The sequence below is a fragment of the Gardnerella sp. c11Ua_71 genome (assembly GCF_055818025.1).
In genome coordinates this window covers 1-230,686 of the sequence record NZ_JARFVR010000004.1, presented here as the reverse complement: position 1 = coordinate 230,686, position 230,686 = coordinate 1, and the positions used below count along the sequence as shown (strand labels likewise).

Here is a 230,686-nt window from a genome sequence, read left to right as displayed (position 1 = left end):
CACCAGTGGATATGTGAGAGAAGCCATCTTCTGGGAATCCAAGATTACGAACTGCAGAAGCGGAATCTCCACCACCGACAATAGTGAAAGTGCCGTTCTTCGTTGCATCAACCAAACCCTGAGCTACAGCGCGAGTACCAGCAGCAAACTCTGCAACTTCGAACACGCCCATTGGTCCATTCCAAACAACAGTCTTGGAATCAACAATCTTGTCGTGGAAAAGCTTTTGAGAATCAGGGCCAATATCCAAGCCCATCTTGTCTGCTGGAATAGCATCCGCTGGAACAACTTCTGGAGCAACAGGAGTATCGCCTGCTGGGAAGCCAGCGTTCACAACAATATCGGTTGGAAGAACAAGCTCAACGCCATTCTTCTTAGCAGTTTCGATATATCCCTTAACTTTCTCTAGCTGATCCTCTTCAAGCAAAGAAGTACCAACTTCATGACCCAAAGCCTTAAGGAATGTGAACACCATTCCGCCGCCAATAACAAGACGGTCAGCCTTAGAAAGCAAGTTTTCAATAACGCCAAGCTTGTCGGAAACCTTAGAACCACCAAGCACAACAGTCAAAGGACGCTCTGGATTTTCGGTTGCGCGAGAAAGTGCCTTAACTTCCTTCTCAACAAGCAAGCCAGCAGCAGCTGGAAGATCGGCAGCAACATCGTAATTTGAACCCTGAGCGCGGTGAACAACACCGAAACCGTCGGAAACAAAAACTTCTCCAAGAGCAGCAATCTTCTTAGCGTATTCAGCGCGTTCGGACGCATCCTTACTGGTTTCTTCAGCGTTGAAACGAACGTTTTCAAGCAACACAACGTCGCCATTATTCATGGCAGCTACCTTAGCCTGAGCATCTTCACCATAAGTATCTGCAGCCAAAACAACATTAACACCAAGAAGTTCACCTAAGCGAGCCGCTACTGGAGCCAAAGAGAGCTCTGGAACAACCTGACCCTTTGGACGTCCAAGATGGGCCATTAAAATAACCTTGGCACCCTGCTCACGCAAAGCTTTAATCGTTGGTAAAGCAGCCTTGATTCGACCATCGTCTGTGATAGTCGTGCCCTTGAGAGGAACATTAAAATCAGCACGAACGAGTACGCGCTTGCCGCTCAAATCTCCCAAATCTTTAAGTGTCTTCATTGGTATCCTTTCCAAAACATGATTCAACCAATCATGATGGCGAATTTAACAAGAAAAAAGACGAAAGCAAAGCTAAAACGTCTATAAATTCCATGAGCAATTATATCGCATGTGCGCAACAAGCACGCCCAAGATTAGATAATAAAAAACTACAAAAAATGCCGCATACTAAAAGTATGCGGCCAATACGAATAAATACTCAGTCAAAAAAGCAATTACATTCGCGACTTTTCTACTTTAGCGCAAAGCTGCAAAAGCCTACGAATACGACCAGCAACAGCATCCTTTGTAATCGGAGGATCCGCTAAATGACCAAGTTCTTCTAGACTTGCATCACTATGCTGCAGTCGCAACTTTCCTGCCATCAAAAGATTTTCTGGAATATCGTCCCCAAGAACATCGAAAGCGTGACGAACCTTTTCGCAAGCTTCTGCAGCAGCTTTAGCACTTCTGCGCATATTAGCATCATCAAAGTTTGCCAGTCGATTAGCTTTGCCTCTTGCTTCACCATCAGAACGCTTACCAGTCCATTCTCGAGCAGAACGAGGAGCTCCAATCAAAATCAGCATACGCTCAATAGCGTCAGAATCTCTCAAAGTAACACGCTCAGAGCTTTTAACTTTGCGCGCCTTTGCACCAACTCCGAGTCGTGCTGCCATTGCTTGCAACGCTGTAGCAGCCTCATGAGTTGGGCAAACAATCTCTAAATAGCTTGCCTTTCCAGGATCGGATATAGCCCCATGAGCTAAGAAAGCACCTCTCCACGCAGCTTTAACCTGCGCAATACTTCCACCAACAATTTCCGGGGCAAGACCAGCAACGATATGCATACGACGGTCCAACAAACCTGATTGTAGAGCCAAAGCTGCAGCACCTCGCTCCACAAGAACATCGTAACGAGTAACAACACCTGTAGGAGTCTGACGAGTAGTCTGAGAAATCGTTGCTTCTCTTTGGAAACACGTCACAAGCGTATCTACAAGCCATTGCGCTGCGCTTAGAGAATCAAACTGTGCACGAATCACAGCCTGATTATTAACCGGCCTTAAGCCGCCACCAAAACGCATCATTGCTGCTGCCTGAGCCATAACAACCGCTGGTAGCTCACTATTATTTGCGACGAGTTCGTTCTTTACGTCGTCAAGAAGAGCCAAGGGAAACCTCCTATTTTGTTCTTCTTAGAGTATGCGTTGGGATTCATACAAGATGCCGTTGCACAATGTGCAAAACACCTACATGCTCGGCTTTCTGTGATACCCAATGACTTGGACATTTTACCTTTTATAGTTCTGCTTTTTATATTACATAATCCTATAGGAGAAATTAAATCATGTTCTAGATCTCATCTCTCTAGCAGATACTGTAACCTGTAATCCTCTTAATTTTAGTCGTCTTGCAAGCTCTATGCTAATAGCTACAGACCTATGCTGACCCCCAGTGCATCCAACAGCAATTGTTACATAATGCTTATCTTCTTTTGCAAAACCATCAATTGCCGTAAGAAGAGCTTTTTCGTAAGAGTCTAAGAATTCTATTGCCGCTGGATTTTTAAGAACATAATCGCTAACTGCTTTATCTTTTCCTGTTAAATCTCTAAGCTCTGGAACCCAAAATGGATTGGGCAAAAATCGCATATCTGCCACAAAATCGGCATCCATCGGCATTCCGTACTTGAACCCAAAACTAAAAATGTGAACAGATACTGTAGAAGATCCTTTTCCAAGCAACCCTTCATAAAGTTTAGTGGAAAGCTGATGAATACTAAGATTTGAAGTATCGATAATAATATCCGCGCAATCTTTAAGATGACCTAAAAGCTCACGCTCTTCCAAAATACCATCTATAAGTCTTCCTCCGCGCTGCAAAGGATGTGGCCTGCGCACAGACTCATATCTTTTAATGAGCACAGAATCAGATGCATCTAAAAATAGTATTCGAGTTTTTACGCCTAAATCATCTATATGACCCAAAACAACAAATAAATCATCAAAATATCCGCGTGATCTTACGTCAATAACTGCTGCAAGCTTATGAACTTTAGATCCAGAAGATGTCATCATGTCTACAAGAGGGATGAGTAACTTTGGAGGAAGATTATCAATAACATACCAGCCCATGTCTTCCAAAGCATTTGCTGCATGAGATCTGCCAGCGCCGCTCATGCCAGTAATGAGCATTACTTCAAAATCGCTTGCCACCTGCGAGAATTCACTATTTTCAGTGATCATAACGCCTCCTTCAATGCTTTTTCCATGCAACTTCTTATGTAATCGTAATCTGTAGCCTTGTCAGATTGGTGTTTGATTATGCAAGAATCATCACACGAATCATCACTTGAATGCCTATAATCAAAAGTCATGAGTTTTACTTGATCTAGTGCTTGATATAAAAGCATTTCTTCTCCACCAATACCCATGCCATATTTTCTCCAAACTTTAAGCATCTGGCTTGGTCGAGGATCATATACAACGTCTAGCAAAGCTCCTAAATGTTTTATTGACTTTTCCTTGCAATATTCACACAAAGCGAGCGCTAATCCGTCTGCTATATGAGCAGGAACAGTGCTTATAACAATATCTGCGTTTACAATTGCTTCAATTGCATCCAACGAAGAAATAGATTCTAGAATGTGAGATTTATCACATTTTTCTATATCTTGCGATATTTTTATAAACTCAGGATCAATAGTAGGGAATTCTATACCGCAAACAGGCTTGTAGCCACGTTTGTTTTTAAGATTCAAGTTAGACGGCTCTATTCTTCTGCTATTTGGAAAATCCAATTTATATTTATCTACTAAATCGTTAAATCTACTAACGCCTTTAACAGTTTTACCATCGCTTTGCAATCTTGCAACAACACTAACTTTACTCAATTTTGAACCTTGAGCAATTTCTATTAAAGCTGCCATTGCAGAAGACGCAGTGTTTCCGCTGCCAATAATAACCGCACTTTTAGCGTTTAATATTTGAGACTCTAAAGAGTGTATTAACGCCATTACAATACCATTTACATCTGTGTTACAAAGCTCAATCGTCTCAGGATTTTCTAAGCATGGCTTTTTACTAAACACAGCAGTATTTGCAACACCAAGCGTTTTAGACCAATAATCGCAAGCTACACCTAGGCTCATAATTGTTTTTTTAAGTGGCATTGTAAGGCTTAAGCCTTTCCAAGAATCGTCAAGATTTGCAATAAAATCTTTTAAGTCTTCCTCGCTAACTTTTTCTTTACCATAATGCCAATTATTTAAGCCCAATGCCTTATATGCAGCATTGTGTAGAACTGGAGATAAAGAGTGCGATATAGGATTGCCCAAAACCGCGCAATTGTAGCATTTTTCAACCATTTTAACCTCTTTATTTATAAGTCTTTATTAATAAGTTTATGCGATTTTACAAATCCTTAGGATCCACACTAAATTTTAATTCACCATTTTTTCGCATTGCAAAATGCTTTGCACATTCTTTTTTCAAACGATTAACTAATTCATCTCTATACTCTAATGGCACTCTTACAACTGCTTTAACTCTGTCGTTTAACTCTTCAAAGCGTTGAGAATTTTGCTCGTGCAATGTTGAAGGAGGCTTCATTGGAACAATTCCAAGTAAAGGTGGAAGATATTCGGATTCATCAGAATCATCGTTAGATTCACTATTTTTAGTTTCGACTTTTAACATTGGAAGATTACTAGAACTATCTAAATCACCATTTTTGCTTACAACTTTTGTAATATCTTCGCTTACATCTACACTCATTGCGCCAATCGCATTAAGCGTATCTACTACAGCCTGCCTAAAACCCCATATTCTTGCGACACATACAGTTGGCGGAAGAAGTGCTTCACTTCTTTCTTGCAACTCTTGTTTAGAAAGAATTGATGAATCCCATTCTTCCAAAGATTTAGCGAGAATATCGTAAGTTTCACCCAAAATAAGAACGCTTCCACCTCTGTTTTTTGACGCACACATTGAAGCTGCTTTCATCCAAGCATTCAAAGTGTCTATTCGAGAATCTAAACCAGTGTTGTAAAGACTCGTCCACGCGTCTAAAATCGCAACAAGACCATATTCTCCGCAAGAATTTTTAGATGAGCTTAAAACTCGAGGTTCTGCTCCTAAAGTACAAATGACAATCATCGGCTTCTGGTCAATCCACTCTATAACGCCACTTTTCTGCTTCGCGGAAGATATAACAATTGGAACATCATTGAAAATCTTAAATATTTCCTTGGCGGTAAAATTGACGCCAACACGAATAGCCTCGATAAAGTTAGATCCACTAGAACAATTCGAGCACTTCCAGCCAATCGCAGCACTTCCACACCATGCGCATTTAGGAGCAGAACCATCTATAGGTAAGTCAAGAGGACCTGTACAGCGTTTACAACGAGCCATACTATGGCATTTTTTGCATGCAGCACGCTGAACAGTATCGTCTTGTGCTGTAACAAGTAAAACAGGCAGATTTGCGTCTAAAGTTTGTCTAATCGACGCTAGTGCAGTATACGGTATTCTAGATCCTGCACTCGGGTCATTTATCTTATTAAGGTTATCCAAATTAAGTAGACGAACCCATGGGCAAGCATTACTAACAATAGTATTAAATGGTTTAATTTCAATTAAAGGTCCACTTACTTTTGCAGCAAGATTTTTTCCTTTTAATTCGTTTTGACTTATTACGCTTCTAGCAAAAGACATTGTTATGAAAACGCCATTATGATTTTGTGTGCGCAATCGCATAACTCCTCTAGCTTGAGCGTAAGGCATCATACCATCTGCGTACTGATATGCGCCATCTTCTACAATCACAAAAAGCGCTTGCGACTCAACTGGTGCATACATTGCAGATCTTGTTCCTAAAACACATGGAACAATTCCTTTTTCTATAGCTCTCCACGCTCTATACCTGTCTGCTGGAGAATCATATGCGCAAAGACGAGCAACATCTCCACTTAAAGTTCCACTTGGATTCTGCGATTTTTTATAAGGTTTAAGACCATAAACCATAAGGGCACGCATAACATCGTTTACTTCGCGAATTGTAGGAAGAACAACAGCAACTTGACGACCAGCTCTTATTGCAGTTACAATAATCCACGCTAAATCCTGAGCCCATCTCATTGCTCCTGGTAAGGCATCTATAAGAAAAGCTTTGCAATTATTCTTATAATTATTCGAAAGCGAACTATTTTCATGATGCAAATAATACGGTTTATGAACATCTTCTAAGGATTGTTTAAGAAGATTCGCATTATTGTATGTTGCAATCATACGAGCATATGTTGTTTTTCTAAGATTCTCACTTCCATCGTATTGAGATATCGCGCAAGTATCATTAGACCTAAAATTTTTTTGTAATTCATTAATCCATTTTACTCTTTTAGATAAATGAATATCGTCCAGCAAATTTTCTTTATCTACACCAGCAATTCTTCTAGGTAAAGCAAGTCTAATAATATTAGCTCTTGTTCCACCATAAGCATCAGCTATTGAAGAAATATCTTCCATAAAAGATTTAGAAACTACTTCCCCTATTGGAATAATTTTTTCAATAAACTTTAATGAAGATATTGGTGTTGTGCTTGATTCACTCCTACTCCAAATAATTCCATTTACGCGTCTAGTACCAAATTTTACGCGGACCATACACCCTGGCTTAGCGTAATCATCCTGATCTTTGCTAACAATGTAATCAAAAGTTTTACCGAGATGAGATGCTTGAACATCCAGCACAATATGAGCAATAGGGCAATTATCAGCTTGACTCTGGGTTGAATCACTCTTCTTACGCCTACGTGGTTTGCGCGCTAAACCATCAAGTGAAGGCTGCTCAAGCATTAGCACATCCTTTTAAATCCTCAAATCAATTTTTTAAAGATTTTACCTCATTCTTAATCTGATCAACACGATTAAGTCTTTCCCAAGGAAAATCAACATCTGTTCTTCCAAAATGTCCATAAGCAGAAGTTTTCGAGTAGATTGGTCGAAGCAAATCAAGCTCGTCGATAATTGCTGCTGGGCGTAAATCAAAGACTTTTCGAACAATCTTAGAAATATCTGAACGAGTAATTCCATTAGCTTCGGTTCCAAAAGTTTCTACATTCACGCTAACAGGCTCTGCAATTCCAATCGCATATGCAACTTGTACCTCTATTTTATGGGCTAAACCTGCGGCAACAAGATTCTTAGCAACCCAACGCGCAGCATAGGCTGCAGAACGATCCACTTTACTAGGGTCTTTGCCAGAAAAAGCTCCACCACCATGATGTGCAGCCCCTCCATAAGTGTCTACAATAATTTTTCTGCCTGTTAAACCAGAATCTGCTGCAGGACCACCCAAAACAAAAGATCCAGTTGGATTTACAAGCATTCTGTAATCATTATGATTTACGTTTTTCCCTAACACTTTGTTAAGAACAGGCTCTACAACGTTTTGGACAAGTTGATTTCTAAGCCAATCATGACTCACATCTGGGTCATGCTGTGTTGAAATAAGAACAGTATCTAAACGAACAGGGTTCCCAAATTCATCATATTCGATTGTAACCTGTGTTTTACCGTCTGGTCTAAGTTTAGATACAATTCCAGATTTTCGCACGTAGGATAGGCGCTGGGCAAGCTGATGAGCTAGATATATTGGAAGTGGCATATAAGCGTCTGTCTCATCGCTAGCATATCCAAACATAACGCCTTGATCGCCTGCGCCTTGGCTTTTATAACGATCTTCTTTAGACGCAATACTTTCGGATTCTAAATCTAATCTAGAAACACCTTGATTTATCTCCGCGCTTTGCTCAGTTAGCGAAACCATTACTCCACATGAATCAGCATCCAATCCAACAGTTGAACTGTTGTATCCTACTTCGCGTACAACTTTTCTAACAATGCCTGGTATGTCGGTGTATACTTCTCCCCTAACTTCCCCGAAGACTACAAATTGTCCTACGCATGCACAAACTTCAACAGCAACATGCGCATGAGAATCTTGACGAAGCATATCATCTAGAATCGCATCTGCAATCTGATCACAAAGCTTATCAGGATGACCTTCTGTAACAGATTCTGCAGAAATAAGTTTAGCTTCCGACATAACTCCCCTTTAATTAAAAAATTAAAACTTATGCACTAAAACCAATAACAGCCGCATATCCAATACCAACAAGCACAGGATAATACGGCTGCAATTAAAAATGTAAAGAAAACTTAATTTCCCTCATTCATATCATCTTCACCAAGATTCTCCACCAGCAAACCTTTATTAATTTCTCGGAATGCTATAGAAAGAGGCTTCTCCTGGTTTCTATAATCAACAAGAGGACCGACGTTCTGCAACAATCCTTCGTTGAGCTGAGTGAAATAAGAATTAATCTGCCGTGCTCGTTTTGCGGCAAACAAGGCAAGCGCATACTTGGAATCCGCATGCTGCATCAAATCATCAATAGGCGGATTTGCAAGTCCCGTAGGTGTTGGCTTAGTGCCCAATGCCATAATGTTCTCCATATTCTATGGTGCCACAATAGTTTCCAAGTAGACTATTGTAAGCTATTGCAAGGATATTTAGGAATTACTCATTTAGATTAATCTAAATTAATTTAAATTAATCTAAATCGTATTCTTTAGCTATTATCTTCCAAAGTTCATCTGCAGCGCGCTGAGCATCGTCATTAACAATCACAAAATCAAACTCGCTAGACGCAGCCATTTCTACTTTAGCGGTTTGCAAACGCTTAGCCTGCTGCTCAGGAGTTTCAGTGCCTCTACCAATAAGTCGACGCTTAAGCTCCTCAAAGCTAGGAGGGGCAATAAATACGTATACGACTTCTAAACCTAATCTAGAAGCTTCCTGCTTAACTCTCCTAGCTCCCTGAAGATCAATTTCTAAAAGAGTTGGAACGTTTTGAGCAAGATGATCTAAAACAGGCTGAATTAAAGTACCATAATGTGCCATTCCATGAACAAGAGCAGTCTCCAGAAACTCTCCGTTCCTCTTCCTGCGCTCAAACTCTTCTTCATCAATGAACCAATAATGAATTCCATTAAACTCATCATAACGAGGTTTTCTGGTAGTCGCAGAAACAGAAAGCCAAATATTAGGATGTTTTTCGCGCAATACTCCCTCAACAGTGCCCTTACCAGCTGCAGTAGGACCAGTAAGAACAATCAAACGCCTTTTAGTAGCGACTGGCATACTCTGTGTATCGTTTAAACTAACCATATTTGACTCTCTTAAATAATTTTCATGAATCCATTAAAGCTTGACGAATATCCCAAGCTATTCGTTCAGTTGCAGTAGATAATGCACCAATATCTGGACCATGAGAAGCAATAGACCTAGAAACTGTTACTAAAACATTTCCATGCGTACCAGCAAAAACCGTTTTCAAATCGTTAGCTTCCGCTCCCTGCCAACCGTAACCTGGAGAAAGAATAGGACCAGTAAAACTCGTTAAATCGATTCCACCGCCATTCATCCAATCTCCAATAGTGGCTCCAACAATTAAGCCAACGGAACCCATGCCCTTTGTATTATTGTTAAAAATTTGCGCAGTTTGAGCAATACCATGAGCAACAGTTGTGCCGCGGTAGGAACCAGTCTGACGAATAGCAGTTTGCAAGCTAGCGCCTTCGCGATTAGACGTTAGAGAAGCAATAAACACGCCCCTGCCATTATTAAGAGCCTCATTAATCAACCCACCCATTGACCTAGCTCCGTAATACGGAAGAAGTGTAATAGCATCAGTAAGAAGAGGCGCATCTGGCTTAAAGTATGCGTCGGCAAGCGCAGAGATTGTTGTAGACAAACCACCATGACCACAATCAACAATAGTAATTACATCCATTTGTCTTGCAGCATACAGCACTCGTTCGAGCGCCGCGAAACCCTTAGACCCGTAGCGCTCGAACATGCTTGATTGGAATTTTACGGCAGCAGCTCTGCCGTTCATGGCTTGAAGCATACGCATGGAGAACAATTCTGCTCCTTGAGCATCCATATTGTATCCCCAATTAAGCAGCATCTTGCGGTGCGGATCTATGCCAACGCATAATGGCCCATATTTTGCCATAGCGTTTTTTAGACGCAATCCAAAATCGGATCTTTGCGCCTGCAATTCCTGCTCTCGTATACTTTCGGTCATGTATTAAGCCCGACTTTCTTCGTTTTCTGCCTTCTCGATTGCAAACAGTTGCTTTGCATGCTCCTGAATGCTCATCACTTGGTAATCGTTGTTCTTAACGGCTTCTATAGCCATAAGAACTGGTGCAAACTCCGTAATTGTAGTGAATTGCGGAAGGTCTGCTGCAACAGCAGCTGCACGAATAGCATAACCATCTGTACGCGACCCTCTTGAATTCGGCGTGTTCAACACCATATCAATCTTACCATTTTCAATCAGCTCAACCACGTTTTTGCCGATTCTTTCGCGCGAAGGCACGTCATTTCGCACATCCTTCGCCGTGTCGCCTTGGCTTGAGAGCTTGTCAACAATAACGGAATCAATGCCATAGCGTCTAAGAACAGATGCCGTACCTTCTGTAGCCCAAATCGTAAATCCAAGTTCTACTAATCGCACTGCAAGAAGAGGCAATTGGCGTTTATCTGCATCGCTTACAGACACAAACACGTTGCCGCTTGTAGGCAAACCGCCCTTGTATGCTGCAAGCTGACTCTTAGCAAAAGCATGTGGGAAGTCTCGGTCGAAGCCCATAACTTCTCCAGTAGAACGCATTTCTGGACCAAGCAAAATATCAACCGTGCGACCAACAGGCGTGCGGAAACGCTTAAAAGGCAAGACGGAAGCCTTAATAGCAACCTGCTGGCCTGGGTGAATGTCTCCACCATCTCCCTTTGGAAGAAGAAGACCACGCTTTCGCTGCTGTGCGATTGTCTCTCCAGACATAATTCGAGCAGCAGCTTTAGCAAGAGCAACACCCGTAGCTTTAGAAGCAAACGGAACAGTTCTAGACGCTCTAGGATTTGCCTCAATTACGTACAAAGTGTTTGCCATAAAAGCGTATTGAACGTTAATAAGACCACGAACCGAGCATCCGCGAGCAATCGAAAGCGTGCCCTCCCTAAGGCGGCGAATTTGATCGTCGGAAAGCGTGCTTGGAGGAAGAGTGCAAGCAGCGTCACCAGAGTGTACGCCAGCTTCCTCAACATGCTCCATAATTCCGCCAATATAAAGCTCATTGCCGTCGTAAAGTGCGTCAACATCAATCTCAATAGCGTCCTGAAGGAACTTATCAATCAAAAGCGGCGAAGGCAAACGACCAGAAACAACAGTGTCTGCTTGAGCTTCCTGTAAAGCACGATCCACATATTTTGCAAGCTGAGCATCATCGTACACGATTTCCATTCCTCGACCGCCAAGCACATAACTTGGTCGCACAAGAACAGGGTAACCAATTGCGTGAGCAGCATCTTTAGCCTCTTCAAGGCTTAATGCAGTTCCGTAGCGCGGAGCATTCATGCCTTCTTGACGAAGAACCTCACCGAAAAGCTCACGATTTTCCGCCAAATCAATAGCCTCAGGCGTAGTGCCCAAAATTGGAACTCCTGCAGCTTTAAGACGTGCAGCAAGCGAAAGTGGAGTTTGGCCGCCAAGTTGCACAATAACACCTTTTACTGGACCAAGCTTCTTTTCTGCTTGGTAAATTTCGAGCACGTCTTCAAAAGTAAGCGGCTCAAAGTAAAGGCGATCCGACATATCGTAGTCTGTAGAAACTGTTTCAGGATTGCAATTGACCATGATTGTGTCGTAATCCTTACCCAGCTCTTGCACAGCATGAACGCAAGTGTAGTCAAACTCAATACCCTGACCTATTCTGTTTGGACCAGAGCCAAGAATGATTACAGCGTCACGATCGCGTGGCTTAAGCTCGCTTTCGTCAGCGTAGCAAGAATAGTAGTAAGGTGTTACAGCGTCGAACTCGGCAGCGCAAGTGTCAACCGTTTTGTAAACAGGATGCAATCCATACGCCCAACGCAGCTCACGAACCATGTTTTCGCCTTCGTCGCCAAGATTACGCAAATGCGCAATTTGAACATCCGAAAGACCAGCAAGCTTAGCATTCTTTAACACTTTTGGCGTCAAATTTTCTGCTTCACGAACCTCTAAAGCTGTTTTATTGATTAACGAAAGCTGCTCAACAAACCATGGGTCTATCTTTGTTGCGTCAAAAATCTGCTCAGGCGTAGCCCCACCCCAGAGCGCGCGCTGAATTTGCAAGTAGCGGTGCTCGGTTGGAGTATGAATTTCTTCAAGAAGCTTAGCAACTTCTTCTTTACTTGGGCGCTCGCCGTCCCAATTAAAGCAAGCGTGACGTTTATCGATTGATCGCATTGCTTTGCCAAGAGATTCCTGGAAATTCCCAGCCAAAGCCATTGCTTCGCCGACTGACTTCATAGAAGTTGTAAGCGTAGTGTCTGCTCCAGGGAACTTTTCAAAAGCAAAGCGCGGAATCTTAGTTACCACATAGTCAATCGTTGGCTCAAAGCTTGCAGGAGTTGAACGCGTAATATCGTTTTGAATTTCGTCCAAAGTGTACCCGAGGGCAAGTTTTGTAGCGATTTTTGCAATCGGGAAACCAGTTGCTTTAGATGCTAGCGCAGAAGAACGCGAAACTCGCGGATTCATTTCGATTACGATAATGCGACCAGTTCGAGGATTGATTGCGAACTGAATATTGCATCCGCCAGTGTCAACGCCAACACCTCGAATAATCGCGATGCCAATATCACGCATCTTTTGATACTCGCGATCTGTTAGCGTAAAGCATGGAGCAACTGTAATCGAGTCGCCTGTGTGAACGCCTACAGGATCAACATTTTCGATTGGGCACACAACAACAACATTGTCTTTGGAATCTCGCATAAGCTCAAGCTCAAATTCCTTCCAACCTTCAATGCCTTCTTCAATAAGCACTTCGTTTGTTGGAGAATAGTGAATGCCTGCTCCTGCAATGCGGTGTAATTCTTCCTGATTGTGAGCAATTCCAGAGCCTAAACCTCCCATTGTGAAGCTTGGACGCACAACAACTGGGTACCCTAGTGTTTCAACAATTTTGTCTACTTCTTCAATTGAGTGAGCAATAAAGGATTTTGCACTTTCTGCCCCAGCTTTTTCAACAACTTTTTTGAAAAGCTCACGGTCTTCTCCGCGGTCGATTGCTTCCAAAGATGCACCAATAAGCTCTACATTATACTTTTTTAAGATTCCTGCACGACCCAAGTCCATTGCGGCATTAAGAGCAGTTTGACCACCTAATGTTGGAAGAAGCGCATCTGGCTTCTCTTTAGCAATAATGCGCTCCAAAATTGCCGTGTCTATTGGCTCAATATATGTTGCGTCTGCAAGCTCTGGGTCCGTCATAATAGTAGCAGGATTAGAGTTTACAAGAATTACGCGGATTCCTTCTTCGTGAAGTACTCGGCAAGCTTGCGTTCCAGAGTAGTCGAATTCTGCAGCCTGACCAATTACGATTGGACCAGAACCAATAACCATTACGGATTTAATATCAGCACGTTTTGGCATTATAAATTCCTTTTATCCCTTTATACCTACTATTTTTCGCTTTTATTCTTGTGATTTTGCATAAGTTCTACAAAGCGGTTAAACAAGTACGATGCATCATGAGGTCCTGCGGCTGCTTCTGGATGATATTGCACAGAAAAAGCTGGAATATCAAGGCATTGCAAGCCTTCTACAACATTGTCGTTAAGATCTACATGAGATACTATTACGCGACCAAAATGTCCATTTTCGTAAGGAGACTGAACAGTCTTACCAATAGGTGCATCTACAGCAAATCCGTGATTATGAGCCGTAACTTCCACTTTTCCAGTAGTCACGTCTTTTACAGGCTGATTTATGCCACGATGACCAAACTTAAGCTTGTACGTTCCAAACCCAAGCGCGCGACCTAAAAGCTGGTTTCCAAAGCATATTCCAAAGAATGGGTATCCTGCGTCTAACACGTTACGCAATAATTCCACTTCTCGATTTGCTTGAGCAGGATCACCTGGTCCATTCGAGAAGAACACGCCATCTGCGTTAAGTGCTTGAAGTGACTCAAAGCTTATTGAGGAGCTTACAACGTGTACACGGCATCCGCGCTGTGCCAAACGATGCGGAGTCATGGCTTTTATACCAAAGTCCACAGCTACAACAGTGTAAAGAGGCTCCTTGCCTTCGTAATCTCCACAAGGCTCAATCGTATAATCTTCTTGTGTACTAACTTCGTCTGTTAGTCGCAAGCCTTGCATTTGAGGAGTTTGTTTAATCTCATTCACAAAAGACGCAACTGTACGAATTGCTCCAGTAGCTTTGTCTATCAGTGCTTCATTAGAAAAAATGCCGGCACGCATAACGCCAACTGAGCGTAAATGTCGTACCAGCATTCTCGTATCAATACCACTGATTCCTACTATTCCTTGTTTTTCTAAATCATCTTCCAAGGAACCAGTGGATCTCCAATTGCTAACAATAGGGCTTGGAGCTTTTACCACGTATCCTGCAACCCATATTTTTGAAGATTCTGGGTCTTCATTGTTAATTCCCGTATTTCCTATATGTGGGAACGTTTGAACAACTATTTGTTGATCATAACTTGGATCAGTAAGCGTTTCTTGGTAACCAGTCATTCCTGTAGAGAACACGATTTCAGCGCGCGTAGAACCTTTTGCGCCAAATGGTTTACCAACGTAAACTTGTCCGTCTTCCAATACTAATACTGCATCATCAGTGCCGAATCCGGCGAAGGTGTCGTTATAGCCCACCTTAACCCCCTTATGGCTTTAGGTTATTCGTGGCAAGTCTACTCAGATTGGCGGACGGCGACGCGCCGATAATAGCTATCAACAATTTCTTAATGCAAATTATTATTACGAATTCATTATTACGAATTCATAATAAAAAAAAATCCGCTTAACGCTACTGCACTAAACGGATTATACGCAATTTTAAATTCACTCAACAGAATCAGTATTAAATTCATTAGAAGATTGTTCAACATCTGAAGAATCAGCTGCTTCAGTTTCATTAACTTCTCCAGCAGTATCTTCCGCAGATGCCTCACCATTAAACTTTGCTAAGCAAGCTTCTTTGTCTGCCATAATCGCGCTTAACAAGCCATGAATAAACGCAATAGCATCATCATCACTATACATTTTTGCGAGAGAAATAGCCTCATCGATAGCTACCTTATCTGGAACTTCGTCGTTTAAGAGAATCTCCCATACGGCTATTCGCAAAATATTACGATCAATCACAGCCATTCTTCCGACTTTCCAGCCAGTAGAATAACGATTCAATGTCTTATCAATCCTATTTCTACGTTCACCAACTCCTCGAATAATATCAACAGCATAATCTGGAAGAGGAGTTTGCGCACCTGGCTCCTTCAAACGTTCTTCAAGCAAAGAAAGAATATTTTGATTCTTTTCATCTGCTTCATACAGCGTATTCAAAGCCCTTTTGCGAGCGGTGGAACGTGCCATAGTATCGTCTTTCTATCAAACTACATAGTCTTATAGATCATTAAAGTCTACAAGAATTAAACTTACATCAATATATATCAAATATTGCACAAAATAGCTATTGCAAAATAAAACGACTCAGCAACAAGAATCGCCGCCGAGTCGCTTTATACAAAAAATTTAATTAGTTTTCACGACCAAGGTAAGAGCCGTCACGAGTGTCGACCTTCACCTTTTCGCCTTCACCCACGAAGAGTGGAACCTGGATTTCAGCACCGGTTTCCACGGTTGCAGGCTTAGTACCAGCGTTAGAACGATTGCCTTGCAAGCCTGGCTCAGTGTGAGTAATAGTCAAAATCACGGAAGCTGGAAGCTCAACGCTCAAAGGAGTGCCGTCATGGAAGCTTACGATGCAGTCGGTGCCTTCAAGCAAATACTTGCTCTGCTCGCCAACCAAAACCTTAGGAATATAAACCTGGTCGTAAGTGGTCATATCCATAAAGACGAAGTTGTCGCCATCTTCGTATGAATATTGCAACGTGCGGTTATCAACGGTCTCGAACTCCATCTTCATGCCGGCATTAAAAGTCTTGTCGACAATCTTGCCCGAGAGCACGTTCTTAATGGTGGTACGCACAAAAGCAGGACCCTTGCCTGGCTTCACGTGCTGGAACTTAACGACGGTCCAAAGCTGACCGTCAAGGTTCAAAACCGATCCATTCTTAATATCATTGGTAGTCTGTGCCACGAGTTATCCGTTTCTTTCGTTAATTAAAGCTGCAATTTACGCAGCTAAGAAATAAACCTTGCTTATTATGCCACAAAGCGTCAACTAATTAAAATAACAACTGAAATAACAACACGCATTTAACGCGATTATTCGTCACTCTTGATCGTTTTGTTCCGACGACTCTGAGTTTTGACTACGACCCATTGGAATATAGCCACCTTGATCATCCTGAGGATGTGGAGCATCAAAAGGATACCCATTGCCATCTCTACTTAAAAATCTATCGCTCATTTTTTTAATTCTATCTTCATACTGGCTTATAACAGCTTTTATTTTTTGATAAGACTGTCTTAACTCTTGATAATTATTGCTGCTTTTAGCAAGAGCATTACCAGCATCATTAATAGCATTTTCTAGACTTTTAGAAGCAACAGCTAAAATAGGCAAATCTTTCGCTTTTTCTACAAGCTCTCTAGCTTTTTTAACAAGATTTAACAATTGATCACCAAAAGCAGTTCTGCGTGTTTTTAAAAGATTATCAGAAGATTTTTTAAGCAAATCCGCATCTTTACTCAAAGTATCCAACTGGTTGGAAAACTTATTTTCAACTGATGGGGAATCGTAAGAACTAGCTCCAACTGGGCAATCTAAAATATCATTTTTCAAATCATCCTTGGCATAATTTAAGGAAGATTGAAAATCGTCAACAGCATCCTTAACTGAATCAAAATCAGCATCAAAATCGGAAGATTTTATTTCAGAAGCATCATGCACGTTTTGGCTTGAAATGATTTTTTTAAGATTAGCTTTAGCTGAAAGAACTTGTGTACGCAACTGCACGCACTTTTTAGATGGCTCGCCAGCGTTTATATTACTAGAACTATGCGCAAACAAAGATAACCATATTCCGATAACAATTGCCACTGCAGTAAGTGAAATAGATATAATCACTGCAATAGCTTTCTTATCGCTTAATAATGATCTGTTTGAATCATTACTAGACCGATCAAAAATGGCATCTTGCTCATACTCAGGCGGATTATTAAATGAATCTATATCATTCAAATCCTGATATTCGTTATTGTCCTCTTTCATAATCCGCCATTCCTGTTTAACAAACCTATGTATGAATAAAATAGCAAGAACACAACTCATACATGACTTATATAATTGCTTAATTATATAAGTCTATAATTGTATAAGTCTATATTGCACAGACAATTTACGCACCATATTCTCGCAAATAATTTTCAGCTCGAGCAGCTAAATTCTCATCCATAACAGCACTTCCGTCATTATTAGTAAGTTTTTGTGCTGCAGCAAAAATTTCACGCACGTTAGCAATTGGCAAAACTGGGAATCCAAACTCCTGCTCTACTGCTTTTACTGCAGAAAGCTCACTATCTTTCGTGCGTTCCATTCTGTCTACTGCCAAAATCAAGCCTACAACTTGCACATTTGCTTCCGCTTTAAGCTTTGGCAAAGTTTCGCGAACTGCGGTTCCAGCTGTCATCACGTCGTCAACTAACAAAACTTTCATGCCGTCTTTTAACGGTTTTCCAACCATAATTCCGCCGTCGCCATGGTCCTTTCGCTCTTTGCGATCGAAAGTAAAACCAACAGGCATATTGTGATTATTCGTCAAAGCCATTGCCGTAGAAACTGCCAGAGGAATACCCTTATAAGCAGGACCAAAAACAGTATCAATGTCTTGCGGAAGTTTGCCATCTTCGATTGCTGCAACAACGCGCTGAGCGTAGTATGCTCCTAAGCTCGCGATTTTCATTCCGTCGTCAAAAGCTCCAGCGTTAATAAAATAAGGTGATTGACGACCAGATTTTAGCGTAAAGTCACCAAATTTAAGTGCGCCTGAATCAAGCAAAAACTTTGTAAAACGTTCGTCTAATTCTGCCATAATTAGCTCTCTTTCTTAAAATAATTTTGAATACTTTCTAAATACTTTCTAAGTACCTTATTAAATACTTAATTTCAGCGCCAAGTCTTTCCTTCGGCAAGTAAAGACGCAAGCTTTGGACGCGAATCAAGCAAATCGTCAAGCTCGCGAGCAATGCGAATAGGAGCAGTAGGATCCACCAAAGCGGCAGCACCAACTTCTACAGCATTAGCGCCAGCATACAAGTATTCCAAAGCTTTTTCGCCAGAATCAATTCCACCAATGCCGATAATTGGAATATCTGGCATAGCTTGGCGAACTCTCCACACAAACCCAAGTCCAATTGGGAAAATAGCAGGACCGGAAACACCTCCTGTGCGGTTTGCAATAATCGGCTCGCCTGTGCGAATATCAATTCGCAAACCAACCAGCGTATTAATCATGCTTAAAGCATCTGCTCCAGCTTCAACAGCAGCTTTGCAAATCGAGACTATATCAGTAACGTTTGGAGTCATTTTTACAATCATTGGTTTATCTGTCATTGCGCGAAGTCGCTTAATTAAGCGGTGCAATGCCACTGGATCCGTGCCAACACTCATTCCGCCGTGAGTCACGTTTGGGCAACTTACGTTAATTTCAAGCATGTCTGCAGAAGAATCTGCAAGCTTTTCAACAACTTGAGCATAATCGTCATCACTGTGGCCAGCAACATTTGTGATTACAAGCGCTCCAAGCTTTTTTAACTTTGGAAGCTCGTCTACTAAATAGTGGTCAACTCCAGGATTTTGCAAACCAACAGCATTCACCATTCCAGAAGGCGATTCTGCAGTGCGCGGAGCAGGATTTCCTTGCCAAGGAACAGGTGAAACGCCTTTTGTGCAAATTGCACCAAGCTGACTCACATCGTAAAAGTGAGCGCAAGCTGCAAGCTGAAACGTGCCAGACGCTGTTCCAACCATATTCTTCCATTCAACTCCAGCTACTTTAGTGCTGTGTTTCCACACATGGCTTGTGTCAAGTCCAAGAGTCGATGCATTATTTTGCGCGCTATTTTGCACATTCTCTAAAGTATTATTCATTTCGTTACTCATATCTTTTTACTCCCAGCCTAATCTTTCAGAGTCAAACACTGGTCCTTCGTTACAAACTTTAAGTCTGCCTTCTAAAGTATCTACAACGCAAGCAACACAAGTTCCATATCCGCATCCCATTCTTGCTTCTAGGCTTAATTGACATTTAACATTACGCTCATGCGTCCAATGAGCTACAGCCTTCATCATTGGCATAGGACCGCAAGAAAGAACAACAATAGGCAAATCGCCATTAAAATCAAAATGATTTTCTTGCTCGAGTTCATTAAGCAAAGTAATAACAGTTCCTTGCGCGTTGCTAATGCTATAAACATTATCAACGTATTCCTTCATAAATGAGTCAGCAAAATGATTATCGCGATATCCAAGAACCGCAGTCACTTTGCAATTCTTGTTTTTTGCAATCGCCTGTGCAGCACAAATCAAAGGAGGAACACCCAATCCCCCGCTTACAAGAACATAGTGCGCTGGCTTAGAAATATCAAAGCCCAATCCTAATGGTCCTAAAGCGTCTACAGTGTCTCCTAATTTAAGCTGCGCAAACTCGGCAGTGCCCTTACCAATCACAGCAAAAATAAGACTAAAAGTATCGTCATCAACGCTTGCAACACCAAATGGTCGAGGAAGCATAGTCGTAGAATCTGGAGAATATAAGTTAACAAATTGCGCAGGAGTGGCAGTTTTAGCAATAGCATCATCGCGCAAAACTAAGCGATACACACCTTCATCAAGCTTTTGATTATCAAGAACTTCTATAGCACGGCGACCTAAAAGACGAGTGTATTTTAAATCATCAGCGTGCAAACTTTTTGCACTAAAAGAATCTGCGCCCGAAGAATCATAAGCGTCTTCACGTAACGTAAATATGGCGTTTCTCAAAGATTTTCGAGTTTGAATAAACATGCCATCACTCATCTAGTTTTACCCTACCTTATGTAGTCGTATCGTTGCGTAATTTAGCTATCTTTAGCTATTTTCAGTTTTAGTTATATTTAGTTATACATGCATAATTGTTTTTACACGCGCATATTCACAATTTTGACACAATGATCTTGAAATAATTCCTAATTGTGATTCGCTTTGCATCAACACTAACACACGATTTATTTATATACTGCTTGTCTTAAATCATCTCTCATGTTTAAAGCAGATTTGCGAGCAGAATCAGATACAATCTCAAGAATATTATTAAGAGAAAGAGAAGACTTGTTTTTAACATAATCTTGCGATTTTCGCCAAGAACCAATAATTCCGCGAGAAGAATTCACTATTGCACCTCGACCATTTTCATCAAACATTCCAGAAACATCTTGTGCCGTTCCACCTTGTGCGCCATAACCTGGAACAAGGAAGAAAGTGTGCGGCATAATCTCGCGCAAACGCTTACCTTCTTCTGGATGAGTTGCTCCAACTACTGCTCCTACTCGCGAATACCCTTTAGTCCCAATATTTGATTCACCCCATTTTTCTATCAAACCTGCCATATGCTCATAAACTGGTTTGCCATCTTCAACAACAAGTTCTTGAAGCTCTTTGCTAGAAGGATTAGACGTGCGCAGAAGAACAAAAATATTTTTATTACGCGCTACTGCCTCATCTATAAATGGCTTAACGCCATCTGAACCCATATATGGGTTTACGGTAAGAGAGTCCTCGTGCCAAACATCTTTTGTGCTAGCGCTTTTAAGAAGATTAACTAAAGATTCGTTAAAATCGTAAGAATCATCTTTAAAATACGAATCAAGATCAGCAAATCCTCGCAAATGTGCTGCATACTGAGCTGCCGTGGAACCAATATCGCCTCGTTTTGCGTCACCAATAACAAATAACCCACGTGATTTTGCATAATCACAAGTCATAGCATAAGTGTCGATTCCAGCGGAACCAAGTGCCTCGTACATTGCAATTTGTGGCTTAACAGCTGGAACAATGTCGTAAATCGCATCAATAATCGCACGATTAAACTCAAAGTACGATGCAGCAAGCAAGGTTGGCAAAGCCTCTTCATCTTCGACTTCTTGCAAAACTTCATCAGATAATCCACTTAGAATTTGCGCAGGCAAAATCCCAGGCTTTGGATCTAATCCAACAACAGTAGGGTTTTGCTTCGCTGCGATTTCTTCTATCAGTTCGTCCATATTGTTCCTCTACTAGCCGCAAACTATTTTTTAGTTTTTAGTCTTTATCTTTACTTATAAAACACGACTTATAAAATACACAAATTACATGCGAGAAAAGGCGATTTCTGAGCCAACAATAGTAGCCACTGGTCTTCCCTGTAACTGCCATCCTTCAAACGGAGTATTACGAGCCTTTGAATGGAAGGAATTCGCATCAACGCTCCATTTTTCACGCATATTAATAAGCACTAAATCAATATTTTCTGGATGTTCAGTTTCACTTAATTTTAATGTTCGTCTCACGGCACAACGCGAAGACACATTAAGCAAAGCTGCAACATCTGTAGGTCTTCTACTCATAAATTGCATAGGATTAATCGACATAAGTTCAATTAAGTGCTTATCATCCGTATACCCCGCGTCAACAAGCACTTTACGGCATACGCCATAAGCACATTCCAAACCAATAATCCCATTTGGAGTATTAGCAAAATCGCCAGCTTTATCACCTGCTGTGTGAGGAGCGTGATCCGTGGCAATCATGTCTATAGTGCCATCTGCAATAGCAGCAAGAGTTGCCTGTCTATCCGCTTTAGATCTTAACGGTGGATTCATCTTTGCCATTGACCCATACTTAAGCACATCCTCATCGCAAAGAGCAACGTAATGTGGGGCTGTTTCGCAAGTAATCGGCAAACCTTCCTTCTTGGCTTTGCGAATAGCTTCAAAAGCGGCAGCCGTACTAACATGCTGGAAGTGCACATGAACACCTGTTTTGCGAACTGCTTCTATATCCCTATTAACAATCACAAGCTCCGTAGACGCAGGAATTCCGCCAACACCTAGAATTTTAGCAACTGGTCCTTCGTTTACCGAGCCATAATCATGGTGCTCACAATGCTCAAGAAGCGGCAATCCTGTTTCTTTAGCCATTTTAAGAACATCTAGCAAAATCGAATCTGTAACAGCAGAACCATCATCACTTATGGCAGTAATTGGATGCTTTTTCATAGGCGAAGTTTTTTGATTATCATCAACACCATGAACATATTTTTTCCAAAGTTCAATATTGCTTGGTTTTAAACCTTGCCTACTTATTGAAGCACAAACACTTAAATCGTAGTGGACTGGCAATTTTACGCCATAAATACACCCGTATCTTTGCAAAAAATCTATAACGTTTTCTACATCAAAAGGAGCATCATTCCAAGGCTCACCGTCAACAGCTGGAATTGTGTTTGGCATAATCAGCACATTCGTATATCCTCCAGCAGCAGCAGCATTGCCACCAGTCATCATTGTTTCTTTATCAGTCTGACCAGGATCCCTAAAATGCACGTGCGGGTCTGCAAAACCAGGAGCAACAATCCAATCGCTTGCATCAATTTCACCCGAAATTCGGGCATTTTGCTCAATTAAAGCGTCTTGTCTAACGCCATCTACAACCAAATCGATTCGCTCGCCAGTATCCCAAACGGCAATATTTCGCAAGGTTAACATGCGTAAGTCGTTCATATTGCTCCTAGTTTTGCTTATTTCTATTTTTTATTCAGTTTTATTTTCAATTTTGAATTATATTATTTACGTATATTCTACTTGGATTCACTGCAATTCTTCATCACAATACAAGCAATGATACTCATGTCTATCTGACTCAGCTTTATAGAATCTACGCTTAAGAGTCAACTCACTGTTTGTTATGCAACGAGAGTTAGGACATATAAGATTTTCTGGAGCATTCTCGTCAGATACGTGAACGCGAGGATTAGCCAAAGAAATTCCATGAGAATCGTGAGCTTCCAACTCATCTTTAGGAACATTCACAAAATCAGTCGGCTCATATCCTGGAAGCTCATCTCCTAATACAGAGCTTTCTAATGCCATTCGCATAAGCATGCCATTTTTAACCTGCTCAAAGTATGCTGCACGAGGATCGTCATCAACATCAACAGCGATTTCGTTAATACGCGGAAGCGGATGAAGCACTGGCATATAAGATTTTGCTTTTTGCAATTTTTCTTCTGTCAAAATATAAGTGTCACGAAGTCGCAAGTATTGCTCGCGATCTGTAAAACGCTCTTCTTGCACGCGAGTCATATAAAGCACGTCCAAGCTGCCAATAACTTCCATCAAGTCGCGAGTTTCTTCGTAAGTGCACGAAGGCGTATCATTAATGCGGTCGATTACGTACTGAGGAGTTTTAAGCTCATCTGGGCTAATTAGCACAAAGTGAACGTTTCCAAAGCGGCATAAAGTTTCAATAAGCGAGTGAACAGTGCGGCCGTACGTTAAGTCTCCGCAAAGCCCAACTGTTAAATTATTCAGCCTGCCAAATCGTGCAAGAATTGTAGCTAAATCTGCAAGAGTTTGAGTAGGGTGCATATGACCACCATCTCCTGCGTTAACAACAGGAACACTTCCTGCATGCGACGCCACAAATGCAGCACCTTCTTTAGGATGACGCATAGCTACAACATCTACATAATTTGACACAACTTTTAAAGTGTCGCTAACAGTTTCGCCTTTACTTGCACTAGAAAGCTGAGCGCCTGCAAAACCAATCACCTTTCCACCTAAGCGAAGCATTGCTGTTTCAAAGCTTAGTCGCGTTCTCGTGCTCGGCTCATAAAAAAGAGTGGCCAACACTCTGCCATCGCAAGTGTGGGCCACTTCTTTTCTGTGCTCGTCAATATATCGGGCTTTGTCTAAAAGCATTCGTATTTGCGCCGTGGAAATATCATCTAAAGTAACAACGCTTTTGTTTGCTAACGATTGAGCAATTGCGCAACGAGAAAAAACTTGATTAGAAGAATCAGAAAATACATTCGTCATAATAGAACCGCTTACCTTTCGCTAGTTGGCAAACGACCGCGACCACACGCGACCTTGTAGATTGTACACGATTTGTCAGACTTAGCGACACAATAAAAATGATTCTAAATATTAGCGACAGTAGAAAATACGAGACATGACTTCGCGGCATTGACGCATAACAGCCATTAAATCGTTTTCAAAAACGCGTCCCTGGTTTGGATCGTACCCAAGATAAGTTGCGATTCCGCCTAAAGAATAAGAGTCTGTTGGAATAACATCCGCGCGCTCCAAGGAACCAGACCACAAGAAGTTCGCATTTCGCACTGCAGAACACATATGCCAGCATTTTTCTAACACATTTGCGTCTTCATCTTCGATCAAATTCAATTCTTTAAGCGCTTTCAACGCTTGCATTGTGCCAACTACGCGCAAGGTCTTGTGTTTCCCAGCATATTGCAATTGCAGAAGCTGAACAGTCCACTCGACATCGCTTAAACCACCGCGGCCAAGCTTCAAATGTCTGTCTCTACTAACGCCTCTTGGTAAGCGTTCCGCTTCCATACGCGCTTTAAGCTTACGAATTTCCGCCAATTGAGATTCGTTAAGAGGATCTGGTGAATAGCGCAAGTCGTTTACTACTCCGCTTAGCAGATCATCTGCCAAATCTTTCGACCCTGCAGCAAAACGTGCGCGCAAAAGTGCTTGATTTTCCCACGTACTAGCCCACTTTTGGTAATAATGCTCACACGATTCTAGAGAACGCACAAGCGGACCATCTTTACCTTCTGGTCGCAAATCTAAATCGACCATGATTTTTGGTTCTAAAGTAAGAGGACCTTGCAGAATATTGCGCAATATGTCTACAGTAGTCTGCGCAAAACGGTGAGCAAGATCAGATACGGAATCATATTCAATCTTGCAATCATCATCATTCGCCGTCGGCTTATAAACGACCATCATATCCGCATCCGAGCAGAAGTTAACTTCCCTTCCGCCATAACGTCCTAGGGCAATAATGGCAATCGAAGCTTTACTCTCGTCTAAGCCCATTTTTAAAGACGTATCTTTCATAGACCATTGCAGAGCAGCATCAAGTACAGCATCAAACACATCACTCATCGCTTGCATAGAAGTATCATCGTCGATAATCCCGCACATCCAAGCAAGAGCTACTCGCTCAATTTCTTGCCTTCTTAAAGCGCGCAAAAATTGTGCAAAATCCGCAATACTGCTTGAATATCTTGCCACCATTGCTCGCGTTTGCATATCTAGACTTTCTCTGCCTCTAGGTGCAAGAGCCGAATCGTCTCCAAGCCAAGTAATAGATTGTATTGACTGCATCATTGCATCGCCTAAATAACGCGAATCAGACAAAACATGACAAAGCCTGCGAGCCGCGCTAGGAGAATCACGCAAAAATCCAAGATATGTGTTTTTTCCACCAAAGCGCTCTGAAAGTCGCCTAAAAGCAAGCAAACCCATGTCGGGATTTTGCCCTTCTCCAAGCCATTTCAACACTGCTGGGAGCAAAATTCTGTGGATTTTAGCAGCGCGTGAAAGTCCATCAGTAAGCGCTTCAACATGCATTTGTGCGGCTTTTGCATCAGCAAAACCGATTGATGCAAAGCGAGCGCGAGCAGCTTCTGCAGACAACACAATAGGATCCGCATCCGTTTGCGCATTGATTGGCAGCATTGGACGGTAGTAAATATCTTTATGCAAGTGCCTAATTTCTCGGCGCGCTTTGTCGAATCGTGCAACAAGCTCTTCTGGCTTAAGTCTAACAGCTCTAGCAAGACGCCTGATTTGTTTGTTATTGTTAAGCTCTTCCGCACTAATGCTTCTAGCGCGATCTAATCCACCATTTCCTTGGGCACCTAAATCTGGGAATAAATGAGTGCGTTGCATATTCCACATTTGCTGGCGATGTTCAAGAACACGCTCAAAACGGTAGTGTTCTGCCAAAATTGCAGCTTGCGACCTAGAAACGTATCCTCCAGCAGATAGTGCATTAAGCGCGCCTAAAGTATCTCTAACTCGCAAAGACTTATCTTCACTTCCGTGCACAAGTTGCAGCATTTGAACTGTAAACTCAACATCTCGCAATCCTCCGCGCCCAAGCTTCATGTCTAAATCTCGCTGAGACACAGGGATCAAAGACTCTACTCGCTGTCGCATATGTTGGCAATCTGCAACAAAGTGTTCTCTACCAGACGCTTTCCAAATAAGCGAATCTGCCATTTGTCTATAATCTTTACCTAGCTGCGCATCTCCTGCAGCTGGCCTCGACTTCAGCAATGCTTGAAACTCCCAGCTACTTGCCCACTTTTCGTAGTATTCGTGATGTGATTCCAAGCGCCTAACAAGAGGTCCATCTTTGCCTTCTGGTCTTAGCGCTGTATCAATTTGCCATAATGGTGGCTCCGCACAACCCATAACAACCGATTGACACACTTTTTGCAAAACAAGTGCAATAGAAGACCCAACTCGCAAAGCTTCATCTTGTTTAACGCCATTAGTTGGTTCTACTACATATATTAAGTCAATGTCTGAAACGTAGTTTATTTCTTGCGCTCCCAATTTTCCCATTGCTATTATTGCAAACCTGCAGCAACAAGATCCAGAAACTTGCCCGCGCGCAATCGCAAGCGCAGCTTCAAGAGACGCATCCGCAGCATCCGAAAGTTTACGACTTATGTCTGGCTGTAATTCTACAGGGTCTGCGCTCGCCAAATCATATGCCATAATTGCGGCAATATGCTGGCGATATCTCGCTCTAAGAGCACAAACAGCTTGTGCAAAAGGCATAGAGCTTATTGGAACAGTGCACGAATTGCAATTCTTTTCGTCATCTTTTTCTTCGTTTACTACTGTTGCACTATAAGATTGAATAGCTTGGAGTAAATCCGAAACACGTTCTTCTAAAGTCATGTGTAGTAAGTGATTTGGGTCATTTGCTGCAGCGTTTATTAGATCGGTGTGCGTTCTCATTAGCATCGCAAATGATTTAGATACTCCAAGAACTTGCATTAAAGACGCAAGTGGGCCTGTTATTAATGAATTATTCGAGTTCTCCGCAATATTTTCAACAGTTTTTTTCTGAGATTGATATATATCTTTAAACGCTAAAATTGCGTAATCTGGATCTTCTACTCTATTTATGCTTTCTAAGATTTTGAGCACATTAATTGAGTTATTCTCACAATTTTTGCAAATATCTTCTATGGTTTTACGAGCAGATTCTGGACGAGCAAATCCAGCTTTAACTAGAGTTCTGTATGATAAGTCAGTTTCTTTAGCAAAACTTAAATTAAAATCCGCATGCTGTTTTAAATCAGTGCCTAAATTATGATCTAGATCGCTATTACTGCTTTTTTGACTGCTCATAACGCCACTGTACATTGTGGTGCAGTACAACATGATCCTTGCACTGCACCACAAATCTACAAATTTACACTATCTTAGTAAAAAGTGGCTTAACGTTTGACCAAATGCTTCTGGTAACACCAGGACGATTCATTGTGTACAAGTGTATTCCATCTACGCCTTCCGCAACTAAATCGTTAATCTGTTGAGACGCAAATATGCTTCCAGCGTCTTGCAAGACTTCTGGGTTACTTCCCCATCGCTCAATCATTGCTAAAACTGGCTCACTTATTTTAGAAGAGCACATTTTTGTCATTCGCTTAACTTGATTAGCGTTTACAACAGGCATAACTCCAGCTTCAATTGGAACGTTAATGCCAGCTTTTCTAGCTAAATCCCTAAAGTGCAAAAAGTCATCATTATTGTAAAAAAGTTGCGAAATCAAGTGAGTTACTCCAGCATCAACTTTTCGCTTTAGATTATCGATGTCTTCTTGCAAAGTAGCAGCTTCTGGATGTTTTTCTGGGTAGCATGCACCCAAAATAGGCAAATCTGGGCGCTTTGAGTGAATATATGATACTAAATCGCTTGCGTGATTAAATACTCCAGCAGCATTCTGATTTTCAATAACGTCTCCGCGCAAAGCTAAAACGCCACTAACGCCTGCCTTATAAAACATGTCTAAAGCTTCGTCAACATCGTTATAATCCAAGTATCTTGCTGTTAAGTGAGCAACAGTTTTAATGCCATACTCCGATCGAATAGTGTTGGCGATTCTAGCAGTAGCAGTTCGATCCGAAGATTTTCCAGTTCCATAAGTTACAGATATAAAATCTGGATCCAATCCCCTTAAACCGTCTAAAGTGTCGTAAATTGTGCCTATTGGAGATGTTCTTTTAGGCGGAAACACCTCTAGCGAAAACTTTGGTTTGTACGTCATTTTAGACTACCGCCCAATTCGCTTCTAACTTTTTTAGCTGCCGAAACAAGATTTTGCAAGCTAACCCAAGTTTCTGCATTTCCGCGAGTTTTTAAGCCACAATCTGGATTAATCCACAGCTTGTCTGCTGGCATTTTGTGCAAAATCTCGTGAATCCTGTTAACAATCTCATCTTCGCTAGGAACGCGAGGAGAGTGAATATCATAAACACCAGGGCCAGCTTCTGTTTCAAAGTTCGCGTTATGAATAGCGTCCAAAACAACTAGATCTCCGCGCGAAGCTTCAAACGATATCACGTCCGCATCCATTGCATCAATGTCTCGAATAATGTCGTTGAATTCCGAATAGCACATATGAGTGTGGATTTGCGTAGTAGCAGCTACGGCAGAGTGCACAAGACGGAAAGCTGCAATCGCCCAGTCCAAATACTTCTTATGCCAATCCGAGCGTCTAAGCGGAAGCTTTTCTCGTAGCGCTGCCTCATCGATTTGAATTACGCGAATTCCAGCACGCTCCAAGTCCAAGACTTCATCTCGAATAGCAAGAGCAAGCTGCTGAGTTTGCTCTTCGTGCGTAATATCTTCGCGAGGCCAAGACCAGTTAAGAATCGTAACAGGCCCCGTTAGCATGCCTTTCATAACATGGTTTGTGCGGCTTTGAGCATACGCACTCCACTCTACTGTGATTGGCTGCGCTCTAGAAACGTCGCTCCAAACGATTGGAGGCTTTACGCATCGAGTTCCATAAGACTGCACCCAAGCGTTTTTTGTAAACTTAAATCCGTGCAAATGCTGGCCAAAGTATTCAACCATGTCGTTTCGCTCAAATTCGCCATGTACAAGAACGTCTAAGCCAATGCGCTCCTGGTGTTCTATGCACTCGTCTATTTGCTTGGCAATAAACGCGTTGTATTCTTCTTTGCTAATTTCGCCTTTTCTATAAAGCGCTCGAATCGATCTTATTTCTTTTGTTTGAGGGAAGGATCCGATAGTTGTTGTAGGCAAATCAGACAATCCTAATGCTTCTTTTTGTAATTTTTGACGCTCCGCGCGAGATGGCTTTCGCTCAAAATCTTCTGGCTTAAGGCTTGCGATTCGCGCTTTAACATTTTCGTCTACTTTTACTCTAGACCCATCGAATAATGCCTGATTTTGCGCTAATTCCTTGCTATTTTTAAGCTCATCATCATTCAAAACGCAAAGCTTAGCGATTTCGCTTACTTCCTTCAACTTTTCTACAGCAAACGCAAAATGCTTTAATACGTCTTCGCCAAGCTCTTCTCCATCCGTACTAAATGGAACATGCAAAAGCGAGCATGCAGTGGAAACAGCTATGCGATTAGTAACGTTTTTTTGCAAAGCATCTAGCAAGCCAAGGCTTTGCGCGTAATCATTTTTCCAAATGTTTCTGCCGTTTACAACTCCTGCAAAAATAGTTGTTTTCTCGTTTACTCCATATTTTTGCAAAGCTTCAAGGTTTTCTTCTTTGCCTTCTACAAAATCTAAGCCAATTGCATCAAATGCCAAATCGTTTAGTGTTTTGTACGAGTCTAAAATATTGCCAAAATAAGTGTTAAGCAAAATTTTAACGTTTTCAGCATTATCCGCGCTTTCAAATCTGCTTTGAAGAATCGGATTATATAAGTCGCTAAAAATCCTTAAATCTCCATCTTCTTTATCTAAGCACAAGTATGGTTCGTCGAATTGCAACCATTTTGCTCCAAGACTTGCAAATCGTTTTACAATATCGCAATACGCGTTTGCTAATGCTTCAATCGTCTCTTTGTTTGCTTCTAATTCTTGTGCTTGCGGGGTGCGCGCTAGTTTTAAGAAGGTGTATGGTCCAATCAACACTGGTTTTGTTTCAATTCCGAGTGCTTTTGCTTCATTGAACTCGTCGAATGGTTTTGTGCCAGCTAAATGCAAATCTTGCGGATTTTCTACTTCGGGAACAATGTAGTGGTAGTTGGTTGTGAACCACTTTTTCATTGGAAGCGCTGTTACGTCTCCGCGTTCACCTTGATATCCGCGTGCGATTGCAAAAAGCGTATCTTCTGCATTTTCAAACTCTAGATTCTTGTACCGTTCTGGCACTGCACCAAGCAGGATTGCTGTGTCTAGCATTTGATCATAATAGCTAAAATCATTACTTGGTATAAGTTCTATTCCAGATTCTGTTTGGATTTTCCAATGCTTTTTGCGCAAATCTTTTGCAACTTGTCTTACTTCTTCTAGAGTTGCGTCTTTTTTCCAATAGCGTTCAATAACTTTTTTAAGCTCGCGATTTGCGCCGATTCGTGGGAATCCCTGTACGGACGTAAGAACAGTATGCATATATCCTCCAAATAATTAACAACCTGATTCAGCCTAGCAAACATTTGGCTTAATGAGGTCATTAGCTATTTGGGGGTGTCGTTATAACCTAAACTTATATGCAGATTTATGCAGATGATTCGTGTGGATTTTATGCAAATTTTATAAGGATTTTATGCAAATTTATGCGTATTTTACTATTCAAAATCCTTTGGGGTTATAATTCCCAACGCTTTAGCTCCTCGCAAACCGCAAGATGCAAAAGGTACGTCGGATACTAAAACAATAATCGAAGCATTAGCTAACCCGAGTCGCATTGTTCCTAATATATCAGGATCTGAATCTGGAGAAGAAAGCCATTGCGCAGCCATCGACATTGTTGGCTCATGACCAATAATCATTGTTATTCTAGAATCGCTCCTAATCGCACAAAGCTCATCCATTACAGACTGCATTCCGCCATCATATAAGCTTTTTCTTGACGCTACTATTGGAGAATCTCCGAACTTTTTAAGCATTTTGTGCATCGTTTGTTCGGTGCGATTTGCACTTGAACAAATAATGTAGTCTGGAACAAGCTTTAGAGATTGCAAACCTTTTGCCATGATTTTTGCTTGTTTTAAACCTTTATCGCTAAGGTCCCTTCCCCAATCGTCTCCCATTGTTGGCGGCTGTGCTTTTGCGTGGCGCATTAGTAGCAGCACATATTTTGCGTGCTTTACTTTTTTAACGATTTTTTTGATTGACGCCGCCATTTTAATCTCCTCAGTCTTCAGTTAAGCCTTATCAGGCTTTGGATTTGAGTTAGGTAATTGTGCGATTTGCAAATCTAAATCTCTAAGGACTTTTCTAAGCTTTCTATCGGATATATCTCTAAGAGACAAGTCTTCTAACTGTTCTGCGCGCTCTTCGGGAGTTAAGTCATCAATATCGCTAACAGTATCTTTTGTAGCACGATCGCGCTTTTTTAATGCATTAAATCCTTGCGCCATTGCGCGCGAAATAACCAGAAAACCAGTATGACCTATCATTGCGTGATCTGGTCTAACTGCTAAATCTTGTGCTTTCCAAGTTCTTTCTAACGTTTCTTGAATCTCTGGTTCTGTCCAAACTCCCGAAGCTCGCAAACTTTGTGCCATTCTAGACATTTGCGTTGTGGTTGTTACGTACGCAACCAATACTCCACCTGGAGCAATAACTCTATAAGCATGTTCAAGCCTGTTCCAAGGATCAAGCATATCTAGCATAATGCGATCAAAATAGCCTTCTGGAAGAGACTTTGCTACTGAGTCAAAATCTCCAGTTAAAAGATTCCACCATTCTGGTTTTTCGCCATAGTAAATTGTTGCGTTTAGTTGCGCGATTCTAGCAAAATCAGGTCTAAGCTCTATTGTTGTAAGCTCACCACTTTGACCAACAGCGTCTAAAAGACTTAAGCTCATCGCGCCAGATCCTGCTCCCGACTCTAAAACACGCATTCCAGAGCGAATATCTCCTAAAGCAATCACTTGTGCAATATCTTTTGGATACATGATTTGAGCGCCTCTTGGCATAGATAAAACGTAATCCGCCAGTCGCGGACGCATAACTACATAATCCCATCCGCCTATTGCGCGTGCTGCCATCCATGGCTTGTTTGATTCTTTAGATGCGTCAAGTTGCTTATTACTACGCTCAAAATCACGTTTTGTGCTAACTGTTGTTACTACAACGCCTTGAGTTTTGCCAATAACATCGTCATGCAAAATAATGCCGTGTTCGGTTTGTGTAACTCCGCCTTTAGTAAGCTGTGCTGTGATTCGCTTGCCTTTTCTATCGGTGAATTGGATTTTTTCACCAACTTGCAAAACTCCTCTACGTGCATAGCTTTCGTACACAAAACACCTCACTTATCTTCAGAACGACTTTTACTATTATAAGCTAACGGTTGTAAGTGGCATTGCTGAATCGATTGCAAAATCTGGAGCGGACGGACGAACGCCTGCTTCCACCAAATTCACACCAAGCATTGCCACCATTGCTCCGTTATCAGTGCAAAGCTTCAATTCTGGCAAACGAACTTCGATTCCATGCTCTTTGCCTTGCTCTAAAAGATGTTCTCTAAGTTGCGAGTTTGCGGAGAATCCGCCACCAATCAACAAAGTTTTTGAACCGTATTGCTCGCAGCCCATCATAGCTTTACGAGAAAGAACATCTGCAACAGAGTTTGCTAAAGATGCGCAAACATCGTCCACTGGTATTTCTAAGCCTTGTGCTTGGCGAGCTTCCACCCAACGCGCAACAGCTGTTTTGACACCCGAAAAACTAAAGTCGTAAGGATGCTCTTTGCCAGAACGACCTTGCGTAAGTCCTTGCGGAACCTTCAACGTATTTGGATCCCCAAGGCGCCCGTGCCTGTCAATATGCGGACCTCCTGGATAAGGGAATCCTAGCAATCTAGCTACTTTATCAAAGCACTCGCCAGCTGCATCGTCTAATGTTGTTCCAACAACATCTATACTGCGCGCAATGTTATTAACATGCAAAAGAGAAGTGTGACCTCCCGAAACTATAAGCGCTAGAACGTCTTTAGGTACATCGCCAAATTGCAATTGTGTTACTGCAATGTGTCCAATAACGTGGTTTATTCCATAAATCGGCTTTTTTGCTGCACTTGCTAGTGCTTTAGCTCCCGAAACTCCAACAGCTAAGCATCCTGCTAATCCCGGACCTGCACTTACTGCTATAGCGTCAATATCGCTTAAATCCATATTTGCATCTGCTAATGCTTTTGATACCACTGGCACGAATGCTTCTGCATGCGCGCGTGATGCGATTTCTGGTATAACACCACCGTAGCGTGCGTGTTCTTGCATTGAGGATGCTACAACGTTAGAAACTAATGTTCTTCCTTTAACGATTGCGGCTGCCGTTTCATCGCAAGTTGATTCAATGCCTAAAACTATTGGCTCGCTTGTTTTATTCATTGTTTCGCTCATTATTATCCTCACTTTTAGCGCTGTTATAAGCTTCGCTAGATTCTTCTAAATTTTCTAAATCGTCTAAGTCGTCTAAGTCGTCTAAGTCGTCTATTTGTGCGCACATTGTATACGCGTCTATTCCTTCTGGCATATAGTATCTTTTTCTTAATCCCATTTTTGTAAAACCGAATTTTTCATACAGTTTTAGCGCTGGATTGTTATTTACCCTAACTTCTAAAAGCATTCGTTTTGCGCCTATTGATTTTGCATTTTCAATCATAGTTTTTAGAAGATTGCTTGCAATTCCTCGCTTTTGATATTCTTTTGCAACACCTATTGTCATTATTTGAGCGTCGTCGCCATCAAACCAAAATCCCGCATACCCAGCTACCGTATTTGTGTTTAGATCAACATCTGCATAATACGCGCGCATTGGTGCTTGTAACTCTTGCAAAATCATGTTCTTGTTCCAGCATCCTGGTCCAAACAAGTCTGCTTCGATTTTTGCAATTTGAGAAACTATTGCTTCATATTTTGCATAATCAATTTTCTCTATTGCGCAGCTTTGACTATTTGATGCACAAGCTGGATATTTTGAGCGAGTTATGTCTACAATCATATGTGTACTTCGCTTGAATCCTATTTTTCCGCCACTTTTGTAGCAGAGCCAGATCCCAAAACGTGCTTCAACGGGTTTGGAACAGATACGTCTGGTCTTCTTAAATAAAGCGGTTCAATAACGTCTTTTTGACTTGCGCACAGCTTAAATATCTCTAATCCTTTTACGCCTAAATCAAGAGCACTCGCCTCTGTAATTAAGCATATATTCCCGATTTTCTTCCAATCTTCAGCGTATTTTTTAGCACCATGGCCTGCAACGCAAACGCAATAATCGCAAATATTATTTGATTCAAAATATTGATTTACTCTTTCAACAATATTTGCAGGATAATCAATGTCCATTTCTATTACTGCACAACCACTATCGTCATATAAACTCATATAAACTTGGCGTCTTCTAGCGTCATTTAACGAAAGAACATACGTGTGTTTAGCTACGCAAGATTCATTATTTTCGACTATTTCACTATTAGAGATAACGCCATCTTTAAGCGATTCTTCAAAAGCGCCAGAACGAATCATTAAACTTTGTGGAAGCAAACTGTTGCATCCTAGAATCTTTGCGTTATTCGCAAAAGCAATCGCCTTAGCTGCAACCAACCCAGCTCTTAAACCTGTAAAAGGAGCAGGGCCTACTCCAACTACAATCTCGTCTATTTGATTAAGCTCTAGATCAGCATTTTTTACTGCAAAATCAATGTTTACTTGCAACTTTTCAACATGTGTACGCGAATCCGTTTCCACTATTGGCTTATAACCTACAACTCCAACTGTTGAACCATATGACGTATCTATAATCAGCGTATTGCTCATTTTTGTTCCTTAAATTAACCAACCAATTTAGCTTACTCTTAATCAAGAATTTTTAAGCGATCGCACCAGTCTCCTCCGACTGGAACAAGCGTTACAACGCGCTTGCCTTCACTTGTAAACTCATTTGACTTTTCTTTATCAATCGGTCTATCAATATGAATTTCAAGACGAACATCAGCAAGAACACCAGCCATCTGTTCTCCCCACTCCATAAGCACAACAGTTCCCTCTCCTGGTTCTTCCAATGCTTCATCTAAACCTAAAGATTCAAGCTCATCTAAAAGCCTAGAAACAGTGTCTTGCCCTGGAGCATAATCTTTTCCACCAAGCCTATAAGCATCTACATGAATAAGATTCGCAACTTTTCCATCAGAAAATGTGCCTTTTAGCTCTCTAGCAATAGTAAAAGTCGGGGAAACTATCGGATCTTTTATTCCCAAGCCCTGTCCAAAACCTTGCGCGAACGTTGTTTTTCCAGCACCAAGTGGACCAGAAAGCAAAATAACATCTGTCTCATGCACTATTTTTGCAATAGTTTTTCCAAGATCTCGCATACACGAATCAGTTGGAATTACTAGCTTTTTGATATTATGATTTTCCAAAATTACACACTTTCATATTAGACTTTTAACGCTCTATGTTTTAACACTTTATGCTTTTAAAATTTTCACATTAACGCCCACGACAAGCAATCATGCTAATGCATTTTTCTAAAGCGTAATCAGCATCACTTGTTCCGCCTTTGCATTGCTCATCTGCCCACGCTAAACATTTAAAACACTTACGAATCCCATCATCATTCCATCCACCTAAATCCCTCATAGCCATTTTTAACGCCCAAGGGTTAACTTTTGCTTGAGCATTAGAAATTTCCCCGTTTTTAACAGCTATAGCCTTTGTAATTATTCGCATTTTTGCAGCCAAAGCCCCAATCAATGCTATAGCATCAACGCCTTGTAAAATCGCTCTTCTTGATGCAAGAATAGCTTGAGCATAGTTACCTTCTGCAGCTTTATCTGCTACAAAAAATCCAGTTACTTGCGGATCCGATATTAAATATTGGTCAACTATTTTTAGTGTGATTGGGTTATCTTCAAAATCAAAGCACAATTGAGAACAAAGAGCCGCCAACTGGTCGGTTTTCCCGCCTAAGACTTCTGTTATGCGTCCAGCTGCTGCAGGCTCTATACTACGATTTTGCCTTTCAAAAAGACTTAGCACAAAATTCAATCTTGCATCATCTTTTTTAAGATCTGGTACAGTTATTTTACTTGCTCCAGCTTTTTCAAGTTTTGTAACAATTGACTTTCCTTTAACACCTCCTTCGTGGCGCGCAATAACCCAGCAATCATTGTTATTAGATTTAGATTCTCTAGTACAAAACTCTATTATCGCTTCAACTAAATCTTCATTAGCTTGTTCAAGATTGTTAATAACAACAATTGTTCCGCTAGAAAAAAGTGATGGTCCTGTAGCAGTTATAAAAGCATATTTATCGGCATTTAATGCGTCTAAATTTATAACATCTGCATCTGGGTAGGAGCCTAATATGCGAGTTTTTAAGTCGCGCGCGTTTAGATCATTTAAATACGCATCACCGCCAACTACAACTGTAAATGGCGCAAATTTTTTTAACGCTTGCATACGTACTCCTTAAGAATATTTATATTCTCACGATTTAACTAATGGGATTATCCTTGTTTTTATTTAATCCGCTTAATTTTGCACGCCTATTAATTGTACAAACTATATAAAACTTAAAACACTTAATCATTCAAAAAGTTTTGTTGAATCATTTATAAGCTGCTTAAAACGATTTGACTTAACTTGTAAAAATATCCTTAAACTATTATATGATTCACTTTTTCTAAAATATTTATTTATGATAAGTACTAATAAAAAGATAGCGAATTCAGCAAACGCAATTAGCCACGCACCTAAAGATCCATTAACCCAAGGTATTGTTCCAATTTGTAAATCTCCCAAATACCATGCACAATTTGCCATAATGTTTGTTCCAAAAGATGAAATTGTGGCAAAAATCAGAGAAATAGAATAACTCCAATTAGCGCATATAAGCGAAAGCAGACCAAATATTGTTGCAAAATCAACAAAAGGTGCAACAATTAAATTCGCTATAACAGATATAAAAGATACTTGCGGTTGCATTAATATTTGTACAGGAAGCGTAAAACACTGTGCACACAACGTTATGCTTAATGCGCTTGCAAGACTAGACGGCATATATCTTAAAAAGATTCTTCTTAAAGACATTCCACAAACAATTATTCCAAAAGTTGCGCAAACAGAAAGAGCAAACGAATAATCCCATGCATATTTTGGACAAATAAAAAGAACACTTATAACAGTTATACTTAAAGCACTAGCAGACTGGTATTGTCTAGAAAACATTAATGCCCCGGCAGAAATTAAACCCATTATAAGCGCTCTAAGAACAGATGCCGACGGATACACAATACACGATAAAAGAATATGACCACAAGCTTCAAATATTGCGCTCACTACTCTTGGCAAAAGCAAAAAAGCACATGTCTTACGAATAACGCAAGATAAAAGCAAAAAATGTCCTCCAGAAACCGCCATAAGGTGCATTATTCCAGCTATTTTGAATCTTTGTTTCATAGTATTCGCATAAGTGCTATCGATACTAACTTTTCGTAAATCTTCTACATCACTTAAATGCTCTTGTCCCAAAAGTCCTACAGTAAGACCAGGAACAAGCATTTGACCCTGTTCATCTAAAGAACTAGTCACATTGTAAAATTCTTTCCACAATGTATTTAGTAATCTCTTAAAAAGATTAGCTTTTTCAATAACTTCTACTTTATATAATTTCGTTTTATCTGTTTTGTTTGCTTTAGGAACTTGAATGTCTATCGCATGAGAGTCAAATTTTGAAATCGAAATTTTTCCAAAACTACTTATCTTGTATCCGTAGTCCATTATTTTGCAATCTGGATTAAAAGCGTAAAGTTTAGCAGACACAAAGCTTTTACTCCTACTAATAACTTTTTCTTTATCCATAATTTCAATCTGTTTTACATTCACGTTTAATACGCAATCCCACTTAAAGGATTGCGATACTCTTGGAGGAGACGTTATATCCATAAGCAATCTGATGGATTGAACATCGTTTTTTCTATTAAATTTATATTCTGTATCACTTTGCTTTAGATCTTTAATAGCATTAAAAACAGGGTCCATATGTTCTATGTTTAGAATAATTGAACACATTATAAAAGCTGCTAGAAACGTACAAAAACTTGTTAAAAAAGCATGCTTGTATCCTATTATTTTTAATTTTTTAATTAACTCATAAAACTTTGATTTTATGCGACTTTTGTAATCAGTTGTATTCTTTAAGCGGCACGTAAAAATGCAATTCCCCATTGAAAAAATAGTATAAAAGCACAAAAGAGCAAATGATAATATTGCGATTATCATACAGAAAAAATCTTGTTGTGAATCAACTATAAATCGAGCGAATAAGCAACCAAACCATACGCTAAATGCAATAGGAACAAGCCTAAAATCTTTGTTTCCATTTTCAAGATCCCAATATAATTCTTTCATTTTCCAACCTTAAAAATAACATAAATTTACTTAATGCAGATTGCTGATTTAAGTTTTAAAAAAGTCTTTTGCCCAATTCCTTTAACTTGCATAAGATCTTCAACCCGCTTAAAAACACGCAACTTTTTACGCATATCTAATATTCTTTGAGCCATTTTTGGCCCTATACTTTTTAGAGTTTGTAATTCTTCCAACCCTGCTGTGTTTATATTTATGCAACCGCTTTTATCTTTGTTGACACTATTATTTTTGCTTATATCATTTTCATTAATTTTGTGCGTGCTATCACTAAAATCTTCATTTTTATTTTTAACAGTTAAATCTTTAGTCTCATTTGTATGTAAGTCTTTTTTAGAATCCTCTTTAAAATCATTGCTATATTCATCATCATCTTTATTATTTGATTCAAATTTTTTACTTAAAGATTTAACTTTAGATTCTCGCTGTGCTTGATAAGAATAAATCTTGTTATAAGTTCTAGATTGACATATGAGCATGGTTAAACTTGATGCTAAGAATACTACGAGAATTAGCATAATAGACAAAGCATGTACTGGTTTTATTCGTAATCTAACGAGATTTCTTGTTTCAAAATTATTTCGTTTATTAAGATTATCAATATTTGAAGCAGAATCTTTTGAGCTTATGCAAAAATCAGCAAGCTGATAATCTATAGAATTGTTTTTCTCTTGTGCCAATATGCGATTTTTAGAATCATCATTCAAAGTATTTTGCAAATAATTTGAATTTTCATAATTATTATTTAAAGCATCAATAGCTGCCAATCTTTCTAGAACGTTACTATTGTTTTTGTTCATTTTAACCACCTCCTTCGTTTCAGACTATTTATTTTTGATTGTTAAATAAAAAAAAAAGATGCTTACCTCCACTATTAAATGAAGATAAGCATCTTTCAAGTAAAATTAACCAATGTGGTTAAAGGCTATTTTGCCTAGAAAACATTGAGTTTCAGCTTTCATCTGGCACAATAGACACAATCTTTGGTGCTTTCACGATCACCTTGCGCAGCTTCTTTCCACCCAAGCGATCAGCTACGGCCTCTAAAGCAAGCTTTTCAAGCTCACTAGCATCAATATTCGGGTCAACTTCAAGCTTTGCGCGAACCTTGCCCTTGATTTGCACAACAGCTGTAACAGTATCCGCACCAACGTAGCGGGAATCTTCAACTGGCCAATCTGCGTGAGCAATCGACTTAGTATGTCCAAGCTTGCTCCACATTTCTTCACAAATATGCGGTGCAATTGGAGAAAGCATAAGAACAAGCGGCTCAACTGCTGCGCGAGGCACGTGAGGCAGAGACGTTAAGTGATTATTCAACACAATCAGCTTAGCAATCGCAGTGTTTGGACGCATTGCTTCCATTTCTACAGTTACTTCTGCAATCGTGTTGTTAAGAAGCTTTAGCGTCTTTTCGTCCAAAGCATCTTCTGTTACTACGCAAGCGCCAGTTTCTTCGTTTACAACGTTACGCCACAAGCGTTGCAAGAATCGCATGCCTCCAACAACGTTACGCGTATTCCATGGGCGAGACTCAGAAAGTGGACCCATGCTCATTTCATACAAACGGAACGTGTCTGCACCGTAGTTTTCGTACATGTAGTCTGGAGTCACAATATTCTTTAGGCTCTTACCCATCTTTCCAAACTCGCGATTCACGGTTTCGCCGTGCCAAGTAAATGTTGGCTCACCAGCGCCGTTATTAGCGCCTTCCTCAACCTCATCAGCTGGCACGTACTGCCCGCGCTCATCCGTGTAAGCGTAAGCCTGAATCATACCCTGGTTAAACAAGCGATGGAAAGGCTCAGCAGAATCAACGTAACCCAAGTCGTAAAGCGCCTTATGCCAGAAGCGCGAGTAAAGCAAGTGCAAAACTGCATGCTCTACGCCTCCAACATAAAGGTCAACGCCTCCAGAAACATGTTCCTTGCCTGGTCGATTCGTACCCATCCAATAGTCGTATTCGTCGCTGTCAACCATATGCTCAGCGTCGTTTGGATCCAAGTAACGCATGTAATACCAGCATGAACCAGCCCAGTTTGGCATAGTGTTGGTGTCGCGATAGTAGGTTTTTACACCGTCACCAAGATCAAGCTGAACTTTAACCCAATCCTCGTTTCGGCTCAAAGGTGCTTCAGGCTCAGAATTTGCGTCGTCTGGAGCGTAAGTTTTTGGCTGATAATCTGGAACGTCTGGCAATGCAATTGGAAGCTCACTATCCGGCACAAGGTGAGCAACACCATCCTCATCATAAACGATTGGGAATGGCTCACCCCAGTAGCGCTGCCTAGAGAACAGCCAATCGCGAAGTCTGTAAGAAACCTTACCAACGCCTACGCCTGCTGCTTCAAGCCAAGTCGTCACTTTTTTAATAGCTTCATCTACGCGCAAACCGTTAATAGACAAAGCGTCACCGAGCTTATAAGTATGCTCCACAGAAGAGTTAATAACAATTCCATCGTGAGAAACAAACGGAGCTTTGCCATCATAATCTTCTAGCTTTTCGACAGAATCAGGCAAAGGCTTAACAGTGTAAATTACAGACAAGCCGAAAGCTTTAGCAAAATCATAATCGCGCTGGTCACCGCCAGGAACTGCCATAATTGCGCCCGTTCCATAACCCATAAGCACATAATCTGCAACAAACAGCGGAAGTTTTGCTCCAGTTACAGGATTAATTGCGTAAAGACCAGCAAACAAACCAGTTTTTGCACCAGCGTCTTCCGTACGATCTTTAGCGGTTTTAGCGCGAGCTTGAGCCTGATACTCTGCCAATCCTTCCTTAAGGCTTGCGTAGCCACCCTTCCAGCTTTCTGGAACGCTAGCTTCCCACGCTTCTGGAACGTGCTCAAGAATCGGGTGATCTACAGAAACAACAGCAAAAGTTGTACCAAAAAGCGTATCTGGACGAGTAGTGTATACTTCCAAATCGCGCGTTTCACCATCTGCACATTCAACTTCAAAATGCACGGAAGCACCGTGAGATTCGCCAATCCAGTTTCGCTGCATAAGCTTAACTTTTTCTGGCCAATCAATAGTATCCAAATCTTCAACCAAGCGATGAGCATAAGCTGTAATTCGCATGGACCACTGACGAAGATTGCGCTGGAATACTGGGAAGTTTCCGCGCTCAGATTTACCTTCTGCAGTAACTTCCTCGTTTGCAAGCACAGTTCCCAATCCTGGACACCAATTTACAGGAGACTTAGAAATGTAAGCAATGCGGAAGTCATTCAACACATCCGCTTGCTCTACTTTATTGAGCTCTTCCCACTTTTTGTCAGCAAAACCAGGAATTTCGCGCTTTGCGCTCTTAAACTCATCAACTAACTCAGCAATTGGTCGAGCAGAACCTTTACCGCCATCTTTGCGTACAAAATCAGGGTCATACCAAGCGTCATAAAGCTTCGAGAAAATCCATTGAGTCCAACGAACGTAGTTTGTATCAATAGTTGCAAAAGATCTACGATCGTCAAAGCTCAATCCCATGCGATGCAACTGCCTGCGCATATTTGCAATATTTGCCTCAGTAGTAATGCGAGGATGCTGACCTGTTTGAACAGCATATTGTTCTGCAGGAAGTCCAAAAGCGTCGTAGCCCATCGCGTGAAGAACATTCTCACCCTTCATACGGTGATATCGGCTCACAACATCCGTTGCCAAATATCCAAGAGGATGTCCAACATGTAAGCCCTTTCCAGAAGGATAAGGGAACATGTCCATTGCAAAGAAAGAAGGACGGCCACAAGCCAATCTGCCTTCGCCATCCTTCAAATCGCCCTTAACATTAGCAGCCCAGAACGTGCCTTGCTCGTCCCAAGTCTTTTGCCAGCGCTGCTCAATATCTTGTGCGAGCTGCGCATTGTAACGAAAAGCTGGCTCAGCAATAGTAGCTTTATTGTCAGCTGTTGAATACTGTTGATCGTTGTCTTCCATAAACAAGCACTATAGCGACTCATATCGTCAATTTGCAACACTTTTTACAACTTTTATCCATATTTTATTGTGTTTTTTGAAAGTTTTAATGCACAATTCACAAAATACTCTTATTTAGCGTTTTTCATGAAAATCATTACTACAATTGTTTTAAACGTTCAACATAAGATTTTATTAAGAATAATGTGATTTAACGAGGTTAGTTATGAAGGTATCAAAGAACACACTTTTATTAATCGCATGCATTGTATGGTGTTTTGCCGGATTCAACATTCTTAGGATTGGTATTATTGCTTACTCAAACTTTTTATCTCCTATTAATTTCGCTTTATCTTTAGCTGTTTTTGCAATATTCCAAGTGTTTATTTTCGGAAAACTTGTTAAAAAACATACTGCTAGGATTAACGCATACAAAGAAAACAAGCAATTTTTCCTTAAATTCTTTGACGTTAAATCTTTTATAATCATGGCTTTTATGATGACTTTTGGAATTGTTCTTCGTGCAACAAATATAGCTCCAGAACAATTTATAGCCGTATTTTATACGGGATTAGGTTCTGCTCTTACTCTAGCAGGATTGCTTTTTGGGTATCATTTTGCTAAAACTGCATGTCCGCGTTACAAAAACACTCATACTATGCAATAGCGCTTACAAACACTTGTAACAACATCAACATTACTAAGAAATATTTGACTATCACTCTACGTAAGGAAGTTACTATGAACCATGTTATGAAACGTTATATTAATACGTCTTTGTTGTATGCTGTCTTTGCCATGATTGGCGGCGTCTTTTATCGCGAATTTACAAAATTTAATGCTTTCCATGAAAAGACTGTGCTTGCTATAGTTCACACACACTACTTTATGCTTGGAATGGTTGTTTTTCTGTTACTCATACTATTTGAGAAAAACTTCAGTTTTAGTAACGAAAAAACTACGAGAATCTTAATAACTTATCATATTGGACTCAACCTAACAGCAGTAATGATGATTACTCGTGGAATTGCACAAGTAATGCGTCTACATCTCAGTCCATCTATAGATTTTTCCATAACTGGTTTAGCAGGTATCGGACACATCCTACTTGGCGTAAGTATTGTACTAATCTTATTGCAAATTAAACGCAGCATCGCTCATTGTGCTAATACTTCATTAGAATAGTGATGATAGGAATAATTTAGTTTATTCATAAAATATTTATTAAGTGTGTAACTATAAGCCGCATATGCTACTACATTAAGAAGGTTGCTATGAGTAATAACGTGTATAAAAAGAGTAGATCATACGCACCAGAACGATTCTTTGAATGCGAAGGTCGTGGCCTTAATTGGCTTCGAGAAGCTTACGACTATGGCGGGCCTAAAGTAGCTAAAGTTTTTGATTGGGGAAAAGACTACTTAAACATTGAACGCATTGAAACTACAAGCCCTACTCCTTTAGCATCGTTTGAATTTGGAGCATCTTTGGCGCATATGCACGATTTCGGTGCGAAATATTTTGGGGAGCCACCTGCAGATTATGATGGCACATGCTATTTTGGACCATTAAGCGACCCTGTAAAAATGGATTGTGGCACTTGGAGTAATGTTATTGACTATTTGGCAGAAGGCAGACTTTTACCAATGGTAAATCTTGGTATTTCTAGAGGAAGCCTTACAAAAAGCGATTTAGATCTTACAAATAAAGTTATTGATGCTCTGCCAGATTTGCTGGGAAAAGCAGCTGAAGATAAACCAGCGCGAGTCCATGGAGACTTGTGGAGTGGAAATGTGCTTTGGACTAAAAGCGAAGATGGCGAACACACAGAAGCTGTTTTAATTGATCCTGCAGCTCACGGCGGCCATCGTGAGGAAGACTTAGCAATGCTGCAACTGTTTGGGATTAGCTATTTTAAGCAGATTTTAGATGGCTATCAATCTGTTCATCCATTAAAATCTGGTTTTGAAAATCGCATGACAATTTGGCAACTCTACCCTATTGCTGGACATTGTGTCTTCTTTAGTGGAGGCTACGTTAGCGAATACCGAGATATGTGCTTGGATTTGCTTAATCGCTAAATTTGCATTAGATAATTTAATAGAAACTAATATAAAAGTAAGCACAAAACTAAAATTTACGAAAGGCCTTAACTACTATGATTCGCACGCATAAGCATATTTTGCGCAAAACTATTGCTCTTGTAGTATCTAGCACAATGCTTCTTGCGATTTGCGCATGCGGATCGAGCAATGCAAAAAACGCATCGCCTAGCGCAAAGCCTCAAGTGAATCACGGCAACGTTATAGTTTTTACGCCTTCTGATGGTCTAAATTTAAGTAGAAAAACTCCATTAAGTACATGGGATAATCTTGTTCCAGAAATAGTAAAATCGTTAAAAAAGCAAGGATTTTCAGAAAATTCTATTACTACTAAATCGTCCAGCAGCTTATACGATCAAAGTCAAGATATTCAAGATTACGTTGTAAGCATGATTACATCTTTAAAAACAAAAAATTCTTCTAAAAATAAAAACAAGAAAACAAGTATCAGAGATATCCATAGCATCGTAAAAAAGCAACTTTCTAATACGACTATTGTTGTTGCTCCTTGGAGTAATAAAAACGGTAATAATAATTATGGTGATTACGTAACTCAACCCACAACACCTAAAGAACAACTAAAAGAAGAAGATCTAAAATCACAAGAGGAAGCAGAAAATAGACTTACATCGTCATTAGATTTGGCTAAAAAAGCTGGCATGCATGTCGTTATGTTATCTAGGCTTACTAGAGATTTTAAGCCAGATGCATTCTTCAAACTTTCTTCTGCTCAGAGCATTGGAGAAATTCAAGCGTATACTCTTGTGCAAAAATTAGCATTAAATCAGGCTTCTAAAGATAATCCAAAAAGCGTAGAAGTACTTTTGCCTTGCCACAATCAAAAACAAAATGTTCATATGCATTTTGGAGTAAATACTCATGGTAATTCAGATTCTGATAATTCAAGTTCCAAAATTCAAGAATTTGATGATGAATTCGCGCGACTTGCTTTTGCTGGAATCTGGAAAATTCTAAAACCTTATTTCGCATCTGGATTAATGATTTCACCTTCTGGAAAACTTAGTAAGGATTCAACAGAGAATGACTGGGAAAATGCTGCTTTCGACGCAGATAATTCTGACTCTGTTAAGGCAGAACTTAATTCGAGATTAGTAATAAAGAATGATAACGGAACAACTTCCACAAAACACGTAGATGGCATTATTGCTTTAGATGATCAAGTTGTTATGCAAGTGGAAAAAGCTCTTGAAGACCTTGGATATAAGGGAAGCTCTGCAGATATTAACCCTTCCTTTACTCTTCCAGATATAATCGGAAGCTTTATAGGAAAACGAAATTTGACTAAGAAAAAGGTTCCAACGCCTGCTTCTACTGCGAAAAATAATGAGTCACAAAAATCTAGCACAAAAAATAATGATTTGAATTCATCTGAATCCAATAAAGAGAATAAAAATACTGAAGATTCTGAGCTTAAAGATTCAGTGAATGAATTGTTAAATGACTCAAAATGGCCTGTTATTACTGGCTACGGCGCTTACAAAGATGCCTTACCAAATCTTGTAAATGGAAAGCAATGGATGACTTCTATCGAAAACATTCAGAAAATCTCTACTGATGTTGCTCAAGAATGTAGTTCTCTAAATGTTAATGGAAAATTATCTCAACTCGAAGATATTTCTATTTTTGTAAATAACAGTGGATCAGAAAAAGATATACCTGTAATAACAGAACCAATTCTCGCTGTAAGCGCAACTAATCTTAAAGCTCTTTTGATTGACCCTGGATACGTAACTCTTGCAGATGCAGGACTGTAAAGTACGTTATTTTCTTGGTCTTGGAGCGTAAATCTTATTTTCGATAAGATCGTTATAACGTTCTATAACAGCATTGCGCTTTGCTTTAAGACTTGGTGTAACTAAACCATTTTCTTGAGTAAAAGCATCTGGAACAATCTCAAATTTTCTGATTGACTCTGCTCTAGAAACATTAGAATTTGCTTTAACTATGCTTTGTTCTACGGAACTTATGACGATTGAATTTTTTCTTGCCTCTTCCAGCGAGCGCACTGGGCTTGCTCCTCGAGATTTCAGCCAAGAATTCACTTCTGCAAGATCTAACGCAATAATAGCAGAGATAAAAGGTTTTCTGTCTCCAATAACAACGCATTGAGAAATAATTGAAGAAGTCATAACTGATGCTTCGAGTATGCTAGGTGAAACGTTTTTCCCGCCAGCTGTTATTATCAGATCTTTTTTGCGACCAGTAATTTTTACAAAACCGTCGGAATCTAAAGATCCGAAGTCTCCTGTATGCAACCATCCATTTACTATTTGTTTTTCAGTTATCTCTGGATGATTATGATATCCTTTGCAAACAGCGGGACTTTTAATACAAAGCTCTCCCTCATCATCTATTGCTACAGACACTCCCTGTACTGGCAAACCAACTGTTCCGATTTTATAGCCTTTCGTTGGATTTACCATTGACGGAGCACATGTTTCTGTCATTCCGTACCCTTCGAGAATTGGCAATCCCATGCCATTGAAGAAATGCGAAATCGATTTGTCTAATGGCGCTCCTCCTGAAACACCATATTCAACGTCTCCTCCAAAAACTTGCAAAATTGAGTTGTAAACGAGCTTTTTACATAAGGAGTGGCTTATAGCCAGCATTGGCGAAATCATTCTCCCCGATTGTTGAGCTTTTGACCATTCTTTTGCCACTTTTACGCTTTGAGCAAATATAAATCCTTTTACTCCTCTACCAGCTTTTTGAGAGGCAGCATTGTAGATTTTTTCAAATATTCTAGGTACACCAAGTATGAAAGTTGGTTTAAAACTTTTAAAATCACTTAGTATTGTTTTAAGGTTGCTTGACAATCCAAGTGTTACATTTCCCGCAAAACAGAAGAACTGCATAAATCTTGCAAATACATGTGCTAAAGGAAGGAATAAAAGAAGTCTTGGTTTGCCTTTTAATGCTATATCTGGCATGGAAAGCATTCCAGATTTCGCTATAAACACAAAATTTCCGTGCGAAAGTTCTATACCTTTCGGGTCTCCTGTAGATCCAGATGTGTAAACGATTGTAGCTAGATCATCGCCTTTAACAGCTTTTTCTCTTTCATAAAACTCTGAGTCTGTAACTGTTTTTCCATACTCAATTAGCGCATCTATTGCGTCTCTGCTTAATACATAGACATCGTTAAGGCTTGGACATGACTTCTTTGATATTTCCACAGTTTCACGCATATTTTCATCTTCAACAAAAATCATGCTTACTCTAGAATCGTTAATAATATTTTCTATTTGCACTGCAGAACTTGTTTCATAAATTGGCACTGTTAACGCGCCTATAGACATTATTGCCATATCAAGTACAGTCCACTGCCATGAAGTATGCGCTATTATCGATATGGTATCTCCCGGCATCACACCGTGTGCTATGAATCCTTTTGCTACTGATATAACCAAATCTTTAAAGTCTTTAGCACTGTAGGAATTCCATTCCCCGTCGCGTCCTACATACTCAACCAATGAATCGTTTGGCTTACGTTCTACGCGACTTTCAAGAAGCGAAAAAATGTTTGCATTGTAATCAATTTTCTCATCGAGATTACGAGAATACTTTTGCATATTCGCTCCCTAATATGTTTAAGAAAATCTTATGTAATAATCTTAGGTCAATGTCTTAAGCCCAAGACTCTTATTACACTATACGACACACATTTTACAGACTATTTTTTTCTTCTTTTGTATCTTCTTTGGGTTTTAAAATTATTCGTTTTTTCGCTACCATTTTCCTCGGATTTGCATAAGTCCTGTTTCTTCGTTTTAACCCCCATTGAATACACAAATTGTCGCAATGATCTGATCCAACTGTTACGTAACCAAAAAATTGACCTTTTCTAACAACTGTTCCAACTGGTAAATCTGTATATGCTGGCTCAAATGTAGAAGATAAAACTCCATGTTTGATTGTTACAACAGATTTTCCAGCAACTAGTCCAGCAAAATTTATTATTCCGTCTGAAGGAGCGTATAGCTCAGTTCCTTCCTCTGCTTGCAAGTCTACTCCTCTATGACCCGCGAGCCATGGTTTTGCTGGAGCATCAAAATCTTTAATAATATTTACATTTTTTACTGGCCATACCATCCTTGATTTACAATTTGTAGTTTCTTTTAGTGTTGAAGCTGTTGAAGCCTGACTAACTGTATTCGCGACTATTTTTTGATTTTTACCTACAAAAGATTTTTCTATGCAACCAGAGTCAAATGAAGACACACTATAATCAGTTTGATTCGATTGCAAATATTCATACTCAATACTTTTGTTTATTGTAGGATTTATGCAACTATGAATAATCAACATGATTACAACCAGAATCATAAAAATCAGTATTCTAACAAACTGTGATTTTTGTTTTAATATAAATTTTTTGACTTTTAAGATTCTGGGCTTAATCATTTTTAAATCAAATATTTTTCTCATGATATTTTATTTTTCTCCTTTCATAAATCAAATTTGTTTTATGCTTCAACAGCGAAAATCTGCATTATTTAAAGGTTTTTGCTTATATTTGAAAGTTTTTCACAAAATTCTTTTTTTAGGAACACTTTTTTATCAATGTGGTTAAAGCATGCAAATCGTTGATATTCCAACGATTACGAGTTTTCGACACGCCCAAACACGCTATATTTGCATATCATAAAATTCCGTGTAATATAAATGTCTTGTGCACGGCACACAGCCAAGCACAGAGGATATTCCTGCGTAGCTCAGTTGGCAGAGCGTTCGACTGTTAATCGAATGGTCGCTGGTTCAAGCCCAGCCGCAGGAGCCAAGAAAACCACCAGCGAACCTGGTGGTTTTTTGTTTTGAATTTATTTGAAGTATTCTAATGAATCGCAAGTAATATTGCTTGTCCTGCAAACCATCAAAAATGCTACAAACTACAAGGGTCACGTACTTAGTTTGGCGTAAACTATAAGTGTTGTTTTGCAAAAAGCAATTCTTGGCGAAGATTGATAAAAACAGAGGATGATACATGTTAGAAAACATCTCCGAAGCCACAAATAATGGCCATAAAAAGAAGATGATAATTCTCATTGCTGGCGTCATTGTATTAGCTTTAGTATTAGGCGTTGGTGGTATTTGCTGGAGCATTCAGCACTCATCTCGTATGAAAGAAGCTAGAAAACAGTGCGAAATTAAGGTTGCACAAGTTAGCAAAGCAAGCCAGTCATGGAAAAAACTTACTAAAAATTCTCTTCTTATCTCTTTTGCTCAAGATAACTCAGAAAATGGCAAATTACTTGCTAAGCTTTTGAAGCAGCGTTTGCCAGAAACAGTTGTATGCAATGCTAATTCTCCAGAAGAGTTAGGCTCTCAGGGAGCTCAAGCTATAGCTGCAACTCAATGGTATTCTGACAATGCTCAGCGTATTCGTGGAGTGACTTCTGCAATGATCGATAAGCTTTCTGCAGCATCTACAGATACTACAGCTAATGCACAGGAAAAGCAGAAGGCTGAAGAAAGTCAGAAGGAACTGCAGAAGATCACTGCTCCTGTTATTCGTATAGCTCCTAAGGTAAAGCGTAAGCCGAATATTATTATTCAAAATATTCCTCCTACTCAAGAAGAAAAAGTTCAAGCAGATAACGCCATGCAGAAAAAGATTGAAGAAGCAAAGCGTCAAGCTGACGAACAAGCTGCTAAAGCTAAAGCAAAGGCAAAGTCTGATGCAGAAAAGAGACGTTTAGAATTAGAAAGAAGAAAGCGAATTAGGGATGCTTACGAAAACCTACAGAAGCAGCTAGAAGAACAGGCTAGGAGGAAAGCTGAAGAGGAAAAGAAAAATAACGATAAAAATAATGATGGCGGAGAAGGAGGAAACAACAACCAACCTCCTGCTCCAAACCCACCAGTTCAGCCAACGCCAAACCCAACGCCAAACCCAGCAAATAATGGCGGTGCAAACGGCGGCACGGATCATCCTTCTACTACTACTCAGCCACCTGCTCAAGACGCAAACACTACTAACTAAACTCTGTTAATCAATAAAAAAATGCGCTCAGCAAATCACTGAGCGCATTTTTTATATTCTAATCACTTTGTTAAATCAACTTGATCTAACGGAATAACTTTAGTGTGATACTTAATCTTGTATCCAACATAAAGCACAATGAACAGCGGCACAGACATATAAGTTATGCCAATCGCTTGCCAATTAAGCGTGTGGAATGATTCAAGATCTTGGCCAACAATAACCAAAATGCACAATACAAGAGCCACAATAGGACCGAATGGATACCACTTAGCTTTATAAACAAGATCGTCCAAAGACTTTCCTTGAGCAATATACGCTTTGCGGAACCTGTAGTGCGCAGCTGCGATTCCTGCCCATGCAATAAATCCAGTCAAACCACTTGCAGCAACTAAGAACATGTAAATTTGAGTTCCAAAAATACTCATCAAGAATGTTAAAAGAGCTACAACAAACGTTGCAACCAAAGATTGCATTGGAACGCCTCTTCTATCTACGTTTCCAAACATCTTTGGAGCGTGATTATCTTTTGCGAGGGCGTAAAGCATTCTAGTAGAAGCATACATTCCAGAGTTTGCTGCCGAAATAACAGATGTAAGCACAACTGCATTCATGATTGTTGCTGCAATCGCCAATCCTGCGCGCTGGAACACAAGAGTGAATGGGCTTATAGAGATATCGCTAGCTTCCGATCCAAGCAAACTTGGGCTTGTGTATGGAATGATGCATGCGATTACAAAGATTGCAAGAATGTAGAACAAAACAATACGCCAGAACACTTGCTTTACAGCCTTTGGAATGCTCTTATCTGGTGTTGCAGATTCACCTGCTGTAATGCCAATAAGCTCTGTTCCCTGGAACGAGAATCCAGCAATAGCAAACGCGCCTAAAACAGCCGGGATTCCGCCAGCAAATGGAGCATTCTTATGAGTAAAGTTGCTTAACAATGGTGCTTTTCCGCCTAAAATTCCAACAATCGTAAGCAAACCAATAGCAAGGAATATAATAACTGTTACAACTTTAATAATCGAAAGCCAATACTCGGTTTCTCCAAAGCACTTAACAGTAAGAATATTAATCAAAAGAATAATAACAAGAACTGTTAGCGAAAACACCCATATTGGCACATTAGGAAGCCAATATTGCAAAACGATTGCTGCAGTGCTTATATCTACAGCAACCGTGATTGCCCAGTTAAACCAATAATTCCAACCCATTGCAAATCCTAAAGCTGGATCAATAAACTTTCCAGAATAAGATGCAAAAGACCCGCTAATTGGCATATATGTTGCCATCTCTCCTAGAGATGTCATAAGAAAATAAACCATTATGCCGATTGCAGCATACGCTAAAAGCGCTCCCCCTGGGCCTGCCATGTGGATTGTTGCGCCACTAGCTACAAATAAGCCTGTTCCGATGCTTCCACCCAAAGCAATCATGGAAATATGGCGTGTTTTTAGACCGCGATGAACGGTTTGAGATTCAGTAGTTGATGAACTGTTGTTATTCATTGTTTCCTCCTTTTGACAATATTCAAACAGAGGTAAACAGGCAACAGTATGCATGTCGATAGCACTCCGCAGCAAATTGCCAAAATTGCTGCGACAGTCCTTGGCTTATTAAGCCAAGTCCCAGCTTGTAAGCTAGAAAGAATAACCTACAAACTTCGGCGCTCTCCCCTTTTGCAAATCACTTAACGCCTCTTTCTGGCTAATGATTGCTACTCTTGTTGAGCGCGACCTCTGGTCGATGTGTTTCATTATTGAGATAGGCAAAGACAAACTCTAGACACTAACCGATATTTATTCAGATTAGACTATATTTTCTATTTATTTTGATTATTTTTTTCTGTATTTTTTATGGCTTTATCGGAAATTTTACGACTATATGCATTATGTCTGCGATATTTACTTATTTTTATTGGCGATTTGCGGTTCATTGCACCAAAAAGCGTTAAATCAAACTTTACAGACATTAATCGCATCGCAACTACTAGCACAACAATAAGAGTATCTAAAATCATCTCTGTAATAACGTCAAAACATCCTGCACGTTGTGCTTTTACAACAAATACCGTCAAAACACACCCAACTGCAGCAGGAAGCGCATACCAATGCTTATCTCGAACAATTACAGGAACTTGATTCAAAACCATATCTCGAATTAATCCACCACCAAGAGCTGTAGCCATGCCTAAAAACACAGACGCCATTCCAGACATGTGAAAATCCAAGCCTTTAGCGGTACCATTTACAGCAAAAAGCCCCAATGCTAAAGCGTCAAGAGTTAACATAAGCCATTTCCACTCATCAATTTCTAGATGAGCGAAAGCAACAATAACACCCGAAGCAAGACCAGTAAAAACAAATCCCCTATCTGCAATTCCAACTGGCGGCAAAGCTCCAAGCAGAACGTCTCTAACAATTCCGCCACCCAATGCTGTAAGCCATGACGTTGTGATTATTGCAAAGATATCATAATTCTTGCGAATAGCCCACATTCCGCCAACCATTCCGCAGCAACCCATAGCAATGTATTCAACAACAAGGAAGAAAATGTTATCTCCTAAAGCCCCTTCCACAATATTTCCTTTCCAAGGTTAGTTAAACACTTAAAAAACAAAATCCGCCTAATAAGCCTATAACCAATTAAGCATACAATTAGCGCGCCACCTTTTATAAGATATAAAAAATGACGCGCCAAATACTAAAAACTCTAACGGATTTAAAACGACTTTTAAATAGCTCTTAAACAGCTTTTAACTAGTCGCACACCTTCCACATCCAGTTGTGAGTATCTTCAACATCTCCAAGCTGAATACCAAGCAATTCATCACGCAAAGCCTGAGTCAACTCACCAACTCCACCATCAGCAACCTTAAGATCGAAGTCATCTGACTTAAAGCGACCAATAGGCGTAATAATCGCAGCAGTTCCGCAGGCAAAGACTTCAGTGACCTCACCAGAGCGAATACCGTCAAGCAATCCCTGAAGTGGAATCATAGTTTCAACAACCTTATGACCCGCTTCTTCTGCAAGCTGAATAATAGAACGACGTGTAACACCTGGAAGAATGCTACCAGTAAGAGATGGAGTTTCCAAATGACCATCCTTGTGCAAAACAAACACGTTCATTCCACCAAGCTCTTCCAAATAGGTCTTAGTTGCTGCATCAACGAAGCAAACCTGTTCGCAACCGTGTTCAATACCCTTGTATTCACCGAGCAAGGAAGCCGCATAATTTCCACCACACTTAGCAAAACCAGTACCACCAGGACCAGTGCGGAACCACTGATCTTCAACCCAAATACTAACTGGCTTCAAGCCACCTTTAAAATATGGTCCTGACGGAGAAGCAATAACACAATATTCAACCTCATGAGCTTCTCGCACACCTAGGAACGGCTCGGAAGCAAACATGAACGGACGCATATAAAGAGTATATTCGCGTCGGCTTGGAACCCACTCTTTATCTCGCTTAACTAAGGCTGCAACAGATCCAATAAAATCGTCGATAGAAAGATCTGGCAAATACAAACGCTTCGCAGAATTCTGGAATCGTGCCGCATTAATATCTGGACGGAAAAGCCAGATGGATCCATCAGTTCGCTTGTATGCTTTTAAACCTTCAAAGCATTCTTGGGCATAATGCAACACAGAAGCACCTGGATCCATTTTTAATGGCCCATAAGGCTCAACACGTCTATCCGACCAGCCTTCTCCCTTGGTCCAAGACATATGAACCATATTGTCGGAGAAAATCTGACCAAAAGCAGGCTTATCAATCAGCTCTGCTCGCTTTGCATCCGAAACAGGATTATCGTTAGGCAAAACAGTAAAATTGCCAGCCAGTTTGTTCAACAGAGCAGAATCACTATGATCGTAAGAATCATAGGCATTTTTAAAGTCTGGAGCAACCTCTAAATCAGCCATTATGTCTCTTTTCCTAATTTGCGATATTACTTGTATTTTTATTATTGCTTTTATTGCAATTAATGGTATAGATTAGTACGATTCTCGATTAACGCAAGACTGTAAACAAATATTTTTATAGAAAAGAGATTAATTAAACCAAAATTTTTACGAATTGCAACAAAAAATTAACACCAAATACGTAAAAAATAAATTCGCAGCGTAATATTTGTGCCTCTGGTGGGACTCGAACCCACAAGCCCGTAAGGGCGTCAGATTTTAAGTCTGATGCGTATGCCAATTCCGCCACGGAGGCAACAGACAATTATTATGCCATATAATACTATTAAAAACAACTCAGCGTGTGGCGAGAATTCTACGACCCAAATCTAACGTGATTCCATCTAGTAAACCATGCTCACTAGCAACAAAAGTATCTAGAACACCACCATGGTCTTCATACGCCGCTTTTGCAAGTCGTTCAAGCACACGACTCAACACAACTGCACCTCCACCAACAACATCAATTCTTCCAGGATGAATAGTGGCATAAGTACGTCTACGTTCTCTTGTCATATGCAAGAACCTGTCATTAACTGTATACGCCTGATCCAACGCGATTTTTACTCCATCAACAGCCTTATGGTCATAATGTTTTAATCCAATAGCAAGGGCTGCCATAGTTGTAACAGTGCCAGAAACACCAATAATCGTGCGAGCTTTACCAGCGTTAACATGCTTAAAAGCTTCGTCTATATTCTTGTCAATATCTTTTATAGCGCAAGAAATTTCTTCTTCTGTTGGAGGGTCTGTATGCAAGTGTCTCTCAGTCATTCTAACGGAACCAATATTCATTGAATACGCGGAATCTACTTTATCTTCTGCAATATTCACACCATCTCCACCAAGAACAATCTCAGTAGACCCACCACCTAAATCTACAACAACATAAGGGGCTTGCAAATCTTTTCTAGAAACCACACTTGTTGCTCCCAAAAAGCTCAAAGCAGCTTCTTCTGTTCCGCTAATAACTTCAGGGCGTACGCCAAGCTCATCAAACATCATCTGTTCAAAAATGTCTCTATTTAGCGCATCCCTAGTTGCAGATGTTGCTACAAAACGAATAGCATCTATTTTGTGTTCACTAAGTACTTTTGCAAATTCTTTGGCAGCAGACTTAACTCTCTGCAAAGCATCTTCAGCAAACATATGCGTTTCGTCAATTCCCTGACCAAGTCTTACAACTCTAAGCATTCTAGGAACAACATCGCGCATACCATTAGCATTAACTTTTGCAATTTTTAATCTAATCGAATTCGTGCCACAGTCAATTGCTGCTACGCAAACCGATTTATTAGTTCCAACGATTGTATTGGTGTTCAAAGATTTTGCATTCAATAATTTCTCAGTTTCAATTTCATTAGCATCATCACTCCAAGGAGTAGTGCATTTACAAATATTAGGGTCAAATTCATTTTTTACCTTGCTTAACACCATATCGCCAATAGGATTCACACCCTTACCCATTACAAGACTTTGCGCAAGCAAGGCATGCAAACACTTAACACGAACAGGCATACCCCCAGCACTCATATCTTTAATATGCTCTTCACTATCTTCCAATCGAATAGCTAATTCGTGACGAAACTCTAAATAGTATTTATGTGCCTGCTCATATTTTTTTGCAACATCATTGTCATTATTCAATAAATTGTTGCATTCCTTCATAAAACCTTGTGCTTCAAGATGCGAAGCTGCTTTAACAGCTTCTGGACTTGTTAAGTAGCATGTAGTTGGAAAAGGAGTTCCATCTTCTAAGCATGGTCTTGTAATAACAGCAAGAGGACGTCCGCAAGCGCATCTAGCTCCAACTGCAACCATGCCCCTAGGGAATCTTCCCAATTGACGTTTAACAATATCCCTATCTGCATCACTTGCAGGGTTTTCCAACAAACTATCTACTAAGGATTGTATATTCAAATCCATGTTTTTAACTCCCCTATGCATTTGCATGATTTTAAAATAAAGTACTTTAATATTTTCTTACTACTGTCTACTTGTATTACTCTGTTTCTTATCTGTAGATTTTGGCTCTTTATTTTCCCGATGTTTATTTTGCTGGCGACTTTTATCCATTTTATTATGCTTAGAAGTCTTATCCTTATTAGAATCGTTAACGTCATCGTCTTGAGATTTCATACTCATATCATCTGGCTTATCTGCTTTATGAAGAGAATAGAACAAATCACTATACCAAGGAAGAGCTTTTCTTTCTTCATACTGTGATTCATCTTTATTAAATGATTCTGGTACAACTCCTGTAACAGCTTCTGGGTGTTCAACTCTAACAGCTTGTTCTCCAGGGAATATGAATCCTAACCTATCCCTAGCTTGTGCGGTAACATACGCTTTATCTTTCCAGCGATCAATATTATTATCCAACTCCTGTTTTTTGTCTTTTAGAGCAGACTCATCTCTTTGCAAAGCGTGTAACTCAGCCAAGCTTAACGCATAATTTCGAATTGTTGAAACAAATTCTATAGAACAAAGAAACGCCACTACTATCATAAAAACAAATACGAACGAACCAGAAAACAGCCTTTTTTTCTTTGGCTGATTTGATTCATCAACTGTACTTGTTGCCGTGCGGCGATTTCTCAAAACCATACTTCTAAGTTACTTTAAATATTCGACGTGTAAATACACCTTATATTTACTTTTATCCTAAAAAATCATTATTACACAATATGAACAAAATACACGCTAAAATACAAAAATTGTGACCAGCTATCCATATAGGAGCTGGTCACAAAATCATACTCAAAATTCTTTTAAAACTTAGATTTCCAACTATTCCATTTGAGCTTTGCTTAAAATCGTATCTGCAGAATGCTGCAACTTTTGCAACTCTTCTTCAGTCAAATCGAGCTTGCACTGCTCAACAATGCCATCTCGACCAACAATCGCTGGATAAGAAAGATAAGAATGATATTCTTCACGATAATTGGATACAGGCATCTGTTCTCTAGAATCCGTCATTACAGCATTCACTAAACGAACAGCTGCTGCAGCAATACCGTAGTTGGTATATTTCTTTCCATAGAACACAGTGAAACCGCCTTCGCGAGTTTCATCATCAACAGCATCCAAGTCAATGTTCTTTTCCTCAGCAAGATCAGTAATTGGCTGCTCTAACACTTTTACCGTAGACCATGCAACGAACTGTGAATCGCCGTGCTCGCCTAAACTATAACCTTTAACTGCCTTAGGATGAACTCCGAAGAACTTTCCTACAGCACGATGCAAACGAGCAGAATCAAGAAGAGTGCCAGTACCAATAACTCTTTCGTATGGGAGTCCAGTAGCTTCCTTGTAGAGCTGGCAAATAGCATCACAAGGATTAGTGATATCGATCAAAACGCCATGGAATCCAGAAGCTTTAATTTTTGCACCAACTTCTGCGACCTCGTTACGGTTATACTTAAGCTCCGCAAAACGATCTGGATGATGAACATCCAAAAGTTTTATATGACCCAAGGCGCTTACGATTACTTCTACGTCTTTTAATGCTTCATAGTCGTTTACTGTGATATTAACGTTAAAAGGTACATTATCCATTGAATCTTCAAAATCAAGAGCATCAGCCTTAACTTTTGCTTCATTTGAATCATAAAGATACAAATCGTCAACGTGACCACCAATAATGAGCTGATGGGCTACTGCAGCACCAACATTACCCATGCCTATAACAGCGACTTTTCTCATATGAAACATCTCCTTCTGTTTTTAGTTTTTCATAAAAATAGCACTATTTTGGAGATAATGAAAGTAATTTTAGAAAAATTTTTTTAAAATTTTAAGAAATCATTGAAAATATACAAAAACGGTCAGCCACATTTTATTGCGACTGACCGAAAATAAACTTCAGCTCAAAGCTTAAAAAGCTTAAACAAGTCTTATGAAGAACTTATAAAAGCCCTAGTATATTACTTCATATACTTCTTGCAAGCCTTGAATGCGCTGTAACCAGCGTACTGAGCGGTAGAGCCAAGCTCTTCCTCAATCTCAAGCAAGCGGTTGTACTTAGCGATACGCTCACCACGAGCAGGAGCACCAGTCTTAATCTGACCAGTGTTCTTAGCAACAGCAAGATCAGAAATGGTGGTATCTGGGGTTTCACCAGAGCGGTGAGAAACCATAGAAGTAAAGCCATTCTTGGTTGCAAGCTCAATAGCGTCGAGGGTTTCGGTAACGGAACCAATCTGGTTCAACTTTACGAGCAAGGAGTTAGCTGCTCCAAGTTCAATACCCTTAGCCAAACGCTTTGGATTGGTGACGAGCAAGTCATCGCCAACGAACTGCAAACGATCACCAAGACGCTTGGTGATTGCTGCCCAATCATCCCATCCTTCTTCCTGGAATGGATCTTCGATGGAAACGATTGGATACTCGTTGATAAGCTTCTCGTAGTAATCAAGCATGTAAGCAGATTCGCGCTCTTCGCCATCGAAACGATACTTACCAGTTTCCTTGTTGTAGAACTCAGAAGAAGCAACGTCAAGAGAAATACCAATCTGCTTGCCTGGCTCGTAACCTGCAGCTTCGATTGCATCCATGATGTACTTCAAGGAATCCTCGTTAGACTTCATCTTTGGAGCGAAGCCACCTTCGTCACCAAGACCAGTAGCCAAGCCTTCCTTCTTCAAAACGTTCTTTAAGGTGTGATAAACCTCAACACCAGCGCGCAAAGCATCGCTGTAAGTTGCGAAACCGTATGGAGAAATCATGTATTCCTGAATATCAGTTGCAAAATCAGCGTGAGCGCCACCGTTCATAATGTTCATGTTTGGAACTGGAAGAATATGTCCGTTAGTTCCGCCGATGTAACGATACAATGGAAGCTCTGCAGACTCAGCAGCTGCATAAAGAGCAGCAAGAGAAACGCCAAGAATAGCGTTTGCGCCAAGCTTACCCTTGTTTGGAGTACCATCAAGCTCAACCATAGTTTCATCAAGAGCACGCTGGTCAGAGGCATCCATGCCAATAACCTTTGGAGCAATTACTTCATTAACAGCCTTAACTGCTTCCAAAGTACCCTTGCCCTGATAACGGGACTTGTCGCCATCACGACGCTCCCAAGCCTCAGCCTCACCAGTCGAAGCACCAGAAGGCACTAAGCCAATGCCCTGAGCACCATCTTCGGTCTCCAAATAAACCTGAACGGTAGGATTTCCACGAGAATCCAGAATTTCGCGTGCATATACGCTTTCAATAGCTGCCACAACTACTCCTTATTCATTTTGTTGGTTGTGTAACATATTTAAGATTAATGCGTTTTATGGACGTTATTTCATAATGTAAGTCGTCAAGCATATAAGACTATATGATCTAAGCGTTTCGCGATTTGTCCATGCCTTTATACGATAATAACAAACTGACACGGGGTGCAGTTATTTAATTGTAATTGCTGAGATCATACCCGTCGAACCTGATATAGCTAAAACTATCGAAGGGAATGTCGTTATGAATAACCTTTTTAGCGCGATTGCAAAACTGCATCGTAAAGCTTTTACTTCCTTAAAAGCTTGGCTTTCTACTATAGCGATTCTTTTTTTATGGTTTTTAATAACCTTAACTCCCGTCGAAAATCGCGCTTTGCCATCTCCAAGCGAGGTAATAAAAGCATTTGTTGACTTAAACAACGAAGGAATATTACTACCGTCTCTTGCAATAAGCATATTTAGAGTTGTAGCTGGTCTTCTTTTAGGAATTGCTTTTGCTTTGCCATCTGGAATAATTTCTGGCGGAAGCAAAGTAGGAGAATCAGTAATAAATAAACCAAGTCACATGCTTAGATCCATACCATTCCCAGCATTAGCACCTTTATTGATCATTTTTCTCGGCGTGGACGAAATGATGAAAATAATGCTTATAGCGCTTGGTGTTTTTGGGCCAATGTATGTAAATATTCGAGATGGAGTAAGGAACATTGACCCTAAACTAATAGAACTTGCAAAAGCTTATAACGTTAAAAAATCTACTGTTTTTACAACAATTTTTATGCGAGGAACATTAGCTAACTTTATGACAGGATTGCGATTTTCAATTTCCGTAGCATGGGTTGCGTTAGTTACTTGTGAAACAGTTAATTCTTCAATAGGAATTGGATATATTCTTTCTAGAGCTCAACAATTCTTTAGACCAGATCAAATGATGGCATGTATTATTCTATATGCGATTGCAGGACTTGGATCAGAAGTTACTGCAAACATATTCGAATATTGGCTTATGCCAGAACGCAGAGTAAATAGAGAATCTTAACAAAGAGTTGATTTTAGAAATTCACGTAAATAAAGAATTTATAAAATCCTCTGTGAATCTTAAAGATACTTTTAACGATACTTTTAAAAATAAGTCAATTTTTATAAAAATTTAATCAACAAAATTTAACCAACAACCAAATAAACCAAATAAGAAAAACACAAAATAAAGATAAAGGAGCCAAATCATGGCTAATTTCAAAATACAAATTGCTAGCAAACGCTCTATTGCGGCAATATGCGCTTTTTGCGCAACTATCGCTCTCGCATCTTGCGGCGGAGCTCAAAAACCTGCAAATAACTCCCAATCTTCTAGCAAAGATACGGGAATAATGAGGGTTGCTTATCTTTCTACAGCAAACTATTTGACAACGTTAAAAAATGAAAAATTCCTTCAAGAAGAATTTGGAAAAGCAAAAGTCACCTATACTGGACCATACACTCCAGTTGATGGTCTTACCGCAGTTATGAGCGGAAGCGCTGATGCAACAACTACTGGAACTGGACGATTTATTGATTTGATTGCAGAAGGTCAACCTTGGGTTGCATTTGCGCTCGAATATTACAATGGTGATTCTCAAGGAATCGTTGCATCCGCAAAAAGCGGCGTAAAAACACTAAAAGACTTATATGGAAAGAAAGTTGCTATCATTCACAACGGTGATACTGGCGATTACATGCTTCACCGCGCATTCGATAAAAGCGGCTTAGACGTTTCTAAAGTGCATAAAGTAGAGATGAGCCCTAAGAACTTCCAAGCAGCATTTACATCTGGACAGATTGATGCAATTTCCTCATTCGATCAGAATCTTGCTGCAGCGATGACAACCCCTGGGTCAAAATTACTTGTTAACGCTAAAAAGTATGGCAACATGAATGTTACCATTCACATTGTTTCTAGAAAATTTGCTAAGAAACATCCTGAACTCGTTAAAAAAATGTATAACGCTCTTGTTCGCGAAGCTAATAAGTCGCATAAAGAAAAGAATGTTATCGGGAATGCTTATAAGCAACTTGGAGCAAGCGATACAATCATTAAGCAGATTGAAAAATTCGATAATCCAACAATTAAGCCAATCGATAAGAAAGGCTTAGAAATGATGAAGGTTCAGGCAAAAGAATACGTAAAATATGGTTTAATTAAGCAAGCTCCAACAAACTTGGATGATTCCGTAATGGATTGCAGCAAATAACCTAAACCTTTAAAATACGATAAATAATTTTCAAAATAAAAACACAGTAGGAGTTAATATGAACATTCAAAACAATGGAAATAATGCTGATAATGGCAACAATTCCTACTGTGTTTCTTTAACACATATCGAAGTAGCGTTTGACGACACTTATAAGGTTTTGAAAGATATTAATTTAAACATTAAGCAAGGCGAGTTTGTCTCGCTTATTGGCAGATCAGGTTGCGGAAAAACAACGCTTCTTAAAGTAATATCTGGTTTACTAAAACCTACAAGCGGCAGTATAAACGTTACAGATATGCAGGCTATAGGATTCCAAGATGCAAGATTAATCCCATGGCTAAAAATTGGTGAAAATGTTGTTTTTGGTCTTTCGGACGGTAAAAACAATCTTAAAAAACTTGCAAATAATGCTCTTAGCAAAATGCAATTAGAAGAATACGCCGATAAATGGCCTTCTCAACTTTCTGGCGGTCAAGCTCAACGCGTTTCTTTAGCTAGAGCATTAGTAAGAAACCCAGAGCTATTGCTTTTAGACGAACCTTTCGGCGCATTAGATGCTTTAACAAGACTAGACATGCAAGATCTTCTAGCTAAGCTAAGAACACAAAACGGCTGGAGCACAATAATGGTTACTCACGATATTGCGGAAGCTGTAAGATTATCAGATCGTATTCTAATGCTTCAAAATGGCGTAATATCAAGGCAATGGAATATCGATAGAAGCAGTGTTGATTCGCAAGGAAGACCTACAAATCATGTTTCTATTGAAGATGATTTAAGACTTGCTTTAAAGTGACATGTCTACTATTTAAAACTCACCGATTAATTTTTACCAATCAATGTCTTCTAAAAGTTGTTTAGTCCATTCGACTATCTCTTTTTCACTCATAGACGACGAATCTCCTAGAACAGACGCAAAAGGAGATGGAAAAATCATTGTGTGGGTTACAGGCTTAAACTGTGCTCCCTTGTAGATCCTACTCAAACGCATCCAAACAGATTGAGCTGGATCTACGCCAATAACGCGCACAGTTTTACCTTGCATGCTTATTTGATTAACACCCATTTGTTTAGCTTTAAAACGCAATCTTGCAACATCAAATAATGTTTGTAAGGATTTAGGAGGATTCCCATATCTATCGCTTAACTCATTGAAAATCTCTTTTAAGTCTTCATCATTCTGAGCTTCAGCAAGCTTCCTATAAGCTTCCAAACGTAATTTATCTGAATCAATATAAGATACTGGAATTGAGGCTTCTATTGGCAAATCAATAGAAACAGATATGGACTCTTTATGATCTGGTTCCTTATATTTTTCAACAGCTTCAGATACCATCCGAACATATAAATCGAATCCGACTCCTTCAATATGCCCACTCTGAGCATCGCCAAGCAAATTGCCAGTTCCGCGCAATTCCAAATCCTTCATAGCAACATCAAAACCAGAGCCAAGAGCAGTATATTGAGCGATTGTTGCAAGCCTGTCGTGAGCCTGCTGAGTCATAGGCTTAGTAGGATCGTACAAAAAGTATGCGTATGCGCGCTCACGACCTCTGCCAACTCGTCCTCGTAATTGATGAAGCTGGCTTAAGCCGAATCTGTCAGCGTGATCTACAATAAGCGTATTTGCATTAGAAATATCTAATCCTGTTTCAATAATCGTAGTACAAACAAGAACGTCAATATCCCTATGCCAAAAATCACGAATAATAGTGTCAAGTTGCTTCTCACCCATTTTTCCGTGCGCAATCGCCACTCGAGCATCTGGCACAAGTTTTTGAATATTAGAGGCAATTTTACTAATATCTTCTACTCGATTATGCACGTAAAATACCTGTCCTCCACGCAATAATTCACGTTTCACACAGGCTGCAACTTGTGCATCTTCATATGCTCCAACATAAGTCAAGACTGGTAAACGATCTTCTGGAGGCGTAGCAAGCGTAGACATTTCACGAATACCCGTAACAGCCATTTCAAGCGTTCTAGGAATAGGCGTTGCAGAAAGGCTAAGCACATCTACATTTGTTCGCAGAGCTTTCAAAGTCTCCTTGTGCTCAACACCAAAACGTTGTTCTTCGTCTATAATCACTAATCCTAAATCTTTAAATTTTATATTTGGATTTAAAAGTTTATGAGTTCCAACAACAACATCTACTTGCCCAGATTCTATTCCTTGCATTGTAGCATCTATTTCTTTTGCACTCTGGAATCTGCTCATTGCGGCAACTGTTACAGGAAAGCCAGAAAAACGGTTAGTGAAAGTCTCGTAATGCTGCTGAACCAAAAGAGTGGTTGGCGCTAGAACAACTACTTGTTTACCGTCTTGAACAGCTTTAAATGCAGCTCGAACAGCAATCTCCGTTTTACCAAACCCAACATCTCCGCAAATCAACCTATCCATTGGAATTGGCTTCTGCATATCTTGTTTAACTTCGTCAATAGTAGTAAGCTGATCTGGCGTTTCTTGATACGGAAACGCATCTTCCAGCTCTTTTTGCCACGGAGTGTCAGAGCTGAAGGCAAAACCTTTAGTAGATGCTCTGGCTGAATATAATTTGATTAAATCTTCTGCAACTTCTTGAACATGCTTTTTAGCTTTTGCCTTTGTAGCAGCCCAATCTGATCCTCCAAGCTTGTTTAACTTTGGAATTTCAGCCCCAATATATTTGCTAACCAAGTCGAGTTGATCGGTTGGAATAAAAAGCTTGTCGGCAGGCGCATTACGTTTACTTGGCGCGTATTCAATTTCCAAGTATTCACGAGTAGCTTCTCCACTTGAGGTTTTTATATTTCGCTGCCTCATGCCTATAAATTTGCCAATTCCATGCTGATCGTGAACAACAAAATCGCCTGGTTTAAGATCTAGAAGGTCTATTGATTTTCGTCTTCTCCTAGGAGTTTTAAGCGCGCTTGCAGAAGATGTTTTTCCAGTCAAATCTCTTTCTGTAAGAATAGAGATTTTACTTTGTTCATCTATGAATCCGTCCACTATTTGCGATTGAATCGGTACAAAATCAAAAATTCCAGTTGATTGTATTGCGCGACTTAGTCTAGATAAGGTTCCATATGCGGATGCAATTATGTAAACTTTAAATCCGTTTGCTATAAGACCAGATATTCCACTAGAAATCTTTTCATTGTCTCCTCTAAATTCTTGAGGAGATTTAATGCTCAATTCTAGACGGCTATTTTTTACAATTTTATTTTCGCTAGATTCTTTAATATCTACGGTTGCTGGCGACTTATCAGATCCAAAACTCGTTAAATTTATTACCTGATGATTCTTATTTTCTAAGCTTGCTAAAGTTTCATCAAAATCAAGAAAACTCGCCTGATCGAATGTGATTGGAGCACCTGCTCCTCTACCAGATGCAGCTACATGCCAGCTTGCTGCCAAAAATTCATTAGCAGTTCTACTTAAATCTTGAGCTGCGCGCCTACATTTTTCTGGGTCAGAAATCAATATTATAGAATTTTTTGGAAGCAGATTTTCTACTGGTTCCATTTTGTCAACTAATGCTGGAAGCAACGACTCCATACCCTCTACTGGTATTGCATTCGATATGGATTCCAACATGTCGTCAGCATTTTGAATTTTACCAATCAAAGATTTTGCACGATTTTGAATATCTTTTGTAAGCTGTAATTCTCTACAAGCAGTAGCCCAAATACTATTAATATTCTCACCGTATGTGCGTTGATCAGATGCATGAAACTGCTTAATCGTGTCGATTTCGTCTCCAAAAAATTCGATTCTAACAGGATGATTCATCGTTGGAGAAAAAACATCTATTATTCCACCTCTAACCGCAAATTCTCCACGATTCATAACCAACTCAACGCGATTATATGAGTTTTCAACAAGACGTTTTACAGCAGAATCTATAGGAACTTCTTTACCACATTCAAAAACAAGAGGCTCCACGTCTGAAATATTTTCAACAACTGGCTGAATAATAGAACGAACTGGCATAACAAGCACACGAATTGGGCTAAACATTCTATTTTTGCCACTTTGAGGATGTTTTAATCTTCTAAAAACCGACATTCTACTTGCCACAGTGTCTGCTCTAGGAGAAAGACGCTCATGAGGAAGAGTCTCCCAAGCCTCGAGTTCGGCAATATCCTGAGGATCTCCATCATACCAATCGCGTATTGAAGAAACAGCGTCACTAGCATCTCTACCTGATGGAGTAATTAGAACAACAGGACTACTCTTTGATATTGCAGCTGCTATAGCAGGTCTAGAACCTAAAGGAGATGCTACAGTAAGCGGATTCGGAAAATCTAGCACGTTAGAAACTAAAGATTTAAACGCTTCATTTTTATCTAAAATATCTTTAAGTATATTTTCAAAAGAAACGTTAGAATTTATAAAATCTTTAGAATCTGACATATTGTTAGCAAAAAAATCAGATTTATTTGCCATTGAAATGCTCCTGAGTGGCGCTAAGCCCGCGGAAGATCACACTTTCTACTGCATCAGCACCATCTGCCAAAAAATTAGGAAGTTCAGATTTTTGCGCACCAGCAAAACCGCCCAAAACCCAATTAACAGTATTATCATGAGCGCGCGCTCCGCGTTGAGCGTGCCCCACACCCATTCTCACACGAGCATATTGCGGAGTTCCAAGGCTGCGATCAATAGAACGAATACCATTATGGCCTCCAGCAGAACCGCCAGATTTTACTTTAATACGACCAAAATCCAAATCCATATCGTCATGAATAATCACAATATGGTCAGTTTCAATCTGATAATACGAGCTTATTGACGAAACAGCAGCACCAGAATCGTTCATAAATGTGAGCGGCTTAGCGAGGAAAAACTTCGCCGACATACCGTCTAAATTCATTACTCCCTTGCCTAATTTTGACAAGCCCTTATGGTCGGAAAAAGATATTGACCAACGCTCACTTAGCACGTCTGCAACCATAAATCCCATATTATGACGTGTACCTTCATACTTCGATCCAGGATTTCCAAGTCCTACAATCAGCCAAAAATCCGATGCCATAGCGCACACTCCAACTCATAAACTCAACAACGAAATGGGCGTACCGATTGGAATACTACTTAAATACGTAGATTCTCGATACGCCCTCATATACTGCGCACTATTCTACCAATAAGACGGTCATTGTTTAAATAATGCGGTTATTGTTTAAAACTTTAGCAAAAACTACTTTAAGAATTCGTCGGTGGATAATTCTTTAGCTTGAGGAGTTTTATGAGTTACTTTACCTTTTGCATCAGTGTAAGCTCCTCCTTGGCTTAAGAAGTTAAAGTAGTCTTGAGCACCTTTAACATCACTTGTACCAAACACAAACTTGCCACTTTTAATATCTGCATGGCTTCCCCAATACTGCCCATCGACGATCAGTTTCATGCTGCGTTTAACAAATTTTGGATTAAGATTTGCGTCTTTCGCTTCTTTAACCAAAATGTCAGATGCTTCATCTGGGTGCGAATACGCGTATTCATACCCACGCTTTGCAGCTTTAACGAATGCGCGAACAAGCTTAGGATCACGTTTAATTGTTCGCTTATTAGTAATAACACCAATCGTATCTGGCTGACCAGGAACTCCATAATCTCTAGACCTAAAACAACGAAGCTTAGGACCGAACATATCTGCTTGAACACCTTCCCAAGTGCCATAGAATCCGCCAAAATCAGCTTTACCAGATTCAAGAGTACGGAAAGTTGAGGTTCCAACAGTAACTTTATCGAATTTACCCTTGCCACCATCATGCTGAATCATTCTGTTAATTACAACATCACTTTCTGCAGCACCAAAAGACGCATAAGTTTTTCCATCAAAATCTTTAGGAGAATGAATCTTATTGTTTTTAGCAAGAGCACACCAGATAGCACTTGGTTTTTGCTGCACTTGCATAACCTGCTCAAGATTAGCTCCCTTTGTAGAAGTATCAGCAACATTAGTTAATGTAGTAAGAGCAAAATCAGCTGCACCACTATCTACAGCATGTTCAGAACCAGTTGGAGCAACAGCAAGCATATCTACATCTAATCCTGCATCCTTAAACCAACCTTTATGCTTTGCAACATAGATACCAATATGATTAGTATCTGGTGCCCAAAAAAGCATAAAAGATACTTTACGAAGATTCGAGTTTTGATTATTACCCTCAAATCCACATGCAGAAAGAGATAATGCACAAAATGCAGAAAGAATAAACGCAAGACTACGCTTTAAAACACGCATATTCATGAGTTCCCTACTTTGTTTTTACTTACCATTTTCTGGGAAATGCAGCACAGACTTGGCAGAAAACGGTATCAAGGGCCTAGCCCGCGCCGTTCAATGCCCCCTATCAAGCTCTAAGAGTTTGACTAGGTTTGCCACACATTGACTCACGAAACATTCTGATTATGCACTATTTAATCGACAAATTAGTAATCATGTTACAAACATAAGATTCTGATAGAATACACGTGCTATTCTTATTTCTGAATTTATGCGATTGGGGCAGCAGTCGCTATTTTTATGTCACTATTTTAATATTCAAGAAAAGGATTGAAAATAAATGACGCAATCGCGTTTAAAGACTACGCTTGCAAAGTGTCTGCCAACTGTAATATCAATAGCAATTGTGCTGATTCTATGGCAATTTGCTTGCCAATACTATAAGATATCGCCAAATCTTATTCCTGCACCAACTTCTATTGCGCAAGACACAATTGAATCATTCCCTACTCTATTGCCTGCTGCACTAATAACAACTCAAGAAACAGTTATTGGCTTTGCATTAGCAATAATATGCGGAATTCTTCTGGGCGTATTTTTCCACGTTTCTAAGCTAGTTAAGTCTGCTTTATTCCCATTACTGTGCGCGGCTCAAACTATGCCTTTAATTTCCATTGCACCAATTTTCTTGATTTGGTTTGGATTTGAAATGTCTGGGAAAATAGTAATAGTAATGATTTTTAGCATGTTTCCTATTGCTGTTCAAACTGTTCGAGGATTAGACGCAGTTCCTAGTTTTTATACCGATGTTGCATTAACTTGTGGAGCTAATGCTACTTGGACTTTGTGGCATGTTAAGTTGCGCGTAGCGGCTAGGCAAATTTTTGGAGGAATTAAAATTAGCGCAGCATATGTTTTAGGAACAGCTGCTACAGCAGAATATTTAGGAGCTAGAAACGGCTTGGGCATTTGGCTTCAATCCGCATATAACTCTTTTAGAACTCCACTTATTTTTTCAGCAACTATAGCAATAATAATTCTTACAGCTCTTCTAATGCTTGTTATAAATGCAGCCGAAAAACTTCTTCTAGGTCCTGTGGAAGACGATGAAGATCCAGATAATCAACTGTAAAACTGATATATAAAATTAATGCCGAGCATAATGTAATCGATTATGTTCGGCATTAATTTTTATTGTTCCAAAACTGTCTTCTAATTCTACTTAACAGCTTCTTCACTCATTGCATCATTAATAGCATCGCTAAGCTCTTTTTGAGCCTTTCCATATGCTTGCCAATTCCCTGATCTCATTGCAGAATCAGAATCCTTCAACGCTTGAGCTGCTCGTTTAAGTGCAATCCTAGCTTTTTCACTAATAGAATTAGATTTTGCAGGTGCATTTGCACTACTTTTAGCATCGCTCTTATTGGAATTATTTGCATTGTTTTTATTGGAGGCATTTTCATTTGAGCCAGAATTATTGGAAGCATCGCCAGCGTTTGCGCCGGAGTTTCCTCCAAACACTTGGTTTAACGCTTCATCCAAAGTGTCAGCAAATCCAACTTGATCTCCAAAAGCAACCAATACTTTCTTAAGCAATGGGTAGCTCGTAGAACCGCTAGATTGTACGTAAACAGGCTCTACGTAAACCAATCCTCCACCAAGAGGCAATGTAAGCAAGTTTCCACGCTTAACTTTGGTTGAGCCAGATTCAAGCAAATTCAACTCTTTAGAAACATTTGCATTAGCATTAAAGTTGTTTTGAGCTTGACCAGGTCCTGGAACATTTGAAACTTTAGGTAACTCTTGAAGTCTTAGTTTGCCATAATTTTCGCTTACTTTTCCAGCAACATTTCCAGCATCGGAATCTACAGACAAGAATCCAGTTAGGATTTCTCGAGTGATTTTTCCAGCAGGAATATATGTGGAAACAAGCGAAAATACTGGTTTGTTTGCTCCTCTAGTTTGCAAAGTCAAATAGTATGGAGGTTGCAAAATATCTTCTCGCTGAAGACTTTGAGATTCTGTAGGATCTACTGGAGTCTGCCAGAAGTCTTCTCCCGAGAAGAACTGGCTTGCGCTGTCAACATGATACTTTGCAAGCAAATGCCTTTGCACTTTAAACAAGCTTTCTGGGTATCGAATATGACTCATCAAATCGCCAGAAATCTTAGAAATATCGTGATAATGACCTGGGAATATTGATCTCCAAGCCTTAATCACAGGGTCCTTTTTATCCCAAACATACAAATCAACCGAACCGTCGTAAGCATCAACAGTAGCTTTAACTGAATTGCGAATATAGTTTGCTCGCTGATTCGTTAAGCCTTTAATAGAACGAGATGTTGTGGTTGTAGAATCCTGAGTCACCTGACCAAAATCAGTCATTTGCGAATATGGGTAAGAATCGGACGTTGTGTATCCGTCAACAATCCACTTAACTCGTCCGTCAACAACCGCTGGGTAAACGCGTCCATCTAAAGTCAAGTATGGAGCAACTTTAGAAACGCGAGTCTTAGGATCACGATCATACAAAATCTGCGAATCAGAAGTAACTCTATCAGAGAACAGAATCTGATCTGACTCAAAACGAATAGCGTGCAACAACCTAGAGAAGAAGTTTCCTACTCTTGGTCCACCATTTCCCTTAAACGTTGTTAAAGCACCATTTGAACCAGTTGGATAATCAAATTCCCAAGGAGCAGTGCCTTTTGGAGAACCAACAATAGAATACTTTGGAGCGTTTGGCGAGAAGTAAATACGCGGCTCATACTTCTTCAACTTTGTAAGCTTTCCTTGAGTTGGAATTCCATATTCCATAAATTGCGGCTGACCATCTGCAGTAACCTTATTTCCGTAAGCTGCAACAACGCCATATCCGTGCGTATAAACAGTGTGGTCATTAACCCAATTTCGATTATCGTTTCCAGCTAAATCAAGCTCTCTTGCAGCAATAACCGTGTCTTGGCTCACGCCATCAATGTCGTACTTATCTACAGAAAGAGTATCTGCAAAAGTATAGTATTGCTTAGATTGCTGCAATTGGCGGAATGTTGGAGAAGTTACTTGAGGATCTAAAAGCCTGATTTGTGCAGTAGACTCCGCTTCTTTTGCAAGCGCTCCCGACTTTCCTTCCGAAGTAGCGTTATACGATTCTTTTTTAACATTATTTAAGCCATACGCAAACTTAGTTGCATCAATATTTCGCTGAATATAAGTGGCTTCTAATTCTTGAGCATTCGGTGCTACCTTAAAACGTTGCAAAAGAGCAGGCCAAGCAAAAGACAAAACCATAGCGCATACGACTAAAGACGCAACAGCTATAGCAGGCGTGCGCCAAGCTTTAACAGCTACAGCAAAACGCGTACCGATTTTTACATTTCCATTAAGAGCATGAGACTTTAGCAGCCACGCTGTTATAACAATTCCAACAATTAGTGTTATTACAGCCATTGCAATGCTGGAAGGAACGCCAGCATTCATATCTGTGTAAGATCCGCCAGTAATCTTAGAACCATCCAAATTTACAATCGCAAATACATCTAATATTTGCAAAACGGACCAGAAAATAATAACGAGCATAAACCATGCAGAAATTTGGCGCCTTGCACTTTTAGTTATGTTAAAAATGCCCTTGCCGCCTACAGGCAGCGTAATCCTTACAGCTCCCATTAAAGCGTTTGTTATAACGCTAAATAGCAAAGAAACAGCAAGAAGAACAATAAACGCTCTTGTAAAAAGTCGCAATCCTGGCAAAGCAAACACGTAAAAACCGTTATCAAATCCAAATTGTGGATCTTTAATACCAAACGATTGGTAGTTAAACATAAGCAAAATTTGCACCCAATGACTATAGAATTGCATTCCAAACACAGCACCTACAATCAAAGACACAACTCCTGCAACATGCATTGCAAGCTTAGAGCTTATTCCCTTTTTAGTGTCTAAAATATTGCCTTTTTCTTTAACATATACGCCATCTTCGCTTCCAGGGCGTTTTTTAATCGCAATATATGCAGACAAATACCCGAACGCAGCCATAAGCAGAGCATACAAAGCCCAAACGCCGATTTTAGCGGCTAGTTGAATCCAGATTACGCTCTCGAATCCAAGTTGCGCATACCACATGCAATCTGTAATAAAAGTAGAAAAACCAAAAATAATTGAGCATATAAACGCTATTGCGACTACTATTGCAACAATAATCCAACGCCATTTTCTTGATTTTCCAACAAACTTATTTACATCAAAATCTATTCTCATATAGCGATTATTCTCCTTACTATTTGAGCTTTTATTATCGCTTTTATTGCTTTCACTATTATCGCTAATATTGCTAGTATTGCTTTCGCTATTTTCGCTATCTTTGCTAGCATCGCTATTTTTTGGCAAATCGCCTTCGTCTTCTAGTTTTTTCTTAGCTTCTAATAGATCACTAAAAATGTCACCGAGGTCATCATCGTCAGTATAATAGTCTGCCCAATCTTTTATTTTTTTTGTAAACTTTGAAAAATTCTTGTCTTTGTTTTTACTATTAGACTCATCTTTAGACTCATCTTTAGACTCATCTTTAGCAACAACATTTGCAACAACATTTGCATTGCTATTATCTTCATCAATGCTTTCGATAACTACATCTTGATCGCTGGAATCATCCGTAGAAGTATCGGACGAAGTATCGGCAAAATCATTATTTTGATTGCTCTTTTTCTTTCCATCGCTTGAATAATCAGAACGCTTATGCACTTTAGTGTTTTTAGGTTTTCTAGCCATATACGCGCCAAAAGCAGCCCATGCAACGCCAATGATTATTTCTATGATGACTTTCAACATAAGGTTAATAGTACTATACTAATTATTCCTAATCTACTTGTTGTGTTTGTTGCGTTTGTTGTGTAATCAAAAATAATTACAAAAAAGCGCGCTCGCAAAGTAGCGAACGCGCCTAATTTGATTAAATTAAATCATATAAGCATTTAAGCTAGGCAACATCTGGATCGTCTTTAGCGATTGTTCCAGTGAGCTTTCCAATTGCTTTCATTACGTGGTAAACAACCAACACAACAACAGTGCCGATTGCAATACCATTGAACTGAATTCCAGAAACAGCAAATTGGAAGTTAGCAATGCCAATAATCATAACGATTGCAGCAATCATAATGTTAACTGGCTTATCGAAGTTCACCTTGTTCTCTACCCAGATGCGAACGCCAATCATGCCAATCATGCCGTAAAGCAAAGTGGTTACACCACCCAAAACGCCTGCTGGAATGGAGTTTACAATTGCACCAAACTTTGGGCAAAGGCTTAACACGAATGCAAAGAATGCAGCGCACCAATAAGCGGCAGTAGAATACACTTTTGTTGCAGCCATAACGCCAATGTTTTCGCCATAAGTCGTAGTACCGCAACCGCCAAAGCAACCAGCTATTGCAGTGCCTAAGCCGTCTGCAAACAAAGCTGTACCAATCTTGGAATCGTAGTCGCGGCCAGTCATTTGAGCTACAGACTTAACGTGACCAACGTTTTCTGCAATAAGAACGAGCACAACTGGCAAGAACATAAGCAAAACAGAGAAGTCGACTTGCGGAGTGTGGAACTTAGGGAAGCCAATCCAAGCTGCTTGCTCAATCTTACTAAAGTCAACTTGACCTTGGAAGCATGCATACGCGTAGCCAACAAGAACACCAAGCAAGATGTTCAATCGTCCAAGAAGACCGCGGAAAATCACTGCAATAAGCATAACTGCAACCAGAGTTACCAAAGCGGTGTCTGGAGCTTTTTGGAAGTTGCCCCAAACAGCTGGGCCCAAGTTAAAGCCGATGATTGCAACGATTGCACCGTTAACAACAGGAGGCATAATAATGTCAATCCACTTTGCTCCTGCAAAATGCACAAGCACACCGATTAAAGCAAGAAGCAAACCAGTGCACATAATGCCAAAGCTTGCTACAGCAATGCCCTTATGTGCTGCAGTTACAGCCATAACAGGCGCTATAAGACCAAAAGAGCTTCCTAAATAACTAGGAAGCTTATTTGCGTTGATAAGTAAGAACAGTGCCGTGGAAAGAGCCGTGAACATTAAAGTAGTAGACGGATCAAAGCCAGTAAGAATTGGCACTAAGAATGTTGCGCCAAACATAGCAATAACATGCTGAGCGCCAATACCAGCAGTACGAGTCCAAGTTAAACGCTCATCTGGCTCTACTACTTCTCCTGGCTTCAAAGTTTTTCCGTCACCATGAAGCTGCCATGTAAACAACGATTTCATCGTTTTCTCCTTGCATAAAACAAGTTTATATATACGTTTGTGATTGAAAAACAACCACCAAAACAAGCGCCAGCTTAAAAAAAAAAACAAGCACTACTCGAGCGCAGGTTTGGCAGCTTCCGCAGAGGTCGCCATCAACCGCCGCCCCTTAGCCAAGTGGACATTCTAATGTACTAATCATAAAGTGTCGAGGCAATTTTAAAAATAACAAATTTACATGTTATTTTCATTGAAATATCAAGGAAAATCGGTGTGTCGAAAACAGATAAAACACAACTAATTATTACTAATAAAAGTTTATACTTATAAACTTTTGCTTATGGATTAAATCTACTTATTACAATCTTAATTTTGTAAAACATTTTGAATATAATCTTTTAACACAATTGCATGATTTATACGCGGATCTTTCGCTCCACATAAAAATGTTACTTTTTTATTTTTTCTACATATATCTACTATTTGGTTTACACAATCTTGATTCTCGTCTAGCTCTTCAACATAACGATTAGAAAATTCTTTGAAGCGCTCAGGCTTATGACTAAACCATTTTCGCAAATCACTTGATGGAGCAATATCTTTACACCACAAATCAAGATTTGCCTTTTCTTTACTTATGCCTCTAGGCCACAATCTATCTACTAATATTCGCAAGCCATCATGTTCATCAAATGATTCATAAACACGTTTAATTTGAATATTAATATTGCACATAATTACCTCTTTAACTACATACAATGATTACACAATTATGATTTTTTTCAACACGATTTAATTAAGAACAATATGAATTGAACTAATACAAAACTACGATAGATTTTTATCGAATATGTTTTATTATGTGATTTTTATTTTTAGCGTGTTGCTTGTAATCAAGCCGAAATGCAAATAAATGTTTAAATTTTTTTGAATTTTTGTTCTCTTTTGTCCGATTATGGGAGAATAATTAGCCAAATGGTTAATTTCTTTGATACTTGGAAAAAGAAAATCTGCACCATCAACATGGCTCTTATAGCAGTGTTGACTCTTCTAGCTTCCTTAATTGGTAGCTGGCTCAAGCAGTTCCCAGGCTTAAGCCTTTTGGGAGCACTTATTATTGCGTTGCTTATTGGTATGGCTCTGCAGCTGCCTTTGCACGTATACAAGTTGAATAATGATTCTAGAAGAGCTGGAGTTAAATCTTCTGCTGGTCTAATTGCAAATAAGCTTCTTCGCCTAGGTATTATTTTGCTAGGCTTTAAGCTAAATTTGCACGTCCTATTCACTCAAGGTTTAAAGTGCCTACCAATCGCAGCTGTACTCGTTGCTGTTATGGTTTGCGTTACTTATAACATTGCAAAACTTCTTAAAGTAAGTCCTCAGCTTGCAATGCTAACAGCAGGTGGAACGAGCATTTGCGGAGCAGCAGCTGTTATGGGTCTTTCTGGCTCCATGCCTGTACCTCCACAAGAAGAAGATGAAAAAGAACAAAACGAAGTTATGGCTGTTGCAACAGTTGCAATAATGGGCACAATTTATGCTTTGGCAGAAATCTTTATTCTTCCTAATTTTGGAATGACTAAGCAGCAACTTGGAATTGCTGCTGGAGCGTCCCTTCACGAAATCGCACACGCCGTTGCAGCAGGCGGAGCTTTTGGAAGCATTGACATTGCAACAATCATGAAGCTTACACGAGTTCTTATGCTTGTTCCTACATCAATCTTTATTGCAATTTGGTGGAATGCTCGTCACAGCCAAGTAGAAGATAACGGAAAACGCAAGATTAACTTCCCATGGTTTATGCTCGGTTTTATTGCAGCATCCGTTATTGGTACATATGTGCCTTTTGTTTCATCTTACGCATCCCTACTTGTTGACGCAGGATACGTATTCCTAGGAATGGCAATGGCTGCTCTTGGAATCAACGTAAACTTTAGAGTTATATTTAAGCAAGGAAAAGCAGCGTTCTTGGCAAGCTTCTTGGCTTCTATAGTTCTAGTTGTGTTGGCCTGTGGTGCAAGTATTTTGTTCTTCTAATAGAACAGACAACATAAAAGAAACAAGAGGATTCCCTTAAGGGAATCCTCTTTGCATATATAATCAATAAATATTTCAGTTATTCAATGTGTACAGAAGTCCCATCTGGAATATACGAATAGAACCACTTAGAGTCAGGCACACTTAACCGAACACATCCATGAGACGCAGGAACACCCAGCTTTTGAGCCTCTGGAACAATATAATCGCCAAAATTAAACCTAGTTGGCACAGAGTGGAATAAATATTCAGAACCTATAAAACCAACCCAATAATCGCCACCCATCTTTTCTCTATCATTATAAAAATGGTCACCTCGTGCACCAATTTTATAATCACCTTTAGGAGTTGATTCATCCATTCCAGCGCTAACGATCATCGTATAAACAAGATTATTATTCGCATAAATATAAACACGTTGTTTTTTAAGGTCTACATTTACATGTAAATGATTTGCATCGACACCAGAAAGATTCGGATACTGACCTCCTGTAGGAATTTTCCATAAATCAGAAGATTTAATTAATGGATTATCTAAAGACTTATTTGAGTAATCTATCTTTATTTTAGATTTTTTATTACTTTTATTACTCTTATTGTTTTTGCGTTTTGAATAATAAGATTTTGTATTAGTAGAGATTCGACTATTTACTTCTTCAATCACATGAGATACTTGAAAACCAACAAAGCTGAAAAAGATTAAAATAACTAGAATAGTAGAAACGCGCTTATAGAAAATTTTGCGATTCTCTGGAGATTTTAAGCTAATAATATATTTCACTAATCGCGCAATAAGTGACCTTAGAACGCTTCTTAAAGAATAAAATATATTCATAAAATCTCCATAAATAAACAAAATAAAAAGGCGCTACTCTGATACTATACTACAGTACCTAAGCAGCGCCGTTACACATTAATATGATTATTGTTTAGACAAATTGTTTAACTAATCACACATTAAACTTAAATTCAACAATATCTCCGTCTTGCATAACATAATCGCGGCCTTCAAGACGAAGCTTTCCTTCTTCCTTAATTTTAGCCATTGAGCCTTGAGCTTCAACAAAATCATCGTATGAAACAACTTCTGCTTTAATAAATCCACGCTCAAAATCAGTGTGGATAACGCCTGCAGCTTGCGGAGCTGTCCAACCCTTATGAATTTGCCATGCATGAACTTCTTTAACGCCAGCCGTCAAATAGGTTTGAAGCCCTAGAATATCAAAGCCAACGCGCGCAAGCTGATCCAATCCAGATTCTTGCAAGCCCGCATCAGCTAACATTTCTCGAGCATCTTCTTCATCAAGCTCAGTAAGCTCCGACTCAAATTGCGCATTCAAGAAAATAGCCTTTGCTGGAGCTACAGATGCCGCCAGCTTAGACTTCAAAGAGTCATCAGAAAGCTCCGAATCGTCAACGTTAAACACGTAAATAAAAGGTTTAGCAGTAAGCAAATGCAAATCGTAAACGTCGTCTTTATTAATCAACTTCTCATTATGAGCCTGATCAATCGTCTTACCAGATTCAAGAATTTCCTTAGCCTTATTTACAGTATTCACGTATTCTTGAGTAACTTTTTTACCACGTAAATCTTTTTCTAACTTTGGCAAAGCATTCTCGATTGTTTGCAAATCAGCAAGAATAAGCTCCGTGTTGATTGTGTCAATATCGTCTGCTGGATCTACCTTGCCATTAACATGCACAATGTCATCATCGTTAAATGCACGAACAACTTCGCAAATGGCATCTGCTTCACGAATATTAGCAAGGAATTTGTTTCCCAAGCCTTCACCTTCGCTAGCACCCTTAACAATTCCTGCAATATCAACGAATGTAACGGTTGCTGGAACTATTTTCTCGGTTTTAACAAGCTTCGCTAAAACAGGCAAACGTTTATCTGGCAAAGGCACAATACCTGTATTCGGTTCGATTGTTGCAAACGGATAATTTTCCGCTAAAACGTTATTTCTTGTTAGAGCATTAAACATAGTCGATTTACCAACGTTAGGTAAACCTACGATTCCAATTGTTAAAGACATAATTACCTACTTTAGACCAGCTAGAGGAATTGACGACTCCACTATACTCGTATTGTTTTATTTTTGTTGAATTGCATCAACAGCGCTGATAACATCTCCCCTAAAACCACACGATTCTAGCTTTGCAACACCTCGAATCGTAGTGCCGCCAGGAGAACATACTGCGTCTTTCATAACGCCTGGATGAATGCGAGTATCCATATACAGAGCACCTACTCCCTCAATCATCTTTGCAGCCAAACGATATGCGCAATCTCGCTTTAGACCGTACTTTACGCCAGCATCCGCTAAAGCTTCCATGTACATAGCTGTAAAAGCTGGAGCGCAGCTAGAAACACACATTGCAATATTCATGTGCTCGCTATCTACTCGTTCAACTAAAGATATAGGCTCAAAAATCGCGCTAAAAGCTTCTAGTTGACTATCTGTTAGCGTATTTTCATTTTCTGCTAAAGTGACTCCTTGGCAAACTGCGATTGGCGTGTTTGGAATAATGCATTGCACGTGAACATTTTTTCCAAGTAGATTCTGGTAATGCTTAATAGTCCAGCCCGCTGCAACGGATATAATTGCTATTTTTCTATCCACAATAGTTTTTGCGATAGGCTGCAGAACTTCTTCAATCTGATTTGGTTTTACAGCCAGAATTAAAATATCACTAGCATCGCAAACTTCACACGCACTTTTTAAAGCTTTTACACCAAATTTGCTCGTAGTATTAACAAGTTTTTCAAAGTGGGCTGCACATGCAACCATATCTTTTCCTTGTAAAATATTAGCGCGAATCAGGCCTTGCGCAATCGCTTGAGCCATGTTTCCAAAGCCAATAAATCCAACGGTTCCAATTGAGTTAGAACTCATTAACTAATCTCCCTAATAAGTAAACAATAAACTAAATACTAACTTTCTATTAAGCATCTAATCGTTTGTATATACAACTTGTACATCTAATCATTTGTTAGGTACTTTAATCAAAAGTTACTTATATGACTTATATCACTTATATATAGTCTCTAAATCTCCACGATTCTTTGCCTCTTCTAGCAAATGACGGAACACAAAGTTTCCATGAACACCATCGTGCTCAAACTCGTTAGTAGTCCAATAATGAGAGTTAGAAATATGAGACAAAGTGTCTAGCTGAAGACCAGAATCAACATACAAGTCATCGAAATAAACCGCTGCTTGCAAAGGAACTTCATTATTTGCGAGTTGATCTAAGTCGTAAATCTTGCCAAATTGCATATCGTTCATCATGCAATCAACAGCTGGCAAGAACGGTTGCAAAGCTTTTTGCTGATCAAACATCCACGGAAACACAGCTTCGCCAGTAAACAAAAGCGGACGCGCACTGCCAGCAAACTCTGGCATTGTTTCTCGAACTTGCTGAGCTGCCCAACGAATTGGATGATCTAATTCACCATCCGCATAAATGAACTCTTGCAGTGGCCAATATAGCGGACTAGAAGATGTTGCATCCATAACTCCATAAAGAAACTCATCGCTTAAATAGCCGTCTGCTGTTCCACCACCATGTTTAAACGCCTTAAGAGAGCCATCTCCATCCGAAAATGCAGAGTCAATAAGCCAATGAACTCTTTCAAAACTTGGCTTCATGCCAAAAGATGAACCAAGAGTCTGAAAGCGCTCAACCGTAAGCTTTTCGCCATTAGGCAAGAAAACATCTCCTTGAGAAATCCTATCTGCAATAGCTGCAGCGCGCGCAACATCCTGCGGATAACGCTCGTAGAATTGCTCAGTTTTTCTAGCCATACGCGGGAACGTGTGCTCGTAAACTTCTAGAGCATTAGCTGGAATGTGAGGAATACCGCCCGTTGTAAAGCTTGCAAGTAAGCCCTGTGGAAAAAGAGACAAATACGTAAGCGTTAAGAATCCACCATAACTTTGACCCAAAGAAACCCACGGCTTTGCATTAAACTCAGTTAAGCGCAAATGCTCAAAATCGCGAATAATAGAATCAGCTAAGAATCGCTTTAAATACCATGCTTGCCTCTCTACGCTCACGCCGTCGTCTGCCATGCGCTTAATCGTAGAAGCATCTACTCTAGAAGAGCGCCCAACGCCACGCTGGTCTGGAAGAACAACACGAAAATGCTTAACGGCATCTTGAATCCAACCATCGCTAGACGGCGAAAGCGGACGAGGGCACTGACCCCCTGGGCCTCCTTGCAAAAACACTAGCAAAGGCAAATCGTCATGCACATGTTCTGGAGCACAAATAACTCTGCAAAATAGGCGAATCGTCTCCCCTTTAATAGAATCGCCTGGAGTGTTTTGCTCCCAGTCTAAAGGAACATCGATTGCGCGCTCTTCTACATACAATCCTGGTACGTAATACTTTGCTAGCAGTGCCATTGTAAACATTCCTTTCTGCACTCGCATGCAACGTTGCAATAACAAATCACATACAAAAATACACACTCTTATATAAATAATACTAAAGTTCGATTGTTCTATAAAGTGCTGTGTACTAGCCTAGTAATTATGAAAATATCTCACACGTTTAACAGAGCTATACAACGCTTACGCACTGAGCTTACGCTAAACGATATATTGTGGGGCATTATTCCACTTATTCTTTTTACACTTTCAAGCAATCGGTATCCTATAAACAATGTTGACGGATTCTTGACGCAAAGTTCACTAATTACAACCTATCTTATAAATATTGTTGTTGCATCATTACTTTCAGTACGAAGAATATGGCCCGAACACACAGCTGTTATTTTTATTGTTGCATGCATTTTGCAAGTAATATTTGGCCCTACTCAACTTTTTGCTGATTTCTTTGGTTTTGTGCTGCTTGTTAATGCTATTGCTCGCGGAAATCCAGAACATTCAAAAGCTTTTGTTATTGCAGCTTACGTAACAACAGTATTATCTTGCGCAGCAATATCGTGGAATATTGTAATGGGGCCAATATATGGCATCAATCATTTAAAAGCTAGTTATTCTTGTAGTGTACAAAATATAAATAGTAGCAACATAAGAAACTGCGTTTCAATTATACTTGATTTTGCAATTCCTACTATAATTTTTGCAATTATTATTACTACAATTACGGTTATTATTGGCTACTGGCAGCGCACTCACGTGCACACTATTCAACTTTTACAAGAGAACAATAACGATATTCGCGCGTACCGAAAAAAAGCTCAGCATATTGCTGTTACTGCAGAGCGCGCTAGAATCGCTAGGGATATGCACGATATTGTTGCTCACACGCTTTCTATTATTATTGTTCAAGCAGACGGTGGTCGCTATGCAGCAACACAAGATATTTCTCTTGCTAAAAAAACAATGCATATTATTAAAAACGAAGCCGAGCGCGCCGTTCACGACATGCGTCGACTGCTAGAAGCTTTAACAGACGCTCCATCCGCTCAATTGGATTTTAATCACATACCTTCGCTTATTGAGCAAGCAAAAATTGCATCTCCTAATAACATTTTTTGGCACACTGTTGATGGCATAAATTCTCAAAATAGACTTAACACGGACGCACAAACCGTTGCATACCGCGTTGTTCAAGAATCTCTTACTAATATTCGGAAGCACGCAGGAAATGGCATTAAAATAAACATTCACGAACAGTGGAACGAACAAGGATTAACACTAAAAATCACAAACGAAGTACACAAGCTTGAAGCTAATCAAGAGCAAAATAGTGGTGTGCCACATAAAAATGGTTATGGTTTGATTGGCATGAAAGAGCGCATTGAAAATCTTCACGGAACGCTTGATTATGGAAAACTCAATGATGGAACATTTAGTATTGTTGCTTTTATTCCATATTCTTACAGCACAGACCAATCAAACACTACTGCTTCTGCACTAAATAGTATTCCTAATGTTAGTTATAAAAACGTAAAAGTTAATAATCCATTATCAACGCAAGAAAAACCAGAAAATACAAGCGATAAAACCTCATCAAAAGTTTTGCCAGCGACAAATAATTCACAAAATAGGATTGAGAAAGTATCACAATGGTTTGAACAACATTGGCTTATTGGCGATGTTATTTATGCATCACCTTGGACTGTTCTAATGCTTTTTATACCAACTTACGATTTTATTGTTGGAACTGGAATGACTTCACAATATTCAAGCTCGCTTTCATTACAAATACTTTATAGAATACTTACGCTTACTACTATGATTCCATTTATGTTTCGTAGAAAAGCTCCGACTACGTGCGCAATTGTTGCAGCAGCATTTTCTGCAATACAACTTATATGCTTGCCTAATATTTTATTTGCTAATTTCTTTATACCAACCATTGTTTATGCGGCTGTGCTCTATGGCAAAAAGCACGCATGGCAATGGGTTAGCGCAGTAGTGCTCGCCGAATCTGCTATTTTTGCTGTAAAAATTGGTGTTGCATCAAAAAATATTCCACAAAATGAAACTCCAATACGATTTTTTGCATCTAATGCGTACACAACTAATTTTTATGACATTATGCAAATGGCGTCCGTAGGATTAATTTTTGGTTTTATAGTTGCATTAATTTGTTTTGCTGCTATTGCATTTGCTTATTACCGCAGAAACGATGACAATAATTTGCTGATTCTAAAAGCGCGCAGAACAGAATTAGAACAAGAACAAAAACAGCTAGAAGTACTTGCAGCAAATGCCGAAAGGCAGCGTATTAGCGCAAATATTCAGCAAAAAGTTGCAGTTACATTGCATAAAGTAATTGATGCCGCAAATAGCGGAATTGATATGCTTAATAAATACGAAAAAACAAATAGTAATGCAGAAAATCAAAAGTCAAAAGAACCTGAGCAACTACAAGAACAAAGTGAAGCAATTAGTAAAGCTTTCAAAAATATTAGTGACGAAGGTCGTTCAGCACTAAAATATATGCGAAAATTGCTTGGAATTTTGCGAGAAACAGGATCAAGCGTTAATTCAGCAAATAATAGTGCAAATGTTTCTGAGATTGCGGTTCGCCCTGCTGCACCACTTGATGAGCAAATTCAACACAACGCATTAAACACAACACATTAAATAAGCAACAGTAAGTTGATATTATGGAACATATGGAAAACAATGAAGTAATTCGCGTAGCAATAGCAGACGATCAGGAGCTTGTGCGCGCAGGATTTGCTATGGTAATCAACTCGCAAAAAGACATGCAAGTTGTTGCGCAAGCTTCAAATGGCAATGAAATTGTAGAAGTTGCGTCAAAGGAAAATCCAGACGTTATTTTGATGGACGTGCGCATGCCTAACATGGACGGCTTGGAAGCAACTCGCAAAATTTTGCAAGAAGATGCTAATAGCAACACGCACATTATTATTTTAACAACTTTTGATTTAGACGAATACGTTATGGCTGCAATTCATACGGGCGCATCTGGATTCTTGCTTAAAGATACAGAGCCAGAAACATTGCTTAATTCAATACGAACTGTGTATCAAGGAAACGCAATTATTGCTCCAACTGCTACAAAGCGCTTAATTGAGTCGATGATTTCTAAGCCGAGCAACGAAAGTATTGCATCGGAAGAAGAAAATACAGAAAATGCGTCTAGAAGCAAACAAAACGCAAACGCTTACAATTCTTACTTAAATGATTTAACAGATCGCGAGCGCGAAGTACTCATTGAAATTGCTCACGGACTGTCTAACCAAGAGATTGCTGATAAACTGTTTATTAGCTTGCCAACAGTTAAAACGCATGTTGCTCATATTTTGGGAAAAATCGACGCAAGAGACAGAGTTCAAGCTGTTGTGTTCGCTTACGAAAATGGTCTTGTTTAATTATTCTTATAAAAATAAAAAATAATGCGGCTGTTCTTATAAACAATAAATCTTTTCTATAAAATAATGCGGCTGCAAAATTAATCTATTCTTCATTGAACGATCGAATTGCAACCGCATTTTAATTTTTTTATATTATTTGTGCTATTTATATTCGCATTAAGCTATTTTAGCTATCTGTATTTGATTATCAGCAATCCTAAGTTTTATTTAGAAAAGCGAATTTTGCCACCGCGACTCATATAAATACCTGCAGCTGCAGAACCACCTATTGCCATTGTTCCTACAACAGCGCCAGCAACTACAAGATTATTGTTGTTCGATGGTGCTTTTGCGTTATCGCTTTTAGCTTCAGATAACTTATCGGCTTCTTCAAGAGCTTTGGAATCTTCTTTTACCTCTTCATTTTCCGTATTTTCATCTTTTTTATCTTCTTCAGTATTTTGAGAATCGCTTTTTTCGCTACTAGAAGCGTTATTTGCTTCGGATTCTGCTGGATGAGATACTGGCGATGCTGTCTGCGCTGCAACTGGTGCAGTAGTGCTCACATTTGCGGAAGCAGCAGAAACATCTGACGCAGGAGAAACAGCAGATGCATTTTGTGAGTTTCCAACAGAAGCCGCAGGAATTTCCTTGGATGTAGCATTCTGTGGGATAACCTTTGATTCAGAAACTGGAGCAAATGGTGTTACAGAGGATTCTGCTGGGCGTGCTGCTACAGATGAAGAAGTAGTCGATTCAACTTCAACACTCTTCGCTTTAGATTTCTTAGATTCTAATGATTCTACTTGCGAAGATCTATATTCAGAAGATGCAAATTTATTATCTGAAGACCGCGAATCAACTTTAGAATCCTTCGGCTGAGTCTGCACAGAATCTTTTTCTTGTGCAGCTTTTTCTTCAATAACTTTAGTATCTGGAGATTTTACTTCTGGAATGGACTTCTCAACTTCTTTCTTCGACTTAGTAGAGTCATTTGGCGTATCAACTGTAGTATCTGACTCTGTACGTGGAGCTGGTGTAGGAGAATCCGGCTTCATTGTTTCTTCTTGAACCTTATTTTCTTCCTTATTAAGATCATTGATATCTACACCAAAATTATCCTTAAGTTTTCGTTCATATTCTGCTACTTGTTGCCTTGCATTTTGTGAATATATATTATATTTTCTCAAATCCTCTTCAGCAGAATTCAACTTTTTAGTATTGTCTCTAAGATTGTTTTCTATATTTTTTCTATCTTCATCTAGCTTGATTTTCTCTCCATTAAGACGATCAAAATCAGATTCAGAAGCAGATTCCATTCTGCGTTCTAATTCTTCAATTTTATCAGTTTTATTATTACTATCTTCCAATTCTTTTTTTACAAGTTCATTTAAAGTCTTAACTTTTATTTCTAATTCTTTTAACTTGTTTTCATAAATCTTTAAATTATTTTTTGCACTTTTACGACTAGAAAGTAATTCATCTTGTGTCTCTGGATCTTTAGCACCCAAATCTAAATCTTCTAATTTACCGAATTTGTTATCAGAAGCATCGACAACATTATTTGGTTCTGATCCACTTACAGCTTCTTGTGCCCACGCTGGCATTGGGCTTTGCATTAATAACAACACGATTCCTGCAATCACTGCGGCAGATTTTTTATTGACCGTTACCATATTCTTCTACTCCTTGCTCGTAGCGGCCTCATATTTAATTTATGCTTATGTCAGCAGTCAACCAAAGAGCATAACAGAGAAATAAATAAGATTCCAACGTCAAATAATCGAAAAATTTTTCGATTAACTTGTTATAACAAATATTTAATACTTAATTTTTTCGATTTTCTCGATAAAAATATAAATCCATATTAATAATATCTAAACAATTGTATTTTATGCATAAAATTTATTTATTTTTTTGATGTACATCACATTATTTTTTCTGCGTGTCGCACGTTATGTAGAAAAAAATAATGCTGATGCACAACTACACCAGCATTATTTCTGTTTTTATAATTAACTTAATATATGTTATAACAACATATAGTTTATTCTTCTGCGAGCGCAACTACTGGCGAAGACTTCACTGCTCTACGAGCCGGAAGAACGCTAGAAAGAAGCGCTGCAAGCAAAGCGATTAGAGCAAGAACCGCGTAAATAGCCCAATCAACTACAAACGGAACTTTGCCAATTACGCTAAACACCATGTAGGATCCAATCCACCCAAACACTGTTCCAACAATCAAGCCAGAAACGGTGCTTGTTAAGGAAATCAACGTTGCTTCCAACGCAAGAGATCTTCTAACCTGGCCTCTTGTCATGCCTATTGCGCGCAAAGTTGCAGATTCTTTGGTTCTCTCAATAACAGACAAGCTTAATGTGTTTGCAACGCCTATTAAAGCAATCACAACAGCTACTGCTATTAAGCCAACAAGCAACATCATCATTACGTCGATAGCACTCTCCCACTGCGCTCGCTCAAACACGCTTCCAGCAGCCATAACCTCCGCATAGCTAGATGTAATATTTCTAATATTTTTAACAATATCTACAAGATTAGCTTTGCTAGAATCTACCGAAATGAGCAGAATATGCGTTGTAGGCTTAAGGTAGTTATTGAAGTAAGATTTGCTAACAAAAGCAGTATTCCTTGAATATATATTAACATTTCTATACTTCTTAAACTGAACTTGCTTTACAGTAATGCTCTTATCGTTATTACTAGAGTCTGTATTCGTGCCAGTAAATGGCGTAATATTATCACTGTCTGTTTCACCAGAACTGTACTTTTCTACGTAAGCTTGCAGATCAAGGTTTCCTTTTTTAAGCTCAAAAGGTTCTCCACCTTCTTCATTAAACTTAGGCAAAAGTATAGAATCTTTGTTTATATTAACGCCATCAAGGTCAGTGTGCATTACATTTTTAAGTTGATTTACATTATCAACTCCAGCTGCCATAGCATACTCAGTTTTGCCCTTAGCGTTCTTAAAAGTCATAGGAACTGCAGGAAGCAACTCAGTATGCTTTATTCCACTAATCTTTGAAATATCGGCAGCTAGAGATTCATCAACATTCTTGCCTTGAATAATAATGTCAACACTGTAACGGTCATCAACAACACCTTTAAGAGTTGCTTTACCACATATTGCGCCCGTTACTACTGTAGAAACAAGCGTTACGCCAATAAGCAAAGCCGTTCCAGTTGCTGCAACTCTTCTAGGGTTTCGTTGCACGTTTGCGTTGGCAACTTTAGAAGCAGGCCCACAAAGTGCCATGATTGCGCCAGTTGCCTTCATAGCGAACGGCATCCAGAATGTTGCTGTAATAATAATTCCGATGAAAACAAGCGCACAACCAAACATTGCTCCAAGCAAAGTCATCCAAGAGTCAGAACCAGCATTAGGTGACTTCCCAGCAATCATACTCGCTAAAGAAGTAGCACTTAAAGCAGTAGCTAAAATACCTACAACAATAAACAGAACGCCAAAAACAGCGCGAATAATGCTTGCACGCTTATCTTTAATCAAATCCATTGGTCGTAGCGCTTCCATAGGCGTTACTTTTGTAGCAGATCGCGCAGCACTCATAGACGCAAGAACTGTTACAATCGTGCCAATTGCTATTGGCCACACAATTGCCGGAAGTGAAACAATCAAAGGAATCTTAGATAACGGTCCAGAATTAATATTCACGTTACTAATTGCGCCCATAAATCCGATTGCGCAAAGCACACCAACAGCCGCGGAAATAACTCCAAGTATTGCAGCTTCAAGCAAAACTGCAGCATAAAGCTGGTGAGATTGTGCGCCAATTACGCGCAAAAGCGCAAGAGTTCGTCTGCGTTGAGCAACCAGCACTTGGAATGTGTTTGCTATAACAAGCGAAGAAATAAGCAACGCTAGAATACCAAAAGATAGCAAAAACATAGTCACAAAATTAGTGCCGTTAGACACATTTCGAACAGATCTCACACCAACTTCGTGCCTAGACATAAGAGAGAATCTCGAAGGAAGCAAAGCGTTAATCTTAGGAGATAAATCGTTTATTTTAGATTCATCAATACTCATGTACACTTTGCTTTGCACAACTTGATTGTCAAAATTCTCAATATTTTCGAGTTTTGCACAAAAATCGTTCGTTATGCCACCAAGATACGTGCCGCGATTTGAAAATGGTATTTGAGAATGTTCTCCATCGTCAACAAGACCAACCACACGAACATCGTACGATTTTTCTTTATCTCCGCCAGTGTCATCTACTTTAACCAAAGTTATAGTATCGCCAATATTTGCATGTATTGATTTAGCAATACTTTTAATAAGCGTGATTTCGCCTATTTCTTGCGGATCTCTACCTTCTGTTGATTTATACACAGGAAGATTTCCATACAAACCATTAGACCAAGCAATACTCGTAACTGATTTATCACCTTTTTCTACTCTTACAAGCGCAGTAGCATCGTCACTACGAATACCGTTAACACCAGGCATCTTCGATATTTCGTCTAAATGAAGATCTTTATAATGAATTTCACTACTCGGAGAACTGTTAGGATTTCTAAATGAGATTGCATAATTTGCGCTACCGAATTCATTTGTTGCGTTTCGAACCATCAAGTCATCAACGCTGTTTGCAAAAAGCAAAGTAGCGCTCATAAACATGCTGCCTATAAGAATTGCAATTCCAGAGGCGATTAGCATGCGCACGCTTTTACGCATAAGTTTTAGTGCGATTTTCCACATTCTAAGTTCACCACCTTTTATTGCAATTGAGCAGGCTGATTATTAACGCCAGCCTCGCTACGCTCCATAAGCATCTTGCTCATTCCTTCTGCAGTAGGATTTTGCACGTCTTCAACGATTTGACCATCTGCAAACACGATTGCTCGATCCGCGTAAGACGCTGCAACAGCGTCGTGAGTAACCATAATCACAGTTTGACCAAGCTCCGTTACAGACTTCTTCAAGAAATGCAAAACTTCCAAGCTGGAAGCAGAGTCGAGATTGCCAGTAGGCTCGTCTGCAAAAACTACGGAAGGCTTAGAGATTAAAGCTCGAGCAATTGCAACGCGTTGACGCTGACCACCAGAAAGCTCAGCAGGCCTATGCTTTAAACGATCTTGCAAGCCAAGAGTATTAACCAAAGTATTAAACCATTGCTTATCTGGCTTTTTGCCTGCCAAAGTAAGAGGCATAAGAATATTTTGCTCAGCGCTAAACATTGGAAGAAGATTAAAACTTTGGAAAATAAAACCAACCATCTCGCGGCGCATAAGCGTAAGCTGCTTATCGCTCATGCCTGTAATATCTAGGCCGTCAACCAAAACTTTTCCAGAATTAACGCTGTCAAGACCAGCCAAAGAATGCATTAAAGTTGACTTTCCAGAACCCGAAGGACCCATAATCGCAGTAAACTTGCCGCGCTCGAAACTAACGCTTACATCTCGCAAAGCGTGAACAATGCCTGCACCCTTGCCAAAATCTTTAACAACATGCAAAGCTGCAACCGCAGTCTCGCCAATCAAACCTTCTTGAGCGGAATAATTCATTTGCGTAAAACGCGTATCTTGACTATTTTCAACACTCATTTTGCACCTCGCTTACTTTTGCAGTTCCTTACAAGTATTGGAATTACCTTACAATTACAATTTACGGGATTAAAAACGCATTCTCTATAGTGCGTAAGGCTGATATTCTCATTGAAATAATAGGAATTTTGATATTAAATTTTGATATAAAAATGCTCTTATATAAAATCGTCATACTTTAGTATGAGAGCCAGTATGAGAGGCTTAAATTCACAGGCGTAATATTACAGATCTAAATTTGCATTCCAAATAGATTATTTAATTCAAAATAAATCAATTAGATAACTAAAACACCAATCAATTAAAGAATTTTTCTTAACGTGATTAATATTTTTCTTTCAACATATTCATTGCAAATCATGTGCTCGAATTTTTATAAATGTGCTTATTTATATCTAAAATAAATAAAAATGCATAAAATTAGTTAGTTTATGTTCATTTTAATTGTTTATTTGTTAATTTTAGTAACAAAACACTTATTTAACACACTCGCCAAATGTCATGCAATATTGTAAAATATTAGTCGACTACCAAAAATTTGGCGTATGCCAATATGAAACTCAAAGGAGATTTTCGCATGGTCTATAGAATGATTTTCAACCAGACTGCTTACTTCGGCCGCGGAGCAATCAAAGAGATTCCAAACGTTGCTAAAGCACACGGCTTTAAAAAAGCATTTGTAGTAACAGATCCAGTTCTTGTAAAGACGGGAACCGTTAAAAGAGTTACAGACGTTCTAGAATCCGCTGGTCTTCCATACGAAGTATTCGACAATGTAAAGCCAAATCCACCTGTTGAATGCATTCAAGACGGTGTAGAAAAGTTTAAGACATCTGGCGCAGACTTCCTTATTGGTCTCGGCGGCGGCTCTCCACAAGATACCTGCAAGGGCATTGGAATTATTGTAGCCAACCCAGAGTTTGGCGATGTTCTTTCTCTAGAAGGCGTTGCAGATACAAAGAATCCTTCTGTGCCAATCTTTGGCGTACCAACAACAGCAGGAACCGCATCCGAAACAACAATCAACTATGTTGTTACCGATACAGCAAAGCTTCGCAAGTTCGTTGCAGTAGATCCTCACGATATTCCAATCGTTGCATTCGTAGACCCAGACCTCACCGATTCCATGCCACGTTCGCTTAAGGTTGCAACTGGTTTGGACGCACTCACCCACGCAATCGAAGGTTTCATTACTCCAGGCGCATGGAGCCTTTCGGATTGCTTGTCTTTGCAAACAATCCGCATGATTGCACAAAACCTTGCAAAGAGCGCAGATGGAGATGTTCCAGCAGGCGAACAAATGGCTTACGCAAGCTATATAACTGGCATGGCATACTCCAACGTTGGTTTGGGCTTGGTTCACGGCATGGCTCACCCACTCGGCGGTCGCCTTGGCGTTGCTCATGGCGTTGCAAACGGAATTTTGCTCGCTCCTGTTATGGAATATAACAAGGATTACAGTGGCGAAAAGTATCGCGATATTGCTGCTGCATTCGACGTTCCAAACGCATACACCGATGACCTCGAAACAGTACGCAATGCTGCTGTAAAGGCTGTTCACGACTTAACGGTTAAGCTTGGAAATCCTACTAAGATTAGCGAAGTTGGAGCTACACAGGCAGATATTGAAGGCTTAAGCCACGACGCTTTGGCAGATGTTTGCACTCCAGGAAACCCACGCAAGGCCACTTTGGAAGACATTCGCAAGATTTACACAAGCTTGATGTAGTCTTCTAAAATAATAAAATAATAAATAAATACGCAATATTTGTGGACGCAACTTATCTTGATTTAAGCTCTTGATTTAGGCTGCGTCCACATTTATTTGATTTATGTCATAAGCCATAAATCATAAGTCAAATTCTATATCTAATAACTCTTCTATCAATCGACAACAGTCTGAGTGCTGTCTCGAATAACAACATGTGCAGGAAGAACCAGTTGATTCTCAATCTCCTTACCTTCCCTAATCTCAAGAATCATTCTAATGGCATTCTTTGCTATTGAGTCAAAAGGCTGATTAACAGTTGTTAAAGATGGCATCAAATACTGTGCAGGATACACGTCATCAAACCCAGCTACAGAAAGCTCAGATCCTAACTTAATACCGCGTTCGCGAGCAGCACGATACACATTTACAGCTGTAATATCGTTGCAAGCAAAAATAGCAGTAGGACGCTTTTCTTCAGGCAAATCCAAAATCTTACAAGCCATTTCATAGCCGCGTTCAGGAAGATAATCCCCCTCTTTAACCAAATCTTTATCAATCGTCAAGCCAGACTGCTCCATTGCAGCGTTATATCCAGCAAATCGGGCTACACCAGATTGAACATTAAGAGGACCAGTTATAACGCCTATTCTCTTATGCCCCAGATTAATCAGATGTTTTGTAAGCTCATAAGCTCCTGTCCAATTATCGATTGAAATCGTGTGATCTTCCCCATTAGAAAGAGACACGGGATCAATTATAATCAACGGAATATTTCGCATACGCAAAAATTCCTTATCTTTCTGCGTAAGATCAGACATTTGAGATATAACACCAAGAGGATTTCTATCTACAATTCCACGCAAACACTCATCACGTTTCTTACCATTATCGGTTTGAGCGACTGTAAGAGCTAATCCTTCTCTTTGCGCCCAACGAGATGCGTAAGTAATCATCTCAATAGTGCCATTATTTGCCACATAATCTACTAATAATTCAATTGTCGGAGATACCTTAGTGCTTACAAGCGAATACTCGCGCCCACTTTTTAAAAGAACTTCTTCTACTTTTTTGCGAGTCTCATCTGAAACGCCAGTTCTACCGTTAATAACCTTTGAAATTGTAGAAGGCGATACCCCCGCCTTTTTAGCCAACTCCGTTATGCGAGGTTTTGAAGATTCATTTTCAGCAATGCTAGTTGCGTGACTACGAGTTGGCATATGCACTCTCCTAATTCCTATATTCCTATGCTCATATGCTTATAAGTCGCAAAATTTTCTTAAGTCGCAAACAAATGCAGAGAAAATTTCTTACTTAATTTTGCATTAATTCTCAGCAATGCGAAAATTCAAAAAATAGAAAAACCGCATTATTGCCTGACATATCAAGCCTAATAGAAATAATATCATATGTTATTTCGCTACAGACTATGCAAAGTCGCGAAATTTTCTTATGACACGCCGAATAATCAGAATTTAACAGATAACATCGATGCCAAAAGTATTCATTTTTTAACAGTTATAAAAGATAAAAGCTCAATTTTTCAATATTCTTAAAATCCGAAATATGACATTTATCACAAAACGCGAGATTAGGAAAAATTCGCAAAAAATTATTTACGAAAATTTCCTAACAATTAGAACATTTTTCTATTATTTTGTTATAAAATATAGGAGTAGGTCACAACGATCTTAAAGCAAAGGAGCACAAATCGTTATGAGTACAATTACATCAGTAAAAACCTATGATTTTAGATTCCCTACGTCGCAAACGCTTTCTGGATCCGACGCAATGAACAAAGATCCAGATTATTCATCCGCATACGTAGAAATCAAAACCAGCCTAGACGATGGCATTAAAGGTGTTGGATTTGTATTTACGATTGGCCGCGGCAACGATGTTGTTTGCGCAGCAATCGACTCCATGTCTCAAGTGCTTATTGGCAGAAACGTAGAAGAATTACTAGACAACATGCGACTTGCATGGGATCTTTTTGTTCACGACTCACAACTTCGCTGGCTAGGTCCTGAAAAAGGCGTAGAGCACATGGCAATTGGCGCGATTTTGAGCGCATTGTGGGATATTAAAGCAAAGAGAGCTGGAAAGCCATTGTGGCGCTTGCTTGCCGAGATGGATCCAAAGGAATTAGTCTCTACGCTCGACTTCCGCTACATGACAGACGCTTTAAAGCCAGAAGAAGCAATCGAATTCTTGCAAGATGGCCAAAAAGGCAAGGAAGAGCGAATTGCAGACTTGCTTGTAAACGGCTACCCAGGATACTCCACTGCCGCAGGCTGGCTCGGTTACAGCGACGAAAAGATGGTTGCAATCGCTAAGGAAGAATCGCAAATTAAAGGCTTTAAGCAAATTAAGCTTAAGGTTGGTCAAAATGTAGACGACGATTTAAGAAGACTCGCACTCGCTCGCGAAGCAATCGGCCCAAATGTTCGACTTGCAGTAGACGCAAACCAAGTGTGGGATGTTCCAACAGCAATTACTTGGATTAATCGCTTCCACGACTTCGACTTAGCTTGGGTAGAAGAGCCAACAAGCCCAGACGACGTTATTGGACACGCAACAATCGCTCGCGCAATCAACCCAATACCAGTTGCAACTGGCGAGCAAATGCAAAGCAGAATCATGTTCAAGCAATACTTGCAGGCAAACGCATTTGGAATAATGCAAATCGACGCAACTCGAGTTGCAGGTCCACAAGAAGTTGTTCTCGAATACTTGCTTGCTCGTAAGTTTAACAAGCCAGTTTGCCCACACGCAGGCGGAGTTGGATTATGCGAAGCCGTATGCCACTTTGCAATGTTTGATTATGTTGCAGTTTCTGGAACAAAGGAAGGTCGCATGATTGAATACGTAGACAATCAGCACGAGCACTTTGTACATCCAACACAAATCAAGAATGGCAATTACGTTGCGCCAACCGCCCCAGGTAATGGCACTGAGATGACGCTGGAAACAGCCGAAAAGTACCTTTATCGCGGCTAAAAATAATAAAAAATAAGTGGCTAATCGCATAGTGATTAACGATTAGCCACTTGTAAAAATAACAAATCATAGAATTTTATAATTTAAAAATTAACTAAAAGCAAACCACATCATTTAACAAAGGAGTTCATTATGGATTTGCATTTGGAAGGCAAAGTTTTCATTGTAACAGGTGGATTCAAGGGAATTGGTAAAGGCATTACGCTTCAACTTGCTCGAGAAGGCGCAATTCCAGTAGTTATTAACCGCGCAGATGCTGCAGAAGAAACATTCCGCAAAGATATTGAGCAATACACAAAGAACTACGATGTTTATCTTCTCGACTTGAACGACACGGACGAGATTGCACCAATTATTGAAGAAACCTATAAGAAGTATGGTCATATTGACGGCATTGTAAATAACGCTGGCGTTAACGACAACAAGGATTTGGAATCCACTTCTTGGCGCGACTTCGAGAAGTCGATTCACGGAAACCTCACTCACTACTACGAAACTGTTCATGCTGCTGTAAAGTACTTGAAGGAAAGCCACGGAGCAGTTGTGAACATTTCTTCTAAGACTGCTCTAACTGGCCAGGGCAAGACTAGCGCTTATGCTGCTGCAAAGGGCGGAATCTTAGGCTTGACTCGCGAATGGGCTGCAGCTCTTGTCCATGATTGCGTGCGCGTAAACGCGATTGTTGTTTCGGAATGCTGGACTCCACTGTATGCAGATTGGATTAAGACATTTGGTGACGAAGCTGCTCAGCAAGCTCGCTTGAAGGTTATTACAGACAAGATTCCTCTGGAAAACCGCATGACTACTACGGAAGAGATTGGAAACGAAGCTGCATTCCTGCTTTCGGATCGCTCTTCGCACACCACTGGTCAGTGGGTATTCGTTGATGGAGGCTACGTGCATCTTGATCGCGCTTTGTCTTAAATCACAAATGCAAATTTAAGATTAATGCAGTTTAGCTAGTAAATGGTGCGCAATGCGAATGTGTGTTTGCGCACCATTGCACAAAATCATTTAAGAACTTAAAATCTTAAACTTTTAGAATTATTCTCACACAGGAGTGACGATGACTACAAAAGAAAACGACAATGCCGTCGTTAAGAATAGTAAAAATGGCTCAAAAGCTATGATTGCCATCGTATTGGTAACATCTTTGTTCTTTGTATGGGGCTTGACCATGAATTTGGTCAATGCACTGAATTCACCATTTGGCAATTATCTTGAACTGAATAATACTCAAAAAGCATTGCTGCAGGTAGCATATTTTGGCGCATACTTCGTTATGGCAATTCCTGCAGGCTTAATCGCAAAGCGTTTTGGATACAAGGGCGGCGTTATTAGTGGCCTCGCACTCTTTGCTCTTGGCGCATTTGCGGTAATCCCTGCAACAGCTACCGCAAGCTACGCAATGTTCCTAGTTGCAATGTTTGTTATAGCGTTGGGCGCAGCAACTTTGGAAACGAATTGCAACCCTTACATTACTAAGCTTGGCGATGAGAAGGGCGAATCCTTTAGAATCAACATGGCACAGAGCTTCAACGGAGTTGGAAACATTGTTGGACCTCTTATTCTTGGTCAAATTTTAGGCAAAACTGTTGCTAAGAACGAGCCAGGCTTCGACGTTGCTAAGCTAAAGTTCCTTGGCGATACTCGCTTGATTTACATTGTTATTGGCATTGTTCTTATTGCGATTATTGCAATCTTCTTCTGCTTTAAACTCCCTACTCCTCCAGGAGACGTTGAGGCAGACCAGGAAAGCAAGGGTGATTCTTCCTTCATTCATCTTATGAGCAAGCCATACTTTACTCTTGGAATTATTGCAGAATTCATCTTTATTGGACTTCAAGTTGCTGGAATGGCAATGTTCTCCGACTTTGCTCTAAAGCATTGGGGTACTGGAATCACCACTGGTGTTGCTGCTTCTATGCTTGCAATCGTTTCCTTAATGTTTACAATCGGCCGCTTTGTTACAACTCCTTTGATGGCAAAGTTTGATGGTGGCAAGATTCTTGGATTGTACATGACTTTAAGCGCAGTGCTTATGTTTGTTGCATTCCTTGGACTTGGTCAGATTTCTGTAATCGCCTACATTGTAGCGTACTTGTTTATCTCCATTGGCTTCCCAACAATCTTCTCTCTTACTCTTAAGGGAATTCATGGAGCAGCAGCAAAGACTGGTTCTTCTGCACTCGTTATGAGCATTGTTGGCGCTGCAATCATTCCGTTAGTTTTCGGTTTGGTACAAGATTTTGCTGGAATCGAAGCCGCCGTATTGCTCACAGTTCCAGGATTCTTGTATGTTGCTTGGTACGCTCTTTGGGGCTCAAAGATTGGTCTTGTAGAAGCTAAATAATTCGCGAATAACTACAAAGTCTTTACAAAGTTTTTATTTGAAAGTCTTTAGAAAGGAAAATTTATTATGTCTCAACTTCGTATTTTGGATTCACATTTTCATATTTGGGATCCAACAAAGCAAGTCTTGCCTTGGCTTGATGGCTTAGACAAGTTAAACCACACTTTTACTCTAGAGCAGCTAGAAAAAGAGTATGCAGATTTAGGAGTTGACTTCCTCGGCGGCGTATACGTTGAGGTTGATGCTGCAGACCACGAGCTAGAAGATAGGCTTATTGGCGAAAATCCTAATCCTAAAATTCTAGCTAAAATGCTTAGAGTCACGTTGGATCCGTTTATGCGCGTTCCAATTCACGCAACCGGTATTCGCGAGCCTCTTCATATTCCAAGCGAGCCACGCGGACGTTGCCTAGAGCCTTCGTTTATTGGTGGTCTTAAGGCAATGGCGAAGAAGGGCATGCCTTTCGAGCTTTGCAATCGTGGCGAAGAACTTGGAGATATGGCTAAAGCTTTTGAGCAAGTTCCAGAAGTTACTGTTGTTCTAAACCATTTGGGCAATGTTCCAGGATTAGACGACGATTCTTGCAATGCTTTGCGTGCGTTTGCAAAGCTTCCACACAGCTATATTAAGATTTCGGGAGATAATCCAGTAAATCCAGATATTGTTAAGTTTGTAAAAGACACCTTTAGCCCTGATCGCCTACTCTTTAGCTCCAATTGGCCAGTTGTTAAGTTGAATTCTTCACTTAAGCAGCATCTTGACTTAATGGTTGAGCTTTTCGGCGACGACGAAGATTTCTTTATGAATAATGCAAAGAAGGCGTATGGTATTAAACTGTAATTAATTAAGTTATTTGAATAATCGATTTGAATAATCATTGCTTATGGGGTGTAAGATTTTGCCAGTTAAAGTCTTATACCCCATAATTCAATACACAAAATAATTCAATACACAAAATAATTAAATAAAAGGACGAATTTTATGACTACTTCTAGTAGCGCAAAGCTTGATTTGCATGCTTTTAAGGGCGTTTTCTGCCCATCAATAACTGTAAGCAAAGATGACGGAAGCATTGACTACAACTTATGGGCAAAGCACTTAGACCATCTGATTGATGCTGGGATTAATGGCATATTGATTTTTGGCAGCATCGGCGAATTCTACGCATATCCACTTAGCGTAAAAAAGGAAGCTGCTAAGTTTGCTATTGAACACGTTAATCACAGAGTTCCAGTTCTTATAGGCGTTGGAAACACAAATCTTAACGAAGTACTTGACTTTACTAAGTTTGCGGAAAATTGCGGAGCAGACGCTGTTGTAGCTGTATCTCCATACTACTTTGGACCAACCGAACAAACCGCAGAACGCTACTTTGGCGCAATTGCTAACGCAACTAGCTTGCCCGTTATTCTATACAACTTCCCTGCTCGAACTGGCAGCGATTTAACACCAAGCTTAGTTGCAAGTCTTGCTGAAAAATACCCGAATATTGTTGGTATTAAAGATACGGTAGATACTATAAGCCATACTCGCGCAATGATTGAAGCCACTAGACGCGTAAACCCAGATTTCGTTGTTTTCTCTGGCTTTGATGAGTATTACACTCCTAACAGGATTGCTGGAGGAAACGGCGTAATTTGTGGTCTTACAAATGTAGAGCCAGAAACTTTTGCATCTTTGCATAAGGCGTATGAGGCTGGCGATTTTGCACATCTTATTGAATGTGCTAAAAGAATCAGCCATTTGATGGCAGTTTACAACACTACCGACTTGTTTATTTCTGCTATTAAAGCTGCTGTAAATCTTAAGGGATTGCCGATTAGCACGCTTGTTCGCGAGCCTGCAAGTCAAGTTAATAGCGAGCAAATCGAAGCAATTCGTGCGCTGCTTAAGTAACTAAGTCACTCGTAATAAATCAAGAATAAAAGGAATAAACCCGCACAACGTTAAGAAGTGCGGGTTTGTTTTGTATTGACTTACGTTGATTTATGCTACGTAAGTTGCATCGCGAATGCTACTTTGTGTAGCGCTCAAAATCTTCTGCAGTATTCACTTGAACGCGCTGCTTAATAATGGACAAAATCCACTCTTTAGCTTGCTCAACTGGAACACCATTCAATTGGCTACCATCGCGGAAGCGGAAGCTCACAGCATTGTTGTTCACATCCTCTTCGCCAGCAATCAAAGTGAAAGGCACCTTAGACTTAGAAGCGTTACGAATCTTCTTGCCAAAGCGATCGTCGGAGCTGTCCATTTCGCAACGAACCATATTCTCTTCCAAATCGCTAATAAACTTTTGCAAGTGCGGAGCAAACTCGTCTGCAACAGGAACGCCAGTCACCTGAACTGGAGCCAACCATGCTGGGAACGCGCCGGCATAATGCTCAAGCAAAATAGCAAAGAAGCGCTCAATAGAGCCGAAGAGTGCGCGGTGAATCATAACTGGGCGCTGGTGGCTACCATCAGCTGCAATATACTCCAACTTAAAGCGCTCAGGCAAATTGAAGTCAAGCTGAATAGTAGAAACCTGCCAAGTGCGGCCGATTGCATCGCGAGCTTGCACAGAAATCTTCGGGCCGTAGAATGCAGCTCCACCTGGATCGTCCACGAGTTCCAAACCAGACTCTTTAGCAACCTCTGCCAAAGTGTTAGTTGCTTCTTCCCAAATCTCGTCGGAACCAACGAACTTGTGCTCATCCTTAGTGGAAAGCTCCAAGTAGAAGTCGTTCAAACCGAAGTCTTTAAGAAGACCAAGCACAAAGTTAAGCAAGCTCTTTAACTCATCGCGCATCTGCTCGCGAGTGCAGTAAATATGCGAATCATCCTGAGTCAATCCGCGAACGCGAGTTAAGCCATGCACAACGCCAGACTTTTCGTAGCGATACACAGTACCAAACTCAAACAAGCGCAAAGGAAGCTCGCGGTACGAACGCTGGCGAGACTTGAAGATCAAATTATGCATTGGGCAGTTCATTGGCTTCAAGTAGTAGTCAGCACCCTGGCGGGTTACATTGCCATTCTCGTCGCGCTCTTCGTCAAGCTTCATTGGAGGATACATGCCATCCTTGTACCACTGCAAATGGCCGGAAGTCTCATACAAGCCGCCCTTAGTAATATGCGGAGTTTGTACGAAGCTGTAGTGATGCTTTCTGTGCTGTTCGCGCGAATAATCTTCCATTGCGTTAATGATTGCAGCACCCTTTGGATGGAACACTGCTAAGCCTGGACCAATCTCGTCTGGGAATGAGAACAAATCCATTTCTTGGCCAAGCTTACGATGATCGCGCTTAGCAGCTTCTTCCATGCGAGTTGTATAAGCTTTAAGCTCTTCTTTGCTAGGCCATGCAGTTCCGTAAATGCGCTGAAGCATAGGATTATGCTCCGAACCGCGCCAGTAAGCTGCAGCAACACGCTCAAGCTTAAAAGCCTTAATATAGCGCGTATTTGGCAAATGAGGTCCACGGCACAAATCACTCCAGACCTTATTGCCTTCGCGATCCAAATTGTCGTACATGCTAAGCTCATGCTTGCTGATTTCGCCAGCAGCAGCCGGATCAAGAGCCGCTTCCTTATCTCCAATCAACTCCAACTTATAAGGTTGATTTGCTTCTTCTTCGCGCGCTTCATCCTCTGTTACAACGCGGCGGCGGAAGCTTTGAGACTCTTTAATAATGCGCTGCATATGCTTTTCGATTTGCTTCAAATCGTCTGGCGTAAATGGAGTATCAACATCAAAATCGTAGTAGAAGCCGTCTTTAATTACAGGACCTACGCCCAACTTTGCGTCTGGTCGAATTTCTTGAACAGCTTGAGCCATCACGTGTGTAGCGGAATGACGCATGATTGCGATGCCATCTTCACTATCAAGTGCTACTGATTCCACGGTATCGCCGTTATGAAGAGACGTGTACAAATCACGCAACTCGCCATTTAAACGCACGGCAATAATATTCTTATCTTCCGCGAAAAGTTCAACGCCAGTGAAGCTTGCATCCACCTCCTTGCGCTCATTGTTTACTGTGATGGAGATGGTATTTTCAGCCATAATTGTCCTTTTCTATCGGGGTCTTGCGTTACTAATGTGCAGACCTGGACTTGTGTGGCGTCGATAAACTTACGCGATTAAAACATAAATAAAACGCGCAAAAAACGACGTCAATCGCACGCATTTTTCACGCGCAATTCTCTGTTACTCTAGAACAACAGAGCGACTTTTTAACAATGATTTTTTGCAAAAACCAGAATAAATCTCATGTATTTTCAAAAAAATGCTTTCACTAAGCTTTACAACTAAATAGAAGCATCCAGCGCAAATCGCGATAGTTCCTCCAGCAGAAAGTCTTAAAATCACAGCTAAGGCAAGTCCTAAAAGCGCTATAAAAATAGAAGACAATACGCACGCAAACACAAATTTGTTAATGGAACGCATTCTGCTCTTTAGTGCTGCTGCAGGAGCTGCGATTAAAGATACCGAAACAACAGTTCCAACAGCTGGAATAATTACCGAAACTGTAATGATTATTAGCGCAAGAACAATTCCTTGCATTAATCCGCTTCTGCCTCCTAAAGCTTTGTAATTAGTGGAGTCAAAAGAGCAGTGAATCAAATTAGCACTATTAAAACTCCACAATCCTAGTGCAAGAGCGAATGCAATAATCGCAAAAATCACGTCTGCAGGAGTGCAATTAAGCAAAGATCCTGTTAAAAAACCCTCAATTCGCAATGGAAGAGGAGCAAACCACTTGTTTAAAAAGTAGCCGCTTGCAAAACCAACAGTAAGAGTTATTCCAGCAGATGCTTGAGAAGATATGCCCTTTAGTTTAGAAAGCACATGCATCATAAAAGACAAAACAATACAAGCCAAAGCAGCGCCAATAAAAAGACCAATAGACAAAACGTTTTGGTCAATCGTATAAACAGATGTAACTACAACTCCAATAACAGCTCCTGGAAAAGCAGCGTGAGTTATAGACTCGGTGAAGAAAATACGCTGATTAAGCAAAGCCAAGGATCCAACAAAACCGCATAATGCTCCAACAGCGATTGCTTCTACAATCGGAAGAGCAATAATTTGCCAAATACTTACCATTATTACTTTCCACCACCATCTATTGCGCTAGACTTTTTCTTTTTAGAAAACTTTTTAGAAAACACTAGTGCGTATGTAACTCTGTATAAGAATCTTAAAATCAAAACGACTACGAACATTGCGCAAATACTTAGTGCCACTGCAGCTTGCGGAGAAACTGGATGATCAAGTTCCAAGTTCATAGCGTACATGCCTAATAAAACGCCAAAAATACCAACCGCAACGCCAACAAACGCCATACGCCCAACAGTGCGAGAAACCAATCTTGCGCTAGCTCCAGGAATAACAAGGTATCCAATAACAAGAAGTACGCCAACAGCCGAAGATGCAGAAACTACAACAGACGCAATTGCAACGTTTAGCACAATATCTACAAGTAAAGTATTAACACCCATTAAAGGAGCACTAGCGCGGTCAAACGCAACAACAATTTGCTTCTTCCAAGTTAGAACAAGTAATACGATTGCAAATAAACAAATAAGCATTGCTTGAGTCATTCTATCGTCTGTAACATCTAGCAAACGTCCAAACATAAGTGCTTCAAGCTGTCCAGACATATCTCCCTTTTTAAGAGATATTACGATTCCAAGCGCAAAAAATGTTGTTAAAACTGTTGCAATTATTGACTCGTTGATTTTTTGAGACCTAGATGCCCACACAAGAGCGGCAACCAGAAAAATTGCGCAAATCGAAGCTCCTGGAATAATTTGCCCAATTCCACCATATAACGCTCCGACTACGATTCCAGGAAAAATCCCGTGAACCAAAGCCTCCGCATTAAACTCGGCGCATCTTAAGTTAACAAACACGCCAACTATTCCGCTAGCAATCGCAAGAACAATAAGAAGACAGAAAGGTCTGAAAATGTATGGAGCAGATGCAATAAAGTCAAATCCTGGTATAGGCTCGAGGATTTTGCGCAAAGACTCAACCAATTCAGCTAGCATTGGATTCGTCTCCTAAAGCAGTGCCCGAAATGCTTGAATCACTAAAAGTGCTTGTGACACTCGCCGCATTTAACGAATCATCTTTGTTTGCTAATTGATTCAAAGTAAGACCCGCACTTGCAGCTGGCATACTTCCACCATAAGCCAAAGATATGTTTTCTTTAGTCATGACTTTTCTAAGAGGCCCAAAAGCTACTTGACGACCAGCCAAAAGCAAGGCTTTTTCGCAAATCGCGTCCGCGATTACCAAGTCGTGAGTAGAGACAACAAACGAAATCCCATCTTCTTTTGCGGACTTCATAATATTGAGCAGTTCTTTTCGATTCGGCTCGTCTAATCCGTTAAAAGGCTCGTCTAAAAGAATTAACGTAGGGCGCGCAACAATAGCTCTAGCAAGCAATATTCGCTGGCGCTGACCTCCAGAAAGATCACCAAATCGCACATCTGCTCTATTTAGCAAACCAACATGATTAAGAGCGTCCTCAACAGATTTTTTCTGGCTTTTTTTAAGCAAACCGAGGAATCCAGTTTGCCTGCTTAAGCCCATTGCTACAACCTGACGAGCGGTGATTGGAAAAGTCAAATCCAAATCAACTTGTTGAGGAACGTAGCCTATAGAAACCGTTTTTGGCATTGTTAAGCTTCCATGGCTTACGCGCACAATACCAATAATCGCCTGCAAAAACGTTGTTTTTCCAGAACCATTAGGTCCTATTAAAGCTAAAGCCTCTCCAGCTTCTACACTTCCGTTAAGCCCAGTCACAACAGTTTTATAACCGTATGCTAGGTCGCAATCTTTCATTGCTAGGACGCTCTTATTCACTATAAATTAACCTTCTTGTAACTACTTTTGTAGTGATTTATTATTTTCAGCTACTTATGTAGCTACCTATTAACTACTTTTTCAAAGCAGTTTTTACAGATTCTGGAAGGTCTGGAACTTTGCCATCCCAAGCCTTAACAAGAGTCTGAACATTGTGAACAATGGAACCAATATAAGTCTCGCCAGCAGAGCCAACAGGACCAAGGGAATCGCCATAAAGCGCATCGTCGCCAATAATCGCCTTTACGCCTGCAGCAGCAGCCACAGCCTTAATAGACTTTGAATTGTTGGAATTTTCGGCGAAGATTGCTACGGCACCAGACTTTTTAACAGCTTCTGCAGCCTCCTTAATATGGTCTGCAGTTGCATCTTGCTGACTGTTGAAGTCGGAAAGCGCTGCTCCAATAAACTTAACATTGTAGTCGCGTGAGAAGTATCCGAATGCGTCGTGCGAAGTAAATAGAACGCGATGTTCCTGCGGTACGCTGTTCAAAGCTTCAGTTGCCCAAGAGTCCAAATCAGTAAGCGACTTAACGAACTTTTCAACATGCTCATCGAAGATTGACTTGCTTTCTGGAAGAGCTTTGCCAAGGAAGTTACCAATATTCTTGACTTGAATCATAGTGTTCTTGGTGCTGGTCCAAATATGTGGATCATACTGGAATTCAGGCTCCTTCTCGCCTTCTTCTGGTGGGAATGGCCACTTTTCGGCATGAACCTTTTCAATACCGCGGTCAATCTTGTAAGGAAGATTCTTTTCTTTAGCAGCTTCTGCCTTTGAATCCTTGATTTCGTCTGCGGTAAGAATGCCCGAAGTTACTCCCATCGTGCCCTTAAATCCAGTAGCTTTTACAGCCTGATCTAAGAAGTGCTCAAGATCTACTCCAGAAACAAGCATTAAATCTGCTTTAGAAAGCGCTTTGGATTGCGCTGGAGTCATCTCATGCTCGTGCGCAGATGCGTTTGGAGCAAGCAAGCATGTAAGGTTGATTGTTGACTTTGCTTTGTCTTGAGGCGCGCCAATCACAGACTTTTTGCCTTGAGAATCGGTTTTATTAAGGCTTAATCCAGATTTTGCATCTGCAGTGGATGCGATTTGAGTTACATAATCGCAGATTTGAGTGGTGGTTGCAACTACGTTTACTTGATTACCGTTAGTCTTTTGATCTGCTGTCTTAGCTGTTGATCCACATGCGCACAAGCCAACAGTTAGCAAAGCGGCGGTGGCTGCGGTGGCAAAAATTCGTGCAGTTTTCACTATTTTCCTTTCCGGAATCTATGAATTCACATTATTGCAAGTCTTGTAATCTGTTTAAAAAGCGTTTTCACTTTTTCCATTATTTTTTAATTAGGAAAGATTATCGTTAGCAATAACGTTTAAAAGCATAGAAAAAATATGATGGATGGTCAATGAAATTTTGAAAATTTATTATATTTTTTCAAAAGTGGCGTGTCGCAAATTTTTTGTCTGATATAATTGCGATTTTTCTTGCGTTATATAAATAAATGGTGTATATAGCGAATGCAATGTGACAAATAACAAAACCACAAATAACAATCCCACAAATAACAATCCCAGATATTCACTACAATCGTAAGCATGAGTGAACTTCTAAACATAGAAGCAAAAGATGTAAGCAAATGTCTAAAAAAGCCTAAGCCTTTTTACAATAAATACTCGCGTGGGGTTCTGGGATTAGTAACGGGTTCTAATGAGTATCCTGGAGCTGCAATATTAAGCGCGAGTGCTGCGTCACACGCAAATATTGGAATGGTTCGTTATGCCGGTCCTCTTCGCGCACAAAACTTAGTATTACAAACATCTCCAGAAGTAGTAGCCTCGGAACAATTGACTGGAAAAATCGACGCTATAACAGTTGGATCTGGAATACCAGATGCGGATCATTGCAATACTGAAGCTAGCGCAAATCAAAGAAAATACATTGCGAGCATTCTTGCGCAATATGCGAAAGAAAATAATAATTCGAAAGAACAATCAATAAGTCAAAAAGATAATCTTCCACCACTATGCGTAGATGCTGGAGCGTTAGATTTACTGCCAAAACATGTTTGCACAAAAGTGGTTCTCACTCCACACACAGGAGAATTAAGCTCACTTTTTACTAGATACGACTTGAATATAAGCGCACAGCAAATATCTAGCAATCCAACACACTACGCTCAAAAAGCAGCCGATCTTACTGGAGCAACTGTGCTAGTTAAAGGCGCAACAACAGCAGTTGCATCACCATCAGAACTACACTCTCCCATTTATATTGCAAAATGCGCTCCATCTTGGCTCGCAACCGCAGGTTCAGGAGATGTACTGGCAGGAATTCTAGGAGCATTATTAGCGCAACGCGAAAGAAAAGAAAATAATAAAAATTGTGCAGAAAATTATGCAGAAAACTACGCGAATTACGCAGAAAACGAAAACTATGCTTTTATTGCAGCGAGCGCAGCTGTAATCCACGGAATTTCAGCATCATTAGCATCTAAAATCAACAGCGAAAACAATTACACTCAATTGGCGCAAGACATAGTGGAATCAAATGATGCTTCAACTTCAGATCACCCAATTGTAGCAAGCGATATTATTAATGCGCTGCCTTACATTATTGGTCTTTTAATGAATCTTAATTAGTGAAAGAAGAAAAAATGAAAAACACAAATATCAACACAAATATCAACACAAATGAAAATGTAGAATCTGTTGAAATTCACGACGTAATGTTTGATTATTGTAAGGTCTTACTCGAGTGGAATTGCAGGAATTGTTTACAAAAACAGTTCCCGGATTTAGTAGACACGATTTGCCCTAATGGCACTTTTGGAAAAGACGATTTGGCTGGATTCTATGAGTTTGAAGACCGCATGGACGGCGGCGAACTACTAAAAGACCTTTTGCCAGAATATGAAAGGCGTTTTGGCAAGGAGCTTAGTAACGCTTTTCAATGGTATTGCGCACACTATGACCAAGTTCTTACGCAAATGATGCCTGGAATGGTTGATTTATTGCACGATTTGCGCAAAGCTGGCTACGGAGTTTGGGGATTGACTAATTGGTCTAGAGAAACTTTCCCACTCGCATTGCGTAAATTCCCAGAACTTTCTACTCTTTTACAAGGTACGATTATTTCTGGCGTTGAGCATTTGCATAAGCCACAGCCCGAGATTTTTGAGCTTGCTATGAGCAGATTTGGATTGAAACCGCAAACAACTGTTTTCTTCGACGATAAGCCAGTAAATATTGATGGCGCGCATAATGTTGGAATGCATGGGTTTGTTTTTACTACTACCGAACAAGCTCGCAAAGATTTAGCATCGCTGGGCGTTAAATTATAAGCACTAAGCCAAAGTCGCAAGATTATAGGCGTTAGTTTATAGTTGTTATAGTTGTAATAGTTGGAAATAGTAAAGTATAAATCCCAAAATCGGAAGGCTCTTAATAATGACGCTGCTGCAATTAAAGTACATTGTGAAAATCGTAGAGTGCGGATCTATGAACGAAGCTTCGCATGAACTTTATGTTTCACAACCAGCGTTAAGCTCTTCCGTAAAAGAATTGGAGCGAGAGCTTGGAATTGAGATTTTTACTAGATCTTCTCAAGGAATTGCATTAACTGTTGACGGAGCTGAGTTTTTAACATACGCACGACAAGTTTTAGACCAGGCAGATTTGCTTGAAGAGCGCTACAACAGCACTAAGCCTAGAAAACAGCTTTGCAGCGTTGCAACTCAGCACTACATGTTTGCTGTTGAAGCTTTTGTAGACATGATTCGCAGCATTGATTCTAACGAGTATGAGTTTTCACTAAGGGAGACGCGTACAAAAAATATTATTAATCAAGTGACTTCAATGCGCGCAGACCTTGGTTTACTTTATCTTTCCGACTACAACAAAGACGTTATTGGAAAAATGCTTCGAGAAAAGCATCTTGAATTCCATCCACTTTTCCGCGCTAAATTGCATGTGTTTATTTCTAGAAACAATCCACTTGCGGGTCATAAAAAACTCACTTTGGAGGATTTGCGACCATATCCGTTTATTCAGTATGAGCAGGGTGAGGATGGTAGCTTCTTCTTTACAGAGGAAGCGGTATGGCCTCAACATCCGCCTAAAAAGATTAATGTTACTGATCGCGCAACCATTTTGAACTTTATTATTGGTCTTAATGGTTTTACGATTTGCACCGGAATCGACAATGGCGACTTGAATAACGAGAAAATCGTGACCATTCCGCTGGACTGCGAAGAAACCATGCTTGTTGGGTGGATTAAGAATGAGCGCACGAATCTTTCTCCTGCAGCAATTGCGTATCTTTCTCAACTCGAATCTGTGTTAATTAAACACGGATATCAAGTAATAAGTAGAGCTAAATAGTAGAACTGAGCAGCATGATTAAGCGACATGAACGAGCAGCGTAACTGCGAGATTTTGGGAATTACACTATTCAGCACCGTTACATTATCCAATACTATTTTTGTGCATAACTCAAAAATAGTGTTTAATTTTGATGCTACGCTTATTCTTAAATCAACCTATACGCGAAAAATGTATTAACAAAATGCTGACTAATACCGAGGAATATCAGTAGATACAAAAAATGCGGTATATCATACCGCGAAACTGAACAATATTGTGGGTGATATAGGAATCGAACCTATGACCCCTTCCGTGTGAAGGAAGTGCGCTAGCCGCTGCGCCAATCACCCAAAATTTTTTTAATTATGCGTGAAAGGCAATCCTTTCGAGTGGGCGATACAAGGTTCGAACTTGTGACCCCTTCCGTGTCAGGGAAGTGCGCTACCACTGCGCCAACCGCCCAGGTTGTTTATTAAGCTAACCCGCTTAATCGAGGTGGGTACGAGAGTCGAACTCATCTATACGGCTTTGCAGGCCGCTGCCTAACCGCTTGGCTAACCCACCGTAAGGTCGAATAACTCACCGGACCTAGAGCGGACAACGGGACTCGAACCCGCGGTCTCAACCTTGGCAAGGTTGCGCTTTACCAACTAAGCTATGTCCGCAATGCTCTCACACTGACCACCGCCAGCCCGAAGCACGAGTAACTACTATACCCGAAATATTCTCAAATGCAAGCTTTGCGTCTTTTGGCGTGTCGCTTGGCGTGCTCAAGAAGTTTGTATAGTATTCGAGATTTATATATTGTGTTTTGCGCCAATTATTAAAGTGCTCACGTTTTATTACGGTCGCTACGAAACACGCGTTGGAAGTCATACGATTCGCCAGTACTTGGTGATTACTAGGAAAAAGCAGAAAGCAGGCACGCTCACAATTGCGGATTTTCCACTCCCAGACGCGTTGGCAGGCATTGTGCAAGAAACACCATTGTGGAATTATGAAACAATTCGCATGTATGCTGCTAACCGTTCTCGTAACCCTATCGTTTTGCCTAATAGTGCAGCTGACGCGGCTGAGCTTATTCGACTGCTCGTTGCTGAAGGCACTGCTAGACGGTGAGCAAGAAGAGTCATGGTGTTATGCTGGGATTATGGGCAAAAAACGGGGGTTCCAACCAATACTGCTGGTTAGAACCCCTAGCCCTTAATCTTTCCACATGATTATGAGTAAAACAAGAGTACGATTATGAGTAAAACAAGAGTATTAGGCATTATTTCAGCCATCTGCGCTATTACAGCGGCAACAAACGTTGTTCTACAAGTGCCATTTGCTGGCATTGGATTCACTCTAGCTGCTGGTATTGCTGGACTGTCTGCTGGTTTAACGGGTAGTAGTAAAGAAAAATAAGGAGCATATTATGCTAGATGAGAACGGTCAAACAGTACTCGTATCACTGCATGATATTGCGCGTCTTCTTGGCGTCGGCTACGAGTCTATGCGCCAGTATTTGGTGCGATCTAGGCGTGCAGCCTTAGATGGTCAAGATGCGAGTAGCCTCCGCGGTCTGATCCCACTACCAACGCACTCAGTTGGTGCGCTAACAGCAAAGCCTGCGTGGGATTATGACATTATACGTGATTGGGCTGCGCGCCGCCCACATCGCCCTGTAGAGCTGCCGTCATCATGGCAAGCGCTGCAAGAGGCGGTTAGTAAAGCAGCTAAAGCAGAGTCAAACAATCAACAGTAAAAATAAGGGGTAGGCAAGTTTTTATTTGCCTACCCTATTATAAAAACAATCAACGCGCGCGATATAATACGCCGCGTAGCGTTTTAACCTCCACTTGTGCGTCCGCTATCATATCCACCACTAGACTACTACAACCACACTTGCCGCACATGTAGGTTTTATCCAGCGTATGCGGAAAAGACGTGGTTATACCCGCCGCGTTTTTAGGGTGCTTAGGATCACCCCCGCCTATGCGGGAAATACTTTAAGCATCAACGTGATATGAAAGCTGAACAAGGATCACCCCCGCCTATGCGGGAAATACCGTGCTGGCGGTTTGTTTCTACGGTGTCGTTGAGGATCACCCCCGCCTATGCGGGAAATACTCTGTGGTTTGCGTCATTAAATGTTCTGCATAAGGATCACCCCCGCCTATGCGGGAAATACTGAATACTCGAGCGTTGAAGCTGCTTGACCGTAGGATCACCCCCGCCTATGCGGGAAATACCAATGGTAAAAAATTAATTCTTTTTGCAACAAAGGATCACCCCCGCCTATGCGGGAAATACGTGATAATGAAGGTAAAGTTAGAAAGACACCTAGGATCACCCCCGCCTATGCGGGAAATACTTTTCTTATATCATTTGTATTAATATTCTTCCAGGATCACCCCCGCCTATGCGGGAAATACTGGAGAAGATGCCGCAATTGTAACTAAATCAAAGGATCACCCCCGCCTATGCGGGAAATACAAACGAGAGCATACTTCACGCCAATAAGAGCAAGGATCACCCCCGCCTATGCGGGAAATACACGAGGAAGAAGACCGCTCATAGTCATTATTAGGGATCACCCCCGCCTATGCGGGAAATACCAGCTTAGGACCATCCTGATGCAAACGTTCATCGGATCACCCCCGCCTATGCGGGAAATACACTTAAAAATCCCAATAAAATAGCTATTTTTCCAAGACTAAATAGTAAAAACTATTTACTTTTCAAAATTAACCCATTGTTGCACACAATCCTTCAAAATTATAACCTTATGAAAGAAACTTTAACAATTCTGTCAAATTAAGAACAAGACGCGCCGTTAGCCTAGCATCCAGGAGAGCTCTATGAGGAACTGACTCAGAAATGTTATACTCATGCAGAACAGTCTTCAACTGATAATTTTTCAAAAACCTCCTATCATGCTTCACAAAACGTGAAATATCAATAACTTTATTAACAGAAAAAGCACTGCTGAGTTTCTCATCTAATGAGAATAAAGCCGAATTAAAAAATCCAATATCAAACGATACGTTATATCCTAATAATGGTAATTTTCCCACAAAATCAATAAATTCTCTTAATGCTAAATCTAATCCGACACCATAAGATTCAAGCATGTTGGATGTAATACCAGTTAGCTCAATAATTTCATTAGGAATAAAATTATTTTTGTTAAAATTACTAACGCTATCGCAATTAATATTTATTAATTTCTGGAATTCTTCAATTTTCCCATCAATGAACTTAACGGCTCCAATTTCGATAATTTTATCAACTTTGCTATTTAAACCTGTAGTTTCGCAATCTATTACAACAAAATTCTTACTTGTTTTACCAATAAAATCTTTCCAGTAATCTGTACAAGTTATTTCTTCATTATTTGTAGTAAATTTTGCATTTTGAGAAACATTATCATAACTTAGATAACTAATACTTTCAGTTGTAAGATTATTTTCAATTTTATTAGAAGTAGTATTAATACTTTTACGCCTAACATTTGAAAATTTCCTTGCGTTATGAAAATGCGCTGCATCGCTAAATCCATGTTTAATATCGTTTTCTGGTGTATCAACTGTTGTTGGAATACGTACCAGAGGTAATCCATCCGAATAAACCACCTCACGATGCGAATGAATAGTTTTAAAATCGTAGCCAATTTCATTTCTGGAAGAAAAGCTCATTGTTACAGCACCATTTCCAACACTGTCTTCTATACGCTTCCATAATTCTTCTCGGACTCTACTGTTGAAATTGCCGACGTAAACGCCTGTAGCAATTTCTTGCATCCACTTAGTTAAATCGCCCCTCAAAGATAGTGGACAATTAGTCATCGTAATTACAGTTAACGGCATATCAATTCACCTCACTGTAATTTACGCCAGAAGCTACTAGAAGTTCCTTATCGTCCCACAAATGTATTACATCAACAGTAATTTGATCGTCAATTGGGATTTCAAGAAGATTTTGTATGTCGTTAACAATACGAGACATTATGTTGCAATTTGCGAAGCAATCGCGCATCTTCAAACGCATTAACTGTTCAATGTCATCCTCGGATTCACACCGAGAAGCAACTTCAAAAGATGCAGGAATAGTTAATTCAGCTTTATATAAGTCTGCAATATCGTATACGAGAGAAAGATCATGTCCAGTATGTACGAAACCTAATCCAGGTGCTAAACCTAAAGCAGATATTATGCTATGCACTAAACCGTATAAGCATACGTTACCTACAGACAATGCTTGATTAACAACAGTGCCACTTTCAAAATCGTCGATTTTATAATCGCGACCATTCCATTGGACATTGTATTTGTTAGACATTTCCCTATATACATGTCTAACACGAGCGCCCTCTCGACCTCGCAATTGTTGCATAGTATATGACGATACGTTTTCGTTAGGGAAACGCATTTGATACATTTTTCTCGCAACACTCAGTCTAGACCTGTTATTAGTAACAAGTTTTGCTTGTTTTTCCAACAATCTTGAACTTCTTGACAATGCTCTACCATGAGCATAATTTCGAACCCCATGCTCGCCAACCCAAACTATGCTTGCACCAACATCTCCAAGTAATTCCATAGCTCTATGAGTAATCTCAGTGCCAGGGCCTAAAAGTAAAACGCCAATCATTGCAGCAGGAACTCTTATAGTTCCATTTGCATCAAAGACTGTAACAGCACTATCAAGACGATTAATTTTCGCATGCTCTACGTATATAAAACTCACTCTGTCGCTTATACGTGGAAGCTCTGGTATTTCAGCTTTTTTGGCACCGAATTTCTTTTTCATACTGTTACAGCCTTCAATAAAATAGCGTCATTTATTTAATTGTCTAAAGGAATTACTGTCATCATTCCAAAGCCATACGCTTTCTTTTTGCCAATTCCTTCTAACAGTGTTTTACGCATAGTGTCTGCATCGTTAATTGTTAAAATACCTTGATAAACAGCTTTACTTAATCGAATAGGTTTTTCTGACTTTGTAAATAAGATATATCCGCGTTCAACAATAGCGAATTCATTTTCGTTCAACGAAAAACCTAATTTTTGTGCGCGATTAAGCAAAAACTTCATCTGCTGATCATAAGTAACATGTGGTACTACCCTACCTCTAGTAGTGCGAGTTTCAGCAGTATCAGAAATAGAAACAACAGGGTTAAGCGTCACACGAAATTGCATTCTCATGCCATTCATCAGTGAGTCTAAAAACTTATCATAAGTTTTACTTGACGCTGTTCCGGAAACACCATACATCTCTAGACGTTGCAAATCTGGTTCAGAATCACTCACTATAAGCAGGTAATGCTTTCCATGCAGAACATCAACTCTCCATAGTTTTCGGCTTCTTTCATGAATCTCCCATTCGTCGGGAAAACTTTGCTCAACCCAATTATGGAAAGCTCCTACAGATTTAAGATCTCTCAATGATGAGGGCTTTTTATAATCAATTTCAACTCTGCTTAAATAAGACATTTAAGACTCCAATCCAGAAAAAGCATCATGCTCAGCAATAAAATCTCCAGTAGATTTCACATGCTTACTATCTGATGAAATACCTTCTGAATCCGAATGATTGTGGAGAATTCTCTTAATAGGTATTTCCATTTTTGACTCGTAACGGAATCCGAATTTTCTTTCCTTGTTAGAGAAAGAATTAACGAAATCCTTGCGCAATCTACGAACTGATCCCTGAATTTTATAAGTACTAGTATCGTCTTTAACTAATTCTGCTGCAGCTTTATCTACTAAATCAGAATCAGCGTATAAGGATATAAATACTTCATTGAATGATTCATTAGAAGACTCTGATGAATCAGATAGTCTAAAAGTATTAAATCTTTTTTTAGACCACTTGTTTGCAAGCCACTCATGCGTTAATAGAGCCTGAATTACTCCACAATCTTCTACTCCTAGAATAAAGTCAGCAGTAGGAGGCAATGATCTTCTGCCTAAACTAGATTGAAAATACGGCGAGCGCAACGCATCGTTAATACTGTAAATAAGTTGCTCATTATCGGATCCTATTGCAACTAGGAATATGGCATCTTCTAGATAGTAACGATTTGTAACGTAATTTTTTTCAAAGTCACCGTTAGGCTTATATTTTGCAGCAATATGATAATCTCTAAGCAAATTTCCTTGCTGATCTATTCGTACTGCAAAATCTAAATCATTAAGCTTTGCAATCTCTTCATCACAATCTGCGCTTCTTCTATATCCAAAAGCTGCAGCAATCATACCTACTACCGCACTCTTAGATGGATAGTAGTCCGTGTGACGAGTCTCAAAATGCGAATCCGTACCCCATGATTGCAACGGTCCAGAAAACTTCAGTAATAAACTTTTCATAAGCTTCCTAACTCTTAAACACTAAATATCAACTAATAAGTGTTATTTATTAAGGAATTTACTGAAGGAATTCGGAGACTTTAGAAGAAAAGTCATCCAACAATTGCTGCATACTTTGCTCTTCCACGCCTAATTTAATTTCCTCATTCGAAGAATCCATTGTTACATAGAATGATGCAAGTGGTTTATGGACGAATTTTTGAACTTTTTCGTATTCTTGAGATAGCTTTTCTATAGATTTTGAAACATATCCGTCCTTAGATTTTACTGGATCTTCAAATGCACTAACTAAGTTCACTGGCCTGTCATCTCTTAAAGTTACCACCAGCATTTGCGGCAAAGTTTGATTAGCAAAAGTATTTACTTTGCCAGTAGGCATTGCGTTAGCGAAAGCTTCAATAAAAAGTCTAAGAGCATTAATTGTAGATTCTTTGTTATCGCTCAACTGATGGTTAAACTCATGTATTGCAACATTCGCATAACGATAAAGCGTTGAAGAACTATATTCTATTGTTCCAAGCATTCCAGCTCCAGCATTATCCTCAGTAGACAAATCATCAACAGCAGTATAGTAATCAAATTCAGCACGAACAGCGTGAGTGGAAATTGCGTGAGCAACTTGCGAAGAAGCGTCCTCATTAAGCGATGGATCGTCTGCAAGCATGCGACCGAATAACGCAATATCAATAGGTGGATTATCTTTCAGGATTTCTTGCAGCTGCTTCTTGTCAGTAACATTATTTATTGCTGCTTGCGCTAGAGAATTTGCTTGAGTCTCTCCTAAGAAGAATAAAGCTTTTGCTGTAGGAACTGTTTCCCCCTTATCTGTTTTAGTTTTAACGCCAGCAGTATTTAACGTTTTATCTGCTAAATCTAATGCTTCTTGTTCAGATAATTCTGGTTTTAACGTAATGATTTTATCGGCAACGTATTTAACAATATTTTTGCTTCGTATTCCAACATTAGAATCGCCGCTGTGCTCTTTGAAGTATTCACGCATTGAGTGCTTCCAGCATTGAGAACTTATTCTGGTTCTAGTTACACCGCCATATTGAGCAGTTTTTGGACTGCCTGCATCATCGCGATTAATATTGCATGGTGGAACAGTTTGGATTGCTTGAATATCTAAGAATAAATGAGCGTTCATTGTTTTGCCTTTCTAAATTTTAGTTAATTGTTTAATAACGTTGTTTTTGAAATATGTAATTTTTAAAATATGTGATGTTGCTAAAAAGTTATTACTACTTGCTTAAGCGATAATATTCTTGTGCCCAGGAAAGTCTTACTTTTTCTGAATCTTCAAACTGAAGCAAATATAAATCGCGAGCTAGTTTAGAATAATCAATCGATTGTTGATTTTCTTTTGTTCTGCTTTTTAGTAGTCGAACTAGTTGACGAAGGTAGTAGTAAAAACTTTCGTAGTCGTTTGCAGTGATCATAACACTAAAGCGCCTATCCATAGCTCCACGTACGCCTTCATCACTTCTTAGTGTTCTTAAAGCTGTTCCCATATTGTTATAAGATTTTTCATTTTCTGAATCTTCAGATTTGTTCAAATCTTTATAACTTGATTTTTCTGCAACACCTTGCTCGTACAATGCGTATATTTGCAAAGTGTTTATAACAGCTCGCAATTGGTAGCTAACTTCGCCATATTTATCTATGAAGCTTTCTGGCACATTGTTTAATATCCATGGCCATATTTCTATTGACTGACTTAATGGCTTACCGATTGTGTGACGTAGTTGAGCAAGCATAGTCCGTCTCGATGCGATATCTGAGCCGTTCAAGAATTGATTTATAATTTTACTGACAACGCTTGATACTTCAACAGATTTGCTTTTATTTTCAGCCATAATAGCCTCCTTTCTATGTCTTTTATTTTCCTGATAATTTTTTTAATCGACTAGTAAAAATGTTGTAAGCTGTAACTATATTTTTTGTAGATTCTTTCTCGCTTTGATCAGATGGTCTACCTGTAAAATCGCGCAATGTTGCATTTTCTAACATTCCTTTTGCCTCATTTATGAGTATGTTATGCAAAGTATTTCTCCATTGAGTACAACGTTCATTCATTGAATCTTTTGGTTTAATATTTGCTAACCATTCTCTAAACGGTCGATCAACTAAGAAATAAACCTGACTAATATGCTTAGCGGAATATTTAGTTGCATCATCTTTATTTCTATTGCGTATTTCACATATGTCTAGAAGAAATTGCTTGTAAATAAATCCTATGGCAGATCTTGTATACTCAACTTCATTGTTAATTCTGTATACCCATCCATCGTCATCATTATCAGTTACTACGACTTCATCAATATACAGAGTATCGCATATTTCATCTGTAGGAACCCAAGATGTAGCATTACCATCATCTTTCATACTTACAGCTTGCAGTGAAATAGAAGAACCAGCAATATCATGTTTAATTTCGTTCAGCCATTCCATAATTCCTGGTTTATGATTTTTTACACTACCATCGTATAATTCTTGCGATGTAAGTAGTCCAAATGATCTCCACATAGCTTCTTCTGTTCTATGCTTCCTTGGAGTGTATTTATCCTTGTTTTCACCTTCCTTGTTATACTGCCATACTGTCATTGGTTCAATAAAAGCATTTTTATGATTAATATCAGGAAGTTTCACTATAGAAACCGATATTGGCTTGTCAACACTAATATCAGGATTTATATATATTGCCCTGCTCCAGCGAGTGTAAAGCTGAGAAATATTGTCAATAAATGTATCGTAAAACGAATTTTCAATATTTTCTGTTCCTGAATATTCCCAACATGGCTTTTGCTTTTTCTCAGGAGATTGCATTTCGTCAACAAGTACGCAGTTGAGCATAAGAGTTTCAAATAGGTTTTCTCCTTCTATGTAAATGCCACCAAGATCAAAAAGCCAACCTTTAGAAGCTTTATATTTTTCCGTACCAAACATGGTCTTATCTGCTAATCCAGCGTATGACTGTAAGGTAATAATCCATCTTGCTAATTGTGGTTCAGTAAGTGACGATTTGTTGTTATCAACATTATCTTTTGGAGAAAATACAGCTATTTTATTGTTACTTTCAGAAATCAATCGATTTATATTTTTACCTGATATCTCACTAGGAGATTTACCGCCAAGCTTTTTACTATCGATATCCTGTTTAAGCACTTGGAAAAATGGATATTTGTCATCAAAAAGGTAGAAATGATCATGCCATTGTTCTAAATATTTGAAAACTGCATCTGGAAACTTTTTTGAATTCCAAACTTCGCGCCAAATATCCATTGTTTCTTCATTGAAATCATCTTCACTATCTTCACCTGAATCAAATTCACGAGAATTTCCCTGAATATCGTACCTAGAAAAAACAGTATGAAGCGCAGCAAGCAAAACACGAAGCAATGCAAAGTCCTGAGTTTTCATATCGCCAGCAAGAGCTTTATATTCAGACGCATGCTTAAACACATCTGTCATTGATACGAGCTTATTGTGGCCTTTTTCGTCTACAATGACGGAAATCCAAGGCTCATCTAGTAGATTAAACCTGCTCACCTTTTTATTCCTTTCTGTCTTCTTCCGAACTCTTAATACGTACAATACCACTTTTTTCAGAATAAGCAACTCTATATTTCGAAAATTCGCAAATGTTATTTTTATCGAATAGAAGTACCAAAGAACCTCGCAACCAAGGCTGATTATCCCAGTTTTGGAACTGTTTTTGTTTGCGTATTTTCTCTAACTCTTTAATTGTTTCATCAACACGATTGCTGTTTAATGTAAACATCCACGGCAATCCTATTGTTTCTTGAGCAAGTTTCATTGCAACTTCTGAATTATCAATATTTTGCGAAATATCTTCACAATCATGGAAAGTTCCATAGCCAGATCCAACTTTTTTCACAGCAATAACTTCTATAGATTCACCGCTATTACGAACTTGAGCACATGCAAATTCATCAGATTCATTTGTAATTGAATTTTTCAATAAACCGACGATAGATTTTTTGCCGATTTCTGATTTTGGATTTTCAATTCTATATGTTTTGGCGACACTTTCATTACTATTTCTGACTGAATCATGTTCTCTTTTTGCAGCAGCATACGCATCTTTCAAATCTTCTTGTAACTCTAAAAGATTATCTCCATAAACTATTTGCACTAATCGAGAAATATCTTGAGGCATATTTATAACATCTGGCAAATAGTATTGAGTTCTTATAAGTAAATATTTACTGTAAATAGACTCAGAAGCTTTCTCAAATTCATAACGCTCACTGGTTCCCAACACATATAAAATTGGCTCTTTAAAAGAATCTGGACGTTCTATCATATGCCTGTGTAATCTACCAGCACGTTGAAGTAATAAATCTATAGGTGCGAGATCAGTAAACAAAACATCAAAATCAACATCAAGCGACTGTTCTAATACCTGCGTACCGATAATTATTGCACGAACAGGTCTATGAGCATTCTTGCCTATCATATTGCAAATTTGTTGTTCTTTTCTAACTCTATCTGTAGCAATAAATTGCGAATGAATAACTATAACTTCTTCGTCAGTAAACTCACCAACGCATGCATTATAAATTTCCTGAGCTCTTTTAACTGTGTTCACTATAATCCCAGCAATACCACCATTATTTAGCAAGGATTTAAGCTCATTAACAAGTGATTCGTGTAAGCTATCGTCTGTTATTTTTCTTACAGAAACAGATTTATTATCACTAGCATCATTTTCAATAAATTTTTGTTTTACACAGTTTTTATCACTGTACGTAATTAAAGGATAATTATTTGTTTCAAAATCAACATTAGATTTATCGCATTCTCTCCAATTAAACCCAAACAACCCACACATATAGGCTTTTATAAGTTCTTTTCTACGCTTAGCAGGTAAAGTAGCAGAAAGCAACACAACAGGAACACCATATGCTGCCATCCAAACAAGAGATTCTTCAAGATACTTATTCATATAAGCGTCATAAGCGTGCACTTCGTCAATAATTACAACTTTTTTACTTAATCCCAAATGACGAAGCATAAGATGTTTTTGCTTTAACGAAGCTAACAAAAATTGATCTACTGTACCAACAACAAAGTCATCCAACATTGCGGTTTTTCGTCCAGTAAACCAATCATTAAGTATTACTCCATTATTATTTACATTATTACTACTAGAAGTACTTTCACAACCATCATTCATATTTTGCATTCCATGCGGCAAATGCGCATAATCTGCATTCAGTTCAGCTTTACCATGAACTAAACGTAAACCAATCTCACCCTGAAAATCACTATTCACACTTTTAAGCCAATCCTCAACTCGCCTAAACATTCCATTAGAAGTTGCTTGAGTAGGAAGACCGAAGAATACTCCGCTTCTTCCGGTTAGATTTGCTAATTGCTCAGCAGCAATTAAAGAAGCTTCTGTTTTTCCTGAACCCATTGCAGATTCAAGAATAAAAATTCCAGGCTCTTTGCAATGAGAAATTACATCGTACAACGCTGTCTGAATACTATTCGGCAAGAAACCAAAACGATGTTTGTATATTTGCGAAACATTGCTACAACAATTTAATGATTCCCATACGTCTTTAGAACCATGTTGTAACCACTTTTCCCAGCCTTTTCTATATCTTTCTTCCTGATTTTCTATTAAATCTTTCTCTATTGGAATAAGCGGAAAATAGTGTTCATTACTTGCAATCCAATCAGCCATAATTACTAGTCCACACAATAAAACTTGTGCTGGTTCACTTATTTCTGGAAGATCATCTACATTAGAAAAATCATTTCTTTCTAAAGCCCAATCCAAAATATCATTCTGCAATTTTTGCCATAATTTACTATTTTCACTCTCAGTTTCACTTTGATAATAATGGTCAGTATACGCAGATTCGTTACTTTTATAAACAGAATCATTATCTAAAGGTTTACCATGATGAGCGCCAACTATTGCACAAATCCCTTCAGGAACTCCAGTATTAGAAAGAATAGCTTGACCGGTTATAGTGTGATGACTACTCGACCAATCTTCTGCCTTAATAATAAAATCATCGATATTTGTAAAACCAACAGTAGCTAACTTATTTTTTAACGCAATATCTAAATCTTCTGAATTTGAATACGATTTTCGAAACTGAAAAACGGGAGTAGCTTTACCAATATCATGTATGCATCCTAAAAATTGAGATAATTTTTTTGCATCAACATGTTTACTTAATGAAGATTCAATCAATCTTCGCTGACCATCACTAAGCCAATGATCCCATAATTGACCAATAACATTTCCAGTATCTTCAAGGTGTTGAGCAAGAGGAAGCCATTGCATTACTCCATTAACTTCTCTCTTTTTACCCCATAATTCAATATTAACAACGTGATTACAACTCATGATTACCGTCTTCCAATTTTTCCTAATCCACAATGATTATTAAATAATGGCAAATATACTCTCAATAAGAGCTTTAAGAAAGATTGTGTTGCATATTTATTACTAAATTATTTGAGCTTCAAACGTATTGCATGCATTTGAAGCTCAAATAATTGCCTCGCGAATGCGAGAAAGACGATAGAACACGAAACATAGAAGGATCACCCCCGCGTATGCGGGAAAATCTATCAAAAGCGATTATACATCAACAGCATTGTTATTGTGATTCTTTTAATCCAGATTTGGTACGTATCCAGTTAAGCCAGTTTGTAGCGTAAATCCTAGATTGTTTAGAGCAATATAACTTCTACGCAAGTCAAGAAGATGTAGGTGTTTAACGCGTAAGAAGAGTATCATTCACAAAAATAGACATAACGCAAATGTATCAAAATTATTGCGTTAAGGAAACAGCTTTGATATATGCGAGTGCGCGGTAATAGCACACCACACAAAACCATATACATATAAGAACTGGGTTATGAGTTTTGCAACTATAACCCAGTAAAAGAAAAAGAAGAACCCGACGCATCAGATTCTTCCAGGTTTAGTCCGAAGACGTCCACCGCAATTCAAATACAATGTTATCATACTAGCAAAATTATGCAACGAATTTTACTTTTTTATAAAATCCTTAAGTAATTTCATATTAGACTTATGCTGAGTTCCAAGTATCTTACTACATATGTTCACAGGTAGCTTTTTTCTCAAACCTTCTGTTTCGCTATCATACTGTTCAACAAAATCCTTACGCAACTTCTCAGGTGCGCCCATTTTACTAAGAAAATAAGTAATAGCAGTAATATAGGCGTCCATGTATTTAAAATCAATATTATTAATGCTCATTTCAGTTTCAAGAAGTATTGATAACCTACTATCTACATTTCCAGTTTTAAATCGAGTATCAAAAATAACATTGTTATGAGCTATAGCATTTCTCAAATCCTTAATAGCATAAATAAGAGATCTTGTAATCATACCATCTGAATCTAAATTAGTCGGCAAACTCATAATTTTTGAAACATATTTTTTGACCTTAATGTTCGCACACTCATACAACATTCCAAATTCGCCTAAAGTCAAGGTTTCAAATATTGCCCACACCGGTATAGATTTATCATTATTAAAAAAATGAGCAACAACGCTTCTTTTACTGTAATCTCTTACTAGTGCTGAATTTATTCTGCCCTTAAGATTCATTCTTCTAATATAAGCATTTTTATATGCGCTAGAACCTGATTTATGCGATTTGTAAGCTGTTAACGACTTATTGTAAATATCATCGAAATTCTCAGAATTACAATCATTTAATAGTGCTTCTATCGCATAGCTTTTCAACGCATTTTCAATGAACATAACAGCAGGATATAAAATAGTTTTTAATCTCATATCAAAATCATTTAACGCAACGACTTCATCGAAAGAAGAGAACATGATGCGATTAGCATCTTCGCGCACAAACCTATAACCCTTGAAGCCATGATAATAACCAATATTACGCAAAGATTGCAATTGTGATTTTGGATCAATATCAATGTGATGCGTATTCTTTAAGTATTCCATCAGCTGATAAATTGTTAGCATAAATCCCCTCCTTACCGCAATATTAGTATCATACATCAATAGTTTGGTTTTAACGCAAGCGAAGCATATTAGCATAAAAACGTTTCTTCAAGCTATCTATATATTTCTGAAAACTCAAAATCACACTAAAACCAGGCAATATAATTCTCAATTGTTAACATACTTCTTGCTGCTTACACAACTTTTTTGTCATATAACATTTTATCTTGCGCGATTATATTTTGTAAGCAGTTCTGAGAGCTTGGTTAATCCTGCTTGACGCTCACAAACATCAAGAGATTCAGCCAAATCTGCAGCGCACACTGCGATTGGCATAAAGGATTTTGCTGATGTTACTTGTGTGTCTTCATTAATGTGCGAAGAAACATTTTGGCTAATGAAATCGAAAACTTTAGAATCTTCAATAATGCGAAGTTTAACGTTAATTATCGAACTGTCTACGCCGTCTTCTTTATTCTTAAGATGAAATTTATTTACCAAATCTTCTAAATTATTACTGCTTATATATCCTTCTATTTTGTCAGTTTGCGTAAGCTGGAATTGTGAGTGCATATTTCCAGTTGCCGCGGAAAGTATCAAGTGATTAGAAAGTTCCGCTAGACGCGATTTTCTGCACCAATATTCAATCGTCTTCGCACGATTTTTAGATCGGTTAACCAGATCTTGTGGAGTAATCGAACGCAAATATGCTTCTATACGATACTTCTGCTGCCTATTGATCCACGAAACTTCACAACCGCTAAGCATAAACAATGCTGCAAAAGCTAATGACGGAGCATATGCCCTACCGCTTTTAGAGTTTTGTTTCTTATAACGATTTACAGAATCTAGTGAAATTAAAATCTTCCTACTTCCAAATGTGTATGTTGTTAGTAAATGATTCGAGCGCAATGCGATAATTCTCTGTGTACTAATTGATAGCCGATCTGCTGCTTCCGCACGCGTAAGAAGAGTATCATTCACAAAAAATAGAGATAACGCAAATGTATCAAAATTGTTGCGTTAAGGAAACAGTTTTGATACGTGGATTAAATTTTCGTAATCGAAAATTTATAAATTGAGTTAAAAATATTCAATTCAAAAACATTTGTAAATTTGTCACTATTAGTAGTTTTTATTAATAGAATATTTCTTATCAAATAGCTATCATTGAATCATGATGAAAGCTATTGTTCCACCTAAGTCCATAATAGTTAATTTACCTTATAAAGTTTTCAAAGATAATGAATTGGAACATAGCATTAATGAAAATCTAAAGTATAAAAGAAGTGATCTTGATAACCAAACTATTCAAGTTTTGAAGCATTACTTGCTGAAATTTCCAACTGTTTATATTGTTCATAAAAAAGAATATGAGAGATATACGGTTTATGTTGGTGAAACTAATAACATTGAGGAAAGAACAAAACAACATCTGAATGCTGATACCAAAATCAGAGATGATTGGGAAAAACTATCTGAAGGCGAAGTAAAACAATATATTATTGCTAATGAGCATTTTAATAAATCACTTACTTTAGATGTTGAAAACCGCTTCATGCAGTACTTGTTAAGCGTTAATTCAATTAATGAGGTTACTAATCGCCGAACAAATCCTCAGGGTGAATATTATCCAGAAGAAGAGTTCGAACGTATTTTTTCTGGAATATGGGTTCAGCTTCATGACATGGATCCAAATTTATTTCCAGAGGAAGGAATTATTCGCGACTCAGCTTTATTCAAGGCGTCACCATTTCATAAATTGACTTCTGAACAGAAGACTATTGAAAGAAAAGTTATAGATATCGTCAATGAAGCTTTAAAATCAGAAAATAAGTTTGACTCTGATTCTTCTACGCTTATTCTGTTAGAAGGTGATGCTGGTACTGGAAAAACAGTTTTACTTAGTGATTTGTTCTATAAAATTTGTAACAAGCTAAGCAAAATAAAAAATCAATTACGCCAATACAGTTATGATGATGTTGAAGAAGAAAACGAAGAGGATTCTGATTATGAATATAAACAATTTTCAACTATTAGTAATAGGAAAACTGCTTGCATAATTGTAAATCATAAAGAACAAGTGAATGTATACAATCAAATAGCAACAAAGTTACGTTTGCAAAAAAATAATGATGAACTTGTTATGCTACCTTCTCAGTTTATTAATCGTTTTAGCGAGCAAACCGAACAAGGTCGTGGCATCATTGACAGACCAAAGCGTTGCTGTGATGTAGCTCTTATTGATGAAGCTCACTTGCTGAACACACAAGCTAATCAGGCTTACTCTGGTTCAAATATGTTGTCTGATATCTTATGTAGGTCTCGAGTCGTTATTGCAGCTTTTGATCCTAATCAAATTTTACAAAGTAACCAACGGTGGAATTCAGAAGACTTAGAAAAATTATTGGGTACATATTGCAAGGATAAGAAGTCTTTTGGCAATAGTGCTAATGATTGTGGAGCATTATCCTTAAATGATTCAATAAGTGTGAATGTCCGTCGTTTTATTCTTGAAAATCAGATGCGTATGAGAGCTAATAAAAATGTTCTCGAATGGATTAAAAATTTTATATACAATGGTTGTATTGGCACTCTTCCAGTATGTAGTAATTCTGAAATAAAAAATGCAGATTCAAATACTGCAGATAAACCTTTTGATTTCAAGGTATTTGATTCACCTATTAAACTGTTTAAGGCTATCAAATCTAAATCTGAAGAAAAAGCTTCTGGGTACAATGGGCACGGATTATCACGTATTGTTGCAACATACGATTGGGAGTATAAGAACAATAAGAATAATCCTACTGCTGTAAATGGTACTTGGAATGTAGATTTACATTGTGATAGTAATGGACAATGGTATATGGGACTTGGAGAATATGCTGATGCTAGTAGTTCCGAGTTAGAAATTTTGAAAAGAGAAGGGAAAATTTTTAGCCATCCGTGGAATTATCAATTGTCATCGTTAGATAGCTCGAAGCATTCACGTTCAATAAAGGAAACAAAAAAATCATGGGCAGAACAGCCTCATACTATAAATGAGATTGGATCTACATTTACAGTTCAAGGATTTGATTTAAATTATGCTGGGGTAATAATTGGACCTTCAGTGCAGTATCGTAATGGTAAAGTTGTTTTTTGCCCAGAAAATAGTAGAAACGATAAAGCAACTAATAAAAGGCACACTAAAGATTTATCAGCAAAAAAGAAAATTACGTTAGACTATTCAATTGATAATCTTAAAAATGAGCTTAACGTGTTATTAAAACGAGGAGTTAATGGACTCTACATTTTTGCTGTAGATACGGAATTAGAAAAAGCATTATTAGATGCTCAGCGTAATCCATTTATCTGAATAATACAGTATCGGAATAACATATTTTATTTATCGGAACAATAGTGATTTATAAAACCCAAAAATCCCGATGAGATTTACACACCGGGATTTTCGTTATTTAGAATATTTTCACTAGTTAGAACTCAAAATAAAGACTCAACATCAAACTTTATGCCGCGGAAAATAAACTCCCCCAGCAAACCTTCGCCTTCTGCATCAACTTCAACGCGTTCACCATCTGTTAAGTCGCCAAGCAAAATCTTCTCACTTATGGCATCCTCAATATCACGCTGAATAACTCTGCGCAACGGTCTTGCTCCAAGAAGAGGATCAAAGCCCTTTTGCGCAAGAAGATTCTTAGCTGCATCTGTAAGCTCCAAAGTCATATGACGTTCAAACAGACGGTCATTCAAACGCTTAACGTCCAAATCAACAATCTGACGAACCTCTGGCTCAGTAAGCTGACGGAACACAATCGTATCATCCAAACGGTTTAGGAATTCCGGACGGAACTGACGCTTCAATTCCGAATTAACCTGATCCTTCATCCTCTGGTAAGATGCATCCGCATTATTGCCAAGACTAAAACCAGTATTCGCTGACTTAGCAATATCGCGAGTACCAAGATTTGTAGTCAAGATAATAATCGTGTTCTTAAAATCAACTTTTCTTCCCTGGCCATCTGTTAAATGACCGTCGTCTAACACTTGCAAAAGCGTGTTGAAAATATCTGGATGAGCCTTTTCAATTTCGTCAAAAAGCACCACCGAGAATGGCTTTCTACGAACCTTCTCTGTAAGCTCGCCACCCTCCTCGTAGCCAACATATCCTGGAGGAGCACCGAAAAGACGAGAAGCCGCATACTTTTCCGCAAACTCCGACATATCAACACGAATCAAAGCATCATCATCGTCGAACAGGAATTGAGCTAAGGTTTTCGCAAGCTCTGTCTTACCAACTCCTGTAGGACCAGCGAAAATAAACGATCCAGAAGGACGCTTTGGATCTTTCAATCCTACTCGCGCACGACGAATAGAACGAGAAAGTGCAGAAACAGCCTCATCTTGACCAATAATACGCTTATGAAGCTCCGCTTCCATACCGAGCAACTTTTTGGATTCCGCTTGAGTTAGCTTAACAACAGGAATACCAGTTGTATTAGAAACAACAGATGCAATAACATCCTCGTCTACAACCATATTCACATTAGACTCGCCCTCACGCCAAGCCTGCTCTTTATTCTTACGTTCTTCCTCAAGCTTTTCCTGCTCATCTCGCAAGTCGGCAGCCTTCTCAAAGTCCTGATTCTTAATAGCTTCATCTTTCTTTTCTGAAAGTTTAGAAATCTTAGAATCAAGTTCCTTAAGCTCTGGTGGCTCTGTCAATCGCTTAATACGTAGGCGAGCTCCAGCTTCATCAATAAGATCAATCGCCTTATCTGGCAAATTCCTATCTTGAATATAGCGAGCAGACATTTCTGCTGCAGACTGCAAAGCAGCATCCGTAATAGTTACGTGATGATGATTCTCGTAGCGTGCACGCAAACCTTTTAGGATCTCAATTGTCTCTGCAATAGAAGGCTCTTGAACTTGAATAGGCTGGAATCTTCGTTCCAAAGCCGCATCCTTTTCAATATACTTTCTATACTCATCGGTAGTTGTAGCACCAATCGTCTGTAGCTCACCACGCGCAAGCATAGGTTTAAGCATGTCAGAAGCACCCAAAGCACCATCTGCAGACCCAGCACCAACAATAGTATGAATCTCATCAATAAATAGAACTATATCTCCACGAGTCTTAATTTCTTTAAGCACCTTCTTTAAGCGCTCTTCAAAATCGCCACGATAACGAGATCCAGCAACCATCGAACCCAAGTCAAGAGAATAAACCTGCTTGCCCTTTAACGTTTCTGGCACATCTCCAGCAACAATCTTCTGTGCAAGACCTTCCACAACAGCTGTTTTACCAACACCAGGTTCACCTATAAGAACAGGATTATTCTTAGTTCTGCGAGAAAGCACAACCATAACGCGCTCAATCTCTTTTGAACGACCAATAACAGGATCAAGCTTCCCTTGCTCAGCTTCTGTAGTAAGATTCCTTCCGAACTGATCTAGCAGCGCAGAACCAGACTGATTCCTCTTATCCTGCACTCCTCCAGCATTAGCCAAATCACCCTTCTGACCGTCTTCTGGTAATCCAGAATTTCCTCGAATCAAATCCATTGCAGTGCTACGAAGATCTCCTAAATCGACCTCCATCTTAATAAGCACCTGCGTTCCAACACCTTCGCCTTCTCTAATAAGACCTAAGAGAATATGCTCGGTACCAATATAGCTGTGCCCCAATTGCAATGCTTCACGCAAACTAAGCTCAAGCACTTGTTTAGCATGCGGAGTAAAAGGTATGTGTCCACTAGGCGAGACAGTACCAGTGCCAATCATTTCTTTTATTTGTTTACGAGTATTGTCTAATTCTACGCCTTTGGCGTTTAAAGCTTTTGCTGCTATTCCTTCGCCTTCTCTAATAAGACCTAAGAGAATATGCTCGGTACCAATATAGTTATGCTGAAGAGAGCGCGCTTCTTCCTGAGCTAGCACAATCACACGCCGAGCGCGGTCAGTGAACCGTTCAAACATAATTGCCTTCCGTTCTTATCCTTCGTTCTATGGTAACGAGTTGCCATGACTCTAACACTATTTTTAGTGTTACTCATTGGTTAATGACGACTTATTTAAATCTTCAGAATTGTCTGCAGAATCCGAGTCATCGCCAGATTCTGCATAATCTGCGCTATCTGCATCATCCGAAACATCACTCTTATCAACATCATCAGAATTATCAGTGCTATCTGCAAAATCTTCTGATTCAATATCTTCATTAGCTTTATTATCTTTATTATTACTTCTATCAATTGAATCAATTTCTGCAGAATCGCTATTTTCGCTATTTTCGCTATTTTCACTGAACTCGTCAGACTCGTCTTCAATTATCAACCTGCGATGTCTTTTACGATTTTCCTTACTATCTTCAATCGCTTCTTCGATAAGCTCTACATCTGCTCTCTCGTCTCTAGGAGCTTGAGGAGCTATCTCAATATGATAATCGTCATAGGCTGGAGTCGATTGAATCCAAAGTTGTGATGGCTCTGGTGGCTCTATTTCGGAATGCTCTCCACACCCGTGATCTAATGCCACCACTCTCCCATCGTCTGGGCTCCACATATTTGCGCAAACTCCAAACATGTTTCCTAAGCTGCCAGCTAGCGGAATCATAAATCCGCAGGATGAACACGCTTTACCATCCGCAATTTTAGTAGAAAGCGATTTAGGACCATGTTGTCCCGAATACCATCGCTTCGCCGTTTGAGCTATTGCCTCAGCAGTCATAACCCTCTTACGAGTTAATCTAAAAGTCTCAACTGCTTCTTCAAAATCTTCTTGAGATTCTTTAGACTCATTATCTTCTTTAGATTCATTATTTTGCTCTGTTTCGTTATCCTGTTCGGTTGCTGGCGACTTTTCCGATTCAGAGCATTCAGTTTCTACAGAATCTTCAGAAACATTTGCTTTAGATTTTTTATAATCTAAATCTTCTGGATTAACTCCAGACTCAAGCCTTTCATCTTCTTCGGCTGTACCAATAGAGTCCATAACCGAAAGATCCGTTGGCTTAAGTCTATCTTTCCAAGGAATCCAAGGTGGAGGTAGTAAAGAATCCTCAGTTGGGGCAAGAGTTGACTCATTAACTGTCCAACGATCAACATCAGCATCGTGGTACAGCGTTACTGACCACTGCCAACCTTCATACCCAGGCATATTGCAAACAAATCTAAAATCGGTAACATCACTACCAAGATCTGTAGCACTTACGAAATCTCCAACAGCGTTTTCACGCTCTGAAGTTTCCACAGCAATACTATATGCAAGCTCCTGAGGATTGATTACTTCATCTGCCATAAAAAATCCTGTTAAATATCAGTCCTGCACGTCAAAATTGTCTGCTACAGCACGCAACAAATGCGCAAGTTTCTTACTCTCAGCAGTAGACGGATAATGACGACGTCGTAAACCATTGCCTGCAGAATCCAAAAGCTTAATAAGGTCTTCTACTATTGCAGCCATATCTTCAGCTTTTGGTCTTGTGGCTTTTACTAGCGAAGGCGCAGAAGCCACAACAGTGAGACCCATTGCCTGTGGCCCTTTACGACCTTCAACAACAGAGAATTCAACACGCGTACCTTTACGCAGCTCTTTCACTGATTCTGGCAGCGCAGAAGATGGTAAGAATACATCTTTGCCCTCCTCATCGCATATAAAGCCATATCCTTTTTTAGAATCGTACCAACGAACACGCCCGTTGGGCATAACACACCTCACTCGAATTCATTAAATTCTATGCGAATCATCATATTCTACTATAATCCACATAACATTCACTCGGCTCACGCTTTATCAATTGTAGCGCATGAATCCCGAACAATCTAAAACAAAAACTATAAGCAATAAATTATCCGAAAAAACATGTCAAAACAAGCAAAATTATAAATAAAATAATTAATAATTTAAACTATTATCGATTTTTACAATATTATTATCGGTAACCATGCTAGAAGTATCTGTATTCTTAACCTTCTTATTATTCTCATCGTCAAATATCACATTCGGCAACACAACCGTAAGAGTTAAACCATGAGGCTTAGATTCAGATGATTCGCTTCCTACCATTGTATCATCAATAAGCTGATCACTGCTGGTCCTAGATGCACAAGACGTAGTAGCACATATAAAACCACGATGAGCTTTAACAACAGACTGAGCAATAGACATACCTAAGCCAGTACCACCCTTTTCTCTAGCGCGAGATGGATCTGCAATATAGAATCGCTCAAATATGTGAGATAAAGATTCTTCAGGTACGCCAGGTCCATGATCTACCACTCGAATAACCACAAATGAGCTGCCTGTTCCAGTAGATTGGCTCACTTCCGCAGCTTCTAAAAAGTCTTTCAATGAACGAGATACAGATCCCATTTTTTGAAGAGCTTCAGGAGTAATAGAAGCCTTTAGAACACCCATACCTATCTCTACTGGAGAATCGCTTGGAGTATATCGATGAATGTTTCCAACAATATTTGTAAGAACTTGTCGCAATCTAGCTCCGTCACCCTTTAAAGTGACTTTAGGTAACTCACCTGGAGTAAAAATAAACTTTCTATCAAGACTGCAATTTGTTGGCTTAGAGCAATTCATCAACTTCCAGTCATCAGCTAAATGCAAAGTGCCTTGCTGAATAACTCGAACTGGATCTAACGCTCTCAAATCATTTGCCGCATCAGAAAGAATAGGAGTTACTTTAACTGTCTGAGAAACATTTATTCCTCTACCCTCGTCAAATCGCGCCAGTGAAAGCAAATCTTCTACAAGTTCCGTCATTCTTTCACTAGAAGCCTTAATATGAGCAATAGAATCATCAGCTTTTTCTTGCTGACCAGGCACACCTCTCCACATGTAGTACAATTCAGCGTATCCATGAATAGCAGCTAATGGAGTACGGAGTTCATGACTTGCATCAGAAACAAATTGTTTCATTTTCTCAGTCATTGCTTCCTGGTCGTTAAATCCTTGTTCAATCTTAGAAAGCATAGAGTTCAACGAAGCAGCTAAAGATCCAACCTCCGTGTTCTCTGGTGCGGAAGGTACTCGCCTACTTAAATCTCCTGAAGCAATCTTCGACGCAGTTTTTTCTATTCTCTTTAGTGGAACAAGAGTAGATTGAATAATAAGAGCGGCTAAAACAGCACCAAGAAGGATAACTGTTATACTAACCATCACACAATAGCGTGTAAGCGTATTAACAGTATCTAATTGGTCACTTAAAGAAAGAGCTATATAAACATACCCTCTAACATGCATTTCGGAATTATATCCGCTTCGCTGACCCCATGTAAGAACAAGAACTCGCCAAGGAGATTCCGCAGCTTTTGCAGTTGTTTCATCAATGCTTTTTACATCTCCATGTACACGCGCTGGAGCAGTAAAAGGCCTACGTCTTACAACAACATTATTAATTTCTCCATCTTCTGGAAGAGTTGGCATAGAAACAACATCACCTTTAAGTTTTGGAATCAAAGGTGTAGTAATAATCTTGTTATTAGTGTCTCTAATCTGCAAGAAATAATCATTAGGACCTGCAGCCTGTTCTCCAGAATCCTTACTACGAAGTAAATCTATATTGTCGTAAATAAGCTGAGCCTGATCTGTAAGCTGAGCATCGGTTTTATCCAGAAGATAACTGCCAACTAATTGCCTAATAGAAAGAGAAATACACAATGCAGCAATTGTAAGAACAACCAAAGTACACGCCACCAAACGAGTACTCAACGGTATAGCATCAATATGCCTCCGCAACCATTTGGACTTAGATTTATTCTTAGTTTTTTTAGGATTATCACCAGAATAAGTCACTAATTCGGCTTTAACATTTCGATCAGCACTAACTTCGGACTGATTTAATCCGCTGTTATCAGAACCAGATGTTTTGGAACCATTATTGTAAAGCGAACCATCCACAGATTTGCTCTCACGCATAATCAGGCTTGACCTGCTTTCGGAACGCGAATCATATAGCCAATACCACGCTTCGTTTCAATAAGAGGAACAACCTTCTTTAAGCTTCCATCCTCATTTTTAATTTCAATACCATCAATCTTTTTACGAAGATAAGAAATATAGGATTCTACGATTGCCGCATCTCCACCCCAATCATATTGCCAAACATGATTGAGAATCTGACTCTTAGACAATACTCTACCTTCATTGTCCATCAAATAATGAAGCAGTTTATACTCCGTAGGACTTAATTCAATTGGAACACCAGATCTGGAAACATCATGCGAATCCTCATTAATTTCCAAATCAGCAACGCGCACAACAGGAGTATCTTCATCTGGATCTTGAGTTCTACGCAATATTGCACGAATTCTCGCAACTACTTCTTCTAGACTAAAAGGCTTTGTAACATAATCGTCGCCACCAACAGTAAGACCCATAATCTTATCCTGAGTGTCGTCTCTAGCAGTAAGGAATAACACAGGAACAGCAACACCATTCTGGCGAATTCGCCTTGTAACCGTAAATCCGTCTATATCTGGGAGCATAACGTCCATAACAATAAGATCTGGATGTACACGCTCAATAACATCAATAGCTTCTGATCCAGAAGCTGCTGTTTCTACATCAAATCCTGCAAAGTGTAGCGATGCTACCAAAAGCTCACGAATTGAAGGTTCGTCATCGACCACAACAATAGATGCTTCTACATTCTTACCCATACTGATTAGCATCACTTATAAAACTGAATGTTTCCTGAGTGTTTCCTGAAAAAAATCGATTTATTTACGCGCCGCATGGCGTCTCTTAGCTCTTCTCAACCCTAGTGATACTTGTTTTAGAATATAGTTTCTTCTCCACAAAATAAGTGCAACAAGAACAAACAAAGCAACAATAATAACAACCATAACGATTGTTGAAACTACACTTGTTCTGGAAGTTACAGAAGTTTTCTTAGACCGAGCAATCTGCTTCATAAGCATGATTGCAGATTGAGACCAATCAGCACCTTGAGAACTAATAAGAGGACGATACGCCGCATCAGAAAGCAAATCCACGGTTGTTTTTCTTTTAAGCCATTCATCAGAATTAGATGAAACTGCTACTACAAGCTTTCCATCATGAGTAGCAACAGCAAGAAGAACAGTATTACGATCTGGATTAGTGCTTGTAAGTAAATCACTAGCCCATTTTGACGGATTTTTATTTCCAGTAAAATTAGATAAATAAAGTAATTTAACCGATACACCTGTTTGTTTTTTGGTTATTGAAATCATATCTGAAACTTTTGTAACAGAATCTCCAAGAAGATTTTCTGTATCCGTAATAGAATCTGTTGCAACAATACCCAAATTCTTAGTGCTTTTATTCTGAGAATCCGCTTTTGATAATCCATCATTAGCAAAAGCTGTTGTTGGAAACAAAACACTTTCGCTCAAAAATACAATAATTACAAAAGCAGATAAGCCTTTAACCACATTGATAAAAAAATCTTTTATAAACTTTCTCGACGGCATATATTCATAATACCGTGTTTTTAGATTACAAGAAACAAGCGCAAAATAGAGCAATTTAGGCAAAACAAAAGTTAAAAAATTATAAATTTGATTTATACAAATTAATTTATACAAAAGATAAGTTTGCACGGCAAAAACTAAATGAATAACTATAAGAAAATTAACTACACTAAATGAGGAGAAAAAATGACACAATTTAGAGTTGATTCAGAACAAATTCAGCAATCTGCTGCAGCAGTTGCATCTTCGATTAATGCGATTCGAGACGCCACAAATGGAATGTACGCAAATCTCCAACAATTGCAAAGTGTATGGACTGGTCCTGCAGCTACACAATTTGCATCAACAGCTGGGCAATGGCGTGCAGCACACCAGCAAATGGAACAATCATTGCAATCCATTCAACTCGCTATGCAAAATGCTTCTAACATTTACATGGATACAGAAGCGCAAGCTACATCTTTGTTTTCAATGGGATAAACAAAATAATTAAACAATAGAATAAATAAAAAACGTGAGCGATGACTTGTATTTTATAACAACTCACCGCTCACATATAACAACTAGCTAAAAGCTAAGCAATACGTCTAACTTTTATTTAGTAGCCCATCTCTGCGCCAGCCTGTGGTGCAGCAGCTGGCTTCTCAGGCTTATTAGCAACCACAGCTTCTGTAGTTAAGAACAAGCCAGCGATAGAAGCAGCATTCTGTAGAGCAGAACGAGTTACCTTAACTGGGTCGGTAACGCCTGCAGCCAACAAATCTTCATAAGCATTAGTTGCAGCATTGAAGCCTTCGCCTTCTGGAAGCTCACGGACCTTGTTGAGCACAACGTCTCCAGAAACGCCGGAATTCTGAGCAATCTGCTTGATTGGAGCTTCTACAGCACGGAACACAATTGCAGCACCCGTGGCTTCTTCTCCACTAAGAGCAACAATATCAGCAGACTTCTCAACCTTAGCGGCAGCCTGAACCAAAGCTACACCACCGCCTGGAAGCAAACCCTCCTCGATAGCAGCCTTAGCATTACGAACTGCATCTTCAATGCGATGCTTACGTTCCTTAGCCTCAACTTCCGTAGCAGCACCAACCTTAATAACAGCAACGCCGCCAGCGAGCTTAGCAAGACGTTCCTGAAGCTTTTCGCGATCGTAATCGGAATCAGTGTTCTCAATTTCGGCGCGAATCTGAGCAACACGAGCCTCAACATCTTCCTTAGAGCCAGCGCCAGAAACGATAGTTGTTTCATCCTTAGAAACAATAACCTTTGCAGCATGACCAAACACAGAAGCGTCGATAGAATCAAGCTTCAAACCAAGGTCGTCAGAAACAACCTGAGCACCAGTCAAAATAGCCATATCCTGAAGCATTGCCTTACGGCGATCGCCAAATCCTGGAGCCTTTACTGCAACAGTGTTGAAAGTACCGCGAATCTTGTTAAGAACAAGAGTTGGTAATGCTTCGCCATCAACATCTTCAGCAATAATGAGCAATGGCTTACCAGACTTCATAACAAGTTCAGCAACATGAACAATGTCTTGCTGGCTAGAAACCTTGCCAGAAGTGAGCAAAATGTATGGGTCTTCAAGAACAGCAGTCTGATCTTCTGCATTAGTGACGAAGTAAGGGGAAATATAACCCTTATCAAAACGCATACCTTCAGTGAAGTCCAAATCAAGACCAAACTTGTTGTTGTCTTCAACAGTAACAACACCGTCCTGACCAACCTTATCCAAAGCTTCAGCAATCTTTTCGCCAACTTCAGGATCTGCTGCAGAAATAGTTGCAGTAGCTGCAATCTGATCCTTTGTTTCAACATCCTTAGCAGATGCGAGAAGTTCCTTAACAATTGCTTCTGAAGCCTTTTCAATTCCGCGACGAAGAGCGATCGGGTTGCTACCAGCAACAACATTCTTTAAGCCTTCGTGCACCAGAGATTGAGCCAACACGGTAGCGGTTGTAGTGCCGTCACCTGCAACGTCGTCAGTCTTCTTAGCAACTTCCTTTACCAATTCGGCGCCAATACGCTCGTATGGATCTTCAAGATCGATCTCCTTAGCGATTGAAACGCCATCATTAGTGATGGTTGGGGCGCCGTAAGACTTATCAAGAACAACGTTACGACCCTTTGGACCAAGAGTCACCTTTACTGTATTTGCAAGCTTATCAAGACCAGCAAGCATACCCTGACGGGCATCTTCTTCATAGGCAATAATCTTTGCCATTATTCCTCCACATAACTTAACTATGGAACACTCACTCAAACCGTCGAAATCTAACCAACCGTCAGCTGTTGATTAAACCTGCAACATTAGAGTGCTAAATGAAGATTAGCACTCTAAGTGCCCGAGTGCCAACTATATTCAAAAATATATAGAAAAAATCTATAAGCAAAATCAAAAATAGCCAAGCAAAAAGCCACTCTATACGACTTTCTACTCGACTATTTAAGAAATTATTTATTATTGAAATTTATTGCAAAATGAGTAAATAGCAATTTACTTGCACAAAACAACAACTATTGTGGTAGTTATTTCACTAGTTGCCTCAACATTGCTAATACCCAAAGTTTTAGCAATGTCTTGTGCAGCAGCACGATTTTCATCTCCCTTGTACCAAACAACAGAATCCGAAGGAACATTACCTTTAGGATTTGCAGCTTCTACATTTGCATAACCAGCTTGCTTAAGCTTTCCAGCTTCTTGAGCTGCATGACCCTGAATTTTAGTTGCATTAACAACTTTTACTTGAACTGTCTTGTTAATATCTGCTGTCGAAGAGTCATTGTTAGCATTAGAGTCTTTAGAAGAATTCTTATCTTCTTTATCTTGCTTTTTATCTGACTTATTTGTTTCTTCTGGGTCCTTATCCTCGTCTGAATCATCGCCATCAGCTTTGTCAGATTTACTCTTGCTCTCATCAATTTTGCCATTTTTATTGCCATTAGAAGACTTGGAAATTGCTGAATTATTTGCACTCCAAGGCATACGAATATTGTTGATTTCTCCAGACATAACCGCCCATGCCAGAAGACCCAACACAACAGCAACAACTAGCACAACAACATATGGGAACAATACAGCATACCACGCGCGATTTCCACGATGTACTCCAACAGGACCTTCTGGTGGATTATCGAAATCATCAGTCGTGAATGACACGTTCTGGCTATTGTTCGCCATAATTGTATCCCTTCCAAAAAATCATTAAAACAGTATGGAATACATACTAGCGAATGCCTCGCACAAAACATAAGATAAATGGAAATATAAAAAATTATTATTATTTGCTGCACATATTTGTCATTTATGTTTTAAAGTTATTAACCATGGAGATTAAACAGCGAAAGTCTTTACACGATTTAATAGACCCAGATTGGGCAGACGCTCTTGAACCAGTAGAACCACAAGTTCACAAAATGGGAGACTTTTTAAGAGATGAACTATCTAACGGGAGGCGATTCCTGCCAGAAAGTCACAATATTCTCAGAGCTTTTACAATACCTTTTAAAGAAATAAAGGTTCTTATTGTTGGTCAAGACCCATATCCTACTCCAGGTCATCCTGTAGGACTTAGTTTCTGCGTTGCTCCAAACGTTAAACCATTACCTAAAAGTCTTATTAATATTTATAAAGAATTAGTTAGTGATTTAAATGTACCAATGCCAAAGAATGGTGACTTAACACCGTGGACTCAAAAAGGCGTTATGCTACTAAACAGGTGCCTTAGCGTTGAAGTAGGTAGACCTAATAGTCATCAGGGAAAGGGCTGGGAAGAAATTACCGATGCAGCTATTACCGCATTGAATAACCGTGTAGATAATAACGGCAAGCATATTCCTCTGGTTGCAATTTTGTGGGGAAGAAATGCTCAAAGTCTTGCTCCTCTTCTCACAAACGCAATCATTATTCAATCCCCTCACCCAAGTCCTCTTTCTGCCTCTAGAGGATTCTTTGGTTCTCGTCCATTTTCAAGAGCAAACCAGGCTTTAATATCGTTAGGATCAACACCAATAGATTGGACTCTCCCTAGCGAATAGTAAAGATTATTTAAAGTAGTAAAATCATCTAAAGTAGTAAACATCAGTTAGAATGAAACGCATGGCATTATTCCCTCCACAACCAAGCAAACAAAACGATAACGCTAATACTGGCGTATTTAATCTTCCTCCACAACCACGTGCAGTTACACCTAACAATACAATGGTCAGCAATACAATAGCTAATCAAATTGTTGACTCTATAAATCAACCAGTATCTGCTGGTGTTTCTAATGAAGATATTAAACGAGCTCAACAGATCGCTGATATTCTTCGTTCTAGGTTTGCACAAACACTTGTTGGACAGGATTCTCTCAGAGAATCACTTATTTTAACTCTTGCTGCTGGAGGACATATTCTTATTGAGTCCGTTCCTGGATTGGCTAAAACCACAGCGGCTCAGACTCTTGCTACAGCAATGTCTGGAAGTTTCAAAAGAGTGCAATGCACTCCTGATTTAATGCCAGCAGATTTGGTTGGAACACAAGTTTTTGACTTCGCTTCTCAAAGATTCACAACACAAATTGGACCTATTCACGCTAACGTAATTCTTCTAGATGAAATTAATCGTTCTAACGCAAAAACACAATCCGCTATGCTTGAAGCAATGGCAGAAGGCGCCACAACTATTGGTGGAGAACGCATTAATCTTCCTCAGCCTTTTATGGTTATCGCTACACAAAACCCTATTGAAGAAGAAGGAACTTTTAATCTTCCAGAAGCACAAATGGATCGCTTTATGATTAAAGCAATTATGTCGTATCCTTCCTTCAACGAAGAAGTTAGTATGCTGAAGCTTTTAACCAATAGAGGTAGTGACGTTTTCAATCCAGAATCTTTAAATAATCAAAAGATTAGCCTTCAGGATGTCACTTTCTTAAGATCGGCAACTCGCAGAGTACATGTTTCGGAAGCAGTTATGAAGTATGCAGTAGATATTGTTGCAACTTCTAGAGGAGAAGGTAGTCACCCTCTTAAAACTATTTCTTCTCTAGTTAGAATGGGCGCAAGCCCTAGAGCTTCTATTGCTTTGATCCGCATTGGTCAAGCTCAAGCTTTGCTTTCTGGAAGAGATTACGTAATACCGGAAGACGTTAAAAAGTTTGCTCATGATGTTCTTAGACACAGGATTCTTCTTACTTTTGAAGCTTTAGCTGATTCTATTACAAGTGATCAGATTATTGACGCAATAGTGAAAACGGTTCCTGCACCATGATCTTTGCAAATCCGTTTTTTACAAGAATGTTAAAATCTTTTACAAAATCTGATTTTGTGGTACAAGATACTAAAAGAAGCTTATTAGTTTCAAATTCTGCTAAAAAGATTAGGCGAAAGATTGAAGAATTAGATAATCGTCTGAATTTACCCGTAGCCAAAAAATCGTTGGGCATTTTTGAAGGAGAGCATCCGTCCAATCATAATTTTGGAAATGGTGATTTAGTTGACATTCACTCATGGCAGCCGGGTGATGAAGCTAGAATGATGAACTGGAAAGCTAGCGCTAGACTTGGCGAGCCAATGGTTTCTTCTAGAGAAAGAAACTGTTCTTCTAAGACTTGGATTCTTGTAGATTCTAGCGCGAACATGAATGCTTCATGTTCTTGTAATGGACTTAACGAGTATTTGTACGAGGCAGCTTCTAATTCAGCGTGTTTCTTTGCGTCTTTAAGTATAAAACGTAACGATTCATTAAACTGCGTTTTATTTGACGGTAACGATATTATAAAGATTCCTTCATCTAGGAATCTTCCTGATTTTGAACGTAATTTGGATAAAAATATATATAAAACACGTAAAAAACTTAGAGATACAAATACGATCATAAATTTTGCTAATTCAATTAATCAATCACGCGGATTAATAGTAATTATCACGGATGAATATGCAATTTCGTCAAAACATTTTGATGATTTGCAAAAAATTTCAAGACTACACTCATTGATCGTGGTAACAATATGTCCAATTAATCCATTTAATTCATATAAAGTTACGCCAATAATTGACGGTACAACAATGCGAGAAATTCCAGCATTCTTAAAAGATGATTCTTGCGCTAAAGAAGTTAATACACATAGAGCTTTTGTCAATAACGCATTGCACGAAATTCTAAATAACACAGGATCATCGCTTATACGCGGTTCTTCTAGTGAACAAATATTCCATTCTTCGACGAAATTTATATCGAAAGCTACCTTACAGAGTATGTTTTCTGGCGCTAAAAGCAATAAAGATTTACGCTTGAGTTAGTGGGGTAAGTCGATGAGTATTCTTGATGTTAATAAAATTCTAAACGATGATTCAATGCTATTTGCATTTATTGGCTTAAGTCTAATAATCGCATGCGCTGCTTTCGTGGTTCTATATGCTGCAATTTATAAAATAAACACTAAAGGGGATTCTAAGCAAAAAGTTAAAAATGCTGCTCATACATTGAATGCAAATAAGCAAGAATGGCGTAAAAAGATTGATTTAGTGGTAAGCCAATATCATGAAAATAAAATTGAGAAAGATCAGGCTTTTGCAAAATTAGCGCAAATAGCTAGACAATATGTTTCCATAATGAGTGGCGAAAACATTAAATCGCATACACTTGGAGAAATCAGTTCACTTAGAAAATCTTGGAAAAACACTCATGGAGCAGATCTTTTAAGACAAACAATCGCAGCATTATATCCTCCTGAATTTGCAGATAGCACATATAATAATCAAGCTAAAAATACAGATGTGGATCAGGGTGCAAGATGGGTTCTTATTCTGCTAGAAAGTTGGAAAACAAAGGAGAATAAAAGATGACATTCTCCACATTATCATTCTCAACATTATGTAACTGCCAAATATATAATTATTCAACACTCGTTTCATCTATTTTCTCTATGCGACTTAAATGGCCAATAGTCCTGTTTTTTGGTGTTTTAGCAAGCGTAATAATTCTTATAACTGTATTAGTGATTAGCGAGGTTAAACGACACAACTTAAAGAATCATTCGTACAATTCAAAAAACATTTTAGAATCAAGCTTTTTGAGAACATTTACTTTAGACGAGGATTTGCAAGGAAGTTTATGTGCTAGAAAATGGAGACTATGGAATATTCTTCGCAAATTCTCTTTTATAATGCTTATCCTAGCTCTTATATGCACTACAATTCTCAGCTCTAGACCTTCAAGAGTTTTAAACGCAAACGAACAATCAAGCTCTAGAGATATTGTTTTATGCTTAGATGTTTCTGGATCTACTCTGCCGTATGATTTGGAAGTTATTAACGCTTATTTGAAATTTGTTGAGCATTTTCAAGGCGAGCGCATTGGTTTGAGTATTTTTAATTCAACTTCTAGAACTGTTTTTCCTCTTACAGACGATTATTCACTTGTTAAAAAACAGTTGCAGTACGCTTCTAAGCTGTTGGATGGAGTTCAAACACAAGACAAAATCGACAATATGCAACAAAAGCAGTATCAGCAGATTTCCACGTGGCTTGATGGTACGCAAAACCGAAAAGAAGCAACATCGTTAATTGGCGATGGTCTTGTTAGTTGCGCTGCAATGATTCCTGGAGTTGTATATGGTTCTTCTAGCAACTCCCAAAAACCTCATAATCGTCTTAATCGTAGTGCATCTATTGTTTTAGCTACAGATAATGTTGTTTCTGGGAAACCAGTTTACTCTCTTAAGCAAGCTTTAGATCTAACAAAACGAGCTAATATTCAAGTCGATGGATTGTATTCTGGATCTACTCAAAGCGAAAATGAGAACACTACTAATCAGATGCGTGAACTTATTGAAAAAAATGGTGGCATTTTCTTAACTCAGCATGATTCTGATTCTGTTTTAGCTTTGGTACGTAAAATTGAACAGCAGCACACAATTATGCAAAAGGACTCTACACAATCAGCGTTAAGCGATGATCCTAGTATTGCAACAATATTTGCGGTTATTTTTGTAACTCTCTGGCTTATTTCAGCGAGAAGGATAAAACGATGAAAATATCTTTTAGTTGGATTTCGCTAGTTGCTATTGCGATTCTTGGCATTTTGGCATTATATGAAATTTTCCCAATTAATCGCAAAAACCTTAGTTCGGACGAGACAATTTATATGAGGGTTCGAAGAGTGTTAATATGCGTTCTTCTAGCTATTTGTGCATTATGCCCTTGTGTTATGAAAAGCACCTTGCAACGCTCTCTTAATGCTACAAATGTTATATTTGTTTTAGATGTTACTGGCTCTATGAATGTTAATGATTCTAAGGATTTAAACAACAACACAACCACTAGGTTTAATTCTGCAAAACAAATAATAAAACAAATTACAAATAATTACATAAACGCAAGTTTTACTGCTATTAGGTTTGGAGCGTCTTCTAGTGTTGATGTTCCACTTACGCCAGATTCTAATGCAATTGAAAATTGGGTTGATACTATCAACACTGAACCTGTTGGAGTTTCAAATGGAACTAGTTTGGATGCTCCCCTAGATAAAACTCTTCTTGAAGCTAAGGCAATTCATGACGCTCATCCGCAAGACGTTACAGTTTTATATTTAATAAGCGATGGAGAAGAAACAACTTCTAGAAAGCGTAGAACATTCTCATCTCTACGCGGATACGTGAATCATGCTTATGTTATTGGCGTAGGTTCTAAAAATGGCGGGAAAATCCCAAATACCACCACTAAGCTAAATGATTTAGATGATATAAATTCTACAGATTCTTCTACAAAACAATCTGGTAAATGGATTATTGACCCATCTACTGGAAAACCTGGAATATCTAAGATGGATCCGCAGAATCTTAAGAATATAGCTGATGAGGTTAGTGGAAAATATGTTGACTCTAGCAAAAATCACTCTATTGGATTAGAAGCAAAAAATATTCTTTCTAAACAATGGAGACAGAACAATACTGTTAAGCCGAGACTTAGACCTGAGCCAATCGTTTGGCCTTTTGCTATTCTTGCAAGCATATTGATTCTTTGGGAATTATCATGCTGGATTACAAAATCAAGGAAGCTTATATGATTAGCAGAATCACACCTAAGTCACTCCTAAGATTTTCTCTTGTTACTTTATCTTCTATTGTTATAGCCTTATGCGCTATATCAGCTTATTTGTCTATTACTAATCTTAAAGCAGAATCAACGTATAATTCTGCCACAAAATCACTAATAAATAACATAAAAGCGTCAAAAAAAGTTGATGCAGATAGAGAAATATTGCTCGTATCTCAAAAACAGGTTGATGATCAATTTAGCGAAGCAAAATCGCCATACACTATTCTTTTACCTCACATAAAAAATAGTATTGAGCACAACGCACTAATATCTAAAAGACTTACTAGATTCTTACAAAAACAAATTGATGAAGATAAAAAAAATACTGATTCTAGTACACAATCCAACTATAATGACCGAAACCAAAAAAATAATTTGCAGGACAAATCTGGGAATTCTAGTTTAAGCGATTCTCAAAAAAAGAAGGTCGAAGACTTATTAAAACAAAACAATCAAAAAGATCAAGACCAGAATCAAATAAACCAATCCGAAAAAGATTACAGCAATAATGATTCAAATAGTAAGTCTGGAAAAACAAAGTCTTCTAAACAAGAAGATTCAAGTAACAAGCCGTGGTAAAGGTAATAAAAAAATATCTAATAGAATATAAACCCTTATATTTCAATATTTTGGAACCTTTAACCACATTAAAAGATTTTTCGTGACTATTTAAAAAACATTGTGTGTAATACTTTGTATGCATACATTTAATAATTATTACTCGCTGATAGCAAGAACAGAACAATGTTCTAACAGCGTGCTTGGCGAAGCACATTCAAATACTCTTAAAGATTGGCATGGAAAAGCCGCAAACGCGTTCAATGAAGAAATGTTTAATGCTGCCAAAAAAGCATGCGAAATTAGCTCTATTAACTCAAAAATCAACTTATGGAGGTGAATTTAATGCCTTGGAGAGTTAAATCAACAATAACAGGTGGAAAAACCATTAGCGTAGCTGATGCTAGCGAATACAAAACAAAATCCGCAAAATTACAAGAACTATCCAACGATTTCCACTCGTTAAGCACAAGCTGGATGCAAGCTGCAATGCAGATTGAAAGCCAAAAATCATCTGTTTTCTCTGAAAATAACAAAAATTTTAATGGTTATTTTAACGACGATTCTTTACAACCGCTATTGGATCCTGCAGAATGCAGAATAAAATCAAGCCAATGCGAATCGTTATCAAATAAACTTGATGAATTATCTTCTCTAATAATCAGAGCAAATAATCTATATGCTAACGCAGAATACAAAAATAGAGAAAACTTAGATAATCTTGTATCGATTGGTACAAGTATATTCCCTATTACAGCAGTACCATTCTTTGCAAGCGTAGGATTTAGCATACTTTTAGATATGACTCAAAAAAGCGGTATGAAAAACTTTTCTAAATGGAGTCATGAAACTGCACCAATTCAACAAGGCTTTATTAGAGGCTTTTCTAAGCATTTTCTAATAAACCCCGTAACGGGAATTCCTGTGCATTTTATTTCTAGTATTCAAGAAAAGAACGATGTAAAACATTCAAAAGCACCAGTTTCCACTTTTGCAAGCGCATTAAGCTTGTTTAGCGCAAAAATCAACGATGCAAACCAAGGGAATAATCTTAAAGTAACAAAAATTAGATTACCTCACAGAGAATATTCAAAAATATTTCATTACAGAGGAAGCAATATTAGTCAAGCTCTTGCAAATCTAACAGATCTTTCAAATGGAAACCTTGGCGTAAAACCGCCTAAAATAAACGCAGATGCAGCAACAATAGCAATACAACGCTTTAAGAAAAAAGACGGTAGCATATCTTGGCTTGTTACAATACCTGGAACAGATGGCAAACCAAAATCTCCTTTTGGATGGCCACAAAACGCAGAAGTTATGAGTAGTTCTAAAAACGTAAGACAAAATGCAGACAGCACAAGAATGGTTATAGAAGCCATGAGAAAAAGCGGAATTAAAGCAAAAGACTCAGTTATTCTTGTTGGACATTCACAAGGAGGAATTGTATCTGCAAGCATAGCTAGCGATTACTCAAAACAATACAACATAAAACACATAGTAACTGCTGGATCTCCAATAGCAAACCATCCAATACCAAATAAAACTTGGGTCACAAGCATAGAAATGGAAGACGAACTAGTTCCTACCTTAGATGGCGCATCTAATCCAAATAGAAATAATTGGGTTACAATACATGGAACTGCCAAGAAAAGCGCTACTGCTCACAATGGCACAATCGCCCCTAAAACAGCTCATAATGCAATATACAATTCACTTGTTGTAAATGTAATAAAATCGCAAAACAAAAATAAAGAAAATAATAAGAAAAACAATAAACAATACAGAACTAAAAGTTATAAAAATGAAAAACTTTTTGAAAAAGATGGAATCTTAGTAAAAAATGTACCAGAAGAAGGAACACTCACGCATGATTTGAATTATCATAAAGCAGCTTATGAAGACGCTCATCAACTTGGATCTAAAGAGATACGAATGCAAGAAGAGCATTTTAGAAAAACACTAGGTGACGAATTAGAAGAAACAACACTATGGCAAGGAATTATGAGCCATTAACTATGCGCCATTAACTAATAACCGCTCAAAACACCTAGTAGTTTCATGCCATGCTGTAACCTTTAAAGTATGAAGCTTACTGATATTTGCCCTGCTATTGCTTTGACTCCGCTAGACGGAAGATACCACAATCAAACTGTTGATCTTGTAGAATTTCTAAGCGAACCAGCCTTAAACCGCGAGCGCATGCGCGTAGAGGTTGAATGGATGATCCTTTTAGCAAACGGATACAAGGGAAACGGATTCAAAACCATTGTAGACGGCGTAAATCCTTTAACAGATGAAGAATGCGATTATTTGCGTGCAATTCCAGAAAATTTTGGAGCAGAAGGAATAAAACGCCATGCAGCTCACGAAGCTATAACACATCACGACGTTAAAGCTGTTGAATACTACATTGACGACGAGTTAGACAAAGCAGAGCAAGTATTAGGGCATAAAACCCAGCTTAGCAATCTTAAAACATTAGTTCATTTTGCATGCACGAGTGAAGATATAAACAATCTTTCTATAGCGAGGTGTGTAAAAAACGCGGTTGAAAACGTATACACGCCAAATTTGAAAGCTATTGTCGATTACTTAACTCAAAAAGCACAAGAGTATAGAGATATGCCAATGCTATCTCTCACTCATGGTCAGCCTGCCACTCCTACAACTTTAGGTAAAGAACTTGCAGTGTTTGTTTACAGGCTAAATCGCCAGCTAAAACACCTTAGCTGCCAAGAATATCTTGGAAAAATAAACGGTGCTACTGGAACTTTTGGCGCTCACCTTGCAGCTTTCCCTAATGTTAATTGGCTTAGTGTTTCTAAAGAATTTGTAGAAAATAGAATGGGTCTTTGCTTCAATCCTCTTACAACGCAAATCGAAAGCCACGATTGGCAAGCGGAACTTTATAGCACTGTAAGTCACATTAATCATATTCTTCACAATCTTGCTGTAGACGTGTGGATGTACATTTCTCGCGGAGTTTTTGTACAAGTTCCAGTTAAAGGAGCTACAGGATCTTCCACAATGCCTCACAAAGTGAATCCTATTCGATTCGAAAACGCGGAAGCAAATCTTGAGATTTCTTGCGCACTTTTCGACACTCTTTGCGCAACTCTTACCGAGAGCCGTTGGCAGCGAGACTTAACAGATTCAACTACTCAAAGAAACGTTGGTTCCGCATTCGGTTATGCTCTTCTTGCTTTAAACAATCTTCTTGGCGGCTTAAAGTCGATTCATCCAAACACGCAAATGATGAGCGAAGAGCTTAACAGCAACTGGGAAGTTCTTGGAGAACCAATCCAAACTGCTATGAGAGCTCAAGAAATTGCTGGCGTAGAAGGAATGGAACGCCCATATGAGCAGGTTAAAGAATTAATGCGCGGTCATAGTATTTCTAGACAAGATGTTGAAAAGTTTATATCTTCTAGAAACTTTGATAGAGAAACAGCAAATAGGTTGAAAGCTCTTACACCAGAATCTTATACTGGTATTGCATCTAGGCTGGTTGATTTTATTCGATAATTTTATTTAATAAATAAACGGTGTGTTTATGCAATCGCAAGTAGAAGAAAATTTGATTATTAATGACACGAGGCCTAAATTAGTTCGTAATTGGGCTGACTTGATTTACGCGATTATATCTATTGCACTAGGAACTGCGGTTGTGCTGTTTACAATGTGTTTTTCTGGCACAACCGCAGGCGTAGAGCACGATGCAAAAAATGCTGGAAAAATTATTGTGTGGATTGTAACTGGATTACCATCTTCTCTTTTCCAGCAAGCAATTACAATCGCCATAGTAGCTAGCGTAGTAATTTCTATGATTAACGCAAGACGTTGGATTGACACAACAATATCTACACTAACCTTGCTATTAACATATCCTCTCGTATGGTATATTTCTTATCTTCTCACTGCTTTAAATAATGCTCCACTATTTACATCATTCAATTCGATTTCCAGCAGTCACGGTACTGAATTATTGCCAGACATATACGCGGTAATAGTTGCTTTTTTAACCGTTAGTGGACCTAGACGAGATAGTAAAGTCGTAAGAATATCTTGGCAAGCATTAATAATTGCTTCACCTATACTAATAGTCACATCATGGCATTCACTAACAGGTGTTTTAACATCTTGGTGTATTGGTCGCGCTATAGGTACAATAATCAGATTTATTAAAGGCACTCGCAGCAAAGGTGCTTGGGGAAAAGATATAGTTGACGCATTAGAAAATATTGGAATTACTCATCTTGTTCAATTAAACAGACGTACACTAACTACAGACCATAATGGTGTTCTGAAATCTAGCCTTGATGACGATCTGATTGAAAATTCAAGGCTATACGATGCGATTGATATTCATGGAACAAGATACGTGATTTCGGTTCTAGATAATCAGGTTCACTTGCCAGGATATCTAAATCAGCTATGGCAATGGATTAAGCTAATAGATATACCAGTTAGACGAGATCGTTCTGCAAGACACTCCATACATCATCATCTTTCAATGCTTCTTGTTCTTAGGAGCTTGCACTTAGCTACAGCAAACGTTTATGGAGTAACAGATTGTGGAAAATCTTCAATAATGGTATTCCACACCGATAATGTACTTGTGCCATGCAATTTAAACACGCTTACAATTAAAGATGCGGAAAGACTTATGCGCTACCTCGATATTGCAAACAATCGAGGAATAACACATAGAAGAATAAGCCCAGAAACACTTGCAAGGCTAGAAGATGGAACTCCGGTTATTGCAGGATGGCAAAATGGCGATGTGGCTAGCGACGACACCAATATTGCTTTAGACAAAGTACAACTTTTATCAATAATCGCAACATGCATTGATACAAGTAGCGCTATAGAAGCTGCTATGAATACTTGGGGCGCAGATAAGCTAGCTCAAATAATGCCTTTTATGCAAAAAGCTGCTATTCCTTCATCAACTAGAGCATTAACGTCTTGGAATAAGAAATTGTTTGAAGAACTTAAAACTAAGCTAGGTGAAAAGGTATGCGAGCACACAGATGACGAAGATTATGATACAGTGCGATTAGCCCGTTTTAATATTAGATTCTTCGTTACGCTGATTCTTATTGTTGCAGCTCTGGCTGCTATTGCAACACAATGGCATCCTCAAGAAATTGTATCTGCTCTTAAACGCGCGGATACATTAATGGTTCTATTATGCTTTGCATTCAGCTTGCTAGCTTGGGTAGGTTCTGCGATTACAGTTGGATCTTTTATGGACGATTCACGCCCTTCTGCTGGCGTTCTGTTTACATCACAAGCTGCTTCTGGGTTTACAGCTGTTTCCATGCCAGCTGGCGTAGGACCAGCCTTTGTGAACATGCAAATTATAAAAAAGAATGGGTATTCGGCTGCTCAAGCCACAGCCATTACAAGTGCAGTTTGGCTTTTACAAGCACTTGTTACAGCTTTAGTTATGTTCTGCGTAGGCATTTTTACTGGTAAAAATGTGCTTTCTGGAATGATTCCTACACACATGCTCATAACAGTAATAGGAATAGTAACGCTAATCATATGCACTTTTATGATTATTACACCTATTCGAAAATTTATACGTAAAAGATATCTTCCTATTCTTTCAGATTATGGTAAACAGATTAAAGAGCTAATAAGTAGCCCTAAACAGCTCATTAAAGGCACTGTAGGCGGTCTTATTCTTGTTTTTGCAACAGGACTGGGATATTGGGTAGCTCTTCTTGCTTTCGGCTACTATGCAAACCCTTGGGAAACAGTGCTACTGTTCCTAGTTGCCAATACTGCTGGTTCCGCTGTTCCTACACCAGGTGGATTGGGAGCTGTTGAAGCTTCACTTACTTTTGCTTTTACCTCAGTTGGAATTCATCCAACTATCGCATTATCTGCTACCCTACTTTACAGACTCATGTTCTACTGGCTAAGAATACCAATAGGCGCTTTTGCTATGAAAAGTCTTAGTAACCGCGGATTAGTTTAGACCATGTAACATATGCTTAAAAAGCTAGACAGCTTAGTATGGTCTGCTTAAAATCTTGAAAAACCAACTTTCTTATTATATAAGATTATTTAGTTGATAATAGTATAAATAAACCTATATAAGGCATTTCTACGATTTTAAAGTATTTTATCAAGCAAAAAATCTAAAAAATCGTAAAAAAATCTCGGAAAAACGGCGAAAAACCGCGCATTTGTAGGGAAAATGTATTAATATCTATGAGTGAAAGTGGTCTTTGGAAGAGAAGGCCCCTAACACAAAGGATGCTTGTATGGCATACAACAAGTCTGATCTCGTTTCGAAGATCGCTCAGAAGTCCAACCTTACCAAGGCACAGGCCGAGGCCGCTGTCAACGCATTCCAGGATGTGTTCGTTGAGGCTTTGCAGTCTGGTGAAGGCTTGAAGCTCACTGGCCTGTTCTCCGCTGAGCGTGTAAAGCGCGCTGAGCGCACTGGCCGCAACCCACGCACTGGCGAAACCATTAAGATTCCTGCATCTTACGGTGTTAGAATCTCCGCTGGTTCTTTGCTCAAGAAGGCAGTTACTGAGTAGGTTTAAACGATAAGCGTAAGACTTACAAGCAAACGAGGAACGCTCCCAATTTTGGATTTGTTCCTCGTTTTTTATACCTAATATGATTTTGTATGCGTTAAGCGGAAAACAGAATAAAAAAAAACGCGGTGAAAATCACCGCGCCACCTGTGCGCCAGACAGGATTCGAACCTGCAACCTTCTGATCCGTAGTCAGATGCTCTAATCCGTTGGGCTACTGGCGCATGTTTCCGAAGCCTTAGGAAATCGTTCCCTTGTTTTCGGCAACTTGACTAATATACAACCATATTCACAAAAACACAACCCTTGGCGTGTCGCCAAGGGTTGCAGCTAAAACATAAAAATCTAAAAAGTAAAAACTACTTAAGACCTATGTTCAAGAACTTCATCTACCATACCGTATTCTTTAGCCTGAGGAGCTGTAAGAATCGTATCCACCTCAATATCTTTACGAATACGCTCAATATCCTGACCAGTATGCTTTGCAAGAGTGGATTCCAACCATTCGCGCAAACGCAACATTTCCTTAGCCTGAAGCTCTATCTCAGTAGCCTTACCAAAATCCTGACCCATAGCAGGCTGATGAATAAGAACACGAGCATTTGGCAGAATCATACGCTTACCAGCAGAACCAGCTGCAAGCAAAATCGCAGCAGCCGAAGCAGCTTGCCCTAAACACACCGTTTGAACATCTGGCTTAATATACTGCATAGTGTCGTAAATTGCCGTCATAGCTGTCATAGAACCGCCTGGAGAGTTAATGTACATCATTACATCCCTATTTGGATCCATGCTTTCTAGAACCAAGAGCTGAGCCATAATGTCATCAGCAGAAGTGTCATCAACTTGTACACCCATGAAAATAATACGATCTTCAAAAAGCTTAGTGTACGGATCTTGAGTTTTCATACCATAAGGAGTCTGCTCGCCAAATTGAGGCAAAACATAACGATTCGTAAACACACCACTGGTTTGACCAAATCCACCCAAGCGCTGGGCGCGTGCAACAAACTTTGCTTCTTCACTTGCCATATAAAATCACTCCTCCCCACGCATAGAAGCTGGAGTGGTGACAATCTTATCCACAAAACCATACTCCAAAGCCTGCTGCGCAGTAAACCAATGATCATACTCATTGTCACGGTAAATTTCTTCAACTGTATGACCAGTCTGCTGCGCAGTAAGCTCAGAAAGAGTCTTCTTCATATCCATAATTAACTCAGCATTAATACGCACATCAGTTGCAGTACCGCCAACGCCACCAGAAGGCTGGTGCATAAGAACACGTGCATGAGATGTAATAAAACGCTTACCAGGAGTACCAGAACTCAGTAAGAACTGACCCATAGAAGCAGCCATTCCCACAGCAATAGTAGCCACATCTGGCTCAATAAGCTGCATAGTATCATAAATCGCCATTCCTGCCGTAATAGACCCTCCAGGCGAATTTATATAAAGCCAAATATCTTTTTTAGGATCTTGCGCAGCTAGCATAAGCATCTGTGCACAGATGATATTAGCATTTTCATCCTTGACTTCAGAACCAAGCCAAATAATACGATCCTTTAAAAGTTGATTAAAAATCGAATCCATTGGATTTTGTGGCTCCCCTTCTTGCATAATGGGAGAAGCCGTAAACAGCTCAGTCACCTTATCTCCTTACAAACATTTTGAATATATCTAGACTATCGTGTGCGTGTGACCGCAAAAAAATGCGAAATAAATCGCTCAACACAATTAGCTACGCAATTGGACACAATTGCAGCAAATAGCATAAGAAAAAGTAATGCAAACGGCGCATTTACTAATTCAGCAACTAAAAGCCAAGCCATAATTGGAGCTTTTCTGGAAGATGCAAGTAAAGAAACAGCGCCAATAATAGATACAGAAATTGCAGAAACTTGCGAAATGTCAAAAACTTGCGAAAGCGCAGACGTTGAAAAAATAGCGTATAAAATCACACCAAAGCAAGCGCCAGTCGAAATACTCGGCTGCAAAACGCCTCCAGAGGCACCGTAACGCAAAACCAACAAAGTCGCAAGCATTTTCATCATTGCAAGAAGCAATAAAATAGTCACAATATGTGAACTTTCTGCCAAATACGGAAAACTAGCTACAGAAAAAGCAAGCTGAGAAAGCGACCTACCATTCCCCATAATATGCGGAAACCAACAAGCCGCAACACCAATAACTAAGCCAGCTACAGGCATAAAACACAGCATTTGTATGCCACGCAAAGCATGAGTTCTACACCAAATAATACCCAAGCGAAAAACGTAACCAACTAAGCCGCACGCTGCACCAACAACAACAGTTAAAACGCAAATTTGCCAAGAAATCACGCAAGAAAATTGCGAAATATTGTAGTATCTAGAATGATGCAATAAAAATTCAACAACAAACGCAGCAACATAATTCATAACAAGAGCAAAAGGCAAGCAATGCAAACGCTCCGAGCGCGCAATATTTTTAGCTGCATTATCTATTAGCGAGCCATTCTCGCGATTTAGCCACGCATAAAAACCAAAACCTTGAGTTTTACTAAGCAAACCTAAAGAAAGCACGGTGCCAGCTAAAGGCGCGTGGTACACTGCAGCCAAGCCAGCACCTGCAGCAGACGCAACTAGTATACGCTGAGTCTTAACAGACATATGAAAAATACTGCTGCAACGCTGAGCAATCATTGCAGCTAATTCTCTAGGAGCTACTTCCCTTCCGATTGAAATTCCAGAGCCAACAATGCCGATTTGCAATAAAACATGTGCAATAGTAGAAAAAATTGGCATTCTACTGCCACTAACGGCTTGTGGAATAGTAACGATTCGAGGAGGATTTTCTCTTTTTCGCAAAAAATACCAAGCCAGTGCAGCAATAGTCATAGCAATTGTGCCAGGTAGCACGTATCGATACCAAGGAAGAGCTGAAAATACAGTGTTTTTAGCAGATTCAATTGAGCCAAAAGCAAGGTATTGTACAGCATAAAAAATAAGCGTAAGAACTGTAGCTCCTAGGCCAATAAGAACGCCAAGGGCAACAGAGACTGCAATAAAACACGCTAGACGAATTGCAAAACTAAATAACTTGCAAGATTTACCGAATCTGCCAAATCTGCAACAAGCTTCATGCTTAGTTTTAGCACTATTATCCATAATGTCTCGCAATTCTTAAGATTTTCCTATAATAATCGTAATTATTTAATTAGATATAAGTAAGACCCAGCGGAGCTAAACTCCACTAGGTCTTAGATTAAAATCTAATAGAAGATACTAACTTACTTTTCAGAGGTAAGCTCATCAGCTACTGCAGCAGCAGCGGAAGCAGCTTTAACGCTTTCGTCTTCTGGCTCCTCTTCTTCCGTTAAGAAAGCACTCAAGTCTATAGCCTCTCCACCAGCAACGAATTTCACAGCACGCATACCAGCAAGCAAGCCCTTAGAACGAGCAACTTCCTGAACAGCGGAACCAAGCTGACCATTACGAACAATAGCGTTAATAAACTGGCTTGGATCCATACCATACTGCTGAGCAACAGAAACCAAGAAGTTAGTGACATCTGCCTGAGATACAGAAACATCGAGGCTTTCTGCCAAAGCGTCGAGAACCATTTGGTCACGAAGCTCCTTTTCTGCAGCCTTCTCAGCTTCTTCCTTCTGCTCTTTAGTAGCCTTTTCAGGATCTGGAGTCATACCCTTAAGATGTTCAGCAACAGCCTTTTCTTTAACACCCTTTGGTACAGGAATCTCAACCTCTTCCTGAATCTTAGCAATAAAGGCATCGCGAGCCATAGTAGCCTGACGGCCTTCATTTGCCTGCTCGCAAGACTTACGAACATCAGCTTTAAGCTCTTCGAAAGTATCAAACTCAGAAGCTTCCTGAGCGAAGTCATCATTAAGCTCTGGCAATTCCTGAGTCTTAACAGAGTTAACCTTCACCTTAACCTGAGCTTTTTTACCCTGGTTCTTTCCAGCCTCAAGAGTGCCTTCAAAAGTGGTCTCTTCGCCAGCGGAAAGACCTTCCAAAGCTTCATCCAAACCATCAAGCATGGTGTTGGAACCAAGCTCATAGCTCACGCCATTCTGAGAATCAGCAACCTCATCGTCGATTCGAGCTTCCAAATCAATGTTAGCAAAATCACCCTTCTTAGCTGGGCGATCAACACCAACAAGAGTACCGAAGCGCTGACGCAAAGCCTCAAGACGAGCATTAACATCTTCGTCTGTAACTTCTGGCTTTTCTACTTCGATTTCTACACCCTTGAACTTGTTAAGCTTGAACTCTGGACGACGCTCAACAGTTGCAACAAACTTAAGCTTAAGTTCGTCTTTAGCAGATTCTGGGACTTCCTGAACATCAAATTCTGGCTGATCCATTGGGCGAATCTTCTTTTCTTCCAAAGCCTTAGAATAAAGCTCTGGAACAGCAGAATTTACAGCTTCACCGGCAACAGCTCCGAAGCCAACTCGCTGATCTACAATCTTGCCTGGTACGTGTCCCTTACGGAAACCTGGCACGTTGATTTGCTTTGCGATCTCTTTACGAGCCTGATCCATAAATGGCTCAAAATCTTCGAGATCTGCGGTAATGGTGAGCTTAACCTTAGTTGGCTCAAGATTCCTGACGCTGATTTTCACGCTTCATGCTCCTGAAATTACGTTTTCTAGCTTCTGCCATATGGCACAACCGTTACATAATAGCGCGAGTTACGGACTCAGCGATTAAATCACTTTGCCACATTCTTGCACCTTGTTCATCTAAAAACTCTTTAACATTAATATGCTCAACATCATCTTGCCAGCAAAGATTACGTATGATTTGCGGTTTAATAATGATTTCCGTAGGCGTATGCGTATCTTCCGCAATCTTGATTAAAGATTGTTTGACATTTTGCAAACGCTCATATCTTTTGGGATGATGTTCACGCCAATATTTCATAGAACGCGGAGCCGCTTGCGATTCTTGAGCATCTTGCACATTTTTTGCAATTAAACTTGATTCGTTTGAACAACTACAGTCATCTTCATCATTAGAAGATTGCGCACAGTCAATAATCGCAACTTCCCCACTTTTAGCGCGACTAATCGCGTCTTCTATAACAGCTTTCCACACATTTGGTTTGATTTTGCGCTGAATCGGAGCATAGCGTTCAAACATCTTGTCTTGCTCGCTGCCCGTGTGAATCCTAACGCGTTCGTTAAGAATGCGAATTGAGCGAAACTCCCTAGAATTACTTGGCTTTCGCTTGCCTGCCTCAATAATCGCAGCATCCGAAAGCAATAGAGTTGGCGCAATATCGTATTGACGAGCAAGCTCATCTCGCTTTTGCCAAAGCTCTTTTGCAATCATTAAGCCGATTTTATCGTGCATAAGAACGCTTATATGAGATATTCTAAGCCAAGGATTTGGGTGAGGAGCCTTCTTTTGCGCACCTTTACTTAATAAGTGTGCAAACTCTTGATTTGCCCATAAAAGCTTGCCTTGCTTTTTTAACTCGCCGCTCATTACTTCTTCTAATTCGATTAGCAATTCAACGTCTAAAGCCGCGTAATTTCGCCAATCTCTAGGAAGAGGTCTATATGACCAATCCGCTGCAGAATGTTCTTTTGCAAGAGTCAACCCCAAATAATATTCAGTTACAGAGCTTAATCCAAAGCGCTTTCTACCAAGTAATTTAGCTGCGATTTCTGTATCAAATAAAGCACGCGGACGCAAACCAATATCGAAAAATCCTGGCAAATCTTGCATAGAATCGTGAATAATCCAAGGCGCATCCCCTACTGCCTGGTTAAATTCATGCCAATCAACGCCAAGTTTTCCTAAAGCTATTGGGTCCAGCAATCCAATTCCTGCACCTTTGCGTTTGAACTGAATCAGCCAATCTTCGTGACCATATCTAAAACCAGATGCGCGCTCTGCATCTGCAGCCAAAGGCCCCGACCCTGCTGCCAACAAATTACAATATTCTTTATATGCTTCAAGCGTATCAATGACTTCTGGAACTCCTTCTCTAGGCTCTTTTAAGAGCTTTGGTTCCTTATTCAAGAACGCCTCCCGATTGTACGCTTTAGCCAAATTCTTACGCTTTTTGCATCTTACGCAGCATTTTATTTTGTATATGCTTGAATATTATTTTGCAAAACATCCGTAAAACATTCTATAGAATATTGCGCAAGATATATTTAAGCCGTGTTATAGATTATGCATCTTTTAACACGGCTTCAACTTTCGCACACAACTACGACTAATCAAAATAAATAATCAATTAAATAATCAATTAAATAATCATTCTGTTTTATTGTTTGATTCTTATTGAGTTATGCGCTTAACAAGTTTAGTTTTAAGGAATCTAGTAAGAGTAAATGCGACTGCCGAAACTAAAACTGTTGGGATAACGTAGAGAGCATGTAAACCTAAATCTCTTATTGGGAAAGTGGCAAGTTCTGTAGCAATAGTTATAGCAATAGATATTATCGGCACTTCGATAAGAGGTTTCTTATCGAAAGCCGCAACGATATTTATCGGCAACAAAATTATCGGCAAAACAATTAAAATAATAAGCGCTGTGCCAAAGCCAAACTGATCGTTACACCGTGCAAAAATAGCTAACGCTAATGCAAAAGCTAATGCAATCCAACAACCTATTCTGCGCTTCATTGCGTATCCTTTCTCTAAAAAGGGTATTTGTATAATTATACAAAATCCTTCAAAAAAATACAATACTATACGCAAAGATTGCCTAAATTACAGTTACATTTTTGACGCAGTCTAAATGCAGTCTAAACGCAGTCTAGTACACTACAAAACCGTGGTCTTTAAACTGGTTTACAACTCGCTCTTTAAGCGCCCTAGAAGGCCCTTTTTGATTCTCAAGCGGATACGGAATCCTAAGCTCATGCCACTTTGGACGGCCTAGCTGATGGAATCCAAGCACGTCAATATGCTCAACAGCATCCCCAAACGAATCACAAATCTCAGCAACTTTTTCAACGTTTTCTTCACTGTCTGTAAGACCTGGAACAAGCACAAAACGCACCCAAATCTTCTTACCAGCCTTCGCTAAGCGCTGACCAAAGTCAATAGTTGGCTGAAGCAAGCCGCCAGTTACTTTTTTATACGTTTCTTCAATACCAGATTTAACATCTAGCAAGCAAAGATCAATGTCGTCAATCATTTCGTCTGTATAATTGCGATTCAAAAAGCCTGAAGTATCTAAGCAAGTATGCACGCCCATCTCTTTTGCTGCACGAAACACTCTAGATACAAAAGCTGGTTGCATCATGGATTCGCCGCCAGAAAATGTGATTCCGCCACCAGTTGCCTTAAAAAGACTTTGATAACGGTCTACTTTTTTAATCATTGCATCTAAGTAGACTGGCTTGCCGTCACGCATTTTCCAAGTATCTGGATTTTGGCAATATTGGCAGCGAAGTGGGCAGCCGCTCATAAAAACAGTCATACGAGTGCCAGGGCCATCAACAGAAGTATTAATATCCCAAGAATGCACAAATCCAATATCGCCAGTTTTAAGAGCAACTAAGCGGTCTTTTCTGTCTAATCCAATTGGAGATTCAAAACCAGAAAGACCACCCATTAAAGTTTGTCGGGCATACTCTTTTGACTCCTTTAACATGTGCTGAGTCGTGGTACGAAATGCTGTGTTTTCAACCATCTATATGCCCTCCTATAACCGTCTTTGGTTTAATTTATTCGATTTTAAAAACTACGTTTATTTTAAAAGCCGCCAGGAGCAAAACCTACTCACTCCCGGCGGCATTCGCAATCAATCAGAATCAGTCAGTAACTGAACCCTGGTGGAATGTACGAGAAATAACGTCGAGCTGCTGCTCCTTAGTGAGCTTTACGAAGTTCACTGCGTAGCCAGAAACGCGAACCGTAAGGTGTGGGTACTTTTCTGGGTGCTCAACAGCGTCTTCAAGCTGTTCCTTGCGCAAAACGTTGATGTTTGCGTGGTACAAGCCGTGACCGTTGCCAGCGTCCAAAATACCAACCAAATTCGTTATACGCTCGTCTTCATCTCTTCCCAAACCATCTGGAGTAATGGTGTTGGTCAAAGAAATACCATCGAGAGCATCGTCATAGTCAATCTTGCCAACGGAGAACATGGATGGAAGCATACCGTGAGAATCCATACCATTTTCTGGGTTTGCACCTGGAGCGTAAGGAGTGCCCTTCTTGTGGCCAGATGGGAAGGAACCAGTGTTCTTGCCGTATTCAACGTTAGAAGTAATAGTCAAGATAGACTGAGTTGGAACAGCATTACGGTACACAGGCAAACGCTTTACCTGACCCATAACAGTGCTTACAACCCACTTTGCCAAGTCATCAGCACGATCGTCATCGTTACCGTAGATTGGGAACTCTCCAACCGTCTTGTAGCCAACGATTAAGTCGTCTTCTGCGCCTTCGATGTACTCATACTCATGACCTTCAGTGGTCTTAGCATCCTTGTTGTAGATTGGGTAAACCTTTGCATACTTCAAAGCAGCCAAGGAATCTGCAGCAATAGACAAGCCAGACATACCGCAGCCGAGTGTACGATAGACTTCCCTATCGTGCAAAGCCATCTCAATGGACTCGTATGCGTACTTATCATGCATGTAGTGGATGATGTTCAAAGCCTCAATGTAGGTTTCGGAAAGCCATTCCAAAGCCTTCTCGTAATTGGCCTTAACCTTCTCGTAGTCAAGAGTTCCGTCGGCTTCTGGCTTGATTGGGTCAATAACACCCTTATCAATAACCTGCATGCCAGTCATTTCATCGCGACCACCATTGATAGCGTAGAGCAAAGCCTTTGCGGAGTTAACGCGTGCAGCGAAGAACTGCATTTGCTTACCAACGCGCATTGGGGAAACGCAGCAAGCAATAGCAGCGTCATCGCCCCAGTGCTCACGAATATCTTTATCGGACTCGTACTGAATTGCAGAAGTGTCGATAGAGATTTGTGCGCAGAAACGCTTGTAGGCTTCTGGAAGCTTTGGATCCCAGAAAATAGTGATGTTTGGCTCAGGACCTGGCCCAAGATGCTCAAGAGTCAAAGTGTTGAGCAAACGGAACGAAGTCTTAGTAACAAATGTGCGACCATCATCGCTGAAGCCAGCATCGGACCAAGTTGCCCAATATGGATCTCCAGAGAAGATTGCGTCGTAATCCTTAGTACGCAAGAAGCGAACAATACGAAGCTTCATAACCAAAGCATCAATGATTTCCTGAGCATCGGTTTCGTTGATTAATCCAGCCTTCAAATCACGCTCAAAGTAGCAATCGAAGAATGCGGAAACACGTCCGAAGCTCATTGCAGCGCCATCCTGGCTCTTAACAGAAGCAAGATAGCCCATGTAAGTCCACTGAACAGCTTCCTTAGCGGTTTGAGCTGGGCGGCTCAAATCCAAGCCGTACTCGTTACCCAAGTTGATAAGCTGCTTCAAAGCCTTGATTTGCTCATCGTGCTCTTCGCGGAAGCGAATCCAATGCTCAATCTCGGTCTCAGTAAAGTCGTTGCGGTATGGAATCGAATCCTTATCGCGCTTCTTGAACTCAATAAGCATATTTACGCCGTAAAGAGCCACGCGACGATAATCACCGATAATACGACCACGACCATAAGCGTCTGGCAAACCAGTCAAAATCTTATTGTGGCGAGCAATCTTAATATTCTTGGTGTAAACACCAAACACGCCATCGTTATGAGTCTTGCGATAAACGGTGAAAATCTTCTTAATTTCTGGATCTACTTCCTTGCCGGCTTCCTTAATAGCCTGCTCAACCATTCGCCAACCACCGTTTGGCATCATAGCGCGCTTGCAAGGTTCGTCAGTTTGCAAACCAACGATTACGTTATCTACTTCTGGGCTTTCAATGTAGCCTGCTGGCATTGCGTCGATACCTGCTGGAATATGGGTTTCAACGTCGTATACGCGGCGCTCACGCTCAACTGCCAAGTAATTGTCATCGAGATACTTCCACATATGCTTAGTTTTTTCGGTAGCGTCTGCCAAGAACGTCTCATCACCCTCGTATGGGGTGTAATTCTTTAGGATAAAGTCACGAACGTCAATATCTTTTTCCCAATTGCCGCTTGTAAAACCATCCCACGCTTTTGCACGAAGATCCTCTTCGCTGAGAACGGATGCATCCACTGATGCCATATTTGACTCCTTTCGTATCCACGACGCTTCTTCACGTCGCCTTCTCTACTATGTTAGAGCAACGTTCAAACAGTACACGTCGATTTTTGGCATTTTTAACGTGAGTTACCTCACATTTTACTGTTTTTTAGCTTATTTTTAGTAAAAAACGCTAGTTTGAATACTCAAACTAGCGCATATGCAATATGTAGTTAATCAACGAATGCTTGCGACTTTTCCCAAGACGTATCCAAGATTTCGTCTACTCTCTAAACGCGGTTGTTACTGGAATTCGCCTATCTCTTCCAAACGCAATCGCACTAACTTTTGTACCTAACGGATACTGCCTACGCTTCCATTCTGCGCGGTCTACAAGCCTAATAACTGTATCAACTGTGCGCTCATCAAAACCATCTGCAAGCAAATCCGCTCGCCCGTGAGCAAGCTCAATATGAGCTTCCAACACTTTATCTAGCAAATCGTATTCCGGCAAAGAATCAGAATCCTTTTGCCCTGGTCTTAGCTCTGCACTTGGAGGCTTAATAATCGAGTTTACAGGTATAAGAATGCCATCTTTTGGAGCATTGTCTTTAGGAAAATCTTCACTACCAGCAATAGGCAACATTCCAAGACCTACTCCATTTTGAGCAGCACGATTTCGCCATCTAGAAAGCGCCCAAACGCGAGTCTTAAACAAATCTTTAATAGGAGCATACCCTCCTACCGCATCTCCATAAATCGTAGAATAACCGCATGCAAGCTCCGACTTATTGCCAGTAGCTAAAGCCAGCAAACCTTTCGAATTAGAATACGCCATAACAATCACGCCTCTAACTCGCGCTTGCAAATTTTCTGCAGCAACACCTTGCAAATCAAGCTGATTTTGGAATGACTTAAAAAGTGGCTCAATGGGCTGAATATCGTAGTGTGCTCCAAGTCGCTTAGCTAAATCGCAAGCGTCGTCTTTAGAACCAAGCGAAGAATACATGCTTGGCATTGAGATTCCCCAAACGTTTTGTCCACCGCAAGCATCTGCCGCCATAGTTGCAACTAGCGCAGAGTCGATTCCGCCAGAAAGTCCTAAGCAAACACCCTTAAAGCCGTTTTTACGCATATAATCTCTAAGTCCCAATACACATGCGCAATAAACTTCTTCGTCTGGGTCTAATTTTTGAGCAATTGTTGAGCACTTTTGTGCATCTAAATCTGTATCAAAATCAACAAAACTTAAGTCTTGATCAAACATTTTAGAACGCTCGATCAAAGACCCGTCTGCGTTTACTACAAAGCTGCCGCCATCAAAAACAAGATCATCTTGAGCACCAACTTGATTTACGTAAACAAGAGGAGCATTAACCTCTTTTGCACGCTTTTGCGCAAGCTTTAAGCGGATATCCGTTTTGCCTTCTTCGTACGGAGAACCGTTGATTGTTACTAAAACATCAATCCCCTCTTTAGAAAGACGCGCAACCGGGCCGCCATCTTGCCAAATATCTTCGCAAATAGCAAATCCTAATTTTGTGCCTTTAACGTTTAGAATTCCGCAATCATTTCCAGAAGAAAAAATTCTAAATTCGTCAAAAACGCCATAATTTGGCAAGAAATGCTTGTCATAAACAAGCTCCACTTTTCCGTCATGAATAACAAGCAAGCGATTTCTTGGCTTACCTAACTCATCGTCTACACCGACTGTTCCAACTACAACGTATAAGTCACCTAATCCGCTATCTTTCAAGCTTTCAGCAAGACTATAGGCAGCTTCGTTAGCTGCTTTTCTAAATGTCGCACGCAAAGCAAGGTCTTCGATTGGATACCCTGTTAGTGTCATTTCTGGAAACACAACAATATCAGCGTTTCCACTACTTGCATCTTTGCAAAATCGCAATATTTCATCCGTATTTTTGCTTATGTTTCCAACGCAAGTGTCAATTTGAGCTAAAGCTAAACGCAAAGAAGTCATGTTTTTATTATAATCCATGTTGCATAAGCCGCATTGTATAAAGTCATATTGCAATAAAAGCATCCACTAAACAGAAAAATCGCAAAACGCCAATCATAAAAAACAAGCGAAAAACAAAAAATCAATCGCAAGTATAAAAAATTAATTGTCACATATCTGCCTGATTTCATTAGTATTGCTAACTCGTCATAAATTATACAAATAGAAAATAGGTAGCGAAGAAGATACAAAATCGCATATATTGATATTCCGTTGCTAAGAAACAAAACATCAACGAACAAAAAACATTAAAGGACAAGGGGAAAAATATGAAAATCACAAAGAAGAACACAAAGATTATTGCAGCTTTTACAGCACTAACTGCGATTTTGGGGCTTTCACTAAGCGCATGCGGATCTTCTGCAAATGGAGCAACTAAAGACGATAAGGTGATTAAGGTTGCAGCTTCCCCAACTCCTCACAGCGATATTTTGAACAAAGTAGTTAAGCCAATTTTGCAAAAACAAGGCTATAAGTTGGTTGTTAAGGAATTTACTGACTACGTGCAACCAAATACTGCTGTAGAAGAAGGCGAAGCAGACGCAAACTACCATCAGCATTTGCCATACTTAGATAACTTTAATAAAGAAAGAGGAACGCATATTATTTCTATTGCTGGAATCCACTTTGAACCATTTGGACTTTACCCAGGAAAGACTAAAACAATTAAGGACTTAAAAGATGGCGCAACAGTTGCGGTTCCTAGCGACCCAACCAACGAAGCTCGCGCACTTCTTCTTTTGCAAGATGCAGGTCTTCTTAAGCTAAAGAATCCAAAGGATGTTAACGCAACAAAGAAAGATATTGTTTCTAATCCAAAGAATCTAAAGTTTAAGGAAATAGACGCTGCTTTGGTTCCAACAGTTGTTAAGGACGTTGATTTAGCTGCTCTAAACGGAAACTACGCTATTCAAGCTGGATTTAACCCAACTAAAGATCCTCTTACAAGCGAAAAAGTTGGAGGCGTAGCTGCTAAGACATACGAAAACATTATTGCTGTTAAGAAAGGATCCGAAAAGCTTGCTAAAATCAAGGCTCTTGTAAAAGCGTTAAAAACAGATGCAGTTCGTGATTTTATAAAGAAAAACTACAACGGCGCTGTTTTGCCAGTTTTCTAAGATGATTGCATTGTTCTAACCTTAAGCAAATATGAGATATGTGCCTCACAAAAGCATAGAGGCACGTGCCTCATATTTGCTTTTCAAAATCAGTGAGAGATAATATGATTCAAATTGAGCATCTTTATAAAACTTACTCAAGTGGTAAGCAATCGCACGAAGCACTTAACGATATTAATTTAACTATTGAATCAGGCGAAGTATTTGGTATTTTGGGATCTTCTGGAGCTGGAAAATCATCATTAGTCAGATGCATGAACTTGTTAGAACGTCCAACATCTGGAAGAGTGCTAATAGACGGAAAAGATATTACGGACGCCAAAAATAGAGATTTATCTAAAATAAGATCGAATATTGGAATGATTTTCCAAAACTTTAGTCTTTTTCAACAGCGAACTGTGTTACAAAATGTGACTTTTCCTTTGGAACTAAACAACACTCCTAAAGAAAAAAGAGAAGAACGAGCAAAGTATTTACTCGATTTAGTTGGATTAAAAGATTTAGCAAACCGCTACCCTGTTCAGCTTTCTGGCGGACAACAGCAAAGAGTTGCAATAGCGAGAGCACTTGCTAATAATCCTTCTATAATGCTTTGTGACGAAGCAACAAGCGCCTTGGATTCAACAACTACAGCACAAATACTTGACTTGCTTAGAAGAATCAACCGAGATCTTAACGTAACACTGGTTATTATTACTCACTCGTTAGCAGTAGCAAGAAATATTTGCGATAGGGTTGCTATGATTGACGGCGGAAAAATCGTAGAGATCGGTGACACTTCAACACTTTTCAAAAATCCTCAAAGCAATATTTTAAAAACGCTTATTGCAGACGAACATGTTGAAAACCATAGGGGAACTAAATCCAATAATAGTAATTCCGAAAATGGAATAACCACTAATAGCGCAACAAACAATGGGGTGAAATAAAAATGCCAGAAAATATTTCACAATTTATAGACGAATATGGAGAACTACTTATTGAAGGCACAAAAGATACAATATCTATGACTTCAATATCTACACTATTCGCATACGTAATAGGATTACCAATAGGAGTTCTTCTTATAACAAGCGCAAAACAAGGAATACGTCCTAACTCATATTTGAATGCGGTTTTAGGTTGGATTGTAAATATTGTTCGCTCAATACCGTTTATAATCCTACTTGTTGCAATAATTCCACTTACTAGACTTATTGTTGGAACGTCTTTGGGAGTTTCTGGCGCTATTGTTCCTCTTGTTTTAACAGCTGCACCATTCGTAGCGCGAATTGTTGAGCAATCTCTTGCAGAAGTTGATGGAAGTCTTATAGAAGCTGCACAAAGTTTTGGCGCAAGCAATACGCAAATAGTATTCAAAGTATTGCTTTTTGAAAGCTTGCCTTCATTAATTCGTGGAGCGGCATTGACTTTCATTACACTTTTTGGATTCTCTGCAATGGCTGGAACTGTTGGCGCAGGCGGTCTAGGAGATATTGCAATTCGCTACGGATATCAGCGTTACCAATACGATGTTATGAGTGTTGCTGTTATTTTCTGTATTCTTCTTGTGCAAGTAGTACAAACTGTTGGAGATTTAATATCCAATAAAATCAACCATCATGAACGTCGATAATATCCAATAAAAAGTCACAAATAAAAAAGTCACAAATAAAATCCTAGTAGCGTAAGATACAGTAAAATCTATTAATCGCTTCTAGGATTTTCTATTTATCAAATGATCAACCATTCAACATGCCTACGATTTATTAAAAAGATACCAAATAATGTAGAATGTCTGAGTCACAACATTTTGCAGGGGTGCTTTCTTTTTAAAGAAGGCTGAGATAGGCGAAAACCTGACCCTTCGAACCTGTTAGTTAATACAACGTAGGGAGCAACGATTAAGTATGACCTCAAACTATCCATACGCATCAATGCGTGACCAGTTCAACCTAAACACATGTTTTATTGCAAATCCTAAACTATGCAAAAGTCGCGCACTCACGGATATAGTTGACGACTCTTTACGCGCAGGATCAACATTTATAAGGCTTAATTGTGCGGATGAAAGCGCAAAAGAAATCACATCAATCGCACGAGATATTGCACAAATCATAGAAGATAACGATAAATGTGATTCAGTAACTTTCGTAATAGACGGAAGAGTTGACGTTGTCTGGCAGGCAAGAAATCAAGGAATTAAAGTCGATGGAGTTCATCTTGCACAAAGCGACATGGAACCAAAAGAAGCACGAGCACTTTTAGGAGAAGACGCAATAATCGGCTTATCTGTTGAAACAGAAAGTCTTGTTAAGGTTATTAATGAACTTCCTGATGGCTGCATTGATTATATTTGTGTAACAGCAATGCATAATCCAGAAGATGGTTGCGAAAACACTACTCCAACTTACGAATTAGAACCAAATCACACTATTTTAGATGAAGCAAAGATTAATACTATTTGCTCAGCAAGCGATTTTCCAGTACTTGTTGGAGGAAGAACATCTTTAGAAGATGTTGAAATGATTGCTCGCAGTAAGGCTGCAGGATTGTTTGTATCTGAAGCATTGTACGCAAGCGAAACACCAGAATCCACAATGAGTGAATTCGTGGAACGCTTTACACACATTCGCGGCAATCAAAAGCACGGTTACGCAAAACGCGTTATAGTGCAGGAAAAAGCTGACGAGAAAGCTAGCGATACTCCAAAATTCATTAATGCTAAAGAAGCAAAAGACGCTGCAAAATTAGCAAAGCAGCAGCGCGTTGATATCGCTTCTCGCGGATGTACTCAAAGAGACAAAGCTCATATTCGTAAAACTACTCCAGTTCACTTTGAATATGAATATGGTTCTTACGATTTGGAAGTGCCGTATACAGAAATTAAGCTTTCTGACACTCCAGGCGTTGGCCCTAACCCACCATTTAAGGATTACAACACAGAAGGTCCTAAGTGCGATCCTAAAGAGGGCTTGGCTCCTCTTCGTCTTGATTGGATTAGAGATCGCAATGATGTTGTTGAATATGAAGGTCGTAGTCGAAATCTTCAAGATGACGGTAAGCGAGCTATTAAGCGAGGAAAAGCTTCTAAAGAATGGCGTGGTCGCACTCATAAGCCGATGAAGGCTGCAGATCATCCTATTACACAGATGTGGTATGCAAGGCATAATATTGTAACTCCAGAAATGCAATATGTTGCAACTCGTGAAAACTGCGATGTGGAACTTGTTCGTTCTGAAGTTGCAGCTGGTCGCGCTGTTATTCCTTGCAATATCAACCATCCTGAAGCAGAACCTATGATTATTGGTTCTCGCTTCTTAACTAAGCTCAACGCAAACATGGGTAATTCTGCTGTCACATCTTCTATTGACGAAGAAGTAGAAAAACTTACGTGGGCTACTAAGTGGGGCGCGGATACCGTTATGGATCTTTCCACAGGTAACGATATTCACACAACTCGAGAATGGATTTTGCGTAACTCCCCTGTTCCGATTGGCACTGTGCCAATGTATCAGGCTTTGGAAAAGGTTGAGGATGACGCTTCTAAGCTCAGCTGGGAATTGTTCCGCGACACTGTTATTGAACAGTGCGAGCAAGGCGTTGACTACATGACTATTCACGCAGGCGTACTTCTTCGATACGTGCCTCTTACTGCAAACCGCGTAACCGGTATTGTTTCTAGAGGCGGTTCCATTATGGCTGAATGGTGCTTGCAACACCATCAAGAAAGCTTCCTTTACACTCACTTCGAAGAATTATGCGAGATTTTCGCCAAGTACGATGTTGCGTTCTCTTTGGGTGACGGCTTGCGTCCAGGAAGCTTGGCTGATGCTAACGATGCTGCTCAGCTTTCCGAACTTATGACTCTTGGAGAGCTAACCAAGATTGCATGGCAGCATGACGTTCAGGTGATGATTGAAGGCCCAGGACACGTACCATTTGATACGGTACGCATGAATATTGAGATGGAGAAAGCAATTTGCCAGAATGCTCCATTCTATACTCTTGGTCCTTTAACAACCGATACTGCACCAGGATATGATCACATTACTTCCGCTATCGGCGGCGTTGAAATCGCTCGTTATGGCACAGCAATGCTTTGCTACGTCACTCCTAAAGAGCATTTAGGACTTCCTAATAAGGACGACGTTAAACAAGGTGTTATTGCTTATAAAATTGCTTGTCACGCTGCGGATCTTGCTAAGCATCATCCGCATGCCATGGATCGAGATAACGCTATAAGCAAGGCTCGTTTCGAGTTTCGCTGGCTGGATCAGTTTAATTTAAGCTACGATCCAGATACCGCTATTGCTTTCCATGACGAAACGCTTCCAGCAGAGCCAGCAAAAATGGCTCACTTCTGTTCCATGTGTGGACCAAAATTCTGCTCAATGGCTATTTCTCAGAATATTCGCAAGCGTTTCGGTGGCGCAGCTCAACAAGAACAACTTGTTGAAGAAGCCCGCAGTCAGGCTATTGCCGAGGGTATGAAAGAGATGAGTAAAAAGTTCCAGGAAGCTGGTTCAACGTTATATCAAAGCGCCAAAGCGTAGAGTATCTATGTTTCTAAAGTTTTGATATTACGAAAATAAGGCGAGTTAGTGCAAGATTAATCCTGCTCAAGCTCGCCTTATTTTTATTTGCAACAGTTTTATTTGCAACAATTTTGAACAGTCTTTAACATATGGGAAAATCGCATTATGACACTTATCAATATGCATACGTCCGAAGGCGATATAAAGATTAATCTTTTTGACGATAAAGCGCCTATTACAGTAAAAAATTTCGTTGACTTGGCGACTGGTTCAAAAGAGTGGATGAATCCTTTTACGGGAGAAAAATCCAACGAACCATTCTATGACGGTTTGACATTCCATCGTATTATCAAAGACTTTATGATTCAAGGCGGATGCCCTCTTGGAAACGGAATGGGTGGTCCTGGCTACGAATTTGACGATGAGATTGACCCATCTTTAAAGTTTGATAAACCGTACCTTCTTGCAATGGCAAATGCTGGAAAACAGCGCGGACGAGACGGACGCTTACATGGCACGAATGGATCTCAGTTCTTTATAACTACCGTGCCAACTCCTTGGCTTGATGGTCATCACACTATTTTTGGAGAAGTCGTGGATGACGAATCTAAGGCTGTTGTAGATAAGCTCGAATCTGTTCCAACAGATAGGTCTGATGCCCCACTAGAGCCAGTTGGGATTATATCTATTGAGGTTATTAAGTAATAACATTAACTAAAATAAAGCATAAATAATATAAAAATTACAATAATAAAACTTCCAGCCAAAACATTATTTGACTGGAAGTTTTATTGTTTAGGTTTTATTGTTTAGTCGCGTTCCATTTTTCTGAGTCGCGGTTCCGCACTATCTTTTGCGCCCGTAATTCTATAAACGTCAAAAACGCCATCAATCTTACGAATCGCAGCAAGAAGAGTGTTCAAATGCTGAGGATCTGCCATTTCAAACGTAAATTGACTTGTAGCAACGCGGTCATCTCCAGTAGCAATCGTTCCCGAAAGAATGTTTACACCATGATCCGAAAGAACTCGCGTAACATCCGAAAGCAAATGCTGACGATCCAAAGCTTCTACTTGAACTTTAACAAGGAACAATCCTTTATCGCTAGTCCATTGAACAGGAATAACACGCTCCGACTGTGACTTTTGCAAATCAATCATATTCTGGCAATCCGTTCTATGAACAGAAACACCCTGATTTCTAGTTATAAAACCAACAATGTCATCTCCAGGAACAGGCATGCAGCAGCGAGCAAGCTTAACCCACACATCTCCAACGCCCTTTACGGAGACACCAAGAACACCATTAGACTTGCGATTACGCTCCACTCTCCTAAGCGGAAGCGCTTCTTCTTGAGCTTCTTCAGCTACTTCTTCACTACCAGCATCTTTAACAAGACGAGAGATAACGTTTTGAGTGGAAACTTGACCTTCGCCAATTGCAGCATAAACAGCTTCTACGTTAGCAGTTATATTAAGCTCTTCAGCAACACCTATTAACGCTTGCGGAGTGAGTAAAGTAGATAAAGGCAAGTTACGTTTACGCATAGCTCGCGTAAGCTCGTCTTTACCCTCTTCAATCGCCTCCGAACGACGTTCCTTGCTAAACCATTGACGAATCTTATTTCTAGCTCTAGGGCTTTTTACAAAGCTGAGCCAATCTCTTGAAGGACCAGCAGTATCAGACTTTGATGTAAGAACTTCTACAGTATCGCCATTGTTAAGCTTAGTGTCAAGTGGCACAAGCTTTCCATTTACGCGAGCGCCCATCATTCTGTGACCAACCTCGGTATGCACAGAATAAGCAAAGTCAACTGGAGTTGCATCTTGCGGAAGAGCAACAATACTTCCCTTTGGAGTAAACACGTAGACTTCCGAAGCTCCAAGATCTTGCTTTAAGGAACCCAAGAATTCGTCAGAATCTGGCGTTTCACTAGTCCAATCTGCAAGCTGCTGAATCCACTTTAAATTATCTAATTCGCTAAGCTCTTTGTTTTCTTCTTGTTCACGCTTAACATCACCTTTATCTGGCTTACTTAAAGCGCGACCAGCTTGTCCGTTTGCCTTATACTTCCAGTGAGCAGCAATACCAAATTCAGCACGCCTATGCATGTCCCATGTGCGAATCTGAATCTCCACAGGCTTTCCACCAGGACCTACAACAGTAGTGTGCAAGCTTTGATACATATTTAGCTTAGGCGTTGCTATATAGTCCTTAAAACGTCCAGGAACAGGACTCCAGCGCGCATGAACTGCACCTAATGCAGCATAACAGTCCCGAATAGAATCAACGATTATTCGCACACCTACAAGATCGTAAATATTTTCAAAATCATGACCGCGAACAATCATCTTTTGATAGATTGAAAAATAATCTTTTGGACGCCCCTTAACAGAAGCTTTTACATGTTGCTGGTTTAAATCTTCATTGATTTCTTCTAGAATTTGACGCAAATAAACTTCACGTTGACCAGCTCTACGAGCAACTAAAACTACTATTTCGTTATAAATTTTTGGATATAAAACTTTAAAGCTTAGCTCTTCAAGCTCTGTCTTAATTGCGTTCATACCGAGTCGATTTGCAAGAGGAGCGTAAACATCTAGAGTTTCACGAGCCTTTTTATGCGAGCTAGATGGCTTAACGTATCTCCATGTACGAGCGTTATGCAAACGATCTGCAAGTTTTACTACCAACACTCGCACATCTCGGCTCATTGCAACAACCATTTTTCTGATTGTTTCTGCCTGAGCGCTTTCTCCATATTCCATGTTTGATATTTTTGTAACACCGTCGACTAATCCTGCAACAGTATCACCAAAATCAGCCCTACACTCTTCTAGCGTGTAATCCGTATCTTCAACAGTATCGTGTAATAATCCTGCAGCAACAACTATAGGACCCATTCCTAGGTCAGCTAAAATCTGAGCAACAGCAAGAGGATGAATAATATATGGTTCGCCTGATTTACGCCTTTGACCAGTATGCTGTTTTACGGCTCTAGCATAAGCTTTGTGCAAAATCTCCATATTCTCATCGGGATGATGCCACTTACACATTCGCAATATTGGGCACAATGGGTCTCGCATATCTTCGCTAATTTCACATCCGAGCATGTTAGCGCCCTTAATGTCGTCTTGATTTTCACCCATCGAATATCACCTCCCGATTTATAGTTACTATCCTACATTGTAAAACAAGCTAAATCATACAATAATCTACATGTCTAATATTAAACACAATAAACTTAATATTAAATACAATAAATCCGACTCAGTCTAATAAACTTAGCTCTGGCCGGATTTATGTAATTTATTGCACTCCAGTAGATCCAAATCCTTTTGTAGATCTATCTGATCCTGGAAGCTTATTTGCTTCAATAAAATTAGCTTCAACATAGCGCTGGATAACTAGTTGAGCTATACGATCTCCACGATGGAACTGCACAGTATTGTTCGGATCCATATTTATCAACGGAACCTTAATTTCACCGCGATACCCAGCATCAACGGTTCCTGGCGCGTTAAGAACTGTAACACCTTGTTTTACAGCGAGACCAGAACGCGGATGAACTAGAGCAACGTATCCAGCTGGCAAAGCTATAGCAACACCAGTTGGAACCAGAGCACGTTCAAATGGGCGCAAAGTCACATCTTGCGTAGTTCGTAAATCCGCCCCAGCATCTCCAGCATGAGCGTAAGAAATATGTTCCATAGCAGGCTGATTACTATCAGTATCATTCAAATTATCCAAATACTTGATAAGAACTTCTACCTGTTCTGGACCAGTGTAGGTCTCGTCATAAGACATTAGGCTGCGCACTCCTTACAAACTGGCTGACCATCTTGAGACATTTGTGCAAGCTGACTACGATGCTTTACGAGGAAACACTCTGAGCAAATAAATTCATCACCCTGCATTGGTATTACTGTAACAGACGCATCTTCATTGCTTAAATCTGCACCTGGCAACTCGTAATCTTCTGCAATAGCATTCTCATCATCGTCTATATCGTTAGCAGAGCTTTGTGAACCCTTACTCAACGCTTCCAATGACTCCTCGTCTTCGTCTTTACTACGAGGAGAATCATAATCCTGTGCCATTATGGTCCTTTCGTTTTTAAAACTACTTACTAAATCTACTTTTATACTTTTAGCTATCTAATAAAAGCTACCTACGCGCATAGCATACATGAAAGCTACCCCGCATAGAATACTCGCTTTTTTATTCATAGAAAATGGCAAAGAAGGCAGACTATGGACTAAAGTATGTTATAAGTAGCGTTAAAAGCGAGGAAAGTGGTGCACAATGCTTGAAAATCCGCCAAAAGAGGCGAGTTTCGATCATGTGGATAATAATGGCGATTTAATTTTTATTTTTGAAAACACGCCGTTAAAAATTCATGTTGACGACACGCTGGAGCGCGCGATTGCCGAATCAAAAAAACTAACAAATGTTGGTGGCGATAATCAAAACACAGTTAATTCTATTGGTAAATCTGATGATTCGCCAGCTGCTACCACGGCAACACTACCTATATCTCAGATACAAGCACTGATACGTGCTGGCGTCGATCCAGAACATGTTGCAAAGCGATATAACGTAAGCGAATCTCAAGTTAAAAGATTCTCTAGTGGCGTTGAAACAGAAAAACAGTACGCTATTGAGCAATTCTTAACAGTTCCAGCTCCAAAACAAAGCAATATGAGAACTATTTCAGATTTGATCGAACGAACTCTCGCAAAAGCACATATTGGAATGGAAACTGTAAAATGGCGTGCCACAAGACGCGGACTTGAACCATGGCTTATAACAGCAGAGTTCAACACTGCTACTCGAACAATAAAAGCAGAGTGGACTTGGAATATGCACGACAACTCTATTACGTGCGCAAACCCTTCATCTAGATTGTTGCTTGGCGAAGAAATCATGAACAATGATTCTTCTTCTAAAAAATCACAGTTTGGAGGAGCTTATAGAGACACAGTAAGCATAAACTTCCCATTCGCAAATGATGAGCTTCCAGGAAATTCGATTCGTTCTGCAAGAATAGAACGTGCTGTGAGTCAGTGGGAATCAAGGAATAGCGTTAATCTTGCAAATGTTGCTATTCAAACAGAGGCTGCACAAAAAGAACAAAACAGCAACAATACTAATAATTCTTTAGATGGTTATACAGAAAATCCAATTCTAAGCGATTTGGTATCAAACTCTACTCCATCTAACAATCCAGATAATACAGAACAGTCTTCTGCAAACGTAAAAAACATAGAAGCCGCAGAAACTGCTGCAAATATTGCAAACTCTTCTTCTAATTCTGGAATCTATAAGTCTAAAGAAAATTCAGAAAATGAAGATAGTAGAGAAAATGCGAGCGCAAACATTTCACAAGATAATTCTAGTGAAAATGCGGTAGTCGATTCTTCCAATTCTGCTTCTGCAAAAAGCAAATATGCAAATTCTAAATCAAACACTTTTGGATCAGATTCTGAAGATGCGCATGTTCAAGCAGATAAAACAGTTGCTATAGAAACTCCAAAAACTGAACCAAAACAGCATATGAACGAGCATACTAGGGCTAAGAAGAGCACGAGAGCTGCTGTTCCTAGTTGGGATGAGATTCTTTTTGGAGAGGCTTAATTTATCATAAATCAAGCTATATCAACTAAGCATGGAATATCCATTTCCATGTGACTCATAGAGCCATGAACGCTTGGTAAGTTCATGGCTTTTTCTGTTTCTATCCTGGAATCCACTATAGTTACAGATGACTTTGCTTGAACAAGAACATCACCTATGACGCTTAATGCTAACGGGCTGACTTTCCCAAAAACACCATCTTTAACAGCTTGCTCTTTAGTTCTTACACGCGCTTTATCTTGCAAAACGTTAGACCATCTTAACGCAATGTCATCTGGATTTTCGCCATCTTCCGCGTAAAGCATAACAGACCTAGGCTCTCCCCCAACAAGCTTCACTCCTTTAGTAAGACGACTATCTTTCGCAATATCTATTTTCAAATCTGGATTTGATTCAATCATTCCATGGTCTGCAGTAATAACAATCAAAGTGCCTTTTTGACAATTCTTTTTTAAAAGACTCAGTTGCGCGTCTATCTGCTCAAAAGCTGAAACCCAATTCTCAGATTTCCAACCGTAATTGTGACCAACTTTATCAATATCTCTAAGGTACAAATATGTTAAACCAGGCGTTTTAGTACTATTGGCAGCATTCATAATTCTTGCTCTAGGAGTTGATCCACTTATGAATTTAGCTCCCCTAAAAGCTGCTTGAGTTAGAGGAGAATCCTCAAATTTTGAAAGACTTACATGATTCGCTCTAACACCTAAATTAGAAAGCGACTCAAATATTGTAGGCTGGCGTTGCAAATCTAATGGATCTGGAGCATCCCTAAATTGGATTAATTGACATAATGCCCCCGTTTTAGGATTTTTTTGCGTGTATCCCGTCATTGCAGTAAGACCAGGGCATGTTCCAGTGCCAAAAGTTGCCATTGCCGCAACCGTAGTACTCGGAATACAAGTCTTTATTGGACGCTGATTTGCGCAATCGTTAAGAAGATAGCGCAAATAAGGAGCATGACCTTTTCTAATAGCAAGATTCCAATAGCCAAGTCCGTCTACAAGCACAACAACAGCACTCTGTGACTTCGGAAATCCAAGACTAATGCGCGCAGTATAAGGATCATTATAAACAGCTGTACTAATCGAAGCATCAATCGAAGAGCTTACTGCTGGAAGAATCGCAGACAAACGAAGATCGGAGTTACACGAATCATCAACAAAATTCAGCAAATCATCCACAGACGGAATCTCAATACTCATAAGCAACATTGTAGTCAAAACACAAACTATACAAAATCATGAATAATGCATAACAGACTATGAGTAAAATAAGCATTTAATAAGCATTTAATAAAGTTTTGTGCACATAAATTGGTATTATAAAGGCTTGTAAATCACTTCAAGGAGTTCAAAACCATGCCTTCACGCAGCAAATCAGCAAAACAAACCTTCGACCCTAGAAAGGTTAAGGAAAACATTGTTGAAACGCCGCTTAACGAAGAAATGAGCAAATCATTCCTCGAATACGCATACTCGGTGATTTACGCGCGCGCATTGCCAGACGCTAGAGACGGAATGAAGCCTGTACAGCGCAGAATCGTGTATCAAATGGGAAACATGAACCTTACCCCAGAACACGCATACATGAAGTCTGCTCGCGTTGTAGGCGAAGTTATGGGAAAACTGCATCCGCATGGAGATTCCGCAATTTACGAGGCAATGGTGCGTTTGGCTCAGCCATTTTCTCTTAGACTCCCTCTGGTTGACGGTCATGGAAACTTTGGTTCCTTAGACGACGGTCCTGCAGCATCTAGGTACACGGAAGCGCGACTAGCTCCAGCAGCACTTGGAATGAATGCAGATATAAACGAAGACACTGTTGACTTTGCTCCAAACTATGACAATAAGCTAAAAGAACCAACTGTTCTGCCTGCCGCTATACCAAACTTGCTTGTAAACGGAGCTTCTGGAATCGCAGTTGGAATGGCCACAAATATGGCTACTCACAATCTTGGCGAAGTCGTAGCTGCAGCGAAATACGTTATGAAGCATACAAATGCTACCCTAGACGATTTAATGCAAATAGTTCCAGGTCCAGACTGGCCAGGCGGCGGCATAATTATTGGACGAAGTGGAATCCGCGAAGCGTACGAAACTGGAAGAGGCGCTTTTACAACTAGATCGAAAACGCATATTGAAAACGTTACAGCGCGCAAAAAGGCGATTATTGTTACAGAATTGCCATTTATGGTTGGCCCGGAGCGAGTGCTCGAGCGCATATCTCAAGGCATAAAAGCGCGCAAACTAGACGGAATATCTGGAGCAATAGACTTAACAGATAGGCACAATGGAACGCGAATCGTAATAGAAATAAAAACAGGATTTGATCCAAACGCGGTTCTTGCGCAACTTTTTAAGCACACTCCGCTGCAAGAAAGCTTTACGATTAACAACGTTGCACTAGTTGATGGAAGACCTCACACAATGGGTCTTCGAGAGCTTCTAGACGTGTGGATTTTGCACAGAAGAACCGTTATTAGAAGGCGCAGCGAATTTAGACTAAACAAAGCCAAAGAGAGACTGCACCTTGTAGAAGGATTGCTTCTTGCAATGCTAGACATTGACGAAGTAATACAAGTAATTAGGTCTTCCGAAGACGCAGAAACCGCAAAATCAAAGCTTATTAGCGTATTTGATTTAGACGAGATTCAAGCGCAATACATTCTTGACTTAAGACTTAGAAGACTTACAAAAATGAGTCGAATCGAGCTAGAAGGCGAAAAAAACGACTTATTGCAAAAAATAGATGAACTTAACGAGATTCTAAGCTCCGCAAGCCAGCTAGACAAAGTTGTGATTGCAGAAATGGATTACGCTGTAAAACAGTGGGATACTCCGCGCAGAACAATTCTTTTAGACGAACAAGAAGACGGCAGCTTTACGCCTGTTTGCACTAAAAACAGTAAAGAAGTTAATTCTGATTCAGCTATGGACGCAGTTATTGCAGCAAATCAATTGACAAATGCCCAGGCAGATGTTGCAGCAGCCGCAAGCGCCGCTCGTAAGTCTGGAGACACTGACGCAACCTCAGCGGCTTTGCAATTAAGCGACGAACCGTGCGCCGTAGCTTTAAGCACATCTGGGCTTATAGCAAGAACTAGTGTTGAAACATTCAATAGATGGCAATCACATTCTTCAAATATCTTTGACACTCCATGCTTAAACGTGTTTACTACTACTACGCGAGCAACATACGCTTTAATAACATCCGCAGGGCGATTAGTAATAGCGCATGTTGCAGACTTGCCACATTTAAATCAAGGAGATGAAAACGTTTCGGAATCTCTTTCCAATGGTGTTAAAGCAAGCGAATTATTAACTTCTACTCAAAGCACAGACCCAATTAGAGGAGAGAAAGTCGTAGCTGCTATTGCATTAAGCGATTCTGATTCTAAAACTCCTATATCTTCTAAAACTCCTCTTGCAATAGGAACAAAGAATGGCATCGTAAAACGATGGAATTTTGAATCGCCAACAACAATGGATTCTTGGAGCATTATTGACTTAAAAGACAATGATTCAGTTATTAATGCAGCACTCGCTAATGATGAAGATAGGCTTGTGTTTATAAGCAGCGATTCTTCTCTTCTTACATTCGACGCAAAACAAGTTAGACCTCAGGGGCGAAACTCCGCTGGAATGGCAGGAATTAGGCTTAATGAAGGATGCACTGTTTCTGCTTTTGCTGTAGTTGCTAAAAATGATGTTGAATGGAATTACGAAGAGGGCGAAAATGGTCTATTTTCTGCTTCTGGAAGCGTAGTGTTCACTCTTGCTGGAGATAGCGATGCGCTTGCTGGAACAGAAAACGGAGCTGCAAAGATTACACCATTAGAAATGTATCCTACAAAGGGGCGCGGCACAGGAGGCGTGCGATCGCAGCGATTCCTTAAAGGGCAAAACACAATTTTGGCAGCATACGTTGGCAATTATCCGCTTTACGCAACTACACAACGTGGAGCAAACGTAGAGCTGCCTAAGCCAGATATGCGAAGAGATGCTTCTGGAACCGAGCTGGTTTCCCCTATTGCGCATATTGGGTAATCTCTTTACTGCTATAGTTGCGATTTTGTTGCTACAGTGGTAAAGAACTTGAACGATTTACGCATCATGAGGAGCCTTGGATACTTACTCTCGGCAATCTAAAAACTAATGATTCATCAAATAAAATAATCAGCAAAAACACAATAAAATCAAATTCCCCCTGCAAACAACCATACAAGTTACACAACAGGGGGAATTCTTGAATCACAATATCAACACAACATAACTTAGATTCTTACATAAAATCAACCTACTACATGCATATTTAATGCTTGCGGCGAGACTTGAACATAGACAAACCAAAACCAGCAAACAAAGACACAAACAAAGCACTTATAGACATAACCAGTGAAACACCAGTATCAGGCAAATGCTTAGCAGGAGCCTTAACATTATAAGCCTCACCAGCATCAACAGCCTTAAAACGCTGCTCAACAGAATGCTCCACCGGCTTATCCGCAGTACGAACAGGATTCAACACAGGCTGCTCAACAACAGAATACTCTGGATTCTCAGGAATAATCTCAGGAAGAGGAATCCACGAATCTTCAGGAACATCAGGAACAGGCTTCGGCTCAGGTTCTGGAGTTGGGGTTGGCTCTGGTTTCAGCTCAGGAACTGGAGTCGGTGTTGGTGTTGGTTCAGGAGCTGGAGATGGCGTAGGTGTAGGAGATGTTTCTTTTACATACGACGCATATACAGTCATATCACTATTAGCTACAACAGTATCACCAGTAAACGCATCACCAGTTCCATTTTTACCCTGATACCAACCATTAAAAGTAAAACCAGCTTTAGTAGGATTAGCTGGCATAGACTGATCAGTTAAACCATCACCACTAATAGAGAGACCTTGCTGAACTTTCACAGTAGCATACGGTTTCTTGTCATCATCATTTATAAATTTGACGGTAGCAATCTTTCTTCTCAACACAAAAGTAACAACTTTTTGAGTAGAAATTGAGTTATCCTTATGAATCGCAATATTAAATTTTGCATCAATTGTAGCGCTATTAATATCTGCTGAATTTTCTGGTTCAACAACCCACTCATAGTTTGTAGGCGCTTCAGCAGCAGACTTTACGATGTAGTTTCCAGGAGACAAATAAGCAAAACCATTGGAAAGATAACCAGCAGCTTCACTAAGCAAAGCCGTATTTTTATTTGTTATCATTGATTGTAATGCGTTTAACTCTGGAGCTGCGCTAGACTCAGATGACTTGAAATCACCAGCAATTTGCTTATCGCCAACGTAAAGTCCAAATTTCTTACCACTCTCGATCTTGTTTTGCAAATCTTTGTATCGCACAACAAGCTGAGTAGGAATTGGTCTAAATGTCACATAATAATGCTTTGTATTTAGTTGATTGTCATCTTTATCTCGAACAATACCGTAATTGAAATTTCCAGGTTTTTTGTCAGCATTTTTAGTAGTAAAAGTACCGTCTTTTGGCGTGTCTATATCATTACTGTAATACAAATAACCAGTGATTTGCGTGTTTTTAAGCTCTTCCATAGTTGGGCGCTTAATAGAATCTTTCTTGGGGTCGCCTTCGTAGCTTAGAAGAGGCGTATACATATTTCTGACAACCTGATTATTACCAAACCTAACTTTGGAAATATTTTTCGCGTCAGACAAATCGGATAAATCCAACTTGGTAAACGGTTTAGTAGAGAACCTATCAGCTTCACCAGAACTACGTTGTGGAAGATCATCATTCCCTTTAATGTTTGCTGCCTTGCGATATTGCAAATCATCTACAAAGTGAAATTGCGCGCCACATTCAGGTAGAAAGGCGACATATCCAAAAATTCCAGATGAGTCTTCATGATTAAATCCTTCATAGCCAAAAATAGCTTCATGAGTGTTGTCACCCTCCATAACAACATGAATAAACGTTTGGTTCTTTCTCATATATACTGTGATATTTGTCTTATCAGCCAAATTGGATCCAATAAGCTTCCCATTTACCTCGAGCCTGTATGAGATCTTATTGTCGGGAGCTTTATTAAAGTCAAAATCTGCTGATCCATCTGGATTTTTTAGCTCGCGGGATGATCTGTATGGGTAAAATTGACCATCGGCAGTATATACACTTTCTTTATCAACCCGCGGGAAAAATATGAATGTATCAACTCTTCCAAGCCTGCCATTATATGTATTGATAATCTCATTAATACTTCTAGTATCGCCAGATGCTTGACCATTCTCTACAGAAAATTTCTTGCCATAAGGCGTATAAAAAATCTTTTGAATAGAAGGCAGAGGTCTAACAGATGTTGTTTTATCCTGCAGCTCTTTGACTTCAGCAGGTGTAATAACATTCGGGAACGGATTGGTTACATTCTTGTCATTACTAAAATCATATATGCCATCTTTATTAGGCTTAACTTCGCTTTTCTTCTCGCCATTATTTGTAGAATCTGTTGACGCCCTATCATCTTTTGCTGCTTTAACTGATTTTTGTGTACTTACTTCATCGTTTTTTGGTTTATCCGCATCAGTAGGATCATTTCTTTTATCAGCTTTGTTATCGGCAACAGAACCACTATAGTCAGAGGAAGATGTCAACCTAGTTTCACTACTGGAAGGATCAGCATTAGCAAAGTTAGATTCATGATCTTCAGAATCAGACTTCTGTTTTCTAATAATTTCTTGTGACTGTTTAGAAGCATGTGACTGCGCCAAATCGCGCGACTTTGCAGATATATCATTCTGCACATTTTCTTGTGATTTTACAGATTTTTGTGACTTTGCTAAATCACCAGGGAACCCCCCCCCATTAGAAAAATCAACACTAGTGACATTCTGCTTCACATCTGATGCAGAATTATTTTCAGACGCATTCGCAGTTTGAGCCATGCAAAAAGCGCAAGCCGCAGTAGCAATACTCATCATCGTCGTTGACAACACGATTGCAGTTTTTTTATTCATTTTAGCCTCTTCACTAAAAACTCATAAAATTACATAAATTGTACAAACAACCATTAAGCAAAGCTTAAATCCACAAAACTTATAAACACTTTTGATTATACAATAAATAAACATTAAATATAAGTAGATGCACACAATATTTGCTTGAAAGTAGACAATACGATAGTAACGAATTTCCCCCTGATATATAAAACATCAGAGGGAAATTATCAGCATTCGCTCAAAACATTCATAAATGCAATACTAATTTTTGCGTTTAGCTATTCCAGCAAGCAAACTAGAAAAACCAGCGAAAAGGGATATGATTGAAATCACAAATGTTGAAGTTGCTGAAACACCAGTATCAGGCAAATGCTTAGCAGGAGCCTTAGCATTATAAGCCTCACCAGCATCAACAGCCTTAAAACGCTGCTCAACAGAATGCTCCACCGGCTTATCCGAAGAATGAACAGGATTCAACACAGGCTGCTCAACAACAGAATACTCTGGATTCTCAGGAACAATCTCAGGAAGAGGAATCCACAAACCACCAGGAACATCAGGAACGTCAGGATCTGGTATTGGCTCAGGTTCAGGAGTTACATCTGGCTCAGGCGCTGGAGTCGGTGTTGGTGTTGGTTCAGGAGTTGGAGATGGCGTAGGTGTATAAATAGCATAAACCGTCATGTCACTTTTTACTGGAGTTTGAGCAGTAAATACTTTGCTTTTATCCTTACCTGTAGAATCAGCATTCCACTCTACAAAAGTATAACCTTCTTTAGATGGTGCCGATGGCATCATCTGACCTGCAACACTGTTTTCACTTATGCTTTTGTTTTCCTTAACTTGCACAGAAGCATAATTTTCATTGCTATCATTCACAAAAGTAACTTTGTAGATCTTAGGTTTAGGAACAATGTTGTATGTAAAGTGCGAAATACCAATTATCCTAAATTGTTTGTTGATAATATCGTAAAACAGGCACTGACCTTCAAGCTTGCCAGATTTTACTGCTATATATTTGCCTTCTTTATTCTTCTTAAAATAAGATGAATTTTCAATCTGTACTGGAGTACCATCTTCTTTGAATCCTTCCACTACATTAATACTCTGATTGACACCTTCTTTCGTAATTTTAATAGGACTTTTATATTCGTCTCCTACTTCAATAGTGAAAGTTCCAGGATTCTGGTTATCGAACACAGAATCGCCCTTCTGCGGATTATTAGATGGGAATAATTGATACTTAGCCAAATTATCTTTTACATCAATTTCAGTAATTTTATTACCTTGGAAAGCATCGCTACCAATTCCAGAAAGATAATACGGCTTAGAGTCTGAATCGTGCTCTTTGCCCTTGTCATCAATTACGCCTTCAAACACAACTTTTTCAATTTCATTAGCTACAAAAGCACCATTATGTATTGAAATTACACTTTTCGGAATAGTAACAGTTCCCTTAATTTTGTTCCAGCCGAACGCACCGTATTCGATGATTTTAAGAGATTGCGGAAGAGTGACACTTTCTATATAATGTTCACCCTCGATATGCTCATGATTTTTGCCAACTTGTTTCGCTTTACCTGTAAAAGCAACTTCTCCAATTACTTCTATACCTTCTGGAATTACAATATGTGGATTTTTCTTAAGCTTGGCAAGTCCTTTTTCGTTAAGACCTGGAACAACTTCATTAACAGTACCAGTAGGAGTACTAATGTCTTGTCTATATCCAATCTGCTTCCCATCTTTGGTAATATTAAAATCCTCACGAGTCCAAGTTAAAGATGCATCATCTATAGTACCCGAATCAGTTGAAGCTGCTCTGGATTCTTCAGATGCAGTTACGCTTCTATCTTCACGATTATTTGTTTGAAGATTAGTATCGCTTACATCAATAAGAGTTTGAGTAAGTATAGCATTTTCAGAATTTTCAGCATCAGTTACAGATTCAGAAGCTTTAGAAGATTTAGTAGATTTTGCAGTTTCGGTAATTTTTGCAGCTTCATTAGAATTGGAGGAATTGATATTTTCAGAGGATTTTACGGAAGTGCTATCTAAAGCCCCCCCCCCATGCTGGTTTTTACTAGGATTTGTAGCATAAGAGTTTGCGTTAGAAGAATTTACAGTTGTATTAATACCATCACTCACTGAGGTATCGGCAGCATTTGCACTTTGTGCTACACAAAAAGCACACGCAGCAGTAGCAATACCCATCATAGTGCTAGTCAAAATTATGTTAGTTCTCTTACTCATTTTTCCTCCCGCAAAACCAAATTTTCTAGAATAATTACCAAAATAACGGAATCAACACCAAAACAAGTATAATACAGGCATTTAACAGCATTGAATCTTCAGACATTCTACAACTTACAACTTCAATCTCAACAAAATGTAACCAAACTCACAATAAGCTTAATAAATCTTAAACAAACAACCATTAAGCCAACAATCACACAAAAACATTCTCATACTCAACTTTTGCAAGTCCGAAGCAATTGCATATGCATAAACGCCATTATAGATAGCAAAATAATCAAATATACTGGAAGCAAAGACATAGACACGTTTTGACCAATAAACCCAAAGATTGCAGGCATCAACATTGATCCAATATACGCGCTAGCCATTTGCATGCCAACAATCGCTTGTGATTTATCAGCTCCAAAATAATGCGGTGTAGAGTGAATAACACATGGATAAATAGGCGCACACCCTAAACCAATAATCACAAATCCTGCAACTAATGCTATATGATTTGGCAATGGCAATAACAACACAAGAATGCCTAGAATCATCACTAGTTGTCCAAGACGAATCATGGTTTCGTCATTAAAACGCATTGTCAAAAATCCGCTTATAAATCGTCCTGCTGTAATACCAACATAAAATAAACTTGCCCATCCCGCTGCAACAACACGGCTAACGGACCCATACAAAACCATGTAACTACTAGCCCATAATCCTGCAGTCTGTTCAATAGCACAGTAGCAGAAGAACATTATAAGAATATTTTTAGCTCCAGGAATGCGCAAAACTTCCGCAAAAGATAGCGTTTTAGAATATTCTTTAGATATCTGAATAGATTTCTGTAATTCATGTGCTTTACGATTATTCCACAATGGCAAACTTATAAACAATATTACAGTTAATATCACTTGAACAATCGCAATATACTGATATCCTGCGGACCATCCCAATCCGTGAGAAAGCGCAAAACCCATAACGTAAGGTCCAGCTGAAGCTCCAATACCCCACATGCAGTGAAGCCAGCTCATATGACGGCTTTCGTAGTGCAAAGCAACATAATTATTAAGAGCAGCGTCTACCCCTCCAGCACCTAGCCCGTACGGGATTGCTAACAAAATAAGCACAATATAATTCGGCGCAAAAGAAAAACCCAACAATGCCAATGCAGTTAAAGCAACAGACACAAACGTAACTTTGCCTGCACCAAAACGCTTAGTCATCCTGTCACTCAGTAGAGCAGAAACAATAGTTCCTGCAGAAATAACCATTGATATTCCGCCAGCCCAAGAAATTTGCGCGCCAATATCGTGACTCATAGTCGGCCAAGCAGATCCTAAAAGAGCATCAGGCAAACCCAAACTGATAAATGCTAGATAAATAATTGCAAGAAGAAGATTAATCATATTCACATATTAATTCATTAAACGAGTTATAAGTTTTTGTATTAGGATCATATTTCATTTGCTCAGCTTCTTCAAGTGCAGCAAGCGTATCAGAATTGGGAATATTATATTTCTTGCAAAGAGCACAATCTGTTGTAGAGAGATCAAAAATAGCATCTAAATCAGTCATGCAACACTCCTACTGCAAATATGTGTTACTAGGAAAGACAAAAATTAGCAACAATAAAAATGATACAATATTCAACAGCATAAGCAATACTGTAAGTGACCAAATGAGTTCAACGTCTTATTTAAACTAAATAAAAGTTTCAAATTTACATTTTATTGCATATCATCTTAAAGTATAAAAACAAATCAAACACATTAATAGCGAATACGCAAAAAACATGTTTGCAAGAAAATAAAACACAACAGAAACAAAACACAATAAAATCAAATTCCCCCTGCGAACAACCATACGAGTTACACAACAGGGGGAATTCTTGAATCACAATATCAACACAACATAACTTAGATTCTTACATAAAATCAACCTACTACATGCATATTTAATGCTTGCGGCGAGACTTGAACATAGACAAACCAAAACCAGCAAACAAAGACACAAACAAAGCACTTATAGACATAACCAGTGAAACACCAGTATCAGGCAAATGCTTAGCAGGAGCCTTAGCACTATAAGCCTCACCAGCATCAACAGCCTTAAAACGCTGCTCAACAGAATGCCCAACTGGCTTATCCGAAGAATGAACAGGATTCAACACAGGCTGCTCAACAACAGAATACTCTGGATTCTCAGGAACAATCTCAGGAAGAGGAATCCACGAATCGTCAGGCACATTAGGAACATCAGGAACTGGTATTGGCTCAGGTTCAGGAATCACATCTGGCTCAGGAACTGGAGCCGGAGTTGGTGTAGGTTCAGGAGTTGGAGATGGCGTAGGAATAGGGTGAGTTGGCTTCTTCTTCAATACAAAAGTAATAAATTGTATAGCAGTAGTCTTTCCAGTTTGAAGTCCGATATTAATATCTGCACTAGTTTTAGAATCCTGTTTATTTGAATCTACAACCCACTCGTACCCTTCAGGCGCTTTAACATTTGGCTTTACTGTATATTTTCCAGGTAACAAATACACAGCACCGTTAGATAAGTAGCCAGTAAAACTTTTAAGGAAAGTAGTACTAGACGATTTCATCATAGTAACTAAAGCTTCTTTGTTGCTTGTAGTAACATCACCACTCGTAGCAGCAAATTCATTGCCAATTTTCGCATTACCAGAATCTAAAAGCTCGTACTTTGCATTTGATTCAAATGTTCCATCAGACTTCTTATACTTAACGACCAACTGCGTAGGAATTGCTCTAAAAGTAACATAATAATGTTTACGTGTAAGACGCTTAACAGGCTTGCCATCCTTCATTTCATAAGCAAAGGAAAGATAGTGATTACCAGGATCTTCCTTAGTATCCTTATCGTTCGCAAACTCATGATTCTTGTTCTGAGGCTTATCAATGTCATTATCCCAATACACGTATCCTGGAATATTCTTACCAGTAAAATCAGTAAGTATAGGACGCTTCGCATATTTTATATCTGGATCTTTATCAAAAGACAAAATAGATGTCTTACCGTCACCACTATCTGTTCGATAGAAGGCTGCTTTATCAGTTATTACAGCAGAAGTACCAGAAATATCCGCCAATCCCGTAATTTCGTAAAATGGAACCGACGATATTAGAGTACCCTTCTTCTTGTCTGCATCAGTTAAAGATGGATGAGTGTCAGAATTTCCTCGCTGCTTTAACTTACCATCTTTATCTACCCCATTTGGATTCTTAGCTCTATATTGCAAATCATCCACAAAATGGAACTGCGCATCTGCTGCAGAAAAATAACGATTATAACTTGTATTGCACCCAGCCTGATGACAATAAACATACACAAATTTAAATCTTTCAAAATTAAACTTATACTTATACGTGAGTTTTAAATATAAGTAATTTTTGAAAGCATACTCAGAGCGAATATCAATAGACTTTTTACAATTCTTTGCAACAGTATAACCATTTAATTCAAAATCAACTGGTTCAGCAGAAGCTGTAATTGTTTGTTCAGAGCCTGCATAAATACTACCATCTTTTGATATAGAACCATTTACAGACACACCCTGAGATGAAGTAATCTGTGACTCATTTTTGCCAGAAACATAATCATTTTTATATACTTTGTAAACAATATATTCTCCATCAACATTCTTTAAGAATCTATTTTTAACAATCTCACTTTTGGGATTAGGATTATCTGAAGTGGCAGCAGGCTTAAAATAAATTTTTTCTACAGAAGTTTCTTTATTCTTAAACGCTTTTTCAATCTCGTCATCTGAAATTACATCTGGAAATGGATTTGTGATTTTTTTAGTAGTATTATTCACATAAGTGTACTTAATTTGGTCATCATCTTCGCCAACTTTCTTATAGTTAGCAGCAGTATCAAATACAGGCGTTTCCTCAGGAGCACTTCTATCTTCATCAACGGATTTAGCATGTTCTGAGGAAGTGCTATCTAAAGCCCCCCCCCCCGAGTGTATTAGAAGTTGCGGCAGAAGAATTTACAGACGTATTAACACCAGAAGAAGCAGCTGAAGTTTCAGCAGCATTCGCACTTTGCGCTACACAAAAAGCACACGCAGCAGTAGCAATACCCATCATAGCGCTAGTCAAAATTATATTAGTTCTCTTACCCATTTTTCCTCTTAAAGATATATAACGCAATAATGTAAAAACATACACACATTGTACGCTTTATAGTCGAAATACTAATGCAAGCATAATATATCACGCGATCGTTTAATTTATTACAAAAGTCATGCATTAACACATATTTTAGAATTATGCATCTCATCAAGCAGATCTTGAACCAAATATCCGTCGCTCATACAATGCATATCCGAAATACCATTACGCATCAAATCATAAGTGACGGAATGGTAAAATACGTCAAGCGCCTGCTCATAACTCAACCCAGCACGCTCAGCTAACAAACTTACAACCCTAGCATACTTCTTTTGCAACAAAATAGGATTCGCCTTCAAAATCCATCACTCCCCTAAAACTTGCCACACCTTTTTCACGCATAAAGGAAATAATGTCATTTGTAATATACTCTTTGCCTTGAGTATGCAAAACATCATAAGATGGAACAATATAAGACATAAGAATATTACTTTTCTTAGTCAAAGCATCATACGTATCTCGAGGGTTTTGATTAAGCTTATTTGCAACATTTTCAATACAAAATATTGCAAAATCAAGCTTATCTTTGTCAAAGACTTCTTGCTTATTACCAATCATAAACCCTCCTTTTTAAGATAAAGCACAATAGAACACTGACTTACAAAGTAATAATTCTTAAAACAAACCTTTAATACAGTTTACATCAAAAATCGCATATAAAATAAGGCTTCTGACTTTATGTTATAAAACATTTACTCAGAAGCCTTATCCCAATATTTTTTAATTCTTATACGCGTTTATACGCGATTATATGCGATATTTGCGTTTAATGCTTGCGGCGAGACTTGAACATAGACAAACCAAAACCAGCAAACAAAGACACAAACAAAGCACTTATAGACATAACCAGTGAAACACCAGTATCAGGCAAATGCTTAGCAGGAGCCTTAGCATTATAAGCTTCACCAGCATCAACAGCCTTAAAACGCTGCTCAACAGAATGCTCCACCGGCTTATCCGAAGAATGAACAGGATTCAACACAGGCTGCTCAACAACAGAATACTCTGGATTCTCAGGAACAATCTCAGGAACAGGAATCCACAAACCACCAGGAACATCAGGAACTGGTCTTGGCTCAGGTTCAGGAGTCACATCTGGCTCAGGCGCTGGCTCAGGTTCTGGAGTTGGGGTTGGCTCTGGTTTCAGCTCAGGAACTGGAGTCGGTGTTGGTGTTGGTTCAGGAGCTGGAGATGGCGTAGGTGTAGGAGATGTTTCTTTTACATACGACGCATATACAGTCATATCACTATTAGCTACAACAGTATCACCAGTAAACGCATCACCAGTTCCATTTTTACCCTGATACCAACCATTAAAAGTAAAACCAGCTTTAGTAGGATTAGCAGGCATAGACTGGTCAGTCCATTCATCACCACTAATAGACTTATTGTCTTGCACTTTTACTTGTGCATATTGAGTATCTCCATCCATAAAAGTAACTGTATGACCAGCAACCTCCCACTTAGGGAATACAACAAATGTGTGATTTGTAGAGCAATATTGCGTACCGAGCATACTACCAAACGTATTAACGCCCTTGTTGTCTCTAAGTACAGCAAATAAATATGGGTAGGCAGTAGTTTGATCGTTAAATGGTACGTACGCAACGGTTGTACTATTAATGATCGTTTTATTGTCATCCCCCATACGGTCATATGATGTGTATGGTTGACCATTCGTTTTTTTAGCAACATAGAACTGCCAACCAACAAACTTGTAACCAGCTTTAACAGGAACCTTAGGTTTACCATTTTCATCCATCGGGAATTGAATAGCGTTGTCTTTTACACGAAGACGTTCAAAAATATTATCCTTGTTATATGTGAACTTCCAGTTTCCGTCAGATTGATACTCCTTATTAGAGTTTTGAGGCTGCGCGTACGAGAAACACTTAGATGCAACATCCTCATCCTTGGCATACACAATTTCCAAGGCATTAAGACGAAAATATTTGTTTTGCGTTTTATTAGACCCGCTAGCTGGAGTCCATGTAAAGTGGCTAACACTAGGTGTAAATTCATCACCTTCATCTACAGAAACATTATTGTATGTCACATAATACGGGCTTGGAACTGTGCTATTCACCACTGACACTTCATATGTATGGTTTGAATCATAACTACCCAAGCTTTTGGTTGCACTAGTAGCAGTATCAGGATCATAGGTGCCAGTAGTTGTTGCTACTACCTTGTTATCAGTTGTATCTTTTATCTGAAACTGTATATTCTTAAACGCATCCTTTACGTCTTGTCTAGAAGAATCTAGCGTGGAACCAAAGTCCCAATTCTCAAAATTCAATTGACCAAAATCGCTATCACCCTTAATAAATGCATTTTTATTATCTTTGTTCATGGTTTCCCAGCAAAGACTTACCTTAAGCTCAGTTGTTTGTGTTTGAGGTTTAGGAGTTTGATTAGGACCTGGCTTACCACTAGCAAAAAGCGCTTGATTAAAAATTGTTGGTGAAACTGGAGCTTCCTCACTCTTAGACTTTGAATCAATATTTAATTCAGTCTTTGTATCAGTATTTACAACAGAATCTGCATTAGATTTAGCAGTAGTCTTAACGCCAGTGTTTACATTAGTCTTTGTATCAAGCTTTGCATCAGACTTTACATCGCTCTTAGCTTCAAGCTTGGATTCAGTCTTTATATCAGACTTCGTATCAATATTTGTATTAGAATTTGGTTTCGAATTCGTTTCAGGTTTTATATTATCTTTATCAGAAGAATCAGAAGACTTTATTACACTCTTATCAAAAGTACCAGTTTTTTGAGAAGAGCTATTTTCAATTGGGGGGGGGGTAGTAACTTTTGCAGTTGAAGTGCCAGAATCCACGTAAGTATCAGCAGCATTCGCAGTTTGAGCCACGCAAAAAGCGCAAGCAGCAGTAGCAATACTCATCATCGTAGTCGATAATAAAATCACAGTTTTCTTGTTCATTTTTCCCTCTTATAAAACAAATTCTAAGAAAATCAATAAATGCAAAATCCCAGATTCACTTCCACTATTGAAGCAAACCTGCATTCGCAATTATATCATAAAATCATTATAACTTAACTAAATGTCATAATGTAATTACAATTCAAAATTTGTAATACACATTATATAATGCGAAGAAAATTACAAATTAAATAACTTAACGCACAAGTAAAACAAAATCAGGTATCGATTTTGGAACGATCGAAGTCGTCAGCGTTATCAACAATAAACTGCTTGCGCGGAGGAACATCATCACCCATAAGCAAATCGAATACTTCGCTCGCCTGCTGAGCATCTTCCATACGAATCCTTCTTAGCATTCGCGTTCTAGGGTCCATAGTGGTGTCTGCAAGCTGATCCGCATCCATCTCACCCAAGCCCTTGTAGCGCTGAATATCGCTGTTAAAATCAATGCCCTTAGCTTGCAAATCATCAAGTTTTCCAGCCAATTCGTCATCGGAATACGTGTAAATATACTCGCCTTTGTGCTTTCCAGCGAGCGCAATTCTGTGAAGCGGAGGCACTGCAGCATAAACGTGACCGTACTCAATAAGCGGACGCATATAACGGTAGAACAGCGTTAGCAACAAAATACGAATATGCGCGCCATCAACATCAGCATCTGTCATCATAACAATCTTGTTATAACGCGCTTGCGAAATATCAAAACTTGCTCCCGATCCTGCTCCAACAACCTGAATAATTGCAGCGCACTCCTTGTTGGATAACATTTGCGCAAGACTTGCTTTTTGAACGTTCAAAATCTTACCGCGAATTGGCAAAAGCGCTTGGAAAGCAGAATTTCGAGCAGCTTTTGCCGTACCAAGTGCAGAATCACCCTCGACGATGAAAAGTTCTGCAACATCATCGTTTCCAGGCTGGCAATCAGAAAGTTTTGGTGGCATTGAAGCAGACTCAAGTGCATTCTTTCTACGAGTAACTTCCTTAGTTTTACGCGCTTGAATACGCGCATGCATTTCGGAAACAATTTTCTCCAAAACTCTGGCAGACTGCTCTTTGAATCCTCGCTTGGATCCGCTAATCATTTCCCCAAATTGAGCGTCAGTCATTTTTGTAACGATTGGCTTAACTTGAGCAGTTCCAAGAACATCCTTAGTTTGACCTTGGAATTGAGGTTCAGCAATGCGAACTGTTACAACAGCCACCATTCCAGCTAGAATATCGTCTCGCTCAATCTTAGTGTTTGAATCTTTAAGATTGACTTTAAGCTTTCTGGCATTATCTTCAACAGCTTTACGAATTTGCTTAGTCAATCCTTGCAAGAATCCGTCTACGTGCATGCCTCCGCCAGGAGTTTCAACAACGTTTACGAAACTAATAATCGTTGAATCGTAGCCATTTACCCAGCGCATTGCAATGTCAACGCCACATTTACGCGTCACTTGCTGAGCATGTAAATCTCCAGCAGAATCAACAGCTTGTGTCTCCTCTACATACGTATCTTCGCCAGAAATACGCCAAATATCTGAGACTGCTTGACCCTTTGAAAGAAAATCAACGAAATCTTTTACTCCGCCGTTATGCAAAAATTCAACCACTCGAGGATGATGCTTATTTTGCAATTCTCTAGAAGACTCACTATTTGCAACAGATTGCGCAGTGGTTTCTTCTGATTCGCCATCAGATTCAGATTCTTCTGATTCATATTCAGATTGATTTAGCTCATTAGATTCATTATCTACGGTTGCTTGCGATTCATCCTTAAAAGCCAAATCATCTGTTAAATCACTAGTATTAGCATTCGCATCATCACTAGCGCTAACATCAATCTCTTGAATATCGCTAAATTCGCCTTCTGGCACGTGTTCGTCAATAACAGTAATGCGCAAGCCTGGAACCAAAAAACTAGTTTGACGAACTCGATCAATTAACTGTTCATAACTAAAGCGAGCTGTTGAGTTAAAAATCTCAGGATCAGCCCAATAGCGAACTCGAGTACCTGTAGTTTTTGGCGAAACAGTACCAATAATCTCAAGCTCAGTAGGCTTGTTCTTGCGAGTGCGCTTAAACGGAGAAGCTGGAGACGGATGCATTGGATCTGCGTCACTATAAACTCCAGGATGCCCCTGATGGAAAGCCATGTGATGCGTTTTACCATCACGATCAACTTCAACATCCAATCGCAAGCTCAACGCATTTACAACAGAAGATCCAACGCCATGCAAACCACCTGCAGCATTGTACGAAGCATTACCAAACTTAGCTCCAGCGTGAAGCTTAGTTAAAACAACTTCAACACCTGTAAGTTTTGTTTTAGGCTCTACATCTACTGGAATACCACGTCCATTATCTGCAACTTCAATAGAACCATCATCGTGAAGAGTGACGATAATATGGTCACAAGCCCCAGCTAAAGCCTCATCAACAGCATTATCAATGATTTCCCAAAGGCAATGCATTAAACCTTGACTATCAGTGGTGCCAATATACATGCCTGGGCGCTTTCGTACAGCATCCAAGCCTTCAAGCACAGTCAAACTGTCGGCATCATACTGTTCTCGATCTTTATTAGAGACCACTTCTACCCCTTGTACAACACGAATATTAAGCAACCACTAAGCAATAAGTGTCGCATCCCTGCTAAACAAAGCAACAATACGACACTTTACTTGTTAATTATTCTAAAATCACTGATCTAAGAAGTCACGCAAAGTTTGCGATCTGGAAGGATGGCGCAACTTAGACATTGTCTTAGACTCAATCTGACGAATACGCTCACGAGTAACACCATATACTCGACCAATATCGTCTAAAGTCTTTGGCTGACCATCTTCCAAACCGTAGCGCATTTTAATAACGCCAGCTTCCCTAGGAGACAAAGTTTCAAGAACTTGTCTAAATTGTTCCTGAAGAAGCGAGAATGCTACAGCGTCCGATGGAGCGATTGCGTCAGTATCTTCAATCAAATCGCCAAACTCAGAATCACCATCTTCACCCAAAGGAGTGTGCAAAGAAATTGGCTCACGACCATACTTCTGTACTTCTTGCACCTTTTCAACAGGCATATCAAGCTCGCGCGCAAGCTCATCTGGCGTAGGTTCGCGACCCAAATCTTGAAGCATCTGGCGCTGGACTCTAGAAAGCTTATTAATAACTTCAACCATATGCACTGGAACTCGAATAGTACGAGCCTGATCTGCCATAGCACGAGTAATAGCCTGGCGAATCCACCAAGTAGCATAGGTTGAGAACTTAAAGCCCTTCTTCCAATCGAACTTTTCTACTGCGCGAATTAAACCAAGATTACCTTCCTGAATCAAATCAAGGAAAAGCATGCCTCTACCTGTATAACGCTTTGCAAGAGAAACCACAAGACGCAAGTTTGCTTCAAGAAGATGATCTTTAGCTTTCTTACCGTCTGCTGCAGCCCACTTAAGCTCACGCTTACGCTTAAACTCCATTTGGTCAATTTGCGTATCAAGCAAATGCTGAGCATACAGACCAGCCTCAATACGCTCTGACAAATCAACTTCCTGCTCTGCGTTAAGCAGGCTCACGCGACCAATCTGCTTTAAATAATCCTTAACAGGATCCGCTGTAGCGCCAGTGGCGATTACTCGACGCTTAGGATTTCCAGAAGGCGTAAGATTATCGTCGTCATCATCATCTCGAACAATAAAAGCACCTTTTGCTTGTGGAACTTGTGGCGCCTCTTCTTTATTATCTTCAGAATCTTCGGAATCTTCATCATCTGGAATGTCATCCAGATTATTTATATCGTCAACGTCATCTAAATTGTCAACATCGTCTACATCAAGATCATCATGGATTTCATCAAAATCTTCTAAATCCATATGTTCTTCATCTGTATCCATGTCTGCATCAACGTCAACATCTACATCTTGATCATCAACATCTTCTGACATTTTAAATTCCTGATTTTCTTCCTTGCCCATCTTGGAATCGACAATAGATGTATCTTCGCTCGCCAAACTTTTCCTCCTGTAGATTCCCTGCTATGTGCAAAGTAATCCGCCATATTAAGGCATTCATCATACCTTGCTATGCCCTTTAAAGGCATCTCACTATACCACAAAGGCATAGTTATGGCAAGGGCAACTTTTACTTAAGAAGTAAATCATCTTCTAAGGACGATTTTTTCTGCTTCCCTACTTGCGGCGTGGCGAATTTTCTACACCATGCTGGCTCAACATGACTTTTGTATGCATTATCCACAATCATAGCCATAGAACAATCAGGATCAATTTCTAGCGCCATTGAAACGTATCTTTCAACATCTCCTAGCTTAAACCACCAGCTTATATAAGACATCAATGCGTAAACTTGTACTTTTAATTTAGGATTATTATCTACAACATAAGTCATAGCTTTTAGCAAGTTAACAACGTCTAGCGCTTTACAAATATCAGGCAACTCATATTCTTCGTTAAATTTTTCTTCTAGAAAATCTCTTAATTCCTTAGATCTTTCTTTTTCTCGTGGAGCTAAAGCTAGCACGAGTAGATCATTTATGTTGTAATACTCGCCTTTACTGTCTAGTAAAGACACAAGCAGAGTATCTCGAACATTAATGTTATTTAGCATTGCAATCGGCAACATTATTAAGTCATAACCCACAATATTGCCGTCTTTTTTAGAAACCATGTTATGCCAGTTTCGTATAGATTGTGTAACAAAAATATCATAACTTGAAAATACAGCTTCCTCTTTTTTAACATTCAAATTTTTGCTCATATAATCTATGCCTATGTATTTTTCAAAAAGATCTGGCGTTAAATCTCTAAGACATTTAATCCAATAATCTTCATAATTATGATGTTTGTTAATATAATCTTTAGGAATATCTAAAACTGTCATACATTCTTTTGGAACATTACTGATATTCACTTTTTCTATACTATTTCCAGCAACACAAGTCATAGCAAAGTACTCTTCAGATATTCCGCAAAACGTACCTGCAGCATATAAATTTGTTAATTCTTTCAAAGTTGAATATTCATGATCATTATCTTCAAAAACTTGCTTGTTTTTCAATTCACTTTTTATTTGCATAATTCCTCCTTATTTTGTTGTGTTTTTATACTGTTTTTAACTTGGTAATAAGAGTTTTGCAGCAGAAACAAATTAGTGCAATAAAAATAACGCAATGTGGTTAAAGGCTATAAAATCCTAGAAAATACTAGAAAAATACTCATTTTGTAATGTCTAAGGCATGTGGATAACTCTTAATATGAGTTTAGATTCGCAAAAGTCATGTATAGAGACGCGTATAAGCGAATTAATTTATGACCAATTTAATTCTTTAGCTTGTAAAAACCTTATTTCTAGTTGTGATAAAACACTTAAAGATGTAGTGAGACAAGCAATTTCTTCTAGTGAAGGCGGCAAAAGACTCAGAGCTTACTTAGCTTTAGAAGCTTTCGATGCAGTACGCGGTAACTGCTCTAAAGACACTGCATATTGCGCAATGCTAGATGTTGCATGTGCTTTAGAAGTCTTTCAAACTGCAGCACTTGTACATGACGATATAATCGACGAATCTGCTTTAAGACGAGGAAGACCAAGCGCATATTGCGCATTGAGCAAAGCATGCAATAGCAAGCATATCGGCATTGGACTTGGATTAATGCTTGGAGATATTTTAGCAACTCAAAGCTTTGACATAACTAGAAAAGCATGTACTAATTTGCGCAATCCTCAAGAAGTTTTAGGCGAGTTTGCAAATATGCAAAGAAACGTTGGTATTGGTCAAGTTTTAGATCTTTCCATAGAAATGATGAGCCTTAAAAATCCAAAGAAACTAGCAGAATCCTCAATAAATGTTTTTCGTTGGAAAACTGCAAGTTACACAACTATAGCTCCACTTGCGCTCGGATTTTTATCTGCTGGACTTAATAAAAATTACGCTATTAAGTTGGCGAATGATATTGGTGAACCATTGGGAATTGCTTTTCAGATTGCAGATGATCTTATTGATATTGTTTCAGATTCTGCTCACACTGGAAAGCCTATTGGAGGCGATATTCGAGAAGGTAAACGCACTGTCCTTTTGGCTGATGCTCTAGATCTTTCTTCAAGCGAAGACCGTCTATTTTTGATAGATGCTTATAACTCTAATAATCGCAATGAAGATGATGTTAATAGGATTATTAACATTTTCAATCAGAGTGGTGCTATAAGTAAGTCTAAAAAGCGCATTCACAATCTTTGGGTTGAATCGCAAGAAAAAATAGATAACAGTACATTATCTGAATTTGGAAAATCCATATTGAACGAGGTTTCTAGCAAATTCATTCCTAGAGAATGGCAGTAAAATCACTGATATACTAAATATTTAGTGGATACTGTATTGCCTGTACACTTTTAGGTAGTTGGTTTAATACGCGTATAAGGGATTTACTACATGAGTGAAGTTCAAGCGCAACCAGGAATGTGTATTGAGAATCGCTATCGCATAATGCGGAAGATAGCAGAAGGCGGCATGGCTACCGTTTATCAAGCGCAAGATGAGCGTCTTAATCGCCCAGTTGCGCTTAAAATCATGCATACTCAACTAGCTCAAGGAGTGCATAGAGAGCAATTTATTGCAAGATTTAGGCGTGAAGCTACATCTGCCGCTGCAATAGCGAATCCTCATATTGTTCAGGTTTACGATACTGGCGAATTTGAAGGGCTTGACTACTTGGTGATGGAATATGTTCATGGAGTAAATCTTAGATACGAAATGAACAAATATGGCACATTTAGCCTAAAAGACACTCTTCGAGTTCTCGCGGAAACTTTAGATGGTCTTGCATCCGCACACCTTGCTGGTGTTGTACACAGAGATATTAAACCAGAAAATATTCTTATTAACGACCGCGGTCACGTGCAAATAACTGATTTTGGTCTTGCTCGCGCTATATCGCAAGCTACACTTTCTTCTACTGGTCTTCTTCTTGGAACCGCCGCATACCTAGCTCCAGAAATGATTGAAAAAAATCTTGCCACTCCTCAAGGAGACTTATACTCTGCTGGAATGATGGCTTGGGAAATGCTTGCTGGACGTGTTCCATTTAGCGCAGATAATCCTGTTACGCTTGTTTTTAAGCACGTTCATGAAGACACTCCATCTATAAAAACAATTTGTAGCGACATCAACTCTTCTATAGCTGATTTTCTTGCCTCTATTACTGCTCGAGAAATGGAAAAAAGACCGAGTGACGCTTCTAAAGCACTTAGTATGCTTAGACAAATTTGCGCTAACATGCCTAAAGAAGATTGGCAATATAAGTTTGATCCAAATTACGATAGTGAAGATCAACTTTTAAATACGACTTTAGACGCAATCAAAACTGAAAATAGAATGTCTGATTCAGATAAATTCGATAAAAGTAATTACTCTAACATACCTCTTCCTCCTAATGCGAACAATGCGAATAATGCTGATAAAGTTAATAAAGAGAATGTAAATCAGAGTAGTTCTAATCCTAACAATATTGGAAATGAGGTCTTGTCTAAAACTAAAGACCTTGATAAAACAACTGATATTGATAAAACAACTGATATTGATGCAACTATGACAATAGTTCAAAAAAACAGTAACAGTGATTTTAACTATTCCAATAGTCAAAATTCTTCAAACAGTGTGAATCAACTTGAAGATTTTAATGATAGCAATATGCTAACTATTGCTATGCGTGCGCCTCAATTTAATAAGAATGATTTAAGTACTGACGGTAAAAGTCAAAACTCTAATCATAAAAAATTACACAATAAAGTTGTTATTATAGCTGTTAGCAGCGCGGCAGTTGTTGCAGCAGCAATCGCATTTGGTTCTTACTGGTATTATCTAGGACCTGGAAGCTACTGGTCTTTGCCGAAGCCAAATACGCAGTCATGCAAAACACAAGAAGCTTGCAAAATCACAAATATTCCATGGTTTGATTACGAGCAAACTCTTAAAATATCCAATATTCCTTATTCTGTTCAAAAAGAATTTAGCGATAATATACCTTCTGGAAACATTATTTCCACTAATCCTGATTTCAGTGGCGGTCATGTATCTAAGCACGGAAATAATAAAGTTCATGTTATTGTGTCAAAAGGAATACGACAATCTACAATTCCTGAAGATATTATCGATCCAACATCAACAACTGGTAAGAATCCTATAAAAGCTTTACGCAAAGCTGGTTTTACTTCTATTAATCACAAAGAAAGCAACGACGTTTATTCATTAGATGTTCCTAAAGGCTGTGTTGTAGAAATTTCTCCAACACCAGGAATGCAAATGAATCACAATAAGAATATTACTGTTGTATTATCTAAAGGTCCTATGCCTGTTTCTATGCCAGATGTTGTTAACCGAACAAAAGAAGATGCGGATAAAGCATTTAACGACGCAAAACTTGTTCCAACATACAGTGAAGAGTTCAATGATACCGTTGAAAAAGGCAAAATTATTAGCACATCTGTAGAAAAAGGAGCGCAACTTCATTGGGGAGATAAACTAAATGTCGTTGTTTCCAAAGGTCCAAGAACTGTTACTATGCCAGATGTTCGCAATAAAAATGCTAACGACGCTCGAAAAGCTCTTGAAGCCCTAGGACTAAAAGTAAATGTTTCCGCTCCGCTTGGAGACTTTATGCACACGGTAAGATTCCAGTCTGTAGCTCCTGGTACGCAAGTTCGTGTTCTTGATGAAAGAGGAAACCCAACAGTTGTTACATTAACCGTTATTTGATTTATACAAATAACGTAGGTAATGCTACACACACATTGTATGAAATGTTGTATGAAATGTTGTGAGTTATGTTGTAGGTTGTTTGAATCAAAATATTTTTACTCAAATAATCTACAACAAACAATTTACCAGCTTATTTCGCTGATTCTGTCATAATACGCTTTTTAACGGTTTGAGCATATTCGTCAACATATTCTTGACCGCTCATTTTTTGAATTGTCTTGGTTACTCTATCGGTAAGCTCACGAAGAATATCGTGCGTAATATCTTCTGGATTCATTTTTTCAACTTCAATAGGCTCGCCATAAATAGCCTTTGTATAGCCCTTTGCAGGCATAACCTGACCATGCCTTTGCAATTCCCTAGTACCAATAATCGCAACTGGAATAATCGGGCATCCTGTTTCCAAAGCTAAGCGAGCTGCACCAGTATGTCCCTTATACAATCTTCCATCAGGACTTCTAGTTCCTTCAATATGAATTCCAAAAAGCTGTCCATTTTCTAATATCTCACGAGCATGATTCAATGCCCCAAGAGATTTAGAACCTCCAGAACGATCCACTGGGAATACGCCAACGGACGTAAACCACCATTTTTTAAAGCGACCCTTTAATCCTTTGCCTTCAAAATACTCGGCTTTACCCATAAAATGAATCATCCTAGGGCATGTGAGAGGCAAAAGTGCATCGTCAATCACGGCAAGATGATTTGCGGCAATAATAGCCCCACCTTTTTTAGGAATGTTGTTAACGCCTTGAGCAATAGGATTAATCCGTAAACGCGCAATAAATCCAAACCCCTTTACAAAGAACCAATACAACATTCTAAAAACCCCTTCTAGCAAGAGTTACTAAAAGCGAATCATTACGCAATCAAGCAGACTTGCTACAGTATAATTTATGACTTCTTCTAAGAATACCAACTCCCCTCACCCTGAGGACAAAAACTCAAACAACAATAATGACGATTCTTTTGGCGATAATTCTTTTAATGAGAATTGGTCTGATTTTATTAGAGATCATGCAGAAGATTTTAAAGAAATAGAGAAATCTAAAAGTGCGAAAATCTTTAAAAAACGTATTAGTCAGGCGACAAAACCACTTACTAAAATAGCGTCATACAATAATGCTGGTCCAAGAGATAACGTTAAGACCAGTTGGTTAGATGTTGATGAAACAATGGATTCTTACGGAGACGATTTTGTTCCACCAAACCCACATTTTAAGAATATTTCTATTACCCTCATAGTTTTATGGACTATTCTTATTCTGGGTATTTTGGGCGTAATTCTTAGCGTCTTAGTGCCATATTTCGCAGCATACTCAGGTACTATAAGCGCTTTTCTGTTTCTTGTTGGATCTGCAGGCTTACTTATGAGTAGAAAGAAAAATTATACTTCTAGTGAAGATTACAACGACTACGGAAAAGGCGCACGAGTTTAAGTGCATTTATACAAAAGAATGAGGCTGATGTTAAAGCACCAGCCTCATTTTTTAAAGATTACAACTTAAAATTTAATCTTCGTTTAAACTAAAATTATTTTAATCCTCATTCTGACCATGGCATAACTTGTACTTTCTGCCAGAGCCACATGGGCACTCATCATTCTTGTTCGTTCCTGGGAAGGTACGACCATCAGCCCAAGGAGTCTTCCATTCTTCAACCTTTGGACGCTTACTCAATGGCACTTCACCATCAGCATGGCTCATAGGAGCAGGACCAACGATTCCAGAATGCTCATCTTCTTCTTGTTCTGCTTGCTGAATATCGGCATCAACATAAGAATCATCTTGGTTTTCAGTTTCCGCAACAATCTGCTCGAGATTCATACGGAATAGAAGCTGAATAGACTCTTCCTTAATTGCCTCAATCATTGAGTTATACATCTGGAATCCTTCGCGCTGATATTCAACCAAAGGGTCACGCTGACCCATACCGCGCAAACCAATACCATCCTTCAAATAATCCATCTCATAAAGATGTTCACGCCACTTTCGATCAAGAACAGCAAGAACAACTCTACGCTCAAACTGGCGCAAGTTATCAGAACCCATTCTTTCTTCAAACACAGCGTAAATAGTAGTAACGCCATCTACTATAGTGTCTCGCAAAGCTTCAACAGCTTTTTCTCCCTTAAGAGACTCAATTTGCAGGCGAAGCTGATCCCAATCCAAAATAATTGGCATAACAGCATTAACAGCGTCTTTAAGACCTTCCCAATCCCAGTTCTTTGGCTTATCAGAACCGTTCATAGCTCCGCGAACATAGCTATCGGCAGTATCTTTAATAAACTTCAAGATATCTTCATGAATATCTTCACCTTTAAGAACAATCTGACGTTCTGAATAAATAACAGTACGCTGCTTATTCATAACATCATCGTACTTCAAAACGTTCTTACGCATTTCAAAGTTACGCGCCTCAACAGTCTTTTGAGCCGTGCGCACGCCATTAGAAACATACTTAGATTCGATTGGCTCACCTTCTGGCAAGCCCTTAGCCATAACACGCGCAACAAGCTGAGTGTTGAACAAACGCATTAAGTCATCTTCCAAGCTTAAGTAGAAGCGCGATTCACCAGGATCACCCTGACGGCCAGAACGACCTCTAAGCTGATTATCAATACGACGAGATTCGTGGCGCTCAGTGCCTAAAACATACAAGCCACCAAGCTTCTTAACTTCTTCGTGCTCGTCTTTAACTTGTTCCTTAACTTCTGCCAAAACACCTGGCCAACGCTTCTCGTACTCCTCTGGAGTATCGTCTGGAGAATAGCCTTCTGCTTTAAGCTTTGCATCTGCCAAAAACTCAACGTTTCCGCCAAGCATAATATCTGTACCACGACCTGCCATGTTTGTAGCAACAGTCACAGCACCCTTACGACCTGCAACAGCAACAACAGCTGCTTCCTTAGCGTTTTGCTTAGCATTCAACACTTGATGAGGAATACGAGCAACATCCAAAAGCGAAGAAACGATTTCGGAAGATTCAACCGATGCAGTACCAAGCAAAACAGGCTGACCCTTTGCATGACGCTGAGCTACGTCTCGAACAATCGCAGCAAGCTTTTCCTTCTTAGTGCGGAAGATCAAATCATCCTTATCCATACGAATAACTGGACGGTTAGAAGGAATTGGAAGAACGCCAAGCTTGTATGTTCCCATAAACTCGGCAGCTTCCGTTTCTGCAGTACCAGTCATGCCAGCAAGCTTGTCGTACATGCGGAAGTAATTTTGCAAAGTAATAGTTGCAAAAGTCTGATTTTCTGCTTTTACTTCAACATTCTCTTTAGCTTCAATCGCCTGATGCAAGCCTTCGCTATAACGACGACCTGGAAGAACACGGCCAGTGTGCTCGTCAACAATCAAAACTTCGCCATTAGTAACAACATAATCGCGATCAAGAAGGAACAATTCCTTAGCTTTCAAAGCATTGTTCAAGTAGCCAATCAAAGCAGTGTTGCTTGGCTCGTAAAGATTATCAATACCTAAATAATCTTCAATCTTTGCAATGCCTGGATCCAAAATACCAGCAGTCTTGCGCTTCTCATCAATTTTGTAATCAACATCGCGATCAAGCTTTAGAACAAGCTTTGCAAACTCGCGATACCAACGCGTAACATCACCTTCGGCAGGTCCCGAGATAATAAGTGGCGTACGAGCCTCATCAATAAGAATGGAATCAACCTCATCGACGATTGCATAGTGATGACCACGCTGAACAAGATCGCCCTTTTCCCAAGCCATGTTGTCTCGCAAATAGTCGAAACCAAACTCGTTGTTTGTGCCGTAAGTAATATCTGCGTTGTATTGCTTCCTGCGCTCTGGAGGCTGCTGATCTGTAATAATGCATCCAACGCTCATGCCAAGGAACCTGTAAATACGACCCATAAGCTCACTTTGATAGCTAGCAAGATAGTCGTTAACAGTAACAACATGAACGCCCTTACCTTCCAAAGCGTTCAAATAGCTAGGCAGTGTTGCAACAAGTGTTTTACCTTCACCAGTCTTCATTTCTGCAATATTGCCCCAATGCAATGCTGCACCACCCATGAGCTGAACGTCAAAATGACGCTGACCAAGAGTACGCCTTGAAACCTCTCTTACTGTAGCAAATGCTTCTGGCATTAAATCATCAAGTTTTGCACCATTGTCTAACTTCTGCTTGAATTTTGCCGTTTGCCCTTTAAGCTCTTCATCGGAAAGCGCAGAAATCTCATCTTCTAGCGCATTCACAGCCTTTGCAACATTCTCAAGGCGCTTCAATTGACGGCCTTCACCCATGCGCAAGGCTTTATCGACGATATCTACCACGTTTAGCTCCCTTAGGTCGTGTCTATTATTCGGCTAGCCAATATAGACGTAAACTGTGCCTATATTACGCGACGGCTACGATTTTTGCAGCTAGCGAGTCCAAAACAACGCATAAAATGCCCGCCTAGACTTTTACTAGACGGGCATTGACTCATATGAGTTAATTTCTATTTAATAATGTTTTACCCTTATTTGCTTTATTACTTCTTTATTACTTCTTTTTAGAAACGTTTTCTGGAGTATCAATTTCAAACACACCATAACTCCATCCATGCCTACGATACACAACCGAAGGTCTCATTGTTTCCTTATTTACGAACAGGAAGAAATCATGACCAATAAGTTCCATTTCATACAACGCTTCGTCAATGCTCATTGGCTCAGCAATATGAAGCTTGCGACGAATCACAATAGGAGTATCTCCAACACTCACCTCTACTGATTCGCCAGGACCCAAGTCGGAAGCAACCGCAGCATCTGCACTATTCGTTCCATCTTCTTGTGCAACTTCTTCAACAGTTGTTTCAACTTCTGGCTCTGCAACACCCAAATCAACTGGAACCATTTGCTCATATCCACGACGATGGTCCTTACGACGATCGCGAGTTCTGCGCAAACGAAGCGTCAACTTATCAAGAGCCATATCCAATGCACTGTATTGGTCTGTGCTAGATGCTTCTGCGCGAATAACCGTACTTCCTGCAACTACAGTAATTTCAACTCTTTTTGCAGTATCTGCCTGCCTTGGATTGCCCTCAGTGTTAAGCACAATCTGAATGCGCTGCGCATCTGGAGCAATGGCGGTCACACGATTCATCTTGCTTTCCACAACGTCACGGAATCTTTGCTTAATCTGCGTATGACGTCCGGTGATGACGATTTCCATGCGAACCTCCTTAAGTAATCCGATATAAATCGGTTTGTGTACACGTCAACGGCACCAGCGCCGCTGATACATCCATTATATCCGCTAAAAGCCGCCATTTTCTAGCGAGTCGCAAAATATGCGCAAAATTAAAACGTCTGTTATAATTGGGAAGGTTGAGGTTTCACGATGACCGCGGCTGCAATGTTCATTCGGAGTAGCTGAGGAACTTCCGGGCTCCGTAGAGCACAATGGCGGATAACGTCCGCCCAGGGCAACCTGAGAGATAGCGCAACAGAGAATAGACCGCCTAAACTTTTGTTTAGGTAAGGGTGAAACGGCGGTGTAAGAGACCACCGGGCTTCTGGTAACAGTTAGCCGCATGGCAAGCCTCATTGGGAGCAAGGTCAAGTAGAAGGTGTTTAAGGGCTGCTCGCCTAAGTCTTCGGGTAGACTGCTAGAGTTTGGCGGTAACGTCAAATCGAGATGGATGGTCATCCGTGTGCATTTTGCACGCGACAAAACCCGGGGTATGTGAAACCTCAACTTAATTTTGATTTTCACTTAGTTTTTTGCATAACACTTTTGGAGCGAAATCAAAATCACAAAAAACTGTGAAACAATTTTTAAATTCTGGATTTAAATCACTATTATCTAAATCCGCTACACCACAAGTTTTCATTCCAGCCAAACGAGCCGACTTTAAAGCTATAGCTGAATCCTCAAAAACAGTGCAATACTCTGGTTTTACACCTATTCTATTGGACAAATCTAAATAAGTTTGAGGACTATTTTTCCCATCTGATTGTAAATCTTCACCAAAAATCATCAAATCAAAATATTGCCATAATTCTGTTCGCTTTAAAGATGATTCGCATAAAGATTTAGAAAGAGTAGTCATAAGAACTAATTTTGCACCTGTTTTATGCAAATAATCCACGTAAATTTTTGCACCTTTTCTAAGAAGCAGTTGATTAGAATAAGCTTCATTAGCCATATAATTCCATTCCTGCATTAAATCTTCGGGAGAATCCGTAAAACCAAAACGTGCAATAACATAATCAGCCACTTCTCGAGGAGTCATTGTTGCAGTGGAATCAGCAAAATCATCAGGCACTTTAATACCGCGTTTAGCAAAACTCTTTTCGTCTATATCATCCCAAACATGTAAAGAGTCAAGCAAAGTACCATCAAAATCAAAAATTGCTGCACAATTTGAATTATCAACTAACACATTTTCGCTCATATTATTAATCCTGATATTAATCCTGTTTTATAAAAATTACTTTGAATTAGATTCAGATTTTAGATTAAATTTTGCTTGTTTTTAACAATTCTCTAGCATGCTCTAAAGAAGCTTGCGACTGACTTCCAGAAAGCATTCTGGCTATTTCCTGCTCACGCTGTGAATCATCCAACTTAGTAACAGTAGTATCTACGACTAATGAAGAGTTAAAATCATTAGAAGAATCACCAGAAACCGATGAATCACTAAAACTTTTTCTAACCACAAATTGAACATCAGCAAAAGAAGCAACTTGAGCCAAATGCGTTACAACAATCACCTGAGAACTTTTAGCAAGTTGAGCTAAGCGTTTGCCTAATTCCACTGCTGCAACTCCTCCAACTCCCGCATCAACCTCGTCGAAAATAAAAGTCATAGAATGAGAGTCGCTGTTATTGAATTTTGCCGCAACCAACTCCATAGCTAACATAAGTCTACTTAACTCTCCACCTGAAGCACTGCTACCCATTGGCAAATAATCAGACGACGGGAAAGGCTTAAAAAGAAACTCAACGTTGTCTAAACCATGAGAATCTAAGTCAACTACTCCAGTTTCATCTACTTTACGCCTATTAACTTTGATTAAAAGCTGAGCATCTTGCATAGCCAAAGATTCAAGCTCTTTACTAACTTCAAAACTAAACTTTTCTGCTGCACTTTTGCGCAAATCATAAAGTTTATCTGCTAAATTTTTGGCATTAGAATAATATTTATCACAGGCTTTTTTAGCGCGATTAATAGCCTCAGGTGAATCATCTAAATCTTCAAGCTCAAATTGTGCCTTTTTAGCCCACTCTAAAACATCGTCGATCTGTGGACCCCATCTGCGTGTTAAATCGCTTAAATCGTGAATACGATTGTTAATAGCGTCTAGATCTTCCTGACTCTCATCAACATCTAATTGCTGAGCGAGCTGCATAACAATGTCGGAAATTTGGGAAGAAATATCGTCAAGTTGATTTGCAATCGCGCTATAATCTCCGTCAACTCGAATTGAGCGAATTGACTTAGATGCATTGTCAACCAAATGTAATGCGTCAACGGAATCTATTGCGCCGTAGTCAATTTGACTTGCGTCTAACGAAGAAATTGCTTCGCTAATAGCTCCAACGATTTGAGCAGCGTTTTCTATGCGATCTCTTTTAGCTTTAAGCTCTTCATCTTCATTCCGTTTTGGATCGATTTGGCGAATTTTTTCTAGCGATTCTCGCAAATAATCTGCACGCTGCTTAGAAGAAGATTCTTGATTTATAAGCCTGTTATAAGATTCAACAGCATCCTGCCATTCTTTAAATGCCACAGAATATTCTTGTAATTCTTTTGAATCACAAGAAATTGAGTCCAAGAACTCACGCTGTTTTGCACTTGTTGCTATACGCAACTGATCACTTTGCCCATGAATTGTTATTGTTTGCGAACAAATTTTATCCAGCAAAGTCTTAGGAACAGAACAACCAGATACTACCGCCCTAGACCTACCAGATTTTGGAACAGTACGAGATACATAAACATCTATTTTAGAATCATCGCCTTCAGATTCTTCAACATCTATCCCAGATTCTTGCAAAAGATTAGAAACAATTCCTGACTTTGAAACAGAAAAAACGCCTTGCGCCCATGATTCTGACGCAAAAGATGCAATTCTAGAAGAATCAGCTTTTCCTCCAGATATAAGTCTTATAGCGCTTAGAAGCATAGATTTTCCAGCCCCTGTTTCTCCAGTAATAGCAGTCATTCCATATGAGGGAGTAATAACCGCGTGAGAGATTGGTCCTAAATTACGAATTTCTAATTCTTCAAGCAAGGATGCCCCCTACGAGTTTAAGCTATTAGGGTTATGGTAGTTATTTGAGACATTTGGAACATCTTCATAATTCCTATCGGTTTCATTATGAAGATTAGCCTCATATTCCTTAGGTTTGGAAGACTTTTTACGACGATTTTCGCGCCAACCAACTACAGGCAAATCAAACTTAGTAACTAATCTTTGCGTAAATGGAACACCAGAAAGACGCGCTAAAAACAGCTCATCTTTGGACTGACGAATTTGAATCCTAGAGCCTTGCGGTAAAGCCCTTTGACGCCTACCATCACAACAAATCCAACCACCAGAAGCTGAATCTTCCAAAATATCAATAGTAAAAGTTGAACCTGCTCCGATAATCAATGGTCTAGAAAAAAGCGCGTGTGCAGCCAAAGGAACCAGTTGCAAAGCCTCAACGTTTGGCCACATGATTGGACCTCCTGCCGAAAATGCGTACGCAGTAGAACCAGTAGGAGTAGAAACAATAACACCATCGCAGCCAAAAGACGACATTTCAACATTATCAACGCGAATCGAAAGCTCCACCATTCTACCGCGATCTGCCCTATCTAAAGTAATATCGTTAAGCGCCCAATCACTTAAAGGCTCACTCGCTCCAGGAAGCCAAACATCTACATGAGCTTCCATCCTATGCTCTAAAAAGTAATCTTTTTGAGCAATTCTTCTAATAGCCTCATCTATTTGGAAGCTTTCAAATTCTGCCAAAAATCCAACATGACCAAGATTTATACCTATGATTGGAACAGGAGTGCAATGCACCAATTCTGCAGCTTGAAGCATTGTGCCATCTCCACCAAGCACAACAACAATCTCTGTGTTTTCATCAATAACATGTGCTGTTTTTTGCGCAAAATCAGATACGGCAGCACTATGAAACACATCTACATGAAAACCAGCACTACTAAGCTGCGTGGTAACTTGATTTACAACGGCACTGTGACTATCAAGACGCGCATGCGTAACTACCAGAGCGCGACGAGCATAAGAAGCATCATCATCTACTAAAAGTTCTGGCATAACACAGCCCCTTTGTGGTTTTGCAAATAACAATAAATATTGTAATTGTTGCACTACATATTGCGCATTGTACTGCTTATGTAAAAAATATTTATCAAATAATTATTTTTAACTATTAAATTGCGCATAAAGAAGATATTCAATATTTCCATGAGTTCCTTCTATAGGAGATTCATGAGTTGAAACAACTTTTAAACCACTATTTTTAGCGCATTCTTTAATATTTTCTAATGCTTTAAGTCTTAGGTCTTTATCTGTTACAATTCCGCCTTTTCCAAGATTTCCTTTACCAACTTCAAATTGTGGCTTTACAAGAAGAACAATATTCGCGTTGTTTTGCGCAATACGCGCGATTACTGGAATAACAAAAGTAAGAGATATAAAAGAAACATCTGAGACTATAAGATTAGGCTTGTAAGGCAGATCTTGCGCGTAAACATTTCTAATATTTACGCCACTCATTTCGATAACGCGCGGATCGCTTGCGATCTTTGGGTGCAATTGACCGTGTCCAACGTCTAAAGCAATAACGCGATTAACGCCATTTTGCAACAAATAATCGCAAAAACCGCCAGTTGAAGCACCAATATCTAGCGCTTTAGTATTTGAATAAACTTTTAATCCTAAATCTTCAAATAAAGAGAACGCACCTTCTAATTTGAGTGCTCCTCTAGAAACATATTTAAGACAAGAATTTTCTTTTTTTGATTCATCAAAACTTATTTCTTGCGCTTTTTCTACTAAAAATGATGATTTATAAACAATTCGATTATCTACTTTTACTAACCCAGACTTAATTAAACGCTGAGCTGTAGTTCTACTTTTCACTAATCCGCGATTTACAAGTTCACAATCTAATCGCTGAACTAAATCATCTCCGTCAGACATTGAAAAATCCTCATACACACATATGCAAACTCATATATTCATAGAGAAAACTCTGGAAGAATGTAGTCTTCAAGCGATTTTCCACTATCCTTTAAACGCCAAGTGAGCGCACAAGCAGCACGCAAAGCATTGCAATCATTAGGATTGTTTACTTCAATAGAGTTACAAACAATTTGTGCTCTAGAAGTTCCGCATACAAATGTAACGTCGTCAACACGCTTTGGAAACTCATGAGCCTCGTTTAGTCCTCTTAAATCCTTAGAAACAAAGCTTGGTCGCAAGTGTTTTGGAGCCTCAAGCAACATACGCGGATTGGTGACACCAGTAAGCACTAGAAGAGACTCATATCCCCCTCTGGTACCAGCTTCGATGTCTGTATCCAATCGGTCTCCTACGGCTAGCGAGCGCGAAATACTTATTACAGGATTCCCAAACTCATCTTTTTCTGCATATTCTTTAACATCTTCATCATTGTGATTTGCATTTGCAGCAACCAACAATCTCGCTTCGTCATACATTGCGCACTCGGGTTTTCCAGCAGAAGCAATAGGCTCAACTCCAGTTGCATTTACTACAGCTTGAATCATAGAACCGCATCCAGGAGCTATACCGAACTCACGTGGAATTGTTAAATCGCGATTAGTAACAAAATACTTAGCTCCATGCTCTACTGCGAAAGCGACTTGTGCCATTTCTTGCCAAGTCATTTGCGGATACCAGCCTTGGATAACAGCTTTTGGATTGTCTTTACAAGACTTTACTGGATTAAGACCAGCACTACGAACCTCTTGTATGAGATGATCGGCTCCAAGCACTAAAACATTAGAATTGCTCGGAACGTAGCGAGCAACCATTCTTGCTGCAACAACAGAAGAAGTTATAATCTGCCACGGCTCTACTTTTAAGCCGAAACTTTCTAGTTGACTTGCTACAACTCCTTGAAAACGAGAAGAATTATTAGTCGTATATTCAATAAACATGCCATTTTTTTGAGCATTTTCAATTGATTCAGCAGCATATTCAACGGATTTTCCGCCTCTATACACTACGCCGTCTAAGTCAAGCAAAGCTAAGCGAAAATTCTTGCTTAACGCAGATTTACTATTTGAAAAATTCGTTCGTTCATCAAGTTGCATAGAATATCCCCGCATGATTTTAAAAATATCAAAGTAGCAAACGCCCGGCTTACTATACTCTCATAATACAGAAGCCGGGCTTAGAAGATATGGTTGTACTATTCCTCTTCAGACTTAACTGCACTCATCTCTATAGTTTCAGTATTGTCTGCGATTTGTGAATCATCGTCTGAATCGTCTGAATCTTCGCCCGAATCATCTGAATCATCTGAATCATCTGAATCATCTTCCAAATCATCAGCTGGAGCAAATTGCGCATCATCTTCACTAATGCCAACTTCGTCCATAATCGCGTCATTAAGATGTTCCAAATCGTAGTCAATCACAACATCTTCTGGATTTTCTTCGTCTTCAATATCTGCGTATTCCTCTTCTAAGCGATCAAGCAAAGAGTCAAGCTCAATAGCCTCATCACTTCGCCCAGCCTCCTCTAGGAAGTACTGTTCCGCCTGAACTGCACGCATTCTATACTCGCCAGGCAAACCCTTAGACCTACCCATTGCGTGAACAAGCTCAATAGCCTTATCTGAATGGTTTGTATCTGCCAAAACACCTGCGTACACAAGGAACATTTCTGCCTTGACTTCGCCAGTAACCCTTCTAGCTTCATCCGACATGCAGATTTCCAAAGCCTTATCAAGGTTGCCCATACCGCGCTCACAATCGGCAATAAATGGAAGATAATCCATGTAGCCATTCATTCGCATAGCTGTTCTAAACTCGCGCGCAGCAAGCTTGTAATCACCCTGACGGTATGCAATAAATCCTAATGTTTCGCGCGAAAAATCAATACGCGATGCCTGCTTTGCAGCCCACTTTGCATGTTCCAATGCAAGCTCTGGATCTTCTTCTTGCAAAGCATAAGCTGCGAGAATATGCAAACCAATATTTTCAGAATGTTCCTTAGAAAGACCGCGCAAACGCTCACGAGATTCTTTAGAAAGCATGGAATACTCTAAGCCCTTAGGCATCTTAGGTTCGCCTGGACGCCTATCAGTATAAGGGTTTTGAGATGGGTAAGAAACAGTTCCATCCGAGTTTCTACGAGGGCCATTTTCAAATCGGAAAGACGACTTTGAATCGCGCTTTCTAGAATCATTCTTCTTAAAATCACCCTTGCGGAAGCCACCGCGATTATCTTCAAAGCGGCGATCATTGCGCTCGCCACGATTATCACGATCAAACTTCTTGTACCTTGGATTGCCATTTTCTTCCGACTTGGAATCAAAACCACGATTTCTGCGAGCTTCGTGATTATCTTTTCTATCGAATCTGCGATCATTGCGGTTATCACGATTATCACGGTTGAACCTATGATCATTATCACGATGGTTAAACCTACGATCGTTATCCTTCTTAAAACCGCTCTTATTGAATCCACCTTTGTGGAATCCATTGCGTCTTAAACCTTCTGAACTACCAGAATCACGCTCAAAATCGTCACGACGACCGTTCTTATGATCATCATATCTGCGATCATTGTGCTCAAATCTACGTTCGCCATCACGGTGATTAAACTTTCTGCCACCATCTTTGTGGAATCCACCCTTATGGAATCCGCCACGATGCTCGCCGTTTCCACCATTTTTACCGCCATTTTGACGGCTAAAATGGCCACGATTACCAAACGACTTACCACTACGCGATCCGCGTTCTTCGCCCATTATTGGCATACCTTTCAAATTCTAAAAATATAAAATTATACTAAAAATCTAATATTAAAAACAAATCAAACACGCTTAAAAAACTAAGCACGCTCAACAGCGCCAATAGCCTTCTTGCCCCTACGAATCAAAGCAAAACGACCATGTAAGAATGAATTATCATTCAAAATGTCATCGACACTGTCTACTCGATTATTGTTAACGTACAAACCACCGGCTTCAATAGCACGACGAGCTTCAGAAATTGTGCGGAACAATCCAGCAGCAACAGCAGCTTCAACAACGCGATCACCACTATTTGCTTTAGCAAATTCTAAACTACCATCCTGCGCCTTAACCTTAACACCATCCAAGGCAGCTTCAAGAGTTTGCTCATCAATAGCGTCTAAATCACCCTTACCAAACAATGCCGAAGAAGCAGCAATAGCCTGATTCGTAACATCTTCACCATGAACAAAGCTCGTAACTTCCCAAGCGAGAACACGCTGAGCTTCACGACTTCCTGGGTCTTCTTGAATTTGCTTGTTCAAACGCTCAATCTCACTCTTAGGCAAGAACGTAAAAGCTTTAAGAAGCTTAACAACTTCATCGTCTGGCTGATTAAACCAGAATTGATAGAAGCGATAAGGGCTAAGCATTGTAGGATCAAGCCACATTGCGTTACCCTCCGATTTGCCAAACTTACGACCTTGATTATCCGTAATAATCGGGCTTGTAAACACGTGCACAGAAGCTCCGCGAACCTTACGAATCAAGTCCATGCCAGAAGTCAAATTACCCCACTGATCCGAACCGCCAAGTTGCAAAGTCACGTTGTAATTATCAAACAAGTACAAGAAGTCGTTTCCTTGCAAAACCTGATAGCTGAACTCAGCAAAAGAAATGCCTTCGTCGGAGTTTAAGCGGCGAGCCACAATATCCTTAGAAAGCATTGTGCCAACACGGAAGTTCTTACCAACATCACGCAAAAAGTCAATAGCAGACATCTTAGAAACCCAGTCGTAATTGCTAACAAAACGAACAGGATTCTCTCCATCAAGAGGCAAAATTCTGCCAATCTGCTTGCGTAAGCGCTCTGCCCAACCAGCCACAATATCTTTAGAATTAAGCGTGCGTTCGCCACTTTGACGAGGATCACCAATCAAACCAGTAGCACCACCAACTAACGCAATAGGATGATGACCTGCAGCTTGCAAATGACGCATATTAATAAGCTGAACAAGATTACCAATATGCAATGAAGCAGCAGTAGGATCGTAACCGCAATAATACGTTAATGGTTCTCCGTCAAGCGCTTGAGCAAGCTGCTGCTCATCAGTAGATTGTGAAATTAATCCACGCCACTTTAGCTCTTCAAACAAGGAAGCAAATCCAGCTTCCTTGTAATTCCTGACCTGAGCCATTCGTATCTCCTTATTATTGCCAAAACTTACCTAGGCATCGGGCGCTAAAAGCGCAATCCAAGCCTTTCAATTTTGGCAGCACAGGGCGACACTCTTATAAGCAGTTCCATCACTTACAGATTCAGAAAATTTCTTATACTCATCAATCGCAAGCTGAGCTTGAGTAATTTGTTCTTTTACGCGAACAAAAGCCGTTCCACCTTTTCCACATCTAGAAGCTACTGATCCATCACTAGAAAGAACAAGTTTAAGATTCTCAATATCGGCTCGATCTACAAAATCATTCAGAATATTAGCAAAATCATCATCACTTAAAACGTCTAAATCCCCACCAAGTTCTTCAGCACGTTTTACGCATAATCCTGATAACTTATGCGCATTTCTAAATGGAACACCTTGTTTTACAAGCCATTCTGCAATATCTGTAGCTAAGGCAAAACCAGTAGCAGACTGTTCACGCAACCTAGCAATATTAAATCGCATTGTTCTAACCATCCCTGCGAATGCTGGAAGCAGAACTTCTAGAGTGTCAATTTGGTCAAAAACTGCCTCTTTATCTTCTTGCAAATCTCTTGCATAAGCAGTAGGAAGACCTTTAAGAGTGGCCATTAATCCAGTTAAATCTCCGATTAATCGTCCTGCTTTTCCTCTAGCAAGCTCCGCAATATCTGGATTCTTCTTTTGAGGCATAATAGAAGATCCAGTAGAATAAGCATCGTCTAAAGTTACGAACGCAAATTCTTGAGTATTCCATATAATAATCTCTTCGCTTAAGCGAGAAATATCAACGCCAATCATGGCTGCAATAAATGAAAACTCCGCAACAATATCTCTACTTGCTGTAGCATCAATAGAATTCGCGCAAACAGCAGAAAAACCAAGTTCTTTAGAAACTTCTTCGGGATCTAGTCCAAGAGTGTTGCCAGCCAATGCCCCTGCCCCATACGGGCTTTCGTTTGCGCGCGAATCCCAGTCCGCAAGGCGATTTACATCTCGCAAAAGCGGCCAAACATGAGCCATTAGCTGGTGTGCAAGCAAAATAGGTTGAGCATGCTGCATGTGAGTACGACCAGGCATTACAGAATCTTTTGCAGCTAAAGATTGAGCAACTAAAGCATTACAAACATCTAACACGAGAGTAGCCAAAACGCGCGAGTGTCTGCGCAAAAACATGCGTATTAAAGCTGCGATTTGGTCGTTTCTAGAGCGTCCAGCTCTAAGTTTTCCGCCAAGTTCGCTTCCTGCAATATCAAGCAAACCGCGCTCTAATGCAGTTGCCTCATCCTCGTCTTCTTCAATTGGCGTAAAAGTGCCATTATCCACGCGATTTTGCAACTCGTCTAGAGCTTTTTGAAGATCCTCGTATTCTTGATTTGTTAATAAACCTGCACGATGCAACGCATGCGCATGAGCGCGAGATCCTGCAATATCATCATCCGCTAATCGCCAATCAAATTGAGTTGATTTGCTAAGCTTTGCAAGCTCTGCGGAAGGTCCTGAGCTAAAACGTCCGCCCCACAAGGCTATTGGATGGTTTGCGTTGACATTTGCATCGGCATTTGCATCGTGCATAGTTATATTCTTCTTTCTGCTTTCCTCTTGTTAGTTGTTCTTTGCAACGCGCATATCTCGAGCCGCTGCAACCTTGCTAGACAATCCGTAGATTTCAATAAATCCGTTGGAAGCGCGCTGGTCGAAAGTATCGGAAGAATCGTAAGTAGCCAAGTTAAAGTCATACAAAGACTCATCCGACTTTCTGCCTGTTACAACAGCCTTTCCAGCGTATAAAGTCATGCGAATATCGCCAGAAACATGCTCTTGCGTTTCGTTTATGAACGCGTTCAAAGAACGCACAACTGGCGAGAACCACTGGCCGTCATACACAAATTCCGCCCACTTTTTATCAAGAGCACGCTTAAGCCTATGCTGTTCGCGCTCCAAGCAGCAATTCTCAAGCTCTTGATGAGCCGTAATCAAAGCTTGCGCGCCTGGAACTTCGTACAATTCGCGAGACTTAATGCCAACTAGACGATCTTCAATAATGTCGATTCTACCGATTCCTTGTGCCCCAGCTCTTTTGTTCATTTCTTCGATTGCTTGCAATGGAGTTACGCTATGACCGTCAATTGCAACTGGAATACCTTTTTCAAACGTGATTGTAACTTCGTCTGGAGTTGTAGCTTCCAAAGGATTCTTTGTGTAAGAGTAGCATTCTTCGGTTGGAGCATTCCACGGATCTTCCAAAAAGCCTGTTTCAATAGCCCTTCCCCAAACATTTTGGTCTATAGAATATGGGCTTTTCTTGCTTTGAGTAATCGGAAGCTTGTGCTCGTTTGCAAAAGCGATTTCCACATCGCGAGTAAGCGACAAATCGCGAATTGGGCTAATTGCCTTTAAATCTGGATCCAAAGACTGGATTGCAACTTCAAAACGAACCTGATCGTTTCCTTTGCCAGTGCAACCGTGTGCGATTGTATCAGCATCAAATTCGTGCGCTGCGTGAACTAAGTGACGAGTGATAAGCGGCCTAGAAAGCGCGGAAACTAAAGGATACACGTCTTCGTACATTGCATTTGCTTTTAATGCGAGCATGCAATAGTTATCCGCAAATTCTTCACGAGCATCAACTACATACGATTCAACAGCACCACAAGCCAAAGCGCGATTTTTAATGACTTCGAGCGCTTCTCCACCTTGACCAACGTTTAGTGACACAGCTACAACGTCTTGACCTGTTTGCTCTTTAAGGTACGGAATAGCTACAGATGTATCGAGGCCACCCGAATACGCCAATACAATACGTTTCTTACTAGTCATAGTGACCTCCCAAGGTCATATATTGAATAAATAAACGATATATAGTATATTATACAACCATAGATAAAATCTCAACACGCTTAGAAATACAACGTTTTTATTACATTCCGAAAAATAATATTTAAAAAAATAAGACAATAAAAATAATACTTATGCAATTGATTACACTATAACAAAGTGCAAAACCACAACACTGTGGTCTTTGCAGCAAGTATTATAAATTCAACATCCATCGATGCATATTAGACACAAATATAACTATAAAATGAATAAACTAATACAAAATCACCTAGATGCAACTGAAAGCATCCAATTAGCTCTATCTTCTGCTTCTTCGTTAGAAACACAAACCATAAGCACTGTATCATCGCCAGCAACCGAACCTAAAATACCTTTTAAAGGCTGCCTATCAATAACACTTGCAACATATTGAGCAGCGCCCGAAGGAGTGTGAATCACAACAATATTATTAGCAAATCCAACTTCTGTAATAAGACCAGAAAGAGTCCTAGCAACCTGTTGATCAATCCTAACGGTATCCATTGCGTGACGATTACCAGTTCCATCTCCTAGAACATAAGCAATTCTGCCGTCTGTAAGACGAATTTTAACCGCATTTATTTCATCCAAATCTCTACTCAAAGTTGCTTGAGTAACCTCAAAACCATGACGAGCCAAAACTTTAGCAAGCTGAGACTGTGAAGTAATAACCTCACTTAAAAGCGCCTGTTCAATCGCATTTAAACGTGCAGCTTTAGTCGTAGGACGCTGCTTTCCAGCGGATTCAATAGAACCAAAATCGTCATTAACATCAAAAGCATCGTCAAAATTATTATCTTCATTCACATAACTATGATTAAGCGCATCATCGCCACTAAAATTATTTGACTTCCTATTAGACTCAACCATAATTGGCAATACCTTTCTAAAGAGCACTCCAATCTAATATACATGAATACATAAATATATTCATGAATATATACATTTTAACAAAGCCATAAATACTATTTTATTTACTAAAAAATACGGCTGAACAACCAGATAATACTAATCATTCAGCCGTATTAATTTAAAAAACGCGACTCTGTAACTTATACTCGAACTTATACTCGCAATGTTGCATGCAATTTTTGAGCAGACTTTGTAATAGCCTCTCGAACCGCTTCCATATCATCGCTAGAAAGCGTTCTATCAGCAGCCCTAAATGTTACAGAATAAGCAAGAGATCTTAGCCCTTCTCCAAGTTGTTCGCCTTCATAAACATCGAACAACTCTACAGACTCAAGCAAATCACCAGAAGCTTTAACAATAGCTTCCTTTAAATCGTGAGCAGTCAAAGAAGAAGGAGCAACAAACGCGAAGTCCTGCTTAACAGGAGGGAATGTAGAAACAGGTTTTGCCTGAACAGGCTTAACTTGCATAGCATCAAACAATGCGCTCAAATCAAGCTCGAATGCTGCAGAGTGCTTTGGCAAACCCAAATTCTCATCAACCTGAGGATGAAGCTCTCCAACAATACCAATTTCAACATCGTCGGCACCATCAACAGGAATATACACCTTCGCGGTACGACCTGGATGCCAAGAAGCAGGAACATCATCAGAATTAATCTGACGAACGTCAAAAGCAACGCCGATTCGCTTTCCTAAACGATTAACAGCTTCTACAGCATCACTCCAATCAACTTCTCTATGAGTTCCAAGCCAACCTGTTTCTTCAGCATTACCAGTTAAAAGAGCTGCAACATGCAAAGGCTGCTCAGGCAAACCTGCATCCAACGCAGCAAGCTGAGCATCCGTAGGACGAACCGAACCAGGCAAAGCAGGAATAGCTGGAGCATTAGGATCCGCAAAATACACGTGACCAAGCTCATAAAGAGAAACATCACTTAAGCCACGACGAATATTTCTGCGAACCGTTCCAGCTAAAGTGGTAAGAACATTCCTTCGAAGCCAAGGACGATCGCCAGCCAAAGGATTTGCGATTTTTACGCTGACTTTAGCAACAGAATCAACGTCTTCACGGAAAGCTTTAAAATCTTCCTGACCAACAAACGGGTAGCTCAAAGATTCAATCAAGCCCATTTCAGCAAGTTCATATGCAATAGCTCTACGAGTTGCTTGATCTTGCGTTAAACCAGTTTTGCCAGTAACAGGAACAGCTGGAACCTTAACAGGAATCTCATCGTAGCCAACCAAGCGCGCGATTTCTTCGACCAAATCGCATGGCTCATTTAAGTCTGGGCGCCAAGTTGGAGGCAAAACAGAGAAGGATCCGTTTCCGCCGCCAGCAACAGAGCAACCAATATCCGTAAGAATATCGCTAATACGATTCAAATCAATGCTTAAGCCAGAAACACGCTCTACTTCGCTAGCTTTGAAAACAATAACACTTCTATCAACAGTATTGTTTACGTCTGTAGGCGTATTAGAAGGCTCTCCAGAACCAAAATCGCTGAGCATTGTAACAGCCATTTGCGCAGCTGCTGGCTGCAAAGCAGTATCAACGCCACGCTCAAACCTGCGAGATGCCTCAGTTGGAAGCTTATGTCTACGAGCTGTACGTGCAATAGAAACGGGGTCAAAGTGTGCAGCTTCAACAAGAATATTCTTCGTTTCGCTCGTTACTTCTCCATACATTCCGCCCATTACGCCAGCAAGTCCAAGAACACGCGAACCGTGATTTCCCTTTGGAGAATCGCAAATAAGCAAGTCCTCAACGTTAAGCTCTCTGTCTTTGCCATCTAAAGTTGTTAAACGCTCTCCAGCTTTAGCGCGGCGAACAACAATAGGACCTTCAATCTTATCTAAATCATAAGCGTGAAGAGGCTGACCTAAGTCGAGCATTACGTAATTTGTAACGTCTACTGCAAGAGATATACCACGCATTCCAGCACGAGTTAAACGCCTACGCATCCAATTAGGGCTAGAAGAATCTGGATTAAAGTTTCTAACAACGCGAGCGTAGTAACGGTCGCATCCAACAACACCATGAATAGGATTATTATCTTCAATACTAACTTCTATATCTTTAGAAGCTCCATCAGACATAGAAACTACTTGATCAGCTTTATTATTAAGTTCAATTACTGGATCAGTGTAAGTTGCACCAGTTGAATGGTGATATTCGCGCGCAACACCCCTATAAGAAAACGCGTATCCACGATCAGGAGTGATGTTAATTTCCAGCAAAGGCTTGTTTAAGTGAAGAAGCGACATTGCGTCGTCTCCAGGTTTCAAAGCATCATATTCAGCTTTAGAGAAACCGTATTCGCGAAGCAAAATAATGCCATCGTGACTATCTCCCAAACCAAGCTCGCGCTCGGATGCGCACATTCCATTAGAAATGTGGCCGTAAGTTTTGCGAGGCTCAATCTTAAAATCGCCAGGCAAAACTGCCCCAGGAAGAGTTACAACAACTTTTTCTCCAGCAGCCATGTTTGGAGCACCGCAAATAATTCCACGAGGAACCTTATTACCATTTTCGTCTACCTCGTTGTATTTATCTCCAACATCAACATGGCACCAATTAATAATTTTGCCATTTTTTTGCGGCTCAGGAGTAGCATCAACGACGTATCCTACAACAATAGGACCTGTAACTTGAGAGTCGTGAATCTCTTCTTCTTCTAAGCCAACTCGCACCAAATCTTTAGCAAGCTGCTCGTAAGTCAAACCTTCTGGCACTTCAACATGATCTTTAAGCCAGTCAATATCTACCATTGGCATGAGTACTACTCTCCCATCACAAACTGTTCACTGAAGCGCTTATCGCCTTCAACCAAATCGTGCATATCGTTAATATCGTGACGAAGCAGCAAAGTGCGCTCCAAGCCAACACCGAAAGCAAATCCCGTATAAACATCTGGGTCTAAGCCTGCAGACTTAAGAACATTCGGATTCACCATTCCGCATCCGCCCCATTCAATCCAACCTGGGCCACCCTTCTTATCTGGGAACCAAAGATCCAACTCCGCACTAGGCTCCGTGAACGGGAAGTAGCTTGGGCGCAAACGGCTTTTTGCATCTGGACCAAACATTGCAACAGCAAGGCGATCAAGAACACCCTTTAAATCAGCCATGCTCAAATGTTTATCTACTGCCAAAGCTTCGCACTGGTGGAAGACTGGAGTATGCGTTGCATCAAGCTCATCCGTGCGGAATACTCGGCCTGGGGACGCAATATACAGAGGTACTCCTCGCTCAATTAACGCACGAACCTGATCGGAAGAAGTTTGCGTACGCAAAACCATGTTAGATCCAACAAATCCTGCAGCATCCTTTGCCTGATTACCTTGCACATAAAAAGTATCTTGCATTTGACGAGCAGGATGATCTGGACCAAAATTCAACGCGTCAAAATCGAACCACTCTGTTTCTACCTCTGGTCCTGCAGAAATCTGCCAACCCATAGACACAAAGAAGTCTTCAAAGTCTTCAATAATACGCGCAATCGGATGGCGAGCGCCAAGCGGCTTACGATTTATTGGCAAGGTCATATCGACTGTTTCTTTTTGAAGCATATTAGCTTCTTCAATAGCCTTAATACGCTCTTGGGCTGCTGCAAATTCACGACCAAAATCAGCGCGTAAAGCCGACATTATCTTGCCAGCTTCTTTCTTTTCTTCTACTTGAAGACTTCCAATAGACTTGCTGGCAAGGGTCATTGCAGACTGAGCTCCTGCATACTTAGTTTTTGCCGCTTTCAACTCTTCCATTGTTTTAGCGGCTTGAACACAAGCTATACCCTCTTTTACTACCTTTGTAATTGCCTTCGCGTCGAACGGCTTACTACTTGCCACAGCACCCTTCCTATCCGTGTTATGTGTACTTTTGTGAAGCATTCAAAAAACGTCTCAAATCTACATTTTTCGCTCATGACTAGACATAGCCAAGCCCATTAGCATTACTGCAGCGCTGGTTGCCAAGTTCATTGATTCTGCTTTTCCGTAAATAGGTATTACCGATATTTCGTCTACTCTATTTAATATTTCTTCTGGCAATCCTCTGGCTTCGTTTCCAAATAATATTGCATTAGATCCTTCGTTATATCCTTTATTTAAATCATCACTTAGTGGTTTTAGAAGATTTGCAAAAGACTTTGGTTTTTTATTTTCCGTTCCATAAATATCAGCTGCAATAACCCTTATTTTTAATGACTTTGTCCAATCAAACCAATCATCCTCACTCATTGTCACTACTGGCAAATGGAATAATGAGCCTGCAGTAGAACGAACAAGCTTTGAATTAAAACGATTCACGCAATCGTCAACAAAAACAACGGCACTACAACCAGCTACATCTGCAACGCGAATAATCGCACCAGCGTTGCCAGGGTCTCTTACCTGCCAGCAGGCTGCAATCAATATAGGATCATAAGCAAAACCAGACTTATATTTGCTTTCTACCCCAATACTATTAAATTCTTTTATAAATTCTTTATCTAAAATAGTAGAATCACAAACGGCAACAATCCCTTGACAATCCGTACTGATCTTATGCATAACTTCTGCTGTTGCAGGGTGCACATAGCACTGATTTTTTAAGGATTCGTCAACAATTTTGCTTATCGTTTCTAAAGATCCATTTTGCAAAATGCCATTTTTAAGATTTTTAAAAGAATTGACATCAATGTAGTCACTATTAACAGCATCTTGCAAAACGTAAATGTCTAAAATCGATTTATGCGCGTACCTTACCGCTTCCCTAACACTTTGCGGACCTTCTACTAAAAAGCGCCCATCCACTCGCGATTTTGCACGACTTATTGCACAAATACGCTTAACGCGATCGCTATGCGCGTTGTCTATTAACTCTTTTAACGGCATAATATCACTCTACTTTACATATAGTTACAACACGCGTAAATGTTGCAATACAAAACTACTCAACGAAACTACTCATGATGTTCCGACGAACTTTGAGTGGTATATCCTTCAGGTTCTAGTTGGAATGTGGTGTGCGAAACAGAAACTGGAAAATGCTCACGCAAACAATCTTGAAGCTGGCTTAAAATATCAGCACACTGATCCATTGTTAAATCGCGCTCTACAACAACATGTGCCATAAAAATAGGCATTCCTGTAGAAACAGTACTTGCATGCAAATCGTGAACAGCAAGAACATGAGGAACGTGTTCAAGATGATCGCGAACTTTTTCTATATCCAATCCTTCTGGCGTTTGCTCAAGCAAAACTTTTACAGCATTTTTAAGCAAATGTAACGCTCTAGGAATCATCAAAATTGCAATAATCCCGCCAGCTAAAGCATCAAATCCATTCCAACTAGTACTCATCATTACTACAGCAGACACTACAACAGCAACAGATCCCAAAGCATCGTTCATTACTTCTAAAAAGGCTGCTCGCATATTCATGTTGTCTTTAGATTGAGAAACAAGAATTACAAGAGAAGCAAGATTTGCAAGCAAACCAAGAATACCAAAGAAAAGAAGCTGATTTACATCATGTATTCCATTATGATTTACACCAAAAAGACGCATACAAGATTCCACAATCGCATAAATGCCAACAAAAAGTAGAACAAGAGCACCAGCAGCAGCAGTAATTACCTCTAGCCTAGCCCAACCCCAAGTGCGCTTTGCATTAGGTCTTTTGCGCATCAAAATCGCAGTAACCGTAGATGCAGCTAAAACAGAAATATCTGTTAACATATGTCCTGCGTCAATTAACAAAGAAAGTGAATTTGTTAAAACAGATCCAATTACTTCTGCCAAGAATACAATAGACGTTAAAGCCAAAGTGATAGTTAGCTTATGCTGATGCGCATGACTTGCTTTAATAGCATCTTGCAAAGAAGCGGCATTAGTTCCAGAAGTACTTAAATCATTCTTCTCTAAGATTTCACTGGAAGAGTTTGACAAATGATGATTATTCACACAAATCTCCTATGTTCATACAAATAAGTATCTCGATATCGTTTCTCAATATCATTCCCAATATGCCTTATACGCAATGAACCCCAGCCTAAGCTAGGGTTCACGCATAAACATCTAAAGATTAATTATCTAAAAACTTATTCTATTATTACTATTCGTCAATTAACGCGCCGAGATGATGGGAAGTTGATTCGGCAATCAAATCATCTTTAAAATCGCCATTATCAGCAGCATTAATTATCTTCATTGAGACATCAACCACATCTGGCTGCAAAGCATTAACCCAATGAATACGCGAATCTCTTCCAAACCAACCCATTTGTTTTCTAGCAAGACGTTTAGTTTTCTGAGCAATATCAGAAAAAGCATCATCTTCGCTGCATAAGCCATCTAAATAGTCCATTATTTGCTTGTATCCCAAAGCTCTACTCGCAGTAACACCAAGCCTTGAGCGAATCTCTTTAACTTCGTTTACAAAACCCTGCTCGCGCATCATTTTTGTGCGAAGCTCCACTCGCGCATCCAAATCTTCTCTGTTTAAGTCCAATCCTATTTGCACACAATCAATCAAATACTTGTATTTTGGCAGAGTAGCAGAATACGGCTTTCCTGTTAACTCAATAACTTCTAGAGCGCGAATTGTTCTGCGCGAATTTCTTGGATCCATATTTTTAGCCGCCACAGGGTCCAGTTTTTGTAACTCTTCAAAAAGAGCCATTGCTCCTTGCGACTTTTCACGATCTTCCAAAGCTTTGCGAATATTAGGATCTGTACCTGGAAAAGTTATATCATCTACAGCCGCACGTGCATATAGACCAGAGCCTCCAACAAGAATTGGGCGAATACCTTTTTCTTGCAAATCGCGTATGCATTGCCTAGCAAGCGTTTGAAATTTTGCAACGCTCATGGATTCTTCTGGATCAATAATATCTATTAAATGATGCTTAATCTCGCTTTGCTCTTCTTTAGTGGCTTTTGCTGTACCAATATCCATATAACGGTACATTTGATATGCGTCTGCGTTTATAATCTCCGCTTTTACACCACGTTCAGCAAATTTCTTTGCAATTGCAATACCAAGACTCGTTTTGCCAGATGCTGTTGGACCTACAATCGAAATCACTTTCGGCGGTTTGCACACAATGCGCTCCTAATAATCATATTAAACGAACTAAAATCAACCTTAAAGAAGAATCTTTTCTACAAATTTACACAATCAAACATACATAAAAGTCAATAAAAGTAGTAGGAGATTTTGCTTCGACACCAAAGCAGTAGTTGATTACCACACTGTATTACAATCCCCATTGAGGACGACACGCGCTATTGTTGATGTGTTTTATTTTATATGGTACCGTTTTCGCTAACTTAAAACCGAATGATTTTTATTGTTTACACGTGTTCGTGCATTTTACAACTAAAATTATTCGTTCAACGTGATTTATAAAAGGATTCTATTTGGTTTTACGTTAATCATTTTGTTGTCTTTTCTGCACCGATGGAGAATAGATATGATTACTATTTCTCATGTAGCATATGCGATTTTAAAACGTTATGGGAAAATGAATATTAATCGCTTACAATTACTTTCTTACTATTGCCAAGCTTATAACCTAGCATCCACTAATTCTCCTTTGTTCTATAACAATTTTCAGGCTTGGCGCAACGGTCCAGTATGCCTAGATTTATTTAAGATGCACAGAATTAATGATGTTTTTATAGAATGTAAAGATATTGTTCTAGGACCTTATGAACTTAAAAATCATCTTACTTATTCTAATTTACTCACTATCTATAACGTTTGCGACGCTTTAATTGATTTTAGTATTGAAGAACTAGAAAATCGCGCCCGCAGTGAGATGCCATGGATTGATGCACGCAGAGGGATATTACCAAATAAGGCTAATGAAGTAGAAATATCTAAGAAAATTATTCATGATTATTACGTAAAACATCCAGTAATTAATACGAATTCACGAACAACACGAAGCAAAGAATTTAGAAAAGATGATGAAGAACTACAAAAAGACATACAAGATATAATTTCTGAACAAATTGAAAAATTTAATCAATATAATCAAGATGAAAAAGTTAGAAGAATAAGACGGGCTGAAAAAATTTTAAGAGAAAAATTAAGCATATTGAATGGGCTTAAAAATAATAAAATTTATTTTGATGAAAACATTGTTCGTATTACAGCACGACATTTTGTTGACTACATAAACAATGATATTAATGATAAAAATAAAAATAAATAAGTGGTATAGGTCAAAACATACGGCGCAAATAAGTATGCATAGGAAAATCAAAAAGCTCTAGATCTTATACCTAGAGCTTTTGCTCTGATTATTTCCGTCTGTTGTATGTGCTATATCACATATCGTACATACTTGTGTGCAAGCGGTAAACAACGCCCACTGTTCTATGCTAAAAGCATTGGAAACGTTGGGATTTGCTACAAAAAACGCCACTGTTTGAGCAGTGGCGTTATTGCGTTTGTGGAGCCGCGGGGAATTCGCATTTAATAGCCCCTAATGCCTTATTTCTCTAAGAATCTCATAGCGTAACGTTTTAGTGTCAATGCACTCAATATCGCCTTATCTTGTGTTTTTGTGGTAATATTAACAAGATATTCTGTAAAATATATTTTACTCTTGTATGTGTAATAAGTTTGTTGAAAGGAGATTAAATATGAAAGCTTTAGATATAGCATCAATTTTTATTGATCGATATGGAAAAACGCTAGCATTAACCAATCTCACTTTGAATAAACTAGTATATTTTGCGCAGGTGGAATCGTTGCGTAATAATCCTGAGTGTCCGCTGTTTACGGATGAGATTCAAGCTTGGGAATATGGTCCTGTAGAGCCTAGTGTTTATAACGAGTTTAAGCAGTTTGGGCGAAATCGTATTTTTAATGCGCCTAATCACGAAACTAGCCAGTATGCTGATTACATTGTAGATACTGTTGTTGAAAAATATGCTTGGATGAATGCGTTTGATTTAGTAAATTATGCTCATCGTGATGGCGGTGCATGGCACAATGTGTATGATGCGTCGCGCAATAAGCCGATTCTTGTACAGAATATTCTGCAATCGTCAGATGTTACTTCGTATCCTGCTAAGAAAAATACGTTTATTAGTGCTGTAGATGCTGTAAAAAAACAGTATCCTAATACTTTGCGTATTCTTGGTGACGCATGAGCCAGTATGATGCTCTTGTTTGGAATGAGGAACAGATTATTGCCTTCGCAGGAATAGTTTGTTCTATTCAACGAGAAATTGTTGATACAAGCCAAGGACTTGCTACTGTTAAGCAAGAAGTTCAGGGCAGTGTTGAAAATGTTTTGTATTATTCATTTGCGATTATTTTTGATAGCTCTCCAGCCGATCGAAATAATTATACGGATATTTTTGACCAAATCGCTGATTTTGCTACACATCTTGCCAAAGACCATATTTTCCCTGATGCAAATAAGCGTACGACAGTATTAACGTGTGTAGCTTTACTTCGCAATAATGGGATTATTCTTGATATCGAAGATAGTGTAAATCCTTTTGACAATGATTTATATAAGTGGATTCAGAATATTGTTGAAGGTAAGATTGCGCGTGCGAGTTTAGCCGAACAGTTACGCTCGCACGCACATTTATTATCGAATGAAGTTAATTATTAGATAGAATTTCGAACAGTCGAGGTATCCGCGGGTGAATTTGCATTTAATAGCCCTTAATGCTTTATTTTTCTAAGAATCTCATGGTATAACGTTTTAGCATCAATGCGCTCAATATCGTCTTATCTTGTGCTTTTATAGCAAATATTAGTGGTGTTATTGAGTTTGTTTTCGCGTTTGAATTCTATCAAGTATTGCAGAAAATTTCTTACTATTTTTTCTAGCTTACTTTACTTTATATAATAGCTGTGCTATTATATAAAGTATCAAACAAGAAAGGAGGTGACATGCATGTAGTGGAAATACTTGTTGCGATTGCAAGTCTACTGGTTGGCATTGCAAAGATTATAGAAGCAATAGCAAAACTCATCAAAGAGTTGAAACGCAATAAGTAAATAAAGAGTCCCGAACAGTCGAAGTGTCCGGGACTCACTATCCACTATACTGCAGGCTCATTATGAAATTAGATGCAATAGTATCGGCTATATTCTCACTTGTTATTATCGCTGGAATATGGTGTCATTTTTCACCTTGGCTTATAACCGGCTGTGCTGTAATCAGTGCCGTATGCGCGTTAGACGCTGGAAGAAAGCGTAAAAAGTAGCATGAGTGAGCGTTATTTGAGTTATACGGAAGTTGCCGAGCTTATTGGTGTAAAAACTGGTGCGCTTGGCAACTATAACCTTCCAGATCCAGACGCGTTTATTGGTCGCACTCGTGGTTGGAAACGTGAAAGTATTGAAACTTGGAATGCTAGCCGTCCAGGTCATGGTGGACGCCCTGCTAATGCGGAGTAGTTAAGAGTAGAATTGTATCCGATGGGAGACGAGCTTATACTTAATCATTTCTTCACAACTCGAGTTTTAGCATCTAAGAATCAATGCTATGAGACGGTTGCGAATCACTTTGTACAAGACGCTAAAGGAAAAACTAATAGCGAGATAATAAGCGAGATTTACGAACTTATGGCAAATACACATAGGTGTGAGTATGTTTATCAGAATACTCTGTTAAATATGCTCTTGCTTAGCAACAGTGAGGCTACACAGCAAACTGCATTAACACAGTTGCCTATCAGCAAATCAAGAGCCGACTTTATCATCATCAACGATAGTGCCACTGTGTATGAGATAAAAACCGAACTAGACACTTTTGAGCGCTTGAAAACACAGCTTAGCAATTACTTTAAAGCTTTCAACCGCGTGTGCGTAGTAACATCTGAAAACAAGTATCAAAACGCCGTAAAAGCTCTTGCTAATACTCCTGTAGGAATTTATGTACTTGACGGTCAAAACCATATAAGCGAAAAGATGCACAAAGAACCTGTCGAAGATAATTCAAAACTTGAGCATGTTGCGCTTTTTAAGCTACTGCGTAAAACAGAGTATGAAAACATATTAAAACAGTACTTTAATGCACTGCCAGCCGCTAAGCCAGTTTTTTACTATAACGCTTGTTTGGATCTGTTTCGCCAAATTCCTATTCTCAATGCTCACACAATGGTTATGAGCGAGCTTAGAAAACGAAACATCATTAAAAACATAGACACGTTTAATCGCGTGCCTTATGCGCTAAAGTCTCTTGCATACTTTTCTTATAACACAAAGAAAAACCTTAACGGCTTGCTTAGGTTTTTGGAGGAAAAGTTCATATAAAAAATTACCCCCCGCATGAAGCGAGGGGTAATACTAATTTTCAACTTGTATTCTCAATCAGAGAAGACTTTAAGCATAGCGCGCGCTACTTGCTTTCGCTAGTCACGTCGTCCAGAATTTTGCCGCGTCTGTCCAGCTCAGTATCAGTCTCAACCGCCGCCGCGTGCTTACCATTATTAATAGCATCATCTGCCTGCCCGTCAATGTAAGTTTTCACACAATCAAGAACAGATAAGATAACTCTTACGATTCGCATATGCGCAATCTGCAAGTTGAATGCGGTGAGATTCTCGAAGAAGCTAACAGTGTCTGTAATAATAATGTATCCACACGCAATTGACACAAGCGGAATGTGAGTCCCGAGATTAACCTTGGCCTGCGCGTAGTCAAACAGGATACAAATAGCAACGACCAGTACGTACGCAAATTTATGGAACAGCCCATCGCGCATTTTGCTGCTAGCTACGCTGTGAGTGTAGAGTGCTTTCGCAAATCCGCTGATAAAATCGAACAGCACTACTCCGCCTGCAATCTCGAGGAAATATATTTCTATATCATTCATATTTTTTCTCCTTATTGTCTTTTTATTCTGATTGATTATCTTTTGTTATCCACGCGCCGCTAAGGTGTGTAGTGCAATCTCGAGCATCGCCGTCATAATAGATTGAGCCGTCTGGTTGTACTAGCAAGGCGGCGCGTCCTCCAGTGAGTGTGATCGCTGCAAGTGAGGTAGGTCTGAAGCCTTCTGGTATATACTCGTTTGCTTTTGCCCATTGCGCGTCTCCAGCGCTCATACCTCCGCAACCATTCACGGTCACGACGTTTCCAACTCGCACAACAGCCATTCTGATATCCTGGCTCACTGCCCATGGAATGTGTACGTAAACAGTGCTAACGTCTCCGTCGCGCGTGATTTCTGATACTGCTGGCACTTGTGCCACTTGCTGCTGCTCTTGCGTCTGCCTATCGCTTCTTGCGTACGATTGCCATGCCGTCGCATCACCGTAGAATTTGTTGAGGTCAAGATTGCCGCCGTATCCAGGCAATGCGCCACTACTCGAATATTGACGTATTGCGCAACTGTAAGCGTCTTCATTCCAAGGCGTATCCTGGTATCCTATGTGATCGTAGTTCTTGTATTGCGCTATCCACAATCCGCAATTTGTTGCTTTGCTAACGGCTGCGAGTCTCCCATAGTCTCGTTGGCTGCCATAAATAAGCGGATGTACACCAGTGAGATTGTAAACGGTTTGAGCGCACTGTTGCAAGTATGCTGTATCGCCATAAGCACTATTGTTGCCGCTTTCGAAATCTAGTGCGAGCACGGCGCGACCAACATAGTCTTTTACAGTATTCACAAAATATTCTGCCTCTGCCTGCCAGTTGCCGCCGCTAATATAGTGGTATATTCCCAGCAGCTTGCCGCTGTTTAGTGTCGCGTCGGCTTGCGTGCGAAAACACGGATTTATGTAGCCAGTGCCTTCCGTGGCTTTCACTATGACAAAGTCAGCTGGCACGGCTGCGATATTGATGCTTGACTGATAACTTGATATGTCAATGCCGTTTAATGCCATATTCTTCCTCCTTATATTAAAAAAGCCACGCTGTTTGCGTGGCTAAAAAGTGAACTTGTCAAAAATTCCGACATGTTCAAAATCTAATCGTGAGCTAATCGTGCGTATCATACTTTCCGAGTTTTGACCTTATTGGACTCTTACTGTACTTTTACTGAACTTTCTGAAATTAGTACCTTAATTAGTACCCAAAGTACCCAAAAACGCTATTGAAAGTACCTTTTTATTTTTTCCTATTTATCCTACGTTGTCCTAAAGTGTCTCATTTTTCGTTTTGAGCTGTTTATAATAAGCGTCCATGCTTTGAATAGTGTGCCAAGCGTTATAGTGCTTGAGTGTACCGCGCCAAGAATGATACATTGCACTGATTTGCTTCCAGCTGATTTCCCCACGGTCTGCGAGGCGTGCCAGTGCGCGCAAGTGCCGTCTCATGCGCTTAATCGTCTTCGGTATCGGACGCGTTATTATCCGTCCAGTTTGCGCGTAATACCATTTTTTCTTAAGCCACGTAAAGCCATGGTGTAGTGACGTAATATATGTTTTTATCGGATTAAGTGTTAAGCCTAGTTCTGTGCTCATTTTTTTAATCTGTTCGAGCGTTGAGCGTAGCTTAAGC

178 protein-coding genes, 7 tRNA genes, 1 other RNA gene, 1 pseudogene, 1 CRISPR repeat array and 3 riboswitches (1 of these 191 cut by a window edge) are annotated in these 230,686 nt (G+C 39.6%); of the genes and pseudogenes, 56 read left to right on the top strand and 131 right to left on the bottom strand.

The features are described from left to right. The 33 genes from P0106_RS04715 to leuS all read right to left on the bottom strand — a co-directional run. Positions 1–1,144 carry the 5' portion of a phosphoglycerate kinase gene (locus P0106_RS04715; protein WP_004115173.1) on the bottom strand. Its footprint begins 62 nt before the window's first position, so only the first 1,144 of its 1,206 coding nucleotides appear in the window; the start codon lies at positions 1,142–1,144; its stop codon lies beyond the left edge, outside the window. Positions 1,145–1,359: 215 nt separating this feature from the next. Next, positions 1,360–2,298 carry a DNA-binding protein WhiA gene (whiA, locus tag P0106_RS04710; RefSeq protein ID WP_004111755.1) on the bottom strand — a complete coding sequence of 313 codons (939 nt, stop codon included), beginning with the start codon at positions 2,296–2,298 and terminating at the stop codon, positions 1,360–1,362. Positions 2,299–2,472: 174 nt separating this feature from the next. Then, positions 2,473–3,372 (bottom strand): RNase adapter RapZ, encoded by a 900-nt coding sequence (gene rapZ, locus P0106_RS04705; protein WP_004138113.1) that lies wholly within the window; start codon positions 3,370–3,372, stop codon positions 2,473–2,475. Further along, the gene (locus P0106_RS04700; protein ID WP_004138199.1) at positions 3,369–4,493 is read right to left on the bottom strand and encodes a shikimate 5-dehydrogenase; all 1,125 of its coding nucleotides are present in this window, start codon (positions 4,491–4,493) and stop codon (positions 3,369–3,371) included. The genes rapZ and P0106_RS04700 overlap by 4 nt, the downstream gene beginning before the upstream one ends. A 46-nt stretch (positions 4,494–4,539) precedes the next feature. Beyond that, complete coding sequence (locus tag P0106_RS04695) at positions 4,540–6,984, bottom strand: primosomal protein N' family DNA-binding protein (RefSeq protein WP_004138315.1); 2,445 nt, start codon at positions 6,982–6,984, stop codon at positions 4,540–4,542. Positions 6,985–7,009: 25 nt separating this feature from the next. Further along, positions 7,010–8,236 carry a methionine adenosyltransferase gene (metK, locus tag P0106_RS04690; RefSeq protein ID WP_004138151.1) on the bottom strand — a complete coding sequence of 409 codons (1,227 nt, stop codon included), beginning with the start codon at positions 8,234–8,236 and terminating at the stop codon, positions 7,010–7,012. Between the two features lie 113 nt (positions 8,237–8,349). Then, positions 8,350–8,634 carry a DNA-directed RNA polymerase subunit omega gene (gene rpoZ / locus P0106_RS04685; RefSeq protein ID WP_004111763.1) on the bottom strand — a complete coding sequence of 95 codons (285 nt, stop codon included), beginning with the start codon at positions 8,632–8,634 and terminating at the stop codon, positions 8,350–8,352. Positions 8,635–8,743: 109 nt separating this feature from the next. Then, positions 8,744–9,361 (bottom strand): guanylate kinase, encoded by a 618-nt coding sequence (gmk, locus tag P0106_RS04680; protein WP_004111764.1) that lies wholly within the window; start codon positions 9,359–9,361, stop codon positions 8,744–8,746. A gap of 22 nt (positions 9,362–9,383) precedes the next feature. Then, positions 9,384–10,283 carry an orotidine-5'-phosphate decarboxylase gene (pyrF, locus tag P0106_RS04675; protein ID WP_473730505.1) on the bottom strand — a complete coding sequence of 300 codons (900 nt, stop codon included), beginning with the start codon at positions 10,281–10,283 and terminating at the stop codon, positions 9,384–9,386. A gap of 3 nt (positions 10,284–10,286) precedes the next feature. Then, entirely contained in the window at positions 10,287–13,682 is a 3,396-nt protein-coding gene (gene carB / locus P0106_RS04670) for a carbamoyl-phosphate synthase large subunit (RefSeq protein ID WP_473730504.1), read from the bottom strand. Between the two features lie 29 nt (positions 13,683–13,711). Further along, positions 13,712–14,926 carry a glutamine-hydrolyzing carbamoyl-phosphate synthase small subunit gene (gene carA / locus P0106_RS04665; RefSeq protein WP_473730503.1) on the bottom strand — a complete coding sequence of 405 codons (1,215 nt, stop codon included), beginning with the start codon at positions 14,924–14,926 and terminating at the stop codon, positions 13,712–13,714. A 189-nt stretch (positions 14,927–15,115) separates the two neighbouring features. After that, positions 15,116–15,646, bottom strand: a complete 531-nt coding sequence (nusB, locus tag P0106_RS04660; protein ID WP_004111768.1) for a transcription antitermination factor NusB — start codon at positions 15,644–15,646, stop codon at positions 15,116–15,118. Positions 15,647–15,809: 163 nt separating this feature from the next. After that, complete coding sequence (gene efp, locus P0106_RS04655; RefSeq protein WP_004111770.1) at positions 15,810–16,373, bottom strand: elongation factor P; 564 nt, start codon at positions 16,371–16,373, stop codon at positions 15,810–15,812. Between the two features lie 135 nt (positions 16,374–16,508). Further along, positions 16,509–17,450, bottom strand: a complete 942-nt coding sequence (locus tag P0106_RS04650; RefSeq protein WP_174143062.1) for a hypothetical protein — start codon at positions 17,448–17,450, stop codon at positions 16,509–16,511. A gap of 127 nt (positions 17,451–17,577) precedes the next feature. Continuing rightward, a complete protein-coding gene (pyrE, locus tag P0106_RS04645) occupies positions 17,578–18,270 on the bottom strand; it encodes an orotate phosphoribosyltransferase (RefSeq protein ID WP_004115202.1) in 693 nt (230 codons plus the stop codon). A 74-nt stretch (positions 18,271–18,344) separates the two neighbouring features. Beyond that, on the bottom strand, positions 18,345–19,340 hold the full coding sequence (locus P0106_RS04640; protein ID WP_048730238.1) for a dihydroorotate dehydrogenase: 996 nt from the start codon (positions 19,338–19,340) through the stop codon (positions 18,345–18,347). A gap of 6 nt (positions 19,341–19,346) precedes the next feature. After that, entirely contained in the window at positions 19,347–20,255 is a 909-nt protein-coding gene (locus P0106_RS04635; RefSeq protein WP_053082781.1) for a dihydroorotate dehydrogenase electron transfer subunit, read from the bottom strand. Between the two features lie 188 nt (positions 20,256–20,443). Then, complete coding sequence (gene pyrF, locus P0106_RS04630; protein WP_048730240.1) at positions 20,444–21,478, bottom strand: orotidine-5'-phosphate decarboxylase; 1,035 nt, start codon at positions 21,476–21,478, stop codon at positions 20,444–20,446. Positions 21,479–21,562: 84 nt separating this feature from the next. Further along, positions 21,563–22,975 carry a dihydroorotase gene (locus tag P0106_RS04625; protein ID WP_048730243.1) on the bottom strand — a complete coding sequence of 471 codons (1,413 nt, stop codon included), beginning with the start codon at positions 22,973–22,975 and terminating at the stop codon, positions 21,563–21,565. 87 nt (positions 22,976–23,062) lie between these two features. Beyond that, positions 23,063–24,292, bottom strand: coding sequence for an aspartate carbamoyltransferase (gene pyrB, locus P0106_RS04620; protein ID WP_473730502.1), 1,230 nt, complete (start codon positions 24,290–24,292; stop codon positions 23,063–23,065). Between the two features lie 111 nt (positions 24,293–24,403). Beyond that, the gene (locus P0106_RS04615; RefSeq protein WP_473730510.1) at positions 24,404–27,676 is read right to left on the bottom strand and encodes a bifunctional [glutamine synthetase] adenylyltransferase/[glutamine synthetase]-adenylyl-L-tyrosine phosphorylase; all 3,273 of its coding nucleotides are present in this window, start codon (positions 27,674–27,676) and stop codon (positions 24,404–24,406) included. A gap of 49 nt (positions 27,677–27,725) precedes the next feature. Beyond that, positions 27,726–28,580, bottom strand: coding sequence for a methylenetetrahydrofolate reductase [NAD(P)H] (gene metF, locus P0106_RS04610; RefSeq protein ID WP_410309756.1), 855 nt, complete (start codon positions 28,578–28,580; stop codon positions 27,726–27,728). After that, positions 28,577–30,913 carry a 5-methyltetrahydropteroyltriglutamate--homocysteine S-methyltransferase gene (metE, locus tag P0106_RS04605; RefSeq protein ID WP_473730501.1) on the bottom strand — a complete coding sequence of 779 codons (2,337 nt, stop codon included), beginning with the start codon at positions 30,911–30,913 and terminating at the stop codon, positions 28,577–28,579. Before metE ends, metF begins: the two co-directional genes overlap by 4 nt. Before the next feature lie 176 nt (positions 30,914–31,089). Further along, a complete protein-coding gene (locus P0106_RS04600; RefSeq protein ID WP_004117220.1) occupies positions 31,090–31,647 on the bottom strand; it encodes a SixA phosphatase family protein in 558 nt (185 codons plus the stop codon). Positions 31,648–31,668: 21 nt separating this feature from the next. Further along, complete coding sequence (locus tag P0106_RS04595; protein ID WP_415682798.1) at positions 31,669–32,769, bottom strand: tRNA (adenine-N1)-methyltransferase; 1,101 nt, start codon at positions 32,767–32,769, stop codon at positions 31,669–31,671. Between the two features lie 36 nt (positions 32,770–32,805). After that, complete coding sequence (tsaD, locus tag P0106_RS04590; protein ID WP_004111783.1) at positions 32,806–33,870, bottom strand: tRNA (adenosine(37)-N6)-threonylcarbamoyltransferase complex transferase subunit TsaD; 1,065 nt, start codon at positions 33,868–33,870, stop codon at positions 32,806–32,808. Then, complete coding sequence (gene rimI / locus P0106_RS04585; RefSeq protein ID WP_473730500.1) at positions 33,851–34,471, bottom strand: ribosomal protein S18-alanine N-acetyltransferase; 621 nt, start codon at positions 34,469–34,471, stop codon at positions 33,851–33,853. Before rimI ends, tsaD begins: the two co-directional genes overlap by 20 nt. Positions 34,472–34,491: 20 nt before the next feature. Continuing rightward, a complete protein-coding gene (tsaB, locus tag P0106_RS04580; RefSeq protein ID WP_473730499.1) occupies positions 34,492–35,286 on the bottom strand; it encodes a tRNA (adenosine(37)-N6)-threonylcarbamoyltransferase complex dimerization subunit type 1 TsaB in 795 nt (264 codons plus the stop codon). Between the two features lie 38 nt (positions 35,287–35,324). Next, on the bottom strand, positions 35,325–35,888 hold the full coding sequence (gene tsaE, locus P0106_RS04575) for a tRNA (adenosine(37)-N6)-threonylcarbamoyltransferase complex ATPase subunit type 1 TsaE (protein WP_004115217.1): 564 nt from the start codon (positions 35,886–35,888) through the stop codon (positions 35,325–35,327). A gap of 70 nt (positions 35,889–35,958) precedes the next feature. After that, positions 35,959–36,930 (bottom strand): DNA polymerase III subunit delta, encoded by a 972-nt coding sequence (holA, locus tag P0106_RS04570; protein ID WP_004111788.1) that lies wholly within the window; start codon positions 36,928–36,930, stop codon positions 35,959–35,961. Positions 36,931–37,056: 126 nt separating this feature from the next. Continuing rightward, a complete protein-coding gene (locus P0106_RS04565; RefSeq protein ID WP_473730498.1) occupies positions 37,057–38,880 on the bottom strand; it encodes a ComEC/Rec2 family competence protein in 1,824 nt (607 codons plus the stop codon). A 26-nt stretch (positions 38,881–38,906) separates the two neighbouring features. Beyond that, a complete protein-coding gene (locus P0106_RS04560) occupies positions 38,907–39,698 on the bottom strand; it encodes a ComEA family DNA-binding protein (protein WP_473730497.1) in 792 nt (263 codons plus the stop codon). A 151-nt stretch (positions 39,699–39,849) separates the two neighbouring features. Next, on the bottom strand, positions 39,850–42,834 hold the full coding sequence (leuS, locus tag P0106_RS04555; RefSeq protein ID WP_473730496.1) for a leucine--tRNA ligase: 2,985 nt from the start codon (positions 42,832–42,834) through the stop codon (positions 39,850–39,852). A gap of 205 nt (positions 42,835–43,039) precedes the next feature. On the opposite strand from leuS, the gene P0106_RS04550 reads away from it, so the two are divergent. From P0106_RS04550 to P0106_RS04535, 4 genes are all read left to right on the top strand, one after another. Beyond that, on the top strand, positions 43,040–43,480 hold the full coding sequence (locus P0106_RS04550) for a hypothetical protein (protein WP_004111796.1): 441 nt from the start codon (positions 43,040–43,042) through the stop codon (positions 43,478–43,480). A 74-nt stretch (positions 43,481–43,554) separates the two neighbouring features. Continuing rightward, a complete protein-coding gene (locus tag P0106_RS04545; RefSeq protein WP_004111798.1) occupies positions 43,555–43,998 on the top strand; it encodes a DUF2871 domain-containing protein in 444 nt (147 codons plus the stop codon). Positions 43,999–44,087: 89 nt separating this feature from the next. Beyond that, positions 44,088–44,894 carry a fructosamine kinase family protein gene (locus P0106_RS04540; protein ID WP_473730495.1) on the top strand — a complete coding sequence of 269 codons (807 nt, stop codon included), beginning with the start codon at positions 44,088–44,090 and terminating at the stop codon, positions 44,892–44,894. Positions 44,895–44,971: 77 nt separating this feature from the next. Further along, complete coding sequence (locus P0106_RS04535; protein ID WP_285067753.1) at positions 44,972–46,690, top strand: substrate-binding domain-containing protein; 1,719 nt, start codon at positions 44,972–44,974, stop codon at positions 46,688–46,690. Positions 46,691–46,696: 6 nt separating this feature from the next. Here P0106_RS04535 and P0106_RS04530 read toward each other — a convergent pair whose 3' ends face one another. Both P0106_RS04530 and P0106_RS04525 read right to left on the bottom strand, forming a co-directional pair. Further along, complete coding sequence (locus P0106_RS04530; RefSeq protein ID WP_004111801.1) at positions 46,697–48,511, bottom strand: AMP-dependent synthetase/ligase; 1,815 nt, start codon at positions 48,509–48,511, stop codon at positions 46,697–46,699. A gap of 94 nt (positions 48,512–48,605) precedes the next feature. Then, positions 48,606–49,367, bottom strand: coding sequence for a M23 family metallopeptidase (locus P0106_RS04525; RefSeq protein WP_353582728.1), 762 nt, complete (start codon positions 49,365–49,367; stop codon positions 48,606–48,608). Positions 49,368–49,643: 276 nt separating this feature from the next. On the opposite strand from P0106_RS04525, the gene P0106_RS04520 reads away from it, so the two are divergent. Beyond that, positions 49,644–49,719 (top strand) — tRNA-Asn (locus P0106_RS04520). Between the two features lie 204 nt (positions 49,720–49,923). Continuing rightward, on the top strand, positions 49,924–50,922 hold the full coding sequence (locus tag P0106_RS04515; protein ID WP_016811579.1) for a hypothetical protein: 999 nt from the start codon (positions 49,924–49,926) through the stop codon (positions 50,920–50,922). A 62-nt stretch (positions 50,923–50,984) separates the two neighbouring features. Here P0106_RS04515 and P0106_RS04510 read toward each other — a convergent pair whose 3' ends face one another. The 8 genes from P0106_RS04510 to eno form a co-directional block, all read right to left on the bottom strand. After that, entirely contained in the window at positions 50,985–52,433 is a 1,449-nt protein-coding gene (locus P0106_RS04510; RefSeq protein ID WP_004138348.1) for an amino acid permease, read from the bottom strand. Positions 52,434–52,484: 51 nt separating this feature from the next. Beyond that, a riboswitch (Lysine riboswitch) is annotated at positions 52,485–52,676 on the bottom strand. 71 nt (positions 52,677–52,747) lie between these two features. Further along, positions 52,748–53,503, bottom strand: coding sequence for a trimeric intracellular cation channel family protein (locus P0106_RS04505; protein WP_004111813.1), 756 nt, complete (start codon positions 53,501–53,503; stop codon positions 52,748–52,750). A 181-nt stretch (positions 53,504–53,684) separates the two neighbouring features. Further along, entirely contained in the window at positions 53,685–54,854 is a 1,170-nt protein-coding gene (locus P0106_RS04500) for a branched-chain amino acid aminotransferase (protein ID WP_473730494.1), read from the bottom strand. Between the two features lie 211 nt (positions 54,855–55,065). After that, positions 55,066–55,149 (bottom strand) — tRNA-Leu (locus P0106_RS04495). A 41-nt stretch (positions 55,150–55,190) separates the two neighbouring features. Beyond that, a complete protein-coding gene (locus tag P0106_RS04490; RefSeq protein ID WP_473730493.1) occupies positions 55,191–56,819 on the bottom strand; it encodes a DUF501 domain-containing protein in 1,629 nt (542 codons plus the stop codon). A 60-nt stretch (positions 56,820–56,879) separates the two neighbouring features. Further along, complete coding sequence (locus P0106_RS04485; protein ID WP_019261594.1) at positions 56,880–57,500, bottom strand: FtsB family cell division protein; 621 nt, start codon at positions 57,498–57,500, stop codon at positions 56,880–56,882. Positions 57,501–57,683: 183 nt separating this feature from the next. Beyond that, positions 57,684–58,598: an L-lactate dehydrogenase gene (locus P0106_RS04480; RefSeq protein ID WP_473730492.1), complete on the bottom strand. Its 915-nt coding sequence runs from the start codon at positions 58,596–58,598 to the stop codon at positions 57,684–57,686. Positions 58,599–58,819: 221 nt separating this feature from the next. Next, positions 58,820–60,115, bottom strand: a complete 1,296-nt coding sequence (gene eno / locus P0106_RS04475; protein ID WP_473730491.1) for a phosphopyruvate hydratase — start codon at positions 60,113–60,115, stop codon at positions 58,820–58,822. A gap of 148 nt (positions 60,116–60,263) precedes the next feature. After that, positions 60,264–60,366: riboswitch (TPP riboswitch) on the top strand. Here eno and P0106_RS04470 point away from each other — a divergent pair. The 3 genes from P0106_RS04470 to P0106_RS04460 all read left to right on the top strand — a co-directional run bounded on the left by P0106_RS04470 (position 60,357) and on the right by P0106_RS04460 (position 63,145). Next, complete coding sequence (locus P0106_RS04470; RefSeq protein ID WP_473730490.1) at positions 60,357–61,154, top strand: ABC transporter permease; 798 nt, start codon at positions 60,357–60,359, stop codon at positions 61,152–61,154. It overlaps the preceding riboswitch by 10 nt. A gap of 187 nt (positions 61,155–61,341) precedes the next feature. Further along, positions 61,342–62,346, top strand: a complete 1,005-nt coding sequence (locus P0106_RS04465; RefSeq protein WP_019261597.1) for an ABC transporter substrate-binding protein — start codon at positions 61,342–61,344, stop codon at positions 62,344–62,346. 58 nt (positions 62,347–62,404) lie between these two features. Further along, entirely contained in the window at positions 62,405–63,145 is a 741-nt protein-coding gene (locus P0106_RS04460; protein ID WP_415685439.1) for an ABC transporter ATP-binding protein, read from the top strand. A gap of 33 nt (positions 63,146–63,178) precedes the next feature. Here P0106_RS04460 and mfd read toward each other — a convergent pair whose 3' ends face one another. From mfd to P0106_RS04445, 3 genes are all read right to left on the bottom strand, one after another. Next, on the bottom strand, positions 63,179–66,781 hold the full coding sequence (gene mfd / locus P0106_RS04455) for a transcription-repair coupling factor (RefSeq protein ID WP_473730489.1): 3,603 nt from the start codon (positions 66,779–66,781) through the stop codon (positions 63,179–63,181). Continuing rightward, complete coding sequence (gene pth, locus P0106_RS04450) at positions 66,771–67,370, bottom strand: aminoacyl-tRNA hydrolase (RefSeq protein WP_174142828.1); 600 nt, start codon at positions 67,368–67,370, stop codon at positions 66,771–66,773. Before pth ends, mfd begins: the two co-directional genes overlap by 11 nt. 165 nt (positions 67,371–67,535) lie before the next feature. Continuing rightward, complete coding sequence (locus tag P0106_RS04445; RefSeq protein ID WP_174142827.1) at positions 67,536–68,588, bottom strand: ABC transporter substrate-binding protein; 1,053 nt, start codon at positions 68,586–68,588, stop codon at positions 67,536–67,538. A 316-nt stretch (positions 68,589–68,904) separates the two neighbouring features. Between P0106_RS04445 and P0106_RS04440 the strand changes: the two genes are divergently transcribed. Continuing rightward, positions 68,905–69,696, top strand: a complete 792-nt coding sequence (locus P0106_RS04440; protein ID WP_004121512.1) for an ABC transporter permease — start codon at positions 68,905–68,907, stop codon at positions 69,694–69,696. Positions 69,697–69,782: 86 nt separating this feature from the next. Here P0106_RS04440 and P0106_RS04435 read toward each other — a convergent pair whose 3' ends face one another. The 3 genes from P0106_RS04435 to P0106_RS04425 all read right to left on the bottom strand — a co-directional run bounded on the left by P0106_RS04435 (position 69,783) and on the right by P0106_RS04425 (position 75,549). Continuing rightward, the gene (locus P0106_RS04435) at positions 69,783–73,397 is read right to left on the bottom strand and encodes a UPF0182 family membrane protein (protein ID WP_473730488.1); all 3,615 of its coding nucleotides are present in this window, start codon (positions 73,395–73,397) and stop codon (positions 69,783–69,785) included. 148 nt (positions 73,398–73,545) lie between these two features. Further along, on the bottom strand, positions 73,546–74,835 hold the full coding sequence (locus tag P0106_RS04430; protein ID WP_004121515.1) for a uracil-xanthine permease family protein: 1,290 nt from the start codon (positions 74,833–74,835) through the stop codon (positions 73,546–73,548). A gap of 345 nt (positions 74,836–75,180) precedes the next feature. After that, positions 75,181–75,549 carry a DUF488 domain-containing protein gene (locus tag P0106_RS04425; protein ID WP_473730487.1) on the bottom strand — a complete coding sequence of 123 codons (369 nt, stop codon included), beginning with the start codon at positions 75,547–75,549 and terminating at the stop codon, positions 75,181–75,183. Positions 75,550–75,789: 240 nt separating this feature from the next. On the opposite strand from P0106_RS04425, the gene P0106_RS04420 reads away from it, so the two are divergent. Then, on the top strand, positions 75,790–76,851 hold the full coding sequence (locus P0106_RS04420; RefSeq protein ID WP_410309135.1) for a YeiH family protein: 1,062 nt from the start codon (positions 75,790–75,792) through the stop codon (positions 76,849–76,851). A gap of 79 nt (positions 76,852–76,930) precedes the next feature. Here P0106_RS04420 and P0106_RS04415 read toward each other — a convergent pair whose 3' ends face one another. The 4 genes from P0106_RS04415 to P0106_RS04400 form a co-directional block, all read right to left on the bottom strand. Continuing rightward, complete coding sequence (locus tag P0106_RS04415) at positions 76,931–77,686, bottom strand: L,D-transpeptidase (RefSeq protein ID WP_182831697.1); 756 nt, start codon at positions 77,684–77,686, stop codon at positions 76,931–76,933. 115 nt (positions 77,687–77,801) lie between these two features. Then, on the bottom strand, positions 77,802–78,890 hold the full coding sequence (gene ychF / locus P0106_RS04410; protein ID WP_119675524.1) for a redox-regulated ATPase YchF: 1,089 nt from the start codon (positions 78,888–78,890) through the stop codon (positions 77,802–77,804). A 57-nt stretch (positions 78,891–78,947) separates the two neighbouring features. After that, positions 78,948–79,751, bottom strand: a complete 804-nt coding sequence (gene proC, locus P0106_RS04405) for a pyrroline-5-carboxylate reductase (RefSeq protein ID WP_285084983.1) — start codon at positions 79,749–79,751, stop codon at positions 78,948–78,950. A 135-nt stretch (positions 79,752–79,886) separates the two neighbouring features. Further along, positions 79,887–81,266 (bottom strand): alpha/beta fold hydrolase, encoded by a 1,380-nt coding sequence (locus P0106_RS04400; protein ID WP_285084984.1) that lies wholly within the window; start codon positions 81,264–81,266, stop codon positions 79,887–79,889. A gap of 129 nt (positions 81,267–81,395) precedes the next feature. On the opposite strand from P0106_RS04400, the gene P0106_RS04395 reads away from it, so the two are divergent. Together P0106_RS04395 and P0106_RS04390 are read left to right on the top strand one after the other, a co-directional pair. Further along, positions 81,396–83,924 (top strand): sensor histidine kinase, encoded by a 2,529-nt coding sequence (locus P0106_RS04395; protein ID WP_415681886.1) that lies wholly within the window; start codon positions 81,396–81,398, stop codon positions 83,922–83,924. A 23-nt stretch (positions 83,925–83,947) separates the two neighbouring features. Continuing rightward, positions 83,948–84,679 (top strand): response regulator, encoded by a 732-nt coding sequence (locus tag P0106_RS04390; protein WP_013399561.1) that lies wholly within the window; start codon positions 83,948–83,950, stop codon positions 84,677–84,679. Positions 84,680–84,885: 206 nt separating this feature from the next. On the opposite strand, the gene P0106_RS04385 is transcribed toward P0106_RS04390, so the two are convergent. From P0106_RS04385 to P0106_RS04375, 3 genes are all read right to left on the bottom strand, one after another. Then, positions 84,886–86,337, bottom strand: coding sequence for a DNA topoisomerase 2-like domain-containing protein (locus P0106_RS04385; RefSeq protein WP_473730486.1), 1,452 nt, complete (start codon positions 86,335–86,337; stop codon positions 84,886–84,888). Positions 86,338–86,708: 371 nt separating this feature from the next. Then, positions 86,709–89,402: an ABC transporter permease gene (locus tag P0106_RS04380; protein WP_009994141.1), complete on the bottom strand. Its 2,694-nt coding sequence runs from the start codon at positions 89,400–89,402 to the stop codon at positions 86,709–86,711. A 17-nt stretch (positions 89,403–89,419) separates the two neighbouring features. Next, on the bottom strand, positions 89,420–90,247 hold the full coding sequence (locus tag P0106_RS04375; RefSeq protein WP_004111879.1) for an ABC transporter ATP-binding protein: 828 nt from the start codon (positions 90,245–90,247) through the stop codon (positions 89,420–89,422). 577 nt (positions 90,248–90,824) lie between these two features. On the opposite strand from P0106_RS04375, the gene fucO reads away from it, so the two are divergent. Continuing rightward, a complete protein-coding gene (gene fucO, locus P0106_RS04370) occupies positions 90,825–91,976 on the top strand; it encodes a lactaldehyde reductase (protein ID WP_116692147.1) in 1,152 nt (383 codons plus the stop codon). Between the two features lie 155 nt (positions 91,977–92,131). Here the strand turns inward: fucO and P0106_RS04365 are convergent, their stop codons facing one another. Continuing rightward, positions 92,132–93,175, bottom strand: coding sequence for a LacI family DNA-binding transcriptional regulator (locus P0106_RS04365; RefSeq protein ID WP_004138220.1), 1,044 nt, complete (start codon positions 93,173–93,175; stop codon positions 92,132–92,134). Between the two features lie 496 nt (positions 93,176–93,671). Here P0106_RS04365 and P0106_RS04360 point away from each other — a divergent pair, with 496 nt between their 5' ends. From P0106_RS04360 to P0106_RS04340, 5 genes are all read left to right on the top strand, one after another. Next, the gene (locus P0106_RS04360) at positions 93,672–94,955 is read left to right on the top strand and encodes an enolase C-terminal domain-like protein (RefSeq protein ID WP_014554633.1); all 1,284 of its coding nucleotides are present in this window, start codon (positions 93,672–93,674) and stop codon (positions 94,953–94,955) included. Between the two features lie 132 nt (positions 94,956–95,087). Then, positions 95,088–95,879, top strand: coding sequence for an SDR family oxidoreductase (locus P0106_RS04355; protein WP_004111884.1), 792 nt, complete (start codon positions 95,088–95,090; stop codon positions 95,877–95,879). A gap of 142 nt (positions 95,880–96,021) precedes the next feature. After that, positions 96,022–97,308, top strand: a complete 1,287-nt coding sequence (locus P0106_RS04350; RefSeq protein ID WP_004111886.1) for an MFS transporter — start codon at positions 96,022–96,024, stop codon at positions 97,306–97,308. A gap of 66 nt (positions 97,309–97,374) precedes the next feature. Further along, a complete protein-coding gene (locus P0106_RS04345; RefSeq protein ID WP_004111888.1) occupies positions 97,375–98,148 on the top strand; it encodes an amidohydrolase family protein in 774 nt (257 codons plus the stop codon). Between the two features lie 141 nt (positions 98,149–98,289). Beyond that, a complete protein-coding gene (locus P0106_RS04340; protein WP_415681888.1) occupies positions 98,290–99,204 on the top strand; it encodes a dihydrodipicolinate synthase family protein in 915 nt (304 codons plus the stop codon). Positions 99,205–99,322: 118 nt separating this feature from the next. Here the strand turns inward: P0106_RS04340 and thrS are convergent, their stop codons facing one another. From thrS to P0106_RS04315, 5 genes are all read right to left on the bottom strand, one after another. Then, positions 99,323–101,353 carry a threonine--tRNA ligase gene (gene thrS, locus P0106_RS04335; RefSeq protein WP_004115326.1) on the bottom strand — a complete coding sequence of 677 codons (2,031 nt, stop codon included), beginning with the start codon at positions 101,351–101,353 and terminating at the stop codon, positions 99,323–99,325. A gap of 144 nt (positions 101,354–101,497) precedes the next feature. Beyond that, entirely contained in the window at positions 101,498–102,397 is a 900-nt protein-coding gene (locus tag P0106_RS04330) for a metal ABC transporter permease (protein ID WP_004111893.1), read from the bottom strand. Positions 102,398–102,399: 2 nt separating this feature from the next. Then, on the bottom strand, positions 102,400–103,344 hold the full coding sequence (locus P0106_RS04325; protein WP_004138003.1) for a metal ABC transporter permease: 945 nt from the start codon (positions 103,342–103,344) through the stop codon (positions 102,400–102,402). After that, the gene (locus P0106_RS04320; protein WP_004115331.1) at positions 103,334–104,146 is read right to left on the bottom strand and encodes a metal ABC transporter ATP-binding protein; all 813 of its coding nucleotides are present in this window, start codon (positions 104,144–104,146) and stop codon (positions 103,334–103,336) included. The genes P0106_RS04325 and P0106_RS04320 overlap by 11 nt, the downstream gene beginning before the upstream one ends. A 94-nt stretch (positions 104,147–104,240) precedes the next feature. Further along, positions 104,241–105,425 (bottom strand): metal ABC transporter solute-binding protein, Zn/Mn family, encoded by a 1,185-nt coding sequence (locus P0106_RS04315; RefSeq protein ID WP_004117940.1) that lies wholly within the window; start codon positions 105,423–105,425, stop codon positions 104,241–104,243. Between the two features lie 342 nt (positions 105,426–105,767). Between P0106_RS04315 and P0106_RS04310 the strand changes: the two genes are divergently transcribed. The 3 genes from P0106_RS04310 to P0106_RS04300 all read left to right on the top strand — a co-directional run bounded on the left by P0106_RS04310 (position 105,768) and on the right by P0106_RS04300 (position 108,551). Continuing rightward, a complete protein-coding gene (locus P0106_RS04310; RefSeq protein WP_009993726.1) occupies positions 105,768–106,811 on the top strand; it encodes an ADP-dependent NAD(P)H-hydrate dehydratase in 1,044 nt (347 codons plus the stop codon). A gap of 14 nt (positions 106,812–106,825) precedes the next feature. Further along, on the top strand, positions 106,826–107,512 hold the full coding sequence (locus tag P0106_RS04305) for an HAD family hydrolase (protein ID WP_174191070.1): 687 nt from the start codon (positions 106,826–106,828) through the stop codon (positions 107,510–107,512). 106 nt (positions 107,513–107,618) lie between these two features. Then, positions 107,619–108,551: a LysR family transcriptional regulator gene (locus P0106_RS04300; protein ID WP_004115343.1), complete on the top strand. Its 933-nt coding sequence runs from the start codon at positions 107,619–107,621 to the stop codon at positions 108,549–108,551. A gap of 259 nt (positions 108,552–108,810) precedes the next feature. Here P0106_RS04300 and P0106_RS04295 read toward each other — a convergent pair. The 4 genes from P0106_RS04295 to P0106_RS04280 form a co-directional block, all read right to left on the bottom strand. Further along, positions 108,811–108,883: transfer RNA gene (locus P0106_RS04295), tRNA-Val, on the bottom strand. Between the two features lie 40 nt (positions 108,884–108,923). After that, positions 108,924–108,995 (bottom strand) — tRNA-Val (locus P0106_RS04290). Positions 108,996–109,026: 31 nt separating this feature from the next. Further along, positions 109,027–109,097: transfer RNA gene (locus tag P0106_RS04285), tRNA-Cys, on the bottom strand. 28 nt (positions 109,098–109,125) lie between these two features. Next, positions 109,126–109,198 (bottom strand) — tRNA-Gly (locus P0106_RS04280). A gap of 163 nt (positions 109,199–109,361) precedes the next feature. Here P0106_RS04280 and P0106_RS04275 point away from each other — a divergent pair. From P0106_RS04275 to P0106_RS04265, 3 genes are all read left to right on the top strand, one after another. Continuing rightward, positions 109,362–109,652, top strand: a complete 291-nt coding sequence (locus tag P0106_RS04275; RefSeq protein ID WP_080575206.1) for a hypothetical protein — start codon at positions 109,362–109,364, stop codon at positions 109,650–109,652. Positions 109,653–109,778: 126 nt separating this feature from the next. Continuing rightward, positions 109,779–109,940, top strand: coding sequence for a hypothetical protein (locus tag P0106_RS04270; RefSeq protein WP_004111910.1), 162 nt, complete (start codon positions 109,779–109,781; stop codon positions 109,938–109,940). A 10-nt stretch (positions 109,941–109,950) separates the two neighbouring features. Further along, positions 109,951–110,280, top strand: coding sequence for a hypothetical protein (locus P0106_RS04265; RefSeq protein WP_004111911.1), 330 nt, complete (start codon positions 109,951–109,953; stop codon positions 110,278–110,280). Between the two features lie 214 nt (positions 110,281–110,494). Then, positions 110,495–111,194: direct repeats of the CRISPR family, unit length 29 nt; unit sequence AGGATCACCCCCGCCTATGCGGGAAATAC. 107 nt (positions 111,195–111,301) lie between these two features. Here P0106_RS04265 and cas2e read toward each other — a convergent pair. The 10 genes from cas2e to P0106_RS04215 form a co-directional block, all read right to left on the bottom strand. Beyond that, positions 111,302–112,384, bottom strand: a complete 1,083-nt coding sequence (gene cas2e, locus P0106_RS04260; RefSeq protein ID WP_473730485.1) for a type I-E CRISPR-associated endoribonuclease Cas2e — start codon at positions 112,382–112,384, stop codon at positions 111,302–111,304. A 1-nt stretch (position 112,385) separates the two neighbouring features. Beyond that, complete coding sequence (cas1e, locus tag P0106_RS04255) at positions 112,386–113,327, bottom strand: type I-E CRISPR-associated endonuclease Cas1e (RefSeq protein ID WP_020759628.1); 942 nt, start codon at positions 113,325–113,327, stop codon at positions 112,386–112,388. A gap of 35 nt (positions 113,328–113,362) precedes the next feature. After that, positions 113,363–114,010, bottom strand: a complete 648-nt coding sequence (gene cas6e, locus P0106_RS04250) for a type I-E CRISPR-associated protein Cas6/Cse3/CasE (protein WP_020759629.1) — start codon at positions 114,008–114,010, stop codon at positions 113,363–113,365. Then, on the bottom strand, positions 114,011–114,886 hold the full coding sequence (gene cas5e, locus P0106_RS04245) for a type I-E CRISPR-associated protein Cas5/CasD (RefSeq protein ID WP_410309937.1): 876 nt from the start codon (positions 114,884–114,886) through the stop codon (positions 114,011–114,013). It abuts the gene before it with no gap. Between the two features lie 58 nt (positions 114,887–114,944). Next, on the bottom strand, positions 114,945–116,033 hold the full coding sequence (gene cas7e / locus P0106_RS04240; RefSeq protein WP_473730484.1) for a type I-E CRISPR-associated protein Cas7/Cse4/CasC: 1,089 nt from the start codon (positions 116,031–116,033) through the stop codon (positions 114,945–114,947). A gap of 94 nt (positions 116,034–116,127) precedes the next feature. Continuing rightward, a complete protein-coding gene (gene casB, locus P0106_RS04235) occupies positions 116,128–116,742 on the bottom strand; it encodes a type I-E CRISPR-associated protein Cse2/CasB (protein ID WP_285084992.1) in 615 nt (204 codons plus the stop codon). Positions 116,743–116,764: 22 nt separating this feature from the next. Beyond that, positions 116,765–118,435 (bottom strand): type I-E CRISPR-associated protein Cse1/CasA, encoded by a 1,671-nt coding sequence (casA, locus tag P0106_RS04230; protein ID WP_473730483.1) that lies wholly within the window; start codon positions 118,433–118,435, stop codon positions 116,765–116,767. A 4-nt stretch (positions 118,436–118,439) separates the two neighbouring features. Further along, a complete protein-coding gene (cas3, locus tag P0106_RS04225) occupies positions 118,440–121,277 on the bottom strand; it encodes a CRISPR-associated helicase Cas3' (protein ID WP_473730482.1) in 2,838 nt (945 codons plus the stop codon). A gap of 651 nt (positions 121,278–121,928) precedes the next feature. After that, positions 121,929–122,897, bottom strand: a complete 969-nt coding sequence (locus P0106_RS04220; protein WP_285084995.1) for an Abi family protein — start codon at positions 122,895–122,897, stop codon at positions 121,929–121,931. A gap of 201 nt (positions 122,898–123,098) precedes the next feature. Then, positions 123,099–123,860, bottom strand: a complete 762-nt coding sequence (locus P0106_RS04215) for a helix-turn-helix domain-containing protein (protein ID WP_473730481.1) — start codon at positions 123,858–123,860, stop codon at positions 123,099–123,101. 193 nt (positions 123,861–124,053) lie between these two features. Between P0106_RS04215 and P0106_RS04210 the strand changes: the two genes are divergently transcribed. Continuing rightward, positions 124,054–126,234 carry a DNA/RNA helicase domain-containing protein gene (locus P0106_RS04210; protein ID WP_473730480.1) on the top strand — a complete coding sequence of 727 codons (2,181 nt, stop codon included), beginning with the start codon at positions 124,054–124,056 and terminating at the stop codon, positions 126,232–126,234. Between the two features lie 125 nt (positions 126,235–126,359). Here P0106_RS04210 and P0106_RS04205 read toward each other — a convergent pair whose 3' ends face one another. The 6 genes from P0106_RS04205 to P0106_RS04180 all read right to left on the bottom strand — a co-directional run bounded on the left by P0106_RS04205 (position 126,360) and on the right by P0106_RS04180 (position 134,344). After that, positions 126,360–128,855, bottom strand: coding sequence for an ATP-dependent Clp protease ATP-binding subunit (locus P0106_RS04205; protein WP_473730479.1), 2,496 nt, complete (start codon positions 128,853–128,855; stop codon positions 126,360–126,362). A 69-nt stretch (positions 128,856–128,924) separates the two neighbouring features. After that, positions 128,925–130,175, bottom strand: coding sequence for a DUF3027 domain-containing protein (locus P0106_RS04200; protein ID WP_473730478.1), 1,251 nt, complete (start codon positions 130,173–130,175; stop codon positions 128,925–128,927). Positions 130,176–130,193: 18 nt separating this feature from the next. Beyond that, entirely contained in the window at positions 130,194–130,583 is a 390-nt protein-coding gene (locus P0106_RS04195; RefSeq protein WP_004115360.1) for a cold-shock protein, read from the bottom strand. Positions 130,584–130,772: 189 nt separating this feature from the next. Next, entirely contained in the window at positions 130,773–132,806 is a 2,034-nt protein-coding gene (locus P0106_RS04190; protein ID WP_004138487.1) for a sensor histidine kinase, read from the bottom strand. 2 nt (positions 132,807–132,808) lie between these two features. Continuing rightward, positions 132,809–133,549 carry a response regulator transcription factor gene (locus P0106_RS04185; protein ID WP_004112649.1) on the bottom strand — a complete coding sequence of 247 codons (741 nt, stop codon included), beginning with the start codon at positions 133,547–133,549 and terminating at the stop codon, positions 132,809–132,811. A 60-nt stretch (positions 133,550–133,609) separates the two neighbouring features. Next, positions 133,610–134,344, bottom strand: a complete 735-nt coding sequence (locus P0106_RS04180; protein ID WP_004112647.1) for a TPM domain-containing protein — start codon at positions 134,342–134,344, stop codon at positions 133,610–133,612. 186 nt (positions 134,345–134,530) lie between these two features. On the opposite strand from P0106_RS04180, the gene P0106_RS04175 reads away from it, so the two are divergent. Next, positions 134,531–134,824, top strand: a complete 294-nt coding sequence (locus P0106_RS04175) for a WXG100 family type VII secretion target (RefSeq protein WP_004115363.1) — start codon at positions 134,531–134,533, stop codon at positions 134,822–134,824. A gap of 118 nt (positions 134,825–134,942) precedes the next feature. On the opposite strand, the gene groL is transcribed toward P0106_RS04175, so the two are convergent. Then, entirely contained in the window at positions 134,943–136,568 is a 1,626-nt protein-coding gene (groL, locus tag P0106_RS04170; RefSeq protein ID WP_004112644.1) for a chaperonin GroEL, read from the bottom strand. Between the two features lie 273 nt (positions 136,569–136,841). Further along, a complete protein-coding gene (locus tag P0106_RS04165; protein WP_004115367.1) occupies positions 136,842–137,525 on the bottom strand; it encodes a LytR C-terminal domain-containing protein in 684 nt (227 codons plus the stop codon). A 146-nt stretch (positions 137,526–137,671) separates the two neighbouring features. On the opposite strand from P0106_RS04165, the gene P0106_RS04160 reads away from it, so the two are divergent. The 12 genes from P0106_RS04160 to P0106_RS04105 all read left to right on the top strand — a co-directional run bounded on the left by P0106_RS04160 (position 137,672) and on the right by P0106_RS04105 (position 150,549). Beyond that, positions 137,672–138,382 (top strand): uracil-DNA glycosylase, encoded by a 711-nt coding sequence (locus tag P0106_RS04160; RefSeq protein ID WP_004118032.1) that lies wholly within the window; start codon positions 137,672–137,674, stop codon positions 138,380–138,382. 61 nt (positions 138,383–138,443) lie between these two features. Beyond that, the gene (locus tag P0106_RS04155; protein ID WP_032812301.1) at positions 138,444–139,598 is read left to right on the top strand and encodes an AAA family ATPase; all 1,155 of its coding nucleotides are present in this window, start codon (positions 138,444–138,446) and stop codon (positions 139,596–139,598) included. After that, positions 139,595–140,629, top strand: a complete 1,035-nt coding sequence (locus P0106_RS04150) for a DUF58 domain-containing protein (RefSeq protein ID WP_004115385.1) — start codon at positions 139,595–139,597, stop codon at positions 140,627–140,629. Before P0106_RS04155 ends, P0106_RS04150 begins: the two co-directional genes overlap by 4 nt. A gap of 12 nt (positions 140,630–140,641) precedes the next feature. Further along, positions 140,642–141,175 (top strand): hypothetical protein, encoded by a 534-nt coding sequence (locus P0106_RS04145; RefSeq protein WP_004115388.1) that lies wholly within the window; start codon positions 140,642–140,644, stop codon positions 141,173–141,175. After that, positions 141,172–142,362 (top strand): vWA domain-containing protein, encoded by a 1,191-nt coding sequence (locus P0106_RS04140; RefSeq protein WP_285059725.1) that lies wholly within the window; start codon positions 141,172–141,174, stop codon positions 142,360–142,362. The genes P0106_RS04145 and P0106_RS04140 overlap by 4 nt, the downstream gene beginning before the upstream one ends. Then, on the top strand, positions 142,359–143,396 hold the full coding sequence (locus P0106_RS04135) for a vWA domain-containing protein (protein WP_004118050.1): 1,038 nt from the start codon (positions 142,359–142,361) through the stop codon (positions 143,394–143,396). The genes P0106_RS04140 and P0106_RS04135 overlap by 4 nt, the downstream gene beginning before the upstream one ends. Continuing rightward, complete coding sequence (locus P0106_RS04130) at positions 143,393–144,007, top strand: DUF6466 family protein (RefSeq protein ID WP_014554651.1); 615 nt, start codon at positions 143,393–143,395, stop codon at positions 144,005–144,007. Before P0106_RS04135 ends, P0106_RS04130 begins: the two co-directional genes overlap by 4 nt. 118 nt (positions 144,008–144,125) lie before the next feature. Next, positions 144,126–144,326: a hypothetical protein gene (locus P0106_RS04125; protein WP_473730477.1), complete on the top strand. Its 201-nt coding sequence runs from the start codon at positions 144,126–144,128 to the stop codon at positions 144,324–144,326. A gap of 5 nt (positions 144,327–144,331) precedes the next feature. After that, entirely contained in the window at positions 144,332–146,002 is a 1,671-nt protein-coding gene (locus P0106_RS04120; protein WP_473730509.1) for a PGAP1-like alpha/beta domain-containing protein, read from the top strand. Between the two features lie 69 nt (positions 146,003–146,071). Next, complete coding sequence (gene purB, locus P0106_RS04115) at positions 146,072–147,514, top strand: adenylosuccinate lyase (protein WP_473730476.1); 1,443 nt, start codon at positions 146,072–146,074, stop codon at positions 147,512–147,514. Positions 147,515–147,542: 28 nt separating this feature from the next. Beyond that, the gene (locus P0106_RS04110; protein WP_473730475.1) at positions 147,543–149,978 is read left to right on the top strand and encodes a lysylphosphatidylglycerol synthase transmembrane domain-containing protein; all 2,436 of its coding nucleotides are present in this window, start codon (positions 147,543–147,545) and stop codon (positions 149,976–149,978) included. A gap of 289 nt (positions 149,979–150,267) precedes the next feature. Then, entirely contained in the window at positions 150,268–150,549 is a 282-nt protein-coding gene (locus P0106_RS04105) for an HU family DNA-binding protein (RefSeq protein ID WP_004112617.1), read from the top strand. A gap of 150 nt (positions 150,550–150,699) precedes the next feature. On the opposite strand, the gene P0106_RS04100 is transcribed toward P0106_RS04105, so the two are convergent. The 10 genes from P0106_RS04100 to P0106_RS04055 all read right to left on the bottom strand — a co-directional run bounded on the left by P0106_RS04100 (position 150,700) and on the right by P0106_RS04055 (position 162,650). After that, a tRNA-Arg gene (locus P0106_RS04100) sits at positions 150,700–150,773 on the bottom strand. Positions 150,774–150,912: 139 nt separating this feature from the next. Further along, positions 150,913–151,581: an ATP-dependent Clp protease proteolytic subunit gene (locus tag P0106_RS04095; RefSeq protein ID WP_004112616.1), complete on the bottom strand. Its 669-nt coding sequence runs from the start codon at positions 151,579–151,581 to the stop codon at positions 150,913–150,915. 6 nt (positions 151,582–151,587) lie between these two features. Continuing rightward, positions 151,588–152,199, bottom strand: coding sequence for an ATP-dependent Clp protease proteolytic subunit (locus tag P0106_RS04090; RefSeq protein WP_004112615.1), 612 nt, complete (start codon positions 152,197–152,199; stop codon positions 151,588–151,590). Positions 152,200–152,234: 35 nt separating this feature from the next. Further along, positions 152,235–153,698, bottom strand: coding sequence for a chloride channel protein (locus P0106_RS04085; protein WP_004112613.1), 1,464 nt, complete (start codon positions 153,696–153,698; stop codon positions 152,235–152,237). A gap of 122 nt (positions 153,699–153,820) precedes the next feature. Continuing rightward, a complete protein-coding gene (gene tig, locus P0106_RS04080) occupies positions 153,821–155,179 on the bottom strand; it encodes a trigger factor (RefSeq protein WP_004112612.1) in 1,359 nt (452 codons plus the stop codon). A gap of 52 nt (positions 155,180–155,231) precedes the next feature. Then, a complete protein-coding gene (locus P0106_RS04075) occupies positions 155,232–156,587 on the bottom strand; it encodes an HRDC domain-containing protein (RefSeq protein WP_473730474.1) in 1,356 nt (451 codons plus the stop codon). Between the two features lie 264 nt (positions 156,588–156,851). After that, positions 156,852–157,199: a hypothetical protein gene (locus P0106_RS04070; RefSeq protein ID WP_004112609.1), complete on the bottom strand. Its 348-nt coding sequence runs from the start codon at positions 157,197–157,199 to the stop codon at positions 156,852–156,854. A gap of 133 nt (positions 157,200–157,332) precedes the next feature. Continuing rightward, positions 157,333–158,214, bottom strand: coding sequence for a pyruvate formate-lyase-activating protein (gene pflA, locus P0106_RS04065; RefSeq protein WP_004112608.1), 882 nt, complete (start codon positions 158,212–158,214; stop codon positions 157,333–157,335). Positions 158,215–158,335: 121 nt separating this feature from the next. Next, the gene (gene pflB, locus P0106_RS04060; RefSeq protein ID WP_192381703.1) at positions 158,336–160,711 is read right to left on the bottom strand and encodes a formate C-acetyltransferase; all 2,376 of its coding nucleotides are present in this window, start codon (positions 160,709–160,711) and stop codon (positions 158,336–158,338) included. A gap of 241 nt (positions 160,712–160,952) precedes the next feature. Then, positions 160,953–162,650, bottom strand: a complete 1,698-nt coding sequence (locus P0106_RS04055) for an NAD+ synthase (RefSeq protein ID WP_473730473.1) — start codon at positions 162,648–162,650, stop codon at positions 160,953–160,955. A gap of 308 nt (positions 162,651–162,958) precedes the next feature. Here P0106_RS04055 and P0106_RS04050 point away from each other — a divergent pair, with 308 nt between their 5' ends. The 5 genes from P0106_RS04050 (at position 162,959) to P0106_RS04030 (ending at position 169,029) form a co-directional block, all read left to right on the top strand. Then, positions 162,959–163,807, top strand: coding sequence for a MetQ/NlpA family ABC transporter substrate-binding protein (locus P0106_RS04050; RefSeq protein ID WP_004112601.1), 849 nt, complete (start codon positions 162,959–162,961; stop codon positions 163,805–163,807). 104 nt (positions 163,808–163,911) lie between these two features. After that, positions 163,912–164,736, top strand: coding sequence for a methionine ABC transporter ATP-binding protein (locus tag P0106_RS04045; protein ID WP_004115441.1), 825 nt, complete (start codon positions 163,912–163,914; stop codon positions 164,734–164,736). Between the two features lie 2 nt (positions 164,737–164,738). Further along, positions 164,739–165,422: a methionine ABC transporter permease gene (locus tag P0106_RS04040; protein WP_004112597.1), complete on the top strand. Its 684-nt coding sequence runs from the start codon at positions 164,739–164,741 to the stop codon at positions 165,420–165,422. A gap of 171 nt (positions 165,423–165,593) precedes the next feature. Continuing rightward, positions 165,594–165,700, top strand: a riboswitch (TPP riboswitch). Next, positions 165,697–168,342 carry a phosphomethylpyrimidine synthase ThiC gene (thiC, locus tag P0106_RS04035; RefSeq protein WP_473730472.1) on the top strand — a complete coding sequence of 882 codons (2,646 nt, stop codon included), beginning with the start codon at positions 165,697–165,699 and terminating at the stop codon, positions 168,340–168,342. Its footprint overlaps the riboswitch before it by 4 nt. Positions 168,343–168,489: 147 nt before the next feature. Beyond that, on the top strand, positions 168,490–169,029 hold the full coding sequence (locus tag P0106_RS04030; protein ID WP_004112594.1) for a peptidylprolyl isomerase: 540 nt from the start codon (positions 168,490–168,492) through the stop codon (positions 169,027–169,029). A 104-nt stretch (positions 169,030–169,133) separates the two neighbouring features. Here P0106_RS04030 and P0106_RS04025 read toward each other — a convergent pair whose 3' ends face one another. The 3 genes from P0106_RS04025 to P0106_RS04015 form a co-directional block, all read right to left on the bottom strand. Next, positions 169,134–171,473: a RelA/SpoT family protein gene (locus P0106_RS04025; protein WP_004138463.1), complete on the bottom strand. Its 2,340-nt coding sequence runs from the start codon at positions 171,471–171,473 to the stop codon at positions 169,134–169,136. 160 nt (positions 171,474–171,633) lie between these two features. Further along, entirely contained in the window at positions 171,634–172,131 is a 498-nt protein-coding gene (gene dut, locus P0106_RS04020) for a dUTP diphosphatase (RefSeq protein WP_009993670.1), read from the bottom strand. Next, complete coding sequence (locus P0106_RS04015; protein ID WP_004112589.1) at positions 172,131–172,424, bottom strand: DUF4193 domain-containing protein; 294 nt, start codon at positions 172,422–172,424, stop codon at positions 172,131–172,133. Before P0106_RS04015 ends, dut begins: the two co-directional genes overlap by 1 nt. A 205-nt stretch (positions 172,425–172,629) precedes the next feature. Here P0106_RS04015 and sepH point away from each other — a divergent pair, with 205 nt between their 5' ends. After that, complete coding sequence (gene sepH, locus P0106_RS04010; protein WP_014554659.1) at positions 172,630–173,961, top strand: septation protein SepH; 1,332 nt, start codon at positions 172,630–172,632, stop codon at positions 173,959–173,961. Between the two features lie 11 nt (positions 173,962–173,972). On the opposite strand, the gene P0106_RS04005 is transcribed toward sepH, so the two are convergent. Continuing rightward, complete coding sequence (locus P0106_RS04005; RefSeq protein ID WP_041160647.1) at positions 173,973–175,166, bottom strand: alkaline phosphatase family protein; 1,194 nt, start codon at positions 175,164–175,166, stop codon at positions 173,973–173,975. A gap of 156 nt (positions 175,167–175,322) precedes the next feature. Here P0106_RS04005 and P0106_RS04000 point away from each other — a divergent pair, with 156 nt between their 5' ends. Next, the gene (locus tag P0106_RS04000; protein WP_473730471.1) at positions 175,323–178,010 is read left to right on the top strand and encodes a DNA gyrase/topoisomerase IV subunit A; all 2,688 of its coding nucleotides are present in this window, start codon (positions 175,323–175,325) and stop codon (positions 178,008–178,010) included. Between the two features lie 265 nt (positions 178,011–178,275). On the opposite strand, the gene P0106_RS03995 is transcribed toward P0106_RS04000, so the two are convergent. From P0106_RS03995 to P0106_RS03940, 12 genes are all read right to left on the bottom strand, one after another. After that, positions 178,276–180,945 (bottom strand): InlB B-repeat-containing protein, encoded by a 2,670-nt coding sequence (locus P0106_RS03995; protein WP_473730470.1) that lies wholly within the window; start codon positions 180,943–180,945, stop codon positions 178,276–178,278. A 243-nt stretch (positions 180,946–181,188) separates the two neighbouring features. Next, positions 181,189–183,177, bottom strand: a complete 1,989-nt coding sequence (locus tag P0106_RS03990; RefSeq protein WP_473730469.1) for an InlB B-repeat-containing protein — start codon at positions 183,175–183,177, stop codon at positions 181,189–181,191. Between the two features lie 218 nt (positions 183,178–183,395). Beyond that, positions 183,396–184,574, bottom strand: coding sequence for an MFS transporter (locus P0106_RS03985; RefSeq protein WP_065189486.1), 1,179 nt, complete (start codon positions 184,572–184,574; stop codon positions 183,396–183,398). Next, complete coding sequence (locus P0106_RS03980) at positions 184,567–184,743, bottom strand: hypothetical protein (protein ID WP_004112568.1); 177 nt, start codon at positions 184,741–184,743, stop codon at positions 184,567–184,569. The genes P0106_RS03985 and P0106_RS03980 overlap by 8 nt, the downstream gene beginning before the upstream one ends. Before the next feature lie 379 nt (positions 184,744–185,122). Continuing rightward, complete coding sequence (locus P0106_RS03975; protein ID WP_473730468.1) at positions 185,123–187,006, bottom strand: cell surface protein; 1,884 nt, start codon at positions 187,004–187,006, stop codon at positions 185,123–185,125. Positions 187,007–187,133: 127 nt separating this feature from the next. Further along, positions 187,134–187,319 (bottom strand): hypothetical protein, encoded by a 186-nt coding sequence (locus P0106_RS03970; RefSeq protein WP_004121768.1) that lies wholly within the window; start codon positions 187,317–187,319, stop codon positions 187,134–187,136. 119 nt (positions 187,320–187,438) lie between these two features. Then, the gene (locus tag P0106_RS03965) at positions 187,439–187,666 is read right to left on the bottom strand and encodes a DUF3791 domain-containing protein (RefSeq protein WP_032837413.1); all 228 of its coding nucleotides are present in this window, start codon (positions 187,664–187,666) and stop codon (positions 187,439–187,441) included. Next, positions 187,626–187,925: a DUF3791 domain-containing protein gene (locus P0106_RS03960; RefSeq protein ID WP_004112558.1), complete on the bottom strand. Its 300-nt coding sequence runs from the start codon at positions 187,923–187,925 to the stop codon at positions 187,626–187,628. Before P0106_RS03960 ends, P0106_RS03965 begins: the two co-directional genes overlap by 41 nt. A 208-nt stretch (positions 187,926–188,133) precedes the next feature. After that, positions 188,134–190,311, bottom strand: coding sequence for an InlB B-repeat-containing protein (locus P0106_RS03955; RefSeq protein WP_473730467.1), 2,178 nt, complete (start codon positions 190,309–190,311; stop codon positions 188,134–188,136). A gap of 218 nt (positions 190,312–190,529) precedes the next feature. Beyond that, complete coding sequence (locus P0106_RS03950; protein ID WP_004121773.1) at positions 190,530–192,890, bottom strand: DNA gyrase/topoisomerase IV subunit B; 2,361 nt, start codon at positions 192,888–192,890, stop codon at positions 190,530–190,532. A gap of 108 nt (positions 192,891–192,998) precedes the next feature. Then, positions 192,999–194,303 carry an RNA polymerase sigma factor gene (locus tag P0106_RS03945; protein ID WP_004118236.1) on the bottom strand — a complete coding sequence of 435 codons (1,305 nt, stop codon included), beginning with the start codon at positions 194,301–194,303 and terminating at the stop codon, positions 192,999–193,001. A gap of 130 nt (positions 194,304–194,433) precedes the next feature. Further along, on the bottom strand, positions 194,434–195,384 hold the full coding sequence (locus P0106_RS03940; protein ID WP_004112552.1) for a citrate synthase family protein: 951 nt from the start codon (positions 195,382–195,384) through the stop codon (positions 194,434–194,436). Positions 195,385–195,562: 178 nt separating this feature from the next. Between P0106_RS03940 and P0106_RS03935 the strand changes: the two genes are divergently transcribed. Then, positions 195,563–196,645 carry a polyprenyl synthetase family protein gene (locus P0106_RS03935; RefSeq protein WP_174190582.1) on the top strand — a complete coding sequence of 361 codons (1,083 nt, stop codon included), beginning with the start codon at positions 195,563–195,565 and terminating at the stop codon, positions 196,643–196,645. A gap of 90 nt (positions 196,646–196,735) precedes the next feature. Continuing rightward, entirely contained in the window at positions 196,736–199,057 is a 2,322-nt protein-coding gene (locus P0106_RS03930; protein ID WP_116437186.1) for a Stk1 family PASTA domain-containing Ser/Thr kinase, read from the top strand. A 133-nt stretch (positions 199,058–199,190) separates the two neighbouring features. On the opposite strand, the gene P0106_RS03925 is transcribed toward P0106_RS03930, so the two are convergent. Further along, complete coding sequence (locus P0106_RS03925) at positions 199,191–199,880, bottom strand: lysophospholipid acyltransferase family protein (RefSeq protein ID WP_048730344.1); 690 nt, start codon at positions 199,878–199,880, stop codon at positions 199,191–199,193. 76 nt (positions 199,881–199,956) lie between these two features. Between P0106_RS03925 and P0106_RS03920 the strand changes: the two genes are divergently transcribed. Beyond that, on the top strand, positions 199,957–200,499 hold the full coding sequence (locus P0106_RS03920; protein ID WP_004112548.1) for a hypothetical protein: 543 nt from the start codon (positions 199,957–199,959) through the stop codon (positions 200,497–200,499). 99 nt (positions 200,500–200,598) lie between these two features. On the opposite strand, the gene secA is transcribed toward P0106_RS03920, so the two are convergent. Further along, positions 200,599–203,370, bottom strand: a complete 2,772-nt coding sequence (gene secA / locus P0106_RS03915; RefSeq protein ID WP_004115494.1) for a preprotein translocase subunit SecA — start codon at positions 203,368–203,370, stop codon at positions 200,599–200,601. 211 nt (positions 203,371–203,581) lie between these two features. After that, positions 203,582–204,256 (bottom strand): ribosome hibernation-promoting factor, HPF/YfiA family, encoded by a 675-nt coding sequence (gene hpf, locus P0106_RS03910; protein WP_004121791.1) that lies wholly within the window; start codon positions 204,254–204,256, stop codon positions 203,582–203,584. Between the two features lie 156 nt (positions 204,257–204,412). Here hpf and rnpB point away from each other — a divergent pair. Continuing rightward, positions 204,413–204,784: RNase P RNA component class A (rnpB, locus tag P0106_RS03905), an RNA gene on the top strand. On the opposite strand, the gene P0106_RS03900 is transcribed toward rnpB, so the two are convergent. From P0106_RS03900 to miaA, 15 genes are all read right to left on the bottom strand, one after another. After that, positions 204,783–205,481, bottom strand: coding sequence for an HAD family hydrolase (locus P0106_RS03900; RefSeq protein WP_101887855.1), 699 nt, complete (start codon positions 205,479–205,481; stop codon positions 204,783–204,785). The genes rnpB and P0106_RS03900 overlap by 2 nt on opposite strands. Positions 205,482–205,545: 64 nt before the next feature. Then, positions 205,546–207,324, bottom strand: a complete 1,779-nt coding sequence (gene recN, locus P0106_RS03895; protein WP_473730466.1) for a DNA repair protein RecN — start codon at positions 207,322–207,324, stop codon at positions 205,546–205,548. A gap of 9 nt (positions 207,325–207,333) precedes the next feature. Further along, positions 207,334–208,362, bottom strand: a complete 1,029-nt coding sequence (locus tag P0106_RS03890; RefSeq protein ID WP_004112543.1) for an NAD kinase — start codon at positions 208,360–208,362, stop codon at positions 207,334–207,336. 108 nt (positions 208,363–208,470) lie between these two features. Then, on the bottom strand, positions 208,471–209,250 hold the full coding sequence (locus P0106_RS03885) for a TlyA family RNA methyltransferase (protein ID WP_004112542.1): 780 nt from the start codon (positions 209,248–209,250) through the stop codon (positions 208,471–208,473). Positions 209,251–209,288: 38 nt separating this feature from the next. Then, complete coding sequence (locus P0106_RS03880; protein ID WP_473730465.1) at positions 209,289–210,386, bottom strand: HAD-IIA family hydrolase; 1,098 nt, start codon at positions 210,384–210,386, stop codon at positions 209,289–209,291. Positions 210,387–210,484: 98 nt separating this feature from the next. After that, complete coding sequence (locus tag P0106_RS03875) at positions 210,485–212,050, bottom strand: tetratricopeptide repeat protein (protein ID WP_473730508.1); 1,566 nt, start codon at positions 212,048–212,050, stop codon at positions 210,485–210,487. A gap of 83 nt (positions 212,051–212,133) precedes the next feature. Beyond that, on the bottom strand, positions 212,134–213,453 hold the full coding sequence (gene tyrS, locus P0106_RS03870) for a tyrosine--tRNA ligase (RefSeq protein WP_004115506.1): 1,320 nt from the start codon (positions 213,451–213,453) through the stop codon (positions 212,134–212,136). A gap of 66 nt (positions 213,454–213,519) precedes the next feature. Further along, complete coding sequence (gene argH / locus P0106_RS03865; RefSeq protein WP_004121812.1) at positions 213,520–215,025, bottom strand: argininosuccinate lyase; 1,506 nt, start codon at positions 215,023–215,025, stop codon at positions 213,520–213,522. 30 nt (positions 215,026–215,055) lie between these two features. Further along, positions 215,056–216,270: an argininosuccinate synthase gene (locus tag P0106_RS03860; RefSeq protein ID WP_004115510.1), complete on the bottom strand. Its 1,215-nt coding sequence runs from the start codon at positions 216,268–216,270 to the stop codon at positions 215,056–215,058. Positions 216,271–216,555: 285 nt separating this feature from the next. Further along, positions 216,556–217,179, bottom strand: a complete 624-nt coding sequence (locus P0106_RS03855) for an arginine repressor (protein ID WP_004121816.1) — start codon at positions 217,177–217,179, stop codon at positions 216,556–216,558. A gap of 194 nt (positions 217,180–217,373) precedes the next feature. Further along, on the bottom strand, positions 217,374–219,998 hold the full coding sequence (gene pheT / locus P0106_RS03850; RefSeq protein WP_009994812.1) for a phenylalanine--tRNA ligase subunit beta: 2,625 nt from the start codon (positions 219,996–219,998) through the stop codon (positions 217,374–217,376). 5 nt (positions 219,999–220,003) lie between these two features. Continuing rightward, positions 220,004–221,113 (bottom strand): phenylalanine--tRNA ligase subunit alpha, encoded by a 1,110-nt coding sequence (gene pheS / locus P0106_RS03845; RefSeq protein ID WP_004115516.1) that lies wholly within the window; start codon positions 221,111–221,113, stop codon positions 220,004–220,006. An 18-nt stretch (positions 221,114–221,131) separates the two neighbouring features. Next, complete coding sequence (locus P0106_RS03840; RefSeq protein WP_004115517.1) at positions 221,132–222,097, bottom strand: TrmH family RNA methyltransferase; 966 nt, start codon at positions 222,095–222,097, stop codon at positions 221,132–221,134. A gap of 68 nt (positions 222,098–222,165) precedes the next feature. Continuing rightward, complete coding sequence (locus tag P0106_RS03835) at positions 222,166–223,167, bottom strand: cation diffusion facilitator family transporter (protein WP_004115518.1); 1,002 nt, start codon at positions 223,165–223,167, stop codon at positions 222,166–222,168. A gap of 151 nt (positions 223,168–223,318) precedes the next feature. After that, complete coding sequence (miaA, locus tag P0106_RS03830; protein WP_014554680.1) at positions 223,319–224,308, bottom strand: tRNA (adenosine(37)-N6)-dimethylallyltransferase MiaA; 990 nt, start codon at positions 224,306–224,308, stop codon at positions 223,319–223,321. Between the two features lie 370 nt (positions 224,309–224,678). Between miaA and P0106_RS03825 the strand changes: the two genes are divergently transcribed. The 6 genes from P0106_RS03825 to P0106_RS03800 all read left to right on the top strand — a co-directional run bounded on the left by P0106_RS03825 (position 224,679) and on the right by P0106_RS03800 (position 228,496). Next, positions 224,679–225,425 (top strand): Panacea domain-containing protein, encoded by a 747-nt coding sequence (locus P0106_RS03825; protein ID WP_004112525.1) that lies wholly within the window; start codon positions 224,679–224,681, stop codon positions 225,423–225,425. A 433-nt stretch (positions 225,426–225,858) separates the two neighbouring features. Next, positions 225,859–226,371: a Panacea domain-containing protein gene (locus P0106_RS03820; protein ID WP_473730464.1), complete on the top strand. Its 513-nt coding sequence runs from the start codon at positions 225,859–225,861 to the stop codon at positions 226,369–226,371. Further along, on the top strand, positions 226,368–226,844 hold the full coding sequence (locus P0106_RS03815) for a Fic family protein (RefSeq protein ID WP_473730463.1): 477 nt from the start codon (positions 226,368–226,370) through the stop codon (positions 226,842–226,844). Before P0106_RS03820 ends, P0106_RS03815 begins: the two co-directional genes overlap by 4 nt. Positions 226,845–227,298: 454 nt before the next feature. Further along, positions 227,299–227,445, top strand: a complete 147-nt coding sequence (locus tag P0106_RS03810; protein WP_004574953.1) for a hypothetical protein — start codon at positions 227,299–227,301, stop codon at positions 227,443–227,445. A 1-nt stretch (position 227,446) separates the two neighbouring features. Next, positions 227,447–227,638, top strand: a complete 192-nt coding sequence (locus P0106_RS03805) for a helix-turn-helix transcriptional regulator (RefSeq protein ID WP_473730462.1) — start codon at positions 227,447–227,449, stop codon at positions 227,636–227,638. A 21-nt stretch (positions 227,639–227,659) separates the two neighbouring features. Continuing rightward, complete coding sequence (locus P0106_RS03800; protein ID WP_473730461.1) at positions 227,660–228,496, top strand: sce7726 family protein; 837 nt, start codon at positions 227,660–227,662, stop codon at positions 228,494–228,496. Positions 228,497–228,581: 85 nt separating this feature from the next. On the opposite strand, the gene P0106_RS03795 is transcribed toward P0106_RS03800, so the two are convergent. From P0106_RS03795 to P0106_RS03785, 3 genes and pseudogenes are all read right to left on the bottom strand, one after another. Next, positions 228,582–229,058, bottom strand: coding sequence for a phage holin family protein (locus tag P0106_RS03795; protein ID WP_472997723.1), 477 nt, complete (start codon positions 229,056–229,058; stop codon positions 228,582–228,584). A 22-nt stretch (positions 229,059–229,080) separates the two neighbouring features. After that, positions 229,081–230,070: a GH25 family lysozyme gene (locus P0106_RS03790; RefSeq protein ID WP_473730460.1), complete on the bottom strand. Its 990-nt coding sequence runs from the start codon at positions 230,068–230,070 to the stop codon at positions 229,081–229,083. A gap of 252 nt (positions 230,071–230,322) precedes the next feature. Further along, positions 230,323–230,686, bottom strand: a pseudogene (locus tag P0106_RS03785) (RNA-directed DNA polymerase); the annotation flags it as partial.

Bases quoted from the DNA above. Each gene is read 5' to 3' on its own strand.
- rapZ (WP_004138113.1), bottom strand. From the start codon at position 3,372: ATGATCACTGAAAATAGTGAATTCTCGCAGGTGGCAAGCGATTTTGAA.
- P0106_RS04700 (WP_004138199.1), bottom strand. From the start codon at position 4,493: ATGGTTGAAAAATGCTACAATTGCGCGGTTTTGGGCAATCCTATATCG.
- P0106_RS04695 (WP_004138315.1), bottom strand. From the start codon at position 6,984: ATGCTTGAGCAGCCTTCACTTGATGGTTTAGCGCGCAAACCACGTAGG.
- metK (WP_004138151.1), bottom strand. From the start codon at position 8,236: ATGTCGGAAGCTAAACTTATTTCTGCAGAATCTGTTACAGAAGGTCAT.
- rpoZ (WP_004111763.1), bottom strand. From the start codon at position 8,634: ATGGCATTGGGCACTAAGCCAACACCTACGGGACTTGCAAATCCGCCT.
- gmk (WP_004111764.1), bottom strand. From the start codon at position 9,361: ATGGTTAGTTTAAACGATACACAGAGTATGCCAGTCGCTACTAAAAGG.
- pyrF (WP_473730505.1), bottom strand. From the start codon at position 10,283: ATGACCGAAAGTATACGAGAGCAGGAATTGCAGGCGCAAAGATCCGAT.
- carB (WP_473730504.1), bottom strand. From the start codon at position 13,682: ATGCCAAAACGTGCTGATATTAAATCCGTAATGGTTATTGGTTCTGGT.
- nusB (WP_004111768.1), bottom strand. From the start codon at position 15,646: ATGGCACGTTCCACCGCTCGCAAAAGGGCTTTGAATACGCTGTATGAA.
- P0106_RS04650 (WP_174143062.1), bottom strand. From the start codon at position 17,450: ATGAAAGAGGACAATAACGAATATCAGGATTTGAATGATATAGATTCA.
- pyrE (WP_004115202.1), bottom strand. From the start codon at position 18,270: ATGGCAGAATTAGACGAACGTTTTACAAAGTTTTTGCTTGATTCAGGC.
- P0106_RS04640 (WP_048730238.1), bottom strand. From the start codon at position 19,340: ATGAGTAACGAAATGAATAATACTTTAGAGAATGTGCAAAATAGCGCG.
- P0106_RS04635 (WP_053082781.1), bottom strand. From the start codon at position 20,255: ATGAGTGATGGCATGTTTATTCAAACTCGAAAATCTTTGAGAAACGCC.
- pyrF (WP_048730240.1), bottom strand. From the start codon at position 21,478: ATGGACGAACTGATAGAAGAAATCGCAGCGAAGCAAAACCCTACTGTT.
- P0106_RS04625 (WP_048730243.1), bottom strand. From the start codon at position 22,975: ATGAACGACTTACGCATGTTAACCTTGCGAAATATTGCCGTTTGGGAT.
- pyrB (WP_473730502.1), bottom strand. From the start codon at position 24,292: ATGACGAATGTATTTTCTGATTCTTCTAATCAAGTTTTTTCTCGTTGC.
- P0106_RS04615 (WP_473730510.1), bottom strand. From the start codon at position 27,676: ATGTACAGTGGCGTTATGAGCAGTCAAAAAAGCAGTAATAGCGATCTA.
- metF (WP_410309756.1), bottom strand. From the start codon at position 28,580: ATGACGTACAAACCAAAGTTTTCGCTAGAGGTGTTTCCGCCTAAAAGA.
- metE (WP_473730501.1), bottom strand. From the start codon at position 30,913: ATGCATACTGTTCTTACGTCCGTACAGGGATTCCCACGAATCGGCGCA.
- P0106_RS04600 (WP_004117220.1), bottom strand. From the start codon at position 31,647: ATGGCGGCGTCAATCAAAAAAATCGTTAAAAAAGTAAAGCACGCAAAA.
- tsaD (WP_004111783.1), bottom strand. From the start codon at position 33,870: ATGAGCGAAACAATGAATAAAACAAGCGAGCCAATAGTTTTAGGCATT.
- rimI (WP_473730500.1), bottom strand. From the start codon at position 34,471: ATGATTGTAGACATAACTCGCTCAAAATATCCAGCTTGTGCATCAAAT.
- tsaB (WP_473730499.1), bottom strand. From the start codon at position 35,286: ATGAGCAATACGCTGATTATAGATACGTCATATGGTTCAACAGTTGGA.
- holA (WP_004111788.1), bottom strand. From the start codon at position 36,930: ATGCAAGCGTTAAAAAAATTTGCGCCATTTACAGTTGTAGTTGGCGGT.
- P0106_RS04565 (WP_473730498.1), bottom strand. From the start codon at position 38,880: ATGAAAGAATTATATTGGGATCTTGAAAATGGAAACAAAGATTTTAGG.
- P0106_RS04560 (WP_473730497.1), bottom strand. From the start codon at position 39,698: ATGAACAAAAACAATAGTAACGTTCTAGAAAGATTGGCAGCTATTGAT.
- leuS (WP_473730496.1), bottom strand. From the start codon at position 42,834: ATGGAAGACAACGATCAACAGTATTCAACAGCTGACAATAAAGCTACT.
- P0106_RS04550 (WP_004111796.1), top strand. From the start codon at position 43,040: ATGAAGGTATCAAAGAACACACTTTTATTAATCGCATGCATTGTATGG.
- P0106_RS04545 (WP_004111798.1), top strand. From the start codon at position 43,555: ATGAACCATGTTATGAAACGTTATATTAATACGTCTTTGTTGTATGCT.
- P0106_RS04540 (WP_473730495.1), top strand. From the start codon at position 44,088: ATGAGTAATAACGTGTATAAAAAGAGTAGATCATACGCACCAGAACGA.
- P0106_RS04535 (WP_285067753.1), top strand. From the start codon at position 44,972: ATGATTCGCACGCATAAGCATATTTTGCGCAAAACTATTGCTCTTGTA.
- P0106_RS04530 (WP_004111801.1), bottom strand. From the start codon at position 48,511: ATGCAAAAGTATTCTCGTAATCTCGATGAGAAAATTGATTACAATGCA.
- P0106_RS04525 (WP_353582728.1), bottom strand. From the start codon at position 49,367: ATGAGAAAAATATTTGATTTAAAAATGATTAAGCCCAGAATCTTAAAA.
- P0106_RS04515 (WP_016811579.1), top strand. From the start codon at position 49,924: ATGTTAGAAAACATCTCCGAAGCCACAAATAATGGCCATAAAAAGAAG.
- P0106_RS04510 (WP_004138348.1), bottom strand. From the start codon at position 52,433: ATGAATAACAACAGTTCATCAACTACTGAATCTCAAACCGTTCATCGC.
- P0106_RS04500 (WP_473730494.1), bottom strand. From the start codon at position 54,854: ATGGCTGATTTAGAGGTTGCTCCAGACTTTAAAAATGCCTATGATTCT.
- P0106_RS04490 (WP_473730493.1), bottom strand. From the start codon at position 56,819: ATGGATTTGAATATACAATCCTTAGTAGATAGTTTGTTGGAAAACCCT.
- P0106_RS04485 (WP_019261594.1), bottom strand. From the start codon at position 57,500: ATGGTTTTGAGAAATCGCCGCACGGCAACAAGTACAGTTGATGAATCA.
- P0106_RS04480 (WP_473730492.1), bottom strand. From the start codon at position 58,598: ATGAGAAAAGTCGCTGTTATAGGCATGGGTAATGTTGGTGCTGCAGTA.
- P0106_RS04470 (WP_473730490.1), top strand. From the start codon at position 60,357: ATGAATAACCTTTTTAGCGCGATTGCAAAACTGCATCGTAAAGCTTTT.
- P0106_RS04465 (WP_019261597.1), top strand. From the start codon at position 61,342: ATGGCTAATTTCAAAATACAAATTGCTAGCAAACGCTCTATTGCGGCA.
- P0106_RS04460 (WP_415685439.1), top strand. From the start codon at position 62,405: ATGAACATTCAAAACAATGGAAATAATGCTGATAATGGCAACAATTCC.
- mfd (WP_473730489.1), bottom strand. From the start codon at position 66,781: ATGGCAAATAAATCTGATTTTTTTGCTAACAATATGTCAGATTCTAAA.
- pth (WP_174142828.1), bottom strand. From the start codon at position 67,370: ATGGCATCGGATTTTTGGCTGATTGTAGGACTTGGAAATCCTGGATCG.
- P0106_RS04445 (WP_174142827.1), bottom strand. From the start codon at position 68,588: ATGAATATGCGTGTTTTAAAGCGTAGTCTTGCGTTTATTCTTTCTGCA.
- P0106_RS04440 (WP_004121512.1), top strand. From the start codon at position 68,905: ATGACGCAATCGCGTTTAAAGACTACGCTTGCAAAGTGTCTGCCAACT.
- P0106_RS04435 (WP_473730488.1), bottom strand. From the start codon at position 73,397: ATGTTGAAAGTCATCATAGAAATAATCATTGGCGTTGCATGGGCTGCT.
- P0106_RS04430 (WP_004121515.1), bottom strand. From the start codon at position 74,835: ATGAAATCGTTGTTTACATGGCAGCTTCATGGTGACGGAAAAACTTTG.
- P0106_RS04425 (WP_473730487.1), bottom strand. From the start codon at position 75,549: ATGTGCAATATTAATATTCAAATTAAACGTGTTTATGAATCATTTGAT.
- P0106_RS04420 (WP_410309135.1), top strand. From the start codon at position 75,790: ATGGTTAATTTCTTTGATACTTGGAAAAAGAAAATCTGCACCATCAAC.
- P0106_RS04415 (WP_182831697.1), bottom strand. From the start codon at position 77,686: ATGAATATATTTTATTCTTTAAGAAGCGTTCTAAGGTCACTTATTGCG.
- ychF (WP_119675524.1), bottom strand. From the start codon at position 78,890: ATGTCTTTAACAATTGGAATCGTAGGTTTACCTAACGTTGGTAAATCG.
- proC (WP_285084983.1), bottom strand. From the start codon at position 79,751: ATGAGTTCTAACTCAATTGGAACCGTTGGATTTATTGGCTTTGGAAAC.
- P0106_RS04400 (WP_285084984.1), bottom strand. From the start codon at position 81,266: ATGGCACTGCTAGCAAAGTATTACGTACCAGGATTGTATGTAGAAGAG.
- P0106_RS04395 (WP_415681886.1), top strand. From the start codon at position 81,396: ATGAAAATATCTCACACGTTTAACAGAGCTATACAACGCTTACGCACT.
- P0106_RS04390 (WP_013399561.1), top strand. From the start codon at position 83,948: ATGGAACATATGGAAAACAATGAAGTAATTCGCGTAGCAATAGCAGAC.
- P0106_RS04385 (WP_473730486.1), bottom strand. From the start codon at position 86,337: ATGGTAACGGTCAATAAAAAATCTGCCGCAGTGATTGCAGGAATCGTG.
- P0106_RS04380 (WP_009994141.1), bottom strand. From the start codon at position 89,402: ATGTGGAAAATCGCACTAAAACTTATGCGTAAAAGCGTGCGCATGCTA.
- P0106_RS04375 (WP_004111879.1), bottom strand. From the start codon at position 90,247: ATGAGTGTTGAAAATAGTCAAGATACGCGTTTTACGCAAATGAATTAT.
- fucO (WP_116692147.1), top strand. From the start codon at position 90,825: ATGGTCTATAGAATGATTTTCAACCAGACTGCTTACTTCGGCCGCGGA.
- P0106_RS04365 (WP_004138220.1), bottom strand. From the start codon at position 93,175: ATGCCAACTCGTAGTCACGCAACTAGCATTGCTGAAAATGAATCTTCA.
- P0106_RS04360 (WP_014554633.1), top strand. From the start codon at position 93,672: ATGAGTACAATTACATCAGTAAAAACCTATGATTTTAGATTCCCTACG.
- P0106_RS04355 (WP_004111884.1), top strand. From the start codon at position 95,088: ATGGATTTGCATTTGGAAGGCAAAGTTTTCATTGTAACAGGTGGATTC.
- P0106_RS04350 (WP_004111886.1), top strand. From the start codon at position 96,022: ATGACTACAAAAGAAAACGACAATGCCGTCGTTAAGAATAGTAAAAAT.
- P0106_RS04345 (WP_004111888.1), top strand. From the start codon at position 97,375: ATGTCTCAACTTCGTATTTTGGATTCACATTTTCATATTTGGGATCCA.
- P0106_RS04340 (WP_415681888.1), top strand. From the start codon at position 98,290: ATGACTACTTCTAGTAGCGCAAAGCTTGATTTGCATGCTTTTAAGGGC.
- thrS (WP_004115326.1), bottom strand. From the start codon at position 101,353: ATGGCTGAAAATACCATCTCCATCACAGTAAACAATGAGCGCAAGGAG.
- P0106_RS04330 (WP_004111893.1), bottom strand. From the start codon at position 102,397: ATGGTAAGTATTTGGCAAATTATTGCTCTTCCGATTGTAGAAGCAATC.
- P0106_RS04325 (WP_004138003.1), bottom strand. From the start codon at position 103,344: ATGCTAGCTGAATTGGTTGAGTCTTTGCGCAAAATCCTCGAGCCTATA.
- P0106_RS04320 (WP_004115331.1), bottom strand. From the start codon at position 104,146: ATGAAAGATTGCGACCTAGCATACGGTTATAAAACTGTTGTGACTGGG.
- P0106_RS04310 (WP_009993726.1), top strand. From the start codon at position 105,768: ATGAGTGAACTTCTAAACATAGAAGCAAAAGATGTAAGCAAATGTCTA.
- P0106_RS04305 (WP_174191070.1), top strand. From the start codon at position 106,826: ATGAAAAACACAAATATCAACACAAATATCAACACAAATGAAAATGTA.
- P0106_RS04300 (WP_004115343.1), top strand. From the start codon at position 107,619: ATGACGCTGCTGCAATTAAAGTACATTGTGAAAATCGTAGAGTGCGGA.
- P0106_RS04270 (WP_004111910.1), top strand. From the start codon at position 109,779: ATGAGTAAAACAAGAGTATTAGGCATTATTTCAGCCATCTGCGCTATT.
- P0106_RS04265 (WP_004111911.1), top strand. From the start codon at position 109,951: ATGCTAGATGAGAACGGTCAAACAGTACTCGTATCACTGCATGATATT.
- cas2e (WP_473730485.1), bottom strand. From the start codon at position 112,384: ATGCCGTTAACTGTAATTACGATGACTAATTGTCCACTATCTTTGAGG.
- cas1e (WP_020759628.1), bottom strand. From the start codon at position 113,327: ATGAAAAAGAAATTCGGTGCCAAAAAAGCTGAAATACCAGAGCTTCCA.
- cas6e (WP_020759629.1), bottom strand. From the start codon at position 114,010: ATGTCTTATTTAAGCAGAGTTGAAATTGATTATAAAAAGCCCTCATCA.
- cas5e (WP_410309937.1), bottom strand. From the start codon at position 114,886: ATGAAAAGTTTATTACTGAAGTTTTCTGGACCGTTGCAATCATGGGGT.
- cas7e (WP_473730484.1), bottom strand. From the start codon at position 116,033: ATGAACGCTCATTTATTCTTAGATATTCAAGCAATCCAAACTGTTCCA.
- casB (WP_285084992.1), bottom strand. From the start codon at position 116,742: ATGGCTGAAAATAAAAGCAAATCTGTTGAAGTATCAAGCGTTGTCAGT.
- cas3 (WP_473730482.1), bottom strand. From the start codon at position 121,277: ATGAGTTGTAATCACGTTGTTAATATTGAATTATGGGGTAAAAAGAGA.
- P0106_RS04220 (WP_285084995.1), bottom strand. From the start codon at position 122,897: ATGCTAACAATTTATCAGCTGATGGAATACTTAAAGAATACGCATCAC.
- P0106_RS04210 (WP_473730480.1), top strand. From the start codon at position 124,054: ATGATGAAAGCTATTGTTCCACCTAAGTCCATAATAGTTAATTTACCT.
- P0106_RS04205 (WP_473730479.1), bottom strand. From the start codon at position 128,855: ATGTTTGAACGGTTCACTGACCGCGCTCGGCGTGTGATTGTGCTAGCT.
- P0106_RS04200 (WP_473730478.1), bottom strand. From the start codon at position 130,175: ATGGCAGATGAAGTAATCAATCCTCAGGAGCTTGCATATAGTATTGCT.
- P0106_RS04195 (WP_004115360.1), bottom strand. From the start codon at position 130,583: ATGCCCAACGGGCGTGTTCGTTGGTACGATTCTAAAAAAGGATATGGC.
- P0106_RS04190 (WP_004138487.1), bottom strand. From the start codon at position 132,806: ATGCGTGAGAGCAAATCTGTGGATGGTTCGCTTTACAATAATGGTTCC.
- P0106_RS04185 (WP_004112649.1), bottom strand. From the start codon at position 133,549: ATGGGTAAGAATGTAGAAGCATCTATTGTTGTGGTCGATGACGAACCT.
- P0106_RS04180 (WP_004112647.1), bottom strand. From the start codon at position 134,344: ATGCCGTCGAGAAAGTTTATAAAAGATTTTTTTATCAATGTGGTTAAA.
- P0106_RS04175 (WP_004115363.1), top strand. From the start codon at position 134,531: ATGACACAATTTAGAGTTGATTCAGAACAAATTCAGCAATCTGCTGCA.
- groL (WP_004112644.1), bottom strand. From the start codon at position 136,568: ATGGCAAAGATTATTGCCTATGAAGAAGATGCCCGTCAGGGTATGCTT.
- P0106_RS04165 (WP_004115367.1), bottom strand. From the start codon at position 137,525: ATGGCGAACAATAGCCAGAACGTGTCATTCACGACTGATGATTTCGAT.
- P0106_RS04160 (WP_004118032.1), top strand. From the start codon at position 137,672: ATGGAGATTAAACAGCGAAAGTCTTTACACGATTTAATAGACCCAGAT.
- P0106_RS04155 (WP_032812301.1), top strand. From the start codon at position 138,444: ATGGCATTATTCCCTCCACAACCAAGCAAACAAAACGATAACGCTAAT.
- P0106_RS04150 (WP_004115385.1), top strand. From the start codon at position 139,595: ATGATCTTTGCAAATCCGTTTTTTACAAGAATGTTAAAATCTTTTACA.
- P0106_RS04145 (WP_004115388.1), top strand. From the start codon at position 140,642: ATGAGTATTCTTGATGTTAATAAAATTCTAAACGATGATTCAATGCTA.
- P0106_RS04140 (WP_285059725.1), top strand. From the start codon at position 141,172: ATGACATTCTCCACATTATCATTCTCAACATTATGTAACTGCCAAATA.
- P0106_RS04135 (WP_004118050.1), top strand. From the start codon at position 142,359: ATGAAAATATCTTTTAGTTGGATTTCGCTAGTTGCTATTGCGATTCTT.
- P0106_RS04130 (WP_014554651.1), top strand. From the start codon at position 143,393: ATGATTAGCAGAATCACACCTAAGTCACTCCTAAGATTTTCTCTTGTT.
- P0106_RS04125 (WP_473730477.1), top strand. From the start codon at position 144,126: ATGCATACATTTAATAATTATTACTCGCTGATAGCAAGAACAGAACAA.
- P0106_RS04120 (WP_473730509.1), top strand. From the start codon at position 144,332: ATGCCTTGGAGAGTTAAATCAACAATAACAGGTGGAAAAACCATTAGC.
- purB (WP_473730476.1), top strand. From the start codon at position 146,072: ATGAAGCTTACTGATATTTGCCCTGCTATTGCTTTGACTCCGCTAGAC.
- P0106_RS04110 (WP_473730475.1), top strand. From the start codon at position 147,543: ATGCAATCGCAAGTAGAAGAAAATTTGATTATTAATGACACGAGGCCT.
- P0106_RS04105 (WP_004112617.1), top strand. From the start codon at position 150,268: ATGGCATACAACAAGTCTGATCTCGTTTCGAAGATCGCTCAGAAGTCC.
- P0106_RS04095 (WP_004112616.1), bottom strand. From the start codon at position 151,581: ATGGCAAGTGAAGAAGCAAAGTTTGTTGCACGCGCCCAGCGCTTGGGT.
- P0106_RS04085 (WP_004112613.1), bottom strand. From the start codon at position 153,698: ATGGATAATAGTGCTAAAACTAAGCATGAAGCTTGTTGCAGATTTGGC.
- P0106_RS04070 (WP_004112609.1), bottom strand. From the start codon at position 157,199: ATGAAGCGCAGAATAGGTTGTTGGATTGCATTAGCTTTTGCATTAGCG.
- pflA (WP_004112608.1), bottom strand. From the start codon at position 158,214: ATGGTTGAAAACACAGCATTTCGTACCACGACTCAGCACATGTTAAAG.
- pflB (WP_192381703.1), bottom strand. From the start codon at position 160,711: ATGGCATCAGTGGATGCATCCGTTCTCAGCGAAGAGGATCTTCGTGCA.
- P0106_RS04055 (WP_473730473.1), bottom strand. From the start codon at position 162,650: ATGACTTCTTTGCGTTTAGCTTTAGCTCAAATTGACACTTGCGTTGGA.
- P0106_RS04050 (WP_004112601.1), top strand. From the start codon at position 162,959: ATGAAAATCACAAAGAAGAACACAAAGATTATTGCAGCTTTTACAGCA.
- P0106_RS04045 (WP_004115441.1), top strand. From the start codon at position 163,912: ATGATTCAAATTGAGCATCTTTATAAAACTTACTCAAGTGGTAAGCAA.
- P0106_RS04040 (WP_004112597.1), top strand. From the start codon at position 164,739: ATGCCAGAAAATATTTCACAATTTATAGACGAATATGGAGAACTACTT.
- thiC (WP_473730472.1), top strand. From the start codon at position 165,697: ATGACCTCAAACTATCCATACGCATCAATGCGTGACCAGTTCAACCTA.
- P0106_RS04030 (WP_004112594.1), top strand. From the start codon at position 168,490: ATGACACTTATCAATATGCATACGTCCGAAGGCGATATAAAGATTAAT.
- P0106_RS04025 (WP_004138463.1), bottom strand. From the start codon at position 171,473: ATGGGTGAAAATCAAGACGACATTAAGGGCGCTAACATGCTCGGATGT.
- dut (WP_009993670.1), bottom strand. From the start codon at position 172,131: ATGTCTTATGACGAGACCTACACTGGTCCAGAACAGGTAGAAGTTCTT.
- P0106_RS04015 (WP_004112589.1), bottom strand. From the start codon at position 172,424: ATGGCACAGGATTATGATTCTCCTCGTAGTAAAGACGAAGACGAGGAG.
- sepH (WP_014554659.1), top strand. From the start codon at position 172,630: ATGCTTGAAAATCCGCCAAAAGAGGCGAGTTTCGATCATGTGGATAAT.
- P0106_RS04005 (WP_041160647.1), bottom strand. From the start codon at position 175,166: ATGAGTATTGAGATTCCGTCTGTGGATGATTTGCTGAATTTTGTTGAT.
- P0106_RS04000 (WP_473730471.1), top strand. From the start codon at position 175,323: ATGCCTTCACGCAGCAAATCAGCAAAACAAACCTTCGACCCTAGAAAG.
- P0106_RS03995 (WP_473730470.1), bottom strand. From the start codon at position 180,945: ATGAATAAAAAAACTGCAATCGTGTTGTCAACGACGATGATGAGTATT.
- P0106_RS03990 (WP_473730469.1), bottom strand. From the start codon at position 183,177: ATGAGTAAGAGAACTAACATAATTTTGACTAGCACTATGATGGGTATT.
- P0106_RS03985 (WP_065189486.1), bottom strand. From the start codon at position 184,574: ATGATTAATCTTCTTCTTGCAATTATTTATCTAGCATTTATCAGTTTG.
- P0106_RS03980 (WP_004112568.1), bottom strand. From the start codon at position 184,743: ATGACTGATTTAGATGCTATTTTTGATCTCTCTACAACAGATTGTGCT.
- P0106_RS03970 (WP_004121768.1), bottom strand. From the start codon at position 187,319: ATGGGTAAGAGAACTAATATAATTTTGACTAGCGCTATGATGGGTATT.
- P0106_RS03960 (WP_004112558.1), bottom strand. From the start codon at position 187,925: ATGATTGGTAATAAGCAAGAAGTCTTTGACAAAGATAAGCTTGATTTT.
- P0106_RS03955 (WP_473730467.1), bottom strand. From the start codon at position 190,311: ATGAACAAGAAAACTGTGATTTTATTATCGACTACGATGATGAGTATT.
- P0106_RS03940 (WP_004112552.1), bottom strand. From the start codon at position 195,384: ATGCAAATAAAAAGTGAATTGAAAAACAAGCAAGTTTTTGAAGATAAT.
- P0106_RS03935 (WP_174190582.1), top strand. From the start codon at position 195,563: ATGAGTTTAGATTCGCAAAAGTCATGTATAGAGACGCGTATAAGCGAA.
- P0106_RS03930 (WP_116437186.1), top strand. From the start codon at position 196,736: ATGAGTGAAGTTCAAGCGCAACCAGGAATGTGTATTGAGAATCGCTAT.
- P0106_RS03925 (WP_048730344.1), bottom strand. From the start codon at position 199,880: ATGTTGTATTGGTTCTTTGTAAAGGGGTTTGGATTTATTGCGCGTTTA.
- P0106_RS03920 (WP_004112548.1), top strand. From the start codon at position 199,957: ATGACTTCTTCTAAGAATACCAACTCCCCTCACCCTGAGGACAAAAAC.
- hpf (WP_004121791.1), bottom strand. From the start codon at position 204,256: ATGGAAATCGTCATCACCGGACGTCATACGCAGATTAAGCAAAGATTC.
- P0106_RS03900 (WP_101887855.1), bottom strand. From the start codon at position 205,481: ATGAGCGAAAATGTGTTAGTTGATAATTCAAATTGTGCAGCAATTTTT.
- P0106_RS03890 (WP_004112543.1), bottom strand. From the start codon at position 208,362: ATGCCAGAACTTTTAGTAGATGATGATGCTTCTTATGCTCGTCGCGCT.
- P0106_RS03885 (WP_004112542.1), bottom strand. From the start codon at position 209,250: ATGTCTGACGGAGATGATTTAGTTCAGCGATTAGATTGTGAACTTGTA.
- P0106_RS03880 (WP_473730465.1), bottom strand. From the start codon at position 210,386: ATGCAACTTGATGAACGAACGAATTTTTCAAATAGTAAATCTGCGTTA.
- P0106_RS03875 (WP_473730508.1), bottom strand. From the start codon at position 212,050: ATGGGCGAAGAACGCGGATCGCGTAGTGGTAAGTCGTTTGGTAATCGT.
- tyrS (WP_004115506.1), bottom strand. From the start codon at position 213,453: ATGGCTCAGGTCAGGAATTACAAGGAAGCTGGATTTGCTTCCTTGTTT.
- argH (WP_004121812.1), bottom strand. From the start codon at position 215,025: ATGCACGATGCAAATGCCGATGCAAATGTCAACGCAAACCATCCAATA.
- P0106_RS03860 (WP_004115510.1), bottom strand. From the start codon at position 216,270: ATGACTAGTAAGAAACGTATTGTATTGGCGTATTCGGGTGGCCTCGAT.
- P0106_RS03855 (WP_004121816.1), bottom strand. From the start codon at position 217,179: ATGGTTGAGTCTAATAGGAAGTCAAATAATTTTAGTGGCGATGATGCG.
- pheT (WP_009994812.1), bottom strand. From the start codon at position 219,998: ATGCCAATGGTAGATATTGACTGGCTTAAAGATCATGTTGAAGTGCCA.
- pheS (WP_004115516.1), bottom strand. From the start codon at position 221,113: ATGCTTCACAAAAGTACACATAACACGGATAGGAAGGGTGCTGTGGCA.
- P0106_RS03840 (WP_004115517.1), bottom strand. From the start codon at position 222,097: ATGCCGTTAAAAGAGTTAATAGACAACGCGCATAGCGATCGCGTTAAG.
- P0106_RS03825 (WP_004112525.1), top strand. From the start codon at position 224,679: ATGATTACTATTTCTCATGTAGCATATGCGATTTTAAAACGTTATGGG.
- P0106_RS03820 (WP_473730464.1), top strand. From the start codon at position 225,859: ATGAAAGCTTTAGATATAGCATCAATTTTTATTGATCGATATGGAAAA.
- P0106_RS03815 (WP_473730463.1), top strand. From the start codon at position 226,368: ATGAGCCAGTATGATGCTCTTGTTTGGAATGAGGAACAGATTATTGCC.
- P0106_RS03810 (WP_004574953.1), top strand. From the start codon at position 227,299: ATGAAATTAGATGCAATAGTATCGGCTATATTCTCACTTGTTATTATC.
- P0106_RS03805 (WP_473730462.1), top strand. From the start codon at position 227,447: ATGAGTGAGCGTTATTTGAGTTATACGGAAGTTGCCGAGCTTATTGGT.
- P0106_RS03800 (WP_473730461.1), top strand. From the start codon at position 227,660: ATGGGAGACGAGCTTATACTTAATCATTTCTTCACAACTCGAGTTTTA.
- P0106_RS03795 (WP_472997723.1), bottom strand. From the start codon at position 229,058: ATGAATGATATAGAAATATATTTCCTCGAGATTGCAGGCGGAGTAGTG.
- P0106_RS03790 (WP_473730460.1), bottom strand. From the start codon at position 230,070: ATGGCATTAAACGGCATTGACATATCAAGTTATCAGTCAAGCATCAAT.